Genomic DNA, 230,686 nt, shown 5'->3' with positions numbered 1-230,686 from the left:
CTGCCGTAAATGCCTGCGCCAGGTGCCAGGCTACATTGCCAGCCCCAACAAAAGCTATGTTATACTTTTTTTCTGTGTTAGTCATACTTCAGCGCTAAGGCAACACCAAGTTAATGGCTATGGCCCTATAAAGCAAAAAGCCTTTACCATATCGGTAAAGGCTTTCTTATAATTTAAAAAGCTACAATTAAGCAGCCTGTACTTTTTTAGGTTCTTTCTGCTTTTTGGCTACTTTCGGAGTGCCGCCTTCCTGGTTGCGGCGCATAATGGCCATCACAAAACCAATCGACATTACAATGGTACCAATCCAAAGTATGTTTACAAATGGCTTCTCCATTGCTTTTAAGATAATGTAGTCTTTTTGCGTAGCGTTCACGCCAAATTTAAAGGTGCCTTTTGCGGGGTCTACGTTCATCAGTGTTAACCTCAAGCCTAAGTCACCGATCACTTCAGGGTAATAGCCAGCCATGCCGTCTTTGTAGATCAAAACAGGGTGGGCGTGGTAGGTCTTTCTTTCCCCGAATATTTTCAGGTCGGCCTGCACCGCTACATCACCTTCTTTCAGTGTAATGCCTGGTACGGTTTTAATAACTTCGGCACCGTTAAACTGGGCTACATAATCGTTTAGAATAATCGTGTCGCCAGCAGCCAGTTCATACTCTTTCAGGTCTCCCCAGTCTTTTTCCTCGTTAGGGTCTGGTACAGAAGAAACGTGCGTATAAAGGTCTTTGTCTGCAAAGTGCTTAATGTCAGGCGATGCTAGTAAGCCCATGTTAGGGTTAACCTGTGCGCGTGGGTAAAGCGTGAATGTCTTGTCGCCTTCGCGTTCTTTATACAGCACTTCATAGTACGTATTTTCCGGAGAGTGCATTTCTAAGGTGTCACCTGTCTCGAAGTATATTTTATCGCCTACTTTTATCTGGCCGCGTGCAATGGTTTTATACTCATCTGCAGTCGGGAAAAGCAACTCACGGTTTACATAGCCCGGTACGCCTTTAACTTCCTGGAACTGGCCATGGTAGCTAACAGTATACTTGTCCATCTCTACCGGGGCATTGCGCCATAGCAGTACGTTGTCACGGTTAATATCTTCCGGGAACTCACGTGAGTATACCATGCCCGAAGTATTTTGTGAGATGATGTTCGAATAACCCGAAGAGAAAAGTATCCCGAGCAGCATCAAGGCTATACCAATGTGGGCAACAGCACCTCCAGAAAGGGTAACTTTTTTATGCAGTAAGTTAAGTATGATGCTCATGTTAGCAAAAACGGCAAACAAAGAGGCAACCAGTAAGGTGATATAAACCGGGTTATCGATGGTCTCGTTGCCAATAACACCCAGTTTAGAAAGTACGATGATCAGGCTGGCGAACAGAAGCGTAAGCATGCCTGGCAGCATAATGGCATCTACAAAGCCACCTTTATCGCCCTTGCGCCACCACAGCAGCTGACCAATGCCTGTAAGTATAGCCACACCTACGCCTGCCCAAAGCTGGAACTTGGTATAGTGTGCAATCTGATCTGCTGGCAGTGCCGCATTGGACTCTATGCCGATAAAGCCCAGGAATGAGTTGTAAACCGGGATAGAAGTGGTAAACAATACCTGGAAAGCCGCAAGGCAAAGTACAATAGCCCCGATAAACACCCAGAACTCACCGCTGTAAGTAGATAGCTCTTTTTCAGAAGTTGGAATCTGTTTCCATTTATAAACCAGCAGCACAATGGCCAGAACAGCAAAAGCGCCTAAGTATGCAAACAACTGGCCCGACAGACCAAGGTCTGTGAACGAGTGAACAGATGCATTGCCCAATATACCACTACGTGTTAAGAAGGTAGCGTAAAGTATAAGTATGAACGAAGTAATTACAAGTATAAAAGAGGCTTTAAGGCCAGACTTGCCCCGGCGGTAAGCGATCATGGTATGGATAGCGCCTATAAGCACCAGCCAGGGAATGTAAACTGCATTCTCAACCGGGTCCCAGTTCCAATAACCACCGAAGTTAAGCGTTTCGTAAGCCCAGTAAGCACCCATCATAATACCGATACCTAAGGTTACCGCAGCAAAATGCGACCATGGCAGGGCAGGACGTATCCACTCAGCAAACTTGTCTTTCCATAGGCCGGCCATTGCAAAAGCAAATGGTACTAATGTAGCGGCAAAGCCCAGAAACAGCGTTGGCGGGTGAATTACCATCCAGTAGTTTTGTAACAGCGGGTTAAGGCCGGTACCATCCTGCGGTACAAAATTCGGATCCATGGCAAACACCGGCGCATCTGTCATGAAATCGCGCATAAGTATAAAAGGAGAGGAACCGATCTTCAGATCGCCGATCACCACGCCCAATATCATAGAGGTAAGGAAAAGCTGCACAAAAGAGAAGATGCCCATTACAGGCGCTTCCCATACTTTATTTTTCTTGCTACTGTTAATTAATACAAAACCCAGCAACACATGCCAGAATATCCACAGTAGGAAAGAACCCTCCTGACCTTCCCAGAAACAGGAGATCATATAGTATACCGGCAAATGGTTAGAAGAGTGGCTCCAGGCGTAATAGTACTCGTAGCGGTGCTCGTAAATAATGTTGAACAGCGCAAAGATCACCATGAAAACGGCAGCACCATGTACATAAAAAGCACCACGAGCCAGTTTGCGCCAGCTGGTATCGCCGGCAGCTTCTACTTTGGCGCGGGAAGCCATAAAATAAGCGTAAGAGGATACGATGGCCGCTACAAAAGCAACAATCACACTCGCATGGCCAATATCCCCGATCAGCGTGTTAATCATCTTGATGAGTTAAAGATTTAAAATTTAGAAAGTTAGAGAGTTAAGAGGCTAAAGAGTTATACTTTCTAACTCCCAGCTCTCTGACTCCTAAACTTGATTTACAGGCTTGCTGTGTTTGTCTGCACTTCGTTTTCGGTATACTTAGACGGGCACTTAAGCAGGATCTTGTCGGCCACAAATACATTGTTTTGTATGTTGCCAGTAATCACTACCTGCTCTGAGCGTTCAAAGTCTTGTGGTTTGGGATTAAAATACACTACCTTTTGTTCGTGACGGTTTGTATCTACCAGCATAAAGGTAAAGTAATTCGGGTCAACAAGCGGGTCGTAGTTCATGCCTACGATGTGGCCCTGCGGGTCTTTTTTAAGGCGGCCTACCACATGCACTTTGGTCATGTCTCCGTCATCAGCGCGCTCTATGGCCTCGCCAAAAGAAACGTAGGTGCTGGCATCGCCAACCGACGACATGATGATAACAATCGCTACTGCGATCACTAAAATCCCGATGATGTGTGTCTTTTTCATCTATGTAAAAACTGTGTATTTTGCTTTTCTTGTAGCCTAACACACAACAGAAAAATATAAATCCATTGTGGAAGGCTTATTTTATACTTGCTTTGTACACACCATCGGCTCTGGTTAATGGCTACCGTTACCGGTAAGTGCCTTGCCTGCCAATGTGCTTAAAATGCTCTCTTTCTTCTTCTCGTCCAGCTTTAGGTAAAGCGCATCAGAGTCTAAAATTTTGTAAGCGCGCAGGTGGCGTTGCGAGATAAACCAGATCTCGTTGTGCGTATTGCTAAGTATAAAATAACACTCCGATGTTTCGCTGGCGCTATGCAGGCCCAGTACTTTATAAGTATAAGCCGGGTCGAAACGCCCATCGTTGATCGGGTGCGGTTTTACGTTGTCTAATGGCTGGAGAGTAACGTACAGTTTCGGATTTAAATAAATGCTCATTCGGGGAAATTTTTTAAGGTGAATGAGTTTTTTACGTAAACCTGGGTACCTCCGGCTGTTTAGTCGCGCATTTGTTTTTCAAGTCTCGTTACCTTACGGTCTAAGGTAACCAGGTAAGCGATCATGCCGGCCAAAATGGTCACTAATACGATTACTACCACATAAATTTTCCCATCCTGGCGCAAGGTGTCAGCCATTTCAACTTCCTGTTGCGGTGCCGATGAGAACTCAACTTCTCTTTGTTCAGGCTGGGCCTGCACTTGTTGTATACCTGCTGCGGCAAAAAGTATGAAGCACCATACAGCCAGTATTCTAAACAGTTTCATATAAGCGTTGTCTGATTAATTCTAGTCTTGATTTTACATTAATGATCCAGATGCCCAGTAGCGTCCAGCCAAGCACGGCGGGGTAAAATATCATGCGCAGGCGGCTGTCCAGATCGTATGCATTAAAGCCGGGGTTGCCGCCATTGCCAGGGTGCAGCGAGTCGGTTAACCTCGGAAGTATAAATAAAAGCGGGATAAGCGCGGCAAAGGCAAAAATGTTGTACACGGCACTGATACGGGCACGCTGTTGCTGCTCGTTAAAAGAGCTGCGCAGCACCAGGTAAGCAAAATATATCAGCAGGCCGATAGCCGACGCATTCTGTTTAGGATCGTTGCTCCAGTACTCGCCCCAGGTAAACCTGGCCCACTCCATGCCTGTAATAATACCCAGCACACCGAAAAGTATACCAACTTTGGCCGCCTCGTAGGCAATGATATCATTTTTGATAGTTGGATTGCGGAGGTATTTGATAGAGTAGATAACCGATACCAGCAGAATCAGGATCATGCCAAACCACATAGGCACGTGAAAGTACAGGTTACGGATGGTCTCGTTAAGAATAGCCAATCGCGGAACATCAGATAACATACCGGCCACTACTGTAAAAACTAACAGTACGACAGCCAATATTTTCCACCAGTTTTTTTTCATTTTTACTTAAAAATCTAAAGCTTTTTGCATTTCTCCCAGACTATCAACACTTTCCGCGCGATTTTGTCTCCACCAACACATCAAAAAAAAGCCTTTTTATACTTCATTAAAGCATTTTTGCCTTACGAACGCCAAAGGTACGGGAATAAGATGTAAGAAACGGTGACAACAATCATGTTTATGGCAAGTAATGTAAGCAGTTCGTCGAAGCTGGTGCTACGGTCTAACCCGTCAATCGCGTTTTTAGACATCTTTATCAGCATCAGTAGCATAGGCACTATAACTGGGAAGCTAAGCACAGCCATTAGTGTACTGCTGTTTGCTGCCTTACTGGCAATACCCGAAATCATGGTAAGGGAAGTAGAGAACCCGATAGCGCCTAAAAGTATAGATAGCAGGAACATAGGCACATCCTGAACCGGATTGCCCAGCACAAAGGCATAAAACACAAAGCAGATCACAGCAAGTATGAGCATTAGCAGCGCGTTATATACTATCTTGGCAAGTATAACCCCCTGCGGACTCACAATGGAGTAGAAGTATAAAAGCCGCCCTCTGTTTTCCTGCATAAAGCTTTTGGCAATGGCATTAACAGAGGTAAACAGAAGTATGATCCAGAGCACTGCGTTCCAAACGGGTACAGTAAGTACATTGGAGCGCAGGCCAAAGCTGAGGTAGCACACAAATACTGTGCTGCTGACGTAGAGTAGCATGCCGTTAAAAGCATACTTCTGCCGCCACTCCAGCACCAGGTCCTTCTGTATCAGGTATAAAACTTCTTTAAACAGCATCTCAGCCCAAATTTGCTGCAAAGGTACGGCACAAATCGCTGAATTGCTAAAGTGTTGGATTGGTGGTTGGATTGTTGAAGAAGAAGAGAGGTTGTAGGGAATGGCCGCGACCTGTCCGCATGATGGCTGCAGCCGCCCTCTTTGTCATCTTGTAAAGATCTTGGTGGAAGGGAGGTTAAGCAGATGCTATTAGGCATAGATTCAGCATATATAAGCATATCCCTGCATGCCCTTCAAAGGGTTGCTTTTTGCTACTACTTTAGCCGGAGCATGTGCTCCATTGCCAAAGCCATTCCTCGGACAGGTCGCGACCTGTCCCTACAAATAAGAAAAAGCATGAACCGCCACGATCCATGCTTTTCTGGTTATACTTTGCTGAATCAACAATCCAGCAATCAACAATTAATCCTTCTTCTTTTTCTTGTCTTGTTTGTGCTTTACTACTTTGGCCTCACGGTAGAAAATAACCTCTTCTGCAATGTTGGTGACCTGATCGCCAACACGCTCCAGCTTTTTGATTATAGACAGTAATGCCAGGGCCTCAGAAATTCTGTCGGGGTTCTGTTGCATAAACTTGGTAGCCACGGCATCGGATTTCCGATAGATCTTATTAAGCGTTTTGTCGCGTTTGATAACAGCTTTGGCCAGCTTAGGATCGTTAGAGATAAAAGCCACGCGGCACTCAGCAAACATGGCCAGAGCCTCGTCATACATAGGTATTGCCTGTGTTAACTCTAGCAGGTCGGAGTGTACCGGAGTCTCAAATTTCTGCGCGAAGCGTGCAATACCCTCTGCCGTATCGCCGATGCGCTCCAGGTTAGCGTTGATCTTAAGTACGGCCAATACCATGCGCAGGTCTACGGCAACTGGTGTAAACAGGGCAAAGAAGTTCTCGCACATGCGGTCTATCTTCACATCGAACTGGTTAACCTTTTTGTCACGCTTCACGATCTGCTTTGCCAGTTCCTGGTCTGCTGTAAGCATGGCTTCGCGGCCACTTTGCAGTTGGTATTCTACCAAATCCCACATCTCCAGGAGTTTGGTTTTGAGGCGTTCTAACTCTACGTCTATATGCGGCATTTTATCTTTTAATTAGTGGGTGAGAATTTACAAGGGAACAAGTAAAATAAACACTAAACGCTCAGATCAACCAAAGCGGCCTGTAATGTAATTCTGGGTGCGTTCGTCTTTAGGGCTCGTAAACATGGTTTTGGTTTTGTTAAACTCTACCAGCTCACCCATATAGAAAAAGGCAGTATAATCACTTACTCTACCAGCCTGCTGCATGTTGTGCGTTACAATTACAATTGTATAATCGTTCTTCAGCTCATAGATCAGCTCTTCAATTTTGGCGGTAGAGATCGGATCCAGGGCAGAGGCAGGTTCATCCATTAATATAACAGATGGCGAAATGGCAAGTGCCCGCGCAATACAAAGCCTTTGCTGTTGACCACCCGATAAGGCTAAGGCCGATTTGTTCAGGTTGTCTTTTACCTCATCCCACAGGGCGGCATCACGCAAAGAGCGTTCTGCGGTTTCTTCCAGTACGGCTTTATTTTTAATGCCTTGTATCCGGAGGCCGTACACTACGTTCTCAAATATGGTTTTCGGGAAGGGGTTTGGTTTCTGAAACACCATGCCCACCTGCTTGCGAAGCTCGTCTACCCGTACATCTTTCTGGTAAATATCATTGCCATCCAGCAGTATATTGCCTTCTACCTTAAAGCCGTCGATGTAATCATTCATGCGGTTAAACAGGCGCAGAAACGTAGACTTACCGCAGCCGGAGGGGCCGATAAAAGCAGTCACGTTTTTTTCTTCCATGGCAATGTTAATGTTCTTCAGGGCATGGAAGTCGCCGTAATAGGCGTTCAGGTCCCGGGCTTCGAGCTTTGGTTGTTTTTTACTCATGGTGTTTTACCACTTTATTTTTTTCTGCTGACGGTTACGCAAGTATACGGCAATTCCGTTTAGCATAAAGGTGATGATCAAAAGTATGATAATGGCAGCAGCGGCATTTGTCAAAAACGCTTCCTGTGGCCTGGATGTCCAGTTAAATATCTGGATAGGCAATACGGTAAACTCATCCAGCGGCGACGACGGCGTAAATGGCACATAAGCCAATGCCCCGATAACAATAAGCGGAGCTGCCTCGCCCACAGCTCTGGATAGTGCCAGGATAATACCTGTAAGTATGCCGCCAAAGGAGGCCGGTAAAACCTGGTGCCACACTGTCTGCCATTTAGAGGCACCCAGTGCAAAAGAACCGTCGCGAATGCTGCGCGGCACTGCTTTTATGGCCTCGCGGGTGGTAACGATGATGATCGGAAGTATAAGCAATGACAATGTAAGCGCACCTGCCAGCAAACTGCTGCCCAATCGCATCTGGCGCACAAATATCTCCAGGCCAAGCAAACCATAAATAATAGAGGGCACCCCGGCCAGGTTAGAAATGTTTATCTCCAGAAAATTAGCCAGTTTTGTTTTTTTAGCATACTCCTCCAAGTAAACACCAGCTGAAACTCCCAGCGGAAACGCAATGATGGTTGTAAGCAGCAGTATCCAGATAGTGCCCACCCAGGCGGTGAGTATACCTGCGCGGCTGGCCCTGCGAGATGGCAGGCTTACCAGGAAGTCCCAGTCTATTCGTTTGGCTCCTTCAAGTATAATATCGAACAAAAAGATGCCAAGCACTACTAACCCGATAAAGGTGCAGAAGATGCCGAAGACCTGGAAGGCCTTATCCTTGAGTCTGTTTTTTTCAGAGTTAGTCATACTTTTCCTGGTATTTCTTTTTGATCCAGAAGCTCAGGTTGTTCAGCACAAACGTGAAAATGAAGAGCGTGATACCTGCTGCAAAAATGGTTTTATACTCCAGCGAGCCCTGCGGTACGTCTCCTAAGCTAACCTGTACAATATAAGTGGTAATGGTTTCGATGGGCACCAACGGGTTTAGTGTTAGGCGCGGCTGCTGACCAGCGGCAATGGCTACGATCATAGTTTCGCCCACTGCCCTGGAGATGGCAAGTATAACCGATACCACAATACCCGATGAGGCAGCAGGAACCATTACCCCAAAAGAAGTCTGTAGTCTTGTTGATCCCATACCATAAGCTGCTTCGCGCAAAGAACGTGGCACAGCGCTGATAGCATCCTCACTCAAAGAAGAAATCATCGGAATGATCATGATGCCCATCACGATACCAGCTGATAACGCGTTGAAACCAGCAAGGCCAGGTATAAACTGCTGTAGAAACGGCGTTACCACAGTTAAGGCAAAAAAACCATAAACTACCGTTGGGATAGTTGCCAAAACCTCCAGCATCGGTTTTACAACCTGCTTCAAGCGGGCATGGGCGTACTCGTTCAGGTAGATAGCAATGGTTAAGCCAATGGGCAAAGCTACGGCAATGGCCACAGCTGTGGTAAGCAGGGTGCCGGCAACAAGCGGCATTATTCCGAATTTCTTATCGGCAAAAAGTGGGGTCCATTCTTTCTCTGTCAGGAATTCGATGATAGACACCTCACTGAAAAAGCTGATTGACTCTGAGAGCAGAACCCAGATAATGCCAACGGTGATTAGTATTGTGATTACGGCTGATAACCACAACAAGCCCTCGATTATTTTCTCGGATGCTCTCAAGGTGCTGTTATTTTAGAGGCTGCAGCTTTACCAGGTATGGCAATACTGCAGCCTTTTTTGTTAAAATCTATTTCTTTAAGCCCTCTGCAAACTGATTGAACTTTTCCTTCTGCGCTTTATACCTGTCGGCTGGCAGCGGAATGTATCCTACCTCTTCGCTAAGTTCAGGGGCATTATCGAGGTAAAAATTAACAAACTCCACTACTTCCGGGCGGGCGGCAGCCTTAGAGTTTACATAAATGTAAAGCGGGCGCGAAAGCGGTGCGTAAGTTCCGTCTTTTACTGTTTCAAGAGATGGCAGAATAGCGCCCTGTCCGTTATCTACAGGCACGGCTTTTAATTTGCTCTGGTTCTCATCATAGTACGCATAACCAAAAAAACCAAGTGCAAGCGGGTCTGTTGATACGCCTTGTACCAGCACGTTGTCGTCTTCGCTGGCAGTATAGTCGCCGCGGCTGGAGTGGCTTTTACCTACAATGGCCTCTGTAAAGTAGTCGTAAGTGCCAGACTCTACACCTGCTCCGTACAAGTGAATTTCTCTGTCAGGCCATTCCGGACGGATCTGGTTCCAGCGTTTGATAGTGCCTTGTGCCTCTGGTTCCCAGATCTTTTTCAGCTCGGCCACGGTAATGTCTTTTACCCAGTCGTTTTCAGGGTGTACTACTACGGTCAGACCGTCGAAGGCAACCTCAAGCTCTACATACTCAATGTTGTTGGCTTTAGCCTGCTCTGCCTCCGACTGGCTCATTTGGCGCGACGCGTTTACCATGTCAATGTCGCCGCGGGTAAATTTCTTCATGCCGCCGCCAGTGCCAGATACGCCTACAGTTACTTTTACATCCGGCGCCTCAGCACGGAATTCTTCTGCCACAGCCTCTGTAACAGGGTAAACCGTAGATGAGCCGTCTATCTGAACTGTGCCAGCCACTTCTCCGTTGGCTCCTTCCTCATTATTCCCGCCACAGGCACTGAACATAAGTGTTGCGCCAAGTAGAACCGTGGCATTGAATTTTACACTTGAAAGCTTAAAGTTTAACATAAGCCAGAGTTGGTTTGGTTATAGGTTGTTTTTAAAATATAATTTATACTTCCTGTTGGTATACTGAAATGGTTCTCAGCTAGTTGTATTTAAAGTGTTTGACGCTCTTCACTTGCCTGTTTCGGACTGCAAAGAGAGAGAGAACCTATCATAATAAGAAGCCTGCAATGTTAAGTTATTGTTAAGCTTTAAGGCTTACAGGGCCACCTCCACTTGCACTCTGAACAGGTACGTGTTCTCTGTTCCTGGCGTGTCTTGTAGCGTTACATCACTTTGTACCTTTAAGCTATGGCCCACAATGTACTTAGTTAAGCCCAGCGTATACTGCTTTTGTGGGCGTAAGTTAGTGACCTTCTCAGGATTATAAGTTGTGTAACGGCCTGCGATCTCCCAGTTGCTTGGGAAAAGATAACCAGCCTGAATATTAAAAGCATTTCCGGTTACAAATGTCTCCTCAACCTGTCCTTCATTGCTTGTTAAGACCACTGGTCCGGCAGGTGCTGTTTTGCTGACATATTCTGCCATAGAAGAGAAGCCCCTGTATTTAAACATATAGTCTACAAACAGGGTACGCAGGTCGCGCTCATCAACTAAGAAGTCACCTAGCTGACCACCTTCCCTAGAGGCATTGTCGTTAAAGTTGTAGGCAGCTGCAATAGCAAGTTTCGGAGTTTCTTCGCGGTAAATGTCGCTGCCTACGTAAGCGCCGCCTCCCTCAAACTCACCTAAAGGCATTACTTCAACTTTGGCAGTGTAATCGTAGCCTCCTGCGTTGTCAACTGTAATGTTGCGACCTTCACCCATAGAGATGGAACCAGATTCACGAACAACAGCAGTACCTATCGTATGAGTGTGGTGTAGTTGCAGTCCAGTGTCGCGGTCAATATTAAAGCGGGAGTTAAGCAAGCTTCGGTCTACGAACTGCGTTTTCTGAGATGAGATGATGCGCTCTCGGTTACCTGGCAGCTTTGTCTGGCCCACCCACAACTCCCAGCCTGGTGCAAAGTTCCACATAGCTACCGCGTCTAGTACAATATTGTCTGCGTTGTTGAATCTGGCAGGGTCGTCGTTGCCTATATCGCTGTTGCTCAGGCCTAATTCTATTTTATACTCAAGTTTAGGAGTGTAGGCAAAACCTTCGAATTCAAGACGTGCTCTGCGGATCAAGAAACGGTCGTCTAACTGCTCTGCAGAATTGTTGATAGCGCCCTGATAGAGCATCTGAAATCGCGTGCTGAACTTCAGGCTAAAAGAAGAGTCGGCGCCAATGAACTGTAGGCCTTCACCAAGTTTTGATTTGTTGATACTTTGTGAATTGGCAATGTTAAAAGAAGCAAAGTATACAAAGAACGCAAGTAGAGCGCTTAATTTCTTGAACAACACGTCCTTTTAATTTAGTGTGAGAAATAAATTAAACCTGTTACGGTTATAAAGTATAATCGATAGTCTAAGTTACTTATACTTCAATCTTTAGAGCCAGAGCAGTTAGTGAGGCTGCTGTTGCTTTAGCTCTTAAATTTTGGAGCAAAATAACAGTATTAGTTTTACTTTTACTTGTGTATTTTCTCAATGTTGAGCTAATATTAACAAATTGGGTTTGGTATAGATTTTTTTGTTGTTGCGCAACAAACAAGCAGTCAATTTATAAGGTGTGAGGCGGGTTGTATTACATGAATGTGCAGAGTGAAGTATAAATTTTTTCTCAGAATTTAAAAGCTTTCCGGCACTTGAGGCGGAAAGCTTTTAAATTCTGAGAAAAAAATAGAGCTGTCACAAATATGCACTTGTGACAGCCCTACCTGTATTTAAAAAGATATAATTAGAAGTTGTAACCAGTCCAGCTAAATACTGTTGTATTAGCGCCTGTATTAGCATCTTTAACTGTTACAGTAGCATTATCTGGGTTCTTTACACCTGCAGTTGACGTACCGTTGTATTTATAGTCGATTACACTTGTTGAGTTTCCATTGCCCTTGCCGTCTGTTAAGTCGATTAGATCTTTAATAGAGTTGCCTTTGATAAGGAGGTTGGCAATATTAGCTTTAGCACCTCTGCGCACTTTTACAGCATCATGCATTTCAAAAGCTGACTCGTTAACAATTGTAATGTTCTTTAACGTAAAGTTAGATTGGTTAACATCGCCTGGGGTATTACCATCCAAGTTGCCGTCAAGCTCAGCGCCTCGAGGGTCACCTTCCGTACTAGTATAACCACTCTTCCAAACACCATAAGCGTTGTCTAATGTGCCAGTCCAGCCTTGTGTAACATCAAACATATCGTCGTCAGAATCTACTACCATCAAGTTCTTAACATTTACGGAGCCACCAAACCATTCTACAGCGTCGTCAGATGCATATGGGATATAAATGTTTTCAATTTTTGTACCACTTCCTACACCATTTAGGGTTAAGCCGTTGTGCTCAATGTCGGCTGAGGATTTTGCTCCGGTATATTCTAAGATAAGGTATTCCAGAACACCCGAGTTGTCGTTGTTGTTGTCGCCGCCATAAATCATAGCAGGGTTAACTTCTGCAGTACCAGTAGAAACTACGCCACTTGGACCGGAGATTTTTGCTCTACCGTTAATAATCAAACCACCCCAGTCGCCCTGATTAGGAGTAGCTGCTCCAGATGTGATTCTTACAGGCTTATCAGCTGTACCGTTTGCAAAGATCTGACCACCTTGCTTAACAAGGATGTACTTGTCGAAACCTTTCTCAGCTTTGATAACTGTACCAGCAGGTATGCGGAGTTTTCCACCTTCAGCCACAACCAAAGTTCCTGTTAGTTTGTATTCCGTTTTCGGATCAAGTGTAACATCGGTAGTGATATCACCACTCAGTTCACTATTCACAGTTGGAGCTGGCGTTGTTGTAGAGTCATCATCGCAAGAGAATAATCCCAAGGGAAGAAGCAATAGATAAAGGAATGTCTTTTTCATTTTTTTTAAATTTGTTATGCGAATTTAGAATTGGAAGATTAATTCAATATGAAGGATAATTTATCTAATTGTTAAAATTTGTATGATACACCTAGATCGAACAGCAAGCCTCTCTTGTAGCTGCGGATAATTACACCTTCCGTAGCTTTGTCGGAGCCGGCGCCTTCTCTTGTAAGTTTGTAAGCCGGGTTCAAAAGGTTTCTGGCTTTCAAGTCGAATTTAAGCTTCTCGTTAAGGTCCACAGAGGTAACAAAGTCCAGAGTAGTTATACTTTCCTCTATCAGGTTATTGAAACCACGCGTGCCGATGGTGTGCACTTTGTCGCTCAGGTAGTTTAGCACCAGTGCCGATGTTAAGTTGACATTATTCTCCGTTACCAGATTATAGGTCAGGTCGGCGTTAAATATGTAAGGTGCGGCGCCCTCCAGGGTAGACGAGGTATTCTGCACGAAGAAGGTTGGGTCTAGCTCTACGTTTGTGTAGATATATGAGGCGTTCAAGCCAGCATTGAAGCGATGCTTCTCAGCAATGTTCATCAGAGATCTTCTAACTTCAACTTCTATACCAGTGGCTACTGCATGGTCTGATATGTTGTCGTAGGTTCTTAGTCCCGCTGAGTTGCCCTGATCTACTCTTGCAATCGGGTCTAGTATATGCTTGTAAAAACCGTTGACCGATAACTGATCCTCCGGCGACATGTAGAAGTCCCATTTCAGATCGAAGTTGTAGTTTGTAGATACCTCCAGGTTCGGGTTACCATTTTCGTTTCCATCGATTCCAAAGTAAATGAAAGGTGATATCTCTCTATCCTGAGGCAAAGTGTATGTGCGGCTTACACCTGTTCTGATGTGGTGTTTTTCGTTCAGTTCATACTTGGCGTTCAGGCTCGGCGATAGGAAGAATTCGTCTATGATGTTTGAGCCTACGTCGGCGCCACGGTTTACTCTGTAATTGATTTTAGTATAAACGTTGTCTGCGCGCAAGCCTGTGTTTAAAGTAAGCTTGTTTCCGAATTTATGTACTAAGTCAACATACGCTGCGTGGTTGTTTCTTTTCACATCGTATGTATCATTGAAGGATTCTAACTGGAAGTCGCCGTTGGTCAGGGTTTGCTGGTTCAGGTGCGGGTCCAGGCGGATGTTGTCCAAATCAAATGTTGGAATGTTACTCTGTCCGCCTGCCCAGATAATGTTATAGATTGGTGCAGAGAAATCTTTGGAGCTTATTCTGCCGTCGTAGCCTACTTCTATGTAAGACAGTTTGTCGGCGTCTGTTGAAAGTGCGTACTGCAGGCTGGCTTTAGGTATAATAGCCGTTTCAGTTATCTTGCTGTTGAAGCGCTGCACTCTTCCTTCGCCTACACCCAGCTGCACCGTGCCACTTCCGGCCGAAGGCAACATAATAATTCTGCGGTCAGGCTCTTGGCCTATGACATTGTTTACGGCAGCGCCTACGTTAAACGTAATTCTGTCGGTCAGGTCGCCGTTCCAGATCAACTGGTTTATAAACACCGAGTTATCATTAAGTTGTAAGCGTCTGATGTGTCCTTCGGAGTTATATTCATCGGCTACCTGAAACAGCTCGGTTTCCTTGCCATAAAAGCTCATAGCAGAAGATGCGGCAGTGTGAAGGTATAGCGAGTTAAAATTCAGTTGGCTCTTGTTCAGGTTAAATTCGAAGTTACCGGATAGCATATGCGAAGCAGTTCGGATCGATTGCTGGTAGTCGAAATCGCGGAACGGGTTGTCTGGGTTGGTTGCCGTAATGAGGCGGGTAACGCCCTCCTGGTAATGGTATTTATTATCCATTGTACCGACAATGAAAAAACGGTGTTTGTTCAGGAAACTGCTGCCGCCCGATATGCTTATGCCGCTGTTCAGCAATGGGTTTTTCTGTAATGGGTCAAGAGAGTTATTGAATGAATAACTATTGAGGAACCGCTCTCCAAACTGGTTTTTCGGGCCATTTGTCGCCGTAATATAACCAAAGCTGTTCATGCCCTCCGGAAGCGAAAAGTCGCTGCCTGGCACCTGGGTGTTTATACCTGATGAGATGCCAATCTGAAGCGCCTGGTCGTTAACAAGTTCTTTTGAGTTGATATTGATCAGAGCGCCTCCAACGTCTCCATTCATAGACGATGTAAACACCTTGCTCACGTTCACCGACTGAATCATATCGCTCGCGAAGAAATCAAGAGAGATATTCTTATAAGCAGGATCTTCAGATGGTATGGCAAAGCCGTTCAGGGTGGTGGTATTATAGCGGTCGCCTAGGCCGCGCACAAATACGTTTTTTACACCGTCTTGCTTGGAAATGCCCGAAATTTTAGCAACCGCGCTCTCTGCATTACTTACACCTTTGCGGGAGAGTTCCTGTGCACCAATCGACTGCGTTGCAATAACAGCTTTTTTCTGGTCGAGGAGTAAAATGTGCTCGGCTTCTCTATTTCCTTTTGCGGTAATTGTTACCTCCGATAGCTGTGCAGTGCTCTGCTCCATCGCCACATCAACTGTGGTAGGTTTGCCTGCCGCAACGGTTACATTAGAAATTGTTTTTGGAGTATAGGAAAGGCTGTTTACTTCTAAGGTATAAGTGCCTTCCTTCATGTTATCGATACGGAAATTTCCGAAGGCGTCGGATGGTGCTCCAAGCCCTGTACCCTGTACTTTTACGATTGCCCCGATGAGCTCTTCGCCTGTCTTGGCATCTTTCACGGTGCCTTGTATACTACCTGTCTGTGCGTACACACTTATAAAGGAAGATAGTACTAAAAATAGAACTGTGGTGAGAAATTGTCGCATAATGTTTATAGTCTTTTTATGCGACAAAGGTAGACGGGCTGTATTACCTCAGTATTATGAGGAAGTTAACTTTGTATTAACCTGATGATTTTTTGGTGTAAGCGGTTGATATATAGGTTGGTGTATCGTTTTGATGGTTTAAAGGGAATCTGGCTGATAGATTGTGCCATACACATTCGGCAGGAATTTATAGGTTTTAACAAATTAGTAATCTTGCAGTAACCTGCAGCTAATATTGCTGCCCTAGATTTGTTCCATCAATTCTGCCTTCATAAAAAACTGGTTGCACATGTATGGGTGAGAAACATCGTGGCAATCATTAGCAGAGCGGATTAGTCTCCCACTTTGCGCGAAGCCCGCCAATTCGGCGGGTTTCTTTTTTTAGCTATACTTAGAAAGTAGACGTAGGGGCATCGCCGCCGCAGGAACGCAGCACGAACACGATGATAACTATAATCAACACCAGCCCTAAGCAACCGGCACCCAGGCCACAGCCGCCCTTGCCGCCTGCCGTGCCGCCACCTCCAAAAAGTTTCCTGAACAAGTATAGTTTTAGTAAACCTCTCCACATAAACCTGAATTTGAGTACAAACAATAAGACCCAACTGGCTCTAGTTGGGTCTTATCTTTACGTTCAGGTATATAATTGCGTTTTAAGCTATGGCTTTAGCCCTGTTTTTATAGTATGGTTTATACTTAACTGATAGGCACTTTACGAAGTATGGCCTCTATAAAATCTTTGGCTGTTATGCCGTCGGCTTCTGCCTCGTAGTTAAGTATAATGCGGTGGTTCATGATGTCGTGTGCTACTTCCTTAATATCCTCCGGTAGTACATAGTCGCGTTCATCAAAGTATGCCACAGCTTTGGCAGCCCTGTTTAAGGCTATACTTGCCCTTGGCGATACACCAAACTGTATGTATGGCGCAAATTCGGCAAGGTCATACTCAGCAGGCCGGCGCGTGGCAAAAACCAGTTCTATAATATACTTTTCCAGCGTCTCAGATATCTGTACCTGGTTAATGTCGTTGCGAATATTAAAGATGTCTTCTTTTGAAAGTACCTTCGTTACAGAATCCTGGAAAGACATGTTAGCCATGCGGCGCATAATCTCCAGTTCATCTGCCTTCTTCGGATAGTCGATGTATACTTTCATCATAAAGCGGTCTACCTGCGCCTCGGGTAGCGGATAGGTACCTTCATGCTCTACGGGGTTTTGGGTAGCCAACACCAGGAAGGGGAGGTCTAGTTTAAAGGTTGTCTCGCCTATAGTTACCTGTTTCTCCTGCATTGCCTCCAACAGCGCCGACTGTACTTTGGCCGGAGAGCGGTTCACTTCGTCTGCAAGTATAAGGTTAGCAAAGATCGGCCCCTTCTTTACCTCAAAAGCTGAGGCGTTCTGGTTATAGATCATCGTTCCTATCAGGTCGGAGGGCAACAAGTCTGGGGTAAACTGGATACGCTGAAAATCCAGCCGCAGTGCTCTGGCCAGCGAGTTGATGGTAAGTGTTTTGGCCAGCCCTGGCACACCTTCAAGCAGAATATGGCCGCCTGTAAACAGCCCTATCAGCAAGCGGTTTACCATGTAATGCTGGCCTACTACTGCTTTGCTTACCTCACTAAATACCTGCTTTATCTTTAGTTGGTGCTCTTTCACCTTGTCTTCATACATCAGATCGTCTGCTGCCATACTGCTTCAGGATTTTTAAAACCCCTAAATATAGTAATTATTGTGCTTGTGTTGTTAAATTATTGGTTAGTGAGCTTATGCGAGTAAAGTAGCGTGTTTGTCAAGTTGTGATTTGCCTGGCCTGTTTAAGTACACATTATCTATTATGTTACTATTGCTCTGATCTTTTTATAAAGCCTTGATGTAAAACAGCAAAGCCTTTCCGTATACCGGAAAGGCTTTGCTGTATGTATACGGATCTATACTTTAGCTGGTTAAATAATAATCTCCTTCGTGGCCATGGGCACGCTGGTTTTTGAAACGTGCGATATCTGCCTGCATATTGTCGTAGATCTCCTGAATTTCCTCTGAGTCGTTTGTAAGAGGCTTTATATGCTCACTCAGTAACTTTGCCGCCAGCGGGTAAAACTTGGAGTCATCTGTATTTTTGGCATTAACTTTAAATGAACCAACAGCGCTCTCCAGTTTCTTCAGATCCGGGTATTTCCCTTTAAACTCCTGAATGGTGTCCCGAAGTTTTTCCCGTATCATCAGATACACATCTTCCTCAAATGTCATTCCGAGGTCGTCATCATCCTCGTCGTCATAGTCAGTGGAAAAATCCTCGTCGTAGTCAAAATCGTCTCTCATGGCTGATAGGTTTCTGTTATTTATCTGTAGTACGGGTTAAGTTTTGGTTTGTGTCGGTGCTTTTTGCATTTCCCCTGAAAATACAAGCGCCTTAAGTATAATTACAAAGTGCGTTTGCGCATCCGAAGTGCATAATTAGTATTTCGCGCGATTATTTGCAACAGGTGCTTTGCACTCATCCAAAACTGTTGATATGATTTTAGTGCAGTAAGCTTTTAATGTTGTTTGATCTGTACTGATACTGAGGGGAAAATAAAAGGCCCCGGCTAAAGTATAACCGGGGCCTTTTGTAAATTTTATTCAGGTTCAGGAAAACTTTCTGTCGATAAGCCGGAGAAGCTTGCTCACATGTTCCTGCTTTTTAGACCAGTCATACTTCACGGCCACTTCCTGCATAACATAAAGTTTCGCAGCTTCGGCATCGGTATACTCATCGAGCTGCTTTACTGTTTGGTAATAGGTCATGTTGTCGCCTTCAAACAGCTCGTTTATAAAACTAAAACGCTGGTTAATAGAGATGGAATTCTTAAGCGAATCTATTTTACGGTTGCTGTGCGCATCGGCCAGCGAAGTTGGAGACGCTTTCCGGAAATTATCGTTCAGGGTAGGACGCTGGTTAGCCACGCTTTCTTCTTCACCGTCTTCATCTTCTCTGTAAACAGGCTTTGCTGTTGGGGCAGAAGTTTCGCGCTGTGCGTTATGAATAGGTGCTACTACTTCTTTTTCTTCTATCGGGGCAGCTGGTGTAGGTGCAGTTCTGCTAACTGGTACAGCTGTTGGAGCGGGTTTACCCAGCACCTCATTTTCGCTGATAGCAAGCAGGTTGCTAAGCTGAGCTATTAAATCAGAAAGCGAAGTGCGGCTGTTCTGGTTGGCGTTTAAGTATAGTTTAAAGCGGCTTAGGATATACTCTCTGTCGCGGTTGCCCGGCGAAAGCGTTTCTATAAAGCCGGCAAAAAGATGCTTGTCAATATCAATGTACTTCAGGTTCTCTTGCAGCTTAGGTAGCGTGATTTCCTCCTGTATGCGCAAAAACTTTTCTTCGAAAGTAACCATGGGGGCCAATACCACTATAAACGTATCATAGATAGCTTTCTGCAGCAGGGGCTCAAATGCATTGCGCTTCATCAGAATTTTGCGCGAAAGCACATTCATAAAATTAAGCAGGGCCACTTTTACTTCTTCGTGCTCATAGTCGAAGTATGGGCTGCGCAGGGTTGCCATTTCCTGGTGCCATTTAAGCAAAAGCTCTTTTATCACAAATAGGTTAGTCTGCTTTACAGGCGTAAAACCAATAAGCTGAGGGCCATTCAGGGAATCGTGGGTTGCAAAATGTCTGTCGCAAAGCAGATTTGCCAACTGTTTGCTATACTGCTCTAGGTGTAATTGATTATATTTGTCTTCCATAGGGAGTCTCTTTCTTCTGTAAAGTTATAAAATTATGCCAATGTTGACGGTGCAAAACCTTTCCGAACTTAAAGTAAAGGTCGGAGAGGGGCAAACGCTGCTCAAAGCCATACAGGCCGCGGGCATGGACTGGATGCATGCATGCGGAGGCAAAGGGCGCTGCACCACCTGCCGGATCATTGTTGTGCAGGGCATGGAGCATTTGGGGCCGCTGACTGAAGGTGAGAAACGTTACCGGAGCAACCATCGCCTGAAAGATAACGAACGATTGACCTGCCAATGTACATTAGAGAACGGCGACGTTACCGGGAAAGTGCCGGAGCAAACAAAGCTGCCACACATGAACTATAGCGGTTAGAGAGTTTAGGAGGTAGAGAGGTAAAAAGTTAAAAGGGTATAGAATTAAAGAGGTATAAATGTAAAGACGCCATATCGTTATCAGTTGTTGGTTATTCGTTATTCGTGTATGGGAATGTAGAGACGCAATACTTTGCGTCTTGTCAGCTACGAAACAGAACAGTATAAGCAACCCAACCTCTAACATTTGACCTTTAACAATCCAGCAATTCAAGATTTAGCCATATATAATTACCACATAAAGAACAATGTTTATTGAACCACGCGTAGGCAACGGAAGGCAAACTACCAGAAGAGGATGGATAGAGGTAATCTGCGGGTCCATGTTTTCGGGAAAGACGGAAGAATTGATCAGGAGGCTGAACCGGGCCAGGATCGCAAAGCAAAAGGTAGAGATTTTTAAGCCTGCCCTGGATAAACGTTATCACGACGAGGATGTGGTATCGCACAATGCAAACTCTATTCGCTCTACGCCTATAGATTTTGCCCAGGATATGCTGCTGCTGGGCGGTAGCTGCGATGTAGTGGGTATAGATGAGGCACAGTTCTTTGATGAGGGGCTTGCAGATGTATGTGCAAAACTGGCAAACAGTGGCGTACGTGTTATTGCAGCCGGCCTGGACATGGACTATTTAGGCAAACCGTTTGGTCCTATGCCGGCTTTAATGTCAGTGTCGGAGTATGTAACCAAAGTGCATGCTGTTTGTGTGCAGTGTGGCGATATTGCCCATTACTCGTTCCGTAATGCGGTGTCGGAGCAACAGGTGCTGCTCGGCGAAACAGACTCGTATGAAGCACGCTGCCGCCATTGCTTTGTAGAAGGAATGAAAGCTAAAAAATAGCTTTTCCGTAGGTCAGGCCCTAAAGATAAAGGTATGAGTCAGCGCAAGCCATATAGTAAGGTTCTTAAACTTTTGTTTAGCCTTTTGCTTTTAGCAGGCTACGGGCAGAGCTATGGGCAAAGTAGCCTGGCTCTTGGCGGCTGGCGGCTGCATGTACCATACCACCAGAGTAAAGCTATTGCCGTAACCGATGATAAAGTATACGTTGCCGCAGAGCAGGGCCTATATTACTACGATAAGGAATTCAACTCAACACAGACCATCTCTAAAATAGATGGCTTAAGCGAGCAGCAGATCAGCACAATCGTTTTTGATAAAGAAACCAGCACACTTGTAATAGCCTACAGCAATAGCAATATCGACCTTGTCCAGAAAGGCAAGATCATTAACATCAGTGATATACTTCGCAAACCTATATCTGGTGAGAAGAGAATTATTGATGTGAGCATTCATAACAAGCTGGCTTTTATATCGAGTACATTTGGTGTGGTGGTGCTGGACCTGGTAAAGCATGAGGTGCGTGACAGTTACCGTAACCTGGGGCCGAACGGCGAATCTGTAACAGTGCGTGCAGCAGCAGTTTTAAGAGACAGTATTTACCTGGCCACTAACCTGGGGGTACTGGCATCTAAGTACAGTAATACAAACCTGCAGGACTACCATAACTGGTCCAGTGTAAATGCCGGACTGCCTGCACCTGGTACAAGTGCATCTAAACTTTCTGTTTTTGATACCAAGCTATACTTAAGTATGGCCACTGGCGGAGTTTATACTTTGCAAAATGGATCGTGGGCACCCTCTTCTGTAGTTGTTAATGGCATCGTTTCATCTTTTACCGCTACTGATAAATATCTTAGTATAACTACTCCTACTGCGGTTACTGTTGTGGCTAAAGACAGGTCAGTAAGAACTTATACACACCAGTTGCTTAAAAACGCCAGAGAAGCGGAAGTAGAAACAAACGGTACTATTTGGGTTGCAGATAGGCAATCCGGGTTGGTGCGCATAGACCAAAGTAGTACAGAGGCAGCCGCCTTTACACCAAACGGCCCTTATAGCTCTAACAGCTTTAAAGTATATGCTTATGGCGGTAAAATGTATGTTGTAAGCGGGGGCTATAGTTCAGCCTATTTGGAGTCAGGGTTGGGAGACGGATTTTATGTATATGAAAATGGAAATTGGGAAAGTTTTAACAGGCAGCTTTATCCCAACAGTAATGACCAGCTTAATTTCCAGGACTTTGTTTCTGTTGTTGTTAATCCGGTAACTAACAAAACATATTTTGCCAGTTATGGCAGTGGCTTAATAGAGTGGGAGAGCATTAATCAAATTAAAAGATATGATGGCCGGAACAGTCCGTTAATGAGTGCCTTGTCAACGACAGAAAAAATAAGTTACGTTCGGATTACCAGCCTGTCTGTAGACACAGAAGGCAATGTGTGGGTTGTAAACAGGAATCAGTTTGCAGGATCTCCGGGCCTGCATATGCTTAAGCCGGATGGCACCTGGAAGTCTTTTGTGCTGCCAGGTGTAGCTGATGGCAGTAACCTGGATCAGATTCTGATTGATGACTATGGGCAGAAGTGGCTGTCTATAGCGCGAAGAGCAAACAGGATAAGTGGCCTGGTTGTGTTTGATGATGAAAAGAACAAGGTGCGCCAGCTATCGATAGGGAATGGAAGTGGTGGATTGCCCAACGGGGATGTGTATACGATAGTAAAAGATTTGAATGGCGATGTTTGGGTTGGTACTGCCAATGGCGTTGGGATATACTATAACCCATCGCTTGTTTTTACAGAGCAAAGCTATGATGCCCGCATTCCGATTGTGGATAGAAGGCCTCTGTTGGATGGCCAGTTAGTGAGGTCTATTGCAGTGGACGGGGCTAACCGTAAATGGATGGGCACCGATAACGGCCTTTGGCTTTTTAACCCGGAAGGAGACAAGCTTATCCGCCACTTTAATTCATCAAACAGTCCGTTGCCATCAAATAAAGTAGTATCGGTGGCGGTAGAGCATACAACAGGGGAGGTGTTTATTGCCACTGATGCCGGAGTAGCCTCATACAGGGGAGAAGCAACCGTTACCGAAGAAAAAACAGATTGCGCTACGGTGTTCCCGAATCCTGTTCATAAAAACTATACTGGTCTGGTTGGGGTATCTGGGTTGCCTAACAATGCCAATATCCGCATAACGGATGTCGCTGGCACACTTGTTTACAAAACCAGGGCAACCGGCGGCACACTGGCCTGGGATGTCCGCGATTATAACGGAAAACGTGTAAAGGCCGGCGTATACCTGGTTATGAGTTCCAGCGACGATGGCTCCCAAACCTGTATCAGTAAAATAGCCGTACTGGATTAAATGCTAGTAAAAACAAGGGGTATCGTACTTAACCATATCAAGTACCGCGAGTCTTCCATAATCGCCAGAGTATACACCGAGCAGTTGGGAGTGCAGTCCTATATTATAAATGGAGTTCGCAAAAAAGGCAGTGGTTCCCGTATTGCATTGTTCCAGCCATTTACCCTGCTCGATATGGTGGTTTATACTTCGCATAAGGGTGGGCTTACCAGAATTTCAGAGTATAAGAGCGCCTACCCCTTCAGCAGCATTCCGTTCGATATTTTAAAGAGCAGCATTCTGTTGTTTCTGTCTGAGGTTGTATCCAAAACGATAAAAGAAGAAGAAGAAAACCAACAGTTGTTTAATTTTTTGTACCAGTCTATTATTTTTTTTGATGAACAGCAGGAGCATTTCGAGAACTTTCATTTGGTGTTTTTGCTGCAACTAAGCCACCATTTAGGGTTTGGCCCCAGTTCTGGTGCTGAGATTGTAGAGCAGGTGGCTTTCTCGAGCAATGCACAAAGTGCTACAGCAGCTCCATCGGTGTTGGCTATACAAGCGCACGAAGAGCTTTTTAACCAGCTGTTAAATCTTTCTGATGGTGCCCATGTGCCGAATGGCAGGGTAAGGCGCGAACTGCTATCTATACTTATCCGATACTACCAATTGCATGTAGACAAACTGGGCGAGATAAAATCATTGGCCATACTTTCGGAGGTGCTTTCTGAGTAAAGCTATACTTCTTAAAAACAGAAAGGGCGCTATACTTTAGCGCCCTTTCTGTTTTATGTGTGGTACCCTTACTTAATTCTCAATACTTCAATATCGAAAATAAGTACGGAGTTAGGAGGAATGCTGCCCTGTCCGTAGGGTCCATATCCCAAATGGGAAGGAATAAATAATCGGGCTTCCTCACCTACTTTCATCAGCTTTACACCTTCATTCCAACCCTGAATAACACTTAACTGTGTTCCTTTTTCATCAACTACAAAGGTATGCGGTTTGCCTCTGTCATATGAAGAGTCAAACTTGAAGCCATTGGTAAGTTTACCTATATAATGCGCCTCTACCAGATTGCGAGTTTTAATCTCGGCACCTGAGCTAGGTTTAACATTAAGCAAGTAAAGCCCCGACTCTGTTTTAATTACTTGTGTGGTATCCACGTTGTTATCGCGGAAATACTGACGAATAATTTGCTCGTCAATCTTCTTCTGCCCCTCCACGTCAAAAACATAAGGGTTAACGTCATCACCGCCGCAGGCTGAGAAAGATGCAGCCACCAGCACAAAAAGGAATACCTTAAGCGAAATGCTGCCTTTGGTTGCCCATTGGATTAGGGTTTGCATTTTCATAATAATAAAGTATAAAAGGTTACTGCTTGTTAACTTTTACCAGCTCTATATCAAAACGAAGTATAGAGTTAGCTGGCATTTCCGGTCCACGGTCCTGCTCGCCGTAAGCCAGCGGAGAAGGTACAATAAGCGTGGCTTTGCTGCCTTCGTTTAGTTTCTGGATAGCCTCATCCCAGCCACGTATAACCTGGCCCTGGCCTAATGTAAACGTAAACGGCTCGCCGCCAGTCATCGGGTTGTTGTAAGACGACTCCATTTCTTTGCCATCTAAAGAAGAAAGCTTGTAATGTACAGACACCTGATCGCCGGCAGCTGCCTGTGGGCCTTTGCCGGGAGTATTTACTTTATAGTATACGCCAGACTCAGTTTTCTGCAGACCGGCCATATTCTGGTTTTTGATATACTCCTGAATTTTCTGATCGTCTACTTTAACTTGCTTCTCGGCACGAACAGCAGCTTCTTTCATCTGCTCTTCAAACATCTTCTGCTGGTCAGCAATCGCTTCATCTCTTGACTGTATTTTTTCGGCCTTGATGAAGAACGTTAACTGAGAACCTGGCTTAATGAACGGAGGAAGCGGCTGGTTAAATGTTTTAGCGAAAAGCGAATCGGCATTTACTTTAAATACACCGCTGTCGCCGGCAGACATCATCATAAGGGCGTGCTCCAGGCTGCCTTTAAATGTTGGCTCCATCACTGGTATCATGATAGGCTGGTTTTGCGTACGTGAGTCGAAAAGCACAGAGTCTTCTGCGTTTTTGTAAGACATCTGCATCGTTACCACCTGGCCAACTTTGGCGCCGGTTGTATCATCTGCAGATACCTTTCCTTTGTTTTCGTACTCGCCTTTATCGTTTTTCTCGTAGATTTTATAGGTCAGGCCATCAGCCGTAGTATAAAACTCATCTTTTTTGTCGCAAGACTGCAACAGGAGTGCGCCAGCCAATACAGGCAGCAAAAATTTAGTTTTAGATAGCATTGGTTATAAGTTGAGATAAAATTCTAATTATTTTCTGTAGCCTGCAGCAATTGCTCTTTATATTGAGGCAGCAGGCTTTCAAATTTGGCAACAGTAGCCTCCAATGTGTCCATGGACATGCCGCCTGCGGCATTTTTATGCCCTCCGCCGTTAAAGTGGGCGCGGGCAAACTCATTGGCCGAGAAACTGCCTACCGATCGGAACGACATCTTTACGGCTTCTTTACGATCGATGATGAGGGCTGCAAAAACAATGCCCTCAATAGATAGCGCATAGTTTACAAGGCCTTCCGTGTCGCCTGTTTTAGAGTCATATGCCTTTAGCTCGTCTGCAGTGATGGAGATATACGCCGTTCTGTACTCGTTAAGCACTACCAGTTTATCCTTCAGGGCATAACCCAGGAAACGCAGGCGCAGTTCCGAGGAGCTGTCGTAAATAAGGCGGTGTACATCAGATGTGCGCACACCAATCTGCAACAGGTCTGCTATAATTAGGTGCACATTTTTAGAAGTGCTCGGGTGCCTGAAAGAGCCTGTGTCTGTCATAATACCGGCATAAAGGGCTTCACCTATTCCCGAATCTATCAGGTCGCCGTCGCCTAGTGCCTTGATCATGTCGTACACGATCTCGGCGGTTGCGGCGGCGGATGTGTTTGCATAATCCAGGTCGGCAAAGTCTTCGGGTTGCAGGTGGTGGTCTACCAGTACCTTGGTGCCTTTGGCATGACGGATATACTCGCCCATCTCGTTTATGCGCGACAGGTTATTAAAATCAAGGCAGAAGATAACCTGCGACTCGTTTATGATGCGCTGTACTAAAGCATCGTTTTTCTGAGAGTACACAATCACGTCGTCGTTGCCTTCCATCCAGTTCAGGAACGAAGGATAATCCGAGGGTGTGATAACTGTTACGCGGTGCCCTTTTTTCTTCAGGTAGCCTGCCAGTCCCAGCGAAGATCCCAGCGCGTCGGCGTCAGGTTTGTGATGCGTGGTAATCATCACTTCTTTAGGCTCTTGCAGTAACTCTTTCAGAGCGTTGATATTGTGCATACTATAGATTTAAATCCTCTGATTAATAAGGATATAAGGCGCGAATTTCTGAATAAAATAGTTCTAAAGCAATTATATGCGCTGTGAAGCCATATTTTAACAACATTTAAAAACTGTGATGCTAAGAAAAGAGTTAGGAAGTATATCTTAAAAGTATGCCTGATATTGCCCGAAATCTCCTACTTTTGCAAACCAAAATCAAGATATATAAACCAAACCATTAAAAAGATATGGCCGGAAACATCACATTCACCATGATTAAGCCTGATGCCGTGGCTGATAACCACATTGGCGGCATTACTAAAATGATCGAGGAAGGCGGCTTCCGTATTGTGGCAATGAAAAAAACAAGATTGTCTGAGGAGCGTGCCGGTAAGTTTTACGAGGTGCATAAAGAGCGTCCTTTCTACAACGACCTTGTAAAGTATATGTCTAAAGGCCCGATCGTGGCAATGATCCTAGAGAAGGACAACGCTGTAGAGGATTTCCGTACGCTTATTGGCGCTACTAACCCGGAGCAGGCTGCAGAAGGCACTATCCGTAAAAAATACGCTAAGTCTATCGAGTCTAACGCCGTACATGGTTCTGACTCTGACGAGAACGCGCAGATCGAAGGCGACTTCTTTTTCTCTGCTGACGAGCGCTTCTAGTTTTTAGAAGTATACTTATTGATTTGAAAGGCCTACTGAGCATTGTGCTTGGCAGGCCTTTTTATTTGTTGCCCTGGCTTAAAAGTATAATAAAATAGCCGGCCCCTGTTCAGGAGCCGGCTATTTACTTTTTACGCACACGAGTTTTAGTCGCGCGGTATCACAAAGCGCTGTCCCGGACGTATCAGGTCAGGGTTATCGCCTATTTTTTCTTTGTTAGCATTATATATTTTGGTCCAGGCGTTAGCGTTTCCGTAGTGCTTTTTCGCGATCTTGGAAAGCGAGTCGCCTGACTGTACCGTATACACATCCTGGTTTGCAGTAGGATCTGTGATTTTGTTCATGTCGCTTTTGTTAAAGAACCCATGACCTTCGCCCGGCTGGCCCGGAGTTCCGGGTTGCTGCTTGGCAGGTTCTTCTTTTCCTTTTTTAAAAAAATCTCTTAGTCCCATATCTCAATATTTTAAAATCTGTTTTCAATAGTATGGCTACTATACACCCAAAGCCACATACCTAAAATACGCCAGATTAAATACTTAGTTGTGACGTTAAATTCCGTAACGGCAAGTGGTGCAAGGCCGTAAGTTAACTCATCAGCTCCTGAAATGGGCTGTTTATGAATTGAACCAAAACTTTAAAACTATGAATGCGAAAAAATTTAACATCCGCTCAGCCTGGACCAAACTGATAATGATGCTGCTGGTTATGTTGCTGTGGAGTTGCGGGGGAAATGACGAGGTTGGTACTGAAAGTATGATATCGGGTGCCAGCAGTAAAACATGGAAAGCGGATAAAGAGATGAACGCGGCCGGTGATAAGGATAAGCTAACCAAGGACGAAAAACAGGAGACCATGCAGTTTTATTCTGACGGACGTTTTGCCCTGGGCGGCGGCGGCTCTTTGCAAACCGGCACCTGGACCTACGACCAGACAGCCAAGCGCCTTAGCCTTCAGTTCGAAGGCCAGGATATGACAGAAAACTTTGAAGTAACCAAGCTCACAGATGACAAAATGCATTTAAGAGCAGCAGATGGTTCTGTGATGGAAATGGAAGCAGAGTAGCAACCATAACTGCAATCTTAAGTATAGCATATTACGTTTCGATTTTTTGCGGCAGCCTGTGTAACAGCAGGCTGTCGTTTTTTATGCCCTTACCAATCTGCGTAGTGCCAGTAGCCCCAGCAATGGCCCAACAGCCAGCCACACAAAAGTATGGGCCGGCGGCATGTTTTGCAGTAACCAGCCTGTAAACTGTATGCTTACAATAGTAATGGCAAAGCCTATACTGGTAACAACAGTAAGCGCTGTGCCAACTAGATGAGCAGGCGCTGTTCTGGCAGACAATGCAGAGAACTGCGGTGAGTCTCCGGCCACTACTACACCCCAAAACATCAGAAACGGCACGATGAAGTATGGCTCCTGAAGTATGAACACCGAAGCCACGCAGCACAAACCGGACAGCAGCAACTGCACAAAAGCTACTTTAGCACTTCCCCGGTACTGTGATAAATATCCGCCGCCAATACAACCTACTGCCCCGGCGGCAATTACGGCAAAACTATATAGCGACACCTGGCTGGCAGAAAGCTCTGGTAAAGTATAGGTAAGTATAAATGGCGTAAAGGCCCACAAGGTATAAAGCTCCCACATGTGGCCAAAGTATCCGAAAGCAGCAGCCCTAAAGTCTCGTACCTGAAACACCTTTAGCATATTGCGGGCATCAAACTTAGCGCCTTTGGTCAAGTGTGGGCCATCCGGCACAAGCAGGTACATAAGTATGCCCCCAATAGCGGCAAGTATACTTACTGCCAGCAGCATAGCCTGCCAGGGTAATGTAGCTCCCAAGCCACGAAGTAAATGCGGAAATGCCGTGCCCAGAACCAAAGCACCTACTAAGTAGCCAATGGCTTTCCCTAGTTTGCCGCTATACCAACTGGCAGCTATCTTCATGCCCACCGGGTATATGCCAGCCAGTAAAAAGCCTGTAGCCGCACGAAGTATAAGCACGCCGGTTATACTTGTAGCAGCAAACAAAACCATAACATTTGCAGCAGCCCCAAGCAAAGCACAAATCAGGAATAGCAACCTTGGAGACACCCTATCAGCCAGTGAAAGTATGGCAAAGCAAAGTGTACCAAGTATAAATCCGAATTGTACTGCCGATGTAAGCAAGCTCAGCGCACCCTCCTGCAGTTGCAGCGACTTCTGCAGTTCCGGCAGTACCGCATTACCGGCAAACCAAAGCGAGGTGCCCGCAAACTGCGAAAAAACAATAACAGGAAGTATGCGGGAAGGAGTCATTAAAGAGTTGTGACTTTTGAATGAGTAAATGAGTGAATCCTGTTTATCTTTTCTGATCCTGAAAATCTTGATTCAGACAACAACCAACAATTAAAAATCAGCCATTAAATTTACCCATAAATCGTCTCGGCGAATTTCTCAATGGCTTTGCGGGTTTCGTAGGTGCGCTCAAACATACCCATGTGCCCGGTTTTACCCAAAAAGTTTACCATACTATTGTTAGGCAGGTGGCATTGCTCCAGGGCTTTATCAAGCGGAACGGCTCCGTCTTTTTTACCGAATATAAATAGCACCGGACACTTTACATTTTTTAGGACATCAGTTCTGTCGGGTCTGTCGCGCATGGCAGCCAGGCCGCTGGTTATACTTTCTTTGGGTGTGTTCTTGCCTATCTCCACCATCAAATCAATTTCTTTACGCAGTTTTTTACGGTTATCAGCATAGAACAAAGGCTTTACAAACGACTGCATAAACTTAGCTACGCCATGCTTCTCCACAAACTCGATGGTCTTGTTGCGGTTTTCTTTTTTCTCGTCGGTGTCGGGTAGGGCAGAGGAGTGGAAGAGGCAAAGCCCGTTAAGCATTTTCTCATACTTCTCGGCAAAAGCCATACTTACATACCCACCCATGGAGTGGCCTATCAGGATGCATTTTTTTACACCTTGCTCATCTAACTGGCGCTTCACATCGTCCGCCATACTTTCCATGCTGTATTCGTGCACACTCTGTGTGTTCTCGCCAAAGCCAGGCAGGTCTAGAAGTATGATTCTGAATTTATGCTCCAGCGGTTTTGTAAATGTCTCCCATACTTTGGTGCTCTCGCAGAAGCCGTGCAGGAAAACAAGTGTGTCGGTGGGGTGAGTATGTGTTTTTGTCATAGATCAGGATTTGCAGGATTATTAGATGGACAGGATAACCTTCAAAAGTATAAAATTAGTTAGGATTTAACTTTTGTTGTATTGTTCGCTTGTGATTACTTCGTAGGGACAGGTCGCGACCTGTCCGAATCGTGCATGAGCAATCGTTGCCAAACTGTACACAGATAATTGTGTTGGTATAAATTTATACTTTGGAAGTTATATCGCAAAGTATAATTTCTTGTCTCATCGGTGAGGTTGTCGCGCGGACAGGTCCCGACCTGTCCCTACGAAGTATAAACAAAAAAAGCCCTGCAGCTTCTTAAAACTGCAGGGCTCAAGTCTTTTGTCCTTTGTCAAATAACCCTCTGTCTAAGAAACCGCGACCCCGATCATTTCACGTACCGTACGTTCAATATCTTCCGGGGCAAAGCCTGCTTCGCGGTGCAACTCCATCTGCGAGCCGTGCTCAAATATCTTGTCCGGAATACCCAGGCGCTTTACCTGCGAAGTATAGCCGTTATCCACCATAAACTCCAGTACAGCACTACCAAAGCCGCCTTGCAGGCAGCCGTCTTCTATAGTAATCACCTTGTCATACTTTGAGAATATGTGGTGTAGCAGTTCAGCATCCAATGGCTTGCAGTAGCGCATGTCGTAGTGGCCTGGGGTAATGCCATCGTAAGCAAGTTTTTTGCAAACATCAACAGCATAGTTACCAATGTGTCCGAAGGTGAGTATGGCCACTTCTTCGCCTTCCTGTATCGTACGGCCTTTGCCTACCTGCTGCAACTCCAATGGAGTTTTCCAATTTGGCATAACACCTTCGCCGCGTGGGTAACGGATTGTGAATGGACCCATGTCCTCCTGCGAGGCAGTGTACATCATGTTACGCAGTTCCTGCTCGTTCATAGGGGCGGCTACCACCATGTTTGGGATGCATCGCATGTAAGCTATGTCGTAAGCACCATGGTGTGTTGGACCGTCGGCACCGGCGAAACCGGCTCTATCGAGGCAGAAAACCACGTTCAGGTTCTGTAGGGCCACATCGTGCAGCACCTGGTCGTAGCCACGCTGCATAAAGGTACTGTAGATATTACAGAAAGGCACTAAGCCTTGTGTAGCTAAACCAGCTGAGAACGTAACCGCATGCTGCTCGGCAATGCCCACGTCAAAAGCGCGATCTGGCATGGCCTTCATCATAATATTAAGCGAGCAACCGGATGGCATGGCAGGCGTTACACCCATAATTTTAGGGTTCTGCTCTGCCAGCTCCACCATCGTGTGGCCAAAAACATCCTGGTACTTCGGAGGCTGTGGCTTGTCGTGGTGTGTTTTATAGATTTCGCCTGTAATCTTATCGAATAGGCCTGGTGCGTGCCATTTGGTCTGGTCTTTTTCGGCCAGTGCGTAGCCTTTGCCTTTAGTAGTTAGCACGTGCAATATCTTCGGACCCGGTATGTGCTTCAGGTCTTCCATTACCGATGCCAGGTGGTTCACGTCGTGGCCGTCAATAGGGCCGAAGTAACGGAATTTAAGGCCTTCGAACAAATTGCTCTGCTTTAGTAAAGTAGCCTTAATGCCACTCTCTACTTTAGAGGCTATCTGTTGTGCATTCGGGCCAAACTTGCTGATTTTGCCCAGCACGTTCCAGATCTCGTCGCGCACTTTGTTATAAGTGCGGGAGGTGGTAATGTCAGTTAAATATTCTTTAAGCGCGCCCACATTCGGGTCGATGCTCATGCAGTTATCATTAAGCACCACCAATAAATTAGCGTTGGCTACACCGGCGTGGTTCAGGGCCTCAAAGGCCATACCGCCTGTCATAGCACCGTCGCCGATAACAGCAATGTGCTGTCGGTTGTCCTCGCCTTTGTACTTTGAGGCCACAGCCATACCCAAAGCCGCCGAGATAGACGTGCTGGAGTGGCCTACGCCAAATGTATCGTATTCGCTTTCTTTTCTTTTAGGGAAACCGGAGATGCCGCCATATTTGCGGTTTGTATGAAAAACCTCACGACGGCCAGTTAAAATCTTATGTCCGTATGCCTGGTGGCCTACGTCCCACACCAATTGGTCGTAAGGTGTATTGAAAACATAATGTAATGCCGTTGTAAGCTCCACTACGCCAAGGCTGGCACCAAAATGCCCGCCATGTATCGAAACAACATCAATGATGTACTGCCTCAACTCCTGCGATACCTGTAGCAATTGCTCTGGCTTGAGCTTGCGCAGGTCGGCAGGTGTGTTGATGGAGGCTAGCAACTCTCCGGGTTTAATGATCATAGAATTGTCTTTATAGACCTCTAACAAAATATTTCAGCGAAAGTTTACAAAGCACAAATTGTACCCTTTTAGCGAACTCGTAAAGTTAATAAAATTAAAAATACGGCCACCTACTTTAAGTGCATTTAGCTATCGCAAAACTGTCTGCCTAATTATAGCGCAAATACTATATAATTGGAATTAAATGCTTATAGTTATACTTTGTAACTTTTTTTGCTGTAAATAAACAGTACATCTTGGGTTATACTTTTAATAGCTGCAACTAGTTATGAACCAGCCAGCAAAGGTTTAGGTTGAGGAGAGAGAAATGGCGGTAATACGCCGGAAATGTTTATTTTTGTAACCGGCGCTGCAGCAAGCGCTTACTAAAAGGCAGAATACGTGAGTTTCGAAATCAGATTACCCTTGTTTGAAGGTCCTTTCGACCTGTTGCTATTCTTTATTGAGCGCGATGAGCTGGACATACATGACATTCCAATCTTCCAGATCACGAATGAGTTTGTGGGCTACATACGCCAGTTGGAGCAGCTAAACATAGAGATAGCCAGCGATTTTATACTTACGGCTGCCACGTTAATGCGCATTAAGGCCAAAATGCTGCTGCCACGCACCGAAAAAGACGAAGAAGGCAACGAGATTGACCCTCGCCAGGAACTGGTACAACACCTGCTGGAGTATAAAAAGTATAAAACCGCCACGCCTGTACTTTCCGAGATGGAGGATATGCGCCTTGCCCAGGAAAACCGCGGCAACATAAACGAGGAACTGCAGCAGATCGCCAACGCCAACCACTTTGAATATGAACTGCAGGACCTTAGCCTTTACAAACTGATGCGGGTGTTCGACAAGGCGATGCTACGCTTTGAAGAAGAGCAGAACAGGCCGAAGCACACCATCATCCAGTATCCTTATACTATAGAACAGCAGCGCGAAGTGATCATGAACATGGTAATGCAGCGTAAAAATGTGGCCTTTTCGCAGATAATAGCCGAGTTTCCGGACAAGATAGGTATGATCTTCAATTTCCTGGCTATTCTGGACATGCTGCAGCTGAACCTTATCGACATTGAAGTAGGAGATGGCTTCAACGACTTTATCATCATTAATACAGCAGACAAAGCCAACCAGGTAACGCAACTGCTGGTAGAATAATCCTGTAAGCTATTAAATTTACTAACTTGCCAAAAGTTTAGCTGAACTACCAAAGCATTTTGCCTGCTAACAGCACAGATACCGGCAGACACTATCAGCCCTACATGGACCAGAACAAGAAGACGATACTTAAAAGCTTTAGCCCTGTTAAAATACTTATCCCGGTTTTGCTGGGTTTGGCGGCAACGGCATGGCTTTTTATCAAGGATGATAAGGTAGGAGAGTTGAAGGGTATCGTGGAGGCCAATGTGTGGTGGCTTGTTGCAGCGCTTGCCGTGCTTGTTATCCGCGACCTGGGCTATATGTACCGCATTCGCTCGCTTACAGATAAGTTCCTTACCTGGCGCAACAGCCTCGACGTGATCATGCTCTGGGAGTTTGCCTCTGCCGTAACGCCTTCTGTAGTAGGTGGTACCACAGTAGCCACGATCATACTTAACAAAGAAGGTATACCGCTGGGCAAGTCGCTGGCTTATGTGATGCTGACGGCTGTGCTCGATAACATGTTCTTTATTGTGGCGGCCCCCATTGCGCTACTGCTAACGCAAGGCGAAGTATTCCCGACCTTTAACCTCGACCCATCCGATATTGCCAAGCTTAAATCTGCTTTTTATGTAAGCTATGGCCTCATAGCGGTTTATACTTTTATCATGATCTATGCCTTGTTTGTAAGGCCAAGAGCATTTAAATGGCTGCTGATCAGGGTTACATCTATTGGGTTTATGCGTAAGTGGCGCGTAAATGCGTTTCAGCACGGCAACGAAATCATGTGGGCATCGGAACAGCTTAAAGGCAAGGATTTTAACTACTGGGCCAGGGCCATTATCTCTACTATTTTTGTGTGGAGCGCACGCTACTTCCTGCTGAACTGCCTTATCGCGGCCTTTACAGATGTTACACTTGGTGAGCACGCCCTTATCATTTCCCGCAACCTGATATTCTGGATCGTGATGCTGATTGCCATAACACCTGGCGGAGCTGGTATTGTAGAGATGGCGTTCCCGAGTTTCTTTGGCCTGTTCCTGGGTAGCTTCAGTAATATTGTAGTGGTGCTTTATCGCCTGATTACTTATTACCCCTACCTTATACTGGGCTCTTTCTTCCTGCCAAAATGGATTGCGAAGGTTTTCGGAAGCCGGCCACAGGAGCAGGAAGTGGTTACAGAAAAGTATAGAAGCTAACACTTCGGGTTTCATCTGCTTGTTAACCATTAATACACTCACGCTGTAAAGTATAAGTATAGGCCATACTTTCAGCGTTCTATTTTATACATCAGTTTATACTTCTCATGAAACGATTTGTACTTCCCCTATTGGCCATTTTATACTTAGCCGGCTGCTCTGATAGCAACACCTCTTTAGAGCAAGAATTAAAAGCCGCTGTAACAGAAGGCGAAGCCGGGCCAAAGGGGTATAAAACCGTAAAACTTACAGAACTGACAGATTTTGAGTGGGACAAAGTATATTACTTTCAGCCAAACGAGAATAAATGGGCAATTAGTGATGTAATTGGCTTTAGATGGGAAGGCGACGACATAGAGCCAAATCACAGGCGCCTGCTTTTTGTAAAAGGTGAAGAAGTAGTGTCGTATACCGATTATGACTATACCGAATTTCCGCTGTTTGTTTACGGATGCCAGAACGACAGATGGATTTACCCAAGCAGCCGAAGCGAGTTTGCTACGTTTAAGTACTGCATTGGCGAACAGGAAGTGTATACTTTTATACCTGTAGCTTGTGCCGAAGATATCCGGGAACTGATGGAGTATGAGTGCGCGGAGAAAACAGAATAAAGTATGAAAGCCGGTTTAACCTGTTTTTTTGTACCGTAAACCTTAAGTAGTTATTTACTTTCGCTGATCTCAAATAAGTGCCCGTCCGGGTCATAGAAAAAGCACCTGATCTCAGAGCCCCATTCTTTGGGAGGAGTTATAAATTCAATGCCTTTAGCTTTGAGAGTCTCGTAGGATTTGCGGCAGTGCTGCACTCGAATAGTGAACGAGTGGCTCACATGATTTTTGTTTTCTGGTGGCGCAAAGCTTACGTCGGGTTTGTCTTCGGAGGGGCCTCCCGAAGTTACCAGCAAAAGCCAGTTGCCCAGGAACTTTAGAACAACTGATGTGCCGCCGTACTCCCGGTATAATTCAGCCCCTAGTTTATTTAAATAAAAGTCTTTCGATTTCTCCATATCTGCCACAACCAAAATGGTGGTGAGTTCAGATTTATGAAAAGGGTTTTCGTGTGAGTCTGCCATATACTAAAATGTCTGTAACACTTATGTAAACGGCTATCAGGAATAGGAGTGTTTGATAAGTTTTAAAATTTACTGTATAGAAATAGAAATACCTTTCCGGAGCAGAGACTGACCAAAGTAAAAAAACTGGTTTTATGTTCAGATCACGTGCTTATACTTGGCTGTAAATTCGGGTTAGAGATTCTCCAGCGGATAAAATCTTCTGTGGTACTAACCTGCTGCATTCCTAGTTTTACGAGTACTCTGGCAGATGGCGCATTACCTAACAAACACCTTGCTGTGATCGCCTTTACGCCTGGCTGCTGAAATGCCCAGTTCATAAGACCTTGGGCCGTTTCTAAGCCATACCCTCTGTTTTGCGCCTGCGCTATAATAGCATACCCGATATCCACCTCGCCATCAGCGTTGGGCAAACCTTTAAATCCGACATCTCCAATCACAGTCATGCTAACCCGGTGCACCACCATATACGACTCAAAGCCAGTAGGCTCCTTTACCAGTTCCAGGTTTTTGATGATCTTCGGGAATGTGTCAATTGCTTCCTGGTCGGGCCAGAAGGGTGTAAGCTGAAGGCCAAGTTTTGGAAGTATACTTGTGTCACCAGCCATCAGCGTTTTGGTAGCCTCTAAAGTGAAGGGTATAAGTATAAGCCTGTTGGTGTGGATGGGTTGTGGGGGCATGGTGTTTAACTATCGCTAAAATTACGACAAGGGAGGCGAAAATGTGGATATCTATGTTAACGGCGCAGCTGGTTTTTTGAAAGATGGATACTTTATAAAAAAGATCAGGGGTCCAATAACAGGCAGAAACAGCGTTCCTATTAACCAGACTATTTTATGAGTAGCGTCGAGTCTGTTTGTAACCAGTATCATTATCCAAGAGATCAAGAATAAAGGGATTCCTGATAATATTACCGTTTGCCAAAATATCAATCCTATTCCGGGTGTTACTAATTCCATAAGTTTGTTTTTAGTGATTATTGTTTATAAAATTTAAATATACTTGTTTACTGTTAGAAACTTTTAAAATGGAGCTCATGACTAAAAATTAGCGAACCACTCCTTCTTGATTTTAACTTTTTCTACTAATTCAACTTCTACGCCTAGCCTTAGCTCTTTTAACTTTTCAGCAAACTCATTTCCATCTATTAAATCAATGGGAGGTGCGCCATCTCTGTTTGCTTCTTTCTTGGCTTCTCTGGTGAAACTACCAGTGGTCAGAATAAGGCCTTTGTCGGCTCTTCCTATCATTGCACCTCTAAAGTCTCTCACTACGTTTGACCCTACACTTCCCTGGTACCTTTTTGCTTGAAAAACCACATGGAATGAGAGTACACCGCCAAGCCTTATAAGCCCTTGCCCATCTATTCCGCCATCATTAGAACGCTGGGTGACTTCTACATTTAGAAAGCCAAGCTCACGGAGGAGCCTTTGGCACAGTCTTTCAAATTTATCTGGTGTAATTTTCTTAACAGAATCTAGCAGCTCTTCTTGCCATGAAAACTCTAAAAGCTCTTCGCTGGAGTTTTCAATATCTGTAGAAGGTGGCTTGTTATTGTCCTGACGTTCTTTTTTATCGAGCTTTACTACAGCTTTCTTTACCTGCTGCTTATCTACAAAAGGGGTAGCTTTCCCTTTCCCAGTTAATGCCCATACTCCTTTAGAAGAGTTCTCAATAAGTCCATATCTTTTTAAATAATTTCTTGCCCATGCTAACCTATAGGTAAGCTTAGTGGTGCTTTCCCTATGGATGTCATTTATCTCATCTTCAGAAAGCTTTAGTATCTCACTTACCTGTTCCTCTATTTCTCTTACAGACCCGGAACCTCCAAGTATATTAAGTGCCTGTAACGTAGGATTGAATAAGTCATCGTACTTGTACTTGAAAATTTCGCTCATAAAGACTGCTAAAGTATAAATTTAAGGAGTACATGAATATATACTATTTCTAATACATTGTAGAAGTTTTTGGTAAAATTTTCGCCGTTTATGATTTCAAAGTCCGAAACCAACCTGCTGCTGATTTCCTAATCCGCTTAACCCGACATAAATAAAAAAACGGGGACTAAGAAGTCCCCGTCAGATAGCTTCCGGACTGGGAAGTCCGGAAGAGCAAATGCAATTTATACTTTGTCGTGCTACTTGATACGTGCTACGAGATACGCAAAACCTACACTAGTTTGTGCTTCACCAAATACTCTGCAATCTGCACGGCATTGGTAGCAGCACCTTTACGCAGGTTATCCGCCACAATCCACATGTTTACAGTTCTTGGCTGGGTTTCATCTAAGCGTACACGGCCAACTAAAACCTCGTCTTTGCCATGTGCATCTTTTGGCATCGGGTATTGCAGGTTTTTTACGTCATCTACTACCTTCACGCCTTCCGTTTCACCAAGTATGCGGTATACTTCATCCAGTGTAAAGTCCTTCTCAAACTCCACGTTAACAGACTCCGAGTGGCCACCCATTACCGGTATACGAACCGCTGTGGCTGTAACACGGATAGAGTCGTCGCCCATGATCTTCTTTGTTTCGAGGATCATCTTCATCTCCTCTTTGGTATAGCCGTTGTCCTGAAACACATCGATGTGCGGCAACACGTTCAGATCAATAGGGTATGGGTAAGCTTTCTCGCCTTCTTTGCCGGCGCGCTCGTTCATGAGCTGCTCCACCGCTTTCACACCAGTACCTGTTACCGACTGGTAAGTGCTAACCACAATGCGCTTCGCCTTAAGCTCCTCGTGCAGCTTGTTCAGGGCCACCACCATTTGGATGGTAGAGCAGTTCGGGTTGGCAATTATCTTATCTTCTTTAGTCAGCTCTTTAGCGTTTATCTCCGGCACTACCAGTTTTTTGGTTGGGTCCATGCGCCACGCCGACGAGTTATCTACTACAACAGTATCAACCTCGGCAAACTTTGGAGCCCACTCCGTAGAGGTACTGCCGCCAGCCGAGAAAATGGCAATTTGCGGGGCAGCCGCAATCGCGTCCTGCATTCCGATAACCTTTATCTGTTTACCCTTAAACTCCATCTGTTTACCAACAGATCTCTCAGAAGCAACCAACAATAATTCCGTAACCGGGAAGTCGCGCTCCGCCAGTACTTTCAAAATTTCGCCGCCTACCAATCCGGTGGCGCCTACTACTGCTACTTTCATTTAAGGTATGTATTTAATTGTTTAATGGCTTGATTGTAGGTTGTTGATTGTTACTTGCAGGGGGTATAATTCGGACAGGTCGCGACCTGTCCCTACAAGAACCTTACCTCTCTAACTCCCAAACACTCAAACTTTCTAACTCTTTAACTAACGCCCCCGGCTCACGTAAAAGTTCTAAAATTCACGAAAGCGGTTGCGTTGTGTTTGACCTCACAGTGTTTTTCGAACCTGTGAGTGTCTCCGTTTGCTCAGACAATAGCTGATCAATACTTCACATGGCTGCAAATTACGTAAGTTTTTACCACAATTTCAGCGCATGAAACAAACTTTACTCACTATACTTCTGCTGCTTCCACTCTGGGTGAACGCTCAACTCCAGGAAAACTTCTCCGACGGTAACTTCACGCAAAACCCCACCTGGGCAGGAGATGAAAGTAGTTTTATCGTTAACTCCCAAAACCAGCTGCAAAGCAATGGGCCTGCTGTTACGGGTACTATACTTCACTTAAGCACTCCGTCACAAGCTGTAGTTGGCACTACCTGGGAGTTCTGGGCAAATCTGAAACTGGCAACCTCTTCTACAAATTATACCGATGTTTACCTGACTTCAGATAAAGAAGACCTGAAATCAGCAGACATAAACGGCTATTTCGTGCGTATAGGCAACACAGCCGACGAGGTTAGCCTTTACCGAAAAGATGCTGGTAAAACAGCCGTAATGATCATTAACGGGCAGGATGGAACTATCGGTACCAGTAATAATATAGCGCGCGTACGGGTAACGCGAAGTATAAACCATGAGTGGGAGCTACGTATAGATGTGTCCGGCACGGGGCAGAACTTTGTGAGCCAGGGTACCGCTACAGATGCCACGCACAAACGTTCCGCATACTTTGGAGTGGTGGTTCGTTATACTTCTGCCAACAGCAAAAACTTTTACTTCGATGATTTCAGTATTACAGACGCGCAGCCCCCTGTGCTGGATGAATTACAGACTATTACCACCCAGGAACTTATACTTCGGTTTAACGAGCCGCTACAACCAGCCCAAGCAACTACTACAGCCAACTATACTTTAAACGGAAGTATAAAACCCATTATAGCAGAGCTAACCGAAGCAGGCACCGTACGGCTGGTGTTTAGCCAGAACTTCAGCATTGGCACAAACGCTGTAAGTATAGCAAACCTGCAAGACCTGTATGGCAATGTACTTGCTAACCCGATAGAGCGAAATTTCAATTTTGTGCCTCCGCCTGTACTTCCTGGTTATAATGAGCTTCTCATCACCGAGATCATGGCCGACGAAAACCCTGTAGTTGGCCTGCCTGCACAGGAGTATATCGAGCTTTACAATGCCACTGCTGACAAGGTGCTTATGCTGCAGGGCATCCGCTACTCCGACGCCACTTCTACCACCACATTCCCTAATGTGCAGTTACTACCCGGCGAGTATGCGGTAGTAGTGCCCAACACACAGGTAGCCAATTTTTCGCAATATGGGCGTGTTATCGGTATCAGCAATTTCCCAAGCCTGAACAACACTGGTGAGCTACTACAATTACGCCAACCTAATGGCAGGCTCATTGTTGCTGTAAACTACTCAGACACCTGGTACAAAAATACCAGCAAGCGCGATGGGGGCTGGAGCCTGGAGATGATAGATGTAACAAACCCCTGTGCCGGAATCGCAAACTGGGCAGCTTCTGTAAACCCACGCGGCGGCACACCGGCACAAGCAAACTCTGTAGCAGCATCTAACCCAGACAATACGCCGCCTGCAATTGCAGATGCTACTGCCATTGCCCCAGACAGAGTTTTGCTTCGCTTTACTGAACGCCTTGATAGCACACAGGCAGCAAGTATAGCCAATTACAGCATCAACCCAGGTATACCCATAAGCAGCATACAAGTGCAGGGGCCACTGTTTACCGAAGTTATACTTATACTTGGCGCACCCTTGCACGAGCGTCAACTGTATACTTTAATTGCCAAAAGTATACCCGACTGCTCCGGTAACTTAAGCAGCCAGCCACTAAGTATTACTTTTGCCCTGCCATCGGCACCTGTTTTCGGAGATGTGGTGATAAACGAGATACTGTTTAACCCACGGCCAAACGGAGTAGACTTTGTGGAGCTTGTAAACCGCAGCAACAAGTACATTAACCTAAAAGACTGGAAACTGGCCAATACCTCCGGCGACACCATCAGTAACATCAGAAGTATAACTGCGGCAAACTATGTGCTGGCACCGGGGCAATATGTAGTGCTCACCTCTAACCCTGACAATATCAAAAGCAATTACCCTGCTGCCCGTGAGCAAACTTTCCTGCGTATGGCCAGCCTGCCATCTTACCCTGATGCAGCCGGCACTGTTGTTGTGTTGCAACCTAATACCCAGTTGGCAGACAGGTTTAGCTATACTGATAAAATGCACTTTGCTCTGCTAGATGATAAGAATGGTGTGTCTCTTGAGCGGATAAGGCTGGAAGGGACAACTACGGCAGATAACTTTCACTCGGCGGCAACCACCGTCTTCGCTACACCGGGCTACCGAAATTCCCAGTCGCAGGAAGGTGTACGGGCACAGCAGGTATTTAAAATAGAGCCGAAGGTTTTCTCTCCGGATGCAGACGGGTTTGATGATTTTACCACCATCAACTACAATACAGATAAAACAGGCTATGTTGCAAACATTACTATTTTTGATGCGCAAGGGCGTGAGGTAAGAAAGTTGGTGCGTAATGAGTTGCTGTCGGCAGAGGGCTTTTTCAGGTGGGATGGCTTACGGCAGGATGGTACAAAAGCTAATATCGGTACTTACATACTTTACATCGAGCTTTTTGGGCTAAACGGGGAGAAAGGGGAGTTTAAAGAGCGGGTTGTTGTTGGCGGAAGGTTTTAGTGAACAAAGAAGTCAGTAAAACTTCATTCTCAGATTTGCCGGTCTGGTTTTGTATACAACTCCTCAAGTACATGCATAGTCTGTGCTTCAACTGGGCTCCAAACTCAAAGTATAACCAGTTATAAAGTTGATCCTGCTTTATACTTCTACTCCGTTACAGTAAAGTCATCGTTGCTGATTACCGTTCTTCCGCTGAATAGAACGCTGATCTTAACAGGGCCTGTAATGCCGGTTGGTACCTTCGCCGTTATACTTGATGCATTATAACTTAGAATCTGTGCTCCTAGGGTGCCAAACCTGACCCCGGTATAATAATTAGGGATAAAGTTGGCAACCTGAATCGTAACAGTTGTACCTGCTGGGCCTGTGCCAGGCGTGAAGGAAGTGATAAGCGGCTCTAAAACTGTAAAGTCTTCAAAAGTATAAATCCTTTGCGTGCCAAATTGCACAGCCAGCTGCGTTGCCCCGGCAGGCACACTGGCAGGTACTATTACCTTAATGGCGTTAGCAGTGGCACTGAAAGAATTAACGCCAATTAACCCAAAGTAAACAGTATAGCTATTGCCTGGCTGAAAAGTGCCATATATGGTTACTTCTTTCCCAAGGCCACCTGAAGCTGGTGAGAAACCTGTTATAGTCGGGGCTAGTACCTCAAACTGCTGTGTTGCTGTTACGGTGTATGGGCCTATCGTAACATGTACATCGTGGCTGCCAATGTATGCACCAGACGGAACGACTACAGTTATCTGATTAGAGGTAACGTAATTGATGGCTGCCGGTGTGTCTCCCAACTTCACACTGATCGAGTTGCTGTAAGGATAGGTAACAGGGAAACCATTGCCTGTAATAGTAAAGAGGCTCCCTGCCAGGCCAGATTCCCTGGAGATGGAAGTGATGGTGTGGGGAGTTAAGGTATACTCTTCCGGAAGTACAGTTGTAACACCGTCTATCAACACGGATACAGGCACTTTCTTCGCAGTTAAATTATGGGGTACAGTTGCTCTTATCTCTGATGAATTGAGGGTGTTGGCTGTAGCCTCTTGTGTTCCGAAAAATACCCGCGCAGCACCATAATACGAGTTGTAGGCAAAGTTGTCGCCAGCAATTGTTACAACAGTGCCGATTGGACCTGAATTAGGCGTAAAGCCATATAGGGATGGGTTAACAACAAAATTAGGCGAGACATTAATGGTCTTATCGAATATTTTTATCGATACAGGTACCTGTCTGTTGCTATAATTGGAGAACTGAACTCCGGTGGGCACCTCCACCACGATTTTAGAAGGAGATACTTCTAGAGCTTTTGCTGGGGCGTTGCCGAAGGTAACTTGTATGTCGGATGGGTTACTGGTGTAAAAGCTTCCGGTGATAGTAATTTTGTCGCCTGCCTTGCCTTTGTTCGGCGATATGTCCTGAGGCATGGCATTGGGGAGTTTAACGGATACAACCTGCCCAAGCGTAGTGCCTTTTTCGTTCGTGATAAAAGCTCTGGCATACAAAACCGGATTGGTGTAATTTTTACTGATAGCGCTTAAGCCCGTAAGTTCGTGACTGAAAGCACCCGTCGGGGCATCCTTGCCCAAAGAAACTTTATCACCTCTGAACTCATTTATATCAGGCGCAAAGGCATAGATAAAGCCATAATCTGTAACCGGATATTTGCCCTTGGTTACAATAGTGCCCTGCAATGTAACCTGTGATGGCGATTGAGCTACAAGTATACCTGTACTGACAGCTGGTAGTATCTCCTCGTCTTCTTTATCCTTGCACCCCTGAAGAATGAACAAGGGTAACAGCAGCAGGAGAGAGGCAAGGTGAAATAAGGATTTCATATAAGGGCATTAGTGTGTTTGTTGGGCATAGCTTGTCAGATTTTCATAAACTTCATTTTGGGTGGATGAAGAAGTATGCTATCTGTACTGGTAATCATTTGAATGCACGAATATAAAGATATTTTAACATTAGATAAAAGCTATGCTTCAGCGCTTAAAATTTAAAAATTAATGTTGAGTCTCAGCTACATAAATGCCAATGCTGCTGAGGGGATAGGTTAAGTAAAAGTGCTATAAACAAAAAAGCCCCACAGCATTACCTGTAGAGCTTCAGTGTATTTTATATTAAGACTAGAATGCTTTTATCCAAGGTACCAGCGACTGCAGCATCGGTACAAAAGAAGTACTGTGTGTACCACCGTTTATACTTATCAGTTCGGTATGAGGTGCGCCCTGCGCTTTAAAGCGATCATAAGTCAGCTGAGAGTTTTCGAAAGGCACAATGTTGTCGGCAGTTCCGTGATACAAACGGGTTGGACTTTGCGGAGCCCAGCCATGAAAGCTGTTATCTTGCAGTGCCTGCTTTAGTACAAGCTCTTTGTCTGCCTCTTTCAGGCCATTGTAAAACGCAGGCGTAAACAACTTCTGCGGGTTAGTGGTGAGCTCGCGGTTAATGGCGCTGCCACCGTTGCTGCCATTAAATAGCTGTGGCAACTTGCTCGCATAAGGCTCCTGAAAAAGCTCATTTAAAGGTCGGTTCCAGCTATTGGTGTGGTTGTAGGCCTGTAAAATATAGGCCAGGTACGCTGGGTAAGTATACGCTTGGCCAGATGTGATACCTGACAGCATGTGCGTTAGATCATAACCACCTGCGCCCGCTGCCGAGGCCGTTATTTTAAGTTGATGCGATGGGTTGGTCTCAATCTCTTTCTGAGCGGCCAGCGTTACATAGCCACCCTCCGAATATCCTACCAGAAACAGCTGCTCATTCGTTTTTACATCCTTTTCCCGGTAAAAGCCTCGTGCAGCCTTGATCATATCTACCACGGCTAAGGCTGAATGCTTCTGGTCATAATAGGGATGGAAAATATGCTTCGACTCTCCAAAGCCAATATAGTCCGGAATAAGCGTTACATAACCGGCGGCAGCAAAAAGCTCAAAGCCACTTAAGCCTGTAAAGCTGGACGGAGCATCGTTATGGGTAAAAATGGTGCCGTGTTGCGCACTGATAACCGGCGCTGCCGTTTCCATGCCCTGTGGTACACAAACCAAACCGGAGGCTTTTATCTCCTTGCCCTGGTATGAAGTATAATATTGCAGCCTGTAAACCGATACGCCATACTTTATGTCGTTGGCATAAACTCCGTACCCATCTGCCACCGCCAGCGATTGCAGCAAACTTTTCGGAACCGTTGTAACAAGCTCCGACGATATGTAAAGTTCTTTTTCTGCTATGGGTGCAGCAACAGCGTCTTTCTCGCAACTGGTATGTGTGGCAAGCGTGCCAAAAAGCAAAGTATAAATTAAAAGTAGTCTTATCACTGGTGTAGCTTGTAAGAATAAATCCGGGTTGTTGATGGTAACATTGGCTGTACAAGAAGAGTGCCATCTGCAACTTTAAAGGCTTTGTGCTAAATATTATGGCCACAATTGCTGCAGATGATGCTTTGTTCGCGTAACTTGCACACTTTTTACTGGCGCCGCATTACTGCTGTAAGTTAAGTTGTTATGGCTGCTTTGTGGCCTGTGTTATATTCTGTTTATACTTGTGGAAATAGAAATTATACTTTACCTGTGCTTTTTCGCTTTTCTGGCCGGGTTCATTGATTCGATAGTAGGTGGTGGGGGCCTGATTCAGTTGCCGGCCCTGCTGGTGTTTTTGCCCGGAGTGCCATTGCCGGTTGCATTTGGCACGGGTAAATTTGCCGGCATTGCAGGCACTACTGCGGCCATGGTGCGGTATGTGCGAACAGTTAAGATAAACTACTGGGCTATACTTCCGGCCGCTGGTGCGGCTTTTGTGTTCTCTTTTCTGGGAGCCAGGGCACTTGCTCACATAGATGCCAGTTTGATGAAGCCGCTTATACTTGTGCTGCTGGTGCTGGTGGCGGTGTATACTTTTATCAAAAAAGACTTCGGCTCACTGCATGCCCCAAAGCTTACAGAGTCTAAAGAACGGCTATACGGGTTGCTGATTGGTGCCTCTATTGGATTCTATGACGGCTTCTTTGGCCCTGGAACCGGCAGCTTTCTAATCTTTATCTTTATCGGAGTGTTTGGCTTTAACTTTCTGGCTGCCTCAGCGGCATCTAAAGTAGTTAATGTGGCTACTAACCTCTCGGCGCTTTTATACTTTGCCTATAAGGGATTCGTGCTGTATGAAGTGGCTATACCCATGGCTATTTGCAGTATACTTGGTTCCCAACTAGGCACACGTACAGCCCTTAAGCGTGGTGTTGGCTTTGTGCGCGTGCTGTTCCTGGTGGTTGTGTCCGGCATCATCTTTAAATTTGCCTACGATACCTACGGCACCGGCGGCAGCGATTTTGCTCATCTGGCTACCACAGTGCAGCAATGGTTTGGCCGTAAAGGATAGGTTTCGTTATTCGAAATGTAGAGACGCAATACCTTGCGTCTTGGTGGCTACAGGGCGATGGGTTTGGCTGATGGTGAACGTAGAAATGCAACACGTTGCGGCTAAACTATTTTCCTGGCGCAAGTCTTAAGCGAAGCGGTGACTTGTGACTTTTCATGATGGGAAGTCTTCAGACTTCCGTGAATCATACTTTCAACTTCTGCAAAATATAAGTTTATACTTCCACGAAGCCATACTTTATACTTTTGGAGGCACTGCCTTGTATTAAAAAGACGCAAGGTATTGCGTCTCTACAAAAACAAACAACGATCAACGAATAACGAACTCACTCCACCGGAACCTCGCCTGCAGCCCAGTAAAGGTATGTTTTGGCTTTAGCATACTTGGTGCGCAGTTCATACAGCTTTACCTGGGCCTCGAGGTACTTTACTTCCCTGGAATTGATCAGGAACAGGGAGCTTTCGCCGTTTTCGAAGCGTATGATTTCTCCGTCGCGAAGTATAAGGGCATTAGCTACAGCCTGCTGCTGGGTTCTTATTTGCTGCTCTAGCGCCAACAATTCGTTGTAGGCCGCCTGAACGGCTGCCGCTACTTCTCGTGCAGTTTGCGTAAACTCTAATGCATTTACTTGTTGCTTGGCCCTCGTAAGCTGCAGCTTTCCACGTTCTTCTCTCAAAAACAGAGGCAAACTAAAGCTCACACCCATTTTATAGTTATTCCCCATATGTTGCTGGTCCAGTGCTTCGGAGCCGAGGTAGAAGTCGCGTTGGAGTACATTATAATCAATGTTCAGCTTTGGCTTTAGTTTATCAGCCGCAAAGCGCTGTTCAATTGCCAGCTGGTCTCCTTTCAGGTCCAGTTTGCGGAGTTCAGGATGGTTGTTGCGGGCAAACTCCAGTAATTGCTCCACTGAGTCAGGTTGCAGGGTGGCCAGTTCGCTGCCTAACAGGGTGGGCACAGTGTTCTCCTGCAGCTCCAGTGGTACTCCGTTTTCGCCCCACAAGTGTACAGCTACCTGCAGGCGGTTATTGTTGTAGTTAAGCTGTGCCTGTTGCAGTAGTACCAGCCGGTCCTGTACTACCATTAATGCCTCAACAGTATCAATAGCGGCAAGGTCGCCTTCGCGGGCCCTGATGTTCACACCTTTCAGCCTGAAATCTGCTAACTCCAGCGCTTCCTGAAAAAGTTGCATGGTGCGGTACTGTAACAGCCAGTCCCAATAGTCTTTGGTTGCCTCCAGTAATAATTTATTTATCAGTTTAACACGCTCAGCCTCAGCAATATCCTGCATCAACTGGGCCTGCCTGAGTACAGACCTGCGTTCATCAATAAACAAGCCTTGCCCTAGGGGTATGGAGATACCTGCATAGCTCAGTCCGTTTTCAGGGGTGCTGTTCTCCGGATTCAGAAACTGGCCCTGGTTTTTTTCATAACCTGCTTTTAATACAGGCCCAAACCACAACGGCACGCGCAGAGTATTGTCCCAGGTGTTATAATACTCTTTGCCGTTAAATTCTTTGCGGTATAGCTTGCTGCTTATCTCCGGGTCGAAAACGCCGCGCGATATGCGCAATTCCTGGCGGGCCTGTTCGGTAAGCAGCCTTGCCTGCGAGGCAACAGGATGGTTTGCAAGTATAATCCGCTGGTACTCCTGTAGTGTAAGCACCTGAACAGAATCCTGCGCCTGCAAATCTTGTATCCACCAAGGCAAGCATAGTAACAGGCATAACACAAAAAAATATCTAGGCATCAGTATGCTTCCTCCTCTGTTTTTATATTGTTCTTTGCCTTGCCTTTTGTATCTGTTGCAGAGGTATACTTACCGTTGGTATAATCTGGTGGGAAATTGTTTAGCTGGCGCCAGATCTCATACCAGATCGGCACAGTGTTAAGCATGGCCCAACCATATACACCGGAACCTACGCGCAAAGCATCCGGCCACGGCTCCGTGTCAGGATCAGGCACTACCAACATTCGATATTTGCCATTTGTGGCCGTGTTATCGATCACGGCAACTTTGCCACCAAAAGTACCAAAGCTAACGTCAGGCCATCCGGAGAACACAAGCGTCGGCCACCCTTCAAACTCCACACGAACTTTATCCCCGCGGTTTATCAGTGGCAGGTCAAGGGCATCGACATACAGTTCAGCAGCCAGATTTGGGTTCTCTGGCATAATAGTGGCCAGTGCCTCACCCTCCTTTATGGTTTCTCCGATACCTGCTTTTAGCGTTCTTACCAGGTATCCATCCTGCGGCGCTACGATCTGGTAATATTGGCTGCGCACCTGTGTGCTGCTATACTCACTCTGCAGCTTGGCCACATCAGCCTGGGTACCATACACATAAGATCGGGTAGAACTGAGTTCGGCCTCTGCTTTTGCAATTTTGTCGCCATACTCAGCCTGAAGCGAGTTTAGCTCTGTGCGGGCATTCTGTAACTCGGCCTGTGTGGCTTCATACTTGTTGATGAGCGAAACAAGCTTTGCCTGTGCCTCCTGTAGTTTCAGGCGTCGCTGCTCCAGTTCCGTCAGCGATTTTAGCCCTTGCTTGTACAGGTTTTCCTGGCGCTCAAATTGCGATATGGCAACTGCCAGCTCTGTGCGTTGGGCTACCACATCCATGCTGTCGCTTTGGAGCTTCAGTCGTGTCTGTTCTATCTTGTTGCGTGCTTTCTGCAAACTAAATATCAAACCTTCGCGCAGTGCTGTTATCTGCTCCTGCAGGGCATCTACTTTATTCTCGTTGGCTGCTACGGCTCCCTGTTTTGCCTCTACCTGCTCGCCCAGCCGTGCAAGCAGGTTAGGGTCCATGTATTTCTCCTTGATCTCGGAAATGCTGGCAATTGTATCGCCTTTTTTTACAAAGGCACCTTCCATTACATGCCAGCGCTCTATACGGCCTGCTATAGTAGCCTCAATTGTCTGGGGCCTGTCCTGGGGTGTAAGCGCTGTAAGTTCACCTTCGGAGCGTATGTTCTGCGTCCAGGGCAGGAACAGGGAAAGCAATATAACCAGAAAGATTCCTCCGATCCAGTAGGCAAGAGAGCGGCCAAGACTTGGCGTCTGCACCTCAGACATTACCTCCAATTGCGGATGCCCTGTATTATCAAACTCTTTTAATTCAGTAGCCATACTTTAGCGGTATACATCTGTTAACTCCTGTAAAACATCGAGCTGTTTTATTTGCTCATACTTGTCAAAGGCTACCATGTGCCCTTCCTGCAGCAGCAACGTGCGGTCACACAGTTGCATTACGTCCCTGTCATTCGAAACGATGATCATTGTCCAGTTAAATTGCGGGCTTGTAAGTAGTCGCAGGAATTCCATTTTGTCTTTTTTAGCCATACCTGCCCAATAGTTATCGATGATCAGGAACCTGGGGCGCTGCACAAGGCTGCGTGCCATTACTATTTTACGAGCCACGCTGCCTGGCAAACGCATACTGCCGCCAGTAAGGTAGGCATGTAACCCATCTGGCAGGGTATGTACAAATTGTGTGAGGCCGGTAATTTCTATGGCCCACAGTATGTCCTGCATCGGCAGGTTGCGGCCAAGCGTGATGTTTTCTATAAGAGAGCCGTCAAACACCTGCTCTTTGGAAATATTGTCGCCGATGAGGCTGCGCAGGTTACCCTTGTGCAGGTCGTGAAGCGAGATGCCGTTGTAAGCCAGGCTACCTTCGTACGATGGCAGTAATCCTAATAATATGCTGATAAGCGTGCTTTTGCCAGAGCTGTTAAAACCTGCCAAACATACGCTCTCCGAAGGCTGTATCGTGAAGTTTATGTTCTCCAGTGCAACCTTCCCGCTGTCCTTAAACTTATACTTTAGGTTCTTTGCCTGTACGCTTAGTCCGCCGTCTAAAGGAAGGTCTTCCAGTTTTATGCCTTTTATTTCTTCCAGCGGGAGGTCAGTTACCTGCCCGATCTTGTCCAGGCTCGCCATCACGTCATAAACTGTTTCAAGCTTTATGATGATTTTCTCAACGGCTGTCATCATAAGAATGATGATGATCTCTGAGGCTACAAACTGGCCAATGTTTATCTCACGCTGCACTACCAGTATACAACCCAGCACCAGCAGGCCACCGGTAATAAAGGTTTTAAAGCCCACAAAGCTATAGTATTGCGTCATCAGGATCTTAAAGTGCTGTCTGCGCACATCCAGGTAGCTTTTTACATAGCTGTTCGTGCGGTCCATGGGCAGGTCGGTGTGCCCAACCAGCTTAAATGTGCTCAGAGAGCGGGCCATCTCCTGTAGCCAGGCCACCAGTTTATACTTGTACTTAGATTCTCTTATACTTGTCTCCACACCTTTCTGGCCTGTTGCCCATATAATAAACACCAGCACGACAACAAGTATAAGTCCGAAAAAGATAAAGTACGGGTGATAAAAAGAAAGCAGTATCAGTCCGAAAATGATCTGTATTACAGCTGTAGAGAAATCAACCAGTATTTTAGCTACTCCTTTTTGCAGCGTTACCACATCAAAGAAGCGGTTCATCAGTTCAGGGGGGTAGTACTTAAGCAGGGCCTCTGGCTGGAATCGCGGCACCCGGTACGCAAACTCTGAAGCAGTACGGGCAAACAGGCGTTGCTGGATAAACTCCACCAGCCACAGCTGCATTACCTGCAGTCCGCCTACAATTAACAGGGCCAGTACAATCAGGCTTATCAGTACCACAAGCGATACGGTTATCTGCCCGCTCGATACAAAGCCGATTATACTTTGTATGCCCAACGGAAGCATTAAGCTTATTAATCCGGCGGCAACAGCATACACATACATGTACAGTATTTCCCGGCGCTCAATGGACAGCAGCTCCAGGAAGCGCTGCATAGGAGTTAGTTTTTTTTTATCTGTGACTGTAGAAGCCATGCAGTTCAGGGTTAATGGTAAGTGGTCTTATTGTCTACTGCTGTAAAAGTCAACTGTTTCAAAAAGCATATTGTCTCTTCGTACCGGTTGGCTACTACATCGGTAAGTGATGGCAGGTGCCTGGCATAGTACAGTTGCTGGTGCGCAGCCTCCAGCACGGTGCTCATCAGGGCATGCGGGTATTTGAACGAAGGGTTTATTTCCAGCACCATAAGGGCAAGGTAATGGCAAAAGTGCTTCATCTCTAAAAAGTAGCCGGCCTTGTTTTCAGTGTCTACTTCTTTGGTATGGTATACTTTAGATGATTCGGCTACTATAACACGGTGCAGTACACGCTCATCAATATGAACCACCATTGGGTCATCGTCCTGGCCGGCTGTGGTAATTACCTCTATGGCACGGCTCAGCCGCTTCCGCGGGTCTGCTATGTTCTGCGTCTGGAAGTTTACAGAGTAATGCAGCCATGCCCAGTACCATGATACCAGGTAAACCAGCAATTTGTGCTTATTTTCAAAGTAGCGATAAACCGAAGCCTCTGTTGAGCCTATCTCGTTTGCAAGTTTCTTAAAGGTGAAGTCTTCAAACCCAAGCTCATCAATCAGTCTTATACTTTCTGAAATGATCTTTCTGCCCAGCTCTGTTTGCTCCGGCTCTCGCAGGTACGAATGGTGCTTCAGGCTGATATGTACGTTGGTAGCCATTCTATCTTCATTTTAATCAGGTATTCTCTTATACTTTGAGTAGTAAAGCGGTGCAAAGATATTTAAACTTTCATGTATAATAGTAATACTATCAAAAAAAGTTTTTAAACTTTTAAATTTATTTAAGCAACTTAGCTGATAATGAGTTTTAAAGTATAAGCCTGGCATGGCAGTAAGTACAGATCATACTTTAAAAGCAGGCAACCTAACAATCAACAATTAGGCGTACCTTTGCACAATGGTTACACCGTAAGTATAGGCAGAGCCAAGTATAGATACCGCTATCATGAGATTTGAAGATTACCGCATATCCGACGAGATAAAAAAGAGCCTGAGCAAGCTGGGCTTCAAAAAGCCAACCGATATTCAGTTTAAAGCTATACCTCCCATCATGAAAGGAGAGGATGTATTGGCTATTGCCCAGACAGGCACAGGTAAAACAGCTGCATTTGCAATTCCGGTGCTCGACAGGCTGCAGTTCAGTAAGAACCGCCGCCGGCAGGATGGCATTAAGTGCGTGGTAATGGTGCCAACGCGTGAACTGGCGCTGCAGATAACAGAGGTGTTTAACGAAATTGGGCAGGGCACGCGTGTAAAAACGTTTTGTGTATTCGGAGGAGTAGAGCAGGGCCCGCAAATCGCGAAGCTGGAAGATGGCATTGATATACTGGTAGCAACGCCTGGCCGTCTGTTTGACCTGGTAAGCCAGGGGTACATACAATTACATAGGATTGAGGTGCTGGTGCTGGATGAGGCGGATCATATGCTGGACCTAGGCTTTATACACGACATCCGACAGTTAATATCCAAACTGCCCCGCCAACGGCAAACCCTGTTTTTCTCGGCCACCATTAACGAGAAGATAAAGGAACTGGCCTACTCGCTGGTAAATAAACCGGTACGCATACAGATATCGCCTAAAGACCCGGTAGCCAAAAACGTAGACCACTCGGTGATGTACGTTGGGATGGACGATAAGCGCTTTTTCCTGGAACGTGTAGTAAAGGAGAACCCTGACAAAAAGATACTAGCCTTTGTGCGCACTAAAGTACGTGCAGAGCGTGTGGTGGCAGCTATGGAGCGTGTTGGTATACAGGCTATAAGCATACATGGCGGCAAAGAACAGAAAGACCGCCTCGATGTAATGCGTAAGTTTAAAAAGGGAGATGTAAAGCTGCTTATTGCTACGGATGTGAGTGCGCGTGGTATAGATATACCTAATGTAGAGTATGTTGTGAACTACGATCTGCCGGAGCAACCCGAGAATTATGTACACCGTGTGGGCCGTACAGGTCGTGGTACCGAAAAAGGCATTGCCGTTAGCTTTTGTGCTCCCGAGGAGAAACCCATACTTGACGAGATACAACAGTATCTGACCAAAGATATAAAAGTGCTGGAGGTAAACACCGAAGACTACGAAGCCACCATCGACTTTAGTGCTGCAGCAAAGTATGACTGGAAATCCCTGATAAAGGAAGCTGAAGAAGGCGACATGGCTGCAAAGGCTGCCAAGGCCAAAAAAGCGAAAGCAAAGGCAAGGAAAAAGAAATAGTCATACATTAGGAATTTAAAAAGGACCTGTGCTTAACTAAAGCACAGGTCCTTTTTTATAAGTGCTTGTGGATTAATGTAATAAATGATGTTTATGCGCCGTTTTTGTGTAGTTTTTCGTATAAATTAATATAACTAATAATTTGTAACACGTGCTAGTATAAGCCAGCACCGATAAAGAAAGGAGTACGAGATGAGGCATAGACGAAGTGGAAGAGATCACCTTTCAGATATATTTTATACTACAGGTGATATGAACTCAAATTCAATGAGTAACAGCTATGGCTTCTCAAGACAATTTACTGATGCTACTCAGGATATGATGCTTAGAGAAGAAAGATTAGAGAGAGAGCACCGAATGGAAGAAGAGCGCAGGAGAGAGGCGCAGTACCCAAGCTGTAGAATAACGGATAGGCCGGCCGGATGGTATAATGATAGAAACAGACCTCCCCGTGGGGATTATGACAGAAACAGACCATTGAGAGACTACCCGGAAAGGCCGCCAAGAGACTACTACGACAGGGGCAGGCCACCTGGATGGCAGTGGTAAAACATCTGAAAACTGGAAAACTCTCGTTAGAAATCTCTTAAGGAAAATGCTTGCTGTAAACATATAACAGGAGGCACCCAAAAGATTCAAACATTTTTAACAGCAAGTCACTTTGCTTTACTGCAGAGTGACTTTTTATTTTGAGCCATCCGTTGCTACGCATGCTTAAGCTATTGCCTTAGTTGCGGTTTCCCATCAGCGGATTTATTAAGTAAGATCTTGTCTATCCTGGTACCATCCATGTCTATCACCTCTAGCAGGTATCCGTCAAGTATAAGTTTGTCTCCTACACGTGGTATCCGGGAAATCTGGTGAAGTATGAAACCGGCTAATGTTGTATACAGCCTGCTGTTTTCCGGAATAAGCATATAGCCTAAGTACTCGTTCAGGTTAACAACGGAGGTAGTGCCGCTGATCAGGACAGAGCCGTCTTCGCGCACATACATATCCGGCTCTGCCTCCTCGCCGATGTCCGGAATATCGCCAACAATAGCCTCCATTATATCGTGCAGCGTTATAATGCCCTCAACAGCGCTATGCTCATCTACTACAACACCAAGATACTGTTTCTCTTGCCTGAACAGGCGAAGCGTATTTACAGCCAGCATGCTGTCAGAGACAAATACCGGTTTCTTAAGTATAGCACTCAGGCTAAAGTCGGGGTTGCTCATGTAGGCCAGGAAATCTTTGGCGGAAAGTATACCTACAATGTGGTCAATGGTGCCTTCGCAAACAGGAAACTTGGAGTGTGGGCTCTGTAGGATAGTTTCATGTATAGCTTTTACAGGCGCGTTAGCTTCTATCCAGATAACATTGGCGCGTAGAGTCATAAGGCTGCTGTTGCGTTGATCGTAAAGGCTAAAGATGTTTTGGTGAATCTGCTCTTCTTCATGCTCCAATACGCCTTCCTGCCCGGCTACACGCAGCATATGGCGCAGTTCTTCTTCTGTAACTGTTTGGGATGAGTTTTTAGGGTTTATCCTCAGTATTTTGATGATAAAATTTGTAGTGCCTGATAGCAAGCGCACCAACGGATACGTGATGGATGTGAAGAATCTGATAGAAGGGGCTACAAACATCGCAATGCCAAGCGTGTTGCGCAGTGCCAGTGTTTTAGGTATAAGCTCACCCACTACAATGGTAAAGTAGGTAATAAGTATAACCAGCAGCGTAATCGCTATTTCAAAAGCATACGGAGCCAGTGCATCAATTCTGCCAATGTATGGCGCAACCTTGCCGGCTAGCATGGTGCCGCCGTAAGCCCCGGCAACTATACCTATCAGTGTTATGCCAAGCTGTATGGATGAGAGAAAGTTTTCGGGGTGCTTGTGCAACTGAAGTATAATTTTGGCCCGGGCGTTGCCTTTCTCTGCCTTATGCGCTACCCTGCTCTTTTTAACAGACACCAACGCAGTTTCGGACATGGCGAAGTATCCGTTAAGCAGTGTAAGTATAAGTATGATGGCAAACTCCATGTGTTGCAGGCTTATCCTGCTTTTGGTATACTACAGCAGTACGCACATTTGTTTGGCAGGCTTTACTCTTTTGCAGACCTGAGCTCTTTTAAGTAGGCTACCAGGTTATCAAGTTCCCGATCCGAGATGTGGTCTTCTTTAAAGGCAGGCATTACCCCTAAACCTTTTCTTATCTGAAATTTCATTAGAAAACCTGGTAGTGGTTTGTTGTTGATGGCTGGACCTAAGCCAGCGGCACCTCCAGGGTGGCATTTGTTGCAATGCGACATAAAAACTACCTCGCCCTGCGCCACAGCCTGTGACTCAATGTTTAGCGGCGGGTGCGTTGGTGCGCCACGACGCGCAGAGCCGCAGTAGCTAAGCGAAAGCAGCAAAAGAAAAGCAGCGGAAAGTATAAATGGCTTTTTCATGGCTTAGCTTTTAGTTATTTTCCAGATCACACCTGTCTTTAATTTTGGCTCCGGCCCATTTTTGCCTGTTTCCATTATACCGAAATCCACAATATAAAGGCTTTGTCCGTCTGGCGAGAACTTTACACTAACTGGCCGTTCTAAGCCACCGGTATTAAGCTTTGAGGCGGGGGCTGTCTTTTTACCTTTGTTGGCGGCAAAGTCTGTAACTACGCCATTCTCCACATTAACCCGCACTACTTTATACCCTACCGGCGAGAGCACCTTGCCTACACCAGGGGCCATATCGCCAAACTGGGCAATAAACGCTTCGCCCTGGTAGCCAAAACTGTTGCTGCGCGAAAAATCAAGACCGTTGGAGGAGGAGTGAACGCCAAGGGTGGCAGCTGGTTTGGGAGGCTTATCGGGATGCTGCGCCAGCAGTGGCTGTGGGGCTTTATTACCGGGAGGAGAAAACCTGTCTCCGTTAAAAGGGATACCTCCCGAAAAGTCTGGCCAGCCGTACCACTTTCCATTTTCTATCTTCCATAGGTAATCCCCGGTGCCCCACACAGGCCTGCTGCCACGGTCATCAAAGCTATTGTCGCTTACATACAAAGTGCCTCCCGGTGAAAAAGCCAGCCCAAAAGGGTTGCGAAAGCCCCATGCCACCAGTTCCATCTTGCCGCCCTCTGGGGAGATTTTAAGCACGGAACCGGAGCACGGAATGCTTCCCTTGATAACTTGTCCCTGTGTGGTAGCACTGCCATAGGCTGAGTAGGCGCCGGTTGTCTGCTTTCCGCTTTTTGTATCTAACGGAATCTCACTGGTATAATTCTGGCCAGTCAGGGTTACGTCCTGGCAGGGTATGTCATGAAATTGAGGATGTCGCTTTAGCCAGCCGTATTCGTAATTGTCAGGGCCAACCACTCCGGAGTTTGTGGCAGTGCCCAGGCCAAAGTATAACTTTCCGTCAGGTCCGGCAACAGGGCCATTCGTGTGGTAGTCGCCAAGGGTGGGGAGGTTCTCTATTACTGTGCTGATGTTGCCGGCAGGAGAGATACGTAACAGCTTGCCGCCTGTCATTTGTCCGCCCTCAGCCACATAAAAGTTTCCGTTGTGGTAGGTAACGCCAGTCCAGGGGCCGTTTTTTTGTCCGGTAGCAACAGTGGCAAGGTTACCGTTATTCTCAACGCGCAACAGCTTTGGCTCCAGAAATACTTCTCCGTAAGAATATCCGGCTTCAATTACATACAGCTGGCCTTGTTCATCAAAGGCAACTGCAGTCGGAAAAGTTAATCCTGTTGCAACAGCCTCAGCCGTATACCCTTCTGGTAATGCGATATCCCTTGGGTTAACAGTACGGGTTTCAGTGGGTGAATCTGTTTGTCCGCCGCCTTTTGATGGGAGTATTTTGTAGCAGCCGCTAGCTATCAGTAGCAGTAATATCAGCAACCAGTAATTGTTTTTCATAGCTATAGATAAGGTGTGGCACAGGCTTAAAATTAGTTATTGAAAATACGATTCAATAACTGTAATGTTATTGCTTAGGTTTATCGAATAAGCTAACCAATTATTGTCAGGTGTTTTTCAGCTTAACTGGGTGGGGGCTGTTGTGCATCGAACTCCCGGGCTTCTTTGGAAAATAGTTTTATAACCCAGAAAAAGAAATCGCGGAACGTTGCTACCAGCCAATAACCAGCCTCAAAAACTGAATCAGCAAGTATAACATTATGGTATAACCTGTTCCAGAAATCGTTTCCGCCTAAGGCAAGCATCTCAAAAACGGCTGCTGCTCCGCGCAGGCGCCTGTACTGTGTAATCAGGTAAACTGATTTGCTGAATTGCTGTCGGGTAATCCCAAAGTATGTTTTGGGTAATTGTTGATAAGGTATAAAAGTAACTTCGCCGGATGCATGTAGTTGCCACTTACTAACCCAATATTTGCAGAAATTGCACGCTCCGTCATACACCATAATGGGTTTAAGGGTGGAGAGGGGCAATTGCTGGTGCTCTCCATTGGTAACAATGCTCACCTTCGATTGCACATCATGAATTTTTCTTTCGTTTATTGCTCAACTTCCTGTCATCGCAGCCATTGTATCCGATTGCAGAATTTATAGGGCACCAGCGCACAATGCCGGTTACAATCGGTATAAGGCCTATAAGAGCCAAAGCTTTAGAATTATAATAAGCACCAATACCAACTAGTGCCATGCCTGCTGTAACACGCGCCTTTTGTTCTACTAATCCAACGTTACATTCCATAGATTTAAGTTTATTCATATTTTTATTTACTTTTGTGCTTAAATAAGGTTGAGCAATTTGGGGTATACTTAGTAGAGCAAGTTTTAAAGACGGTTAATGTAAAAAACCTGAGTGCATTGCAGTCATAACTAAGTATGGCTGAGAGCGCAATGAGATATTTAAAATCAGGGAGGGGATTTATGGTGTTAAACTGGGTGGCATCTGATCCAGAGTACAAGAAGCCGAATTTATGAATGCAATTTATAACACCGCTTATAAGGTAAATTTGCCGGGATTTAATTATACTTGTTCTGTATAAGCTAGTAAGGCGATGCATATTTATAGAGATGCAGATGAAATTAAACCGGTATACAGCAAAATTTAGTTACCTGGCAGAGGCTGGGCTGTGGCTGACCGGCTTAACCCTGCTGGCGCTCATGAACCCGGAAGGGGAGCACCTGTTTAGCTTTTGCCCCTACAGCTGGATTTTAGAGAGCGGTTGTATCGGGTGTGGGATAGGGCATGGCATCTCTTTTCTGTTGAAGGGTAATTTGCAGGCATCGTGGGAGGCTCATTCGCTGGCTGCGCCTGCACTGCTGGTGTTGCTTTGGCGTTGCTGGCAACTGTTGCGCTGGCATTTCAGACACTTTAATCTACTAACCTTAAATAAGCATCATGGCTAATATTCTACACCTTATGCCGGACCTTGAGCCGGACGAAATGAATTATGTGCAGTCGCTGGTAAACCCCATGTCTGATGAGGAGGCAATGCAGTTTGCAACCATTTATCGTAACCGGCGCAGAGAGCCTATGCTTATACTTATAACCACCATTATCGGATTTTTTGGTGTAGCAGGTATACAGCGTTTCCTGATCGGAAACATAGGAATGGGTTTGCTATACTTTTTTACTGCCGGCCTATGCTTTATAGGTACTATTGTTGACTTGATAAACTACCGCAGGCTGGCTTACGAGTATAATGTAAAAGAGGCCCAGCAGGTAGTAGCCATGATGCGGTATTAACTATACTTAAAAGCGCAATCTGTGCTATGTGCAGTTAGCGGCTTACCTTTACAAAGCGGGTGCTATACTTTTGGCTGCCATCTGTGAGTACCAGTTGGTAAATGCCCGCTGCTAATCCTCTAACAGGTATACTTGCCTCCGGCAAAGGCTTAAGGCGCAGGCTCCGTACCAATTTTCCGGTCATGTCGTAAACTTCGGCGGTAGTGGGGCTAAAGTATAAATTGATTACTTTTATACTGTATCCCTGGGCCGGATTTGGGTAAAGTATAGGTTCTCCGCCATCAGGCACTTCAAGTATCTCGTTTCTGGCGACAGATGCAGCTTTCAATATCCAGTTGTCAGGATCAGGGGTTATACTTTGCACCTGGCCATTTAATCGGATTAGATACTCTTCAGTAGGGGAGTTTTGTGAAACACGAATGGTGGTATCGCCGGCGGTTGTGGAGATGCGGTACTCCATATCTGTTTTAAAAAATGAGGTATTGCCTGTGCCCGTAACATTTGAAACGATGAGCAAGCGGTTCTGCTCCTGGTTCCAGGCAATGTTGAAAATGGGGTAGCCTGTGCCGGCATACCACTGCTCGAAAAAGTAATCGAGTTGCTTGCCTGTAGTTTGCTCAAACACCTGCTGCAGATCCGCAGTGCTTGCGGTTTTGCCGCCATACTGTTGCTGGTAGTTTTGCAGGGCTTTAAAGAAAAGCGCATCATTGTTTACCTCAAACCGAAGCATATGCACTATAGCAGCCCCTTTTTTGTAGCTAAGCCTGAAGTTAAAGATTTGAGAAACAGAGGTTGTGTCGGCCACTTTAACCGGAGATCTAGTATTTTGTCTGCTCAATTCCTGTGCATTTGTCATCCATGCCTGGGCAGCCTCAGGAGTTGCGAACTTCTGTAGCGCGAGGTATTCCGCATATGAGGCAAATCCTTCGTTCAGCCAGATATCCTCCCAGCTAGCGCAGGTAACGTTGTTCCCAAACCACTGGTGGGCCAGCTCATGGGCTGTAAGGGTAAAGGTAAAAGTGCTTTGCGTGGTCATGGTCTGGTGTTCCATGCCGCCACCCATAGGCGCCATACTGTGCCCATACTTTTCTTTGTGAAACGGGTACAGGCCAAACAGCTCTGAAAAGTGCTCCAGAAAGCCGGGGGTTCTGTCCATCTCTGCTTTAAAAGTATTTAGCGCTCCGCCGCTGTACACATAATTAAGTATAGGCACAGGTTTGGCAGCACCAGCCGGATTAGCATACTGCAAGTATTCCTCGTAATTGGATACAGCCACCGACACCAGGTAATAATCTATCGGGTAATTCGATTTCCACTCATAGCGCTTTCTGTTGTTGGGCAATTCCACTACGCTTGTAAGCAAACCGTTAGAACCTACTTTATTTTCGGCGCTGGTGGTAACAAACACATGTACGGAGTCTGCTTTGTCGGTAAGTACCTGCTTGGTTGGCCACCATTCGTAGGCAGCGTAGGGTTCGCTCAGGCTCCAGGTAACATTGTTGCCCCAGTTTAGCTCACGGGCCGTGTTAAAGCCATTGCCAATGGCAGCAGCGCCACTGCCTGGTGCCGTGCCTTTATAAAAAATGGTGGCAGATACTTTTTCTGAGGCTTTTGCGGGGGTGCTTAACTGCGCCAGTGCATCACTGCCATCGCGGTTTATACTTTTAGCCGGGAAGCCGTTGATCAGTACAGACTCAATCTCGAAATTAGGATGCAGTTCGAAAGCAAACTCCCTTAGTTCTCCTGATTTCACCTTTGCCTCAATTGTGGCGCTTCCGGCAATGTAAGTAGAGTTTCTTTCCAGTTGCAGATCCAGTTTGTAAAAAGTAACATCATACTGGTTCATCAGGAGTTCATGTCCGGGGGAGGCCACTGCCTGCCTCGCTGTAGCCTGTGATCTGCTCTCTGCACACAGGTTTATACTTTGCCCTTCAGATTCCAGGCCGCCAAGTATAAGCCAGCTGATTAAGAGAAAGAGTAAGTTTTTTATCATAGTATAAATATGTAGTGCCTGAAGTATAAATGTACGGGCCAGTTGCTTTTAATGTCGGTAGCTGGCTTTGGCTGTCTGGAAATTATAACAGCCTCTTACAGTATAAATCAGTAAGTATACTTTAGATTGACATAAATACGATTACTCCAGTATGGGCTTTACCGTATAGCCTTTCCTTCGAAGCAATTCCAGCACCCCCTGCTCACCGCCTAAATGGCCGGCCCCCACTGCAAAAAAAGTAGGCTTGGCTTTGGCTTCGCGCTCTATAACCGGTATCCAACGCATGTTGCGGGCAACAAGAAAAGTTTCTTCATAAAGTGTGTACTCCTCAGGTGTCAGGTCTTCTTTCGTGATGTCGGTGAGTCCGTCCAGGTCCTGGGCCAGGTATAGCTTCACCATTTCAAGGTAAGATGCACGTGCTGCCGACATGTCTTTTACAGTTTTTACGAGCATATCCGTTTGCATTTGCTGCGGCAGTCTATCCATGGCAGCTAGCTGCTCTCTTATAGTTTCTACCCCTATCACCTCTTTGCCCTGGGCGTGGGCCATTTCTATCAGGCGCTGTTCATAAGATACTGCCTTGCATTCTGTAAGCTGAGACAAAAGCAAAGACTGAAGCATAAATGGCTTCATATTGTCAAACATTTTCAGATCCAGTTGCATAGTATTGGCCAGGTGTTGTGCCAGTAGGTTGTAGTCTTCCGGTTTAAGCATTGTGCTAAGTGTTTTGCCGGCTGGCAACGTTGCGCTTTGCATGAGCTCGGCCATAAAGTTTGGTGCGTCCATGTCCACTTCCAGCGATAGCTGCTCTGTTTCTTGCAGTCTTTTCTTTACCAGCTCAGGCACTACAAACTCTTCCGGGCATAACGCATGGATGGTGCCAAACACATAGGAAGGTGATTTAAGCCCGTTTCCGGAGACCTCCCAAATAAGCGTGCGCGGCGTGCTGATAACGCAAGCCATACTTGCGATAGGAGTAAATACAGCCAGGATAACATAAGCTGTAATAAGCCTGTTATGGATGAATCGCTTTAATGGAAATCTCATTGATGGAAAAAATGTTTAGAGCAATTTAAGAATTATTGTCTCACAAAGCTAAAGTTTCTGGAGCAGGCGGATACACAAACTATTCAGGATGAAGAGTATATTAAGTATTACAGTCATACTGGTGTGTAACCTGATTATTTTGAAGGCAGCCGATTTAGAGTAACGCACAATCCCATACATCTTATTGATACATTCTGCTTGCTCCTTGTTTCTACATATCTATTCATAGCTGGGCAGACACTCCCTTTTAAATCATTGTTAAAACAGCGAAATAGTAAAATACACGATTCCGGTGTTTAACCTTTAATATTGTTATATTACACTTAATATGTATATATGGTGTCTAATTTATTAAAAAAGTTATAATATTGGTGTGTAAACAAAGGTGTATGTGGTGTTATAGCAAATTGTATTATATCAACATTGATTGAATTTTGTTTTTTTAATATAAAGTCTGTAAAGCAGTGGTTTTGGTGCTATTGCGCTGCATGTATACGCTTATTGAATAATTGAAGTGTGATACGTATATAACTTTATCTTTTATGCAAGATCAGTTTGCGGGCTTTTTTTTAATAAAAGTTTTGACATCGATAATTAATAATTATATTTGAGTTATTATCTATTCTATTCTATTCACATTTAACAATTATCTAACCTAAAATCACAGACGTATGAAGAAGAGTTTACTCTTTAGCCTCTTTTTTGTGCTCATAATGGCTTTACCAGCCTGGGCGCAACAAAGTAGGACAGTAAATGGAAAAGTGACTGATCAGGCTACTGGTCAGGGATTGCCGGGGGTTGCTGTATTGGTAAAAGGTACAACAGTAGGTACTGCAACAGCAGCAGATGGGGCTTATACTATAAGCGTACCAGGAGATAACAGTACATTAGTATTCAGATACATTGGCTACACAACGCAAGAAATTCCTGTTGGTTCCTCAGGTACTGTGAATGCTACTCTGAGTGTTGATGAGAAAACACTTTCAGAGGTTGTAGTTGTTGGTTATTCAACATCAACGCAGCAATCGTTTACAGGTACTGCAAAAGTTGTTAGCGGAGAAAGACTTGAGAGCAAGAACGTTGCTAACGTATCTCAGGCTCTTGCTGGTGAGGTTGCAGGTGTTAGAGTTATTAACACAAGCGGTCAGCCGGGTACAGCGGCTACTATTCGTATCCGTGGTCTTGGTTCTGTTAACGGTAACCGTGATCCGCTTTATGTAGTAGATGGTGTGCCTTTTAGCGGTAGTATCAACTCTATTAACCCAGCGGATATCGAAACAACTACTGTTTTGAAAGATGCTGCTGCAACTGCAATTTATGGTGCAAGAGGCGCTAACGGTGTAGTTGTAATCACAACTAAAACAGGTAGAGGCAAAAAAGCTTATATCGAGGTAGATGCAAATACTGGTACAAACGCCGCGTTGCTTCCTCGTTACAGCACGATCAAGTCACCTGAGCAGTATATTGCTCTGGGCTGGGAAGCGCTTTACAACCAGGCAGTAGCTACAGGAAAAACAGATCCTGTGGGTATTGCAAATTCTACCTTATTCTCTGCTAAAGGCATCAGCCCGGGCTATAATATGTGGAACGTTGCTAATGGCGGTGAGCTTATTGATCCAATGACAAGATCAGTTAGGCCAGGTGTTACCAGAAAGTATGATCCTGAGAACTGGGAAGATTATGGTTTCCAGAACTCTTCACGTAACGAAGCAAATGTTAAGTTTGGTGGCTCAAGCGGTAAAACTAACTATTACTCTTCTGTTGGTTACCTGAATGATGTTGGTTACCTGATCAATTCAGATTACCAGCGTTTATCAGCTCGCTTAAATATTAACCAAGAGATCAACAAGTGGTTAACGAGTGCATTTAACATTAACTATGCAAGAAGCGAGACCAATAACAACGGTCAAAGCAGCGACTCCGGAAGTATATTCTGGTTTGTAGATAACATTCCTTCTATCTACCCATTATACCAGAGAGATGCAGAAGGTAACATCATCACTGATCCGATCTTTGGCGGTGGCCGCTTTGACTACGGAGATAGAACAGGTTTTTCTCGTGGATTCGGTGGTTTAACAAACGCTATTTCTGATGCTACGCACAACATTCAGAGACACAACCGTAACGAACTTAACGGTAACGTAAGCTTAAACGTTAACATCATGGATGGCCTGGTATTAGAGAACCGTTTCGGTGGCCAGTTCTATCACAACAAATTTGTTAGCAGAGGCAATAAGTACTATGGTGGTTCAGCATCACAGAATGGTAGCCTTTTCCTTCAGAGAACCGAGATGTTCTCTTACAACATGTTAAACATGTTAAGATTTAACAAGGCATTTGGTAGCCATAGTATAGAAGTACTTGCTGCGCACGAAGCTACTGACTGGAGCAGCAACATACTAAATGCTTCTGGTTATAGCCTGGTAGATCCTAATATCTTAGACCTTAACAATACAATTGTTAAGAACCCTTCTTCTGGTTACACCAACTCATGGTCACTAGAAAGTTATTTCTCTCAAGTTAACTACGATCTTGATAAGAAGTATTTCCTTTCTGCTACAATCAGAAGAGACGGTTCTTCAAGATTTGTGAAAGATAAGTGGGGTACGTTTGGTTCGGTTGGTGCAGCATGGGTTATTTCTAACGAAGACTTCATGGCAGATCAGTCGATCTTCAGCAACCTGAAATACAAAGTAAGCTACGGTTTGATAGGTGATCAGGCAGGTTTAGGATACTTTCCGGGATATGACCTTTGGAACGTAGATAACCTGAATGATAAGCCTGCATTCTCAATGCAAACGAATGGTAATCCTGATCTGACTTGGGAAACATCTAAAATGTTTCAGACTGGTTTCGAGTTCGGACTAGGTAACTACCTGACAGGATCAATTGACTACTATGTGAAGAATACTGATGACCTTATCTTCAGTAGAAGAGTTGGTCCATCAAGAGGTATCGCTTTGATCAATGTTAACGATGGTAACCTTCAGAACAAAGGTCTTGAGTTTGACTTAACTGGTAATGTGTTCCAAGGCAAAGATTACCGTTTAAGCCTGGGCGTAAACGGCGAGATTTTCACAAACCAGATCACTAAAATGCCTATTGACCCCGCTACAAGTGCAGAAAAAATAGTTGACGTACAAGGTCTTTATGCATGGTCAAAAGGTCACTCAATCTTTGACTTCTACATGCGTGAGTGGGCAGGCGTAGATCCATTGGACGGACGCGGAATGTGGACTGTACACTATGTTGATGCAAACGGTAACGGTGCTTTTGATTCAGGTGAGCAGATCGCTAGCTTAACTAACTATATGGCTGAGAACCCGAATGAGAACATACTAGTTGGCACAACTAAAGTATGGTCTCAGGCAACTCAGAAATATGTAGGCAAGTCTGCTATTCCGGATGTAAGAGGTGCTTTCAACCTGAATGCTGGTTACAAAGGCTTCGACCTAAGCACGCAAGTGTTGTACAGCTTTGGCGGATACGCTTATGATGGCGCTTATGCAGGCCTGATGGGCAACGGATTGGTTGGTAACAACAACTGGCATACAGACATCTTAGGAAGATGGCAGCAAGAAGGCGATGTTACAGATGTGCCACGTCTTTCTAACAACCAGGATCCTAACGTTAACTCAACATCAACAAGATTCCTTACAAAAGCGAATTACCTGGTGCTTAACAACGTACGCCTGAGCTATACTTTACCATCATCTTTTGTTAGCAAGTATGGTGTAGGTGGCCTTTCAGTTTGGGTATCTGGTGATAACTTGTGGATCAACACTGCCCGTGATGGTTTCAACCCATCTACAAGCGAAGCAGGTAGCTCAAGCACTTACCGTTATTCTCCTCTGTCAACTTTCACAGCAGGTGTAAGAGTTAAACTTTAATTATCTGATTAAAAATGAAAAAGAATTTATATATAATAGGAGCCGCTTTACTCACATTTTTCGTGAGCGGTTGCGAAAAGGAATTCCTGGATAAACAGCCAACACAGTACCTAACGCCAGAGCAGATCGCGGAAGCTGCTAAAACAGATCCGGGCTTGCTTAACGGTCAGATTGCAGGTTTATATTCTACCATGTACAACACGGGTACAGGTGGTACAACAGGCCATGATGACTTTGGGCAGAAAGGCTATGATATCTACAGCGATATGCTTGCTTCTGATATGGCCTTGGCTGGTACAAACTACGGTTGGTATACAGGTGTGGCAAGATACCAGGCATCATCAGATTATACGTTGAATGCTGTTTACATGCCATGGCGATATTACTACCGTGTAATTTATGCGGCTAACAACGTAATCGATGCTTTGGGTGGTACAGATGCTGTACAAACAGAACCATTGCAGCGCCATATCATGGGCCAGGCAAAAGCTATGCGTGGTTATGCTTACTTCTACCTGACTCAGTTCTACTCAGCTGGCTACGGTACTGGACAGGAGAAAATTCTTCCTATCTATACAGATAGCAAGCAGCCAAACCAGCCAAAATCTACAACTGAGGAGGTGTATAACCTAATGATCGACGACCTGACTGAAGCAGTTGATTACCTGGTAGACTTTAACAGATTAACTAAAGATCAGGTTGATGCAACAGTAGCAAAAGGTTTGTTAAGCTATGCACTTGCAGCCAGAGGAACAACAGAAGACCTTAATAGAGTAGTTGCTCTTACAAATGAGGTTATCAATGGCTCTGCATACCGTATCACGAACGAAAATGAATTGTACGGTAAGATTGTAGATGGTGTATTAGTTAACCCTGAATCTGGTTTTAACAACGTGGCTACTCCAAGCTGGATGTGGGGTGTAGACCTTACATTAGCAAATCGCCTTAACCTTGTATCATGGTGGGGACAGGTAGATTACTATACTTATAGCTACGCATGGGCAGGTGACCCTAAAACAATGGACAGAAACCTGCAAAACTCTATTGGTGCTAAAGACCTTAGAAGAAAGCAGTTCCATTCAACAGGCCGTCCACTTTACAAGTTCTTTGACCCGGCAAGAAAAATTGGCGGCCAGAGACAAGTAACTACAGATTATGTTTACATGCGTATAGAGGAGATGATCCTTATGAATGCTGAGGCGAAAGCCAGACTTGGAGACGATGCTGGTGCTAAGGAAATGCTTAAGAAGCTGATGGTAGAAAGAATCGAAGAAGACGGCTACGAAGCTTATGAGACATACCTGAGCGGCTTAAATGGACAGGCACTTAAAGATGAGATATTCCTGCAGACTCGTATTGAGCTATGGGGTGAAGGTAAAGCATACTTAGCTTTAAAGCGTAACAAGCAGTCAGTTACAAGAGGTGCAAACCACTTGTTCTTTGCTGGTGATACTTTCTCATGGGATTCTGACGAAATGACGTTCCCGATTCCACAAGCGGAAGTATTGAACAACCCTGTTCTTAATGACTAAGATCAAGTCAGGTTCAGATCTTGTAAAGAAGAACTGAACTTTGATAAAATAAAAAAGGCCGTTCGTAAGAGCGGTCTTTTTTATTTTACGATTTAGTCTTAATTTGAATACCTAATAATTAAAACTAACGAACAACAAAATGCTTAGAAAAGGAGCAATAGTATTAATAGGAGCAGGGTGCTTTATTTCCGGAGCATTCATTTCCAAAGTAGCCGACGACAAACTTACTGTGGGTATAGTACGTGAGGCACAAAAGTTAATAGGCTTAAATTTTAATGACGCACAACTGGATTCTGCGCTTACCAACCTGGAAAGATTTCAGCAGAACTATGAAGTGATCAGAAAACAGCCATTGCCGAACAATGTAGCGCCTGCAATAACATTTAACCCAATACCGGTAGGGTTTGAGTTCGATAAAACAAAAGGAAAATTTGAAGTAGCTAAGGCTTCTAACGTTAAACTACCCCAAAACCGCGACGAACTGGCATTTTACTCCGTGCCACAATTGGCAGAACTGATCCGTACTAAACAGATAAGCTCTGAAGAATTGACAAAATTTTACCTGGACCGCCTGAAAAAGTATGGCCCTACGCTGGAGTGTATTACAACGATAACAGAAGAGCTGGCACTGGAGCAGGCCCGCAAAGCCGACAAGGAAATTAAAGCTGGGAAGTATAAAGGGACACTACATGGCATCCCATTTGGGGTTAAAGACCTGTTGTCAACTAAAAAATATAAAACAACCTGGGGCGCTATGCCATACAAAGACCAGGTAATAGACGAAGATGCTACAGTAGTGCAGCGTCTGCAGGATGCCGGTGGTATACTAGTAGCGAAAACAACCTTGGGCGCTCTGGCCATGGGAGATGTGTGGTATGGTGGTAAAACACGTTCGCCCTGGGATATAAACCAGGGATCAAGCGGCTCCTCGGCTGGTTCGGCAGCTGCCGTAGCGGCAGGTTTATTGCCCTATGCCATAGGCACCGAAACGCTTGGTTCTATTGTATCGCCGTCTACAGCATGCGGTACTACAGGCCTGAGGCCAACATTTGGACGCGTTAGCCGCCATGGAGCAATGGCACTTAGCTGGTCTATGGACAAGATAGGCCCGATAACACGCTCTGCAGAAGATGCAGCCATTGTGTTCAACGTGATCTACGGACCTGATGGAAAAGACCAGTCTGTATACGATGCACCGTTTAACTACAACCAAAGTATAAACCCGAAGAAACTGCGTGTAGGTTACCTGAAGAAGGACTTTGAGCGTACCTACGGGTTTAAAGAAAACGACGAAGCCACCTTAGCCGCACTTAGAAAAGCAGGCATAGAACTGGTTCCGATAGAATTACCTGACCTGCCAGCCAGGGAATTGACACTAACTATTTCTGTGGAAGGTGCAGCTGCCTTTGACGAGCTTACCCGCAGCGGGAGAGACAGTTTGTTGGTAGCGCAGCACAAAAACGCATGGCCAACCTCATTTAGGGCAGCAAGATTTGTACCGGCTGTGGAGTATCTGCAGGCGCAGCGAGTGCGCACTCTACTCATACAGCAAATGCACGAGAAGCTAAAAGACATAGATGTATACCTGAGTCCTTCTTTTGCCAGCAGCAACCTGGTAGTTACCAACCTGACCGGGCATCCATGTGTGGTAGTGCCAAACGGATTCCAGAAAAACGGAATGCCAACCACCATCACATTTATGGGAAAACTGTTCGGGGAGGCGGAGCTGCTTAGCTTTGCGAAGTTCTACCAAAGTATAACTAACCACGAAGAGCAACACCCAAGTATGGATTTCACTACTAAAAAGAAATCATAAAGCTTAAATAATCGCCGTCTGCACCAGGGAACTAAAGCAGGCGGCGATTTTGCTTAGTAAAGTATAATCTTTTATTTTGAAAGATAATCTGTTACAAAACCTAAACTACTATACTACTCTAACTATGCTATTTAAAAGAAATGCGCTGGCGCTGTTAGGCTGGCTTATACTATGCGGAGGTGCTTTGCAGGCACAGGACGGCAAACTCACCCTTAGCGTAGAAAAAATTATGCGCGACCCTAAATGGATCGGCACATCACCAAGCAATGTGTTCTGGTCAGAAGACGGGAAGAAGCTATACTTTTACTGGAACCCGGAAGGAAATAAAAGCGACTCGCTATACGCTGTAAATGCAGATGGTAAGAATATCCAGAAGGTTAGTGCCAGAGAGCGCAGAAGTTTGCCGAGCCAGTATGGCAGCTACAATAGAGCTGAGACTAAAAAAGTATACGAGAAGAACGGCGACATCTTTTTATACGATGTAAAGAGTGGCAAAGCCCAGCAGATAACAAACACTGTAGAGCGTGAGAGCAGCCCTGCCTTTAGCCAGAGCGAACAGAAAGTTACCTATGTAAAAGATAGTAACCTGTATGCCTGGAGTATAGCTAACGGGCAAACCGTACAGCTTACCGATTTTAAGAAAGGGCGCAAACCTGCTGGCGAAGGTAAAAACGACCAGAGAGACTGGCTTAAAGAGCAACAGTTAGCTTTGCTGCAAATTGTAAAAGACCGCGAGGAAAACAAAGAGCTGCAGCGCAAGCAGCGATTAGCAGATGCCCCTGCCAGGCCAAAAGAAATCTATGTAGAGGACAAGATCGTTAACAACCTCACGCTTAGCCCTGACGAGCGCTTTGTTACTTACCAGCTAATTTCCCGCCCTAAAAACAGTAAAGTGGCCATTGTGCCTGATTACGTTACATCATCAGGTTACACAGAGGATATAAATACCCGCACAAAAGTTGGCGATGCACAAAATACCTACGAGTTTTTTGTATACGATACAAAGCGTGACACTGCTTTTGCCGTTTTGATGAACGATGTGGAAGGTATTTATGAGCAACCGGCATACTTATTAGAGAAAGAAGCAAAGGCTAGTACGGCCAAAACAGCAGAAGGCAAGCCTAAAAAAGTTGAAATGCGCGCAACGGCTATTTACGGGCCTATCTGGTCTGAAAACGGTGAGCATGCAGTAGTAGTAGCCAGATCGCAGGATAACAAAGACCGCTGGGTCATGAAACTGGACCCGGCCACAGGCAAGCTATCTGTTCTGGACCGCCAGCGCGACGAAGCCTGGATTAATGGCCCGGGTATCGGATATGGCACAGGCGATTTAGGCTGGATGCCGGACAACGAAAGCATTTGGTTCCACTCTGAAGAAAACGGCTACTCACACCTGTATGCAGTAAATGTAATCACAGGCAAGAAAAAAGCCCTGACCAGCGGAAGGTTCGAAGTATCTGAAGTTCGTATGTCTGATGATAAAAAGAACTTCTACTTTACAGCTAACAAAGTACACCCGGGTATAAAGCACTTTTACCGCATGCCGGTGCAGGGCGGCGAAATGGTACAACTAACCAGCATGAAAGGCGCCCATGAAGTACAGCTATCTCCGGATGAGAAAACCATGGCTGTACGCTATTCGGCCAGCAACAAACCATGGGAGTTGTATGTAATGGACAACAAGAAAGGCGCAAAACCAAAGCAGGTAACCAGCTCCTTAACCGATGAGTTTAAATCATATGATTGGCGCGAACCGGAAGTGATTACTTTCAAGGCCAAGGATGGAGTTGATGTATATGCACGCCTTTACCGCCCTGAGAATGCAAAGAACAACGGGCCAGCGGTTATCTTTGTACACGGTGCCGGTTACCTGCAGAATGCACACCAATGGTGGAGCTCATACTTCAGAGAGTACATATTCCATAACTTCCTGGTAGACCAGGGCTATACCGTTCTGGATATAGACTACAGAGGCAGCGCCGGCTATGGCCGCGACGTACGTACAGGAATTTATCGCTTTATGGGCGGCAAAGACCTAAGTGACCACGTGGATGGCGCAAAACATCTTGTAGAAAAGTATAACGTGGATCCGAAAAAGATCGGTATTTACGGTGGTTCATATGGCGGGTTTATAACCTTAATGGCCATGTTCACTGAGCCGGATGTATTTGCAGCAGGCGCTGCTTTACGCTCTGTTACAGACTGGGCACACTACAACCACGGCTATACTTCTAACATTCTTAACACACCTTATACAGACAGCACAGCTTATGCCAAAAGCTCCCCTATATACTATGCAGAAGGCTTGAAAGGAGCCTTGCTAATTTGCCACGGTATGGTAGATACAAACGTGCATTTCCAGGATGTGGTAAGGCTAACACAAAGGCTTATAGAGCTTAAGAAAGATAACTGGGAACTAGCTGTTTACCCAGTTGAGGACCACGGGTTTGTGGAACCAGCCAGCTGGACAGATGAGTACAAACGTATTTATAAACTTTTTGAGGAAAATCTCAAAAAGTAATTTTAAAGGCAATCTTAAACGAGGATCGGCTCAAAAAGTTAATTTTTGAGCCGATTTTTTTTAATTATACTTTTCCAATACAGTTTTAGTTTAGTTAAAAAATTACCCTATCTTTTTGTATTGATCAAAGTTATAACAGTAAAATTATTGCCATTGTTATTAACTTCTATTTTATATGATATTACCGTTTCAACATTCAGAATATTATTAAATTCCAACTATTCGGTGTTCTGACATCAACCTGATGAAGCTTGTAAAACTATATAGCAGATAGATAGGGATTATTAGATATATAATTTGTTAGTTATAGAATATTACCGTTGTGTGGCTTTTAAAGCCCCTTTTTTGGATAATAAAATTTAAATAGAAAATTTTTGTATACCGATTTTACAGATATATTTGGAAACAAATTATTATCAAACTAACCAATTATCTAATCTATCTTTATGAGAAAAGTTCTATTGTTGAGCTTTGCTCTGCTGTTTGCGCTAACTAACCTAGCGCTAGCTCAGAGTCGGGCCATCTCAGGGAAAGTACTTGCCGCTGAGAATGGACAACCTCTACCAGGGGTAAACGTGGTCGTTAAAGGAACGACAGTTGGTACCTTTACAGGAGCTGATGGTAGCTTTACTGTAAATGTAGCAAATGACAATGCAGTTCTTCTGTTCTCGTATCTAGGATATGTGGCGCAGGAGATTAGCACAAGTGGTAAAACAAGCATCAACGTACAGTTGAGAGAAGACTCAAAAGCTCTTTCTGAAGTAATCATTACAGGTTACGGTACAACTGTAACGAAGCGTGACGCTGTAGGAGCCATTTCACAGGTATCGGCAAAGGCAATTGAGAACAGGCCTATGCCATCTCTTGATAAAGCATTACAAGGACAGGCAGCTGGTGTACTAGTACAGGCCAACAACGGTATCCCTGGTGGTGCTATTAACGTGCGTATCCGTGGTGTAGGCTCTCTTCAGGCTGGCAACCAGCCACTATTCGTAGTTGATGGTGTGCAGCTTAACACGCGTGATGATGCATCATTTACGCAGTCTAACCCACTTGCATTCCTTAACCCGAACGACATTGCTTCTATTGAGGTACTCAAGGATGCTGCGACAGCTGCTATCTACGGTGCACAGGCTGCTAACGGTGTTGTATTAATTACAACTAAAAAAGGTAAAGCCGGTAAAACTTCCTTCACTGCAAGTGCTTATGGTGGTGTGTCTGCTCCGCTTAAAACACTTGATGTTCTTAACTCTCAGGATTACCTGACACTAAGAGCAGAGGCTCGTAGCAACCGCTTCAGAACTGGTATGGATACAAACCGCCAGTGGATCTTAGAGAATGAAATGAGACTTACCCCACAAGGTGTTGTTCCTACTGCTGAAGAAATTGCGGCATACACTACTTATGACTGGCAGGATGCGGTAATGAGAACTGGCAGAATTCAGAACTATGAGATGTCAGCAAGCGGAGGTAACGATAAAACTACTTTTTATCTTGCGGGTTCTTATAACCTGAATGAGGCAATGTTCAATAAAGTTGACTTTAAAAGAGGAACTGCTAAGTTTGACCTGTCTCACAAAATTACTGATAAGCTTACGATAGCTTCTTCTATAAACCTTTCTTCTTTCAGCCAGCAGGCTCCGTTCTCAACGGACGGATCTTTCTTAGGTAACCCAGCTTTCTCTGCATCTTTGATGATGCCAAGCAATAGAATTTTCAACGACGATGGGTCATACTTCGGTTTGATGGGTAGCGGTCAGGTTTTCCCTGGCATCTTGAGCCACAACATTGTTGCTGTTAATGACTTCAATGAGGCTAACCAGCGTAGTAATTTCGTTGTAGGTAGCTTCTCTGGTACTTATAAAATATTGCCGTCTTTAACGTTCAAGTCATTCTATGGTCTTGATTACCGTCTAGTACAAGGTAGATCATACCGTGACCCTAGAACGAACGATGCGTTTGTTAGAAAAGGTTTAGGGCAGGTGCAGAGCAACTGGAACACTAACTTCCTGACTACTCAGACATTGAATTTTGATAAGAAGATTGGTGAGCACACTTTCAACGCCTTAGCTGGTTTTGAGTACAAGCACGAGCAGAACGAAGGTCTTTCAGCTTCAGCTGATGGTTACCCTTCTCCTGAGTTCAGATACATGAACTCTGCAGCTAACCCACTGGGTGTTGGCGAGTTTTTCTCTGAATTTAAGCGTATCTCCGGTTTTGGCCGAGTTAACTACAACTTCAAAGGCAAATACCTGCTTGGTTTAACAGGCCGTTATGATGGTTCTTCCCGTTTCGGTGCGAATAACAAGTTCGGTTTCTTCCCGTCTGTACAGGCTGGTTGGAATATTAAAGAAGAGAACTTCATGCAGTCAGTTGAGTTCTTGTCATTCCTGAAACTACGTGCTTCATTCGGTACGACAGGTAACGACAATATCTCTAACTTCGCTTCAAGAGGCTTGGCGGGCTCAGGCACAGTTTACAATGGCTTAGCTGGTATCAACCCAACTCAGCTTCCAAACCCAGCCTTGAAGTGGGAAATTAACCAGACCACAAACTTCGGTCTTGATTTCGGTTTCTTCAATGACAGAATCGCCGGTACTGTTGAGGTTTACAACAGAGAGAGCAAAGACCTGTTACTTGACCAGCCAGTATCTTGGACAACAGGTTTCGGTGGCTTTACTTCTAACGTAGGTGAACTTCGTAACCGAGGTATCGAGGTTGAGTTAAGAACTGCTAATATCATGTCAGAAGGTGGCTTCAAGTGGAACACTAACTTTAACTTTGCATACAACCAAAACGAGGTTAGAAAGCTTTATGGTGGTTTTGAGGTACTTCCTTCTGATCAGTCAGTGCGTGTTGGCTATCCGGTTGGTGCTATCTTTACACAGCGTTATGCAGGTGTTAACCCGGCAACTGGTAGACCAATGTTCTATGATATCAATGATAACATTACGTACATACCAGTTAATGCTGACCGCGTAGTTATTGGTGATACACAACCAGAGTTCTACGGTGGTTTAACAAACACATTAACCTACAAAGGTTTTGAGTTAGACTTCCTGTTCCAGTACGAGTACGGCAGAATGCAGACAGACGGTCAGCTAAACTTCCTGATGGAGAATGGTAACCGTGCATTTAACACACTTCAGTACTTCTATGACAACCGTTGGCAGACACCAGGTCAGATCACTAGCATACCTAGAGCATTTGATACAGGTGTTGAATCATCAGGTGTTAACCACGTAACTGGATCAACTCGTACTTTCAACAAAGTTGATTATATCCGTCTGAAGTCTTTGACACTTACTTATAATGTGCCTTCTACATTCTTGCAGTTCGCGAAAATAAACAACGCGAAAGTATATGCTCAGGGTACGAACCTGTTTACTTATGATGATTACAAGGGCTATGACCCAGAATTCTTCGGATCAGCTACAGGTATCATCCCACAGAGCAAAAACTACACTGTAGGTATTCAATTAGGTTTCTAATTTTTAATCAGTACAAAAATGAAATTCAGATATAAAGTTTCAACGATAGCACTTTTTGCTGCCGCTTTGACTTTCTCTTCATGTGAGAAAGCTGTTGAAGTGGACCCAAGGCAGTCTGTTGACCTGTCGACTGCTTTGAACACAAAAGAAAATATCAACGCAGCTATTACAGGAGCTTACTCAAGATTAAAGTCTGCCAGAGTATATGGCCGTGACATGATCGCGTTCCCGGAGGCACTGGCTGATAATGGTCACTTCACGAACAAATCAGGCCGTTTTGCGAACGAGACCAGAAATATTCACGGGGCTCACTTTAACAACTGGCAGAACTATTACTACATGATAAACGACATTAACCTGGCATTGGATGCAATTCCACAGTTAAATGTTGTGCCTGCAGTAACGGCTGCTGAAAATGATGCATGGGTTGGCCAGCTTAAGTTTTTAAGAGCACTTGCTTACTTTGACTTAGTACGTACATATGCTTACATACCAGGTACAGAAGGCGTAGTGAACAGCAAAGGTGGAGTTCCATTGTTGTTGAGCGGCGTTAAAACGCTTGATGATGCATTGCTAAGATTACCATCAAGAGCAAAAACTGCTGATGTATATGCTCAGATTTATGCTGACCTGCAGGATGCAGAGGCTAAGCTTAAAGATCTTACTTTGGCTCCTGCATTAGCTAATAAGCAGGCTGCGCAGGCATTAATGGCACGTGTAGCGTTGTACAATAAAGATTATGCTAAGGCTGCCGAATACGCTCAGAAGGTAATCACTACACATGGTAGCCGCTTGCTAACAACAGCTAACTATGTAAGTAGCTGGAGAAATAAAGTTAATCCAGAGTCACTTTTCGAAGTTTCTTTCACAATTAATGCTGAGAACATTGGTGTGAACGAGTCCCTGCAGACATCATTCACGACACTTGTTGTATCTGGCGACAGACTTCAAACAGGTGGATGGGGTGATTTGGTACCGACTTCTACATTATTGACAGATCTTGGAATAACTGTAATAAACCAAGGATCTTCAATTGAACCTGGTAAAACTGGTACCACAACTATTACGGCCCGAACTAACGATGTTAGAAATCAGTTGTATGAAGTAGGTACAGTGGGACGTGGTAGTGCTTTCGTAGAATCTACAAAATACTTGGGTAAGAATGGGTTTGTTAACCTGGATAACGCAATCGTTTTAAGAGTTTCTGAAATGTATCTGATTTTGGCTGAAGCTCAGTCAGCTGTTGGTTCAACTGTGCTGGATGAGGCTGCTTCAAGATCAGCTCTTATAACGATCAAGAGAAACAGATACACTAGTTATGCTGGTTCCACGATGGAAGCTTCAGACCTTCTTCTTGCTGGTTCTGCTTTAAGAAACGAGATTATGAAGCAGAGAAGGATTGAGTTTGCATTTGAAGGGCACCGTTTCTTTGACCTTAAAAGGCAAGGTATGGATTTGACTAAATCTCCACAGTATACTAACGTGCCTTTCACAGATTACAGAATTCTGCCTGCGATTCCATTGAGAGAACTTGATGGTAACCCGAACCTGGTAAATAATGAAGGCTATTAATTTTAGTTTAATATAAAGTCATGAAAAAGATATTATTTATATTCATTGCACTTATAGCATTTTCAGCTACATCATGCATTGAAAATGAGGACATAGTGTTCAAAGGAGAATTGGTTGAGTTAGATGCAGCCACCTGGAATGCTAACACCGCAGGCAAAGACTATCCGGCACTTACAAGAGTACCCGGAGAGAACCGAGTTATTGTTACGTCTACTGACCCGTTGATTTCAAGAACATCTGGTAAAATAAAGTTACGTGTAAACCTTGTTGGTGCACAAGTTGACACTGACCAAGAGATCAGGTATGAGATTGTGCCTAACGAAACTTGGGTATCTGGCACTAATAATGCTCAGCCTGCAATTGAAGGCACTCACTTTAAAACCGGAAGAACGATGGTAATACCAGCTAATTCTAGTTTTGGTTACATCGAAGTTGAGATTTTAAACCCAGGTACAGCGCTTGATACTCAGAAGCTAATTTTAATCGAATTACAAGGTAATGATAGAATTAAGCCTAGCAAAAACGAAAAGCGTGTAGGTTTAGTAATTGCAAAAAGTTAATTCTTTAAGAATACAATGATACCTAAGGGGCTCACAAATGTGAGCCCCTTATTTTTTTACCATAAGTCAACGTTGATTCTTTATAATGAGATAAGTGTAACAACCGGTAGCGGGATTCAAGTTATTACCTGTTTTGATATCTTTTTAACTCCTATTATTTACAAGAGCATCCTCATCCTGGTGCCTATAGCATACTCTTGCTATTTAATCATAAGTAATGGCTACTTAGAGGCTGTTTTAATTTGATTGGGAAAAAAAGCAGGTGCCGGTTGTTGAGGTAAGAAAAGTTAGCAGACTTATGACTTACCCCAGCAGTTTAACCGACACCCAATGGCAATTAATAGAGCCTATTTTCGAGGAGGAAATGCTGCTTCGCAAGCGCGCATGGCCTCTTCGCAGCATTCTGGATGCGATATTTTACGTCATCAAAGGAGGCGTTCAGTGGCGCATGATGCCCTCAGACCTGCCTTGCTGGCAGACAGCCTACTACTATTACCGTAAATGGCGCACAGATGGTTGCTGGGAAATGCTCCACGACTGCCTCTCCAAGCAGGTCAGGCGCAAGCATGGCAAAGAAGATTCTCCGAGCGTGGGTATAACTATGTGGGAGTGGGTAAAGAACACATTCCGTCACTTAGACTGGAAGCTGGAGATAGTGAGCAAAATACACAGGAAGGTATTTGAGGCTTTGCCCAAGCGGTGGATTGTGGAAAGAACCTTCGGCTGGCTTAACCTCTACCGAAGGCTCTCCAAAGACTATGAGTACTCCACTAAATCATCCGAGACGATGATTAAAGTGGCCATGATTCACCTCATGCTTAAAAAACTAACTAAATGAAATCAAAACAGCCTCTTATAAAGAATAAATAATCTGCTGCTTAAGGTGCTACTAATCATGTAAAATGGTGGGTAATTACTAGTACCTACTTTTGGTTACTTGATAAATGGAAATCATACAAAGTAGGTGTTGATATTTTTTTGAAAAAAATATCAAGTGAATTTTTTTAAACATTTCCAATAATATAAAGTTAAGTGGGAATTGATAGATTTTAATATTGATGTGTAAACATCTAATATTAGTTTCAATGTTAAGTAACTGTTGGAACAGTTAAAATGCAATTATAGTAGATAGAGATATAGTTATATGTCTCTGTAAAGGATAAATATTTTCAAATCATTAGAATTTATCCAAATCAATGTTTAAACAAGGTATATAGAGTTGCAACATCGATTTAAATTATTAAATAATTGTATTCTAAAGGATTTGCAAGGTGGTTGTTGTTAGAAAAGTTATAATGTTGTTTTAGTAGAGTGGTGTTAAGATTTTTTTTTAAATGCTTAAGTCTCATATATTACGCCATTATTTATTAATTATCTAACCAACTTACTAATCTATCTTTATGAGAAAAGTTTTATTCATGGGGGTGCTGGCGCTGTTTGCAGTTTTGCAACATGCGGTGGCACAGAGTAAAACAATTACGGGTAAAGTAACCGATCAGGCCTCAGGTGTAGGCTTGCCAGGTGTATCCGTAATTGTAAAAGGAACAACGGTAGGTACTGCTACATCAGCAGATGGTACCTACAACATTAACGTGCCGGCAAACAGCAACACGCTTGTTTTTCGCTTTATTGGCTACGTTGCAGTAGAACGTCAGATTGGCAATGCAGGAACGATTAATGTGGCTCTCGAGACAGATAACAAGCAACTTGAAGAAGTTGTTGTTGTTGCTTACGGTACAGCAGACAAAGGATCTTTTACTGGTTCTGCATCACAGATAAAGGCTGAGAAACTGGAGCAAAGGCCGGTAACAAATGTTACAAATGCTGTTGAAGGACAGGCTGCAGGTGTGCAAACTACTGCTTCCAGCGGCCAGCCTGGCTCAGGAACGGCAATTCGTATCCGTGGTATTGGCTCATATTCTTCTTCTAATGATCCGCTTTACGTTGTAGACGGTGTACCTTACTCTGGAAGCATTGCAAACTTGAACGTAGATGATATTGCAAATATCTCTATTCTGAAAGATGCTGCTTCTACGGCTCTTTATGGTGCGCGTGCTGCAAACGGTGTGGTAATGGTTACTACTAAGAAAGGTAGAAAAGACCGCAACCAAATTAATGTTAAGATCTCTCAGGGTGTTTCTTCCAGAGCTATACCTGAGTATGACCGTGTGAATGCACAGGAGTATTACCCATTAGTGTGGGAAGGCTATCGTAACAGTATGGTTAATGCCAAGAACCCGTTAACAATGGATCAGGCTAACCAGAAAGCCTCTGCCGAAATCAAGAGCAAGATCTTGGGGTACAATCCTTTTAATGTAGCGGATGACCAGATCGTACTTCCTGATGGTACGCTGAACCCTAATGCACAGCTTCTGTATGGTGATGACCTTGATTGGTTCGAGCCTCTGACACGCTCAGGTAGCCGTGGAGACTATGGCGTTAACTTTAGTGGCGGTTCAGAAAAGAACGATTACTTTGTTTCACTGGGCTATCTTGATGAAAAAGGTTTCGTGATCAGATCAGATTATGAGCGTATTACAGGCCGCGTAAACATCAACTCACAGGCTACTAACTGGTTTAAGACAGGCCTGAACATCTCAGGTACTATGACTGAGTCAAACCAGGCTAGCGATGGAAGCAACACAGGTTATGTAAACCCATTCTTCTTTGCCCGTAATATTGGCCCTATCTATCCTGTTTATGCACATGATCCGGTAACAGGAGCATATCTGTTGGATGAGAAAGGGAACAGAATATTTGACCATGGTGACGGCTCTATCGCAGGATTATCTAAGCGTGGAGCTGATGCAAGTGCTGGTCGTCATGTTGTACAGGAGACAATGTTGAACGATAACCTGTTTAAGCGTAATGCTGTAAGTGCCAGAACATACGGTGAGATTACATTTCTGAAGGACTTCAAGTTCACAACAAACCTGAGTGTTGATATCTCTAATTACCTGGCCGCCACTTATCAAAACAAGGTGATAGGCGATGGCGCACCTGCGGGTAGAGCTAGTCGTACCAGCACAACTACTACAAGCTACAACGTTAACCAGTTACTGAACTACTCTAAAACCTTCGACAGACACTATGTGGAGGCTTTATTAGGTCATGAGAACTACGACTATACTTACAACTACCTGTATGGTAGCCGCCAGGAAGTGATAGTGGATGGCAATACGGAGCTTGGTAACTTTACTACAACTAACAGCTTAAACTCTCTTACTCATAAGTACAGAACAGAAGGTTACTTCTCTCGTTTAAACTATACTTTTGATGACAGATATACGCTATCAGGCTCTTTCCGCCGCGACGGATCATCCAGATTCTTTACAGATTCACGTTGGGGTAACTTCTGGTCAGTAGGTGCTTCATGGAGATTAGACAGAGAGACTTTCATGACAATGCCTTCGTGGGTTGATATGTTAAAGCTAAGAGGCTCTTATGGCCAGGTTGGTAATGACAACATCGGAAGCTATTACGCCTGGCAGGCGTTATATGGTCTTGGCTACAACAATGCCCTGGAGCCAGGTTTCCTTCAGGAAAGCTTGGAAAGCCCTGATCTGGTTTGGGAGTCAAACAACAGCTTTGATGTTGGTGTAGACTTTAACATATTTAACAGAGTGAACGGTAGCGTGGAATACTTCCACAGAGTTTCTGAAAATCTTCTTTTCGAGGTGCCGCTTCCACTATCAAGCGGAGTGTTGTTCAGAAATCAAAATGTTGGAACAATGTACAACAAAGGTCTGGAGATACACTTAGCCGGAGACGTTATCAAGAAGAATGACTTTAGCTGGAATGTTGACTTTAACTGGACCTCATACAAAAACGAGTTCACAAAACTGCCTCCAAATCAGGACGAGATCATTAATGGTACTAAAAAGTTGATGGTTGGGCAGTCAATCTACGACTACTGGTTACGTGATTGGTACGGTGTAGATCCTGCTACTGGTGCAGCACTATACAGAGCAGATGCATGGGATGAAACTTCCAGCTTCGTGATGAATGGCGATACTGTAACTACAGATAGAAACAACGCCAGATTCCACTATGCAGGCACCGCGATCCCTGATTTCTCAGGAGGTATAACGAACACCTTTACGTACAAGAACTTCTCACTTTCTGCTTTACTTACATACTCTGTAGGAGGTAAGGTGTATGACGCTACTTATGCCTCTTTAATGGATGCGGCAACAGAAGGTGGCGCTTTACATAAAGATGCGCTGAAGCGCTGGCAAAAACCAGGCGATGTGACGGATGTACCTAGAATGGACCTTGGTCAGGCAACAAACTTCAATGCTGCAACCTCTGACCGTTGGTTAACTGATGCATCGTTCCTGAACTTCAGATCTGTTAATCTTACTTATTCTCTTCCTTCAACACTGGCGAAAAAGCTTTACACTTCTAGTGCAAGAGTGTATTTAACTGGTGAGAACCTGGCTTTGATTTCTGCAAGAAGAGGAATGAATGTGAACCAATCGTACTCTGGTGTTACTTCTAATGCCTATGCGCCTGCTCGCATTATCACACTAGGATTAAACGTTACTCTTTAATTAAGTATCCATGAAAAAAATATTATATAGCTCACTAGCGGCATTTATGCTAGTTTTCACCTCCTGTGAGAAAGACTACCTGGAGGTGCAGCCAACTGATGCTGTTTCAGAGCAGTCAGTATTTACGACTACCGCTAATGCGATGGCCGCCTTAAACGGTATCCACAGATCTATGTTTATCCGTTACGACAGCCAGGGACAACCAGGTCAGGGTAGCGTGATGATCATGTCGGACATGCTGGGCGAGGACTTAGTAATGACTACTGCAGGTAATGGCTGGTTTAACACCATGTACAAGTGGGAGAACCACAGAAATGCAAATAGTGGTGATGTAAGGTTTGTCTATAGGTTCTATTATAAGATCATTGCCAATGCCAACATGATTATCAATAACATTGATAATGCAGAAGGGCCATCTTCTGAAAAGGCTGCGATCAAAGGGCAGGCATTAACTTACAGAGCATGGGCTCATTTCCAGCTTGTGCAATTATTTGCAGAGCGTTACGACGCAAACAAAAAGCCTAATGCGCAACCTGGTGTACCTGTTTTAACAGAGAACTTAACTGAAGGGCAGCCTCGTTTATCTGTTGAAGAAGTATATGCTCAGGTGAATAAAGATATTGATGAAGCAATTTCTCTTCTCCCAGCATCCCGTAACGAAAAGTCTCATTTTAACATTAACGTTGCTAAAGGCATTAAAGCTCGCGTAGCTTTGACGATGCAAAACTGGGCTATAGCCGCACAGTTAGCAGAGGAGGCCAGACAAGGCTTTAGCTTGATGAATAATGAGCAGTACATGGGTGGTTTCAATGATGTTAGTAATCCAGAGTGGATATGGGGTAGCAAGCAAATCGATGATCAGCAAACCTACTTTGCATCTTTCTTTGCTTATATGTCTGTGAACTTTAGTTCGACTAATATCAGGACCAATCCTAAAGCTATCAACTCTAAACTGTATAATCAGATTGCTGATACTGATATCCGTAAGCAGATGTGGGATCCAAAGCCAACCGCTGTTAAAAACGATGAGAATAAAACAGTCGGATATGATGTGAATGGCTTTATTATTCCATCTAACTTCTCTGCCAGGGCATACATGAACAGGAAATTTGTGGCAGCTGCTGGTGCAAGTAGTGTAGGGGATGTACCTTACATGCGTGCCGCTGAAATGTACCTGATCGAGGCAGAAGCAAAAGCTCGTCTAGGGCTGGATGATGCTGCTGCCGATGCATTGTTTACCTTAGTTTCCAGCAGAGATCCGGAGTACGTTAAGTCTACGAATACTAGCCAGGCGCTGATTGATGAAATTTTATTGCACCGCCGTATTGAGCTTTGGGGAGAAGGTTTCCGCTTCCTGGATTTAAAGCGTATGAACAGTGAGTTAGATAGAACTGGTGCAAACCACTCTACAACTCTTACTGCTAACCTTCTGAATATGGAACCAGGTGTTAAACAGTGGCAGTGGTTATTCCCGCAGAGTGAGCTGAATGCTAACAGTGCAGTAACTCAGAACCCACTTTAATCAGTAAATTTGATACTTAAAAAGAGCCACCTAACTGGGTGGCTCTTTTGTTTTATAGCGCTCTCTAGTAAAAAGCATATCACGCAAATAAATTTAAAAGCTATAGGTAAGCATAGCTCCTCTATAAGCCGGGGTTGTAACAGGAAACAGGTTTGCATTAGAGTTCCTGGCTCTTTTGTGTAGTTCCGGTACAAGTATACCAATACTAGCACCTACTGTATAGCCAATAATATTATCACTTAAAAAATGCTTGCCGGCTCTCATTCTCAAATAACCTACTGCCACAGGCAATGCTGCAGCTGCACTCCAAAGGTAGATGCGTGCCGGAGAATCAGGATTAAAGTCGTGGTATACTTTGGCAACAAAAAATGCGGCGGTGGCTGTAGCAGCCGTATGGCCGGCATAGAATGAATTTGTTGCCTGTTTATCAGTTCTTAACGCTATAGGGGCATCATCTGTGTAAATATAAGGGCGCTTACGTCTGGTTAGTCCTGCCGTCATACTATACATTCCTCCTGCAATTGACATTGCCTGCCCATAGAGTAAGTATACTTGTGGGGCATTCTGTTTCACATCATCGTCAAGCAGGAGCAGGAGAGGAGTGAGAAAGGAGCCATAAAAGGGGAAATCGCTTGTTAACTCAGCCGTACGACTATAGTTTCCAGCCACAAAACGGTCTAATCTATTAACATCTGCAGGTGATAATCTTCTCAGGTCATCCTCTGTTAACCGCCTCTTGTTAGTAATAAGAATGTTTCCTGCTACAGATGCCCCGATACCACCTGCCATGATAGCACCGTCTTTTACCCAATTTGTTTTATAAGGCATAACAGGGGCTTGACCGCTAACACAGGTTACGCTGGCAAAAGCCAATAATAGCCACAGTTGCAGTCTTATTGCCATACCTGATTAGAAGCTATAGGTAAGCAAGGCTCCTCTGTAATCCGGTGCAGCCACAGGCATAAGGCTAAAGTTTGTATTGTTCGTTTTCTTATGCAGTTGCGGCACAAGTATACCTGCCGCGGCGCCTAAAGTATAACCAAGTATGTTATCGCTTAGAAAGTGCTTTCCTGCTCGCAGCCTCATGTATCCAACCGCTGCCGGTACAGCGGCGGCGGCGGCCCAAACATAAGGTCTGGCACCAGAGTCGGGGTTAAAATCGTGGAATACCTTTGCTGCGAAAAATGAGGCACTTGCAGCAGCAGCTGTGTGCCCTGCATAAAAAGAGTTTCTGGCATTGGCTCTTGTCTTTTCAGACATTTCCACATCCGGGCTGTAGATCAAAGGCCGCGTTCTGGGGGCAAGTCCGTTGGTCATGGTAAATAGAGAGCCTGTTACAGCCATCGTTTCTACATAAAGCACAAACACCTGGCCTGCTTTGCTGCCTACGTTATCATTCAGCATCATAACGAATGGTAGTGCAAAAGATCCATAAAACGGGAAATCACTTGTTTTCTTAGCTGATTCTGAATCCCATCCGGCAGAAAATCTGTCAAATCCATTTACATCAGACTTGCTAAGCCGGGCTATTTGTTCTGCTGTTAAGCCATCTTTGTCTTGCATTAGTGTTAAACCATAGTAGCTCAATCCCATGCCGGCTACTATAATAGGAACATCTACTTTTGCATTTGTTTTATAAGGTGAATCGTCCTGCCCATAAGTATGGCCGGCCATTAGCGTTATAATTGAGATGATACTTAATATCTTTTTCATATAGATAAATTCATTTTGTGCAATTTATTGTAAATGAAACGAGGCATTTATATAATGGTTTTGGAATACCAGGGCAATAATTTATACTTTACACTTAAACACAGCACAGGTTGAGCTCTCGCGGGTTAAGAATAAATATGTTTGATAATAACACCTACTTGTATTTCATGTTTTAACTATGGCAGATTTGTTTTAGTTTTGTAGTTGCTACCAAAAAGGATAGCATGGTTTATACTTTGTACCTAAACCCTTACTACAAATGCCGTATTTATTTACTTCTGAGTCAGTATCAGAAGGACATCCAGATAAAGTAGCGGACCAGATATCCGATGCGCTGCTTGATGAATTCTTAAAGCAGGACCCACAGTCTAAGGTAGCTTGCGAAACATTGGTAACAACTGGTTTGGTTGTACTAAGTGGCGAGGTTAAGACGGAGGCCTATGTTGATGTGCAGAAAGTGGCCCGTGAAGTGATCAAGCGTATCGGTTACACTAAGTCTGAGTATATGTTTGATGCTGACGCTTGTGGTGTTATCTCTGCTATACATGAGCAGTCTGCTGACATAAACCAGGGTGTGGAGCGTGCTAATCCGGAAGATCAGGGTGCTGGTGATCAGGGAATGATGTTTGGTTACGCAACAAGCGAAACGGACAACTATATGCCTTTGGCGCTTAGCATTTCGCATCTTTTGTTAGAAGAGCTTTCTGCCATCCGCAAAGAGGGTAAAGAGATGACTTATCTTCGTCCGGACGCAAAGTCTCAGGTAACGATCCGTTACAGCGATAACCACGTGCCAGAGAAAATCGATACGATTGTTATCTCTACCCAGCACGATGAGTTTGTGACTGCTGAAAACGATACTCCCGAGGCAAAAGACAAAGCTGAGAAGGAAATGGTAGACAAAATCAAAAAAGATGTTGATGCTATCCTGATTCCGCGTGTGCTGAAGAAATTACCAGAGCGTATTCAGAAGTTGTTTAACAACGATATCGTTTACCACATTAACCCAACCGGTAAGTTTGTGATTGGTGGTCCGCACGGTGATACTGGCTTAACAGGCCGTAAAATTATTGTGGATACGTATGGTGGTAAAGGTGCTCATGGTGGCGGTGCTTTCTCTGGAAAAGATTCTTCTAAAGTAGACCGTTCAGCAGCTTATGCAGCACGTCACATCGCTAAAAACCTTGTAGCTGCCGGTGTTGCAGACCAGGCGTTGGTGCAGGTAGCATACGCGATTGGTGTTGCAAAACCTGTAGGCTTGTATGTAACAACGTATGGATCTACGAAGGTAAAAGATGCCAGCGGAAATATTATGAGTGACGGCGAGATTGCTGAAAAGGTAACCAAGTTGTTTGATATGCGCCCTTACGCTATTGTGCAGCGTTTTGGCCTGCAGAACCCTATTTTCTCTGAAACTGCTGCTTACGGACATATGGGCAGAACGCCAGGTATGAAGAAAGTAGAAGTATCGCTTAACGGACACAAGGAAACGAAGGAATTCGAAACCTTTACCTGGGAGAAACTAGACTATGTAGATCAAATTAAGAAAGAGTTTGGTTTATAGTCTCTCTTAGGACAAGACTTTACATAAACAGAAAGGCCTGCTATACTTTAGCAGGCCTTTCTGTTTATATAGCTGATGGAGTCACTTAGAAATTCACCATTTATAATTATTAATTCATAGATGGAAAGTGAGCACACTCCTTAGTGCGCCATCTGTTTCTCTTTATACTTTTTAAGCTGGCGACGCATAGCCTCAACTGCAGCATCGGCTGCGGCTTCAAAAGAAGGAGAGTCTTCTTCTGAGTAAAGCGTGGCACCAGGCACAAACAGTTTTAGCTCAACCGTTTTATTGTTGATGCCATCAGCATTATTATGTTTAAGAAACACTTCGCCCTCCACTATGCGGTCAAAGAATGTTTCAAGCTTGTCTACTTTCTGCTGGATGAAATCGGTAAGCTGCTGGTCAGCCTCGAAGTGGATAGAATGCATCTGTAGCTTCATAGTAATTTAATTTAATGGTTTAACTTATGCTTTTGGATGTGCCTTCTCAAATATAGATTTTAACTGTTCTATTGAGTTATGCGTGTATACCTGCGTTGCCGCAAGACTTGAGTGGCCCAGTAAATCTTTAATTGCATTAAGGTCTGCCCCCTTGTTAAGTAAGTGCGTAGCGAAGGAATGCCGCAATACGTGTGGGCTGTTATGGTCGGAGGTAGTTATCAAGCTAATATACTTTTTTACAACGCGGTAAACGAACTTAGGATAAAGTGGACGAGCTTTATTAGTAACGAGCAGTTTTTCAGAATTGTTATCCCCAAATTCGCTTTTCTTGTGGTGTAAATAAACTTCTATGCAGCTTAACAGCGAATCGTTGATAGGTACAATTCTTTCTTTGTTGCCTTTGCCTAACACGCGTACTGTTTTGGCGCGCATGTCTATGTCTGTTGCTTCTATTCCGATAAGCTCAGCCAGTCGTATGCCTGTGCCATACAAAAACTCCAGGATCAGTCTGTCACGCTGCCCTTCAAACGACTCCTCGAACTCAAAGCTATCCAGTAAGTGATTGAAAGATTCTTCGGGTACAAAGGCTGGCAGCTTTTTAGGGGCTTTAGGTGCTTTAATACGCACCATTGGGTTTATGCTTATGCACTGCTGCGAAAGCAGGAACCGAAAGTATGATCGTAAGCAGGCAATTTTCCTGTTTATAGATCTGGGCTTGATGTTATTCTGAACGAGTGTTAAGATCCAGGAGCGTATAATTGTGTGATCGGCCTCGGTTGGATCGGTGATCTGGTATACTTGTTCTAAGTACTGGGCAAATTGCCCCAAATCTGTATGGTAGGAGGTAAGGGTGTGCGGACTGTACCGCTTTTCGTACTGTAGGTACTTAAAAAATAATTCCATAAACAAGTATAACTGATGTGAAGATCAGCTACACTAATTTATGGAATTATTAAGTATATTGCTAGAAAGACTAGTAGTTTTGATCAGCAAAAAGCTTCTGCTTGTAAGCAGCTCTTTCTTTTTGCTTTCTCTTAGCTACAGATGGCTTTTCGAAAAAAGTTCTTGAACGAAGCTCTTTCAGAACGCCAGTTCTTTCAAATTTCTTTTTGAATCTCTTTAATGCACGGTCTACAGACTCGTTATCTTTTACGTTTACAATAATCATGTTATCTCTCTTCTCTTAGAATTAGGGTTGCAAATTTAACGAAGGTTATACTTAAAAATCAATAGATTGGGCAAAAATTTATCCAAATCTGTGAAAAATAACCTGTTGGCTCTACAAAAAGACGAAAAATGCCTCCTTTAAGCCTGTTATTTAAGTATAGCTCTTGAGATAACAAGTTTTTGTATCTCACTTGTTCCCTCGCCTATGGTACAAAGCTTGGCATCGCGGTAATACTTTTCGGCAGGGTAGTCTTTAGTAAAGCCGTATCCGCCAAATATCTGAACAGCTTCGTTGGCTACTCTAACCGAAACCTCAGACGCGTATAGTTTTGCCATGGCAGATTCCTTGTTCACGTTCAGTCCACGGTTTTTCATATCAGCGGCCTGGTATGTAAGCAATGAGGCAGCCTCTATTTCAGTGGCCATATCTGCCAGTTTGAAGGCAATACCCTGGAAGCTGGAAATAGGCTTGTTAAACTGGCTGCGCTCCTGTGAGTAAGCAAGGGCAGCTTCAAAAGCACCTTGTGCAATACCCAAAGATAAGGCCGCAATTGAGATACGTCCGCCGTCCAGTACTTTCATAGACTGAATAAAGCCTTCGCCTACCTCGCCTAATATCTGGTCTTTGTGTACACGGCAATCCTGGAAGATAAGCTCTGTAGTCTCGGAAGCACGCATGCCAAGCTTGTCTTCTTTGCGGCCAGCACTAAAGCCAGGTGTGCCTTTTTCAATTACAAAGGCTGTCATGCCGTGAGAGTCGCCAACTTCGCCGGTTCTAACAATTACCACAGCTACGTTACCAGACTTACCGTGCGTGATAAAGTTCTTGGCTCCGTTAATTACCCAGTGGTCGCCGTCCTGTACTGCAACCGTGCGCATGTTGCCGGCATCTGATCCGGTATTAGGCTCAGTTAAACCCCATGCGCCAATCCACTCGGCAGTTGCAAGCTTAGGCAGGTATTTCTTTTTCTGAGCCTCGTTGCCGAACTGTAAAATGTGTCCGGTGCAAAGCGAGTTATGAGCCGCCATGGAAAGACCAATAGAACCATCGATCTTGGAAAGCTCGGCAATAGCCGTTACATACTCCAGGTAGCCAAAGCCTGAGCCGCCGTATTCTGTTGGTACAAGTACGCCCATCAGTCCCAGTTCGCCGAGTTGTTTAAATACCTCCACCGGGAACTCCTGCGTATCATCCCACTCGCGCATTTTTGGTTTAATGTTCTTTGCTCCAAAGTCACGAACCATGTCCGCGATCATGCGCTGATTTTCTGTAAGTTTAAATTCCATTAAAGTTTAGTGTAGCAGATTTAAAGTCGCGTATTTAACGGTATTATATAACCAGTTGTTTACAAAGCTAGGCAATTGTACGTAAATGGCAACGTAAACCATATACTTTAACCCATATTATATAGTAAAGTATAAGGTTGGCAGGTTGGGGCTTACTAATGTTTGATAGCGGTTATTATTTGCATTATCTTTGAAGTTAGTTTGCACATTCAGGCAGGGTCGCTAATCAGGCGTTGCTGAGGAACAGGTAATGAAAAAGTTTCTACAAAGCTTATTTAAGGGGGAAAGCGTGATGGAAGAGTCTTTCAGTGCGCTTGGTGTTGATATGCACTCTCACATCCTGCCGGGGATAGACGACGGGTCTGAAAGCCTGGAGAGATCCCTGGAGCTTGTGCAGGCTATGAAAGAACTAGGCTACCGGAAGCTGATCATGACGCCGCACATTATGAGCGACTTCTATAAAAATACCCCTGAGATAATACGGGAGCGGCTTGCTTTGCTGCGTGAAGCTGTAGAGCAAGCGGGAATAGAGATGGAACTGGATTGTGCTGCTGAACATTACCTGGACGAGGGTTTCTTGGACAAACTTGAAAAAGACGAAGAACTCCTGACGTTTGGCGACAATTACCTCTTGTTTGAAACATCGTTCCTTAACGAGCCGCTAAACCTGCGCGAGGCTATCTTTAAAATGCGCTCTAAAGGCTATAAACCAGTGCTTGCACATCCGGAGCGTTATAATTACTTCTATGGCAAGTTCGATGAGTTGGCAGAGCTGTGGAAGCAGGGTGTTTTGTTCCAGCCTAACTTAAACTCACTTACAGGTTACTATTCGCCTGCAGCTAAAGCGATGGCCGAAAAACTGATAGATAACGGTATGGTTGACTTTCTGGGTTCTGATGTACATGGCTTAAAACATACGGACTCGCTGAGCAGGGTACTGGCAAGTAAGTATCTTCCTAAGGCATTGAGCCTGGCAGTGCGCAACAATCAACTGTAAAATTCCCTTCACTCAAACTTTTAATACATGACGGTATTTGTAACAGGCGGCAGCGGCCTTATTGGCAGTTTTCTAATTCCTGCATTACTGGATAGAGGCTATGCTATTAAAGCCAGTTACCGTAACCACATTCCGCCGGTGTCAGGTAAAGAGCGGGTGCAATGGTTGGAGGGAGATATTCTGGACCCGCTTTTTCTGCGAGAAGCCTTGCAGGGTGTGTCGTATGTTTTTCATTGTGCCGGTTTAGTATCGTATGCGCCGCAGGATAAGGACTTACTGAAGCAGGTAAACATTGAAGGGACTGTAAACGTGGTTAATGCCTGCCTGGAGCAGGGCAATGTGAAGCTCTGCCATGTAAGCTCCATTGCAGCCATAGGCAGGCCAAAAGGAGTAGCCATACTTACCGAAAAAGATAAGTTTGATGTGGCCGAAGAACACTCTGCTTATGCCAGTTCCAAGTATTTTGGAGAGTTGGAAGTATGGCGTGGCATATCAGAAGGGCTTAAGGCCGTAATTGTAAACCCATCTGTTATACTTGGCCCCGCCGACTGGCACCGCAGCAGCACACAGTTGTTTAAGTACGTTTACAACGAAAAACCTTTTTATACCGAAGGTGGCGCTAATTTTGTAGATGTACGGGATGTGGCAGAGGCTATGCTACAGTTAATGTTCTCAGATATTTCAGGGGAAAGGTTTATTTTAAATGCAGAACAACTGAGCTATAAGGATTTTTTTACGGCGGTGGCTAAATGCTTCGGGAAAAAGGCGCCGGGTATCAAAGTGCCCCGTGGGTTGGCAGAAGTGGTGTGGCGTGCAGAGCGTGTGCGCACCATGTTTACAGGAGGCAGGCCCCTGATCACAAAAGAGACGGCCCGCATTACAGGTAAGCAGCATTTCTTTAGCAATGATAAAGTGCTTAAAGCCACTGGTATAGGTTTCAGGCCTGTTTATGATAGTGTAGAGTGGGTGTGCCGGGAGTTAAAGAACACGGCGCAAAAAGGCGGGTGAACTAAACTATTTATAGTGTTAAAATGTAATAAGACAAAGGCTGTACCCCTTGCAGCCCGTTGGATTTTGAGATGAAAGATAACTTTGAAGAACACAGCGAGGAGCTGGAACTGATAAACCGTTTCGAGCAGATGCTCGGCAGCAAAGAGACTATATTCTTTGATTTAACTGATTTTGAGTCAATTATAGATTACTATACTGCGAATTTTGAATATAAGAAAGCATTATTAGCCTGCGATGCTGCGCTGGTACAATACCCTTTTTCGTCAGGCTTGCTGATTGACAAGGCGCAGTTGCTAGCTATGGCTGGTAATTTTGAAGAGGCGCTTGTAGTTATTAACCAGGTGGCAGAAGTAGAGCCGGAGAGTGCCGATGTGCAGCTTACCCGCGGTATTATTTATACCCAGCGCGGTGAGTTTCGCGATGCCATTGATTATTTTAAAAAGGCGCTGGCATACTCTGAGGATAGGGACGACATCTACTTTAACATTGGGTTGGCTTACCAAACCTGGGGTAAATTTAACTCTGCTATCAAGTACTATAAGAAGTGCATCGCCCTGAACATTGAAAATGAAGCGGCTATGCAGGAAATTATCTACTGCATGGAGCTGACAAGCACCATACGTGAACACCTTCCTTTTTTCCAGGAATTTGTAGATAACGACCCCTACTCTTATGTAGCGTGGTTTAACATAGGCAACGTGTACAACAAACTGGGCTCTTATGATAAAGCCATTGCCGCTTACGACTACTCGACTATCATCAAGCCTGACTTTATTACCGCCTATAATAACATGGCTAACGCCTATGTGTTTTTAGGCGAGTATACCAAAGCAATAGAAGGGTTTAACGCTATGCTGGAGCACGGCACACCTTCTGCTGAAGTATACTGCAACATAGGAGAGTGCTACGAAAAGCTAAGCCAGTGGGACTTGTCGCGGCGTTATTACCAGAAATCTGTGGACCTGGATCCGGAAATGGATGAGGCCTGGTTTGGAATCGGGGTAATTTTAGATGCACAGGAAAAATGGTATGAGGCAGTGCACTTCTTTAAAAAAGCAGTTGAGCTTTACGACGACAGCGCAGACTATTGGGTTGCCCTGGCTGCTGCCGAGTACAACGTAGGCAATGTAGTGTCGGCGCTGGAGAGTTATGCGCGTGCAGCCGAAATTCAGCCGGAAGACAAGAACATTTACCTTAACTGGTCTATCATACTTTTCGAGCAGGGCAACTTTGATGATGCCATCGAGATAATTTTAAATGCGATTGAACTGCAGCCAGACGAAGCAGAGCTGTATTACAGAGCCTGCGCATATATGCTTTCAGCAGGAAAATACCGCGAAGCTTATAATTATCTGGAAAATGCGTTAATTTTGGACTTCGATAAACATAAGCTGTTGTTTGAGTTCTTTCCTGAACTCGAGTCTCAGCGCGCTTTATCAAGACTGATTGATCAATATCGCAAATAAAACTAGATGAACTATACGCTGACTAGCATCCCTGAGCGCGAGGCTAAACCTCGTGATCGTGGCTTTACCATGGCCATGGACAAAGGCCTTAGTATTCGAGAGGTAGAGGACTTTTTAGAAGTAGCCGGAGAATACGTGGACATTGTAAAACTCGGATGGGCCACCTCTTATGTTACTCCCAATCTGCAGCGCAAGCTGGATGCATACAAGGCAGCGGGCATTCCTACATACTTTGGCGGTACATTGTTCGAGGCGTTTATCGTTAGAAACCAGTTTGATGATTACCGTCGTGTGCTGGACAAGTATAACATGACCTTTGCCGAGGTGTCGGATGGCTCGCTGGATATGCCGCATGATGTAAAGTGCGAGTACATACAGCAGCTTACAGAGCAGGTAACTGTTTTGTCAGAGGTAGGCTCTAAGGATGCGGAAAAGATCATTCCGCCTTACATGTGGATTAAGCTGATGCAGGCAGAACTGGATGCCGGTGCCTGGAAAGTTATCGGCGAGGCCCGTGAAGGTGGTAATGTTGGTTTGTTCCGTTCTACCGGTGAGGTGCGCAGCGGCCTTGTAGAGGAGATTCTGACACAGATACCTTTTGAGAAGATTCTTTGGGAGGCACCGCAGAAGGCACAGCAGGTTTGGTTTATCAAGTTGCTCGGCACAAATGTAAACCTGGGTAATATTGCGCCAAATGAGGTAATTCCGCTGGAGACTATCCGTCTGGGATTGCGTGGCGATACTTTCTCGCACTTCTTGGATCTGGAAAAACCTTGCTAACAGATTAAAGTATAAAATCAAAAGTATAAATTGCCCGTCGGTATGCCCGAGCGGGCAATTTTTTTAAATTATTCTTATGCCAAGTACAGCTTCAAGACAAACCAGAAAAAGGAGATCACTGAAAGAGTATCTCTTACTTTTCTCGAAAGGTGTGGCCATGGGGGCCGCCGATGTGGTGCCAGGTGTATCGGGTGGTACTATAGCCTTTATTACCGGTATTTACGAAGAACTGCTCAATTCAATCCGCTCAGTGAACGGTGAGGCTGTAAAACTGCTGTTTAAATTTAAGCTGCTCGATCTCTGGAAACACATCAATGGCAACTTCCTGGTGGTGCTGATTTCGGGTATACTTTTTTCCATTGCTTTGCTGGCCCGCCTGGTGCTGTTCCTGCTCAATGATTACCCGGAGTTGCTTTGGTCTTTCTTTTTCGGGCTGATTGTAGCTTCGGCAGTAGTAGTTGGTAAAAAGATCAGCCGCTGGACCCTGGGAGTTATACTTGCCGGGCTTATAGGTACGGCACTGGCATACTATATTACAGTGGCAACGCCTACACAGACACCAGAAAGCTATTGGTTTATATTTGTTTCAGGAGCTATTGCCATCTGCGCCATGATTCTGCCCGGCATATCTGGCAGTTTCCTGCTGGTGCTGCTGGCCAAGTATGAATTTATACTTAATGCAGTTAAAGACCTTAAGGCCGATATCATACTTGTATTTGGCTTAGGTTGTATTACAGGTATACTTTCTTTCTCGCATGTGCTAAACTGGATGCTGAAGCACTACCACAATGTAACAGTGGCTTTGCTGACAGGCTTTATGGTGGGTTCGCTAAATAAAGTATGGCCCTGGAAGCAAACCCTTGAAACCTATACTGACCGCCACGGCGAGGTAAAGCCACTGGTACAGGAAAACGTACTGCCGGGTGTTTACGAATCCGTAGTGGGACGTGAATCTTATCTGGTATACGGCATTGCGCTGGCCTTATTTGGTTTCTTCCTGGTTTACCTGATAGATAAGTTTACTAACGACGAGACTCCAAAAGTATAACTGTTAAAAAGGTTATTAATCAAGTGTTAATTTAAAGTATAAACTATGCGCAAGTTTGGGCTGATCGGGAAAAAGCTGGGGCACTCGTTCTCTAAAAGATACTTTACAGCCAAATTTGAGCGCGAAAGTATAACCGATGCGCAGCACGAGCTGTATGAGTTAGAGCAGGTAAACGAGTTGGAGAAGCTACTGCAGCAGGAGCCTGAACTCGTTGGTCTGAACGTGACCATACCCTATAAACAGGAAGTTATTCCCTTGCTTGATGAGCTGGATGATGCCGCTGCCAGGATTGGTGCCGTAAACACGATCAAGATTACCAATGGCCACACCAAAGGCTACAATACAGATTATATCGGATTCAAAAATACACTGGAGGCGTTTTACCCTAAAGAGAAGTATAAAAAAGCACTTGTGCTGGGTACAGGCGGAGCATCTAAAGCTGTGTGTACTGCACTTTCAGATCTGGGCATACTTTATACTTCAGTCTCCAGGACACCAATGCAAGGTGAGCTTAGTTACGAACAGCTTACAACAGACCTGATGCAGGAATACAACCTTATTGTAAATACCACACCACTAGGCATGGCACCCAATACCGATACGTTTCCGGCTTTGCCCTATAATGGCATTACGCCAGAACATTACGCGTACGATATTGTGTACAATCCGGAAAAAACTTTGTTTTTAGAGCGTTGTGAGGCTGCGGGTGCCAAAATAATGAACGGAATCGGCATGCTGCACGGTCAGGCGGAGGCAGCATGGGAAATCTGGAATTCGTAACACTGGGCGTAGAAATAAAAAAATGTAGCAAAGTGCGCTGATTTAGTGCAACTTTTTAGGGGCGGTTCTCCGTACAAGACTCAAAACCCGCTACCCCTATGATAACACAGCTACACACCCTTAAGCAGAAAGCGCATACACTTAACACGGAGATCTATGCGCTATACTTGTCTTACCGCGACAACCGTGTAAAGTGGTATGTACGCACGTTGGTAGCCTTTGCCATTGGGTACGCCATTAGTCCTATAGATTTGGTTCCCGATCTTGTTGCTGTATTCGGCTTCCTTGATGATGTAGTGGTGGTGGCGCTTGGTTTCCATTTCTCATACCACTTACTCTCTAAAAATATAGTTGGGCAGGCAAAGTTGCAGGCTTTCGAAGAGCTTAACGGAGCTTCGGCAAGTATGGCTGCGGCAGCGTATCGTATTATTGGCTATGCCTGGATACTGGCTTTGGCCATTGTGCTGGTGCTCTTGTATAAATTTACAACGCTTAGCTTATTTTAGAAAAACACTCACCTTAAAATAAACTATACTATTAGGAGCCTCCAGTTGCAGGAGGCTCTTTTTTTATTGCTACAGTCTAATCTTTGTTATAGTTCTACAGGCGGCTTTTTGGTATTACTTCGTCTAATATACTTTTTCGATAAGTTTTGCGCCTGCAATGCTTGGGTAATAGTATAGTTGTAAGCCTCTGATTAAGTTAATGTCTACTGTTGTTTTTTTTGAATTGGTATCAATTTAGATAAAATCTATCATGAAATTATAATATATTTGCGACCAATATTGTGATGGGCAGGTAGTTAGCCAGCATCCCTTAAAATTATTTTTTTAGCCTTGCAACCCTTTGTTTCAAATTAGAATCATAAGGACAGGTAGGGCATAAACAGTCAGCGCTTGAATCTTTTTACAAAACCAAAATCCGAGGAGGACAAGCTTATAGAAGGGTGCATCGCAGGCAAGCGCGATATGCAGCGCCTCCTGTATGATCTGTACTCTAAAAAGATGATGGCTGTATGTATGCGTTATGCCCCAACAAGTTTTGAGGCGGAGGATATCATGCAGGATGCGTTTGTAAAAGTGTTCTCTAACCTGCAGAATTTTAAGAAAGATTGCCCGCTGGAGTTCTGGATCAGGAAAATTATGGTGAATACGGCGCTGAAGCACTTGCGAAACAAGCAACTGCTAACAGTGTCGCATGAGGCAGATGAGGTAGCTAACCTGCCATCAGACAATGTTAACCTGAGCGGCTACTCCCTCGACGAACTAATGGGTATGATTCAAAGCCTTGCCCCGCGTTACCGGATGGTGTTTAACCTCTACGCCATAGAAGGTTATAACCATAAGGAAATAGGAGAGATGCTAGGCATCTCGGAAGGAACATCTAAGTCACAATATTCACGCGCAAGAGCTATACTGCAAAGTATACTTACGCGCCAGGAGAAAAACTACAATGAGCATGTCATCAGCAGCTAACGATAAGCGCGGACACCTGGAAAACGAGTTCCAGCGTCGGATGCACGACGCTGAGGCTTCGCCATCTCCGGATCTGTGGGCCCGCATAGACCATGACCTGACAATTCAGGAAAGCAAGCACTACAAAGGCAGAATGGTGCTGTATCGCCAGTTGGCGGCAGCTTGTTTTGTATTGTTTATGCTGGCAGGTGCATTGCTGACTTATCACTATAAGGCAGAAAACAGCATAGATGCCGGAATTGCTTCTATGCAGCTTGATAATGAATCAGGCAGTATAACAGACAAAATGGCCGATGTCAGGGAGGGTGCTGCTAATCCTTCGGCTCAGTTACCGGAAAATGAAACTTACGATAAAAATTTGGCCGCTGGTGCTGCTGCAACAGAAGGCACAGATCTGACGGGAACAGATAAGCACGCACGCAGAAATATAAACTACTCAAGTATAGCCGGCTCAGGTAAAGCTGCCACACAAAGTATAAATGCGGAGACAGCCAACAACCGTAACGCCGGAAGTATAGGTGCAGCCTCAGGCACAACAAAGTATAGCCTAAACAGTGCTGTGGCAGTTGCTGCTGAACCATCTGCTACTATTAACAACGAAAGTATATTTGGACTGGAGGATGAGACTACAGTAAGCCGTTCGGTTTCGTCGCGGTTCGATGTGGGCAGGCCATTTTTCCAGACTGCACGTCAGGCGATCACATCTGTGCCTTCTTCTTATACTTCTGAGCAAAGTATAGCCAGCGAAACAGGGCGTACCCGCTCTCTGGTAGAGTTAAGTCAGACTGCTGTTTCTGATTACCTGGCTAAACAGAAAAAAGTGGAAGAAGTGGCTATTGCCTTAAATACACCAGCAACTGGTTCTGAAAAAGACGAAAAAGAAGCAACCAAAGATAATCGCTGGTCATTGGGGCTAGGGTATGCACCGTCATACTTTAACCAGAACATCCAAATGCCAAACCAGATGATGACTACGGTTAACCACAGGAGCTTTGCGGCAGGCGGACCAGATAAAACAGATGAGTCATCTTATAATATGAACCAGGCACGGGATGAGTTTGAGGCGAACACAGACCCTGCTTTCTCTTATGCTGCTGAAGTGAAAGCCGGGTTTAAGCTTTACAAGAAAATAAAACTACTCGCAGGCATAGGTTTTACGCAAAACACAGCCAGAACAAAATCAAGTTATATACTTAACCAGTTTGTGTATAAGCCGGGCACTGATCAGCGTGTAGCAATGCCAGCCACTACGGTTTTTCTGCCGTCGCTAAACAATAACTTTACTACCGATTCTCTTAGCGTAAAAAAGACCGACGAGTTCTATGTGAACTATCGTTACCGCCACATCACGCTGCCGGTCGGGTTGCAGTACGAGGGCAACATCAGCAAAAACTGGTTCTGGTATGGCGCTGGCGGCGTGGCTGCCAACTTCCTGGTAGAAACCACAGTAATGGCTTCTACTCACGAGGTGAAAGACGTAAGTTATGGACATAGCGATGATTCTCCGTTCAGAAAGGTGCAGTTCTCAGGCAATGTTTCAGCTGGTTTAGGCAAGCGAGTTTCCAATGTAATATCGGTAACGGCAGGTCCGGAATTTCGCGGCTACCTTAACTCGCTGCTGGCAGAACCGGAAAAGGCACTGGCTCCACAGGGCAACCCTTATACCATAGGCATTAACATGTCGGTTAACTATAACCTGGGTCAAAAATAATTTTGGTTTTTCCCAAATGCCTTGCAACCATTTGTAGTATAGGCGGGTCATGAAATTGTAGAAAGCAACAGCAGTACATACTAATCCATAAAACTATGAAGATAATACCTGGTAAGTACGCCCCTTTGGTGGCAGTCGCGAAATCAAACCTATCCGGGTGGTATGTGCTGTTGGCTCTTCTTTTCTTATCTGTATTTATGTCGGGTTGCGAGAAAGAAGACATGATAGAAGGGTGTTGGGTGCCGGAGACTGAATGTACCCAGGAAGTAACCGCAGAAACTATTATGTGTGGTTACGGAGCCTTCGGTAATGTATGGCTTAAGACTGCTGATGGCAGCTACCTGCAGCCCTGGCACAATCTTACTGGCCAGAATGAGCTGGTAAACGGACAAAAGTATACAATAGGCTATAAAGCTGTTGAAAAAGACGACAAGTATAAAGATATAGTAACCTGTAAGGCCGCAGTGCCAGCAGCACAGGCAGTTGCAGTTACTTGTATTAATACTGTGTCGAATAAATGATTACCATTTTGCGCCCCTTATCTGAGCTATGAAAAAGGCTACGTATGTAGTTTATATGGGTTTTTTAGCCCTGGTTTTGCTTGCCGGTTGTTTTGATGTAGAGGAACTTGCACCTGCTTTTGATGCTGAGAGTGTCAAAACTGCAGTGCAAGGCCGGTGGGCAGTTGAGAAAGTTAACAACAAACTTTGCCGCGATAATACCTGTAGCGAGAATACAGTTACAGGTCATCCGCAGGAGTATTTTGAGTTTCGGGCTGATAGCGCCTTCTTATTGCGATCAGGGCCATCGGTGGAAAATGCTATACATGATGCTTATAAAGCTAGTTATGAAGCCAATGGGGTTATACTGCTAAGCAATACAAGCCGAACAGAGCGGTTTGAAGTGCTGGAGTTAAAAGCAAGAAGGATTGTGGTGCAAAGCGTGTTTACCGGCCGGGATCCTGCAGCAGTTTTTACTGATACTTACTATTTGTTTAAATAATTCGTATCTGTTTAACAGATGATGTATCAGTGGAAAGCTGTGAATTCGTACAAGAATAAATAGCCTGCTGCTATTAAGAGAACCATTAGTACAACTTAAACTATGAAGAGTATTCTGTGCATCGTATTACTTTACCTGGCTCTGTCGGTGCTCGTAATAAGCTGCACAGAGGCCGACCCGGAGCCGGCATGCATGCGTGCAGAGGTTGTGGGAATAGACTGCGACAGCGGTTGGTACATACTAAAGCTTGATGAAAGCAATAGTACAGGCGCAACTGGCGGGGGCTTTGCCGGGCAGCTGCAGGGAGGTTTTGTTACAACCGACAATCTGCCACAGGCATACCAGCAACCTGGCTTAAAACTTAAGGTATCTCTGGAGATAAACAATGAAAGTAGCCCCAGGTGTTTAGCCACAGCTGTAATATACACGCCCGTTAAGGTAGTAACTGTGTGCGAAAGTCCAGGGAAATACTGACAGTGTAAATTTCTGCATAAGATGATATGTGTTGATTTTAATTAGTAAACGAATACTCTTAAAAACCTGCCGTTTTCCGCAGGTTTTTTTCTTTTATATGAAATTCTAAATATTTATGATGCATCTTGCAACCCTATTGCAAAGCTTGGGGTCATAAATTAAAGGACACTGGAAAGTACTGTTCCTGAAAGTATAAATTAGTTGCCATGAAGAACCTGCTGCTTGTTTTTAATTGCCTTTTACTTGGTGTAGTTTTTGCTGGTTGTTCAACCGAAGATGAGGTTACGCCATGCCTGAACGCACGTGTAGTTGATGTGGCCGACCCGTGTAGTGATGGGGTTGTACTTGAACTAACAAAGGCTGATGCATCACAAAGCGCAGGTTTCTGCGGCACTCCAAATCTTTACAAATATGTAACTGTCAATAATCTGCCAGATAATTTAAAGCAGGTTGGTGCCACTTTTACCTGCCAGATAGAAAAAGCAGAGGGTAATATTTGCCCTGCTGTTTATACCGTATACGAGGCTGCAACTATCACAAACATTTGCAGCAGCGATCAGATACTGCCCCGGTAGTGGCAGCAGGGAAAAATAAGTTAGACATATAGTTTTCTGCACATTTACTACCGTGAAGCCTGCCGATTTTCGGCAGGCTTCTTTTTTTGTGCATAGCCATACTTACCGGCAATTGCGTAACAAGCAATTACTATAACTGTTAGCAATTTGCGAGTATGTTTAGCTGTTATAGTTTATCTTTACTATTCCGTAAAACAATAGAATGGATTTTAAACTGACATCAGAGTTTCAGCCTACCGGCGACCAGCCTAAAGCCATTGCGCAGCTTACCGAAGGTATAAATAAGGGCGAGCCGGTGCAGGTATTGCTGGGTGCAACCGGTACTGGTAAAACCTTTACTATGGCCAATGTTATCAAAAACACGGGTAAGCCCACACTGGTACTGTGCCATAATAAAACGCTGGCCGCACAGCTTTACGGTGAGTTTAAGCAGTTCTTCCCTGAAAACGCTGTAGAATATTTTATCTCTTACTACGACTACTACCAGCCGGAGGCCTACATCGCCTCATCGGATGTGTTTATAGAGAAGGATTTGCAAATCAATGAGGAGATCGAGAAGTTGCGTTTGCACACTACCTCTGCATTGCTCTCAGGCCGTCGCGATATAGTAGTGGTAGCATCGGTGTCTTGTATCTATGGTATCGGCAACCCGGAAGAGTTCGGTAAAAATATTTTACACTTAGCCCCGGGGCAGCGTTACAGCCGCAACAACCTGCTTTATACGTTTGTGCAAATACTTTACAGCCGCACCGAAGCAGAGTTCACACGTGGAACATTCCGGGTAAAAGGCGATACTGTGGATATCTATCCTGCCTACGCCGATTTTGCTTACCGTTTATACTTTTTCGGCGATGAGTTAGAGCAGATACACCGCATCGATCCAGCTTCGGGCAAAAAGCTTTCTGATGAGAAGGCTATCACACTTTACCCGGCTAACCTTTTCGTAACAGGAAAAGACACGCTGCAGCAAGCCATATCGGAGATTCAGTATGACATGGTGGCACAGCACGATTATTTCTTAAAAGAAGACAGGCCGGTAGAGGCAAAGCGCATAAAAGAGCGTACCGAGTTTGACTTAGAGATGATACGTGAGTTGGGCTACTGTTCCGGTATCGAGAACTACTCCCGCTACTTCGATCGGCGTTCTCCAGGATCGCGACCTTTCTGTTTGCTCGATTACTTTCCGGATGATTTCCTGATGGTGATTGACGAGAGCCACGTTACCATACCGCAGGTGCGTGCCATGTGGGGTGGCGACAGATCACGTAAAGTGGCGCTGGTAGAGTATGGCTTCCGTTTGCCTGCTGCCATGGATAACCGTCCACTTACGTTTAATGAGTTTGAGAGCATGATGCACCAGGTGGTTTTTGTAAGCGCTACTCCCGGGGATTATGAGATACAAAAATCCGAAGGTGTTATTGTAGAACAGATCATCAGGCCAACCGGATTACTCGATCCGGTAATTGAAGTACGCCCAAGCACAAACCAGGTAGACGACCTGCTCGATGAGATTGATGAAAGGGTAAAAGAAGGAGCACGCGTGCTGGTAACCACACTTACCAAGCGCATGTCCGAAGAGCTTACCAAGTACCTGGAACGCCTTAACATTAAAACAAAATACCTGCACTCCGAAGTAAAGACCCTGGACCGTGTAGAAATTCTGCGTGAACTGCGCCTAGGTGAGATAGATGTGCTGGTAGGAGTAAACCTGCTGCGCGAAGGCCTCGACCTGCCGGAAGTCAGCCTGGTGGCCATACTTGATGCGGACAAAGAAGGCTTCCTGCGCGATCAGCGCTCCCTTATCCAGACCATGGGGCGTGCTGCCCGTAACGAAAAAGGCAAGGTGATTATGTACGCAGACCGGATGACAGGATCGATGCAACGTGCCATTGATGAAACAAACCGCCGCCGTGCTACCCAGATGGCCTATAACGAAGAACATGGCATTACACCACGCACCATACTTAAAACAAGCGAAGAGATTCATGAGCAAACTTCTGTGGCCGACTCCAAGAAGAAAGAGGTGAAGATGTACGCCGGACCTCAGGAGGTGTCCATCGCTGCCGAACCGATCATACAAACCATGAAGCGGGAAGAGTTAGAAAAGCTGATCAAGAAAACGGAGAAGCAAATGGAGACAGCCGCCAAAGACCTGGACTTTCTGCAGGCAGCAAAGTACAGAGACGAACTGGCAGAGTTACGACAGTTGCTTAAGAGCAAGCGTGATTAAAGTATAGCCATGCAAAGCGTATTTTAAAGAAATCGATATGAAAAAGAAAATAGTATCCTTATTCTTTCCTGTTATGATGGGAGTGTTTGCAGCCTGCAGCTCTACATCTACAGAAACAGCTGCTACTGAAGCAGAAAATATTGCCACACTCTCTACAGAAAGTTACGGCAAATACCTGACTGCGCTGGCTTCTGATGATTTGGAAGGACGTAAGCCTTTTACTAGCGGGGAAAAGAAAACGCTGGAGTACCTGGAGCAGGAGTTTAAAGCACTGGGCGTTGAGCCCGGTAATGGTAACAGCTATTTGCAGGAAGTGCCTATGGTAGACATCAAAACTACTCCGGCGCAGCAAATGACTGTTAAAGGCAAAAATAAAGAGCTGGTACTGCAAGGCAGGGAAGATTATGTATTGTGGACCCGCCGCACCGAACCAAGTATAGATTTGAGCAATGAAGAACTGGTATTTGCCGGCTTTGGAATTGTAGCCCCTGAGTATAACTGGAATGATTATGCCAGACTTGATGTAAAAGGCAAAATAGTGCTGATAATGGTGAATGACCCGGGTTTTTATGAGAAGACACCCGATACGTTTAAAGGCAACGCCATGACTTACTATGGCCGCTGGACTTATAAGTTTGAAGAAGCTGCCCGGCAAGGTGCCAAAGGCTGCCTGATCATACACAGAACTGAGCCTGCCGGTTACGGTTTTGAAGTGGTGCAGAACAACTGGAACACCTCGAAGCTGTATTTAGATGAGCGTGGCAAAGATACCTATAAGTGCGCCATTGAAGGTTGGGTAACTGAGGCTACTGCACAAAAGCTGTTCTCAGCTGCTGGCATGGACTATGCTGCTGTAACTGCAAAAGCATCTAAGCCAAACAACAAGCCACAGCCAATGGGTTTAAGTTTAAGCACTTCGCTTAAAACTACCGCTACTTACGATAAGAGCTACAACTTTATAGCTAAAATACAGGGCAGTAAACGTCCAAGCGAAACCATAATCTACACAGCGCATTGGGACCACCTGGGTTATGGCAAAGCAGATGCCACCGGCGACAGCATTTACAACGGTGCAGTAGATGATGCCACAGGTGTGGCCGGGCTGCTTGAATTAGCCAGGGTATTTAAAAGCATGCCAACGCCCCCAGACAGAACCATTGTGTTTCTGGCTGTAACCGCTGAGGAGCAGGGCTTGTGGGGTTCGGCATACTATGCTGCTAACCCGATTTTCCCGAAAGAGAAAACGGTTGCGAATCTTAACATGGATATGATGAATTTTTACGGCAAAACAAAGGATATCGTGCTGTATGGTGTAGGGCAATCTGAATTAGAAGAGCTGATTACAGAAGAGGCTGAAAAGGTTAACCGTTACATTGCCCCGGAAGCTAATCCGGAAGCAGGTTTATATTACAGGTCAGACCACTTTAACTTTGCTAAAATCGGAGTTCCGGCTTTGTTTATTGGCCCGGGTATAGACCACTCGGAGAAAGGAAAAGCCTACGGAAAGCAAAAGCTGGATGAGTACTTTGCCGACTACTACCACAAGCCATCAGACGAAATGCATGAAGGACTTGTGCTGGAAGGCGCCGTGGACGACCTGGCACTTTTGTTTAAAGTAGGAAGACGCCTGGCTTACTCAGAAGAATGGCCAAAATGGAAAACCGGATCGGAATTTAAAGCAGCCAGAGATGCATACATGAAAAATTAGGATCTATATAAAAGCAAAAGGCACCCATGGTTTAGGCTATGGGTGCCTTTTGCTTTATGCTTCCCAAACCTGCATATGCCTAAACTATAGGGATGGCTTCAGGCTGGTATGGATATGTTTACTGTGGTAGCAACACTTTGTCTACCACATGGATAACGCCATTAGAAGTAGGGATGGAGGCTAAGATGTTAGCTCCGTTTACAGTTACCTTTACGTCCTGTACGCCCATCGTTACGCGGCCTCCGTTTACCTGGCCCAGGCTCTGTCCATTTTCAAAGCTATCTATATTTAATACGCCAACATACACATGGTACTGAAGTATTTCGTGCAGGTCGCTTCTTTTCTCAGTTTTAAGCAAGCCTTCTACCGTGCCGGCTGGCAACTCATCAAAAGCTGCGTTAGTTGGGGCAAATACCTTAAACGGACCAGCGTTGGTTAGCACATCTACCAGGCCTGCCGTTTATACAGCGGTTACCAGAGTGGTATGGTCGGGAGAGCTGGCAGCTACCTGCACCACATTTTTCTGAGACTCATCGTCCTGCACTGCAGATTGGCTCGCTGAGGCCTCAGGTGCAAAGCTTTCTTCCTGTTGCAGCTCAGAGGTTGTTCCAGCCTGCTGATCTGTTGGGTTGCATGATGCCAATACGGCTCCAGCCGCCACTAATACTGCTAGTGATACCTTTTTCATAATGCATTGGTTTATGTTAAAACGCATTACAATATTGGCATGTAAAACAGTTAGAAAATATGATGTTGGTCAGTACTAAAAAGATGTTTTGCTCTTTTTATAAGTGCATCTAAACTCAAACACGCTTTCTAGCCAAGCTTTATAAAAAGCTATATACTGAAAGCTGAAAGTATAAAATATTGGGATGAAAGGAAATTGAAAGCAGAAGGCTGGTTTAACCCTGTTCCCACTCCGAAGAGGAGCAGAAACAGGACCAGGCATTTCATAGTTTTATTAGATAGGATTGGTAGTGGCAAAGCAGCTTTTTGCTGCTTTCTGTAGATAAGATGCAGGTTTTAGTAAAAGGGTTGCATGGGGCCGAAAAAATATTCCAGTGGAATAATAGCAACAAATTATTGATTAACTAAAAATTTAGTTTTAAGTTTAAATATGAGATTAGGAGTTGTCTATAAAGTATAGGACTCTCATCAATACTGACATTTTACACTTAAAGAAACTATGAAAAGAACTGCATTACTTTTTCTACTTGCCTGCCTCAGCTTAACAGCTGTAGCGCAAACCACAACCGATGCTTTTGCCAAGTATGAGGCAAAAGAGTACAAAGCCTCTGGCGAGATGTATGATAAATCCCTTAAAGCTGGTAAAGGTACAGCATCTGACCACTATAATGCCGCCTGCTCCTGGGCATTGGCCGGCAACAAAGAAAAAGCTTTCGCGCATCTGGAGCAGACTGTAGCCAAAGGGTACACAAGTATAGGCCATATGCAACAAGATTCAGATTTGAGCAGCCTGCATTCTGATAAACGCTGGGCAAAGCTGGTAGAGGATCTGAAAAGAAACTTAGCTACGATTGAGGCGAAGTATAATCAGCCATTAAAAACACAACTGGAAAAAATTTACGAAACAGACCAGCAGGTGCGCCGTGAGTTTATGGCAGCAATGCAGCAAAAAGGAGCAGAGTCGGCAGAGGTGAAGGAATTAGGGCAAAAGATGGAGCAGATTGATACGGAGAATCAGAAAAAGGTAGTAGCAATAATTGAAGAGCATGGCTGGCCTGGCAAAAGTATGGTAGGTAGCAAGGCACAAATGGCTGCATTCTTAGTTATACAACACGCACCATTGGTTGTGCAGGAGAAGTACCTGCCCCTGCTGCGCAAGGCAACTGAAGATGGCGAATTAGAAAAACGCCATCTGGCTATGCTGGAAGACAGGGTTCTTGTCGGGAACAACCAACCTCAGAAGTATGGAAGTCAATTGCGCCTGAACCCGGATACACAGAAGTATGAGTTTTATCCTATAGATGATGAGGTTAATGTTGATAAGCGAAGAGCGGAGATGGGGATGGAGCCCTTAGGCGAGTATGCCAGGCGACAAAATATTGAGTATGTATTTCCGAAAGAGTAATAAGTGTACAGCAAATAGAGAAAAGGCCGGAGCTTGAACTTGCTCCGGCCTTTTTATTATAGTAGCAGCAACCCTTTCTCCCGCAGTTCAAACCACGTAGGAGAGGCCATAAACTCATCAAACGTTAAATGTGCCTCCGCCGGAAATGATTCCTGGAGCTGGTTCAGAAGAAGCGTTTCATCGCTTTCAGGTACAATCCTTTGGATTACGTCAAAGATCCACTGGCCGATATTTGCAGTTGTCTTTACCTGGAAGTCCTCGCCTTTTTCGTAGAAGGTAAGCACGCAACGCTCAATTGTCTGCCCTTTCTTGGCGTACATTGTAAAGTCAATTTCAGGAGTATTGCCCAGCCATAGTACACGTGCATTAAGTCGGGAGCTGTCGGGGCGGTGGGGTTGCTCTATAGCCGTGCTGATCAGGTTTGGTTTTACGGTAGTGCGCGGCGTTTTAAAATCAAACCAGAACGAAAGCGGCTCATCCAGGGCCACACCATGCATGTAGTTGTAAATAGCCTTAGCCAATCCTTCGCCAAATAAGCCGTGGTCGGTGCCGGTTGGGTCGTCGTGCCACAGGTCGTTATTGGCAAAGTCTCCTTCTTCAGGACCTACTTTTACAACTTTATACTTTTCGGGATTCTTACCTACAGGGCTGTGCGCCGTCATGCTAAAGCGGTGCCAGTAACCCGACTGTATTACATTGTTGGTAAACAGCTGGCGCACTACTTCCAATGAGTCTATAGTTTCCTGAGTAGTTTGTGTTGGAAAGCCATACATCAGGTAAGCGTGCACCATAATGCCCGCTTGGGTAAAGCTGTCGGTAACGCGGGCAACCTGGCCAATGCTTACGCCTTTCTCCATCAAGGCAAGTAACCTGTCAGAAGCAACCTCTAAACCACCCGAAACGGCAATACAACCCGAAGCGGCCAGCAGGCGACACAGGTCAGGCGTAAATGTTTTCTCGAATCGGATATTTCCCCACCAGCTAATTTTTACACCACGTCGGATAAGCTCAATAGCCATATCGCGGAGTGGAGCAGGAGGGGCAGCCTCATCAACAAAATGAAATCCGGTTTGCCCTGTCTGGGCTATGATCTGCTCAATGCGGTCTACCAGCAACGTAGCCGGAGCGACGTCGTAGCGGTTAATATAGTCTAAAGTGATGTCGCAGAAGGAGCAGCGTTTCCAGTAGCAGCCATGGGCAATGGTAAGTTTGTTCCAGCGGCCATCACTCCAGAGGCGGTGCATCGGGTTTACCACATCTATCACCGAAAGGTAATCCTTTATAGGCAGGTCGCTGTAATCGGGTGTGCCAATTTCTGTATGCGGAACATCAGCATCAGTGCAGCCATTGATATACTTTACTTCGCCTTCCTGAAGTATAAAAGCACGCTGCAGTTGCTCAGCCTCACGTTTGCCTTGCAGGTATTCCAGCAGTTTCAACCACGGACCTTCGCCATCATCCAGCGTAACAAAATCAATATACTTGAACAGGCGTGGCTCACGCAGACTGCGCAATTCTGTGTTAGGATAACCGCCACCCATAGCTGTTTTTATACCTGGGTAGTTCTGTTTGATATGCTGCGCCAGTCGTAAGCCACCAAATAAGTTGCCCGGAAACGGAATAGAAAAACCTACTATACCTGGCTGTACCTTCTGCAAGTGTTCTTCCAACAATTCCAGCAGCATCTCGTCTATCAGGCTTGGCTTTTGCTGCAGCGCGTTCTCCATTGGATCAAAAGACGTAGCAGACAATGCCAGTTTTTCGGCATAGCGGCTAAAGGCAAAGTATGGCGAAATGGTTTCTTTGATCAGGTCGCCGAGGTCTTCTAAGTATAAAGTTGCCAGGTAGCGTGCCCTGTCGGTAATACCCATACTTCCAAAGGCCCAATCAATGTCCTCTACCTGGTCGAAGCGGGAGGCCTCGGGTAAAAAGCGGCTGTAACTGATCTGTTGTGCCAGTGTGAGATCTTTGTTCTGCAGAAAACGAATAACAGGTTCAATAGTGTGCAGGTACTCACGTTTCAGGCGAAGTATGCGCAGGCTGTTGTCCGACAACTCAAACTCGCCAGCTTCAATCTCATTGAAAATACGGGTTAAGCCATCTTTGGAAAACATTTTAAGTACCAGTTCTATGCCCAGGTCCGCTTGCGCAACAGTATAGCCCTGGCCTGATAAAAAACCTTTTAAATAGGCTGTGGCAGGATATGGGGTGTTTAGCTGTGTAAGCGGAGGGGTTATGAGCAGGATGTTAGGCTTCTCCAAAATAGTATGGCTTTGGTTAATATAGTGGCAAAATTAGACATTCTGCCGGTACAATGTACGATTTTATACTTCCCAACAGTTGGGGGGTGGGAGAGGTTCAGAAGAGGATTTACGGTGCCATATCCAACAAAAAAGCCTGCATCAGCAGCAGGCTTTACACTTTATCATAAATCAATTTATACTTACTTGCCAGCTGCTTTATTAACCGCATAGTTTATTGCCGGCACGATAACCAGAACCGTAAGGCTCACCATCGTAAAGATCACGAAAAAGCTGCGGAACCAACGCATCAGGAAATCGGAGTTAGCTCCGAAAGTATAAAGCTCCAGCGCCGAAGCCAGCAAAAGGCTTATAATAGCAATGATAATGACTTTACGCTTAAGCTGCGGCTTTATGTATTTTCTCATAAACTGTTTACTAACAGCGCAAAGGTACAGCTTTATACTTTAGAGTATACTTCAGGAGTGTCCTTTTTGTGCATCCTCCTCCTCCCGCGATTGGTTTTGTTCCGGTTTAGCTGGCTGTGGCGGCGGTGTGGTCTTACTCTGTTTCACGCGCTCTACATCAGAAGAATCGTCTTTAGTAGTTTTGTTGATGGGGGTGTTCGTTTTTTTCTCTTTCATAGATACTCTTTCTAAGGTTATACTTTAAATACGTTTATAGCTTTGGAGATGGCTATTTTTAACTCTATACGTAAGCTGAACGTACATTTAATAGCCATTAGCTGTAACGGAGCATTGGCAAATTGTAAAACTAAACCGACATGATCATGAATATTAAAGATATAAAAGTCCTTGTGGTGGCATCAGCCTTAAGTATGTTTAGCGTTGCAGGACTTAGCTCTTGCAGTACTGGCACAGACCCCGGCGAAATAAACACAGAGCGAAGTGATATAAAAGAAGAAGGTTCTATGATAGAAAAAGATGATGACCCGATGAGTGAATACAGGGACACCACAGATATGGAAAGCCACTACGACCACGCTGACCATGAAAACCATGATGATAATAGAGCCAGAGCTATAGGTGACGGCGCCTACGATGGCAAAGGAAAAGGCGTAAAGCGTGACGATGTAAAGAAGCAGTAAAAGCTAAACCAATAAAAAATGCTTGTATAATAGTACAGGCATTTTTTATTGGTGCTAAGGCTAATTAAACACGAACCCGTTGGGGGCGATTCCTACTCTAAACTCTGTTACTTTAGTGCCCTCAGTATTATACACATATACTGTTCCGTCGCCGGTAAACCCGTTGGCGTCTCCGCCATAGATGTATCCTGTTTCGGGGTCTACGCCAATGCCATAAAAGTTTTTGTCGATAACCATGGTATGGGAAAGGCTTTCGGAGGCAATTGGCTGTCGGTATACTTTGCCGCCGTAGCTGTAGTACAGTGCGTCTTTGGCGCCGCTCTGTACCAGTTTACTAGCCCCGGCAGATACTTCCGGAAAAGTATAAGTGCCTGTAACTTCATTGGCAGTTGTAATAATTTTAGTGAGGGCTGCTGCTGAGTAGGTTGATGGATCAGCTTGCCAGTTCTTGAACCCTGAGCTAAGCACCCAAAGCGCATTATTTTTGTCCAGCACAAGGCTGTTCGGGCCATGGGTTACTGAGATGTTTTTTTCGATGGCATCAGTGACAGTACTAATAACTGTTATTGTGCTGCCTCCTGAGTTTGTAACATATACTTTGCCGCCTGCTATTAAAAGTTTCTCCGGCTGCAGGCCTACTTGTATGGTTTTAAGTACAGTAAAAGTGTTCAGGTCGATAACAGAGACACGGCCATTGTTGTAGCTCCAGTCGGGGTTCGATGGTAACCATTCCGTTACATAGCCTTTGTTACCGTTTAGCGCTACAAAATAACGCGGGCCGCTCAGTCCCTCGATCACGCCTTCTGATTTAAAGGTATACCTGTTAACAACCTCAATTTTGTTGCTGTTATTAACCACTATAAAGGCGCGGTCACCGTGAAAGGCCATACTTTGTGCCACATCGCCAAGCGGACGATCCTGGTTTTCCTTCTTGAAGATATTGTTTTGTACTTCCTGCGTGCCTTTGTTGTAGTAAGAAAGTGAGCTGGTCGGGTAGCCAAAGTTGCCCTCGTTCACTACGAAAACACCGTTTTCAGCATACGCTCCCGAAGGACCGCTGTCCTCATTGTCGCAACTGGTAAAGCTTAAAGAAATAACCGAAAGGACGGCCGCCGTTAGCAAGCTGCGGAATAAGCTGTTTTTTTTCATTTCTTGATAAAAGTATAAGTTAAGGTATGATAAATCGGATGTTGAAAGTATAACCGCGCGGTGGCATGGCATGGTAAGCCATCGTATGGTAAGTGGCGCTGGTCACATTATCGGAGCGCAGCGTAAGTATAAGCTGGCTTTTTTGCAGCTGTAATTTCTTGCTCAGGACCAGGTCCAGTAGTATAAAATCCTCCAGGTAACCAGACTCGGAATTGCTGATATAGCGGAGGCCAGTATAGTTTAAGTTACTAAGTACAGACCAGCCTTTGTAAGTAGCATCGGCGCCAAGTATAGCTTTGTGGTGGGGCACGTACATCAGTTGTTTTCCTTTGTCGCCGCTGCCCTCGTATACTTTTACCTGCTCTGATGAAGTATAAGTATAGCCTGCAGTTGCACTTAACTTTGCTTCGCCTATTGTCGCCGTTGCTTTTGTGCCTGCCTCTACGCCCTTAGATGCTACTCTAAACAGATTTACAGGCCGCCAACGTCCTGTAGCATCTGGAAACCACTGTATCCAATTGTCTACGAGCATCTGGTAAGCGGTAAGTTCGGTTTCGAGCAACAGGGTGTTGCCAAGTATAAACAAGTGGCGCAGGCCGCTTTCGTAACTCCAGCCCTGCTCTGGCTTCAGGTCGGGGTTGCCAGCGCCTATCCAGAAGCGATCGTTTAGGGTTGGTATGCGATAACTGCCAGCCACATTGCCCTTCAGGGAGAGTTGGTTTGTGTTGTCGTTGTAGAACTTCCAGTCGAAGCCAAGTGCAGGTGCTGGTTTAGGATTGTACCCTTCTACTACTGCCTGCCGCAGGTTCAGGCTCAGCTTAATTCTGGAGGATGGGTCGTAGCGAAGTAAGGCAAAGGCAGAGGCGCGGTTTTCGGTTTGCTCCCCGGCATAGCCACTGCTTTCAGCTGAAAAGTGCTGCAGGTTTACACCTCCGCGCAGGCTCCAGCGCTTGCCATGCGTATAGGTCTGCTCTGCCTGCAGTTGGTAGGTGCTTATATCTGCTACAGAGTTGGTAGAAGTATTGGTGTAATGCAGGTAATCGTTGAAGTATGCTGCCTTTACCTCAGTTTGCCCCCAACGGCTGTCGTGCTCCAGTTCGGCCATCAGGCGCAGGTTCTTGTCCTGCATGCGTGCGTTGTTTGCCGCTGAGCCCATAGCAGGCTGCACTTCTCTGTCTGCAAAAGTATACCAACCGTGCAAGGCTAGTTTTGTGTTATATGCCAGTTGCCAGGTAAGGTCTTGTGTGATGCCATGTTGCGCTACAGCCGCATTTTCCTGCCGTGCCTCCGGAGTTTGGATTTGCGTGAGGTCTTTATATTTAAAGTTGTTGGCCGCCTGTCCAATGTATACACCAGTACTTGTCTGTACTTTAGAGGAACCATATGTTATGCTTCCGTTGCCAAAGTAACGTCCAAAGCTGCCAATTTCTGATTGTATAGTTGCACTTAGTCCTTTGCTGGTATACTTTGGTGAGCTTAATAGAACCGCGCCGCCAATAGCTCCGCTGCCATAAGCTGCCCCTGCTGCGCCAAACTGCACCGCCACATCGCCAAAGCTTGTAACTGGTATAGTTGAGAAATCAGCCTGCCCCAAAGTGGGAGAAGAGATATTGAGGCCATTCCAGAGCACAGCAGTTTGGGAGGCGTTGGTGCCCCTGAATGCAACCGATGAAATGCCGCTAACGCCGTAGTTTTTAAAATAAATAGGGGTGCGTGCCTGTAGCGCCTGTGCCAGTGAGCCGGAAGCATACGTACTTAGGTAGCTGCTATCCAATTGCGCTACACGACTGCCGGCTGCATATACTTCGGCTGGTTTGCCAAAAATCTCAACGGTGCGCAATTGGTGCCGCGCAGAATCAGGTTGTTGCGCCAGTGCCACATGCGAAAGGACAACGGAACAGCCTAATAGCCATACTTTAATAAAAGGAAATCGTGCCAATGCTTTGTTTGCTTTAGTCCCGAAGCATGCCTGGCAGGTTAAAGGGCAGAACAGCAAACGCAGGTATTGCGGAAGCCGTGCAGCTTTTTACCCGAAAGCATACGACAAATCGTGTGTCGGACTGGCAGGTCTCCTGGCTCTCTTCCTTAGTCCGCCTTCCCATGTTGCTGGCAACACAGTGGCAATGGTGAAATGGACTAAGCCTTTATTGAAGATGACAGTTGCGGGAACAGCGCAGGATTCACACCTGCTTCCCTTTTAAGGCCATAAAACGAAAGTCTTATAACCACCAATCTGAGGCAAAGGTAAGTACTAATTATGAATTGTTGAAGGTTAAATTGCTAAATGGTTAAACTCTAACAAAGAAAATACACGTAAGACCAAATGCGAATAACTATTAACGAACAACCAAACTTTGAAGCTGCCTAAAGAATTCTATACCCGGCCCGATGTAGTGGGAATAGCCAAAGAACTGATCGGGAAGTATGTTTACTCCCATATTGATGGCATGTTAACGGGAGGCATGATCGTGGAAACGGAAGCTTATGCCGGGGAAAACGACAGGGCCTGCCACGCACACCTGAACCGTCGCACTCAGCGCACCGAGATCATGTACAACGAGGGAGGCGTGGCGTATGTATACCTGGTGTACGGTATCTACAACCTCTTCAATATCATCACCAACGAAAAAGACAGGGCAGATGCCGTGCTGATAAGAGCCATTGAACCGGAAGTAGGAGTGGAGGAGATGCTGCTCAGGAGAGGTTTCGAAAGTATAAAGCCCAACCTCACCGCTGGCCCCGGCGTGACAAGTGTAGCTTTGGGCATTAATAGAAAACACTACGGCGAAGACCTTACCGGCAACACCATCTGGCTGGAGGATAAAAGTATAAAACTGCCAGAGCAAAGTATAGCTGCTGGCCCACGTATTGGTATAGATTATGCCGGCGAAGATGCCCAACTGCCCTGGCGTTTCTGGGTGAAGGGGAATAAGTGGGTGAGCCGAAAGAAGTAGCAAATTTTGTTTGCCTATCTCTAATATTAGCAGCTACCTGCCTTATTCAGAAAGAATTCTGCCGCTGTTTTAGCTGAAGTATAAATTTTTGTAGCTACGGCTTATCCTCCCTTCTACCAAGATCCTTTCAGGATGACAACATGGTGCTAATGGTAATAAAGTTAAAGAGTGAAGGTAAAAAGTCTTACTCTTGAAAGTAGCAATATATTATTCTGAAAGGCAGTAGCTTATGGCGCGAGCGTCCTCGCTCGTGATTAGCTATAGCGTGGGCCTCTGGCCCAGTCAAGTAGCACTGTCCCGGCATCATTTGTATGAACCGGAAGAATCTCCACGCCAGTAAAAACAGATACGGCTACATCCTAATATAATGCAGTTGCACTAGACCCGACTTATAGCTTTTAGTATCTACCAGTTTGACTTGCTGCTCTGGAAACCCGCCCTGGAAAAGCCGGATGCCGTCGCCTAAAAGTATAGGGATAATGGAGATGATGTACTCGTCGATGAGTTGGTGCTGGAGCAGCATTTTTATAACCTGCCCCCCGCCATCACAGAAAATAGTGCCGCCTTCTTCAGCCTTGAGTCTAGTTACCAGTTCTTTAATGTCGCCGGTATAAAACTTAACCTTACCTTTTGGCTCTTGTGGTGTGCGTGTAATAATGTAGCAGTCTTTTTTTGCGTGCGGAAAACCAACTCCCATACTTAGCACTTTATCATAGGTCCGTTTGCCAAGTATAATAGTATCTACTGTTGCTATAAACTCGCTGTAGCCATAGTCTTCGCCTTCAGTTTCTACTATAGAGAGCCACGACAGGTCATCGTCCGGTTTGGCAATGTAACCATCCAGGCTCATGGCAATGTAGAGAGTTAGTTTTCTGGGTTTCACAGTTTTTGGAGAAGAGGTAACTATTGGCTATGCGTGGACATAGGGTTGTCTGCACTATATCTGTAGTAGGTTAAGCAAATATAACCGTATAACTTTAACTCAATATACAAAGTATCTTTCATACCTGCGCTATCCACTCGGCCCACAAAAAAGAGCCACAACATTGCTGCTGTGGCTCCTTCTTCTAAAGTTTATACTTTACAGAATATGTTTCCGCTGTTCCCGATCCTGTTCGTTGTCGGTGCGGCCCTGTGGTGTCTGCTTTTGGTTAAGCTTGGTATCCGTCTTATCACGGGCTAAACTGTTGCTTGTGTCCTTTGGGTTGCTTTTACCTTTGTCTGTTAATTCAGACTTTTTATTCTTATCCTGATTTTTCATGATCAATTAATTAAAGTGAGGTCAAATTATTCCTCAGTGTCTGCTTTGCCTTGTTTGCCGCTGTCTTTGCGGGTGCCACCAGCATTAGACCAACCTTTGCCCTGCGAAGACTTCGACTGCTTATTGGCTATATTGTCGTTGTCTGTCTCAGCAGCAGGGCGGCTTTTATTAAGCGACGCCTGAACGGCTAGTCTGTTTCCTTTTTTACCATCCTCAAACGATTTTGCAGGGTTACTGGCAAAGCCATGAAACTCCAGGTTGCTGTTCTTTTGTCCTTTCATTGTTGTTTTCAATTATAGTGAAACATGTATCAGGCTATGTGCCCAGCTTGGTATTTCTGTTTTAGTTATGAATGACGCTTGCCTGTGCGTTTGTGGCTCTGGCTGCCGGCTCTGGCATGCCCTTTTGCGTCGCCGTGCCAACCTCGGCCCGGGCCACTGCTAATATTAGATGTACTGTTGGCTTTTGATGTTGGTATACTGCTTTGCGAGCTCTGTTTTTGCTGGTTACCCAAGCCGGACTGTAAGCTGCGAGATGAGTTGTTTGTGTCTTGTGTCAGTTTGTTTTGATTGGTGATTTTTTCTGTCTTCATAGTAAGCTGGTAAAATAAAACAAAGGCCCGACAAATTGCCGGCCCACCAACTAGTGTACGAAGCTAAGAATGTGTTGTTCAGGAAAATATACGCGAACTATGCCTTTTGGCAAACCAGGGCCACCGGTTTCTGGTGCATATCGGTGGTAAAGAAAAGGTAAATATCACCGCCCTCTTTTATGCCTGTTTTGCGCCGGATTTCAGCAACCGGCTCCGGGAAATTGCGGACTGTGATGTTTGCTTTTTTAGCCGGTAAGTAGCGTAATAACTCCTTTTTGTTGTAGCGGCTAACAGCTATACACCTGAAGCTACGCCCCGGAAAATCGGGCACAAGTGTAGCAGAAGTATAAAGGTGGCTGTTAGGGTGCAGTTTGCTAAGGTTATACTGCTGGCCTAAAAACCTGAAAGCGCCTGCTTTAAGTATGGCTGCATTGGGCTCATACACAAATTGTTGCGGGTCTGTGTAATGCGGAGTGGCGGCCTCCTCAGCGGTGCGGGTAAAAGTTATACTTTGCGTGGCTTCCTGTTGTAAAATGTTTACTGCTGTAAGGGGCACTTCTGTTGGCACCGGGGCATCAGGCTGTAGTAAGTATAAAACCTCTTTCACCTCGTTCTGCACAGCCACCACCCATACCTTGCTCACATACCTAAGTTCCTCCAAAGCCTGGTCTATGTCCAGCATAGGAGATGTTTTTAGCAATACGGTTTTTGCTTTTTGTAGTAACAAGGGTAGCAAGTGCAGTACATCTGGTTCGCAGTCCTGTAACAGGTGCAGTTTTTCTTCGCGGTTACCTCGGCGTGCGGGATCCAGGTAAATAACGTCTGCATGGCCTGTATAGGCGTTTAAAAAATCCTCGGCAGTTGTATGTATACTTTGGATGTTATCAGCGCCAAGCAGCTTAAAGTTATGCGCCGCAATTTGCTGCAGTTCTTTGTTCTGCTCCAGGTGCATTACCTGCTTAAAGCATTTAGCAAAGTATAAACTGTCTACTCCAAACCCACCGGTCAGGTCTATAAGTGCATAGCCTTTAACAACAAAAGCTTTAAAAGCAGCCGTGGTCTCAGAAGAACTTTGTTCTACAGAAAGGGTAACCGGAAACACTACATCGGGATTTTTGGTCCAAGTAGGTAGCTTATTTGCAGCTTTTTGCCTGGCCTGTATCTGCTGTACTAACTCCAGCACAGGCAAATGAGGGAAACGCTTTGCCTGCAGCATGAGTGCAGCCGGATCGTGGTGCTGGTGCTCCTGTATAAATTGCTTTTCTTCTGGTGTAAATAAGCGCATTCCGGGTTTTTATGTGTAAATCCAGGCAAGTCCAAAGGTACGGATTTATACTTTTAGTTATGCACAGACCAGACTTATGCTACAAAGCTAGGATGAGTAGAAAATGCTTTTAAACAGCAGGGGTGAAATAGCATTAGAATATTGTTTATCTTTTTAGTTAAAACAATAAACAAAACTACGGGGTTATGGTTCTTATGAAAGTAAGTGACTTAAATGTTTAATCAGATAAAGTTGAATGCTATGAAAAAGAACCTAAGAATATTATTGCTAGCAATTTTGCCTACTATGTTTTTAGCTGCCTGCGACGACGACGATGATTTGGATTTGCTCGAAGATAACGCACAGGTAATGGTAATACATGCTTCACCAGATGCGCCAGCCGTAGATTTGTATGTAGATGATGCCAAAGTAAATACCTCAGCACTTAACTATCCGGGCAATACTGGTTATTTAGATGTTGAAGAGGGTACCCGTAATTTTAAAGTAACTCCTGCTGGTGCCGGTGTAGGAAGTGCGGTTATTAATGCAAACGTGCCACTGGAAGAAGACCAGGCATACAGTGTATTTGCTATAAATACAGTTAGCAACATAGAAGCCCTAGTTTTAGAGGACGACCTGACCGAGCCTGCATCCAATATGGCGCACGTTCGTTTTGTGCACTTGTCGCCCGATGCGCCAGCTGTTGACATCGCAGTTCAAAATGGCCCTGTTCTTTTTTCTAATATCGCCTTTAAAGGAAGCACTGCATTTACGCCTGTTACTGCCGGTACTTATACGCTGGAGGTAAGGCCTTCAGGCTCCACAACAGCAGTTCTAACGCCTCTGGTGCAGCTCAGTAGTGGCGTTATTTACACTATATTCGCTAAAGGTTTTCTTACACCGCCAGCCAATAATAACAATACGTTAGGCGCCGAAGTGATTATAAACAACTAACCTTGCCTGTGAAGAAGACTACTATAACAGCGCCTGCCTAACAGCAGGCGCTGTTATTTTTATGTTATTTAAATGGATATCAGTGTGCTTTGGCAAAGTATAGTTGAACTTGCGCAACAAAATATGTAATTTTGTGTTTTATCTGAAAAAACTTGATAATGATTGATACACAGCTTAAGTACAAAGTAAAAGACATCTCGCTTGCAGAGTGGGGACGTAAAGAAATTAGATTAGCTGAGGCAGAAATGCCTGGTTTGATGGCTATTCGTGAAGAATACGGCCCAAGCAAGCCACTTGCCGGTGCGCGCATTGCAGGCTGCCTCCACATGACTATCCAGACAGCGGTTCTGATCGAGACGCTGGTAGAACTGGGTGCTGAGGTTACCTGGTCGTCATGCAACATTTTCTCAACGCAGGATCACGCTGCCGCGGCCATTGCTGCTGCAGGTATTTCTGTTTATGCATGGAAAGGTATGACTGCCGAGGAGTTTGACTGGTGTATTGAGCAGACTTTATTCTTCGGAGAAGACCGCAAGCCGCTTAACATGATCCTGGATGATGGTGGCGACCTTACCAACATGGTATTCGATAACTATCCTGAGCTTGCTGCAGGCATCAAAGGTCTGTCTGAAGAAACAACTACTGGTGTTCACCGCCTGTACGAGCGTATGAAGAACGGCACGCTGGTAATGCCTGCTATTAACGTAAACGACTCTGTTACCAAGTCTAAGTTTGACAACAAGTATGGCTGTAAAGAGTCTCTGGTAGATGCGATCCGTCGTGCTACAGATGTGATGATGGCTGGTAAAGTAGCTGTTGTTGCTGGTTACGGTGATGTTGGCAAAGGTTCTGCCGCTTCGCTTAGAGGTGCAGGTGCCCGTGTAATCGTTACTGAAATCGATCCGATCTGTGCATTGCAAGCTGCTATGGACGGCTTTGCTGTTAAGAAAATGGTTGATGCCGTAAAAGAAGCTGATATTGTGGTAACTGCTACAGGTAACAAAGACATTATTGCAGAAGAGCACTTCCGTTTAATGAAAGACAAGACCATCGTTTGTAACATCGGCCACTTCGATAACGAAATTGATATGGCATGGTTAAACAAGAGCTACGGTCATACAAAAGATGTTATCAAGCCTCAGGTAGATATGTACAACGTAGAGGGTAACGATATTATCGTTCTGGCTGAAGGCCGTTTAGTAAACCTTGGTTGCGCTACCGGTCACCCATCTTTTGTGATGTCTAACTCTTTCTCTAACCAAACGCTTGCTCAGTTGGAGCTTTGGACAAACGCTGATGCTTACGAAAACAAAGTTTATACTTTGCCTAAGCACCTTGATGAGAAAGTAGCCCGCCTGCACCTTGCTAAAATTGGTGTTGTGCTGGATGAGTTGTCTCCTGACCAGGCGCGTTATATTGGCGTGGAAGTAGAAGGCCCATACAAGCCAGAGTACTACAGATACTAATTAGTGTTTAAAGTATAAAAAGAGCCGGTGCAGTTTGCTGTACCGGCTCTTTTGTTTTTATAATGAGATATAGATTAGTAACTATCGTTTCATATGATATTGAACCTGGACATCAGGGTTTTTTTATAAGATTTACCGATTGGTACATCACCTTTCGCAAATACAACAGAGTTTTCTTCCAAAGCCTCTATCTTATCAAGGTTGGCAATGTATGACCTGTGCACACGCACAAAGTTCTGTTGCGGAAGTTTGCTCTCCATATCTTTTAAGGTAGAGCTTACAAGATACTTTTGGTCGGCGGTTACAATAAAAGAGTAGTTATCGTAGGCTTCTACCCAAATAATTTCGCTGTAATGCACTTTAATAATGCGGTGCTTTACCTTTACAAAAATATAGTCAGCTGCTACTTCCTGTTCCTTTGTGCTTGCCGGCGAGCCGTTTACTTCTCTATCCTCGCGGTGTCCGCTGTCGTGTTTATACAGCGCTATTTCAATGGCAGATCGCAGGCTCTTTTCATCAAAAGGCTTTACAAGGAAACCATCAGGCTCTGTTTTCTTGGCTCTGTCTATGGTAGCATGGTCGGCATAGGCTGTCAGGTAAATAAACGGTATATCAAACTCTTGCCTTATTCTATGTCCGATGTCCACACCATCCTGGTCGCCTCCTAAATTAATGTCCAACAGCACCAGATCCGGCTGTGTTTCCCGGATTCTGTCAATTGTGTCCTGTCCTGAGTCTATTGCGCATGTAGTATAGCCTAGTTCTTCCAGGCTCGCTGCAAGATCCTCCGCAATTATGACTTCGTCTTCTGATATAAGAATTTTGGGTTTTGTCATAGCTTTAGGTTCTTACGAAAAAAAAAGAATTAGGATGGTAAAACAAAATACAATATTGATTTAGTGCCATTGTTGTTAATAAAATGTATTTTCCCATTAACCTTTTTACTAAGTGAGGACACTAATTGCAAACCAAATGAATGTTTCATCTTTTGGTCGAAGTCAAGAGGTAAGCCCCTTCCGTTATCGCTTACGGTTAAAATGTAACGGCCGTTCTGCTGTGGCTCTAAAACAATGCGCAACAGGCCTTTAAATTCAAAATCTGGAAATGCATACTTTAAAGAGTTGGAAACGAGTTCATTTACAATCAATCCCAATGTAATTGCCGTATCTATGTCTACTTTAATAGAGGGCACCCTAAGTTCTAGGTGTATTTGCTTCTCTGTTGCGCCATAGGCTTCGTAAAGGCTTTCGCAAATTCCCCTAAAGTAGTCTTCCAGGTCTATTTCCCCGAGATCGTCGTGGCGGTAAAGGCGTTCGTGCAATATAGCCATAGAGCGAACTCTGCTTTTGAGGGCACGCATTACATCGGTTGCCTGTGGGTCTTGTACATGGCGGGCCTGCAGGTTCAGCATACTGATCACGATCTGCAGGTTGTTTTTTACCCTGTGATGAATTTCCTGCAGGAGCATTTCTTTTTCGCGGTTTTTACGCTCCAGCAACCGGGTACGGTGGTTTACACGCATCTCTAGCAGGGTATTCATTTTTACAAGGCTCCGCTCTCGTAACTTTACTATACTAAGTACAGCCCCTGCTATAACCAGTAGCAACACACCAATGAACCACTCCCTGCGCCAGATAGGAGGAACGATCGAAAAAGTATAGGTTAAAGGCTTGGGTGTCCAGTAGCCATCGTTGTTCTGTGCAAGCAACTCAAACTTGTAGTTGCCTGGAGAAAGATTAGGGTAAGTGGCATAAGACTGGTCTGTTGCCGCTGACCACTGGTCCTGATACCCCATTAGCCGATACTTATACTTTACCTGCTCAGGCCCCGAGAGGCAGATAGCATGAAAGTCGAAGGTTAGGTGGTTTTGGGTATGTGGCAGCCGCAAATCAATAGGCAGGTTTGTTAGTGAATCCTGTGTGTAGCCCAACTGCTGCCAGTTAGTAGGTTTCTGATACAGCATGATCCTGTTAAGGGCTACAGCAGGGTATACTTTATTCCGCCGGTCAAGGGTAGGCTCATATTTAGTCAGGCCTTTAGTTGTGCCAAACCAAATGCTGCCGTCAGGGGTTTGCGCAATGGCGTTATGGCTTATTTCTATTCCCCTGAAGCCGTTTGCGCCGGAGTAGCTCCTGTAGCTAAGTTTCTGGTGTTGGCGCAGCTGAGGCAGTAGCAGTTTTAAGATGTTGCGGCTAGTACCTACCCACAAATTGTCATTTTGGTCTACAAACAGGCCTTTTATACCTTCGTTGGGCAATCCTTCGTTCTTTGTGAAAAGTTTTGGGCTGTCCCATTCTTCGTTTAGCACAGCAATGCCGTAATTAAAGCCCCCAAAGTATAAAACGCCATACTTGTCTTCAGCAATAGAGGTTACTTCTTCCAGTTGGAACTGCTCCAACTCAGGTGCTTTTACAATATTGCCATTCTCGAGTTTATACACGCCGCTGGATGCAGCGATCCATACCCGGTTTTTAATATCCCGGTGCATATGATAGATTCTGCCGGCAGATAGCACCCCTGGCAACTCATACTTCTTAAACTTGCCTTTAGCGTAGCATACTAAACCGTTCGCGGTTGCTATCCAGATGTTACCGTTATCATCAGGCATGCACTGAAATACCTCGTTGGCAGGCAGGCCGTTTTTAACGGTATAATGTGCGGTGCCGGATGGAGTAATATGCCATGCACCTATGCTGGTGGCTACCCAACTGGACCTGTCGTCGAGCAAAGTTATGCGGTGTACTGTAGTGCCTTCCGGCCAGGGCGGCTTAAAATTCCAGTTTAACCTTCCGCCCTCCATGTATGCAGTTGTGCCTTCGTCGGTGCCTAACCATACACGGCCTTTGCTATCTTTGGTCAGGGCCGTGATACGGGGTTCACTTAGTTCAGTAAAGTCAAAATAATGTACAAACCACGGCGATGTAAATTGTTGCATGCCGTATCCGTTGGTGCCTATCCAGATGTTGCCCTCCATATCGGCTGCAAGCGTGTTAATTCGCTTTGACCTTAATCCATTCAGCCTGCCAAAATAGGTGTACCTCTTTCCATCATACTTTATCAGGCCATTTTGTTTAAGCCCTATCCATAGGTTGCCATACGTGTCGTGCAAAAAAGACGATACTACCATATCGGGCCGGTTTATAGGGATTCTGAAATGGCGCAAAGAACTATCAGTAAATCTTGCCACCCCTTCTTCTGTCCCTATCCAGAGATCTCCGTTGTTTTGATGATACAAGGTTGTTACCCTGTTGCTGGGCAACACGCTGTTTTCTGTAGTGTAATGGTGAATACCTGCTGTAGTTACGCGGTGCAAACCATCTGATTGACTGCCTGCCCAAATGGTGCTGTCTGGCGTTACAACAACAGAGGTATAAGTTTGAGCAGGTAGTTGGGTATACTTTGAGAATGAGCCGTTGATATAGTAAAACAGGCCGGCTTCTGTTGCAACCCATATGCTTCCCTGAACACCCTGAGTTATGTCGTAAATAGTATTAGCGGTTAGGCCCTGTGCCTTACCGTATATTTTAAACCCGTTACCATCAAATTGCATCAGACCGCGGTCAGAGCTGCCTATCCAGATATTATTTTGATTGTCCTGGTGAAGCGCAGATACGTTATTACTGCTCAGGCCGCTATCTTTGGTGTAAGTATAAAATTGTTTTCCGTTAAAGCGGCTTACACCACCGCGCGTAGCAATCCATAAATGTCCGGTATGATCCTGAATGATATCGTTTACCTGTGATTGAGGAAGCCCCTGCTCTAATGTCCAGTTACGGAAATTATACTGCTGTGCCATAAGCTGTGTACTGTGCAGCAGCCAAAGCGTGCAAATAAGCACAACAGCAAATAAAGGGCGTTTATCCATGGGGTGGCAGCACGCGTACGGCTATAGTAAGTTAGGTAATAAGAGCACAAATATGTATTGTACTACATAATAGTGATTTTGTTACCTTTTAAACCTGCTGTAACATAAGTTTTTAGCTATAAAAAAGCGATATTTGCACCTCATGAAATTTTAAGTACATCCCGATCCATGCAAGTAAAGCTGTCTGTTACTATTATAACCTTTAACGAAGAGCAGAACATAGAGCGTTGCCTTAAATCGGTAAAAGGCGTTGCTGATGAGGTGATAGTAGTGGACTCACTATCTACTGACAAGACTAAGGAAATATGCCTGAGTTATGGTGTTACGTTTGTAGAGAGGCCGTTTACAAGCATGATAGACCAGAAAAACTACTCCCTCAGCCTGGCTACACATCGTCACGTGCTGTCCCTGGATGCTGATGAATCGCTTACAGCAGAACTCAGGCAATCAGTTTTAAAGGTAAAGAACAACTGGACAGCTGATGGCTATAAACTAAACCGCCTGACTAACTACAGAGGGCAATGGATAAAGCACTCAGGCTGGTACCCGGATCGTAAACTTAGGCTTTTTGACAGAACTAAAGCGCACTGGGGTGGCCAGAACCCACATGATAAAGTAATACCTGAACCAGATGCAAAGATAGAAAACCTGAAAGGGGACATGCTCCACTACTACAGCTACAATGTAAAACAGCACCTTGACCAGATAAACAGGTATACAGATATTTCTATGCAGGAAATGTGGCTGAGAGGTAAAAGAACATCCGTGCTGGCTATACTTGTAAAACCTCCATTCCGGTTCTTCAGAACTTATTTTCTGCAGCGTGGCTTTTTAGATGGTTTTAATGGCTTTTTTATTGCCGGTTTGTCAGCCTATACTGTATTTCTAAAATACGCCAAACTATACCTGGCACATAAATCTGGCGGACCTGACGAAGTATAAACCTGTAGCGCATTTATTTAAAATCTTATGATAACAGGCATATCTGTTGTAATTCCCAACTATAACGGCGTTCATCTTTTCAAGCATACATTGCCAACGGTGGTAGAGGCGCTGCAAAACGCCGGTAAGCCATCTGAGGTTATAATAGTGGATGATTGCTCTACAGACGATTCTGTAGCCTATCTGCAACAGCATTATCCTGAGTTCCGGTTGGTGCGCAACAGTGTGAATAGCGGCTTCTCGGTTACGGCTAACAATGGCATAAAAGCGGCTAAGTATGATAAAGTACTGCTCCTGAACAGTGATGTAAAGCTAACGCCTGATTATTTTGCAAGCCAGTATAAGTACTTTGATAAGCCAGATACATTTGGCGTAATGGGCCGCATTATAGGCTGGGACGATGATAAAATACAGGACGGTGCCAAGTTTCCATACTATCACGGTAGTAAGATAAAAACATCGGGAAACTACCTGCTTAAAGACGAAAAGCAGATGCAGGATGGTTTATACTCAATGTACCTTTCCGGGGCCAATGCGTTTATCGATAAAGAAAAATTTTTGCTGATAGGCGGCTTTAACGAGATTTTCTCTCCTTTTTATGTAGAGGACTACGAACTGTCATTACGGGCATGGCGCCTGGGCTTTAAATGCTACTATGATTACAACAGTGTTTGCCGCCACCAGGTATCTACCTCTATCAAGTCTAAAAGCAAGAAGAAGTACGTAAACACTATTTACGACCGCAACAAAATGTTTCTGCATGCCATCCACCTGGAGGGAGTTCAGCGCCTGTTATGGTATCTTCAACTAATACCGGAGTCATTGGTAAGGATTTTCACGTTCAGGTGGCATTACCTCAAATCTCTGGCCATGTTCATGGGCTCAGCAGAACTGGTAAAGCAATCGCGGCATGATTTTGAAAGCAAGGCCATACTTTTAAAATCAAGACGAAGTATAGCCGATATCAAAGCCATTATACTTTCAAGTATAAAAGGCGAGAAAGTTATTTTGTAGTACTTATTCTTGCTTCGGCCTTTCAGTAACAATCGCTGCAAACCCGAAAGCAGTGCAATTGCGGAAGTATAAAATCTGTAACTCTTCCTGATAATTTGTTCCTGCATAAGGAGGCTCTTATACTGTATGTAATAAATTTTTTCTTGCTTTTTTTAGACGCTAATAAGCCTGATATAAACTTTTATCTGCCCTTTTGGTAAAAGTATAGTACGCTATGCATTCTTCAGAAAAAATCCGTAACATTTAAGAGGTATCTGTTGCAACCCTGAGGCGTGAAGCGAGGTATGTAATTAAAATTTCTATATTTGCGTATAAATACGCGATTGAGGACTTCACAAAAGTACAAAATCCAAGTTGATGAGCGAGCAAACAGGTAAACAGCTAAGTAAAGAGGAGAAAGATGCACGGTTCGAGGCCGAACTGCTGCCTGTGCTGGACCCTCTGTACAACTTTGCCTACAGGCTCACCTTAGACGAAGACGACGCCAATGACCTGGTGCAGGAGACCTATCTGAAAGCCTACCGTTTTTTTGACTACTTCGAGCAAGGAACTAATGCAAAAGCATGGCTGTTCCGAATCCTGAAGAACTCATTCATAAACGAGTTTCGGAAAAAGAGCAAGCAACCTGCCAAGGTAGATTACAGCGAAGTTGAGGGGTATTATAACTCCGAAGACGTTGAAGGTGAGGGTGGGGTGGCCTCTACTACAGATATGCGCACTGAAAGTGTGCAAGACCTGATAGGAGATGAAGTAGCCAGTGCACTGAACGCCTTGCCAGTTGACTTTAGAACGGTTATTATACTTTGTGATTTAGAAGGCTTTACTTATGAAGAAATGGCCAAAATACTGGACATTCCGATAGGTACTGTAAGATCGAGGTTGCACCGCGCCCGAAACTCTTTGAAGGAGAAGTTGGAAAAATATGCTAAAAGCATGGGTTATAACAGTTAGAAAGACATTAAGAGTTTTTAGTTAAGATGGAATCGAAATTTACAGAAGTTTACCAAAAAGGGCCCGACGACAGCTACGATACAGATTGTAGCAAAGTGTCAGAAATGCTGGACCTGATTATTGACGGCGAAGCCACCTCTGAAGAAGAGAAATATTTCAATACACACCTCGAAGAGTGTGTAAGTTGTTTCGAGAGCCATCAGAAACAAAAGCTTCTTAAAGGGATCATCAGCGGCCATCTCAAGCGCGTGATTGTGCCGGAAAGCCTGGCACTATCTATTAGAGCTAAGATTCAAGAAACTTTATAATCCCTAATGCAAGGCAAGATCATCATCTTTTCGGCTCCATCCGGTGCCGGCAAAACCACAATTGTAAAGCATCTGCTCAACATTAATCCAAAACTGAGCTTCTCTATTTCGGCCTGCACACGCGACAAGCGCGGCCGTACCGAGGAAAACGGAAAAGACTACTACTTTATCACGCCGGAAGACTTTAAGCAAAAGATCAAGAACGACGAGTTTGTTGAGTGGGAAGAAGTATATGAAGGCGCCTTTTACGGTACTTTAAAGTCAGAGATAGAGCGTATCTGGAAAAGTGGCAAACATGTAATTTTAGATGTTGATGTTAAAGGAGGCCTAAGTATAAAGCATTTTTACAGAGAGAGAGCACTCGCCGTTTTCGTAAAGCCGCCATCAGTAGATGAGCTGGCTAAAAGGCTAACCGCACGCAACACCGATTCAGCATCCAGCATTTCCAGCCGCGTTTTTAAAGCAAAATTTGAAATGGGCTTCGAAGACCAGTTTGATACCGTGATCGTAAACGATGACCTAGGCAAGGCTTGCCACGAAGCCGAAAAGCTTGTAAACGAATTTCTGAACTCCGAACCTGCCATCGTATGAAAGTAGGGCTGCTGTTCGGCTCCTTTAACCCAATTCACATAGGCCACCTTATACTTGCCAACTTTATGGCGACCAACACCGACCTTGATACGGTGTGGCTGGTGGTGTCGCCGCAGAATCCGTTTAAGCCCAGCAACACGCTTTTACACGAATTCGACAGGCTGCACATGGTATCGTTGGCAATTGCCGATAACCCGAACCTTGGTGTATCTAACATCGAGTTTAGCATGCCTAAGCCAAGTTATACCATCGATACGCTTACTTATTTACAGGAGAAGTATCCAAGTTATGAGTTTGTGCTGCTGATGGGGGAGGATAACCTGCCGCTTTTCCCGAAATGGAAGAATTACGAAAGTATACTGCAGTTCCATAAAGTTTACGTGTACCCGCGCTCTGGCTCCATTACCACAGAGCTGCCCGAAATGCCCAATATTACTTTTGTTAAAGCTCCTATACTTGATATCTCTGCAACCTTTATAAGGCAGTGCATAAAAGAGGAGAAAAGTATAAAATACCTGGTACCCGACGAGGTAGCAGAATACATCAAAGTGCACAAGCTATACCAGTAGGACCACAGATTAATAGTGATTAATGGGATTAAGTATGATTTACAGTTAGCTATACTTTAGTAAATCGTCCTTGATAAATCCGCCCTCTAATAATCAATCTAATCTCCGGTCATTACAAAAAAGAAAGCGCCCTGTAAAACTTACAGGGCGCTTTCTTTTTTATACTTTAGGAGAAGTCTTTTGTCCTTCGTCCTATTTATCTTTTGTCAAAAAGAATTAGATCGTCATGATCTCGGCTTCTTTCTTAGCCAGCAGTTCATCAATTTTCACGATGTAAGCATCTGTCATTTTCTGAACTTTAGCTTCTGCGTCACGCACAGCATCTTCGGAAGTACCTTCTTTCTGTAGCTTTCTTAAAGAGTCATTTACATCTTTGCGCACATTGCGGATGCTAATCTTACCGTTTTCAGTTTCGTTCTTAACCTGCTTTACCAACTCGCGGCGACGCTCCTCTGTTAGGGCTGGAATATTAAGACGGACAGCGTCAGCTTCTTGCTGCGGGTTTAGATTCAGGTCGCTGTTTTTGATGGCTTTGTTGATCTCGCCCAGCATGTTTTTCTCCCAAGGCTTGATAAGCAAAGTACGGGCATCAGGCGCTGCAATGTTAGCTACCTGAGAAATTGGAGTAGGATTGCCGTAATAATCAACACGCAAACCTTCTACCATGGCAGGAGAGGCTTTGCCCGCGCGAATTTTAGTAAGTTCTGAGCCGGTATGCTGTACCGCTTTTTCCATAGACTCCTCTGCTTCGCTGAGGTAAAACTGAATTTCTTCCGTCATATCAATTATCGCTTAAAAAAGTTCTGTTGAAACTATACGTATGGTTACGCTGCAAAAATATTAAATTTTATTTGTTTTGTTTTGCCTGCAGCTGGTCAACAGTTTCCTGTAAACCTTCGGCTATGTCGTCCATCGATACAAGCGTGCCAATCTCTTCGCCCTGCACCAGTCGTTTCAGGTTGCCCTGTGTGTTCATGTCAAATACGATAATCGACAAGCCATTTTCCTTGCAAAGAGTAAAGGCGGTCATGTCCATCACGTTCAGGCCTTTTTCAAACACATCCTTAAACGAGATGTTTCTGTAGAAGATTGCGTCCGGGTTCTTTTCAGGGTCAGCTGAGTAAATCCCATCTACGCGTGTGCCTTTCAGTACAACATCCGCCTCAATTTCGATGGCTCTAAGAGATGCCGCTGAGTCTGTGGTAAAGTATGGATTACCGGTGCCGGCACCAAAAATTACTACACGGCCTTTTTCCAGGTGGCGTACGGCACGGCGGCGAATGTAAGGCTCGCATACCTGCTGTATATTAAGGCCGGACAGCAGGCGGGTATAAACGCCAAGTTTCTCAAGAGCACTTTGCAAAGCCATGCTGTTGATAACTGTGGCCAGCATACCCATATAGTCGCCTTGCACGCGGTCCAGACCAACCTGCTCGGCCTGCACACCTCTAAAGATGTTGCCACCGCCGATAACTACTGCTACCTCAACGCCCAGCGCTGCCACTTCTTTAATCTCCTGAGCATACTGTATCAACCTGTTGGAGTCGATTCCGTACTGCTGTTCTCCCATCAGCGCCTCGCCGCTAAGCTTCAGTAATATTCTCTTATACTTCACGATCTATACTATTTTGTTATTAGTTTGGTCTATAGTTTCAGAGGGCAGACGGGTGCTGCCCAACTGGCAACACAAAAAAGTTAAAATAAAATCAATACCTGATTTTTTTCTACGTTCTGGCGAACCTGTACTTTGATCTCTTTCACAGTGCCGTCGCCTGGCGATTTCAGGATGTTTTCCATCTTCATGGCCTCCAGTATCAGTATAGGGTCTCCCTTTTTAACTTCCTGGCCCTGCTGTACCTTAATGTCAAGTATAAGTCCTGGCATCGGTGCCTTTACGTCGTTCACTTTGCTGGCGTTGGCATCACTCATGCCCAGTTTGTCAAGCAACAGGTCGAAACGGTCTTTAGCGCTTACAGTTTGCTTAATGCCATTTATCTTGAAAGTGAAAGTCTTGGCCTGATAATCAGCCTCTACCAACTCAGCAGTATAGGATTTATTATCCTTGATGATGTGGTACGTTTGAGGGCCAATTGGCTGGATGTCCCAGTTAAATGGTGTTCCGTTTAAAAGTATGGAGTCTTTTTGAATATCAACCTGCCATGTTTTGTCGTTAGCGGTTTTTATCTGGAGCATCGCGTGTATGTGGTTTTAGAGCTTAAAGATAATTGATTTCTCACAGTATTTTTAGAACTTGACTCCAAAATTAAAACAATCCATCATGAATCATAGGTTTTTAAGTGTAGTTGGCTTGACGGCTGCTATGGCTTTTACAACAAGCTGCAGTACAAACAAAGCTGCAGTAGACAGGTCAACTTCGAAAGTATCAACAGTAAAAACCACAACTGCTGCAACAGATAGTGTACCGGTCTGGGCCCCCAAAAAGCATGGTTTCAACCCATCCCGAACATTGGAGCACGACTTATTGCATACTAAACTTCGGGTAAGCTTTAACTGGGAGAAGCAGCACCTTAACGGTATCGCCGAACTTACGCTAAAGCCATACTTTTACCCGCAGGATAAACTTACGCTGGATGCAAAAGGGATGGACATACATGGCGTTAACTTGATGAAAGGGTATAACGGTACCCCGTTAAAGTTTGAATACGATGGCGAAAAACTCACTATCGACCTGAACAAGACCTACACCCGAACCGAAGAGTATACCATAGAGATAGATTATACGGCCAAGCCAAATGAACTGAAAGCAAAAGGCAGTGATGCCATACTTCAGGACAAAGGTTTATACTTTATCAATCCACTAGGCAAAGACCCGGATAAACCGAAACAGATCTGGACGCAGGGCGAAACAGAAGCCAACTCCGCCTGGTTTCCTACTTTTGATACGCCAAATGAGCGCATGACGCAGGAAATCTATATCACGATAGATCCAAAGTATACCACGCTTTCAAACGGGACTTTTATGTACTCGCGCCAGAATGCCGATGGTACTAAAACCGACTATTGGAAACAAGAGCTGCCACACGCGCCATACTTAACTATGATGGCCATAGGCGAATATGCGGTTGTTAAAGATAAGTGGCGAAACAAGGAGGTGAACTACTATGTGGAGCCTGCTTATAAGGGAACAGCCAAAAAGGTATTCGGAAACACGCCAGAGATGATGGAGTTCTTCTCCAAGAAGTTAGGTGTGGATTATCCTTGGGCAAAGTATTCGCAGGTGGTAGTGCGTGATTTTGTTTCCGGAGCGATGGAGAATACCTCAGCGTCTACCTTTATGGAAGACCTTCAGATGAACGAACGTGAACTGCTGGACAAAAGCTGGGATGGCATTATAGCCCATGAGCTTTTTCACCAATGGTTCGGCGATTATGTAACTACAGAGTCGTGGGCTAACCTGCCGCTGAACGAAGCTTTTGCGAACTACTCCGAATTACTGTGGGCAGAGCACAAGTATGGGGCCGACGAAGCTGCATACCTGCAATTAGATGAGTTGGGCCAATACCTGAATGAGTCGGAGACAAAACGTGAGCCACTCATACGATACCAGTATGGCGACAGAGAAGATATGTTCGACAGCCACTCCTATGCAAAAGGAGGTCGTGTGCTGCACATGCTGCGCAAACTAGTAGGCGACGACGCGTGGTGGGCCTCACTCAACCATTATCTTACAAAGCACAAGCATACAGCGGTAGAGGTGGCAGAACTGCGCATGGCCTTTGAAGATATAACCGGCCAGGACCTGATGTGGTTCTTTGACCAATGGTTCATGAAGCCGGGGCATCCGGAACTAAAGGTAAGCCATACTTTCCAGAACGGGCAGCTGAACCTGCGCGTGCAGCAACAGCAGGACACCACCTATATGCCTGTATACCGTTTGCCGCTAAAGATTGCAGTATGGGCAAATGGTAAACGCGCCGATTATCCAATTGTAATAGAAAAAGCAGATCAAAGCTTTACATTACCGGTCGTTGGTCAGCCACAGCTAGTAATTTTTGATGCAGAGCAACAGCTTTTGGCTACCATCGACCATGAAAAGTCAAAACAAGAGTTGTTGTATCAGTTTAACAATGCCAAAATGCTTGCCCCTAAGCTGGAAACAATGGTTAAGCTGCAAGAGGAACTTACAGATCCTGAAGTAATAAAAGTATTGCAATCTGCTTTAAAAGATGATTACTGGGTAATAAGGAGCACTGCGATCAATACATTAAGCAGGCTGGAGTCTGATAAGGCAGGTGCTGTAAAGGAAAGTATACTTAAAATGGCAAAGCAGGATAAAAAGAGAGCAGTTAGGGCAGATGCCATACTTGCGTTGGCCAACTGGGATGGAGAGAAGTATAAACAACTTTACCTGGATGCCATGACAGATAGCTCCTACACAGTGGCAGCAGCCGGAATACTTGGTTACGCGGGAACAAGAGCACCAGACACCATGGCAAAGCTGGCGCAGTTTGATAATGAAAAGGGAGAAGAGGTTGTATTAGCGCTATCAACATTCTATGCTGTGCAAGGCGGTCCGGAAAAGAATGATTGGTTTGTGCGGCAGGTAAAGCAAGGCAAAGGAGGGACGCTCTATTACCTGCTGCAGAGTTTCGGAGCATACCTGGCATCAAATCCGCAAACAAATACTCCTGAAACTATTGCTTTGCTTAAGGATCTGGCGCAAAACCATAATATTTATTACATAAGGGGAGCTGCTTATCAAACTTTAATGGTGATGTCGGATAAGCCGGAGGTGCAGCAAATTCTGACGGAAATAAAAGAGAATGAGAAAGATAAGCGACTGCTCGAAATGTATAACTAAGCAGCAGGAGTGAAGACAATAGAAAAAAGTGAACTTTTTTTTCAAGAATATTTGACAGGAAAGAAAAAGCGGTTAATTTTGCATCTCCTTAGAACGAAGAACGCTTCTGAAGCGAAAAGTTTGAGGGAGTAAGTTCTGCATATTTATTGCAAAATTAACTATCGGGGAGATTCCAGAGCGGCCAAATGGGACGGACTGTAACTCCGTTGTTGTAATGACTTCGCAGGTTCGAATCCTGCTCTCCCCACCATTAGATTTATGCCGGTAAGGCTTTTAGTAATTAAGCGGGAGTAGCTCAGTTGGTAGAGCGATAGCCTTCCAAGCTATAGGCCGCGAGTTCGAATCTCGTCTCCCGCTCTCTCAGAATTGAGGGAGCTGTATTTGCATTTGTAGTAAGTTTGTCAGGAATTTCATGTATATGGATTTCCTTTTTACTATAGGTGCAAACTGAAGTTCTTTAATGGGAAAAAGCCGACGTAGCTCAGGGGTAGAGTACTTCCTTGGTAAGGAAGGGGTCGTGGGTTCAATTCCCATCGTTGGCTCTAAGTCCGTTACGTGTAATTAAAAAGCGCGACATAAACTTAAACGTTTTAACCTTAATTTAATATCATACAATGGCTAAAGAAACATTTGACCGTTCCAAACCGCACGTAAATATCGGTACTATTGGTCACGTTGACCACGGCAAAACTACTTTGACTGCTGCTATTACAACTGTACTAGCTAAAAAAGGTCTTGCTGCACTTCGTGACTTCTCTTCAATCGACAACGCTCCTGAAGAAAAAGAAAGAGGTATTACTATCAATACATCACACGTTGAGTACGCTACAGAAAACCGTCACTATGCACACGTTGACTGCCCAGGTCACGCTGACTACGTGAAGAACATGGTTACTGGTGCTGCTCAGATGGACGGCGCTATCCTTGTAGTTGCTGCAACTGATGGTCCAATGCCACAAACTCGTGAGCACATCCTTCTTGCCCGTCAGGTAGGTGTTCCTCAGCTAGTAGTTTTCATGAACAAAGTTGACATGGTTGACGATCCAGAGCTTCTTGAGCTTGTTGAGATGGAAATCCGTGAGCTTCTTTCTTTCTATGACTTCGATGGCGACAATATTCCAGTAATCCAGGGTTCTGCTCTTGGTGGCTTGAACGGCGACGAGAAGTGGGTGAAAACTATCGAAGAGCTAATGGAGGCTGTTGATAGCTTTATTCCAATCCCAGCTCGTTTAACTGATCTTCCATTCTTGATGCCAGTTGAGGACGTGTTCTCAATCACTGGTCGTGGTACTGTTGCTACAGGCCGTATCGAGCGTGGTGTAATCAACTCTGGTGAGCAGGTTGACATCTTAGGTATGGGTGCTGAGAACTTAAAGTCTACAGTTACTGGTGTTGAGATGTTCCGTAAAATTCTTGACAGAGGTGAAGCTGGTGACAACGTAGGTCTATTGCTACGTGGTATTGAGAAAACTGATATCCGTCGTGGTATGGTTATCTGTAAGCCAGGTTCAGTTAAGCCTCACACACACTTCAAAGCTGAGGTTTACGTTCTGTCAAAAGAAGAAGGTGGACGTCACACTCCATTCTTCAACAAGTACCGTCCACAGTTCTACTTCAGAACTACAGACGTAACTGGCGAGATCATCCTTCCAGAAGGAGTAGAGATGGTAATGCCAGGTGATAACATCACTATCGAAGTGAAACTTATCAACGCTGTAGCAATGGAGAAAGGTCTACGTTTCGCTATCCGTGAGGGTGGTAGAACAGTAGGTGCTGGTCAGGTAACTGAAATCCTTGACTAATTATTGATATGTTACAGACCCGTTCTTAAAGTTTTTTAGGAACGGGTTTGTTTTCATAAAAGATTTGTATAAATTTGCACTCCATTTGATAAAAATGGCGTGCATTTTTTTACGGGTGTAGCTCAATTGGTAGAGTAGTGGTCTCCAAAACCATTGGCTGGGAGTTCGAGTCTCTCCACCCGTGCAATTAAAAAATAAGAAGCGAAGCAATGAGCAAAGTTACAAACTACATAAACGAGACAGTTGAGGAAATGAAGCAGAAAGTTTCGTGGCCTTCATATTCTGAATTGCAGAATAGCTCTATATTAGTACTTATTGGTTCGCTTATTTTTGCTTTGATAGTTGGTGCCATGGATTTCGTTTTTGATTCTGGCCTGACGTGGTTCTACAACCAGTTTTAATTAGATCAAGATGGCTGAATTAAAATGGTATGTAGTGCGCGCAGTAAGCGGGCAAGAGAAAAAAGCTAAGGCTTACCTTGAGAACGAAATCTTAAGACAAAACTTGGGAGAATATGTTCCACAAGTGCTTATACCTGCAGAAAAGGTGTATGAAATGCGTGGAGGTAAGAAGAGAATCAGAGAGCGCAATTTCTTTCCTGGGTATGTGTTGATTAACGCAGATCTTTCACATGGAGAGGCAGAGCATATTATCATCAGTACTCCTGGTGTAATTGGCTTCCTTGGTTCTAACGAGAAAGATGCCAGTAAAAAGCCGGTTCCATTGCGCCAATCAGAAGTTAACAGAATCTTAGGAACTGTTGATGAAGCAGAGGAACAGGCAGAAGTACTAGATACGCCATTTATTGTTGGAGAGACTGTAAAAGTAATGGACGGTCCGTTCAGTGGTTTCTCAGGAACAGTAGAGGAAGTATTTGAAGAGCGTAAGAAGCTTAATGTTATGGTGAAGATTTTCGGAAGAAATACACCGGTTGAGCTAAACTACATGCAAGTAGAAAAAGAATCGTAGTAAATAAATAATGGCAAAGGAAATAAAAGGTTATCTGAAGCTTCAGATAAAGGGAGGTGCCGCGAATCCATCGCCACCGGTTGGACCTGCACTTGGTTCTAAAGGTCTTAATATCATGGAGTTCTGTAAGCAGTTCAATGCTAGAACCCAGGATAAGCCTGGTCAGGTGTTACCAGTATTGATTACAATCTATGCAGATAAGTCCTTCGACTTCGTGGTTAAAACTCCACCTGCTCCAGTATTGTTAATGGATGCTGCTAAAATTAAGGGTGGTTCTAAAGAGCCAAACCGTAACAAAGTAGGTTCAGTTACTTGGGATCAGGTTAAAGAGATAGCAGAAACTAAGATGCCGGATTTAAATGCTTTCAAACTGGAGTCTGCCATGAAAATGGTAGCTGGTACAGCAAGAAGCATGGGAATCACAGTGTCTGGTAAAGCTCCTTGGAACGAATAATTACAGTTAAAGGATAATGGCTAAGATTTCAAAAAATAGAAAAGCAGCTTTAGAAAAAGCTGACTTGACAAAAGAATATTCTTTAACAGATGCCGCTTCAGTAGTAAAAGAAATTACTTTTACTAAGTTTGATGCTTCTGTTGATATCGACGTTCGTCTCGGTGTAGACCCTCGTAAGGCTGACCAGATGGTTCGTGGCATCGTTACTTTGCCGCACGGAACAGGTAAAGACGTTAAAGTTCTTGCATTGGTTACTCCTGACAAAGAGCAGGAAGCAAAAGATGCCGGAGCAGACTACGTAGGTCTTGATGACTATATTCAGAAAATCGAAAAAGGATGGACTGATATCGATGTTATCATCACTATGCCTGCTGTTATGGCTAAAGTAGGCCGTTTGGGTAGAATCTTAGGTCCTCGTAACCTAATGCCTAATCCGAAGTCAGGCACTGTTACAATGGATGTAGCGAAAGCAGTAAAAGAAGTAAAAGCCGGTAAGATCGACTTTAAAGTTGACAAATTTGGTATCATTCACACTAGCGTAGGTAAAGTATCTTTCTCTGCTGAGCAGCTTGCTGCTAACGCTGCGGAAGTTGTTCAGACGCTAAACCGTTTGAAGCCGTCTTCTGCAAAGGGTACTTACATCAAGAGCATTACATTGTCAAGCACAATGAGCCCGGCCGTAATCGTTGACAAGAACGCAACTATCTAAGAACATGACCAGGGAAGAAAAAGAAATAATTGTAAAGGACCTGAGCGAGAAGTTAGCGAACACAAACTACTTCTATATTACTGATGCTTCAACTATGTCAGTTGCTCGTATCAACGCATTCAGGAGACTAGCATTCGAAAGAGGTATCGAGTACAAAGTTTATAAAAATAAACTAATCAAAAAGGCTCTGGATACTCTGGAGGCTGATACAACAGCACTTGAAGATGTTTTGAAAGGCGCTTCTGGTATCCTGTTCGGTACTGAAACAGGCAATGCCCCTGCAAAATTAATTCAAGATTTCAGAAAGAAGGGCAATGCACTTCCACTTCTGAAAGGCGCGTACATCGATGCCGGCTTGTATATTGGAGATGACCAGTTAGAGACACTGACTAAGATCAAATCTAAAGAAGAGCTTATCGGTGAGGTTATTGGCTTACTTCAGTCTCCTGCGAAGAACGTGGTATCTGCACTTCAGAGCAGCGGTGGCAAGTTAGCTGGTATCTTAAAAACATTATCTGAAAAAGAATAAATTCTAAAAACGTAATCAATAAGTAACTTTTAATTTCAATAAAAAATGGCAGATTTGAAAGCATTCGCTGAGCAGTTAGTAAACTTAACTGTAAAAGAGGTTAACGAACTAGCTACTATTCTTAAGGATGAGTATGGCATCGAGCCTGCTGCTGCTGCTCCAGTAATGGTAGCTGGTGGTGGTGCTGCTGAAGGAGGAGCCGCTGCAGAAGAAAAAACTTCTTTTGACGTAATCCTTAAGTCAGCTGGTGCTCAGAAACTAGCAGTAGTTAAGCTTGTAAAAGAGCTTACTGGTCTTGGTCTGAAAGAGGCTAAGGAACTAGTTGATGGCGCTCCAAAATCACTTAAAGAAGGTGTTGCTAAAGACGAAGCAGATTCACTAAAGAAATCTTTAGAAGAAGCTGGTGCTGAAGTAGAGGTTAAATAATCTCATTTCATCAACATACCGAAAACAGGTAGACCTGGCAAGTTCGTCAGGTCTTTTCCTGTTTGTATATGGATTCAAAATTTGAATCCTTTTTGGCACATAGCTGTTTTGTTATCTATGTGCCTTTAACTGATTGTAAACGTAAAACTTCAAGGCTTTGGCTAAGAATAAAACGACAGATCGAATCAATTTTGCCTCTATAAAGCAGGTAATTGACTATCCTGACTTCTTGGATGTTCAGGTACAGTCATTCCAGGACTTTTTCCAGTTGGAGACTCCGGCTGAAAATAGAGCTCAGGAAGGCTTGTTCAAGGTGTTTGCCGAGAACTTTCCTATCTCAGATTCCCGAGAAAACTTCGTACTGGAGTTCATCGACTACCATATCGATCCCCCGAAGTATTCTGTTGATGAAAGCATCGATAGAGGTCTTACTTATTCAGTTCCTCTTAAAGCTAAACTTCGTCTTATCTGTAATGATGAGGACAATGAGGACTTTGAGACAATTGAGCAAGAGGTTTTCCTAGGAAACATTCCATACATGACAGAGAAAGGTTCTTTTGTCATCAATGGTGCCGAGCGTGTTATTGTTTCTCAGTTGCACAGATCACCAGGCGTGTTCTTTGCACAAAGCAAGCATACAAACGGTACTAAGCTTTACTCTGCCAGAATTATTCCTTTTAAAGGTTCTTGGGTTGAGTTTGCGACAGACGTGAATAACGTAATGTATGCTTACATCGACCGCAAAAAGAAATTTCCAGTTACTACTCTTCTTCGTGCCATTGGTTATGGCACAGATAAAGATATATTAGATCTATTTGGCTTATCAGAAGAGATACCTGCAACAAAAGCAGCTCTGAAAGATGTAGCCGGAAGAAAACTTGCTGCACGTGTTCTAAGAACATGGACAGAGGATTTCGTGGATGAAGATACTGGTGAGGTTGTATCTATAGACCGTAATGAAGTTCTTCTGGAGCGTGATTCAGAAATTACAACGGAAGATATCAGCATAATCGTAGATTCAGGTGTGAAGTCTGTAATTCTGCACCGTGAGAATGTGAACATTGCAGATTACGCTATTATCTACAATACATTACAGAAAGACAATTCTAACTCTGAGCAGGAAGCAGTTGAGCAGATCTACCGTCAATTGCGTAACACAGAGGCTCCAGACGTAGAAACAGCTCGTGATATTATTCAAAAGCTGTTCTTCTCAGATAAGCGTTATGACCTTGGCGAAGTTGGCCGTTATAGGATCAACAAGAAACTAGGTCTTGACACTAACTGGGAAGCAAAAGTACTGACAAACGAGGACATTGTGTTGATCGTGAAGTACCTTATAGGTCTGATCAACTCAAAGGCTGTAGTGGATGATATTGACCACTTGAGCAACCGTCGTGTTAGAACCGTAGGCGAGCAGTTGTATGCACAATTTGGTGTGGGCCTTGCCCGTATGGCTCGTACCATTAAAGAGCGTATGAACGTTCGCGACAATGAAGATTTTAAGCCTGTTGATCTTATCAACGCGCGTACATTGTCTTCAGTGATTAACTCGTTCTTCGGAACAAACCAGCTTTCTCAGTTCATGGACCAGACCAACCCTCTGGCAGAAGTAACGCACAAACGTCGTGTGTCTGCTCTAGGACCAGGTGGTTTATCAAGAGAGCGTGCTGGTTTCGAGGTACGTGACGTTCACTACACGCACTACGGTCGCCTTTGTACTATTGAAACACCAGAGGGACCAAATATCGGTCTTATCTCTTCGCTATGTGTGCATGCACGTGTAAATCACATGGGCTTTATCGAAACTCCATACAGAAAAGTAGAGGGTGGTAAAGTTAATGTGACCGGCGAGGTAGAATACTTAACAGCTGAAGAAGAAGATACCCACCACATTGCACAGGCAAATGCTGTGATTGATGAGAACGGTAACTTCATCAACGATAGAGTAAAAGGTAGGTTTGAAGGTGACTTCCCGGTTGAAGAGCCGTCTACTTACTCTTACATGGACATTGCTCCGAACCAGATCGTATCGGTTGCTGCATCACTTATTCCATTCCTGGAGCATGATGACGCTAACCGTGCCCTGATGGGTTCAAACATGCAGCGCCAGGCTGTGCCACTTCTGAAGCCACAGGCACCTATTGTAGGTACTGGTTTAGAAGGAAGAGCGGCTATTGACTCAAGAGCACTTGTGATCGCTGAAGGCGATGGCATGATCGACTTTGTTGATGCTACTAAGATCGTAGTAAAGTATGATCTGTCAGATGATGAGAAACTCGTTTCCTTCGACGCTGAATATGTTACATACAATCTGGTAAAATTCAGAAGAACGAACCAGGATACATGTATCAACCTTACGCCACTTGTAAAAACAGGCGAGCGCGTTACAAAAGGTCAGCCACTTTGCGAAGGTTACGCTACCAATAATGGTGAATTGGCTATCGGACGTAACATGCAGGTAGCCTTCATGCCATGGCAAGGTTACAACTTCGAGGATGCTATCGTAATTTCTGAGAAAGTTGTTCGCGATGATATCTTCACATCAATTCACATTGAGGAGTTTGAGCTGGAAGTACGTGAGACGAAGCGTGGTGAGGAAGAATTAACTTCTGAAATCCCGAACGTTAGCGAAGAAGCAGTTCGTAACCTTGATGAGAACGGTATTATCCGTTTGGGTGCAGAAGTAAAAGAAGGAGACATCCTGATAGGTAAAATCACACCTAAAGGTGAGACAGATCCAACTCCGGAAGAAAAACTTCTACGTGCGATCTTCGGTGATAAAGCCGGTGACGTGAAAGATGCATCGCTTAAAGCGCCTCCATCACTTAACGGTGTTGTTATTGATACCAAACTTTTCTCAAGACCTAAGAAAGACAAAAACCTACGTGCCAAGTCTAAGAAAGAGGTTGAAGAGCTAAAAGTAAAGTATGGCAAAGAGTTAACAGCTATCAAAAATGTGATGGTTGATAAACTGGTTGCTTTGCTGGAAGGCAAAACTTCACAAGGCATCAGGCATAAGTTTGGTGATGAGATACTTTCTAAAGGAGTTAAATTCTCAAGAAAGAACATCATCGAGGCATTGTTCCCGGAGAAGAACCCATATAAGGACGAAAGTAACTATGCGGTTCCTGAAGAAGTGAACATGTTCAAGGATCTGATCCTGGAGAACTGGACAATCGATGAAAAAGCAAATGGTATGCTGGTTGAACTTGTTAAGAATTATAACAAGCGCAGAAATATCGTATCGGCTCACTTCAAGCGTGAACGTTTCACATTAGAAGTAGGTGATGAATTACCAGCTGGTATCGTACAATTGGCTAAAGTATACATCGCTAAGAAGCGTAAGCTTAAAGTAGGTGATAAGATGGCTGGTCGTCACGGTAACAAAGGTATAGTTGCCAGAATCGTTCGTGACGAGGATATGCCGTTCCTTGAGGACGGAACACCGATGGACATCGTACTGAACCCGCTGGGTGTACCTTCAAGGATGAACATCGGTCAGATATACGAAACTGTACTTGGATGGGCAGGACTGAAATTAGGAAGAACATATGCTTCTCCAATTTTTGACGGAGCTACAGAAGAGCAGGTATCTGCCGAGTTAGCGGAAGCCGGATTGCCTAAGTTTGGACGAACATACCTGTACGATGGATTAAGCGGTGATCGCTTTGATCAGCCGGTTACAGTAGGTGTGATCTACATGCTTAAGCTTGGTCACTTGGTTGACGATAAGATGCACGCACGTTCTATTGGTCCATACTCTCTGATTACACAGCAGCCATTGGGTGGAAAAGCTCAGTTTGGTGGTCAGCGTTTCGGTGAGATGGAGGTGTGGGCGCTTGAAGCATTCGGTGCATCAAACGTACTGCAGGAAATACTTACAGTTAAATCTGATGACGTTATTGGCCGTGCGAAAGCATACGAGGCAATCGTTAAAGGTGATGTCTTGCCAAAACCAAATATCCCTGAATCATTCAACGTATTGATTCACGAGTTAAGAGGTTTGGCTCTGGAGATCACATTAGAATAGTAAAGTATAAAACTAAGCGCCAAGGCATATAGCCAAGGCGCTTAGTTTACTTTATAAGATGTAGCTGTAAGGCATATTCATTGTATCGACATTATTATAATACTATGGCATTTGCAAAAAATAAAAAGCTAACTCAGGACTTTTCCAAAGTAACGATAAGCTTAGCTTCTCCAGAGTCGATTCTGGAGCGTTCTAACGGAGAAGTAACAAAGCCTGAGACAATCAACTATAGAACCTATAAGCCTGAGATGGGCGGATTATTCTGCGAAAGAATATTCGGACCTGTAAAGGACTGGGAATGCCACTGCGGAAAGTATAAAAGAATCAGATATAAAGGTATCATCTGCGACCGTTGCGGTGTAGAGGTTACTGAGAAAAAAGTGCGTCGTGAGCGTATGGGCCATATCGAGCTCGTTGTTCCTGTAGCGCATATCTGGTACTTTAAGTCTCTGCCAAACAAAATCGGATATCTGTTAGGCTTACCAACTAAAAAGCTTGATCAGATTATCTATTACGAAAGATATGTAGTTATTCAGCCAGGTATACTTGCAGAAGACAATGTGAACACATTGGACTTCCTGACAGAAGATGAGTACCTGGATATGATTGACAAGCTCCCACGCGAGAACCAGATTTTGGATAACAATGATCCAAACAAGTTCATCGCGAAAATGGGTGCAGAGGCATTGCAAATGCTGCTGGAGCGTACGAACCTTGATGATCTGTCATACGAGCTTCGTCATGCTGCTGCACACGAGACTTCGCAGCAGCGTAAAGCTGAAGCGTTAAAACGTCTACGTGTAGTAGAGGCATTCCGTGATGCTGCAACCAGAATTGAAAACAGACCTGAGTGGATGATCATCCGCATGGTGCCGGTTATTCCACCAGAGCTTCGCCCACTAGTTCCGTTGGATGGTGGACGTTTCGCAACTTCTGACTTGAACGACCTTTACAGACGCGTTATTATCCGTAACAACCGTCTGAAGCGTCTGATCGAGATCAAAGCTCCTGAAGTAATCCTACGTAACGAGAAGCGTATGCTACAGGAAGCGGTAGACTCTCTGTTCGACAACTCACGTAAAGTGAACGCTGTTCGTGCAGAAGGTAACCGTGCGCTGAAATCACTTTCAGACATGCTGAAAGGTAAGCAGGGACGTTTCCGTCAGAACTTACTTGGTAAGCGTGTAGACTACTCTGGCCGTTCGGTAATTGTGGTTGGTCCTGAACTGAAGCTGCACGAGTGCGGTCTGCCTAAGAACATGGCAGCCGAACTTTTCAAGCCGTTCATCATCCGCAAGCTGATCGAAAGAGGCATCGTTAAGACAGTAAAGTCTGCGAAGAAAATAGTAGATCGTAAGGACCCTGTAGTTTGGGATATTCTGGAGAATGTGCTGAAAGGCCACCCGGTACTCCTTAACCGTGCTCCTACGCTACACAGACTAGGTATTCAGGCATTCCAGCCAAAACTGATCGAAGGTAAGGCGATTCAGTTGCACCCACTAGTGTGTACGGCATTCAACGCTGACTTTGACGGTGACCAGATGGCGGTGCACGTTCCACTTGGACCTGCAGCTGTTCTGGAAGCCTCTATGTTAATGCTTGCTTCGCACAACATCCTTAACCCAGCTAACGGTGCTCCAATCGCAGTACCTTCTCAGGACATGGTACTTGGTTTATACTATGTATCAAAAGGAAAGCGCAGCACAGAAAATGAGAAAATAGCTGGAGAAGGTATGAGTTTCTACTCTGCCGAGGAAGTTATTATTGCTATAAACGAAGGCCGTCTTTCTAAGCAGGCTTACATTAAGGTAAGAACTAATGTTAAGAATGAGAATGGTGAACTGGAGCTAAAGCTTATTGAAACAGTTGCCGGACGTGTTCTATTCAACCAGTTTGTGCCAGAAGAAGTAGGTTTTGTTGACGAACTTCTAACAAAGAAAAAACTTCAGCAGATCATCTCAAGAGTGTTTAAGGAGACAGGTATGGCTCGTACAGCACACTTCCTTGATGATATTAAGACGCTAGGATTCCAGTCGGCCTACAAAGGTGGTCTGTCAATGGGGCTTGGCGATATTAACATTCCTGCTGAGAAAGATATACTTGTTGAGCAGGCCAAAAAAGAAGTAGATGCTGTATGGCAGAACTACTCAATGGGTCTGATCACAGACAATGAGCGTTACAACCAGGTTATTGACATCTGGACTCGTATCAACAACCAGATTACTGAAACGTTGATGCGTCGTCTGGAGAATGATGATCAGGGCTTTAACTCGATCTTCATGATGATGCACTCAGGTGCCCGTGGTTCGAGAGAGCAGATTCGTCAGTTAGGTGGTATGCGTGGTCTGATGGCGAAGCCTCAGAAATCATTGCAAGGCTCAGTTGGTGAGATTATTGAGAACCCAATCCTTTCTAACTTTAAAGAAGGTCTGGATGTAATCGAGTACTTCATCTCTACACACGGTGCTCGTAAAGGTCTTGCCGATACGGCTCTTAAAACTGCCGATGCTGGTTACCTGACCCGCCGTCTGGTAGACGTGTCTCAAGATGTGATTGTAAACGAGGAAGATTGCGGAACCCTAAGAGGTCTGGAAGTAAGTGCACTGAAAGACAATGAGGATATTGTGGAATCTCTATCTGAGCGTATACTTGGTCGTGTAACAGTTCACGATATCTATGACCCAATCACAAATGACCTGATTGTTGAGTCAGGATCTGAAGTAACCGAGGAAGTTGCACGTGCAATCGAGAACACAGCTATAGAGGCAGTAGAAATTCGCTCAGTACTTACTTGTGAGTCTAAGCGTGGTATCTGTGCAAAATGCTATGGTAGAAACCTGGCAACAGGATTCATGGTGCAGAAAGGCGAGGCTGTTGGTGTAATTGCTGCTCAGTCTATCGGTGAACCAGGTACTCAGCTTACACTTCGTACATTCCACGTAGGTGGTACTGCATCTAACATTGCAGTAGAGGCTACAATACTTGCCAAGTTTGGGGGTAGAATCGAGTTTGAAGATGTACGTACGATCGATACGGTTAACAACGAAGGCGAACCAGTTAAAGTAGTTATGGGCCGCTCAGGCGAGGTAAAAGTAGTAGACCCTAATACAGGTAAGCTATTTATATCAAACCACGTGCCTTATGGTTCATTCCTGAGTGTCAACGAAGGACAGATTGTTGAAAAGGGTGAGAAAATCTGTAATTGGGATCCATATAATGCAGTCATCCTTTCAGAATTCGATGGTGAGATTAGTTATGAATCGATAATCGAAGGTGTAACATACCGTGAAGAATCGGATGAGCAGACAGGATACCGTGAGAAGGTAATTATCGATACAAAAGATAAGACCCAAAACCCAGCTATACTTGTTAATCCGAAGAATGGCGAACCAAAAGGTTATAACATTCCAGTAGGAGCACACTTGACAGTGGAGAATGGTGAGAAGATCAAAGCAGGTCAAATTCTTGTTAAAATCCCTCGTGCAATTGGTAAAACCCGCGACATTACAGGTGGTCTTCCACGAGTTACGGAATTATTTGAGGCACGTAATCCATCTAACCCGGCTGTTGTATCGGAGATCGACGGTGTTGTTACTTACGGTAGTGTGAAACGTGGTAACCGTGAAATTTTCATCGAGTCGAAGGATGGGGTGAAGAAGAAATACATGGTTCCGCTTTCTAAGCACATCCTTGTACAGGACAATGACTTTGTACGTGCAGGTATGCCATTATCAGATGGTGCTATCACTCCAACAGATATCCTGAACATACAGGGGCCTGGTGCTGTACAAGAGTACCTGGTAAATGAGATTCAGGAAGTATACCGTCTGCAGGGTGTGAAGATCAACGATAAGCACATTGAGGTTGTAGTTCGCCAGATGATGCAGAAAGTAGTTGTTGTTGATGCAGGTGATACAAGCTTCCTGGAGCATCAGGTGGTTGACAAGATCAACTTCATGGAAGAGAACGACAGAATCATCGACATGAAAGTTGTTGAAGAGGCTGGAGATTCTACAAGCATGAAACCTGGTCAAATTGTAACAGCTAGAAGGCTTCGTGATGAAAACTCTAGCCTGAAGCGTCGTGACCTTAAACTAGTAACAGTAAGAGATGCATCACCAGCTGTTTCAAGACCAACACTACAAGGTATTACACAGGCGTCACTTGGTACGCAAAGCTTTATTTCAGCTGCGTCGTTCCAGGAGACAACTAAAGTACTAAGTGAGGCTGCCATCAAAGGTAAAGCGGATGAACTGTTAGGCTTGAAAGAAAACGTAATTGTAGGACACTTGATACCTGCCGGTACCGGACTAAGAGAGTACCAGAAAATGATTGTAGGTAATCAGGAGGAGTATGATTCGCTTGTAGAGTCAAAGAAAACATCATCTAGGACCAAACAACAGGAATTACAAAACAGATAATAAAAATGGCTGAAGATCTGCAAAAGCACAATCAAATAAACATTGAGCTGTCTGAAGAAGTTGCTGAGGGAGAGTATGCAAACCTCGCAATGATAGCTCACTCAAGCAGTGAATTTGTAATTGACTTTATAAGATTGATGCCAGGCTTGCCAAAGGCAAAAGTTAAATCGAGAATTGTTATTACCCCAGAGCACGCCAAACGACTTTTGGCTGCTCTGGCGGATAATATCAACAAATTTGAAGCAAGCTTTGGTGATATAAAGCAATCTCAGGAGGCACCTTCTTTCCCGATGAACTTCGGAGGAACGGTAGGTGAAGCCTAAGATGCTAATAATTAATGCATTAATATTTTGAATTTGCAAAGTGAATTTCCTACCTTTGCAGACCAAATTTTAGAGTGGAAAAAATCTATAATTAATAAATTATAAATGCCTACTATACAGCAATTAGTAAGAAAGGGAAGAGAGAAATTAACTTCGAAGTCGAAGTCTCCAGCCCTAGATTCATGCCCACAGCGCCGTGGTGTATGTACAAGAGTATATACGACTACGCCTAAAAAGCCTAACTCAGCTATGCGTAAAGTAGCTAGGGTAAGGCTTACAAACGGCAAAGAAGTAAACGCCTATATCCCAGGTGAAGGCCACAACCTTCAGGAGCACTCAATTGTGCTAATAAGAGGCGGTAGAGTTAAAGACCTTCCAGGTGTACGTTACCACATCGTGCGTGGCGCTTTGGATACTGCAGGTGTAAGCGGACGTCTACAATCACGTTCTAAATATGGTGCTAAGAGACCAAAACCAGGTCAGGCTCCAGCTGCTGCAGGTAAAGGTGGAAAGAAAAAGTAATTCATAGAGTTTTAATACAATGAGAAAAGCAAAGCCTAAAAGTAGAATTCTCCTCCCTGATCCAAAGTATAAAGAGACGTTAGTAACACGTTTCGTTAACTACATGATGGTTGACGGCAAGAAAAGTGTTGCTTACGGTATCTTCTACGACGCTGTAGAACTAGTAGAGCAAAGAACAAAAGAAAACGGTCTAGAAACTTGGAAGAAGGCATTGAACAATATCATGCCAAGTGTCGAAGTTAAAAGCCGCAGGGTAGGTGGTGCTACATTTCAAGTGCCGACTGAGGTTCGTCCGGACCGCAGAGTATCTCTAGGAATCAAATGGATGATTTCTTACTCTCGCAAAAGAGGCGAGAAAACAATGAAGGACAGATTGGCTGGCGAAATAATCGCAGCAGCTAAAGGCGAAGGTGCTGCCGTTAAGAAAAAAGACGACACGCACAGAATGGCCGAAGCAAACAAAGCGTTCTCACACTTTAGATTCTAGTAATGGCAAGAGACTTAAGATACACAAGAAATATTGGTATTGCAGCACACATTGATGCTGGCAAGACCACTACGACTGAACGTATTCTATATTATGCTGGTGTAAGCCACAAAATTGGTGAAGTGCACGATGGTGCAGCAACAATGGACTGGATGGAGCAGGAGCAGGAGCGTGGAATCACAATTACATCTGCAGCCACTACAGTAAACTGGAACTACAGAGGAGATCAATACCATATAAACATTATCGATACTCCAGGTCACGTTGACTTTACAGTAGAGGTAAACCGTTCATTACGTGTATTGGATGGTCTGGTATTCCTTTTCAGTGCAGTAGACGGTGTAGAACCACAGTCAGAAACAAACTGGCGCCTGGCTGACAATTACAAAGTTGCCCGTATTGGATTCGTTAATAAAATGGACCGTTCAGGAGCTGACTTCTTGGCAGTATGCAAGCAGGTTAAGGAAATGCTTGGTAGCAATGCCGTAGCACTTCAGTTACCTATTGGTGCAGAGGATAACTTCAGAGGCGTAGTTGACCTGGTTAACTTTAGAGGAATTGAGTGGAATGAAGAAGATAAAGGTATGACCTTTACGGAAGTTCCAATTCCTGACGATATGCTTGAAGAAGCAGAAGAATATAGAGAAAAACTTCTGGAAGCTGTAGCTGATTACGATGAACGTTTGATGGAGAAATACTTCGACGATCCGGCATCAATTACAGAAGATGAGATTCTTGCTGCTCTTCGTGCTGCAACTATCGACATGGCAATTGTTCCAATGCTTTGTGGTTCTTCATTCAAGAACAAAGGTGTTCAGACAATGCTTGATTATGTAATGGCTCTTTGCCCATCACCGATGGATAAGGAAAGCATTACAGGAACAAACCCTGATACAGGAGCAGAAATATCACGCAAGCCGAGCGAAACCGAGCCATTTGCTGGTCTAGCTTTCAAAATTGCAACTGACCCTTATGTAGGACGTCTTTGCTTTGTGCGAGCTTATTCAGGTGTATTAGAATCAGGTTCTTACGTGTTTAACACACGATCAAATAACAAAGAGCGTATCTCTCGTATTTTTCAGATGCACGCAAATAAGCAGAACCAGATCGAAAGATTAGGTGCTGGTGATATTGGTGCAGTTGTTGGTTTCAAAGATATTAAAACAGGCGATACACTTTGCGATCAGAGTGCAAAGATTGTTCTTGAGTCAATGGAGTTCCCTGAGCCAGTAATTGGATACGCAATTGAGCCAAGATCTCAAGCAGATTCTGATAAGATGGGTATGGCGATCGCTAAACTTATCGAAGAAGATCCAACCCTTCAGGTAAATACAGACGAGGAAACAGGACAGACAATTCTACGTGGCATGGGTGAGCTTCACCTTGAGATCATCATCGATCGTATGAAGCGTGAATTCAAAGTTGAACTGAACCAGGGTGCTCCTCAAGTAGCTTATAAAGAAACAATCACTAAAACTGTTGAGCACAGAGAAGTGTTCAAGAAGCAGTCCGGTGGTCGTGGTAAGTTCGCGGATATCGTATTTACAATGGGTCCACGCGAAGATGGTAAGCAAGGTCTTGAGTTTGAGAACGCAATTGTAGGTGGTGTAATTCCTAAAGAATTTATACCTGCTGTTCAGAAAGGCTTCGAAGAGGCAATGAAGAATGGTATACTCGCAGGCTTCCCAATTGATTCAATGAAAGTTCGTCTGTTCCACGGTTCATTCCACGATGTTGACTCTGATTCATTATCATTTGAATTAGCAGCACGTCAGGGTTTCAAAGAAGCAGGTAAGCAGTGTGCTCCAAAACTTCTTGAGCCAATTATGGCAGTAGACGTTGTTACTCCTGATGAGTACACAGGTCCTGTAACAGGTGACTTGAACAGAAGAAGAGGTATCATGAAAGGTATGGATACAAAAGGTACTGCAACTGTAGTAAAAGCTGATGTTCCATTATCTGAACTGTTTGGATACGTAACAGATTTACGTACTATTACTTCAGGTAGAGCAACTGCCTCTCTTACTTTCTCTCATTATGAGCAAGTACCGTCTAACTTGGCAGATGCCATCGTTGCTAAAGTAAAAGGAACAGCAGCTAAATAATTTAGTAAAGAAATGAATCAGAAAATAAGAATAAAACTTAAGTCTTACGACCATAACTTAGTTGATAAGTCATCTGAGAAAATAGTTAAAGCTGTAAAAGCTACAGGTGCTATCGTAAGCGGACCAATTCCACTTCCAACAGAGAAGGATAAATTTACTGTTCTACGTTCACCACACGTAAACAAAAAATCACGTGAGCAGTTTCAACTGTGCACATACAAAAGACTGGTAGATATATACTCAACTAGCTCTAAAACAGTAGATGCACTAATGAAACTTGAGCTTCCTAGTGGAGTTGACGTTGAGATCAAAGTTTGATAATCTCAAATTATAAAAATAAAAAGGAGAGTCTTATGGCTCTCCTTTTTATTTTTATGCACTGATAGTAAATAATTTAGAAAAGGGTTGTTAAAGAATTGGAAAATTTATTAACTTTGCACTCCCTTAGCCAAACTGAGGGGAAGAATTATTGTATCCATCTTTAAAAATAAGTTGAATGCCTGGAATTATCGGTAAAAAAATCGGAATGACAAGCCTCTTCACATCAGATGGTAAATACACACCAGTTACGCTTATTCAAGCTGGTCCGTGTGTAGTTACTCAGGTGAAGACAGTCGAAACTGATGGCTATGAAGCTGTACAGCTTGGCTATGGCGAGAAAAAGCTTAAAAGAGTAACAAAAGCGGAAGCTGGACATTACAAGAACGCAAACACAACTGCAAAGAAAAAAGTAGCTGAGTTTGATGTTGAAGGAACATCCTTTAGCCTTGGAGACACAGTAGATGCAAACCTTTTTGTAGAAGGAGAATTTGTTGACGTAGTTGGCACATCAAAAGGAAAAGGATTCCAGGGTGTTGTAAAGCGTCACAACTTTGCTGGTGTGGGTGGACAAACACACGGTCAGCATAACAGGGCAAGACACCCTGGTTCAATTGGTGCCTGCTCATGGCCTTCAAGAGTATTCAAAGGTATGCGCATGGCAGGTAGAATGGGTGGTAATAGAGTTAAGATCCAAAACTTAACAGTTATTCGTGTTATCGCAGACAAAAACCTGCTAGTTGTTAGTGGCTCAGTACCAGGTGCCAAAAATTCTTATGTGTTAATTGAGAAGTAAAATGGAGCTTTCTGTATTAAATATCAAAGGTGAAGATACAGGCAGAAAGGTTAACCTTTCTGATGCTATATTTGGTCTAGAGCCAAATGAGCATGCAATGTATCTTGACGTTAAGCAGTACCTGGCTAATCAAAGACAGGGTACGCACAAGTCAAAAGAACGTAATGAAGTAGCAGGATCTACAAAAAAGATTAAAAAGCAAAAAGGTACCGGCGGTGCTCGTGCCGGCAGCTTAAAATCTCCTGTGTTTATTGGTGGTGGTCGTGTGTTCGGTCCTAAGCCAAGAAACTATAGCTTTAAGTTGAACAAGAAGCTTAAAGAAGTAGCTCGTCTATCAGCTCTATCATTACTAGCAAGAGATAACAAAGTAGCTTTAGTGGAAGCTTTCGATTTAGAGACTCCAAAGACTAAAGAAATGCTTTCAATTCTTGATAACCTGAAAACGACTGGTAAAACTCTATTAGTTACTCCATCTGTAAATCAGAACGTGGTATTATCAAGCAGAAACATTCAAAAAGTGAAAGTCGCAACAGCTGCTGATTTAAACACATACGATCTATTAAATACAGATAGATTAATACTGGTAGAAGGATCAGTAAATGTATTAGAAAACCTCTTTAGCGCATAATTATGAACGTTCTAAAAAGACCATTAATTACTGAGAAGTATGCTGCCATGAATGAGGTTGGTAAATATGCTTTCGAGGTTGACAAAAAAGCCAATAAAGTAGAGATCAAAAAGGCAGTGGAGAAGATGTATGGTGTTACAGTAGCGAGTGTAGCTACTATGAGATCACTTGGTAAAGTAAAAACCAAGTACACTAAATCCGGTGCTGTTTCAGGTCGTACTTCATTGATCAAAAAAGCAATCATCACCGTGAAAGAAGGTGAAGTTATAGACTTTTATAGCGGTATATAATTAAGTAGAAATGGCTTTAAAAAAGTTAAGACCAACAACACCAGGTCAAAGATTTAGAGTAGCGCCTGCGTTCGATGAGATCACGACGTCTACTCCGGAAAAATCTTTGTTGGCACCTATCAAAAAATCTGGTGGACGAAACAACTCTGGAAAGATGACCATGCGCTACATTGGTGGCGGTCATAAGAAGAAATACAGAGTTATTGACTTCAAACGTACGAAGCATGGCGTACCTGCAACTGTTAAAACGATCGAGTACGATCCGAACAGAACTGCACGTATTGCTTTAGTGTATTACGCTGATGGAGAAAAGAGCTACATTATAGCTCCTGCGGGCTTACAGATAGGTACTGTTATAGTATCAGGATCTGGTAATGCTCCGGAAGTAGGCAACTGCTTACCTTTATCTGAAATTCCTCTAGGTACAATCATTCACAATATTGAATTACAGCCAGGAAACGGAGCAACGTTAGCACGTAGCGCTGGATCATACGCTCAGCTGGTAGCACGTGAAGGAAGATATGCAACAATTAAGTTGCCTTCAGGTGAGTTGAGAATGGTACTGGTTAATTGCTTTGCAACTGTAGGAACTGTTTCAAACTCTGACCACATGAATGTAAAGCTTGGTAAAGCTGGTCGTAACAGATGGTTAGGTAAGCGTCCAAGAGTACGTGGTGTAGCGATGAACCCAGTAGATCACCCTATGGGTGGTGGTGAAGGTAAATCTTCAGGTGGACACCCACGCTCACGTAAAGGCTTATATGCTAAAGGTCTTAAGACAAGAAACAAGAATAAGTATTCTGAGAAACTTATAGTTAATAGAGGAAAGAAATAATAAATGGCTAGATCATTAAAAAAAGGGCCTTATATTGACTATAGGCTCCAGAAAAAAGTCGATGTAATGAACGAGTCTGGTAAGAAAACAGTTATCAAGACTTGGTCACGCAGATCAATGATTTCTCCGGAATTCGTAGGTCATACATTCGCAGTTCACAATGGTAATAAGTTCATTCCTGTTTATGTTACTGAAAACATGGTAGGTCATAAATTGGGTGAATTTGCTCCAACAAGGAACTTCAGAGGTCACATTGCTAAAAAAGATAAAGGCAAGCGTTAATCATGGAAGCAGTAGCAAGATTAAATAATGTGCCTACTTCTCCTCGTAAAATGAGATTAGTAGCTGGCTTGATCCGCGGTAAAAGCGTTTCTAAAGCCTTAGGTTTACTTAAGTTTGAACCTAATTCAGGTGCGGCAAGATTAGAGAAGCTTCTTTTGTCTGCTTTAGCAAATTGGCAGCAGTCTAACGAAGATGCACGCATTGAAGATGCAAACCTTTATATCAAAGAAATCTTTGTTAACGAAGGTAAAATGTTAAAGCGTCTTCGTCCGGCTCCTCAAGGACGTGGTTATAGAATCAGAAAAAGATCGAACCATGTGACATTAGTTATTGACACAATGACTGAAGAGCAGATCGAGAAGCAATCAAAGAAATCTAAAAAAGCCAGCAAGTAAGAAATGGGACAGAAAGTAAATCCAATTGGTTTTCGCCTCGGTATCGTTAAAGGTTGGGATTCTAACTGGTATGGCGGCAAAGATTTCGCTGAAAAGCTGATCGAGGATGAGAAAATCAGAAAATATATTTTAGCGCGTATTCCTAAAGGCGGTATTTCTAAAATAATAATTGAAAGAACGCTTAAGCGCATCACTATCACGATCAACACAGCTAGACCAGGCGTTGTTATAGGTAAAGGTGGACAGGAAGTAGATAAGATCAAAGAAGAGCTTAAGAAGCTTACTAACAAAGATGTTCAAATCAACATCTTTGAGATTAAGCGTCCGGAGCTTGATGCCAAATTAGTTGGTGAGTCAATCGCTCAGCAGCTTCAGGCTCGTATCTCTTTCCGCCGTGCCATGAAACAAGCAATTGCTTCTGCTTTACGTGTAGGTGCTGAAGGTATCAAAGTTCAGGTTTCAGGCCGTTTAGGCGGTGCTGAGATGGCTAGAACTGAGCACTACAAAGAAGGAAGAACTCCACTTCATACCTTACGTGCTGATATTGATTATGCACTTTCTGAAGCACAGACAGTTTATGGAAAACTGGGTATAAAAGTGTGGATCTTCAAGGGTGAAGTTTATGGTAAGAAAGATCTTACTCCAAACGCAGGCCTTGAAAGCAAAGGTGGACCTGGTGCACAAGGTAGTGGTGATAGAAGAGGCCGTGGCGATCGTAAGAAGCCTGATGGTGCTCCAAAGCGTAAGCGTCGCCAATAATCGTTCTATAACATTATTAAGTATTTAGAAAATGTTACAGCCTAAAAGGACTAAATATAGAAAAATGCAAAAAGGACGTGTGAAAGGTCTGGCTCACAGAGGCAGTACTATTTCATTTGGTTCTTTTGCAATAAAATCTCTTGAAGCATCATGGATTACAAGCCGTCAAATTGAGGCTGCTCGTATTGCGATGACAAGAGCAATGAAACGTGAGGGTCAAGTATGGATCCGCATCTTCCCTGACAAACCTATTACCAAAAAGCCTGCAGAGGTTCGAATGGGTAAAGGTAAAGGTTCCCCTGAATATTGGGTAGCGGTTGTTAAGCCAGGCACTATCATGTTTGAATCTGATGGTGTAACTTTAGAAGTAGCGAAAGAGTCATTGAGACTAGCTGCTCAAAAACTGCCAGTTAAAACAAAGTTTGTAGTACGTAGAGATTACGTTGAGAAATAGTATATGAAAAATTCAGAGATAAGAGCTTTGTCTTTAGAAGAGTTAAAAGAGAAACTTAACACTGAGAGCTCCAACATGCAGAACATCCGTTTTGCACATGCTATATCTCCGTTGGAGAACCCGATGAGAATTCGTGAGATGAAGCGCTTAGTTGCTCGTCTTAACACAGAGATACGTCGTCGTGAAATTGAAGCTAACTCTTAATACTTAATAATAATCATGGAAGAGAGAAATCTTAGAAAAGAAAGAAGTGGTAAGGTTGTTAGCAACAAGATGGACAAATCTATCACTGTGCTTGTGGAAAGCAGAATGAAACACCCGATTTATGGTAAGTTCCTGAGCAAGTCCACAAAATTCATGGCTCACGATGAGAATAATGAGTGCAACATAGGAGACTATGTTAAAATTCAGGAGACTCGTCCGCTAAGCAAGAATAAAAACTGGCGTTTAGTAGAAATAATAGAAAGAGCGAAGTAATATGATACAGCAGGAATCAAGACTTAGTGTTGCGGATAACAGTGGTGCTAAAGAAGTACTTTGTATCCGTGTATTGGGTGGTACTGGTAAAAAGTACGCTTCAATAGGAGACAGAATTGTAGTAACTGTAAAATCAGCTCTTTCTTCTGGTAACGTTAAAAAAGGTACTGTATCTAAAGCAGTAATAGTAAGAACTAAAAAAGAGATAAGAAGAAAAGATGGCTCTTATATCAGATTTGATGATAACGCAGCTGTTCTTCTTAATGCAAACAACGAACCACGTGGTACACGTATCTTTGGACCGGTAGCACGTGAACTTCGTGAAAAGCAATTCATGAAAATTGTTTCGTTAGCTCCTGAAGTTCTTTAATCCCTAATTCGCATTAAGATGAATAAGAAAAAACTTCATGTAAAGACTGGCGATACAGTAAAAGTGTTAGCCGGTGACGAGCGTGGCAAAACAGGCCGCATAATCGCTGTAAACATCGAGAAGCAAAAAGTAACTATCGAAGGATTAAACCTGGTAACAAAGCATTCTAAGCCTAGTGCAAAGAATCCTCAGGGTGGAATCTCTAAAGTTGAAGCTCCAATTCATGCCAGCAATGTTTCTTTAGTTGACGCTAAAGGCGAAACATTCAAAGCAGGAAGCAGAAAAAACAGCGAAGGAAAAACAGAGCGTTATTCTAAAAAAACAGGAGAAGTAATCTAAGATGGCTACTACAAGATTAAAAGAAAAGTATCAGAATGAGGTAGTACCTGCCCTGAAAGAGAAGTTCCAGTACAAAAATGTAATGGAAGTGCCTAAAATCACTAAAATTTCTATCAACAAGGGTATAGGTGCTGCAGTAGCTGATAAAAAACTGGTTGATATAGGTGTTGATGAATTAACAACTATCACTGGCCAGAGAGCTGTTGCTACAATTGCAAAAAAATCAGTATCGAATTTCAAACTTCGTGAAGGCATGCCGATCGGAGCAAGAGTTACTTTGAGAGGTGAGAAGATGTATGAATTCTTGGATCGTCTTTTAACAATTGCTCTTCCTCGTGTTCGTGACTTCAGAGGTGTAAGCGAAAAAGGTTTTGATGGCCGTGGTAATTATACTTTAGGTATCAAAGAGCAAATCATCTTCCCTGAGATCAGCATTGACAAAATTAAGTCTATAACTGGTATGGACATAACTTTTGTGACAACTGCTAATACAGACGAGGAGAGCTATGAGTTGCTTAAAGCATTCGGTATGCCTTTCACTAACATCAAGAAATAAGAAACATGGCTAAGGAAGCAGTAAAAGCTAGAGAGCTTAAAAGACAAAAAATGGTAGCTAAATATGCTACTAAAAGAGCTGAACTGAAAGCTAATGGTGATTATGATGCGTTGGATAAACTACCGCGTAATGCATCACCTGTAAGGTTACATAACCGTTGCAAACTTTCTGGACGTCCAAGAGGATATATGAGAAAATTCGGTATTTCTCGTGTACTGTTCAGAGAACTTGCAGTTATGGGTAAAATTCCTGGTGTAACAAAGTCGAGCTGGTAATTATTTTCATAGCAGACTAAGAAAGTAAAGAAGATATTCGTATCTTTGCCGCTCGCTTAGAGTAAGCATTCATTATTTAAGTGATTCGTAATGAACTCAGATCCAATAGCAGATTATTTAACTAGAGTGCGTAATGCCATCAAGGCTAACCACAGAATAGTTGAAATACCATCTAGCAAGATAAAAAAAGAGATAACAAAAGTATTGTACGACAAAGGGTATATTCAAAGTTACAAGTTTGAAGACTCTGCTGTGCAAGGTACAATCAAGATCGCTCTGAAGTACAACCCTAATACAAAGCAATCAGCTATTGTAAAATTAGACAGGGTTAGTAAGCCAGGGCTTCGTAAGTACGCTGGAAGCGAAGCTTTACCAAGAGTTTTAAATGGCTTGGGTATCGCTATATTATCTACTTCTAAAGGCGTAATGACAGAGAAAGAAGCTCGCTCACTTAATGTAGGTGGTGAAGTATTGTGTTACGTTTATTAATAGGAGGATAGGACTATGTCACGTATAGGAAAACTGCCAATCAGCCTGCCAAATAATATTGAAGTTAGTGTCGCAAATGATAATGTGGTTACAGTTAAAGGACCTAAAGGTTCTTTAAGTACTGCAGTTGACAAAGATATCATTGTTAAGCAGGAAGAAAACCAGATTATTGTAGAAAGACCTACTGAACAGAAGCGTCACAAAGCAATGCATGGTCTTTACAGATCACTGATCAACAACATGGTTGTAGGTGTAAGTGAAGGCTATAAAGAGCAGCTTGAGCTTGTAGGTGTAGGTTACAAAGCTACTGTTCAGGGAGATGTTCTTGAATTAGCTCTGGGATACTCACACAATATCTTCATGACTATGCCTTCAGAAGTTTCTGCGACTGCAGTTACAGAGAAAGGTAAGGCTCCGGTAATTACTTTGGAAAGTAATGATAAGCAACTGTTAGGTCAGGTTGCTGCTAAAATCAGATCACTGCGTAAAGTTGAACCTTACAAAGGTAAAGGTATCCGTTTCGTTGGTGAAGTAATCAGAAGAAAAGCTGGTAAGACAGCGTCTAAATAATCATCATCATGTCTGCTAATAAAGTAACAAGAAGACTTAGAATTAAGAGAAGTATCAGAAATAAAATTTCTGGTACAGCTGCAAGACCAAGACTGTCTGTGTTTAGAAGCAATAAAGCTATCTATGCACAGATAATAGATGATACTACTGGTAAAACAATAGTAGCTGCCTCTTCAGCTAAAATTGATGATGCTAAAGCGAACGTTGAGACTTCTAACAAAGTTGGAAAAGAAATAGCTGCCAAAGCCCTTGAGAAAGGTATTACTCAGGTAGTGTTCGATCGCTCAGGTTACCTATACCACGGTAAAGTTAAATCATTGGCAGAAGGCGCTCGTGAAGCTGGCCTTAAATTCTAAAAGTTATGTTGAAGAACAATATACGTAGTGTAAAAGCTAGCGAAATCGAATTAAAAGAGAAAGTAGTAGCTATTAATCGCGTTGCCAAGGTTGTAAAAGGTGGTAGAAGGTTTAGCTTTGCTGCCATCGTAGTAGTAGGTGACGGTAACGGTGTTGTGGGTTATGGATTAGGAAAAGCTAATGAAGTAACTGATGCCATTGCAAAAGGTATTGATGATGCTAAGAAGAATCTTGTAAAGGTTCCTGTTTACCACAATACTGTACCTCATTCAATGGAAGGTAAGTACTCAGGCGGTTTCGTTTTAGTTAAGCCAGCTGCGCCAGGTACTGGTGTAATTGCCGGTGGTGCTATGCGCGCTGTACTAGAGAGTGCCGGAATTAAAGATGTACTTTGCAAGTCAAAAGGATCTTCTAATCCGCACAACGTGGTTAAAGCAACATTTGATGCATTGTCTAAGATGCGTGATCCTTTAGCTGTAGCCCAGCAAAGAGGTGTAAATCTTCAGAAAGTATTTAACGGTTAATTGAGATGGCTAAGGTTACTATCACACAAATCAAGAGCATTATTGACAGACCTAAAAACCAGAAGCTTACAATCAAAGCTTTAGGGCTAGGTAAGATCAGTAAATCAGTAACTGTTGAATTAACACCTCAGATTGCTGGTATGGTAAACAAGGTTCATAACTTAGTAGAAGTAAAAGATATTTAAAATGTATTTAAACTCTTTAAAACCTGCAGAAGGGTCTATAAAGACCCGCAAAAGGATAGGTAGAGGTACTGGTTCAGGTAGAGGCGGTACATCTACAAGAGGTCATAAAGGTGCTAAATCACGTTCTGGTTATTCACAGAAATCAGGTTTTGAAGGTGGACAGATGCCACTTCAAAGACGTGTGCCAAAGTATGGCTTTAAAAACATCAACAGAGTTGAGTATAAAGCTATCAACCTGGATGTAATTCAATCATTGGCTGAGTCAACTAACGAAACTGTGTTTAACTTTGATTTTTTCAAAGCACATGGCTTAGTTTCAAAAAATGATAAGGTTAAAGTTCTTGGTAGAGGTGAGATCAGCAAAGGTGTAGAAATACATGCACACGCATTTTCTCAGTCAGCTACTGAGTCAATTGAAAAAGCAGGCGGAAAAACAGTTGCGATTTAGTAGATATGAAGAAGTTTTTAACAACTATTAAGAACATTTGGGCTATTGATGACCTAAGAGTAAGAATTTTGAATACTCTTGGTTTTATAGCCATATTTAGACTTGGTTCTTTTGTAGTTCTTCCTGGCATTGATCCTAGCAAGCTTCAAGCTAATACTGAAGGACTATTTGGTTTGTTAGATACTTTTTTAGGTGGTGCTTTTAGTAATGCATCTATTTTTGCATTAGGCATTATGCCTTATATATCTGCATCCATCGTTTTGCAGTTGTTAACTATTGCTGTACCATACTTCCAAAAGATGCAGAAGGAGGGTGAATCAGGTAGAAAGAAAATCAACCAAATCACCCGAGTTCTTACTATCATTATTACGCTTGCCCAGGCTGTTGGCTTCGTTGCCACAATTAATTCTGAGGCAATTGCAATCAATACTACTCTGTTCACTATCACATCGATGATCGTACTTACATCAGGTACTATTTTCTGTATGTGGTTAGGTGAGAAGATTACTGACAAGGGCATTGGTAATGGTATATCCATGCTGATCATGATCGGTATTATATCACGGTTCCCAGGTGCAATACTTGCTGAAGGTCTATCAAAGCAACTCAACGGCGCTTTATTATTCCTGTTCGAAATCATTGTATTGTTCTTCGTAGTAATGTCAGTAGTAATGCTTACTCAAGCTATTAGGAGGATACCTGTGCAATATGCTAAACAAGTTGGCGGTAATGCATTGTATAGCGGACAGCGTCAGTTCATACCATTAAAAGTAAATGCAGCAGGTGTAATGCCAATTATCTTTGCACAGTCCCTTATGTTTTTGCCTTCAATGATCGCATCAATCTGGGCCGATTCAAATGATACTGCTAATTATATCGGAGCTACCTTTTCGGATTTCACTTCCTGGCAGTATAACCTGGTATTTGGTGTAATGATTTTGTTATTCACCTACTTTTATACTGCAATCAGTGTTAATCCAAACCAGATAGCTGATGATTTAAAACGAAGTGGCGGGTTTATCCCTGGTGTAAAGCCAGGTCGTGCAACTTCTGAATACATTGATGCAATTTTAACCAGAATAACTCTACCAGGTGCTATCTATCTTGCACTTGTGGCTATTTTCCCTTCAATTGCAATGCTGTTAGGTGTTACGAGAGAATTCTCTCAGTTCTTTGGAGGTACATCACTTATAATTATGGTTGGTGTAGTACTTGACACATTACAACAGATAGAGAGTTATTTATTAATGAGACATTACGATGGTATGATGAAATCTGGAAAGCTTAGAGGCAGAACAGAGAACATAGCCATGGTATCTTAATAGATGATATTTTATAAAACAGAAGAAGAAATTGAGCTAATTCGCCAGAGTGCTTTAATATTAAGTAAAGCACATGGCGAAATAGCTGTTCTTGTAAAAGAAGGTATATCAACTGTTGAGTTGGACAAGCGGGCGGAAGAGTTTATACTTGACCATAATGCGAAACCTTCTTTTAAAAACTATAACGGGTTTCCTTTTAGTTTATGTATCTCGGTTAATTCAACTGTAGTTCATGGAATGCCTAGTGATTACATTTTAAGAGATGGAGATATAATCTCTGTTGATTGTGGTGTGTTTTACAAAGGATTTCATAGTGACTGTGCTTACACCCATGCAGTTGGAAATGTAAGTGATGATATACTTAAATTATTGACAGTTACAGAGGAGTCCCTTTACAAGGGGATTGAACATGCAACTGTTGGATCCAGATTGGGTGACATTAGCCACTCCGTACAACAGCATGCCGAAAGTAATGGCTATGGTGTTGTGCGTGAACTTGTTGGACATGGTCTCGGAAGGAACTTACATGAGTCTCCTGAGGTTCCTAACTACGGCCGAAGAGGACAAGGAATTAAATTACAAAATGGTTTAGTTATTGCCATTGAGCCGATGATCAATCTTGGAACACGTAACATTGTACAAGAAGACGATGGCTGGACAATACGAACAAGAGATAATAAACCCTCTGCGCATTTTGAACATACAGTAGTTGTAAGGAAAGATAAGGCAGAGATTTTAACAAGTTTTGAATATATAAAACAAGCTAAACAACAATAAATGGCGAAACAGTCATCTATAGAGCAGGACGGAACAATTATCGAAGCTTTATCAAACGCAATGTTCCGTGTGGAGCTTGAAAACGGTCATCAGGTTATAGCTCACATTTCTGGAAAAATGAGAATGCACTACATCAAAATTCTTCCAGGAGACAAAGTCAAGTTAGAGATGTCACCTTATGATTTAACTAAAGGTAGAATTGTTTATCGATATAAATAAATTACAATGAAAGTTAAAGCATCAGTAAAAAAGAGAAGTGCTGAGTGTAAAGTTATCCGCCGTAAGGGGAAGCTTTATGTTATCAACAAAAAAAATCCAAGATATAAACAAAGACAAGGATAATTATCAATTATGGCTAGAATAGCAGGAGTAGATATTCCGGATAACAAAAGAGGCGAGATCGCATTAACGTACATTTACGGTATTGGTCGTAATCTGTCTCAAACTATCTTACAAAAGGCCGGGGTGGATCTTGACAAAAAGGTTAAAGACTGGACTGAAGATGAAGCTAATGAAATTAGAAATGTCATTGCATCAGATCACAAAACAGAAGGTGTTTTAAGATCTGAAGTGCAGTTACATATCAAGCGTCTTCTTGACATTGGTTGCTACCGTGGTTTAAGACACCGTAAAGGTCTGCCTGTTCGTGGACAGCGTACCAAGAACAACTCACGCACCAGAAAAGGTAAGCGTAAGACAGTTGCAAACAAGAAGAAAGCTTCTAAATAATCATTAATCATGGCTCAGAAAAGAAAAGATAAAGCTAAAAAGCGTGTCGTAATTGTTGAATCAGTTGGCCAAGTACACATTAAAGCTTCTTTCAACAATATTATTATATCTGTAACCAACAACGCAGGACAAGTTATATCTTGGGCTTCTGCCGGTAAAATGGGTTTCAAAGGTTCTAAAAAGAACACTCCTTACGCTGCACAAATGGCAGCTTCAGATTGCGCCAAGGTTGCTTACGACCTAGGTATGCGTAAAGCTGAAGTTTTTGTTAAAGGCCCTGGTGCAGGTAGAGAGTCCGCCATCCGTACTGTACAGAATTCAGGAATCGAAGTAACATCTATAAAAGACGTTACTCCACTTCCTCACAACGGATGCCGTCCTCCTAAACGCAGAAGAGTTTAATTTTTAAAGTAGATTAAATAAAATGGCAAGATATACTGGTCCTAAAAGCAAGATCTCAAGAAAGTTTAACGAAGAGATTTTTGGCCCAAGCAAAGCATTAAAAAAGAAAGCATATCCTCCTGGAATGCACGGTCGTGGCCGTCGTAAAAAGCAGTCTGAATATGCTATTCAGTTAGCAGAAAAACAGAAGGCTAAATATATTTACGGTGTTCTGGAAAAACAATTTGCTAATCTTTTCGAGAAAGCTCATAGAAAAGGCGGTGTTACTGGTGAGAACTTATTGATCCTTCTTGAATCTAGATTGGACAATACAGTTTATCGTTTAGGTATTGCTCCTACCAGAAGAGCTGCTCGTCAGTTAGTTCTTCATAAACATATTACTGTTAATGGCGAGGTGGTAAATATTCCATCTTATAGCTTAAAGGTTGGTGATGCTATAGCTGTAAGAGAGAAGTCAAAATCTCTTGAGGCTATTACAACTAGCTTAACTGTACGTAACGCACGTTCATTTAACTGGTTAGAGTGGAACGCAGCAGAGATGGTTGGTAAGCTAGTAGCTACTCCAGATCGTGAGCAAATCCCTGAGAAAATTCAGGAGCAGCTTATCGTCGAGCTTTACTCTAAGTAATCAGCGTAATCAATTTTTAACCTTTAACACTGCAAGTATGTCAATATTAGCATTTCAAATGCCAGAGAAAGTTGTAATGGAAAAAGCCGACGACTTTCATGGTTTATTTGAATTCAAGCCGCTTGAAAAAGGTTACGGTGTAACCATTGGAAATGCGTTACGCAGAATTTTGCTTTCTTCTCTTGAAGGATATGCAATTTCCAGCATACGTATTCCTAGTGTATTGCACGAATTTTCGTCTGTTGAAGGCGTGGTTGAGGATGTATCTGATATAATTCTTAACCTGAAAATGGTTCGCTTTAAGAAAACGAGCGAGGTTATTGATGACAAAATAACAGTTACAATCAGCGGTCAGGATACATTCACTGCCGGTGATATCAATAAGTTCACTACTTCTTTTGAGGTGTTGAACCCAGAGCTTGTAATCTGTCATTTAGATAAGAATATAACATTAGAAGTTGAGTTGACCGTACAGAAGGGCCGTGGTTACGTACCTGCTGATGAAAACAAAACTCAAGATCAGGTGTTTGGCCTTATCTCTATCGATGCTATTTTTACTCCGATCAAGAATGTTAAGTTTAGTGTAGAAAATACACGTGTAGAGCAGAAAACTGACTACGAAAAACTTATACTTGATATTCAGACTGACGGATCAATTCATCCTGAAGATGCATTGAAAGGTGCGGCTAATATTCTTATTCAGCATTTTATGCTGTTCTCCGACAACACTATGACGTTTGAGACTGCTAAGCCTGAAGAAGAGGAGGCCGTTGATGAAGAAATGCTTCACATGCGTAAGGTTCTTAAGACTTCATTACAGGATATGGACCTTTCTGTTAGAGCATATAACTGTTTGAAAGCTGCCGACATTAAAACACTTGGCGACTTAGTACAGTTAGATATTTCTGACATGATGAAGTTCAGAAACTTCGGTAAGAAGTCATTGACTGAGTTAGAAAACTTAGTTCAGGAGAAGGGGTTAACCTTCGGTATGGACCTTTCTAAGTATAAATTAGAAGAAGAATAATTAATTTACGGCATAATTCCCGATCCCTGAGTAGGTTGATCGACGGTATGCCCGTGCACAATTCAATATAATGAGACACGGTAAAAAAATAAATCACTTAGGAAGAACTGCTTCGCACCGCAAGGCAATGCTTTCAAACATGGCATCGTCTTTAATTTTACACAAGCGTCTTTCTACTACAGTTGCAAAAGCTAAAGCGTTACGCAAGTATGTTGAGCCTTTGTTAACTAAATCTAAAAACGATACAACTCACTCAAGAAGAACAATCTTCGCTTACTTACAGAACAAAGAGTCTGTGAAGGAGCTTTTTGATGAAGTATCTGCTAAAATCGCTGCAAGACCAGGTGGTTACACACGCATCCTTAAAACTGGTTACAGACTAGGTGACAACGCAGAAATGTGTGTTATTGAGCTGGTAGACTACAACGAGGATATGCTGACTACAGCAGGAACAGCTGCAACAGGTGCTAAGAAAACTCGTCGTCGTTCTTCTGCAAAGAAGAAAGATGAGGCTTCTGCTCCTGAAACTAAAGCTGCTGCTATGGACGCTAAAGATGAGGCGAAAGATGCTGAATAAGCTTTGCTTTTAAATATTTTAAAAGGGACATGACGTTAGTCGTGTCCCTTTTTTATTTTTGTATCAAATGTTACCAATGAAAAAGCACATTTCAACTGAAGCTATACTTCTTTTAGAAGATGGCACAATTTTCCAAGGTAAGAGCCTTGGTCGTATCGGTACGTCTGGTGGTGAGCTTTGCTTTAACACAGGCATGACTGGTTACCAGGAAATTTTTACAGACCCTTCTTATTATGGGCAATTAGTAGTAAATACTGTTTCTCATGTTGGCAACTATGGTGTACAACATCAAGAAGTTGAGTCAGACAGGGTACAGATCAGCGGATTGGTTTGTAAGGATTTTTCACATTATTTTTCAAGAAAAACAGCAGAAGGCTCTTTGCAGGAATATTTTGAGAAAGCTGGAATAGTTGGTATCTGTGAAATTGACACAAGAGCTCTTGTGCGACACATACGTGATAAGGGTGCAATGAATGCAATTGTCTCTTCTGAAATAACTGATGTGGAGGAGTTGCGTAAGAGGCTTTCGGAAGTGCCTTCTATGGCAGGTTTAGAACTAGCTTCTCATGTTAGTACTCCTCAAGCCTACGAAAATACTCCAGAGGATGTAAAGTATAAAGTAGCTGTTTTGGATCTTGGTGTTAAGCGCAATAGTTTGAATAACCTGGTTGCGAGAGGTTGTGAAGTAAAAGTGTTCCCGTATAATACCCCATTTGAAGAAATGGAAAAGTGGAACCCCGATGGATATTTTATATCTAATGGTCCGGGAGATCCGGCAGCAACAACTATGGCTATTGAAAGTGTTAAGCAGATATTGGATAAACATAAACCAATGTTTGGTATTTGTATGGGCCACCAGATGCTGGCTCAGGCCAATGGTATTGCAACTTACAAGATGCATAATGGTCATCGTGGCTTAAATCATCCTGTAAAAAATTTGCTGACAGGAAGAAGTGAAATCACCAGTCAGAACCATGGTTTTGTTGTAGATGCGGAGCAGCTAAAGAATCACCCTGATGTAGAGGTAACGCATATTAACTTGAATGATAATACCATTGAGGGTATTCGAATGAAAACCAAGCCGGCGTTCTCTGTGCAATACCATCCGGAGTCATCGCCGGGTCCACACGACTCAACTTATCTGTTTGATGATTTCGTGGCTCTGTTAGAACAATATAAAAACAAGTAAAACTATAGTTAAAAACAATTAAATGGGCTTGATAACTGATATTAAAGCAAGACAGATCTTCGACTCAAGAGGCAATCCTACAGTAGAAGTTGATGTAATAACTGAAAACGGCATACTTGGACGCGCTGCTGTACCATCTGGTGCATCTACGGGCATTCATGAGGCTGTTGAATTACGTGACGGCGACAAGAGTAAGTACATGGGTAAAGGTGTACTGCAGGCTGTTAAAAATGTCAACGAAAAGATTGCTGAAGAACTTATCGGCTTTCCTGTGTTCGAGCAGAACCTGCTTGATAAGATCATGGTTGAGCTTGATGGTACTTCTAATAAGGGTAACCTGGGAGCAAATGCCATTCTTGGTGTATCGCTTGCTATGGCCCGTGCCGCTGCTATGGAGCTAAACATGCCGCTTTATCGCTATGTAGGTGGTGTTAATGCTAATACATTGCCTGTACCGATGATGAATATCCTGAACGGTGGCAGCCATGCAGATAACTCCATCGATTTCCAGGAGTTTATGATCATGCCTGTTGGTGCTTCTTCTTTCTCTGAGGCGCTGCGTATGGGATCTGAGGTTTTCCATCACTTGAAGAACGTGCTAAAGAAAAAAGGCCTTTCTACAAATGTTGGTGATGAGGGTGGTTTTGCTCCTAACATCGCTTCTAATGTTGAGGCAATTGAAGTAGTGCTTCAGGCAATAGAGGCTGCCGGTTACAAGCCAGGCGACGATATGATGATTGCCATGGATGCTGCCAGCTCAGAGTTCTACGATAAGTCTACAGGACTTTATACTTTCAAAAAATCTACCGGTGATAAGCTTACATCTTCTGAAATGGTTAGCTACTGGAAAGAGTGGACGGAGAAGTACCCTATTGCTTCGATTGAAGATGGAATGGATGAGGATGACTGGAATGGCTGGAAAGAACTGACTGATACTATTGGTAACAAAGTACAGCTTGTTGGCGACGACCTGTTTGTAACGAATGTTGAGCGTCTGCAGCAAGGTATAGATAAAGGCGTAGGTAATTCTATCCTGATTAAAGTGAACCAGATTGGTACGCTTACGGAGACTATCAACGCAATTAACCTTGGCCTGCGCCACGGGTATAAGAGCGTGATGAGCCACCGTTCTGGCGAGACAGAAGACAATACCATTGCAGACCTTGCAGTAGCGTTAAACACAGGCCAGATCAAAACAGGTTCGGCTTCGCGTTCAGATAGAATGGCAAAGTATAACCAACTGCTGCGTATTGAGGAGGAACTTGGCGAGGTAGCTTATTATCCTGGTAAAAAGTTCTAATTTACCGATCTCAAAAATATTTATAGCTAAGGCTGTGGGTTTTATAACTCACAGCCTTATTTTTGTATAAGCACCCTTATACTTTCAGGCCATGATCAAGCGCATTCCAAAGTTTTTCCGCAATTATTATTTTATCACCACGGCTTTATTTCTGGTTTGGATGCTTTTTTTCGATTCCAATGATTTTATTACGCAGTACCAAATGAGGAGAACACTGCATGATGAGGAGGAAAAGAAACAGTTTTATCTGGAAAGGATGGCAGAGGTAGAGAAAGATCGCCGGGAATTAATGGGTAATCCTGAGTTGTTGGAGAAATTTGCGCGGGAGAAATACCTGATGAAGCGTCCTAATGAAGATGTGTTTATTGTGGTGCCGAAGAAAAAGGAATAATAGCCAGTAAGTATAAGTCAAGGTTAGCAGTTCTGAACTCAAGGCCAATCCCTCCCTAAATTATTCGTAACTTTGTGCCGCGAGCCACTGTTCTTTAAACAGAGGCCTCATGTAAATCTGAAACTATGGCAAAAGTTGCAATAAACCTTTCAACGGGTTCCATACAGCAAGAAGAAGTAATTGTAGGTATAGATCTGGGCACAACGAATAGTTTAGTGGCCTACATCCATCCTGAAGATAGAAAACCCATCGCGATAAATGACCAAGGCCAGGGCACTATTGTTCCATCGGTGGTGCACTTCGCAGCAAATGGCGAGACAATAGTAGGTACTTTAGCAAAAGACTATCTCACCACAGACCCGGCAAATACCATTTATTCTGTTAAGCGCCTTCTTGGTAAATCTTATAAAGACCTTGGTGAGCATAAAAATTATTTCGGTTATAAGATTATTGATGATAACAGCGAAGGACTTGTAAAAGTACGGGTGCAGGATAGATTTTATTCTCCGATAAAGCTATCTGCAGAGATACTGAAAGAACTGCGCGAACGTGCTGAGCACTCGCTTAAAACGCCTGTTAATAGAGCAGTAATTACCGTGCCGGCATACTTTAATGATTCACAGCGCCAGGCAACGCGCGATGCCGGTAAATTAGCAGGCTTAGAGGTGTTGCGTATTGTAAACGAGCCAACAGCAGCTGCACTAGCCTACGGCATCGGCATTGATCCTGCAGAGGAAAAAACAGTAGCCGTGTATGACTTAGGTGGCGGCACATTTGATATCTCTATACTTAGCATACACCAGGGTATTTTTGAGGTGCTCTCCACTAACGGCGACACGTACCTGGGCGGCGATGACTTTGACCGTGCTATCATCAACCATTGGATACAAAATAATGAACTGATAGCGGATACAGTTAATGAAGATAAGCACCTGCAGCAGGAGTTGCGCCTTAAAGCAGAGGAAGCAAAGAAAACGTTAAGCTCGCAGGAGGTATACACCAGCAACATCGATGGTACAATAGACTGCCACATAGAACGCCATACTTTTGAGACGTTGATTGCGCCAATCGTTTCCAAAACTATTGAAAGCTGTAAGCAGGCGATGGCAGATGCGAAACTGCAGCCGGAGCAGATAGATGCTGTAATTATGGTAGGTGGCTCTACACGCGTGCCGATGGTATACGAGGCGGTTTCTGAGTTTTTCGGTAAGCCTGCTAATAACTCGCTTAACCCGGACGAGGTAGTTGCACTTGGCGCTGCCATACAAGCAGATATATTGGCCGGTAACCGTAAAGACATATTACTGCTGGACGTAACGCCGCTTACACTGGGTATCGAAACAATGGGTGGCTTGATGGACCCGATCATCCCACGTAACTCCAAGATTCCAACCAAAGCAGGCCGCCAGTATACAACTTCTGTAGACGGGCAGGTTAACATGAAGATATCAGTTTACCAGGGTGAGCGCGACCTTGTAAAAGAAAACCGTAAACTGGCAGAGTTCGACCTGAAGGGAATACCTGCCATGCCAGCCGGTTTCCCGAAAGTAGATGTGAATTTTATACTTAATGCCGATGGTATACTTAAGGTTGAGGCTATTGAAGTGCGATCAGGAGTGCGCCAGGAGGTAGAGGTAAAACCACAGTATGGCTTAACAGACGAGCAGGTAGAGCAAATGCTGATGGACTCGATGCTGAATGCCAAAGAAGACGTGGCAGCCCGTATGCAGATAGAGGCCCGCTCTACGGCAGAACAGATGCTGTACCAGGTAGAGCGATTTGTAGATAAGAATGGCGAGCACCTGACAGAAGAGGAGATACAATTAACACATAAAAATCTTCAGAACCTGCGTGATGTATTAGCTGCAGGCGGTGATAAAGATGCTATTTACACTGCTATAGATACATTGGAAGAGCAAACTAGCCCGTTTGCAGAGCGTATAATGCAGATCTCGATCAAGCAGGCGATGCAGGGTAAAAAGATAGAGTAGTGTTTTGCTTTCAGTAAGCAGAACTAGTTTATTAACAATATTTAGTAACAATCCGCCAGGTTGAGCAAAGCGGTAACTGGTGGTTGGGCATGATAGCTAGTTTGTAACTGGCGTAAGTATAAATTTGAGCAAGGCCAGTTACAAACTGACCTCATCCTAAGCCATAAGGTGCGCTAACGCTAAACTTGCGCATGGAGGCTTGAGTATCAATAATCCAAAGCAAAAGCGCCGGCAGGGAAACTGCCGGCGCTTTTTATACTTTATACTTACTGGATGTACTAACGCTGCAACGCATTTAGTACAATCTGCAGCAATTCAAAATTAAAGTATAGCAGCGTTATAGCCACAATTACACCTACCATTAAATTAGCATAAGGCGTTTCTTGCTCCTTAACATCGCGCACACCCCAGTAAATGTAAGCAGCAAGTGCTGCCACGGCATAAGCTAGAAAAAGTATAAGTATAGCCAGCAAAACGTTTACTGAAGCAATGCGCCAGAAATAGTTCAGGCCCAGCCAAGCTACGTTAAGTATCCACACCAGTACCAGCATCAGCATACTTTGCTTAGTAGAGCCAAGGCCTATACTTCTAAAAACAGATGCTGGTGCAGATGCCATAAGCTAGTTAAATTTAAGTTTGAACTTTTGAGCTAATGCCTCCAGGTCGCGCTCCACAGGTGCCAGCAGTGGAATACCTTTCTTTAGGCGTTTCTCTGTCATCTCGCGCTCAGGGTCGCCGGGTATTACCACGCATTTCTCGCCTTTTACCACTTTAGCTTTTCTAAACGTTTCAATCCAGTTATCCATGTGGGCCTTAAATTCATCGGCAGGGCGGAAAGCATCGATGCGCATAGCACCTAAAAAGTGACCTATACCTTCGCCTACAGGGTTGTCGGGTGGAGAAAGGAAGCTAACAAACGGTGGTACCCACGGACCATAATTAGCACCGGAAAGCACTGCAGAGAAAATATCAACGATAGAGGCAAGGGCATATCCTTTGTGGCTTCCGTGGGTCTTGTCGCTACCTAAGGGTAATAAAGCGCCTCCGTCTTTCAGTTCGTTGGCATTAGTAGAACGCTGGCCTTCTCTGGTTTGTATCCAACCGGCTGGGGCTTTTTTCTCTTTGCGCTGCAGTATCTCCAGTTTACCATTGGCGGCTGATGCCGTAGCAAAGTCGGCTACAAATGGGGGCTGGTTTTTAGTTGGTACGGCAACAGCAATAGGGTTAGTCCCCAGCATCCTGTCTGTAGAGAAAGTGGGAGCCACAAGCGGCGAGGCATTGGTCATGGCCAAGCCTATCATATCGTGGCTAAGTGCCTCCATGGCGTGTATGCCGGCAATACCAAAGTGGTTAGAGTTTTTTACTGATACCCAGCCTGTGCCAACTTTAGACGCTTTTTCGATAGCAATGCGCATGGCTTGAGGGGCAACAACCAAGCCTAGGCCTCCGTCGCCGTCTACTGTTGCGGTGCTGGGTGTTTCGTGCACAATGCGTACTTTAGGCGTTACGTTTATCCGTCCTGCTTCCCAAAGTCTGACATAACCACTCAAGCGGGCCACGCCATGCGAGTCAACTCCTCTTAAGTCTGCCTCTAAAAGTACTTCTGCGGCAAGCTTGGCATCCTCGGCAGGGCAGCCCATGCTCAGGAAAACCTCCTGGGTAAAATCAAAAAGTTGTTTATAAGAATACATAAAGGATATGCGCTGTTAAAGGGGCAAATTAAGAAATTATCGAACCAATGGCTCAACTTTATACTTTAGTGGCTTGGTTTTGCAGCAGGATCAGAAGTTTTAATCCTTGATAACGAACTAAATATATACTTTTTATATACTTTCGTGGCCTAATCTATTTTGTGGAACAGATTTTGTCTTTGGCAAAGTATGTTCTAATGATTACCATTATGAGAAAAGCTCTACTTCTTTTATCGCTACTGCTGGCTGTGCTTACAGTACAGGCGCAAACCAAGATTATTTTCGAGGGAAATACATCTGATACTTACCTGATGAAGTATGGAAGCAGTAACCAGACCTCGCTCAACAACATCATCACCATACTTGACAATGCACAGGTAACAACCAAGGGAGGAGGCCGCCCTAACCGTAAGCCGGAATTTACAGTGCGTCTGGAGCAGCATGCCCGTATCACCGACAATGGTGACCAGCTGCTGCTGCAGATCAACCTGAAAAATGCTGCCGTAACCGGTGATGTTAGCAACAAAGGCTTTGACTTGGCTGATGTATTAAAACCCGAAGAGCTAAAGTATAAAGTATGGCTGCTGGACGGTAACAATAAAAAAGTAAAAGGGTATGACCAGCGCCTGAGCCTGTATGGCAACAATCAGAAAATGCTGGAAGTAACCATACCAGACACAGCGGCTAACCAGAACTATAAACTGAAGGTAGAGGAGAAGCAGGTGATTTATACTTCTGTAACGGAAAATCGCCTGAACGAACGCCTGAACCTGGTAAAGGAGTACTTTACAGCAGAGGCTAAAATACAGCGCGCTTTGCAGGACGTTGCACATATTCGTCCGGATGATGTGGACCGCATTGACCTGCAGGACCGCAACCTAAAGGAGATGGAGATGCTGCATGCAAACCTTAAGAGCCAGCTAGGCGAGAAGCTTGACCTTGACAAGAACGATCCGCAACGGCTGAAGTATAAACTAACTCAATTACAGGAAACCTTGCAGGATCGTCGCCGGGCCATTAACCATACCTTGGCTACGCTGGACCAGCAGTTCTTTAACCGTGGCCTGGCTTTGATGCAGCGCGGCAACCGTTCCGGGGCTCAGGTATACTTTGTAAAGTCGGTAGAAGCTAACCCACGCTTCGCACCTGCACACGTAGAACTGGCCCGTCTGGACTTTATGAACGGTTACATTCGTGAGGCATCTAACCGCACCCGCGATGTGCTTACAAGCATGCGCGTAGACCGCGAGACAGAAGCCATTGCCCTGGAACTGATGTATGACATTTCTGGTGCCTTTATTAGCAGCGGCAACACGTTAACTACCCGTGGCGAGTATCACAATGCCTTGGCCTCTTTTGCGGAGGCCCGTGAACTGTGCAATACCATCCGTGGCCTGCGTTGCAATACAACAACTTTGGCCGAGGGAGAGGGCAGAGCCGCTTTAGGTGTTTACCGTGGTTTGGTAGATAATGGCAAGCGCCTGCTGGGCCGCAACGATCTACGTGAGGCAGAGCGTGTGGCAGAAGAGGCGCTGGCATTCCAAAGAGATTACGATTTTGTGCTGAGCCGTGAGCAGGAGGCAACTGAGTTGATGGGACAGGTGAAATTCCAGTACTATCTGCAGCACATTGATCTTGGCAAGCGCTACCTGAGTCAGCAAAACTACGATGCCGCTTTACGTGAGTTCGAGGGTGCGCTGGAGTTGGAGAGCCGTTATACTTTCAAGCCGGTTCAGGAGCTAGGTGAATTGGCCCAAAAAGCTGCGAAACCTATACTTTTGGCCAAACTAACTGAAGGGTACGAGCAGGCCATGCAGAACAGGTTGAGCAATGCCCGTGCAACAGCCTCTGCCGCAACAGCTATGCAGGACCGTTATGATTTGCAAAGCGATGCGGAGGTGCTAAGCAAGTATAACCTGCTGCGTGAGCGCATTTTTACACAAGAGTGCATTAATACCCAGGCCTCATACGACAAGCATTACCAGAACGCCCGCGACCTGATTAGCCAGAGAAAGTATGTTGCCGCCGATCAGGCATTTATGGCTGCTATTAAAGCTGCAGATGAAATGGCAGATTGCAATGTAGCTACCTTTACAGCAAAAGATGGACGTAACGAGATTCTGGCTGCTGCCACGTATCAACGCATGCTGGAAGATGTAAACCGCCTTGTGTCCTCTAAACGCTACACCGATGCGGTGGCTTTGTACGAAAAGGGTAGAGGTTATTACCTTGACAATGGCGTTGGAAAGTATGGCCTGAACCATAGCTCACTCTTCAATTTTGCGAAGGACAACAAGCAGGATTTTACGGCGCATGTAGTCGGTTACCTTGCCAGCATTCAGGAAGAGAAGATAGCTGTACAGTTGCTTACATCGCTGCTGGACAGAGGCTATGCCAAACGCAAAACCAAGAAAGTGCAGGAGCAATTGGGCAAGCAACTAGCTGTAAAAGATGCCGGCAACTCAACCTGGCAGGAAGCAAAAGTGTTAGCAGCCCAGTACAGCCAAAACCGCAAAGACCTAAAAAAGCTGCGTAAGGCTTATGAAAAAGAGGTGAAGCGTTTGGCAAAGCTTAAGTAGATTTATACTTTATAATTGAGGCCTCAGGAGTTATACTTCTGAGGCTATTTTTTGCAGCACCTGGTCCAACCACCCCTGCCCCTCAGAACTGTACTCGCAAGCTTCGACCTTCCGTTCTCACTTGCCTAAGGCAGGAAACTTAACATCTTTAGAATTCCCCTATTGAGAGGGGCAAGGGTATGTTTTTGCTCTGTAGCCTTTGCTTAACCTCCCTTCCACCAAGATCCTTGACAGGATGACAAAATAGAAGAATTGCTGCTATTGTGATGAAAGGAGAAATAGTAGTAGCAGATTCCCCGCCTTAGACAAGTCGAAGATCCCGGACTTGCTTCGGGAGAGGGGCAGTTGGACCAGGTGCTGAAGGCAATCCTGTTGATTCTTTAAATCCTACAAATCCTGATTCTGACAATAAGGGGCTATTTCATACTCTCCAACGCCTGCTGCAGCACACCTTCTTTCAGGGCATAAGCCGATACGCGGATTTCTTGTAGTTTATAATTTTGTAGCACAAAGTCTACCACTATACTTGCCAGCACGATCATATCCACGCGCATCTCCAGCATGCCGGGTATAGCCAGGCGTTCTTCGTGGTTTTTGTGTAGCAGGTCGTGGTGTATTTTGTAGTAAGCATCAATGGTTAAATAAGATGCAGCTGGTTGTGTTTGCTGTCTGGAAGTATCACCTTTGCTCAGGGCATCTATGTCGCAGATGGTGTCGAAGGTGCCGGAGGAGCCTACAAGTATACTTGGTTTATACTTGGCTACAGCCTCTGTAAGCGGTTGTAGTTTTTCTTCGAGGTAGGCTTTCTCGGCGGCTATACTTTCAGGGGCAATCGGGTCTTCGGTAAAGAACTGGTCCATCAGGCGCTGGGCACCTACCTCGAAACTCTGCTTCCAGAATATCTCCTGCGCATTGCAAAGTATAAACTCCACGCTGCCTCCGCCAATATCCATGATCAGGGCTATTTTCTCGTCCAGCACACCAGCAGAGCGTACGCCGTAGTAGATCAGTTCTGCTTCGCGGGCTCCGTCTATAACCTCTACCTGTATGTCGGTTTGCTTGTAGATGTCTTTCACAAAATCGTCGCCGTTGCTGGCGTTACGCACCATGCTGGTTGCCATAGCACGAACAGTTTCTACTTCATACTCATCTATCTGCCTACGGAAATCGCGAAGGGTTTTAAGGGCACGTTCAGAAGCCTCCGGAGTAATAGCTCCGTTGCTGATGCCACCTTGCCCCAAACGCACCGGTACTTTGGTTCTTACAAAATCACGTAGTTTCCCATCTTCGCCTACTTCTGTTATAAGCAGGTGAAAGGTATTGGTACCCATGTCGATTAGTGCGAGGCGGTTTTTCATTTGTTTGATGTCGGATTAAAATCTTTCTACAAAAGAATGTGATACATCTTTTGTAGAAAGATTTTAAAGTATTTTTTGTGCTTTTAAATTTGAAAATATTTTTGTTCTAAGAAGACTTCTATTACAACCTAGAAAGTCTCCACCCAACTTAAAAATTGTATAGTTATGTTTTTTTAAGCTGTTAATTGAGGCTTTTTTCTCTTTTTTAGAAAGATGTTTGTGTTCATATAATATTATCTCTGGTTTATATTTCTCAAAGTCTAATTGAGAAAGTATTTTCCAGTCGTAACCTTCAGTATCTATATGTAAAATATCGATTCTATTAATCTGATTTTTTTTTAACAATTGCTTTAAAGAGCTCCCTTCTATTATTGTCTCCTTTATATATGGTTCTAATATTCCATCTAAGTGGTTTAAGATGTTAGTTTTATTAAAAGATCCTAATTGATCATACCAGCTAGGCAAGTTAGGGATAGCATCTTTAGCATATTCAGAAACTGAATAGAATGTTTGTTTAGTCCCATCATTTATTGCAATGTTTTCAAAAACAAAACGGGAACCAAAATTATAATTCTGTTTCAACTTAAGATATAAATAAGGAATAGGTTCTACAAAAATAGCAGTACAATCCTTGTATTCATTTATTAGACTAAATAATGGGTCGCCAGTCTTTCCATCATTCGATCCAATTTGAATAATGCTCAAATTATTCTTTAAATTAAAGTATTGTTTTAACCATAATGTTGGAGAATCATAGGGCTTAAAAGGGTTGTCAAATAAAGGTATATAAAAATTCCAGTAATAAGCCCTGTAGATAAAAGTAATACCTCTTCCTATAAAAGGAATTTCCTTTATAATTTGTCTAATCATTTTTGGGAGCTATAGAAATATTTTCCAATACTTAATATTAAAGTGACTATTTATGAGTGTACTTTGAGTATGATAAAGTATTAGAGCCAAGATAATTAAAATAATACTCACGATACTTATCAAATTATCTACCTACCCACAGAACTAAACCTGAAAAAAGTACCCAACGGCAATTTACGCTTACCGCCATCCAGCAAGTATAACTCACCCAGTTCCTCATGCTGTACCATTTCCCCAAACGTTCCACGCATCAGGTTATCGAGTACCAGCGCAGAGAAGCCCATCGAGTACAGGTTGATCAGCAGGAAATAATCGGTGCCGTCCAGCATTTCTCGGCAGAGTTTTATCATCTCGTTCAGTTCATCTTCTAGCTGCCACTTCTCGCCGTTGGGGCCGCGGCCATAGCTAGGTGGGTCCAGGATGATGCCGTTATACTTGTTGCCACGTTTCACTTCGCGGCGGGCATATTTCATGGCATCTTCTACAATCCAGCGCACATTATCCAGGTTGCTGGCTTCCATGTTGTCGCGGGCCCAAAAGTTAACCTGCTTAATAGAGTCGAGGTGGGTAACATCGGCACCGGCTGCTTTGGCGGCAAGGGTGGCGGCACCGGTGTAGGCAAACATATTCAGCACTTTTGGCTGCTGTGCCTTTAGGCTGCGGGTGATGTCGTAAATAAATTTCCAGTTGCTATCCTGCTCCGGAAACAAGCCTACATGTTTAAAGGACGATAAGCCTAATCTAAAGCGCAGTTTCAGGTCGTTATACTTGTAGTCTATAAACCATTGCTCGGGCATTCCTTTTTTTAGTTTCCACTGGCCTTTTTCCTGGCTGCCTTTGTCGCGGGTAAACACGGCATTGGCCATGCGCTGCCACTCTTGCTCAGGCAAGTGCTTGTCCCAGATGGCCTGCGGCTCAGGGCGGGCTATGTAATACTGGCCGAAGCGCTCCAGCTTTTCAAAATTTCCGGAATCAACCAACTCATAGTCAGCCCAGTTTTCTGTAGTTAAAAAGGAATACATATCTTTGTCGTTTATTTCAGGGCGTGCCCCACTTAAGCGGTAAAATTACACATTATCCGCCTAACCTTAAAAGTGCACGTTCCCAATGTCATATTTGTTACTTATACATGGCAATTAGCTTTTATAAATACCAGGGCACGGGCAACGACTTCGTGATGGTAGACAACCGTAAACTTGCTTTCCCGGCATCCGACAAAGCCTTTGTAAAGCACCTTTGTGATCGCCGTACTGGCATCGGCGCAGACGGACTTATACTTTTGCAGGACCATCCGGACTACGACTTCGAGATGGTATACTTTAATGCCGACGGACGCCTTGGCTCTATGTGCGGTAACGGCGCGCGCTGCACCGTCCGTTTTGCAAGAGCTTTAGGCGTGATAGAGGATGTGGCTTGTTTTCTGGCAGCCGACGGTGAGCACCAGGCTAGCGTAGAGCGCGATCTGATTCATCTTAAAATGAATGATGTGAAAGGCGTGGAGTTTGTCGGGAATGACTACTTTCTTAATACAGGCTCACCGCATTACATCCGCTTTGTAGACAACCTGGAAAACCTGGATGTATACGAAGAAGGCCGCGCTATTCGCTACAATAAACGTTTTAAGTCAGAGGGTACGAACGTTAACTTTGTGCAGCGCCTGAGCGATGACGAGATATTTGTTCGCACATACGAACGTGGCGTTGAGGATGAGACTTTATCATGTGGCACAGGCGTAACAGCAGCTGCTTTAGTGGCAGGTATGCTGGGTATGGAGAGTCCGATCAAAGTAAAAACATTGGGTGGCAACCTGGAAGTCGTTTTTGAGCAGGATGAAGAAGGTGAAGGTTTTAAGTATATCTACCTGATCGGTCCGGCCAAGCAGGTTTTTACAGGAGCCATAAGCTCTTAAAGTGTAAATTCATATAATGTAAGTCATCCCCCTGCCCCTCCCGAATCAAGTCCGGGATCTGCGACTTCAAATGGGGACTTTTTCAGCACGTGTAAATAGTAGTACATGGCTCCAGCGTCCTCGCTCGTGACCGGCTATAGTTGGGCCTCTGGCCCAGTTGGATTGCAAATCCAACAGTATAATAAGTCATGGATCACAGATCCGCGCCAGCAAAAGGATAATAAAACAACCCTGCATTTAAAGTGTAAATTCTGAACTTGTTTCAGGAGGGGCAGGGGATGACAATTACAGGCGAGCAACCATAATATAAGACTTTCAGCAGGTAAAATTGCCGGAAGTCTTTTCTTTTTGTAGCTTGGCTAAAGTATAAATCAGCATCAGTATGTTCCTGAAATCAGAAAATACTTACCTGCGTGCCCTTGAGCCAACTGACCTGGAGTTTCTTTATACTTTGGAGAACGATATATCGGTGTGGCATGTGGGCAATACGCTTACACCTTACTCTAAATTTGTGCTGGAGCAGTATCTCGAAAACGCTGCGCTGGATATCTACACTATAAAGCAGTTGCGCCTGGTCATCTGCAACGCAAGCGAAGAGGCAGTAGGCGCCGTAGATCTTTATGACTTCGACCCGATGCACCGCAGGGCAGGAGTGGGTATAGCCATTGCACCCGGTCACCGCAAAAACGGACACGCCTCTGATGCGCTGCAGCTGCTACTCAGCTACTGCCAGAACACCCTCATGCTGCATCAGCTTTTCTGCTCCGTTACTGCAAGCAACCTCAAAAGTATAGACCTGTTCACCAAAGCCGGCTTCAAAAGTATAGGCATCCGCAAAGACTGGCTCCGCACACCTGATGGCTGGGAAGATGTGGTGGAATTTCAGAAGGTATTTTAGTTGTTGGTTATTAGTTGTTAGTTATTGGAGGAAATGGAGACAGAATCAGATTGAGATATAGACCGGCAATTTTAAAAGAATGCATGCTTGAAAAGCTTCATCTTCAAATTCTGTTGCCATTTGCCTGAGGTTGTTCCTGCTCAAATTACCATACTCCCCAATAACTAACAACTAATAACCATTAACCATTAACCAAACACCCCTGCCACAATGCCACGCTTTACCTGATTCTGGCATAAGGTTTTACGTTGCCAAAGTATAAATAGTAATAAGGCTATACTTTATCGGTAAATATGGCAGATAACCTATGCATGCATTATTATGGTATTGTTTTAGTACAGATCGTTAGATATATCGGAAAAACAGCTATTTTTGACGATATTGCAAACAGAAGATTTCATTTAAGATTAACAGACACAGATGTTTGATTTTTTCGGTAAAACCGTTGCGAAACTATTCGGAACCAAATCCGACAGAGATATAAAAGAGGTACTGCCTTACGTATCTAAAGTAAACGAAGAGTACGCTAAACTAAAAGATCTTACTGACGACCAGCTTCGCCAGAAGACCTATGAAATAAAAGGCATTATTGATGAGCGCCTAAAGCCCATCGATGAGCAGATTGCAGCCCTGCACAAGCGCATCGCCGATGAGCCGGAGCTGAATATCGTGCAGAAGGAAAATATCTTCTCGGAGATAGACGAGCTGGAGAAACAGCGTAACAAAGACTTGGAAGTAGTGCTGATGGAAGTGCTGCCTGTGGGCTTTGCTGTTGTGAAGGAAACAGCCCGCCGCTGGAAAGAGAATGGCCAGTTGGTAGTAACTGCTAACGAAATGGACCGCGAGCTTTCTGCCCGCAAGCCAAACGTGCAGATCGATGGCGAGAAAGCTATCTGGGCTAACAAATGGATAGCTGCCGGCAACGAGATCACCTGGGATATGCTGCACTATGATGTACAGCTGATCGGTGGTATTGTGCTGCACCAGGGTAAAATTGCTGAGATGGCTACAGGTGAAGGTAAAACATTAGTGGCAACATTGCCAGCTTACCTGAATGCACTTGCCAAGCGCGGCGTACACGTAGTAACGGTTAACGACTACCTTGCCCGCCGTGACTCTGAGTGGATGGCGCCTTTATTTGAGTTTCATGGCCTCACCATAGACTGCATCGACAAGCACCAGCCAAATTCTGAATCCCGCCGCAAAGCATACAGAGCAGATATTACCTACGGTACTAACAATGAGTTCGGCTTTGACTATCTGCGCGACAACATGGCCCGTGAACCGCAGGACCTCGTACAGCGCAAGCACCATTACGCCATGGTGGATGAGGTTGACTCTGTATTGATTGACGATGCCCGTACGCCTTTGATTATTTCCGGCCCGGTGCCGCGTGGCGATGAGCACGAGTTTTACCAACTGAAGCCACGCATTGCCATGCTGGTAGAGGCGCAGCGTAAAGTAGTTAACAACTTCCTGACGGAGGCTAAGCGCCTGATCAAGGAGGGCAACACACAAGAGGGCGGCGTATCTTTGTTCCGTGCTTACCGTGGTCTGCCTAAAAGCAAGCCGCTGATCAAATTCCTGAGCGAGACCGGTAACCGCGCTATCATGCAGAAAGTAGAAAACTTCTACCTGCAGGATAACTCCCGCCAAATGCCGGAGGCAGATGAGCCGCTATACTTTACCATTGATGAGAAGCATAACCAGATCGAACTGACCGAGAAAGGCGTTGACCTGATCACGGGCCAGGGCGAAGATCCGAACTTCTACATCATGCCGGATATCGGGGTTGAGATCGCCGAGATCGAGAACAACAAAGCGCTTTCTCATGAAGAGCAACTGCATGCCAAAGAGAGGCTGATCGCCGACTTTCAGGAGAAATCAAAGCGTATTCATACAATTAACCAGTTATTAAAGGCTTATACTTTGTTCGAGAAGGATACAGAGTACATTGTAACGCCGGATAACAAAGTTAAGATTGTAGATGAGCAGACAGGCCGTGTAATGGAAGGACGCCGTTACTCGGATGGTTTGCACCAGGCAATTGAGGCGAAAGAAAACGTGAAGGTAGAAGATGCCACACAGACTTACGCTACAGTTACGTTGCAGAACTACTTCCGTATGTACCACAAATTGTCTGGTATGACGGGTACTGCCGAAACAGAGGCAGGTGAGTTCTGGGACATCTATAAACTGGATGTGGTAGTGATACCAACTAACCGCCCTATCTCCAGAAAAGACGAGCACGACAAAGTATACAAAACCGTTCGTGAAAAGTATAATGCCGTTGCCGACGAGATCGTAGCTTTGACAGAGGCAGGTCGTCCGGTACTGGTTGGTACAACTTCAGTTGAGATTTCGGAGCTATTAAGCCGTATGCTTACACTGCGTAAGTTAAAGCACCAGGTACTGAACGCCAAAATGCACCAGAAAGAGGCCGAAATCGTTGCTGAAGCTGGTAAGCCAGGAACAGTAACGATTGCTACCAACATGGCCGGCCGTGGTACTGACATTAAACTTACGCCGGAGTCTAAGGCTGCGGGTGGTCTTGCCATTATCGGTACAGAGCGCCACGAGTCACGCCGCGTAGACCGCCAGTTGCGTGGTCGTGCAGGTCGCCAGGGAGACCCGGGTTCTTCGCAGTTCTTTGTGAGCTTGGAAGATAACCTGATGCGTTTGTTCGGCTCTGACCGTATTGCTCGCCTGATGGACCGCATGGGTCTGGAGGAAGGCGAAGTGATTCAGCACTCGATGATCACGAACTCTATTGAGCGCGCACAGAAGAAAGTGGAGGAGAACAACTTTGGTATGCGTAAGCGCTTACTAGAGTACGATGACGTGATGAACGCTCAGCGTGAGGTAGTATACAAGCGCCGCCGAAACGCCCTTTACGGAGAGCGTCTGGAGCTGGATATCTGGAACATGATCTACGATATCAGCGAAGACGTGATTGTAAGCTACAAGAACATCAGCGATTACGAGAACTTCCAGCTGCATGTGCTGCGTGTATTTGGTATCGAGTCATCTATCACTGAAGAAGAATTTAAATCTGTACAGGCTAACCAGTTGTCTGAGCGTTTATACAACGAGGCGCTTAACCACTACCTGACCAGAAACAAGCAAACTGCTGACCAGGCTTACCCGATAATTGCCGACATTCACCAGAACCGGGGGCCGATGATCGAGAACGTGGCCGTGCCATTTACAGATGGTAAACGCCAGCTGGCAGCTGTGGCTAACCTTACTAAAGCCTATGAGACGCATGGCCTGGAGTTACTCCGTGCTATGGAGAAGATCATTACGCTGGGTACTATAGACCAGGCCTGGACAGACCACCTGCGCGAGATGGACAACCTCAAGCAAAGTGTGCAGAACGCGGTATACGAGCAGAAAGACCCATTATTGATCTACAAGTTCGAGTCTTTTGAGTTGTTTAAGCGCATGATTGGTAAGGTAAACGAGCAGACAATCGAATTCCTGTTCCATGCGTTTATACCAGTACAGGCACCCGAGCAGGTACAGCAGCCGGTTAAACCGCCGATGGCACCAAAAGCACCTGTGTTAAAAGAGCAGAAGCAGGAGGTACACTCTTCGCTGGAAGATCAGTCAGGCCATACTTCAGCACAGGCACCGGAGCCGGAAAAGATAATGCCGGCACACTCTCAGAAAGTGGCTGGACGTAACGACAGAGTTAGCGTGCAGTATATGGATGGCCGTGTGCTGAAGGACGTAAAGTATAAAACTGTAGAAGACGACCTGCTTCACAACCGCTGCATACTTATCGGGGAATAATGAATAATAGCCCTGAAGTATAAATCAGGGGCTAAACCAAGTATAAAATTGAAATGATAAAGGATATGAGGCGGAGGAAATCTTTTGTCTTATGTCCTTTATCTTTTATAGGATAAACTATGGCAGGAGAAGAACTGGCTGCTTACATAGATCATACGCAGCTGAAGCCAGACGCGACAGCTGATCAGGTGATGCAATTATGCGATGAGGCCCGCAACTACAGTTTTGCCGCCGTTTGCATCGCCCCATGTTATGTGCAACTGGCAAAAGAGCGTCTGGGCCCGGGCTCACTTGTTAAAGTGGCAACTGTAGTGGGTTTCCCGTTGGGGTATCAGCATGCTAAAGTAAAGTTTCTGGAAACACACCAGGCCATTGCCGACGGCGCAGACGAGATAGATGTGGTGATGAACATCTCTGCGTTTAAGTCTGGCAAGTATAATGAGGTAGAGAACGAACTAAGCGATCTGGCTAAGTTTTGTCACTTGAAAGAGGCAGAGCTGAAAGTAATTATCGAAACAGCTTTACTATCGGAAGACGAGATCGTGAAGGCCTGTGAGTTGTGCGCCAATGCCGGTGTGGATTATGTTAAAACCTCTACAGGCTTTGCCTCGCGTGGAGCTACCGTAGAAGATATAAAATTAATGCGCCGGGTGTTACCAAAGTCTATGAAGATAAAGGCTGCTGGTGGCATACGTACGTATGAAGATGCAAAAGCGTTAATAAAAGCAGGTGCCGACAGGTTAGGCTGTTCGGCCAGCATTCAAATAGTTACCCATGAACAACAGAATTCTTAATTTATTACTTTCCCTGCTGATCTTGATCTCGTCAGCTTGTGCGCCATCGGCGGGCAAAACTACAACTGACACAGGGAAATTTCCGGGCAAAGAGAAAGTAGCCGAAGACCTGAGCGTTTATCGCCCAAAGTATGAGGCACCGGAAACTACAGTGGCGGCACGCGTAGAACCAACCAACCATGTAAACCGCAAAGTAGCTGTGCTGATGGATACTGTAGCCAGCGTGAACAAGAACATAAAGTATGCCCAGGGTTATCGTATTCTGGCTTACAATGGTTCGCAGCGCCAGGATGTCATGAATCTGCGCAAAACAATTATCTCGCGGGTGCCGGATGTGAAAGATTACCTTACTTATCAGCAACCTAATTTTAAGCTTAAGATTGGCGATTTCTTTAGTCGGATGGAGGCGCAGCAGGTGCTTAATAAAATATCAGACCTGGTGCCAAACGCCCAGATCGTGCAGGACCAGATCAATATTGATAAGAGTTATTAGGGTTTATACCAGGGACCTTAGACAAAAGATAAAAGACTAAAAGCGTTGCGATCTGGAAATAGACGCAGCGCTTTTATTTTTACAGGACCAGTAGAATGAATTCTACATAGTAAAAACAATTTAACTTTCTTTTGTGGCACAAGTTTCCAAACTTGTGTCTTATAATGATGATAAGTTAATGACCTAGTAGGGTGGAAAGTCACAATGCCGTCAACTTGAGCAAAAACTGTCATCTCGACGAAAGGAGAGATCTATTTAGAATTCCTTCTGCAATAATTCTAGATAGATTTCTCACGGTGGTCGAAATGACAGCCTTAGTCTGAGTTGCCAGCATTGCACGGAGCACAGGCTATAAACCAGTTATCGGATTTAGACTAGCCCTACAGCTTTGAATATCCTTTAGAAATAACCAGTGCATGACACATACAACAGATAAAATAAAGCAATTAGCACAAGCTTACGCACCCGATACGGTGAAAGTGCGCCAGCATATACACGCCAATCCTGAGCTTTCTTTTGAAGAGTATAACACAGCAGCCTATGTAAAACAGGTGCTGGAGCAATATGGCATTACATCAGAAAGTATGGCTACTACAGGCGTGGTGGCTTTAATAAAAGGCAGAAACCCGGAGAAGAAAACCATCGCCTTGCGTGCCGACTTAGATGCTTTGCCAATTGTTGAAGCAAATGAAGTGGCATATAAATCGAAGAACGAGGGGGTTATGCATGCCTGCGGGCACGATGTGCATACAGCCTCTTTGTTAGGCGCGGCACGTATACTTCAGGACATGCGCGATGAGTTTGAAGGTACTATAAAGCTGGTTTTTCAGCCAGGCGAGGAGAAGTTTCCGGGAGGCGCCTCTATTATGATCAAAGAGGGTGTGTTGCAGAATCCGGCTCCGGCGGGTATAGTAGCACAACATGTATTCCCGATGCTTCCGGCAGGTAAAGTAGGCTTTAAGTCTGGTATGTATATGGCCAGCGCTGATGAGATCTACATAACCGTAAAAGGCAAAGGTGGGCATGCCGCACTGCCGGAAATGAACATCGATCCTGTTCTGATATCAGCACACCTTATTGTGGCGCTGCAGCAGATCGTTAGCCGCCATGCCAGCCCTAAAGTACCGTCGGTGCTGTCGTTTGGTAAAATAGAGGGCAAAGGCGCAACCAATGTTATCCCGAACGAGGTAAAGATAGAAGGTACGTTTCGGACCATGAATGAAGCATGGCGTAAAGAGGCTCACCAGAAAATCAGGAAACTGGCCGTAGGGCTTTGCGAAAGTATGGGAGGCAGCTGCGACATCGATATCAAGAATGGTTATCCATACTTACAGAACGACCCGGAACTAACCGCTATAGCACGTACTGCAGCAGTAGATTACTTAGGAGAAGAGAACGTGGTTAACCTGGACCTGTGGATGGGTGCAGAGGACTTTGCCTATTACTCGCAGGAAGTACCGGCATGTTTTTACCGTCTTGGTACCCGAAACGAAGAACGCGGTATAACCTCAGGCGTACATACACCGACATTCGATATTGATGAGGCTGCGCTGGAAACTGGTATCGGCCTGATGGCTTATGTGGCCCTGCAGCAATTAAAGAGCTAAGAAAGTGTAATTGGTAAAACTTATACCTTGTTCAGAGCATCATTCGTAATCCTTGAAAATCACCCATGAAAAAGCTATACTTTATACTGCTGCTGCTTTTGCCAGTGCTTACCCAGGGCCAAAGCAAAGTTACGGCTCCAACTGCCATCTGGCCTGAGTTGCAAGCTACGTATGGTTTAGGCGAAGATGGGCTGATGTTTTTCCGGAATCAGTACCGCATTAATACTGATAGCGATTATAACGACCTGAAGCAGTCGGGGCTATTGAGCAACTTCGAACGGATAGAGCTGAGCCTGGGCTACGAGCATACTTTTACAGACCACTGGCGCGGAGGGGCTATACTTCGCTATGCTGCCGAAGACTTTCCGAAGATACTGTTTTACGGCCTTTTTTTGAGGCACAACGGCAATCTGGGCAGTTTATACTTTAACAAACAGCTGTTAACAGAATACGTGGATCAGGAAGAACGTGACGCTTTTGGGAGATTCAGAGGTACAGCAGAACTGGGCAAGCGCCTGCCGCTAAAGAGCAGATTCATAACACCAAGTATAAGCTACGAAACCCTGGTAATCTCAAACTTTGGCAAAGAAAATAATAGCACCGCCCAGGAAAGAACCGTAGACCGCACCCGCCTTCGTTTGAGCCTGAACTATGAACTTACCGAAAAGTTGCGTATTAACCCATACTTTATGCGGCAAACAGATTACTACTATGTGCTGGTATCGCCGGTGTATGATGAGCAGGGTAAGCTTATCGAAGACGGCTACACAACCAAGCGGAACCGCATTTCTCCGGTGTTTGGTTTAGAGATAAAGTATAACATCAATCGTGCCTCTCATACTGCCAGTATTACGTACTAAATATGTGGTTAACTGCCATGCAGTCAGATGGTTGCTTGAAAATGCTCGTCTAAAAATGACATTATTTCATGAATTTCAAAGATTTTTCTGCTGGTATAATTTTTACTTTGCTATTAGTGTGAATCAATTTGTAGCAAACTTAAAAGTATAAAAACTATGGCACTAAGCAGATACAATGGCATGCAGGAAAACATGCCTAACACATTCAGTTCTATGTTAGACAGGTTCTTTAACGAATCTGTAAACGCTAAAAATTATTCTGGCTTTACACCTCACGTAGATGCCTGCGAAACAGAAAAGAGCTATGAGATTGAAGTAGCTTTACCAGGTGTTAAAAAGGAAGACATCAGTATTGATTTTCAGGAAGGCAAATTAACTATAACCGGCGAACGCCAGCTGGAGAGAAAAGAAGAAGGCCGCCGTTACCACATGCTGGAAACACAGTATGGTTCGTTTAGCAGAACCTTTTACTTGCCAGATAAAGTAAGCCCGGACAAAATAACTGCCCAACTGGAAGATGGCGTGCTGCTGGTAACAGTGCCTAAAGATGAGCACAAAACTATGAAGCGCCAGATCAATATCTCCAGTACAAACGATAGCAAAAAGAAAGTCTCTGAAGGAAAAGCATCAGACGAGAAAGTTGCAGTTAATACAGATAACGGCAAGGCTAAGAAATCATAAACGCATTACATTTTTTTGAAAGAGGCCAGCAAAGTTGGCCTCTTTTTTGTTAATTTAAATGTGTAATTGCTAAACTGATCAGTATACAAGATACTATCGTATACTATTGTAGCGTTACTTTTTTAAGTATAGGTTATCTATAATATTTATATCATAAAAGCATACAGTACTAAAACTAATCACATGAAGACGAAACAGTTTATCGTTGGCTTAACGCTTTCTGCCATTCTGGGTGGCGGTGTTGCCGTGGGTAGCTATAAGCTGCTGGAAGACGAGGCCGCCACTACCAGAACAGAAAAAATTGAAGAGTATCCTACAGTGCGCTATACCAGTAACATGAATAGCAGTGATGTAGTAGCTCCTCCAGGATTAAATTTTATAAAAGCCGCACAGGTATCAACCCCTGCCGTAGTACACGTAATGACGGAGTATAGCCCTAGTGTGGCGAGCCGTGGCAGCGGCAGCCCTATGGATCCGTTCCTGCGTGAGTTCTTTGGCGATGGCTTTGGACAGCGAGTGCCACGCGGACCTCAGGTTGGTTCCGGCTCGGGTGTGATCATTGCATCAGATGGCTATATCATTACAAACAACCATGTAATTGCCGATGCCTCTAAAATTGAGGTAGTAATGGACGATAAGCGTAAGTTTGAGGCCACGCTTGTAGGCACAGACCCAACAACAGATATTGCGCTGCTTAAAGTTAATGCCGATAAACTGCCAACCTTGCGTTATGGTAATTCCGACGAACTGCAGGTAGGGGAGTGGGTGCTGGCTGTAGGTAATCCCATGAATCTTACCTCTACCGTAACAGCGGGTATTGTAAGTGCCAAAGGTCGTAACATTAACATCCTGCGCACTAACCAGAACAAAGACCTTAGTATAGAATCATTTATTCAGACAGACGCTGCCGTGAACCCTGGTAACTCTGGTGGCGCATTAGTAAACCTGAATGGCGATCTGGTTGGTATTAACACTGCCATTGCCTCACAAACGGGTTCTTTTGCAGGTTATTCTTTTGCAGTGCCTTCTTCTCTTGTAAGCAAGGTAGTAGACGACCTGATTAAGTATGGCGAAGTGCAACGTGCATTGCTTGGTGCATCTATCCAGGAAATCGACGCTAATTTCGCGAAAGAGAACAATATCAAAACGCTTAACGGTGTATACATTGCAAGTGTAGAAGAGAAAAGCGGTGCTCAGGAAGCAGGCTTGAAAGCAGGCGATGTAATCACAGCAGTAAATGGCGTTAAAGTGGCTAAATCGTCTCAGTTATTGGAGCAGATTGCCCGTTACCGCCCTGGCGATAAAGTAAAAGTAGATTACCTGCGCGATGGCAAGGATCGAAATGCCACTGTAACGCTGAAGAACCTTAATAACAGCACAGAACTGGTAAAGCGCAGCAATGCCAAATCTGTAACGTTCGACGGTGCAACTTTTGAACCTGTTAGCAAGCAGGAAATGAACCGACTCGGTATTGACGGTGGTGCCAAAATCAGCGACATCCGAAACAGCAAGTTCCGCGATACCGGTATGAAAGACGGTTTTATCATTACCCGAATCGATAAATACAGTGTAAACCAGCCGTCTGATGTGGAGAAATTCCTGAAAAACATTGACAGCGGTGTAGTGTACATTGAAGGCGTTTATCCGGATGGCCTGAAAGCCTATTACCCTATCGGAAAAGGTTAAGTCCACATAAACTATACTCAGAGAAAGCTTCTGCAGCCTTGCAGAAGCTTTTTTATTTTTTAGATTTGTAAAGAGTACTTTTTAAAACCAAAACAGATAAGACTAATGAAACAGACCATAGATGAACTTCCGCTTAACAAAGAACTAACTGATGTACTGCAACACTTAGGCATAAAAGAGCAGAACCCGGCATACAGCACAGGCCTGGCCTGGGGCGGACAAGAAAGTAAAAACGCACGCGCTATACATTCCCCTGCTGATGGCAACCTGATTGCGCATGTTAACATGGCAACCGCCGACGATTATGAGCAGGTTGTAAAAGCAGCTGAAGAAGCCTTTAAAGTATGGCGCAAAATGCCGGCACCCAAGCGCGGCGAAATTGTGCGACAGATCGGTGAAAAGCTGCGGGAGTATAAAGAGCCGCTGGGCAAACTGGTTAGCTACGAAATGGGCAAGATTCTGCAGGAAGGCTTAGGTGAGGTGCAGGAGATGATCGACATCTGCGACTTTGCGGTAGGTTTATCGCGCCAGCTGCACGGCTTTACCATGCACTCTGAGCGTCCGCAGCACCGCATGTACGAGCAGTACCACCCGCTGGGCATTGTTGGCGTTATATCGGCTTTTAACTTCCCGGTAGCCGTTTGGAGCTGGAATGCTATGTTGGCTGCTGTTTGCGGCGATGTAGTTATCTGGAAGCCATCCGAGAAAACACCTCTTACAGCAGTTGCATGCCAGCACATTATCAGGGATGTGTTAGCTGACAATGAACTGCCGGAAGGTATATTTAATATGATAATCGGTGATGCAAAGATTGGCAGCCTGATAAGCCATGATAACCGAATTGGGCTGGTGTCGGCAACGGGTTCTACGCGCATGGGCAAAAAAGTAGGAGAGGCTGTTGGAGCACGCTTAGGTAAATCTTTGCTGGAGTTGGGCGGTAACAATGCCATTATACTTACAGAGAACGCTGATCTTGAGCTGGCTTTAATTGCAATTGTGTTTGGTGCTGTTGGTACCTGTGGCCAGCGCTGTACCTCTACCCGCCGTTTAATTATACACGAGAACATTTATGATCAGGTAAAAGAACGCCTGTTAAAAGTATACCCGAACCTGCCAATAGGCCATCCGCTGGACAGCACCACGCTGGTAGGTCCACTTATCGACAAGGATGCTGTTAACGCCTTTACCAATGCCCTGGAGAAGGTGCAGCAGGAGGGAGGAAAGTTGTTGACAGGCGGCGAAGTGCTAAGCGGCCACGGCTACGAAACAGGCACTTATGTTACACCTGCCATTGTAGAGGCCGTAAACCACTTTGAAATGGTACAGGAAGAGACATTTGCCCCTATTTTGTACCTGATAAAGTATAGCGGAGAGATAGAGAATGCTGTAGAGATACAGAATGGTGTGCGCCAGGGCTTATCGTCTGCTATCTTCTCAACTAACCTGCTCGAAACAGAGGCATTCCTGAGCCATTGGGGCTCCGACTGTGGTATAGCCAACGTAAACATCGGTACATCCGGTGCGGAGATAGGCGGTGCTTTTGGCGGTGAAAAAGAAACCGGCGGAGGCCGTGAGTCTGGGTCTGATGCCTGGAAAGTATACATGCGCCGCCAGACCAACACCATCAACTACAGCCGCGACCTGCCATTGGCACAGGGCATTAAGTTTGATATCATGGATTAAGTACCACAGACCTCGCAGCGTGCGCAGCTCCTGCGAGCGTCTTATATAAACTATAATACAAAAGCCGGTTCTTACTCAGGACCGGCTTTTTTGTTGGTAGTACCTGTAGTCCAACCACCCCTGCCCCTCTCCCGAAACTGGCCCGAGATCTTCGACTTATCTAAGGCGGAAAATTCTTCCTTTGCAGGTTCTGAAGCATAAGTTTCATTGTTGAAGCCAATGGCGGACAGGTCGCGACCTGTCCCTACAGATAATTTCCTAGTCTTCTCTTTTTTGTCATCCAGAAAGGATCTTGGTAGAAGGGAGGTTAAGCAGGAGCTACAGCGCTAAAACACACCCCTGCCCCTCTCAAGAGGGGAATTCCAAAAAGTGAAGAGCTCCTGCCTTAGATAATAGGGGCAGTTGGACCAGGTACCACAAAAAGACCTTTAAGCCACCACCAAAACTCCTGTAAACCAGTAAATAAAAATATCAGGAAAATTTTTGCAACTTCATGCAACCTACGCGCAGCGCCTTTGTCTTTAGTTCGGAAGTTGGATAAAGAGAAAGGGGTAAAGGGGCAAAGTATAAAAGAGCAAATCGTTAAACCGTCGTAATTTGGAAACCATCAGCTACCAGGACGTTAACAGTCATGTTATAGACAAATGCAGGGAGGGCGACAACCGTGCACAATATGAGCTGTACAAGCTGTATTCCAAAGCCATGTTTAACGTGAGCATGCGTATCACCAACGATTATTCCGAAGCGGAGGATGTGCTGCAGGAAGCCTTTATTAGCGCCTTTAAAAACCTGCATACTTATAAAGCCGAAGCTTCTTTTGGCAGCTGGTTAAAAAAAATAGTGGTTAATGCCGCTATAAACGCTATCCGGAAAAGACGCTCGGAGCTGGTGCCCATGGACGAAAGAACCATAGGAGACATCGCCGAAGAAACCTACGAAGACGACTCTGAGTGGAAAGTAGAGAAAGTACGAAAGGCCATTATGAAACTGCCTGATGGCTACAGAGTAGTGCTGAGTTTATACTTGCTGGAAGGCTTTGACCATGCTGAGATAGGTGAGGTACTGGGGATTACAGAATCAACATCTAAATCGCAGTACAGCAGGGCCAAGAAAAAATTATTAGACATTATGAAAGAACCGCAGTTTGCGGCCTGATTATAAAGAAAGAGTGCATGAGGAGATTTTACCATGAAAGATAGATTAAAAGACTTTGTTAGCGAACACCGCGATGAGTTCGATGTTTTCGAGCCGCGTCCGGAACTTTGGCAGCAGATCTGCCAGGAGTCTCAGGCTCCACGCAAAGAGGCAAAGGTGATCAGCATTAAGTTTGGTGAGCGGGCCAGTTTCAGCGCCGACTTTCTGTTTATGCGTGTTGCAGCCACGGTGGTACTACTGCTGGGCTGTGGGCTTACACTCTTACTGATGAAGCAGAACACACCGGGGGCAGGCGCAATGCTGGCAGCTACTGAGCAAAAGGTTATCACAAACATAGCCCCGGAGATAGTAGAAGTGGAAGCCTATTATGTAAGCCAGATAGAGGAAATGAAGGGAGAGTTAAGCGAGTACGACAAGAAAGTGCTGGGCCTCGGCGAGCAGAAAGAGATAGACCGCGAACTAGCCCGCCTGGACAGCAGCTACTTAGTCTTGAAAAAACAACTATACACTACTCCGAATACCGAAGAAATTGTTGAGGCCATGGTCCAGAACCTGCAGATACGGATTGAGGTGCTTAACAGACAACTGGAAGTGCTCCAGAGCATTAAGAAGATGGAAAGAACCATTAACGCTGAACTAAAAGAAAATGAAACTACGAATATTTAATACTATCTGCAGCCTGACCTTACTAGCTGCTGTGGCACCCGGCACAGTATTGGCCCAAAAAGCAAAGCCAGCGCCATGTCCCCCAACTACTCAGGTTACCCTGGACCTGAGCAGTCTGGCATCCCTTGCCAAATTATCCGCTTTAGCTGATCTGGCTGACTTATCTAGCTTGGCAGAAATGAAAAATATACCCGAACTCATGAACCTGTCTGATATTGTAGTAGGGTTGGAGGGGTTGCATGAAGAGATCAACATTGAGCAAACCGGTGAAACCATCTACATAAACCAAGACACAGAGGCCGTTTTTGACGCTGAAAAGAGAAAGACATTTGACAAGACTTATAAAGTGAGCAGTTCTGATGCCTTAAGCATTCATAATAAGTTCGGAAATGTAGCTGTAAATACCTGGGCAAAAAACGAGATTAAAGTAAAGGTAGATGTTATCTCCAGGGCTGCAACCGATGCCAAAGCGCAGGAGATACTAGATAACATTAATATTATAGATAGCCGTAGCGGCAGTATTATTTCTGTGGTTACTAAAATGTCGCCGATGCGTGTGTCGGGTAATACAAGCAAGAGCTTTGAGATAAACTATACCATTTACATGCCGGAAGCCAATGCGCTTACTGTAAAGAATAGCTTTGGTGATGTAAACCTGGCCTCTCTGAAGGGTAAAGCAGACATAAGCGTGACGCATGGGGCTCTTAAAACCGAGAGATTGAATAACAGCGACAATAATGTGAAGGTGGCTTACGGCTCAGGTAGCTGTGGCTATATAAACGGCGGCAATGTGAACCTATCTTATGGTGATCTGTATGTAGGTGGAGCAAATGGCTTAACAGGCAACGCCAGCTATGGTAACTTTAAGGTTGGCCAGCTAACCGAGGAAATGGACATGACTTTTAAGCATGGCTCTTTTAAGGTAGATAACGTGAGCAAGAATATCAAGAAGATCGCACTAGACAGCAACTATGGCACTGTAAGCCTGAATTTTGCTGATAATACAGCCTTTAACTTTGATGTGAATGTGCAGTTCGGTGACTTTAAAGTGGATAAGTCGCTTATAAACATAACCTCCCTGGAGAAAGGATATACTTCTGCGGAGTATAAAGGTCGGTTTGGAGGCAGTTCGCCTAAAGGAGTGGTAAATATTAACTCTAAGTTTGGCGACGTGAAATTTACGAAATAAGTGTTTTGTGAAATAAGTTTGTTTAAGGTGAGAGGGGCCAGCGAAAGCTGGCCCTTTTACTTTGCAGGAGCTACTGTAAACTCAACCAGGTCTGTTTGTCCTCTCCCAAAAATATCACCTGTCCAGAAGTAGCGCTTTGAGTCTTTAGGTGCATCAAATAAAGTATAGCCATACTTGCTCCGGATAAAAGTGCTGTCGTAACCCTGTAACAAAAGTATGGTCGGGAAGACCTGGGCATGAGATTGCAGGTTTGGCTGAGGTAAAGTATGCTTTGATGTAATGTTAGACTTATCGAGTATCCAGAGCGGAACGTTTGCCTCCAGCGCATTTGGTTTGTAAATAGAGGCATGTGCTATACTTATGCCGTGCTCAGTCAGGTTCTGGCCGTGGTCCGAAGTATAAATAACTACTGTACTATCAGTTGCCGAAATACCCTGCATCAGCTTTTGCCAGAACTTATCTACGGTCCAGCGGATGGCGTTGTGGTAGGTGTTAGTGGCACGTTCACGGTCTTTTAGCATACTTGTTTTGGGCAGCACAGGCGTAAATATGATTCCGGATTCGGGATACGTGCGCGCATAGGGCCAGTGGGCACCCACCTTGTTTACATATACAAACACCTTTTCATCAGCTCTAGAAAGTTTAGCCAGGAGTTTTGCTACCTCGAAGTCGCGCTGGTGGTAGGGCAAGCCAGAATCTAGGTCGGCAGGCTGTATAAAGTGATCGATATGTTTTAAGTCGGCAGGGGCCAGGTAGTTTTGCAGTGCCTGCGAGCTAAGCTGTGCATCGATGTAATATGTGGTATAGCCGGCTTCTTTTGCGTACTGAAAGATGGCTGGCCGTGTTAAAGCCAGATGCTGCCTATCGGGTAAGTCAGCCGTTTGTACTCCACTCATCAGGGCTATATTGCTTCCTGCGCTGTAGTTGGTAATAGCGCTGGCCACTCCAAAATTCAGTAGGCTGTCTTTTACCGAGTCAAGAAAAGGCGTGGTGTTTACAGGGTTGCCGTTCAGAGAAAGAGAGCTGCCGGTTATACTTTCATCCACAACCAAAAATAAATGCTTTACGCCTGCTGACGTGGGAGCAACAGTAACAGCCTCGCGCTGGCCTAATGGTAACTGGTGGGTAGCAGCCAGCGCAGTACTTACGGGAACCCGGTAAAAAGCAGGCAGGTCATCTACTACGCCCAGTGTTCTGTTTATATACCAAACGCTTAAAAGTATAACCGGAAGTATATTCAGCGTATGTTTAAACGTATAAACCGGTTGCAGTTTCCTGGAGATGAAGGCAAGTATAAACACCACCCCAATTGCAGCTAACAAGGCACCAAATATGGGCAACGCATAGTTCTGCAGGGCAGCGTCCCAGAAAGAGAGGTTATTTAAAGCAGTTTGCGCATCGGAGTAAGTATAGTTGTAGCCTGTAATAAACCGATAGCTCAGGCTGATGAAAAGAAAAGGCAACAACAGCCCCAGGAAAGTATAACGGACAGCTTTACTTTTGTTTAGCAGCAACACCTGCAGGCTCCAGACGCAAACTGCAAACACAGCTAGGTATAACAACAGGTCTAGTATACTTAACCGGAAAAGTATGTACTGCAGAATATAGTATACTCTGCCGGGGCGCATCTCCACGGTAACTGCAAGCAGACACATGGCCACAAACAGCAGCAACGGGGCAAGTATAGTTTGCTTAATATACTTCATGAAGTCTCCTTTTGCCAGAAGAGAGGCAAGGTTATACGCTCTACTAAATATTTAAACACCAGCGTAAGCGAAGTAACTACAATAAGGTAAAGTATAGCTGATATCCAAGAGCCCCAAGCTGATTGGTTGCCTAATGGCACAAATGGTGCTCTGCAAAGCCCATGCACTGCAAAAAAGTACAGCGAGTTCCGCCCAAAGAACCTGAGTAGCCGGCTAAGCTTCCCATGGTCATTATGGAAATGACTAAGAATCAGAAAAAGTATAGGAGCAACAGTAAAAGACACTAGCCAGACTATTCTGTTAAAAGACCCGAAGATGAAAACAGCTATCAAAAGCATAAAAAGTATGGAGCTGATTTTAACCTTCTGCTGTTTTGCCAGCAGAATGCCGAGGCAGAACTCTGGCAAATGCCCAACAAAATTGAGACGTAGGTAATCTATATGCTCTGGAGCAATAAAAAGTATACTTAGCTGTATCAGCCAGGCAATTACTATAACTATCCATAAAGTATATCTGTTTCTCTGAGTTAAAAGAAAGGGCGCTATCAGGTATAACTGAAATATCAAAGAGAAAAACCACCACGGACTGGAGATAGTTAAAGCCTGACCGGGAATGAGATTGGCAAACAGTGTAAGTTTTAAAACAGCTTCCTTTACATAAGTTATCAGGTCAATATCCTTATTGGAAATAAAGGCATCAACGGCAAATTTATAGCAGAACAGGAAGAACACGGCAAAGAAAAAAGCAGGATACAGTTTCTTTAGCCTGTTAATAATATAGGTTTTGTATACTATAGGAGAGTTGCTGCTGTAGCTTTTGGCTAAACCGTAGCCGCTAACGAACACGAAAAGCTGCACCGCATAGTGTCCCCAAAACGAAAAGAGTTGTTTAACAAAGTCCAGCGGGGCGGAGGTTAAGTTGTGCAGCAGGTTAAGTACACTTTGTAACGAAAAGTTAAACTCATTTTCTCCCGGAGCATTATCCAGAATATGAAAATAGTTATGCAGCATGATAACCAGTATGGCAATACCTTTCAGATAGTTAGAATCCTGTTGACTGATATTCCTGATGATCATTAAGCCTAAAATAGGGGGTAGTGTTGTTAATTCCTACAACTTGTATTACAGCCTCAGCCCAAAGTATTGTACTGATAACTGGTTGATTTTTGGGGTTAATGCTTAAATTTAAGTTAAAATTACCAGCTACAAACATAAGCCTATGGCAACTGATAACAAAGAATTACTGAACTCCTCTAAAGCACCCGAGCCTGTGGGCCTTTATCCGCATGCGCGTCGCGTGGGTAACCTGCTGTTTTTATCAGGAGTAGGGCCAAGAGAACGTGGCACAAAACGGATACCAGGTGTGGAACTGGATGAGAACGGCAACATATCGTCATACGACATCGAGAAGCAATGTCGCTCTGTTTTCCAGAACGTACGCTACATTTTAGAAGATGCCGGGTCAAGCTGGGATAACTTGGTAGATGTGACGGTGTTTCTGACAAACATGAAAGACGATTTTGCCACATACAACAAACTTTACGCAGAGTATTTTAAGGATAACCAGCCCTGCCGTACTACTGTGGAGATAAACAAACTACCCACACCTATTGCCATTGAACTGAAGTGCATCGCCACTATTGATGTGCCTGCTAATAGCTAAAGTATAAATCCATAGTTTTGAACACGAACAGAGAAGAATTTTACAGGCAGCGGTCCGAAACGCTGGCCGACCAGGAAAAGCGTGCCGCCACCAAATCGAGGTGGGTGTCGTGGTTGCGGGTAGCGGTGTTTTTAGCTGGTGCCGGTACAGCTTACTATTTCTTCAGCACCGACAATCATACATTTGGGGCCATCGCCATACTTGTATTTTATATACTGTTTATACTTGTAATGCGCTGGCACAGCAGGCTGGAGTTTATACACCAGCAGCTTGTTTTGCTGCGCAAGATAAACGAGGAAGAAATAGACAGGCTACACGGCAGGCTACAAGCGTTTGATGGTGGTAATCTGTTTATCGACGACCATCATCCTTATACTTCCGACCTGGATATTTTCGGGCAGAGTTCTTTGTTTCAGCTGGTAAACCGCTCTGTTACAAGTATTGGCGAGCTTACGTTAGCACGCTGGTTTCGCAAGGCTGCACCTGCTCCGGTTATACTTCAGCGGCAGCAGGCGGTGGCAGAACTGGCTGATGATAAGCAACTGGACTGGCTACAGGAACTGATAGCATTGCCCCGCCATTTTAAGCACGACGAAGCTACAGCAGACGGTTTTATCCGGTGGTTCTCCGAAAAGTCTTTTTACAAAGAGCGCGGCTGGCTAAAGGCACTGGTATTTATACTTCCCATACTTACGCTTGCTGCTATAGCAGCCTGGGCTTACGGAGCTGTTTCCGGCTATGTTGCTACGGCTTTCCTGGCAGTGCAGTACCTGATTGGGCATAAGTACAGGGTAGAGCGCGATGAATATTACGATAATAGTACGGGCATTTACGAGGCCATGCGTAGCTACACCAGACAGCTGCAGCACATCGAGCAAAAACAGTTTACTTCTGCAGTACTGATAAAGTTACAAGCGAAGCTGCAGCAATCCGGCACAAAAGGATCTGTCATCATAGATAAGCTGGCTAACATCATCGACTACTTCTCGTGGAGGCTCAGCACCCTGATGTCGTTTTTCCTGAACACTATTTTGATGTGGGATTTTGTGTGGATGTACCGCCTGGAAAACTGGCGCGAGAGATACCTGCCGCAACTGGAGGAAATGCTGAATACGCTGGGCGAAATAGAAGCGCTGGCAAGTATAGCCGCTTTCCAGCACGCGCATCCGGGTTATGCCATTCCTGTACTTTCTGATCAGCCTTTCGATTTAAAGACAAAGGAACTGGCTCACCCGCTTATTTTCTCTGTTACACCTGTTGCTAATGATTTTGAAATGCAGGGTGCAGGCAAAACCATGGTAGTAACAGGCTCAAACATGTCCGGTAAAACTACTTTTTTGCGAACCGTGGGTATAAACATGGTAATGGCGCAAATGGGTGCACCTGTTTGTGCTGAAAGTATGACTGTAACCCCGACACAAGTATACACTGCCATGCGCACCGCTGATAACCTTTCTGAAAATACTTCTTCGTTCTATGCCGAGCTAAAGCGACTGCGTATGCTGCCGGAGCTAACAGAGCAGGGCCAGCCGGTGTTTTACTTCTTAGATGAGATACTGAAAGGTACTAACTCCCGCGACCGCCACGCCGGCGCTATGGCCCTTATTCGGCAGCTGCACAAGCGCAACGCCTCCGGCTTTATCTCAACCCACGACCTGGAGTTGGGCGCTATGGAGCAGGAGCTGCCCGGCAGCGTATACAATTACAGCTTCAACAGCGACATCATAGGCGACGAAATAAAGTTCGATTATAAACTACGCGAGGGTATTTGCCGTAGCTTTAACGCCAGCAAGCTAATGCAGCTGATGGGCATTGAGATAGAGGAGAAGGTGTAGTGTTTTGACAAAAGGCTTTTTGTGACAAAAGGATTTTTGACAAAGGATAAAAGATTTTCTGATTTAACCAGCTTATACCTAAGCTGTCATCTCGACGATAGGAGAGATCTTTTTAGAATTTTCTAGAGCTAGTTTCAGATAGATCTCTCACGCTGTTCGAGATGACAATTTTTTCTAATTCCCTTCCTTGGATGGGCAGGGATGGGTTAATCTCTCCCCGACAAACAATTCAACAGTTTAACCATTAAGCAATTTATACCATGAGAGTAATAGCAGATATACCAAACCCCCACGTTAAAATCACCTTGCACTCCTACAACGGAAAGTATATTCTAAAGCTGGAGAAAGCTAACCTGGAGCAGATTTACAAGATAGAAGAGACTGAAGTAAATGGAGATGAAGACGTGAAAGCCTTGATAGATGATGAATTTATCGAAGCCGTTCTTAACCGTTTCCAGGATATGCGCGATGCGTTTGTGAGCACGATCAGGAGGAATGAGTAATTCAAATTACATTTACCCACTAGTCAGGCTGTATTTCAAAGATTAAAACACTTCAAATCTTTTTAGGATTAAACTTAATACTTACTTTTGGCGTTAGTAACGTTAAAAGTAAGTATGATTCTGTCTTTTGGGTCAAAAGAAACTGAAAAAATCTGGAACGGAGAAAGGGTAGCGAAGCTGCCTGTTGAAATCCAGACGATTGGAAGACGTAAATTAAGAATGCTTCATAACTCTCAAGATATCGCTGACCTTCGAATTCCTCCTTCCAACAGATTAGAAAAGTTAGCTGGAAATCTGAAAGAATTCTATAGCATCAGGATAAACAGCCAATGGAGAATCATCTTTCAATGGAATAACGGCCAGGCATCAGAAGTAGAAATTATAGATTACCACTAAGAAGAAAAAAATGGAGCGACTACCTAATATCCATCCAGGAGAAATACTGCAAGAAGAATTTCTAATTCCTTTTAACATCACAGCTTATAGACTCTCAAAGGACATTGGAATACCGCAGACCCGAATATCTGAAATTTTAAAAGGCAACAGGCGCATCACAGCAGACACGGCATTAAGGCTAAGCTACTACTTTGGAACCTCCCCTAAGTTCTGGCTTGGTTTGCAAGATGATTACGATTTAGAAGAAGAGAAGGCTAACAAGCAGCAAGAATTGGAATCCATAAAACGATTTGAGAAAAACGCAGCCTAATCAAGTGCAGCGTTAACCCTTGTTAAGCTAAGGGCTTCGGCTGAACAAATCCGTTGTATGAAACCAAAACAAAAAAACGCCTCTGATTTCTCAGGGGCGTTTCCTTTATACTTTCAGCTTATACTTAAGCGATAGCTACACGCTTGAAGTCGTTAACTGTCATGCCTTTGCTTGTTTTGTCAAGCAGCTGCGCGATAGTTAAAGAAGAGTCTTTTACGAACTCCTGGTTAAGCAACGTGTTCTCTTTGTAGAATTTGTTCAGTTTACCCTGAGCAATTTTCTCAAGCATTTGCTCTGGCTTGCCTTCAGCACGCGCCTGCTCTTTACCGATCTCGATCTCACGCTCTACAGTAGCAGCGTCAACACCTTCTTTGTCCAAAGCAACCGGGTTCATGGCAGCAATCTGCATCGCTACGTCTTTACCAACTTCAGTTACGTCTGTGCCGTTAGTGTTTACAAGACCTACTAATACACCTAATTTACCAGTAGAGTGCGTGTAAGCAACAACCTGGTCAGCGTTTACAGTCTCGTAAGATACTACGTCAATTTTCTCACCGATCTTACCCATCAGGTCAGTGATGTGGTCCTGAAGTGAACGGCCATCTTCCTGGTTTGCAGCAAGAAGTTCTTCTTTTGTACCAGCGTTAGTAGATACAGCAGTATCCATAACTCTCTGTGCTAAGCTCTTGAAGTCAGCAACTTTAGAAACTGGCTCAGTTTCGCAAGCAAGTGCAACTACTTTACCGTTGTTACCATCTGCGTTTACCTGAGTAAGAACAATACCTTCAGAAGTAACGTTGTCAGCACGCTTGCTGGCAATTTTCTGACCTGCCTTACGCAGAATATCTTTAGCAGCTTCGAAATCGCCGTTAGCTTCTGTAAGCGCTTTCTTGCAGTCCATCATACCTGCTCCGGTTTCCTGGCGCAGTCTGTTAACGTCTTGTGCTGTAATAGCCATTTTTTTATAATTAAGAATTATGAATTAATAATTAAGAATTCTGTATTTAGCGGGGAGTAGTAAGCTAAGGTCTTTTGTCCTTTGTCAAAATATCTTTTGTCTGCTTCCTAATTCCCCTAAAACAAACTGAACATTGAAGCAGCAAAGCCCAATGTTCAGTTTATTGTTATTGCAATATGAACAATTGACTATTGCTCGTCTGCTTCTTGTTTAGCCTTGATGCCTTCTTCTTCAGAACGCTTACGCTCAGTTTCCTCTTTGTCAACCTTACGCTCAGACAGACCTTCCTCGATAGCCTTACCGATCAGAGAAACGATAAGAGATACAGACTTAGATGCGTCGTCGTTTGCAGGGATTGGGAAATCTACCAGCTCTGGGTTAGAGTTAGTATCGCAGATAGCGAAAACAGGCAGGTTAAGCTTGTGAGCTTCTTTAACTGCAATGTGCTCACGCTTCACGTCAACGATGAATAGCGCTGCAGGCAGTCTTGAAAGATCAGCGATACCGCCAAGAACACGCTCCAGTTTCTCACGCTCACGAGAAAGCATTAGTCTTTCACGCTTTGCGATAGCTGCATAAGCAGTGTTGTCTTTCACCATCTTATCGATAGTAGACATTTTCTTAAGAGACTTACGCACAGTAGCGAAGTTAGTAAGCATACCGCCTAACCAACGATCGGTAACGTAAGGCATTTTAAGACGTCTTGCCTCTTCCGCTACGATGTCCTGCGCCTGCTTTTTAGTAGCAACGAACAAGATCTTACGGCCAGACTTTGCGATGTTCTTGATAGCGGCAGAAGCCTCATCAAGCGCAACCAATGTCTTGTTTAAGTCAATGATATGGATACCGTTCTTCTCCATGAAGATATACGGTGCCATTTTAGGATCCCACTTGCGGGTAAGGTGGCCAAAGTGAACACCTGCCTCAAGTAATTCTTTATAATTAGTACTTGCCATGTTTTTGATACACCTAAAATATTAACGTTTACTGAACTGGAATGAACGACGTGCTTTACGCTTACCGAACTTCTTACGCTCCACCATACGTGGGTCACGAGTGATGAATCCTTCTTTACGAAGGGCTGACTTAGTCTCGGCGTTCTCAACTACCAGTGCTTTAGATATAGCAAGTCTTAGTGCCTCAGCCTGGCCGCTTACACCACCACCTTTTAGATTAGCAGTAATATCGTACTTGCCAATTAGATCTAAGGTTTGAAACGGCTGATTTACTATAGTTTGCAGTACTTCGTTAGGGAAGTACGCCTTGATATCTTTACCGTTAATAGTGATATTCCCTTGCCCGGCCGTCATGTAGATACGAGCCACCGAGGTTTTTCTTCTACCAGATGTATTGATAACTTCCATTAAAATTAAATGTTGAAGGTTAATTCTTTAGGCTGCTGAGCTGCAAATGGATGCTCGCTTCCTGTAAAAACATGAAGATTTCTGAATAGCTCGCGACCTAGTGGGCCTTTAGGCAACATGCCACGAACTGCGCGCTCTACGAGCAGCGTTGATGATTTAGCCTTTAGCTCACGTGGAGAAGTCTGTCTCTGACCGCCTGGGTAACCAGTGTGCGACAGGTAGTACTTCTGATCCCACTTACGGCCTGTGAAACGTACATTATCAGAGTTGATAACGATTACGTTGTCTCCGCAGTCAGCATTAGGAGTGTACGAAGGCTTATGCTTGCCTTTCAGGATCTTGGCGATTTCAGACGCCACGCGACCCAAGCTTCCTTGACCTGCATCAACAATCACCCAGCCTTTGTTGGCTGTCTTCTTGTTGACAGTAAGGGTCTTATAACTTAAATGATCCATTTTTAGTGGTTGTAAGCGATTTATTTATTTTAACTATTCTATTTTTCGGTCTTTGAAAAATGGTCACAAAGATAGAAAGACTTTATCTGATATGCAATACATGTACTAGAAATATACTGTGTAACAGGAAAGTAGCTAGAGCACTGCAGGTACATAACTGCAGAATGAGAAGGCCCCTAAGAAGATGGTGATTTTCTTAAGGGCCTTCTCTAGAAAGTATAAACTAGTTCTTTCTGATTCTAACAGGCGGTGGTGGTGGCGGAAGATTAGGTAGTTCGCCATACTTATTCTCAGCTCTGGCTACAAGGTAACTGTGGTCCAGATCATAAACCTCTGTGTCTCCAGACTTCAGGTAAATCACCAGGAGCCTGATTTTTCTGTCTTTCATTTCCCCCATTCGCCAGCCAATTTCTTTCACATCCGGGTTGCGTTTAAGGAATGCCTTATGGTCGTCGTGGCGATTACTTTCTTCCGGGATGTACTCTGTTAAATTATTAGGAACTGGAGGCGGAGGAGCCGGAAGACTTGGCAGCGTACCATACTTTCTCTCTGCAGTGGCTATACTTTTGCTGTCGTTTAAGTTGTATTTTTCAGTAGCCCCGGATTTTAAGTAGATATTGATAAAGTTTTCTCCGTCTTCTCTATCGCTCAGTGTCCAGTCTACATACTTAATTGTTGGGTTTCGGCTTAAAAAGGCTTTGTAGGCATCTGGCTGATTTGCATTATCCTGCATTGTTGCGTCTTTGCCTGCTTCATTTCCGGGCATTGGCAATTCAGCATTTCTAAAAGCTACCAGTAACATGGCAACGAGTGGTAGCACGATCAGCAACCTTAGCTGATTGGCTTTGGTACTTGGCATTTTGTTCATCATGGCTATTCTTGTTTTAAGTGGTGAGAAATTAAATTGGTTAGCTATTTGAGGCTCCGAAATGCCGGTAACTTTCAGGAGGAGGTATTGGTAATCTTTGCGATCCACGCTGGCGGTGAGTACATTCTGGTCGGCAATAAACTCCAGGTTTTCTTTTACAGCCCGCTTCATGAGCCAGCCACCCGGGTTAAACCAGTAAAAAATGGTGCTTAGCTCTGATAATAGTACATCCAGTGTATGCCAGCCTTTTACATGCACCTGCTCGTGGTTAAGTATGGCGTCTAACTCGTGCTGCTTGTGCTGCTCAGGGTTCAGGTAAATAGTCTGCCAGAACGAAAAGGCATGATTTATACTTTTAACCTGCCTGTAGTTTATGCCCTTATGCGTGGCAGGTACCGATAAAGTATGGATCTTGTAAAGCGAAGCGAACTGAAGCAGCAACCTGACCGCTACTGCTGCTGCGCCCAGCCAGAACAAGTATACCGGCAATTGCCAATAGTCAAAAGAGGTTTCCGCGGGTATGGCTGGAGCCACTGTAAAGGCAGGTATGGCAGCTACGTAAGTATTTACTACCGCCAGTTCCTGGTGCTTGTTAAACAGGCTTTGGAGGTCTACAAAAGGGTAGATCACAGAAAATACAATCCCAAATAGCAGGAAAGCCCGGTTCAGGTGGTAAAAGGTTAGTCGTCGCAGCACAAAATGGTACGTCAGGTAAAACAGTACCAGTGCGGCGTTTGCTTTCAGGAGGTATAAGAGTAAGGCAGGCATGTTATTTAGATTTTTTGTTTTCGATCATGTTTATAATCTCTTTCAGTTCTTCAGCGCTTATCTGCTTTTCCTTGGCAAAAAAGGCTACCAGTTCTTTGTAAGAGTTTTTAAAGTAGTCTCCCACAAAGCCCTTCATGAACTTCTTCTTATAGTCCTCCTCCTTTAACAGGGGCAGGTAACGGTAAGAGTTACCCATTTTCTCGCTTCTCACAAAGCTCTTTTTCTCCAGATTCTTCACCGTAGAGGCCAGTGTAGTATAAGGTGGCTTGGGCTCTGGCAGTTTCTCCAGGAAATCCTTTATAAAGCCGCCACCGGTTTCCCAGATTACCTGCATGGCTTCTTCTTCTTGTTGGGTTAGTTTTTCCATGCTATTACGATGTTTTCGTATAGTTACGAAATGTTCGTAATAAAAGCTACGAAATTTTCGTAATTATTTTTAAAAGTGCTTATACAGGAGATTTTGAGGCAATTGCTGGAGTATAGTCAGAATGGCTGTGATTGAAAGTGTAGCATCAACAGACATCACAGTTATTGCGATTAGGATTATTGGCGAATATTTCAGAATATAAATGTATAAAGCCTTATCACTATGCTAAAGAAGCTATTTCTATCCTTTTCGCTGGCCCAGCAGAACATCCGCAGCAGGCTGTTCCATACTTTGCTGTCTATACTTGGTATTGTGATTGGAGTAGGAGCCTTGGTTACGGTGCTATCACTGATAGATGGTATGGAGAAATTTGCGCAGGAGCAGATTACTAAAACCACCAATCTTACTTCTATTCTGCTGCAAACGGATACTTATAAAAGGGAAAACAAGCTGCGTATAAAGAAAGAAAGTTACGATTACCTGACCTATGAGCAATTGCCGGAGCTGACGGCGGCTCTTAGCCACCCAACAAAAAGCTATATGGAGGTGGTGCAGACCAGCGAGGTAAAGCTCTCTGATAACGGTAAAAACATAGTAGCCTCCACAAGTGGCATCAGCGCTTATCATCCGAAGTATACTGGCTTAGCAACTGGTAAAATGTTTACAAAAGCCGATGTGGAGGCACGTAATAAAGTAGCATTTGTAAATTATGCCTTTGCCCAGCTTGCCAATGCAGGAGATTCAACTGCGCCTGTAATTGGTAAGTCTGTTGAATTGGGGCCTAATACGCTTAAAATACAAGGCATTCTGAAAGATGATGGCGTGGAAGCTCCGGTGGTTTACTATCCGATTTCTATACTTGCCGAAGCAGATTTAAAAGAGAACCCGCCCCGTGTAATTATCGATGCAGAAAATGTAGAGCAAGTGCCGGTAATTAAATCAGAAATAGAAGACTGGCTGAAACAAAAGTATAAAAAAGACTCATCTGATTTTGCCGTCATAAGCAACGAGTTTCGCATCGACCAGGCTTCGAAAGCTTTCCTGCTGTTCAGGGTAGTGATGGGGCTGATCGTGGGGATTTCGGTTATAGTAGGAGGTATAGGAGTAATGAACGTGCTGCTGATATCGGTTACTGAGCGAACCGTAGAAATTGGCGTACGGAAGGCCCTGGGTGCTAAAAAGCGCGATATACTGATGCAGTTCCTGGCAGAGTCTATCTCCGTGTCGTTGTTCGGAAGTATACTTGGTTTGTTGCTGGGCATACTGGCAACACTCGGTATTGTGCCCATTATTAATGCAGTCGCTGATGTGGAGTTTGCCGCTGCCTATACTTTAAATACATTCTTTATTATAGCCATTATCGCTGTGATAATAGGTGTCGTGTTTGGTACCTATCCCGCCACACGCGCAGCCAAACTCGATCCTGTTGATGCGATCCGTAGGGAATAACGAGAGTACGGGATTTAAACTTTGCGAACCTGGCGTAAACCTTTGCGCCCTTTGCGGTGAATAAAGTTATACATCCTTCTCTAGCTAAATTCGTCTAAACAAACAGCCATACTTTAAACTATGAAAGCCATACTTGTTAAAAAGCCCGGAGGCCCGGAGGAACTTATACTTGGGGAGTACGAACAGCCCTTGCCGGGCCCCTACGATCTGCTGATAAAAGTACACGCCACCGCCTTAAACCGTGCCGACACGCTGCAGCGCCAGGGTAAATATCCACCGCCCAAAGGAGCCAGCCCATTGCTTGGTTTAGAGATAGCCGGCGAGGTGGTAGAGGCAGGCATTAACTGTACACGCTTTAGCAAAGGCGATAAGGTGTTTGGCTTGCTGCCAGGTGGAGGTTACGCGGAGTATGCCATTATAGACGAGAATATGGCCATGCCTGTGCCTGATAACCTAAGTATGGAAGAGGCTGCTGCTATACCCGAAGTGTTCATGACGGCTTACCAGGCGCTGTTCTGGCTCGGTAGGTTGCAACCCGGAGAGCGTACCCTGATACATGCCGGGGCTAGTGGCGTAGGTACGGCAGCCATACAACTGGCGCGCGTGCAGAAGGCCGATATACTGGTAACAGCCTCCGAATGGAAACTGCATGCCTGCAAAGAACTTGGCGCCCACAAAACTATCAATTACCAAGATCCTGAAGTGCCTTTTGAGGATGAGGTGCTGGCGTATACGAACAACGAGGGCGTAGACGTGATCGTGGATTTTATTGCCGGCCCATACTTTAACCAGAACATAAACTGCCTGAGAACAGATGGCCGGTTGGTTATACTTGCCAGCCTGGGTGGCGGTAAAGTAGAGGAGTTTGACCTGCGTAAGATCCTGATCAAGCGCCTGCAGGTGATGGGTTCTACGCTTCGCTCCAGAACCAAAGACTACCAGATAAAGCTAACCCAGGAGATGAGTAATTTTGCCATGCCGCACTTCCAAAACGGCACCATAAAACCTGTTGTAGACTCTGTGTACGACTGGCAGGATGTAGCCGAGGCGCACCGCTACATGGAGAATAATAAGAACATTGGTAAGATCGTGCTGCGGGTTAGTTAAGGTTTTGGCAAAGGATCTTTTGACAAAAGACAAACAAAGGACGTTATCCCTGCCGCGAGTTTAGCGAAGCGTAACTCGTGGCTTGCGCAGAAAGCCAGTTTGCAACTGGCTTTCTGCGCAAGCAGAAAAGTATACTTTGTGAGGTTTATACTTTGTGCGAAATTCCCCTCTTGGGAGGGGCAGGGGTGGGTTAATCTACAGTAGATAAAGTATAGCTCAGGCCACCTGCGGACAGGTCGCGACCTGTCCCTACAAATCACGCCAGTTTGAACAGATTTTATACTGCGGGAGATTTATAGCCAAAGTATAAAGTATAGCCTAAGCCATCGTATCCCTTGCTTTTGCAAAGCAAAGCAGTTGCAAACTGCTGCCATACTTAGCCACATTTACGCTTTCGCTAAACTCGCGGCAGAAGGTATGTAGGTAAAAGCAAAAGGACAAAAGAAGTATAAGTACCTCCTTTGTCCTTGTTTATGTTTTTTATTTATAAAACTAGTGTGCTCTGAGCTGTTTAACCAGCACAGCGAAATCCTTAGGGTAAGGTGCTTCTATTTTAACAGGCTCACCGTTTAGGAGTGTAAAACCGATGTTAAAGGAGTGCAGGGCAAAGCGTTTGATCAATGGCTGTTCCTCTGTTTCTTTTTTTAGGTTGAATTTACGCTTCAGGCTGCTCAGGTATAAGTGCTCACCGCCATAAAGCTCATCACTTACAATAGGAGCCCCCAAAGATGCTAAATGCACACGTATCTGGTGCAGGCGACCGGTAACTGGTACACACTCTATCAGGCTATGGCGGGCATAATTTTCTACGGTAGTAAAATACGTTTCTGCGGATTTGCCTTGCGGTGTTAGTTTGGCCACTCCTTTTGCCCCGGCAAGTATAGACTTATTCACCAGTTGATCCTCAAACTTATGTACCCCCCAAACTACGGCATGGTATACTTTATATACTTCGCGGTGCTCGAACTGCATAGCCAGGTGGCGGTAGGCCTCAGCGTTTTTCGCAAACACCAAACAGCCGGATGTGTCTTTGTCCAGGCGGTGGCAGGCCTGCAGGTCGGGGTTATACTGTCGGGCAATTTTTAAGAGGTTCGTGGTGTTTGGTGTTCTATCCTCCAGCGTAGCCAAAAAAGGGGGCTTGTTTACCACCACGTAATCCTCATTCTCGAATATGATCAGGTCTTTAAAAACCGGGTATTTCATGTGTTGCTATACTTTGTAAATTGCATGGCTATACTTACTGCCATGCAGGCTGCAAAGATACTGATTTTAATTGCTGATTGTTGTTGGTTTTTCGAAATGTAGAGACGCAATACCGTTATTGGTTGATCGTTATTCGTTGTTCGAATGTAGAGACGCAATACTTTGCGTCTTGTCTGCTATAAGACATTCTGTTTCCTGCTTGGGTAGGTCTGAAGTATAAGGTGAGAATCACGGAAGATGTGTTGTCCTGTAGCAAACAAGACGCAAGGTATTGCGTCTCTACAACGAACAACCAATAACGAAAAACTAAGCTTTTGCTTTCTGCAGCTTAAACCGTAGCGTAGTACCCTTGCCAACCTCGCTTTTAACGGCAATAAACGACTTGTGGGCTTCTACAATATGCTTGCAAATGGCTAGGCCGAGGCCGGTGCTGCTGGTATCGCGGGCGCGGCTTTTATCGATGCGGTAAAAGCGTTCGAAAATTCTGTTGATGTGCTCCTGGGCAATGCCTTTGCCATCGTCCTTAACGGTTACGGTATACTTCCTGCGACCTTCGTCAAACATTACCCAAATGTTACCCCCTTTTCGGCCATACTTTATGGCATTGTCTATCAGGTTAATGAATACCTGGCGCATACGGTTTGGGTCTGCGAAAAGCATTACCGGTTGGTTTGTGCTGGTTTCGAGGTGTAGGGTTATATTATGCAGTGATGCTTTTTGCTCCAATTGCTCAAATGTTTCCTGCACCAGTTGCTCTGCATTAAAATTGCGCTTGGCCATTTTTACCACACCCTTTTCAAATTGCGAAATACTGATCAGGTCTTGCACCAGGGCATCCAGGCCATCCAGGCTTTTGGCTGCCTTGTGCAGAAAGCGTTCACGTACATTCGGGTCGTCCATGGCGCCATCAAGCAGTGTATGAATAAAGCCCTGCGCAGCAAATATTGGCGTCTTTAGCTCATGCGATACATCTGCCAAAAACTCACGGCGCATTACCTGCAGGTTTTTTAATTCGTCAATTTCCTGCTGCTTTCGTTCTGCTATCAGGTATATTTCGTCTTTTATCTTGGTTAAGGGGTCGGACGTGAAAATAGATTTGCTCTCTACCCTCTTGAAATCCTGTTTCTTTACCTTTTCCAAGCTCGAGTAAATATTCTTGATCTCGCGGAGTATAAGGGCCTCGTAAGAGAAGTATACCAGCAAAAAGCAGCTGATAAAAACAACAACCAGCGCAACTTTAAACCCTTCGGAAGAGAAGTAGCTGGCTAAAGCAAGAAAGGCGGTGAGCACCAAAGCCACCGCCAATGAGATTAAAAGTGTAAGCGTACGGGAGTTTAAATTCATCTATCAGTCGGTATTGAACTTGTAGCCCACTCCCTTTATGGTTTTAATATTGTCTTCTCCGATCTTTTCGCGCACTTTTCTAATGTGCACGTCTACAGTGCGGGCTATCACGTAAACATCATTTCCCCATACGTTGTTCAATAGCTCTTCGCGCGTGTATACTTTGTTTGGGGTAGTTGCCAAAAAGGCAAGTAATTCAAACTCCTTTTTAGGAAGGGTAATCTTTTCGTCACCTTTGTATACAGCAAAACTGTCGCGGTCTATGCGCAGGCCGCCTGCTTCAATTACCTGGTTCTGCTCATCCTGTTGCGCTTCGCGGCGGGTGTAGGCTGCCAGACGGCTTAAAAGTGCACGTGGTTTTATGGGTTTGGTAATAAAGTCGTCGGCTCCAGCTTCAAAAGCAGCTACTTCAGAGAACTCTTCGGCACGCGCAGTTAAGAAAATAATATGCGTATGGCGGAAGTCGTTCATTTCGCGCAGTTGGCGGCAGGCCGCGATTCCGTCCAGTACAGGCATCATCACGTCCATTAGAATAACATCTGGTTTTGTATCCTGTGCTACCTCTATTGCTTTTTTACCATTGTCAGCCACAGACACATCATACCCTTCGCGGGCCAGGTTATACTGTAGTAGCTCTACGATATCCGGATCGTCGTCTACCACTAAAACTTTGTAGTTTGCTGCTGTTTGCACAAATCTCTGGATTAGTGTTTCGATAAGGTATACCCAGTGCCCTTTGGCACAAAGTTACTATATATGTATTAAGCTAAGCCGGCGTTTTGTTTCCGGCTTTACTTTGTTGCATAGCAAATATACCACTACTGTTATAATTTAAACTCTGCTAATCAAATCTTAATACTTTCTTAACATTCGGCCCCTTAAGCGATGTGTGGTCAGAAGCTGTTTTAGAAATCTGCTAAAAGTATAAATTTATACTTCGCACCCATACTTTCAGGCATAAAAAAAGCCAGCTAGTAACTGGCTTCTTCTGTTAATTCTGCGCTAGCAAAATTTTATGTTTTAAATTTTTATACTCGTAAAGGTTTACCTTAACCGAGCCTACAAACATTTCGGCTTGTATAAGCACCGGAATCTTGTTTTGGTCGTCTGATAAGTATACAGCTATTGAGTTACCATCTTTAAACATCTCGTTTTTAGGCATTTTGGGTGTAAGCTTAATTGCTTTTATATCACCAGCTTTAGTGCTAACCACCTCTTTGCCACGATAAGTTACCTCCATGTTAAAGGTCTCTTCGTCAAAAAAGCCTTGTATGTTAAATTTATCGCCTACACGCATTTTATCATAATCAAAAGTACGCATGTAGTAAAAGCCGCTTACAATATCCTGCACGTTAGCGGGTATTTTGTAATTTTTAGACTCTTTATCCTTGTTCTTTTTCTTTTTCTCTACAAAAGCAGTGTTGTTGTGATGGTTAAAGTCTACGGTTTCGCGCTTACGGTAGCTGCCCTCTTCTATGTTTCTGAAAGAACGTTGCGGCACAAGCGCTGCCGTATCTATATATGACTGCCAGGTATCACGTATTTTGATGAAAAGGTCAAAAGAGCTGTTGGTTTTGCCTGTTACAGTAGCGCGGTAGCAAGGCCTTCCGTTTATGGTGTGGAGGTTAGGCGATACTTCAATTACGGCATCTGCAGCTGTAATTGGGCCATAGTGTACTTTATACTTTAATACCTCACCAGACGAGAAGCTCTCGTTAGGTATAGTGCGCATCCTATCCTTAGTTACAAAACCAAAGGTAATAGCCATTACTAAAAGTATAATCGGGAATAACTTCTTCATAATCAACATTAGCTTAAACTTAGTTGTATAAGCTGCTTTACACAAGATTTATACCAACTGCTGTTTAGTCACTAAGTTAAACAGTTCTCAGGAGCAAATCAATTCATTATCAGGTTAAAAAAATAAAGGAGCTACATTATGCAGCTCCTTATATTTACTTATAGTTTGGGAAAAGTGTTCACTCGCTTGCAGCGGCTGCATCGTCAAGGGCAGCGGCTACTTTCTCAGGCTCACCTTTTACAATGGCTCTGATCTTGCCTTCGATCTCTTCCTGTAGTTCAGGGTTGTCTAAAAGGATCTGCTTCACGCCATCACGACCCTGGCCAAGTTTGTCTCCGTTATAAGAGAACCACGAGCCAGACTTCTGTACGATACCAAGCTCAACGCCCAGGTCAAGAATTTCACCTACTTTAGAGATACCCTCGCCATACATAATGTCAAACTCAACCACTTTAAACGGAGGCGCTACTTTGTTCTTCACAACCTTAACGCGGGTACGGTTACCTGTAATGTTATCAGCAGACTCTTTAATCTGGCCAATACGACGGATATCCAGACGCACAGAAGCGTAGAATTTTAGTGCATTACCACCTGTAGTTGTCTCCGGGTTACCGAACATCACACCGATTTTCTCACGGAGCTGGTTGATGAAGATACATGTACAGCCTGTTTTGTTGATCGTGCCAGTAAGCTTACGAAGCGCCTGAGACATCAAACGTGCCTGAAGACCCATTTTGCTGTCACCCATATCGCCTTCCAGTTCACCTTTCGGTACCAGGGCGGCAACAGAGTCAATTACAATAATATCGATAGCACCAGAACGGATCAGGTGATCAGCGATCTCCAGTGCCTGCTCGCCGTTGTCTGGCTGAGAGATTAAAAGGTTTTCAGTATCAATGCCAAGTTTCTGGGCGTATACTTTATCAAATGCGTGCTCTGCATCAATAAAAGCTGCCAGGCCGCCTTTTTTCTGGGCCTCGGCGATGCAATGCATGGTAAGAGTGGTTTTACCTGATGATTCCGGTCCGTAGATCTCTACGACACGGCCACGTGGTAAACCGCCAATACCCAAAGCAATATCAAGCCCAAGCGAGCCTGTAGAGATAGCCGGAATATCTTCTACTTTATTATCGCTCAACTTCATAACGGTTCCTTTGCCGTATGTTTTGTCGAGCTTATCCATAGTCAGCTGCAGGGCCTTAAGTTTTTCGTTGCTTACGCTCATGTGTGTTTAATTAAATTGCTTTATATTGAAGGTGAAATTACTACTTTCGACAGCTATTTGCAAGAAAGCCAATAACTATTTTACTAAAATTTTTAGCTCTTTACTGCCGACTGATTATAACAACGGCAGCAGTGCTTTTGTCCCATTTATGCAGACTTTTTATGCGCTTTTTTAAGCTTGTTTTCGCTATTACGTGCTTGTTTAGTAGTGGTTTGTGCTATGGGCAGTTAAACAACCGGGTATTAACCCAAACCATACCGGTTAAACCCGAAAATGCTAATGAAATTAGATTTGGCCTTTACGCTTTTGGCTTCTCCAAGAACAACGAATACTTTAATAAGATTGCAGACGGCTATACTTTATTTGGCTATCATTTAAACCCGAAACTCATTTACCAACCGGCGCCAACAGTACGTATAGATGCCGGTGTTTTTCTATGGAAGGACTTTGGTAGCTCCGGTTACGAAGATATTGCGCCCACCTTCTCAGTTAAGCTATTGAAAGAGAACTGGAGCCTTACCTTTGGCACACTGGAGGGCAACCTGGCACATGGCTATATTGAGCCCCTCTTCGATTTTGAACGGGTTATACTTAACAGATTGGAAAACGGACTGCAGTATAAAGTGCAAACCCACCGATTTAAAGCTAACGCCTGGCTAAACTGGTCTAATATGCTGTACCGCGGCGAAGACGATCAGGAGCAAGTAGACGGTGGTGCTGTAACTGCTTTTACACTACTGCATCAGGAGGGAAGAGGAATTCTCGCTGATAGTATAAAGCTTACATTGCCCATTCAGTTTACAGCACAGCACAAAGGTGGCCAGATTGATGCCTCTGATCTACCATTGCTTACAGTTGCTAATATTGCTATTGGCCTGGAACTGGAGAAAAAGTATAACCGCAAAGTGTTGCACCGGCTTTACACCAAAAACTATATACTTGGCTTTAAAGATTTCTCAAACACTGTACGCTTGCCTTATGAGCAGGGGCATGGGGTATACTTAAACATTGGCGCCGATACAAAGTACCAGGATGTAATGCTAAGCTACTGGAAAGGCAATGGCTATATTACAGAGCTTGGTGGCAAACTATTTCAATCTGCTTCTACTACTTTTAAATACCCGGATTACCTGGAAGAGGAACAGGAGCTGCTTATTCTGCGATTGATGAAAGACATTGAAATAATCGATGACCTACACTTAACATTAAGACTAGAGCCTGTCATCAATTTTAATGATCCAAAACTGGAGTTCGCAAACTCTATTTACCTTACTTTCGATACAGACTTTTTTGTAGCCAAACCGCGGCGCTAAAATACATTCACTCATTCACAGAACCACTCATTCACTTATTGTAAATTAAGCCATGGCTGTAGAGTTGGTCTCTTCCTCGTGCTGCTGCATGTGCTCATAGTCCTGGCGTGTCATACCATAGTAAATCAGGTCTAGTAACTCATCGGAGTCTGCTCCTTTATAATCGCTGCGCATAACTCCTTCTTTCAGAAATCCGATATCCTCTACCAACTCGCCAAAACATAAGTTAGAGGCTGTGCAACGCATGTATACTTTGTTTAGGGCCAGCGTATCAAACGCAAATTTAAGTATAGCCTGAAGCGCCTCAATGGCTTGCTCGCGCGTATCTGGCCAACTGGTAAAGTATAAACCCAATTCTGCTTTTGGTATGCGGTGGTCCAGATTCTTCAGGGCAATGTCGCCGATGTATTCTTTGGATGGCTTCATCCATACTCCAAAATCAAAAACTTTACGGTTATCCCACTCTGTGCGCAGCTGCTTAACCTGGGTACGTGCATCATCGAGGGCGCGAACACGTGCCAGCCGTCCTCCAAAAGCAGGGTTAAGTATAGCAGCATTTTCCTGCAGCAGGCGCATAAAGTCACTTTCATCACCTTCCTGGTAAGGGCGCAAAATCAGGTGTTCTGTTTCAATTCTTTCTTCAAAAGAATCGGGCAAGGATTCGTGTAAAATACTCATGGTGGCAGGTTATTTAAATCAGACGTTTTGTTTGTAAGGGCTATGTTCAGTCATACGCTAACTATGGTAAAATGTGCGACTCCTATGTTATTATGCCTCTTCTTTAACTGCATTAGCATTTTGTCGTTAGTAGTAAGCAACACATTAACACAAACCAAAATGATAACAGGAAACAGACTTAAAGACAAGGTAGCCATTGTAACCGGCGGTGGCTCAGGAATTGGCGAGGCCATTTGCAAGAAATTTGCACAAGAAGGCGCCAGTGTAGTAGTTGCCGGTTTTCCCGAAGACCCTGTAGAGAAAGTAGTGAAAGAGATCCAAAAAGAAGGTGAAGTTGCTTTGGGGTACACCGGCGACTTATCTGTGATGGGAGAAGCAGAAAGCTGTGTTAAACTGGCAGTAAGGGAATTTGGCAAACTGGATATCCTGATAAATAATGCGGGTGTTTTTCCGGAGGTAAATATGTTGCAGGACTATTCTGAAGAAGCCTTTGATTACATGGTAAAGAATAACCTTCGCTCTGCATTTGTGATGAGTAAGGCTGCACTGCCGGAGCTGCACAAAACTAAAGGCAACATTGTGTCCGCGGGCTCAGAGGCTGGTAAAATAGGTATTGCCCAAAACGCACCTTACGGTGGAACAAAGGGTTTTATGCACGCCTTTATGAAAGGACTTGCGGTAGAGCAGGCACAGTTCGGTGTGCGCTGCAACCTGGTAGGCCCAGGCCCCATCGATACCGCCTGGACCCACGCCAGTACCGGGCCGATGGATAGCAAAATGGTAAAGACCATGAAAGAAGCCACACCCATGGGACGCCGGGGCACACCCGAAGAAGTAGCCAATGTATACTTGTTCCTGGCATCGGATGAGGCATCTTACGTAACTGGTGCATTATATATGGTTGATGGCGGTATTACCGTAGCAAAAGGTGGTGTTGGCAGTCAGGCCGACTCAAGTATGAAAGACCAGCCAGATGGAGAGTTGGAACTGAAACACTCTAAAGATGGGCACACAGAAATAAGGAACTAGGAAGAAGTACTACTCTAGACCTCGCAGCGTGCGGAGGTCCTGCGAGTGTCTGATATACCAACAAGCTAGCTATAAAACAAGCGAGTCTGGAGACTCGCACGCACTTAACTTCACGGGTTGGATACCCGCGCCAGAAATCAAACAGCCTCTGCCATACTTTTATGGCAGAGGCTGTTTATATCACTTAAAGTATAAACTATACTTATTTTCCCAAAAACGGATAGCTGAAATGCTTAGGGCTGTGCAGTTGCTGCTGCGTCATCATGACCTCCAATGTATGAGCAGTTTCCTTAAAGTATTCCAGGCGGCGGTAAAGCATTTCTTTCTGAAGCACAGTGCCGGTTGCCGTTTTCATGTAAGCTCTCTTATCCTCCAGTACACGTTGCATTATGTTGTTTACCTGCTCTTCGTTCTGCGCATACCACTGCTGAAAATCAAACAAACGTGTAGCTCCGGGAGTGGTAGACTGAAAATCCAAGCCGTGCAGGCGAAGTACGTCGGCCAGTAAATCGATCTCGAGCGGAATAGAAGTGTTATATGGCATTGAGCGCACTTCCAGTTTGCTGTTAAGTGCACCAGCTATAGTTGCCAGGTTATCTTTAAAGCGAAAGTATAAAGCAGCCGCCTCCATAAGTATCTAGGGTAATGTGAGTAAAATTGAACGGGTGCAAAATTACACCATTAAGATTGAATTGCAATGAATTCAAATTGTGGATGAGTGGATTAGTGAATGAGCGAGTGAAATTCTTTATAATGCCTTTGCGTAAAATGTAATTTAGTCTATAATTTACGCGAAGTTCAGTTGCAGAAGAGTTTTTGTCAGGTATTCATTCAATCACTCATTCGCTCATTCAAAATTGCCTACAGCAACTCCCGGATAATTTGCTCTTCGGTAATGCCTTCTGCCTCAGCTTTAAAGTTACGCACAATACGGTGGCGAAGTATAGGTAGGGCAACAGCCTGTACATCCTCAATGTCAGGGCTATACTTTCCGTTGAGGATGGCGTTACATTTAGCACCAACTATTAAGTGCTGCGATGCTCTTGGGCCCGCGCCCCATTCCAGGAACTGATTTGCCTGCTGCGAAGCCATTGGCTGGCCCGGGCGGGTTTTGTGTACCAATTGCACGGCATACTCCACTACATTATCTACTACAGGCACACGGCGCACCAACTGCTGGAAAGCAATGATCTCGTCGGCGTGCAGTATCTTGTTCAATTGTGTGATGACAGCGCCAGTAGTGTTTTTTACGATCTGCAATTCAGATTCGTAGCTTGGATAGCCCAACGTGATGTTGAACATGAAACGGTCCAGCTGTGCCTCGGGCAGGGGGTAAGTGCCTTCCTGCTCAATCGGGTTTTGGGTAGCTAGCACAAAGAAGGGGCGTGGCAGGTCATACTTGCGGCCGGCAACGGTTACAGCATGCTCCTGCATGGCTTCCAATAAAGCTGCCTGTGTTTTAGGAGGAGTACGGTTTATCTCGTCGGCCAGTACAATGTTTGCAAAAACAGGGCCGGTGATAAATTTGAAGTTGCGGTCTTTGTCCAGTGTTTCTGCACCTACAATATCAGAAGGCATGAGGTCGGGTGTGAACTGCACTCTGCTAAAGGACATGTCCAGGGAGTTGGCGATGGTCTGGATCAGAAGCGTTTTGGCTAGCCCCGGAACACCTACCAGGAGGCAGTGCCCCTGACAAAAAACAGCTGTGAGTACTAATCTTACTACTTCTTCCTGGCCTACTATAACCTTCGATATTTCGGCGGTTAGGGTGCGGTAAGCATCGTATAGTGCGTCTGCTGCTTCTTTGTCAGAGGAGAACTGCGTCATAGTTTTTTATTGGGTTAGTTCAAGAACATTACAATTTTGGTACTCCGGATCAATTTCAATGAATACGGTATCGATGTTCTTCCTGAACCAATCATCAACGGCTTTTCCCTTCTTCTGGTTTAGTGCCGCGTTAGCTATTTTCTGGTAATCGTCCTGGAGGTTAGCTAAATGCGGCTTCGACTTCGATTTAAGGTATATGATACGAACAGCTTCCTGACCATCCTCCGTACGGAAGGGAATCGGTTTAGATATCTCGCCTACCTGCATTGTGTCGATCACAAAGAAGATAGACGGATCAACCTGGTCCATCGGGATGTACATGTCGCCTGTGGCACGGCTTGTGATAGTGCCGCCATTGTCTTTGGTCTGCTTGTCGTCGGAGTATTCTTTAGCGGCTTTTGCAAACGTGATGCTGTCGTTTTGTATCAGCGTACGCACGCTATCCAAAACGGCAGCGGCAGAGGAAACGTCTACAGTAGCTGTTTCTGGCTTTATAAGAATGTGGCGCGTGTTAAACTCCTGGCCTTTACGCTCGATCAGTTGTATCAGGTGAAACCCGAACTGCGACTCTATTACATTTGACATCTGGCCCGGCTCCAGTCGCATTGCTGCAGCCTCATACTCTGGTACCAGCTCTTTTTTCTTAAAGAAGCCAAGCTCACCACCTGCTGCCGCAGAACCCGGGTCCTGGGAATACTGTTTAGCTAGTGCGGCAAAGTCTTCTCCGGCCACGATACGCTTACGCAGTTCTTCAAGTTTCTGACGGGCAGCCAGTTTCTGCTGCTTGCTTACCTGGGCATATTTTACGATCTGGGCAAGTTCTACTTCACTGGAGAAGTATGGCAGGCTGTCTGTTGGGATGTTGTTAAAGTAGCGTTTGATCTCTTTTGGTGTAACCTTGATCTTGCCTGCAATTTCCTGCTGCATTTTCTCGGCCACCATCTGCTCCTTTACCGTTTTGCGCAACTCATCTTTAAGCTGCTTTATACTCTTGTTGTAGTATTGCTCCAGGCGCTCTACGCCTCCCACCTGCGCGGTAAGGTAATCGATGCGGCGGTTAAGCTGGTCTGTTACCATGGCATCGTCAACTACCACAGAGTCTATCTCAGCGCGGGCAAGCAGAAGCTTGTCTTGTACCATAGAGCGCAGTATGTCGCACTTTAAAGCTTCGTTAGGCTGTTGCTTAGACTGTGCCAGGTACTGCAGGTAGCTAAACTCCAGGTCAGAGCGAAGTATGATGTGGTTATCTACTTTAACTATTATACCATCTACTTTACGCTGCACGGGTACCTGCGCTACTGCAGAAAGTGAGGAAATGATAAAGCAAATTGCTACAAAGGCCAGTTTGCCAAAGTTGATTGTCTTTCTCAAGGTTGTAATACTAATTTGAAACACGCTGCTAAAACAACGTGCAAGATACTGCTTTATTCTGAGTTTCAGGTTTTGCTTTTTCCGTAGCAGAAAAACGACCAGCCAGGCAGTTTTATTTCCTGACTAATTTCTCTATTTCAGCGTCGTTAACTTTTACCGGGTACTTCTCGCGCAGTTGGTTTACCCACTGCTGCTCCAGGTAGTTCTGGTAATCAGAGATAGCTACCCCGCGTGTTTCGTTCAGCTGCTTGTAAGCTGGCTCCAGCACCTCGTCTATAATAATAAGGTACTCGCGGCCATTCTGCTGCAAAGTATAAGTGCCTTTCTCCCATTTAACAGCGTCCAGCACTTTGTTCTCGCCTTTCTGGAATTTTTTCTCCGTAATCTGCACATCAAGCGGGTTGCTGGCGTTCAGGTTGTCTGCCAGGGCATTTACGTCTGATGAGTACAGTGCAAACGATGCACGGCGGTTGCGGCGGCGGCCAGTTTCGGTATTATCAGGGCCGGCCTGTTTTGTCTTGCCAAGGGCATTTACTTTTATCTGCGCGGCAGGCACGCCTTTTTCGGTAAGATATTTAACCACACGCTGCGCACGCAGGTCTGAAATATTTTGGTTTGCTGCTGCCTCGCGTGCATCAGCATGCCCATTCACATCAATAGATAAAGATGGGTTGCCTTTCAGTATCTCTGCAAACTCGTTTAGCTTTAGCGATGCGTCTTTTGTAAGCTCTGCTTTGTTCTGCTCAAAAAGTATATCGGGCAGGTTAGCAGACTTTACCGGGTAGCGGCGGGTAGCCAGTTGCTGCTGCGCCTTGTTTAGCAGGTCCTTATTAGCTGCACTTATCACAGTTGCCTGCACGCGCGGTCCCCACTTATACTTTTCTTTATTCTGCTCAAAAAATGCTTTAAGGCCAACAGAGTCTTCCACAGCCTTAGACCATACTTTCTCGTCCATTAACTGGAACAGCAAAATGCCGTCGTGGTACTCTTTTACCAGCATTCTGTAGTCTGTATACTTGTTTTCCAGGTTTGCTCTTTCGTACTCTACCAGGCTTTTGTCTACATAGGCATCGTAAAGCGTGCTCATGGCATACTCAGGGGTGCCGGTAGTGCGTGGGCGCTGCTGTTCTTTTACAAAAGTATAAAAATTGCCTACGGTATAAGGTTTGCCCTGAATCGTGAAAAGTGGCTGGTTAAGCGTTTTGTCGTTGGTGTCGTAGCTCCACTTGCCCTGCAGCAGTTCTGCGTTTGCTTTACTGAGTGCGGCGGCTTTGGTAGCAGCAACCTCTGTAAAGTTATTTTCGGCTTTAATGCGCTTCAGAAACGCAGCCCTATTTAATTCAGAGCGGGAGTCTTTAGCTATTTTGTTGCGCAGGTTCTGCTCCATATCCTCAAAAGGAGGAAGGCCGCGCTTGTCTATCAGTTTAATAATGTGCCAGCCATAAGGCGTAAGCAACGGCTTCGTAATTTCATCTTCTTTGTTCAAAGCAAAGGCGGCATCCTCAAAATTCGGGATCATACGGCCCGTGCCAAACCATGGCAAGTCGCCACCGTTCTGGGCAGAGTTAGCGTCTTCAGAGAATTCTGCTGCCAGTTTATCCCAGCTTTCGTTTCGCTGCAGGCGCTTGTAAATAGCATCAATGCGTTGCTTGGCTGCCAGCGAGTCGGCCTTAGGCATTCCCGGTGTAGCGCGCACCATAATATGAGCCACTTTTACCTCACCGCGTGCCTGGCGCTTGTCATTCACTTTAATTAAGTGGTAACCAAAGCGAGTTCTAACAGGCATTGATATCTGCCCTGCAGGAGTCTTATAAGCCGCATCTTCAAATGGATATACCATTTGCATCGATGTAAAATAACCCAGGTTACCTTTGTTATCGGCTGCAGAAGGGTCCTGTGAGTGGGCTTGTGCCAGTTTACCGAAGTCCTCGCCACTCAGGGCGCGCTGGCGTAGCTCAACAGCTTTATTATAGGCCGCCAGCGTATCTTCTGGTGCTGCATCCTGCTGTAGCGTAAGCAGTATGTGCGATGCGTTTACTTCCTGGCTGAGGCGGTCATATGCCTGTTTCACCAATTGGTCGGTTACGCTTTTTTCAGATAAGTATGGTTGAGCGAGTTGCTCTTTGTAACCTTCCAGTTCACGCTTAAAGGCCATGGTGGTGTCCAGGCCACGGCTTTCGGCTTCCTTTACCTTTAGCTTAAAGTTAGTGTACAGGTTCAGGTAGTCGGTTACATTTTCGCGGGTGTAGGCATCATCGTTGCCAGCATTGTTCTTTTCATAAACATACTGGAACTCCGTTGTGGAGATAGGCTCGGTGCCTAATGTAGCGATGGCTGGTTCTTTGGAATCGTTCTTCTTGGTTGCAGTGCATCCGGCCACTAAAAGGGCGGCTGCAACAAGTAAGTGGTTGCTGCGCATAAGTTGATTGAATACAAACTATTGAGTATAGCTGATCTGACTCAGAACATGCAATTTTAATTAAATTTTCTGACAGATTAGGCAAAAAGTATAACTATAATCCAATTGCATGCGGTTTTGTTCCGGATAACGGCTAATGTACTGGAAAAGTGTGCGTAAGCGGCTTATTTAATTTTTTTATAGAGAACACATACGTTCTGAGAGTCGTTCGATTCGAATTCAACTTTATCCATGATGCGGTTTACAAGGGCTATACCTACGCCTCCTTTCTTTCCCATCCTGATGTTTTCTTCTATGTTTGGCTCTTTGTACTTAGACCTCTGAAAAGCGAGGCCGTTGTCCGATATCTCGAACTTTAGCATCTCTTTTTGCTGGTGTATGGCCAGGTGTATAAACTTATCCGGGTTCTCATGGTTGGCGTGGATAATGAGGTTTGCGCATATCTCATCCACTGCTAATACGATCTGGTTTGTGATGATATCTGATAGTGCATAGGCACGCAGATACTCCACCACAAAGTCGCGTATTAGCTTAAGGTTTTTCTTAGTACAATTTACCCGAATCGAGTTATTCATTTGAAACAGTCCTTGCCTCCTCGTAATCTGATACGATGGTCATGAGCAGATCAAGACCTAATATCTCAAATACGTTGCGCACTTTGTCCTGCATATTGTAAAAAATTAATTTGATCTGGGCATCCTCGAAGCGCTGCAGGTGCGAAATAAACACGCCAAGGCCGGCAGAAGAGATGTAATTCAGCTTCTCGCAATCAACCAGTATCTTGCTGTATTTCATTATTTCAGGATCAGATAACTCTTCGTCAAGTATAACAGAAGAGCTGGCATCCAGTTCACCGTCCAGGGTCATAATGACGGTGCTTTCTTTGATTTCTTGTGTAATTTTCATCGGCTTATTTACGGGTCGGTTATTCGTTAGGTTGAGTAGGTTTAAATTTAATAACAAGCAACGTCTGGTCATCATATAGGTTGCCTGGCCCGGTAAATTCCTCCAGGTCGTTAATGATGGCACATTTAATATCCTCGGCCTCCAGGTGGTAAGTTTGTGTGAGCATATACTTTAAGCGGTCTTCGCCATATTCTTCGTTTTCTAGGCTTCGGGCTTCTACAATACCATCCGTGTAAATAACCATCACATCGTTCGGGTTGTAGTCGTAATACATCTCGCGCACATGGTTATTGTAGCTTTTGTCGCGTATAATGCCTAGTCCTAACCCATCTGTCTGGAAGTAGAACACGTCCTCCATCATTGAGTTATAGTATAAAGTATGGCAATGGCCTGCGCGCGCAAACATAAACCCCTTCATCCTGTAATCAATTATATATAGCGCAGAAGTAATAAAAGAGGTTTTCTCAAGGCAGCGGCTCAGAGCGCTGTTGGCCTGCTTCATAAACTCGCTTGGAGGCATGTCCTGCTGCATCAGCCCATGAAAAATGCCTTTCATCTGCGCCATATGGAAGGCGGCCGAGATACCTTTCCCCGACACGTCACCAATAATAATGGCAATCCGAGACTCGCTTAACTGCAGGAAATCGTAAAAGTCGCCTCCAACTTCCTTTGCTGCTACAGCATGCGTGCTTATCTCAAACCAGCTGTCCGTAGGGAATGTTTTTGGTATCAGGCTCTCCTGCACCTGCGTGGCAATCTTCAGCTCTTCCTTATAACGCTCGTTTAGCAGCGACTCGCTTACCAACCGCAGGTTCTCGATGGTAAGTATGGTTTGGCTGGTAAAAGTACGCAGCACATTTACAGTCTCACGATCGAAGCCCTGCTCAATGTCTTTTAACAAGTATAAGTTGCCGGACAGGTGTTTTTTTGATTTGATCGGAAGTATGATCAGCGATTTCCAGGGCAGCGTAAGGTCCCGGAAGCCGGGGTTACGGTCCAGGTTATTGTTGATGTAATCGATGTTCTGGATATTGTAGGCCAGCAATAAATGGCGTATGCGTGTTATCTGCTCTGCATTTATACTTAGCAGGTGCGTTACCTGCGGCTCACTGTTCCGGATCAGCTCAAACCAGGCAGCGCTTGCATCAGATGCTTTGATGGTGCTTTCGAAAAGCATGTCGTATACCTGTGCCTCGCTCTGGCCCTGCTGTATAGACTGGCTAAGGCGCTGGAAGTTGAGGAGGTCTTCGCTTTTTTGCTCGAACACGCTGGAGGTTGGCAAACTGAACAACGACACCAGAAAAGCGGCCAAAGTATAAAGCCCTACAAACAGCATAGCCAGCAGCAGAAATCCCACATCCGTGTAATCAATTACCAGGCTAGGGCTATCTGCCATTTGCTGGAAAAAGTTTACGAAGATGTAGCAGCTGAGAAGAATAGCCCCCAAAAGTACCAGCGACCTGCTTTTGTTATTGAACGTGAGGTAAGCTACCCATTTCATGTTAGTGCACAGAAACAGAACATAGAAGCTGAGCAGCGCCAGCAGGGGCAGAAAAATATAGCTGGTGTAGTTAAAATTAAGTAGTGTAAGCAGTAATGTGCCAAATACCAGCAGCTCAAACCAGTCCCAGGCTATTTGCAGAAATTTGTTTTTGTGATAGAGCAGCAATTGCCGCCAGATGTAAAAAGCCTTAGCCAGAAAGATAACCAGCAACCCGAAATTTATCTGGTACACAAAGTGCAGCAGCGACGGCGACTCGATATTCGTGTAGTTTGTGATTAGCTTGTAGCCAAGGTATAAAGCCACACTAACATATGCCGCCACGCCGGCCTTAGAGAATAAATGCCAGAGGTAGCCTATAAAGTCAATTCCTTTCAGGTTTTCTGAACTAAGCCTCTGGTAAAGAAAAACAGAGATGATGAAAATAACGATCAGGAAGTTATTTACAAAAGGAATTGAGACTTTAACAGCATTTGGCTGGTCAATTGCCTCTACAGATATCAGAATATTAAGCAATAGCAGTACCCAGCTAATAATAGCTGTAGTTACTAATAAAGATTTCGCGTTTGTTCTATATAGCATAAAACGGAAAACCCGACCCAATTTCTAAGGCGTTGCTTAACAGGTGTTTTTGATTGCAATAATAATGAAAGGTAATAAAAAAATTTGCTAACCTGCCGAAGCATGGCTCCAAAACACATAGCATAACGTAAATATAATACTTTTGGTTAATATGTATGGTGGTGACTTATTCTTTGTTTTGTAACCGTGCTGTAGTACAGGTGCTTATGCTTATTTGTTTGTCTGAAGGTGCCTATGGCCGGGTGTAAGGTTGTTAGTCGCTGTTATGAAAATAGATTTTGAATAAACAAGACTGCCTACATAAATCCTTTCAATAATTGCTCATCTGGATTTGTAATCCAGATGAGCAATTTGCTTAAGTTGTCAGCATTGGGTCGCGACCTGTCCCTACAGCAAAACGCTTGTCTGGTTATCATACATACTCTTTAATCATGCATTCCTGATCCTGAAATTAAAAACAAAGCGCCACTGCATTGTAATGGTGCAGCGGCGCTTTGTTTTTAATTTATACTTTTATAAAAGTCTATCGGCTGTAGTTTGGTGCCTCACGCGTTATTTGCACATCGTGTGGGTGGCTTTCGCGGAGGCCGGCTCCGGTAATCTTTACCATTTTAGCCCCTTGCAGATCTTCTACGCCAGGAGTGCCGCAATAGCCCATACCAGCCCTGATGCCACCTACCAGTTGGTATATCACCTCATTTACAAATCCTTTATAAGCTACACGGCCTACTATACCCTCTGGTACCAGTTTCTTGGAGTCCTTTTCGTTGCCCTGAAAGTAACGGTCTTTAGAGCCTTCCTCCATGGCCTCTACAGAGCCCATGCCGCGATAGGTTTTATACTTTCGTCCTTCGTAAATGATCATCTCGCCAGGAGCCTCTTCAGTGCCTGCCAGTAACGATCCGATCATGATGGTGCTTGCGCCGCCTGCAAGTGCTTTCACAATATCACCTGAAAACTTAATGCCGCCATCTGCCACTATAGGTACGCCTGTTCCTTTAAGGCCTCTGGCTGCTTCCATTACAGCAGATAGCTGCGGTACGCCTATACCGGCAATTACGCGGGTAGTGCAGATGCTGCCTGGGCCAACGCCTACTTTTACCGCATCGGCACCAGCATCTGCCAGTGCTTTTGCACCTTCGGCAGTGGCAATGTTACCGGCAATAATGTCTACGTTCGGAAAAGTGTCTTTTATTTTGCGTACGGCTTCCAGTACACCTTTTGAGTGCCCATGTGCCGTGTCAACGCTGATTACGTCTACACCGGCATCTACAAGAGCCTTAACCCGGTCCAGGACATCAGGCGTAACCCCTACGGCGGCGCCTACTCTCAGGCGGCCATACTCGTCTTTGCAGGCAAAAGGACGGTCTTTCTTTTTAAGGATATCTTTATAGGTAATAAGCCCGGCAAGTTTACCATCCTCATCCACCACAGGTAATTTTTCAATCTTATACTCCTGCAATATATCTTCAGCTTTGGCCAGGTCGGTACCTATTTTTGCCGTTATCAGGTTACCGCTGGTCATGATCTCCGACACTGATCGGGTAAGGTCTTTCTGGAAACGCAGGTCGCGGTTTGTGATGATCCCTGTTAGCAGGCCATTGTCGTTTACGATCGGGATGCCTCCTATTTTATTCTCGGTCATTATCTGCACAGCATCACCTAGTGTAGCTTTCTCGTTTAGGGTGATCGGGTCCAGGATCATGCCGCTTTCCGAACGCTTTACCTTACGTACCTGAGCCGCCTGCTTCTTGATAGACATGTTTTTATGGATGATACCGATGCCGCCTTCCTGTGCCATTGCAATAGCCAGGTCTGCTTCGGTAACGGTGTCCATGGCAGCTGAGATCAACGGAATGTTAATGCGGATATTGCGCGTTAACTGGGTTGATGTATCTGTTTGGTGTGGAAGTACCTCGGAGTAAGCCGGGAGTAGAAGCACGTCATCGTATGTGAGCGCCTCAAATAAAATGCTTGACTGTTCAGAGAGCATGGCAAATAAATTAGGGGTTGTTATTTGCCGCGTAAAACTACAAAAAATAGTTGAGACTATGTTGCAACAGGCGAAAGAAAATTATTAGATACGGGATTATTGATTGATAACAGTTAATTGTTAGATTGCTAAATGGTTGAATTGTTGTTCGGAAACGTAGAAACGGAGGATCGTTATTGGTTGATCGTTATTCGTTGTTCGAAATGTAGAGACGCAATACTTTGCTTCTTGTTTGCTGCAAGGCAGTGCCTTTTAAAGTTCGCAATAGCAGACATCTCAAAGAATAGATTATGGCTCACGGAAGTCTGACCTGTACCTGAGCATTTAGGGGAGACTTCCCTACATTAATAGTCACAAGTGACGCTTCGCTTAACACTTGCGCCAGGGAGAGGGTTATTGGTTATTGGAGAATGTAGAGACGCAATATTTTGCGTCTTGTCTGCTACAGGGTAATAGGTTTCGTTATTGGTTATTCGTTGTTCGTGTTTTGTAGAGACGCAATACCTTGCGTCTTGCTGGCTACAAGGCGGTGCCTTTTAAAGTCTCTCAAGGCTTGAAACAGAATGTCTTATAGCTGACAAGACGCAAGGTATTGCGTCTCTACATTTCGAACAACGAACAACGATCAACCAATAACGAATTAATAAACCGCCATATCCGGATCTACCTGCGTGGCCCAGGCGTGTATGCCGCCTTTAAGGTTTAGCAGGTTATCGTAGCCAAGGCGCTGGTTAAGGTAATTTATGGCCTGGGCGCTTCTGAAACCGTGGTGACAGATAACGACAACCGGAATGTCGCGGCGGATGCGGCTGGCCTGTTTGGGCAGTTCGCCCATAGGTATAAGTTCGCCGCCCAGGTTGCATATCTCAAATTCAGACGGCTCGCGCACATCTACCAATTGTATCTTGTTATTCCGGGCAAGCCGCTCCTTAAGTTCTGTTGCAGTAATTTCGTCCATACCTGTAAGTAGCCAAAAGCATTGCTTGTTTTTGGCAGAGTTAATTTAATTTTACAAACTTAGCAACGAATTAGCCTTTTTGCAGCATCGCCGCTGCTGGTTTTTACGCAATGGATACAACAACTATCACCCTAAATATACTACAGGCCCTGCAAGCCATGAGCCTGTTTGAATTGATTGGCGCACTGGCTGGTGTAATTGGCGTTTGGCTGGCTGCCCGCCAAAGCGTCTGGACCTGGCCGCTTGGCCTTGTGAGTGTTGCCATGTACGTGGTAGTGTTTTACGATGCCCGCCTTTATGCCGATATGGGCCTTAATGCCTTTTATGTAGTTACAAGCCTGTATGGGTGGTATGTGTGGCTATACGGGGGCAAAGGCCATACTGAGCGCAAGGTAGGGCGTGTAGGTAAACTGGAATTATTGGTACTGATCATACTTGGCACTGCTTTTACATTAGGCCTGGGCTATTTCCTGGAGAACTACACCGATGCCGACCTCCCTTACACCGATTCGGCCACTACAGCAATAAGTTTAATAGGCTATTGGATGATGGCCAAAAAGCGGCTGGAGAATTGGATTGTATGGCTGGTGGTAGATACAGTGTATGTGGGCGTGTATACTTACAAAGAGCTGTATATTACCAGTGTGTTGTACTTTATTTTTTTGATATTGTGTGTAATAGGCTACCGTGATTGGAAAAAATCACTGGAAGAGGACAAAAAAGCGCAGCTTGTTGCCTAAATAAATGTAATTGTACTATTTATACTGCAGATAAACATAATCCGGCCGCAGATGCAATCCGTACATATAGGTAATTTTTAGATTGACACCCTACGTTCGAGGGATGTATGTGTAACGCTTAAATGTGAAAGGATATGAAGCAAAAGAAGTTACTATTACCCGAAGAATTAAAGTATGTTAACCGTCTGAAATGGGGCTATGAGTCGCCGGACGAATCGCCTAAGAAAATGCGCTTTAAGCAATACGACGACTCAGTGGAAACAGAGTTGGAGGTTTATAACTTTTATGATTACAGTTTTTCAGAAAATTGATATTATATTGTACTAATTATATTTTCGTTAAACCTGTAATGTAAGTTTTTTCACCCTCTATTTTTGCCTCTTTACTTTAATTAAATATTGAATTTGTCCTGATTTTGATTGCCTTCGTTAAAGAAAGTAAGGTTATCGAAATCAGGACTTTTTTGTACCCTGTGTTATAGCCTTGATATCCTGGTTATTTAGTTTATGCGGGATAACTAAAGGAACAAAAGGTAATTACTCCTCCTTGAATTGCCTGTGGCTTTTTATGTGATACTCACATTCTAATCGTCAAATACTCTCTAAACAAATCTACGCTTCCTGTTCTGCCGGCTAGCTTTATTTAGCTAAGCCTGTAAGGTTCTAAATTTTCCCCTCTTAGAGCCCATTTTTTAACTCTTGCTAAAACTGCATCCATGAAAAATACCCGCCTTATAAAAAAGGCAGGCTGTCTGCATATTGCCTCTATACTTGCACAGCCTCCTTAATCTTATTTGCCAGCTTTTGGCCTGGCCCCTTCTGAGCTTTTGTAGAATCAATAGCGGTGTGACAGTCAGACATTTTTCATCTTAACCAATTTAGGAAGCAGCATTTAGCCTGAGGCTCACACCCCTAATCTTAAAACAAACTTTTATGTCAACAAAACATTTACAATTATGAAGAATTTTTCATGTTACACGAGTAGGACGGGCAACGTTCTCTCGCAGCAGCTGCAGCTACTATGGCGTTATGCTATGGTGGTGCTGGCAGTTTTTTTGATGATGAGTAATAGTGTTCATGCACAGACAGTGCGTTCAGTATTTAATTTGCCTGCTCCAGAGCGATGTACATCAAATGACTTAGATGTTGTAGATGCAGACTTAGTGCTTGACAACTGTGACTGTACAGAAGGTGAAACTGTCTACGGGACCTTAACTTTGGGTGTTAGAAACAATACTGAGTCTTTGCGAACATCCTTTGCTTTCTGGGCCAGATTGGTGATGACAGATGATGATCCGTTGACAAATGACATCGTCTACTACATAACTGGTTGTGAGGCTACTATACTTCCGGGTAGTCAGTTACCCAACAGGACTAAACTAGCCACTTTTGAAGACTTACAAATATTTACCTATAATTCACAGACAGGGCAGCTAGTGCCATTTAATGGTGGTTCAAATTATATACCTGGGACGATTCCGTACGTTTGCGGGACAGAGCTCAATTTAACAAACATCTACCAAGCCTGGACTGATGCCGCTACAAATGACGGCAGACAATGTCCACTTGATCCTTCTAAGATTAATCCTAAATGTGGAATTATACCATTATTAGAGGTCGGTGTAGGTTTGTCAGCTGAGAGTACAAGCACTAATGTTACTTGTAATGGCGCAGCAAATGGTTCAATAACGTTGACTTTTAGTGGTGGAACAGGACCTTATTATTTAAACTTCAATGATGGTGGTTATAGCTCTACACCTATAACTTCTCCTTATACTGTCTCAAATCTTTCAGGAAGTACAACAGGTACTGTATACACATGGAAGATAAAAGACTCATCAGATCCATTCTGCGAACGTACAGGCTCTGAAACAATATTTGAGCCTGTAGCGCTTTCGGCTACCGAGACGCACGTGAACGTGCTCTGCTATGGTGGCGCTACTGGCTCGATTGACTTATCTCCGAGCGGTGGTACTGCCCCATACACCTACGCCTGGACTGCCAGCAACGGTGGTGTGATACCAACAGGACAGGAAGATGATCAGGACCTGTCTGGCCTGGTGGCCGGTACTTATAGTGTTGTCATCACTGATGCCAATGGCACTACCGGCGGCTGCCGTGCTACCAAAGAAGTGACCATCACGCAGCCGGCAGCGGCGCTTTCGGCTACCGAGACGCACGTGAACGTGCTCTGCTATGGTGGCGCTACTGGCTCGATTGACTTATCTCCGAGCGGTGGTACTGCCCCATACACCTACGCCTGGACTGCCAGCAACGGT

The 230,686-nt window shown here is 44.5% G+C and carries 220 protein-coding genes, 4 tRNA genes, 1 pseudogene and 1 riboswitch (1 of these 226 only partly in view); of the genes and pseudogenes, 131 read left to right on the top strand and 94 right to left on the bottom strand.

What is annotated here, in order from left to right; all coding sequences use genetic code 11:
* The 19 genes from K0O23_RS02240 to K0O23_RS02150 form a co-directional block, all read right to left on the bottom strand.
* Positions 1 to 85 carry the start of a Rossmann-like and DUF2520 domain-containing protein gene (locus K0O23_RS02240; protein ID WP_219875740.1) on the bottom strand. Its footprint begins 710 nt before the window's first position, so the window shows 85 of its 795 coding nt (coding positions 1–85); its start codon is at positions 83 to 85; its stop codon lies beyond the left edge, outside the window.
* Between the two features lie 102 nt (positions 86 to 187).
* Complete coding sequence (gene ccsA / locus K0O23_RS02235) at positions 188 to 2,788, bottom strand: cytochrome c biogenesis protein CcsA (protein ID WP_219875739.1); 2,601 nt, start codon at positions 2,786 to 2,788, stop codon at positions 188 to 190.
* Between the two features lie 98 nt (positions 2,789 to 2,886).
* Positions 2,887 to 3,312: a cytochrome c maturation protein CcmE domain-containing protein gene (locus K0O23_RS02230; protein ID WP_219875738.1), complete on the bottom strand. Its 426-nt coding sequence runs from the start codon at positions 3,310 to 3,312 to the stop codon at positions 2,887 to 2,889.
* Between the two features lie 114 nt (positions 3,313 to 3,426).
* The gene (locus K0O23_RS02225; protein ID WP_219875737.1) at positions 3,427 to 3,747 is read right to left on the bottom strand and encodes a hypothetical protein; all 321 of its coding nucleotides are present in this window, start codon (positions 3,745 to 3,747) and stop codon (positions 3,427 to 3,429) included.
* A gap of 59 nt (positions 3,748 to 3,806) precedes the next feature.
* Positions 3,807 to 4,073 carry a CcmD family protein gene (locus K0O23_RS02220; protein WP_246596873.1) on the bottom strand — a complete coding sequence of 89 codons (267 nt, stop codon included), beginning with the start codon at positions 4,071 to 4,073 and terminating at the stop codon, positions 3,807 to 3,809.
* The gene (ccsA, locus tag K0O23_RS02215; RefSeq protein ID WP_219875736.1) at positions 4,060 to 4,725 is read right to left on the bottom strand and encodes a cytochrome c biogenesis protein CcsA; all 666 of its coding nucleotides are present in this window, start codon (positions 4,723 to 4,725) and stop codon (positions 4,060 to 4,062) included. The genes K0O23_RS02220 and ccsA (K0O23_RS02215) overlap by 14 nt, the downstream gene beginning before the upstream one ends.
* Positions 4,726 to 4,847: 122 nt before the next feature.
* The gene (locus K0O23_RS02210) at positions 4,848 to 5,516 is read right to left on the bottom strand and encodes a heme exporter protein CcmB (RefSeq protein WP_219875778.1); all 669 of its coding nucleotides are present in this window, start codon (positions 5,514 to 5,516) and stop codon (positions 4,848 to 4,850) included.
* A 402-nt stretch (positions 5,517 to 5,918) separates the two neighbouring features.
* Entirely contained in the window at positions 5,919 to 6,596 is a 678-nt protein-coding gene (gene phoU, locus K0O23_RS02205; RefSeq protein WP_219875735.1) for a phosphate signaling complex protein PhoU, read from the bottom strand.
* A 66-nt stretch (positions 6,597 to 6,662) separates the two neighbouring features.
* The gene (gene pstB / locus K0O23_RS02200) at positions 6,663 to 7,427 is read right to left on the bottom strand and encodes a phosphate ABC transporter ATP-binding protein PstB (protein WP_219875734.1); all 765 of its coding nucleotides are present in this window, start codon (positions 7,425 to 7,427) and stop codon (positions 6,663 to 6,665) included.
* Positions 7,428 to 7,433: 6 nt separating this feature from the next.
* Complete coding sequence (gene pstA, locus K0O23_RS02195; protein WP_219875733.1) at positions 7,434 to 8,291, bottom strand: phosphate ABC transporter permease PstA; 858 nt, start codon at positions 8,289 to 8,291, stop codon at positions 7,434 to 7,436.
* Positions 8,284 to 9,159, bottom strand: a complete 876-nt coding sequence (gene pstC, locus K0O23_RS02190; protein ID WP_219875732.1) for a phosphate ABC transporter permease subunit PstC — start codon at positions 9,157 to 9,159, stop codon at positions 8,284 to 8,286. Before pstC ends, pstA begins: the two co-directional genes overlap by 8 nt.
* A gap of 67 nt (positions 9,160 to 9,226) precedes the next feature.
* The gene (locus tag K0O23_RS02185; RefSeq protein ID WP_219875731.1) at positions 9,227 to 10,198 is read right to left on the bottom strand and encodes a PstS family phosphate ABC transporter substrate-binding protein; all 972 of its coding nucleotides are present in this window, start codon (positions 10,196 to 10,198) and stop codon (positions 9,227 to 9,229) included.
* 195 nt (positions 10,199 to 10,393) lie between these two features.
* Positions 10,394 to 11,578, bottom strand: coding sequence for a porin (locus tag K0O23_RS02180; protein WP_219875730.1), 1,185 nt, complete (start codon positions 11,576 to 11,578; stop codon positions 10,394 to 10,396).
* A 439-nt stretch (positions 11,579 to 12,017) separates the two neighbouring features.
* A complete protein-coding gene (locus K0O23_RS02175) occupies positions 12,018 to 13,139 on the bottom strand; it encodes a hypothetical protein (RefSeq protein WP_219875729.1) in 1,122 nt (373 codons plus the stop codon).
* A gap of 71 nt (positions 13,140 to 13,210) precedes the next feature.
* Positions 13,211 to 15,886, bottom strand: a complete 2,676-nt coding sequence (locus tag K0O23_RS02170) for a TonB-dependent receptor (RefSeq protein WP_219875728.1) — start codon at positions 15,884 to 15,886, stop codon at positions 13,211 to 13,213.
* Positions 15,887 to 16,331: 445 nt separating this feature from the next.
* On the bottom strand, positions 16,332 to 16,511 hold the full coding sequence (locus K0O23_RS02165) for a hypothetical protein (protein ID WP_219875727.1): 180 nt from the start codon (positions 16,509 to 16,511) through the stop codon (positions 16,332 to 16,334).
* A 125-nt stretch (positions 16,512 to 16,636) separates the two neighbouring features.
* The gene (locus K0O23_RS02160; RefSeq protein ID WP_219875726.1) at positions 16,637 to 17,629 is read right to left on the bottom strand and encodes an AAA family ATPase; all 993 of its coding nucleotides are present in this window, start codon (positions 17,627 to 17,629) and stop codon (positions 16,637 to 16,639) included.
* A gap of 246 nt (positions 17,630 to 17,875) precedes the next feature.
* Entirely contained in the window at positions 17,876 to 18,259 is a 384-nt protein-coding gene (locus tag K0O23_RS02155; protein WP_219875725.1) for a hypothetical protein, read from the bottom strand.
* A gap of 306 nt (positions 18,260 to 18,565) precedes the next feature.
* Positions 18,566 to 19,666 (bottom strand): hypothetical protein, encoded by a 1,101-nt coding sequence (locus K0O23_RS02150; RefSeq protein ID WP_219875724.1) that lies wholly within the window; start codon positions 19,664 to 19,666, stop codon positions 18,566 to 18,568.
* A 34-nt stretch (positions 19,667 to 19,700) separates the two neighbouring features.
* Between K0O23_RS02150 and K0O23_RS02145 the strand changes: the two genes are divergently transcribed.
* From K0O23_RS02145 to recO, 4 genes are all read left to right on the top strand, one after another.
* Positions 19,701 to 20,024: a 2Fe-2S iron-sulfur cluster-binding protein gene (locus K0O23_RS02145; protein ID WP_219875723.1), complete on the top strand. Its 324-nt coding sequence runs from the start codon at positions 19,701 to 19,703 to the stop codon at positions 20,022 to 20,024.
* 247 nt (positions 20,025 to 20,271) lie between these two features.
* Positions 20,272 to 20,865: a thymidine kinase gene (locus K0O23_RS02140; RefSeq protein ID WP_219875722.1), complete on the top strand. Its 594-nt coding sequence runs from the start codon at positions 20,272 to 20,274 to the stop codon at positions 20,863 to 20,865.
* 33 nt (positions 20,866 to 20,898) lie between these two features.
* On the top strand, positions 20,899 to 23,229 hold the full coding sequence (gene porZ / locus K0O23_RS02135) for a type IX secretion system anionic LPS delivery protein PorZ (RefSeq protein ID WP_219875721.1): 2,331 nt from the start codon (positions 20,899 to 20,901) through the stop codon (positions 23,227 to 23,229).
* Entirely contained in the window at positions 23,230 to 23,943 is a 714-nt protein-coding gene (gene recO / locus K0O23_RS02130; RefSeq protein ID WP_219875720.1) for a DNA repair protein RecO, read from the top strand.
* Positions 23,944 to 24,011: 68 nt separating this feature from the next.
* Here recO and K0O23_RS02125 read toward each other — a convergent pair whose 3' ends face one another.
* From K0O23_RS02125 to K0O23_RS02115, 3 genes are read right to left on the bottom strand one after another with little or no spacing between them, the layout of a single operon-like run.
* Positions 24,012 to 24,563 carry an FKBP-type peptidyl-prolyl cis-trans isomerase gene (locus tag K0O23_RS02125; RefSeq protein ID WP_246596871.1) on the bottom strand — a complete coding sequence of 184 codons (552 nt, stop codon included), beginning with the start codon at positions 24,561 to 24,563 and terminating at the stop codon, positions 24,012 to 24,014.
* A gap of 19 nt (positions 24,564 to 24,582) precedes the next feature.
* Positions 24,583 to 25,542, bottom strand: coding sequence for an FKBP-type peptidyl-prolyl cis-trans isomerase (locus K0O23_RS02120; RefSeq protein WP_219875719.1), 960 nt, complete (start codon positions 25,540 to 25,542; stop codon positions 24,583 to 24,585).
* 23 nt (positions 25,543 to 25,565) lie between these two features.
* The gene (locus K0O23_RS02115; RefSeq protein WP_219875718.1) at positions 25,566 to 26,591 is read right to left on the bottom strand and encodes a DHH family phosphoesterase; all 1,026 of its coding nucleotides are present in this window, start codon (positions 26,589 to 26,591) and stop codon (positions 25,566 to 25,568) included.
* Between the two features lie 230 nt (positions 26,592 to 26,821).
* On the opposite strand from K0O23_RS02115, the gene K0O23_RS02110 reads away from it, so the two are divergent.
* Positions 26,822 to 27,241, top strand: a complete 420-nt coding sequence (locus K0O23_RS02110; RefSeq protein WP_187066851.1) for a nucleoside-diphosphate kinase — start codon at positions 26,822 to 26,824, stop codon at positions 27,239 to 27,241.
* Positions 27,242 to 27,387: 146 nt separating this feature from the next.
* Here the strand turns inward: K0O23_RS02110 and K0O23_RS02105 are convergent, their stop codons facing one another.
* Positions 27,388 to 27,693 carry a LysM peptidoglycan-binding domain-containing protein gene (locus K0O23_RS02105; RefSeq protein ID WP_219875717.1) on the bottom strand — a complete coding sequence of 102 codons (306 nt, stop codon included), beginning with the start codon at positions 27,691 to 27,693 and terminating at the stop codon, positions 27,388 to 27,390.
* Between the two features lie 190 nt (positions 27,694 to 27,883).
* On the opposite strand from K0O23_RS02105, the gene K0O23_RS02100 reads away from it, so the two are divergent.
* Positions 27,884 to 28,303 (top strand): lipocalin family protein, encoded by a 420-nt coding sequence (locus K0O23_RS02100; protein ID WP_219875716.1) that lies wholly within the window; start codon positions 27,884 to 27,886, stop codon positions 28,301 to 28,303.
* An 81-nt stretch (positions 28,304 to 28,384) separates the two neighbouring features.
* Here K0O23_RS02100 and K0O23_RS02095 read toward each other — a convergent pair whose 3' ends face one another.
* From K0O23_RS02095 to dxs, 3 genes are all read right to left on the bottom strand, one after another.
* Positions 28,385 to 29,542, bottom strand: a complete 1,158-nt coding sequence (locus K0O23_RS02095) for an MFS transporter (protein ID WP_219875715.1) — start codon at positions 29,540 to 29,542, stop codon at positions 28,385 to 28,387.
* A gap of 110 nt (positions 29,543 to 29,652) precedes the next feature.
* Positions 29,653 to 30,420, bottom strand: a complete 768-nt coding sequence (locus K0O23_RS02090) for an alpha/beta fold hydrolase (RefSeq protein WP_219875714.1) — start codon at positions 30,418 to 30,420, stop codon at positions 29,653 to 29,655.
* Positions 30,421 to 30,771: 351 nt separating this feature from the next.
* Positions 30,772 to 32,685: a 1-deoxy-D-xylulose-5-phosphate synthase gene (dxs, locus tag K0O23_RS02085; RefSeq protein WP_219875713.1), complete on the bottom strand. Its 1,914-nt coding sequence runs from the start codon at positions 32,683 to 32,685 to the stop codon at positions 30,772 to 30,774.
* A 381-nt stretch (positions 32,686 to 33,066) separates the two neighbouring features.
* Here dxs and K0O23_RS02080 point away from each other — a divergent pair, with 381 nt between their 5' ends.
* From K0O23_RS02080 to K0O23_RS02070, 3 genes are all read left to right on the top strand, one after another.
* Positions 33,067 to 33,837: a segregation and condensation protein A gene (locus K0O23_RS02080; protein ID WP_317195621.1), complete on the top strand. Its 771-nt coding sequence runs from the start codon at positions 33,067 to 33,069 to the stop codon at positions 33,835 to 33,837.
* Between the two features lie 59 nt (positions 33,838 to 33,896).
* Entirely contained in the window at positions 33,897 to 35,018 is a 1,122-nt protein-coding gene (locus K0O23_RS02075; protein ID WP_317195619.1) for a lysylphosphatidylglycerol synthase transmembrane domain-containing protein, read from the top strand.
* 107 nt (positions 35,019 to 35,125) lie between these two features.
* Positions 35,126 to 35,629, top strand: a complete 504-nt coding sequence (locus K0O23_RS02070; RefSeq protein WP_219875712.1) for a membrane lipoprotein lipid attachment site-containing protein — start codon at positions 35,126 to 35,128, stop codon at positions 35,627 to 35,629.
* Positions 35,630 to 35,679: 50 nt separating this feature from the next.
* Here K0O23_RS02070 and K0O23_RS02065 read toward each other — a convergent pair whose 3' ends face one another.
* The 4 genes from K0O23_RS02065 to K0O23_RS02045 all read right to left on the bottom strand — a co-directional run bounded on the left by K0O23_RS02065 (position 35,680) and on the right by K0O23_RS02045 (position 39,249).
* Positions 35,680 to 36,090 carry a VOC family protein gene (locus K0O23_RS02065; protein WP_219875711.1) on the bottom strand — a complete coding sequence of 137 codons (411 nt, stop codon included), beginning with the start codon at positions 36,088 to 36,090 and terminating at the stop codon, positions 35,680 to 35,682.
* A 143-nt stretch (positions 36,091 to 36,233) separates the two neighbouring features.
* Positions 36,234 to 36,770: a GNAT family N-acetyltransferase gene (locus tag K0O23_RS02060; protein WP_219875710.1), complete on the bottom strand. Its 537-nt coding sequence runs from the start codon at positions 36,768 to 36,770 to the stop codon at positions 36,234 to 36,236.
* A 360-nt stretch (positions 36,771 to 37,130) separates the two neighbouring features.
* Entirely contained in the window at positions 37,131 to 37,988 is an 858-nt protein-coding gene (locus tag K0O23_RS02050; RefSeq protein WP_219875708.1) for a restriction endonuclease, read from the bottom strand.
* A gap of 271 nt (positions 37,989 to 38,259) precedes the next feature.
* Entirely contained in the window at positions 38,260 to 39,249 is a 990-nt protein-coding gene (locus K0O23_RS02045) for an aspartate-semialdehyde dehydrogenase (protein ID WP_219875707.1), read from the bottom strand.
* A 316-nt stretch (positions 39,250 to 39,565) separates the two neighbouring features.
* On the opposite strand from K0O23_RS02045, the gene K0O23_RS02040 reads away from it, so the two are divergent.
* Positions 39,566 to 42,151, top strand: a complete 2,586-nt coding sequence (locus tag K0O23_RS02040; protein WP_219875706.1) for a lamin tail domain-containing protein — start codon at positions 39,566 to 39,568, stop codon at positions 42,149 to 42,151.
* 146 nt (positions 42,152 to 42,297) lie between these two features.
* Here the strand turns inward: K0O23_RS02040 and K0O23_RS02035 are convergent, their stop codons facing one another.
* Both K0O23_RS02035 and K0O23_RS02030 read right to left on the bottom strand, forming a co-directional pair.
* A complete protein-coding gene (locus tag K0O23_RS02035; protein ID WP_219875705.1) occupies positions 42,298 to 43,983 on the bottom strand; it encodes an IPT/TIG domain-containing protein in 1,686 nt (561 codons plus the stop codon).
* A 291-nt stretch (positions 43,984 to 44,274) separates the two neighbouring features.
* Positions 44,275 to 45,465 carry an alpha/beta fold hydrolase gene (locus tag K0O23_RS02030; RefSeq protein ID WP_219875704.1) on the bottom strand — a complete coding sequence of 397 codons (1,191 nt, stop codon included), beginning with the start codon at positions 45,463 to 45,465 and terminating at the stop codon, positions 44,275 to 44,277.
* A gap of 226 nt (positions 45,466 to 45,691) precedes the next feature.
* Between K0O23_RS02030 and K0O23_RS02025 the strand changes: the two genes are divergently transcribed.
* On the top strand, positions 45,692 to 46,519 hold the full coding sequence (locus tag K0O23_RS02025; protein WP_317195618.1) for a sulfite exporter TauE/SafE family protein: 828 nt from the start codon (positions 45,692 to 45,694) through the stop codon (positions 46,517 to 46,519).
* Positions 46,520 to 46,844: 325 nt separating this feature from the next.
* Here the strand turns inward: K0O23_RS02025 and K0O23_RS02020 are convergent, their stop codons facing one another.
* Genes K0O23_RS02020 through K0O23_RS02005 form a run of 4 tightly spaced genes read right to left on the bottom strand, consistent with a single transcriptional unit; the run spans position 46,845 to position 52,098 of the window.
* Positions 46,845 to 48,269, bottom strand: coding sequence for a TolC family protein (locus tag K0O23_RS02020; protein WP_219875703.1), 1,425 nt, complete (start codon positions 48,267 to 48,269; stop codon positions 46,845 to 46,847).
* Entirely contained in the window at positions 48,269 to 49,651 is a 1,383-nt protein-coding gene (locus K0O23_RS02015) for an HlyD family secretion protein (protein WP_219875702.1), read from the bottom strand. The genes K0O23_RS02020 and K0O23_RS02015 overlap by 1 nt, the downstream gene beginning before the upstream one ends.
* 3 nt (positions 49,652 to 49,654) lie before the next feature.
* Positions 49,655 to 51,397 (bottom strand): peptidase domain-containing ABC transporter, encoded by a 1,743-nt coding sequence (locus K0O23_RS02010; protein ID WP_246596870.1) that lies wholly within the window; start codon positions 51,395 to 51,397, stop codon positions 49,655 to 49,657.
* A gap of 11 nt (positions 51,398 to 51,408) precedes the next feature.
* A complete protein-coding gene (locus K0O23_RS02005; RefSeq protein WP_219875701.1) occupies positions 51,409 to 52,098 on the bottom strand; it encodes a TetR/AcrR family transcriptional regulator in 690 nt (229 codons plus the stop codon).
* Between the two features lie 286 nt (positions 52,099 to 52,384).
* On the opposite strand from K0O23_RS02005, the gene K0O23_RS02000 reads away from it, so the two are divergent.
* Both K0O23_RS02000 and K0O23_RS01995 read left to right on the top strand, forming a co-directional pair.
* Entirely contained in the window at positions 52,385 to 53,650 is a 1,266-nt protein-coding gene (locus K0O23_RS02000; RefSeq protein WP_219875700.1) for a DEAD/DEAH box helicase, read from the top strand.
* A 252-nt stretch (positions 53,651 to 53,902) separates the two neighbouring features.
* Positions 53,903 to 54,199: a hypothetical protein gene (locus K0O23_RS01995; RefSeq protein WP_219875699.1), complete on the top strand. Its 297-nt coding sequence runs from the start codon at positions 53,903 to 53,905 to the stop codon at positions 54,197 to 54,199.
* Between the two features lie 170 nt (positions 54,200 to 54,369).
* Here K0O23_RS01995 and K0O23_RS01990 read toward each other — a convergent pair whose 3' ends face one another.
* From K0O23_RS01990 to K0O23_RS01970, 5 genes are all read right to left on the bottom strand, one after another.
* Positions 54,370 to 55,674, bottom strand: coding sequence for a hemolysin family protein (locus tag K0O23_RS01990; protein WP_219875698.1), 1,305 nt, complete (start codon positions 55,672 to 55,674; stop codon positions 54,370 to 54,372).
* A gap of 62 nt (positions 55,675 to 55,736) precedes the next feature.
* The gene (locus K0O23_RS01985; RefSeq protein ID WP_219875697.1) at positions 55,737 to 56,084 is read right to left on the bottom strand and encodes a c-type cytochrome; all 348 of its coding nucleotides are present in this window, start codon (positions 56,082 to 56,084) and stop codon (positions 55,737 to 55,739) included.
* Between the two features lie 3 nt (positions 56,085 to 56,087).
* Positions 56,088 to 57,536 carry a PQQ-dependent sugar dehydrogenase gene (locus K0O23_RS01980; RefSeq protein WP_219875696.1) on the bottom strand — a complete coding sequence of 483 codons (1,449 nt, stop codon included), beginning with the start codon at positions 57,534 to 57,536 and terminating at the stop codon, positions 56,088 to 56,090.
* A gap of 122 nt (positions 57,537 to 57,658) precedes the next feature.
* Positions 57,659 to 58,111, bottom strand: coding sequence for a thiol-disulfide oxidoreductase DCC family protein (locus tag K0O23_RS01975; protein ID WP_219875695.1), 453 nt, complete (start codon positions 58,109 to 58,111; stop codon positions 57,659 to 57,661).
* A 1-nt stretch (position 58,112) separates the two neighbouring features.
* The gene (locus tag K0O23_RS01970) at positions 58,113 to 58,349 is read right to left on the bottom strand and encodes a YgaP family membrane protein (RefSeq protein WP_246596869.1); all 237 of its coding nucleotides are present in this window, start codon (positions 58,347 to 58,349) and stop codon (positions 58,113 to 58,115) included.
* A gap of 314 nt (positions 58,350 to 58,663) precedes the next feature.
* Between K0O23_RS01970 and K0O23_RS01965 the strand changes: the two genes are divergently transcribed.
* A complete protein-coding gene (locus tag K0O23_RS01965; RefSeq protein WP_219875694.1) occupies positions 58,664 to 58,993 on the top strand; it encodes a DUF2752 domain-containing protein in 330 nt (109 codons plus the stop codon).
* Positions 58,986 to 59,333 carry a TM2 domain-containing protein gene (locus K0O23_RS01960; RefSeq protein WP_219875693.1) on the top strand — a complete coding sequence of 116 codons (348 nt, stop codon included), beginning with the start codon at positions 58,986 to 58,988 and terminating at the stop codon, positions 59,331 to 59,333. The genes K0O23_RS01965 and K0O23_RS01960 overlap by 8 nt, the downstream gene beginning before the upstream one ends.
* Positions 59,334 to 59,367: 34 nt before the next feature.
* Here K0O23_RS01960 and K0O23_RS01955 read toward each other — a convergent pair whose 3' ends face one another.
* Together K0O23_RS01955 and K0O23_RS01950 are read right to left on the bottom strand one after the other, a co-directional pair.
* Positions 59,368 to 61,326 carry a M1 family aminopeptidase gene (locus K0O23_RS01955; RefSeq protein ID WP_219875692.1) on the bottom strand — a complete coding sequence of 653 codons (1,959 nt, stop codon included), beginning with the start codon at positions 61,324 to 61,326 and terminating at the stop codon, positions 59,368 to 59,370.
* Positions 61,327 to 61,467: 141 nt separating this feature from the next.
* Positions 61,468 to 62,373 (bottom strand): TraB/GumN family protein, encoded by a 906-nt coding sequence (locus K0O23_RS01950; protein WP_219875691.1) that lies wholly within the window; start codon positions 62,371 to 62,373, stop codon positions 61,468 to 61,470.
* A 671-nt stretch (positions 62,374 to 63,044) separates the two neighbouring features.
* Between K0O23_RS01950 and K0O23_RS01945 the strand changes: the two genes are divergently transcribed.
* The 11 genes and pseudogenes from K0O23_RS01945 to K0O23_RS01900 all read left to right on the top strand — a co-directional run bounded on the left by K0O23_RS01945 (position 63,045) and on the right by K0O23_RS01900 (position 83,830).
* On the top strand, positions 63,045 to 66,263 hold the full coding sequence (locus K0O23_RS01945; RefSeq protein WP_219875690.1) for a SusC/RagA family TonB-linked outer membrane protein: 3,219 nt from the start codon (positions 63,045 to 63,047) through the stop codon (positions 66,261 to 66,263).
* Between the two features lie 14 nt (positions 66,264 to 66,277).
* Positions 66,278 to 67,795 (top strand): RagB/SusD family nutrient uptake outer membrane protein, encoded by a 1,518-nt coding sequence (locus K0O23_RS01940; protein ID WP_219875689.1) that lies wholly within the window; start codon positions 66,278 to 66,280, stop codon positions 67,793 to 67,795.
* Between the two features lie 139 nt (positions 67,796 to 67,934).
* Positions 67,935 to 69,611, top strand: coding sequence for an amidase (locus tag K0O23_RS01935; RefSeq protein WP_219875688.1), 1,677 nt, complete (start codon positions 67,935 to 67,937; stop codon positions 69,609 to 69,611).
* Between the two features lie 124 nt (positions 69,612 to 69,735).
* The gene (locus K0O23_RS01930; RefSeq protein WP_219875687.1) at positions 69,736 to 72,132 is read left to right on the top strand and encodes a prolyl oligopeptidase family serine peptidase; all 2,397 of its coding nucleotides are present in this window, start codon (positions 69,736 to 69,738) and stop codon (positions 72,130 to 72,132) included.
* Positions 72,133 to 72,578: 446 nt separating this feature from the next.
* A complete protein-coding gene (locus K0O23_RS01925; protein WP_219875686.1) occupies positions 72,579 to 75,623 on the top strand; it encodes a SusC/RagA family TonB-linked outer membrane protein in 3,045 nt (1,014 codons plus the stop codon).
* An 18-nt stretch (positions 75,624 to 75,641) separates the two neighbouring features.
* Positions 75,642 to 77,195 carry a RagB/SusD family nutrient uptake outer membrane protein gene (locus K0O23_RS01920; protein WP_219875685.1) on the top strand — a complete coding sequence of 518 codons (1,554 nt, stop codon included), beginning with the start codon at positions 75,642 to 75,644 and terminating at the stop codon, positions 77,193 to 77,195.
* 20 nt (positions 77,196 to 77,215) lie between these two features.
* The gene (locus K0O23_RS01915) at positions 77,216 to 77,755 is read left to right on the top strand and encodes a DUF4843 domain-containing protein (RefSeq protein ID WP_219875684.1); all 540 of its coding nucleotides are present in this window, start codon (positions 77,216 to 77,218) and stop codon (positions 77,753 to 77,755) included.
* A gap of 298 nt (positions 77,756 to 78,053) precedes the next feature.
* Positions 78,054 to 78,278 (top strand): annotated as a pseudogene (locus K0O23_RS20555) (transposase); the annotation flags it as partial.
* A 3-nt stretch (positions 78,279 to 78,281) separates the two neighbouring features.
* Positions 78,282 to 78,593: a transposase gene (locus K0O23_RS20550; protein ID WP_449579695.1), complete on the top strand. Its 312-nt coding sequence runs from the start codon at positions 78,282 to 78,284 to the stop codon at positions 78,591 to 78,593.
* A gap of 562 nt (positions 78,594 to 79,155) precedes the next feature.
* The gene (locus K0O23_RS01905) at positions 79,156 to 82,308 is read left to right on the top strand and encodes a SusC/RagA family TonB-linked outer membrane protein (protein WP_219875682.1); all 3,153 of its coding nucleotides are present in this window, start codon (positions 79,156 to 79,158) and stop codon (positions 82,306 to 82,308) included.
* Between the two features lie 10 nt (positions 82,309 to 82,318).
* The gene (locus tag K0O23_RS01900) at positions 82,319 to 83,830 is read left to right on the top strand and encodes a RagB/SusD family nutrient uptake outer membrane protein (protein ID WP_219875681.1); all 1,512 of its coding nucleotides are present in this window, start codon (positions 82,319 to 82,321) and stop codon (positions 83,828 to 83,830) included.
* Positions 83,831 to 83,923: 93 nt separating this feature from the next.
* Here K0O23_RS01900 and K0O23_RS01895 read toward each other — a convergent pair whose 3' ends face one another.
* Both K0O23_RS01895 and K0O23_RS01890 read right to left on the bottom strand, forming a co-directional pair.
* Positions 83,924 to 84,733, bottom strand: coding sequence for a phosphatase PAP2 family protein (locus K0O23_RS01895; RefSeq protein WP_246596868.1), 810 nt, complete (start codon positions 84,731 to 84,733; stop codon positions 83,924 to 83,926).
* 6 nt (positions 84,734 to 84,739) lie between these two features.
* Positions 84,740 to 85,543: a phosphatase PAP2 family protein gene (locus tag K0O23_RS01890; RefSeq protein ID WP_219875680.1), complete on the bottom strand. Its 804-nt coding sequence runs from the start codon at positions 85,541 to 85,543 to the stop codon at positions 84,740 to 84,742.
* 259 nt (positions 85,544 to 85,802) lie between these two features.
* On the opposite strand from K0O23_RS01890, the gene metK reads away from it, so the two are divergent.
* The gene (gene metK / locus K0O23_RS01885; RefSeq protein ID WP_219875679.1) at positions 85,803 to 87,107 is read left to right on the top strand and encodes a methionine adenosyltransferase; all 1,305 of its coding nucleotides are present in this window, start codon (positions 85,803 to 85,805) and stop codon (positions 87,105 to 87,107) included.
* A 140-nt stretch (positions 87,108 to 87,247) separates the two neighbouring features.
* Here metK and hpf read toward each other — a convergent pair whose 3' ends face one another.
* From hpf to K0O23_RS01865, 4 genes are all read right to left on the bottom strand, one after another.
* Complete coding sequence (gene hpf / locus K0O23_RS01880; protein WP_219875678.1) at positions 87,248 to 87,547, bottom strand: ribosome hibernation-promoting factor, HPF/YfiA family; 300 nt, start codon at positions 87,545 to 87,547, stop codon at positions 87,248 to 87,250.
* Positions 87,548 to 87,571: 24 nt separating this feature from the next.
* Positions 87,572 to 88,450 (bottom strand): tyrosine-type recombinase/integrase, encoded by an 879-nt coding sequence (locus tag K0O23_RS01875; protein ID WP_219875677.1) that lies wholly within the window; start codon positions 88,448 to 88,450, stop codon positions 87,572 to 87,574.
* A gap of 70 nt (positions 88,451 to 88,520) precedes the next feature.
* Positions 88,521 to 88,715: a 30S ribosomal protein S21 gene (gene rpsU, locus K0O23_RS01870; RefSeq protein WP_219875676.1), complete on the bottom strand. Its 195-nt coding sequence runs from the start codon at positions 88,713 to 88,715 to the stop codon at positions 88,521 to 88,523.
* Between the two features lie 146 nt (positions 88,716 to 88,861).
* Positions 88,862 to 90,001, bottom strand: coding sequence for an acyl-CoA dehydrogenase (locus K0O23_RS01865; protein WP_219875675.1), 1,140 nt, complete (start codon positions 89,999 to 90,001; stop codon positions 88,862 to 88,864).
* Positions 90,002 to 90,251: 250 nt separating this feature from the next.
* Here K0O23_RS01865 and K0O23_RS01860 point away from each other — a divergent pair, with 250 nt between their 5' ends.
* From K0O23_RS01860 to K0O23_RS01790, 15 genes are all read left to right on the top strand, one after another.
* Entirely contained in the window at positions 90,252 to 90,998 is a 747-nt protein-coding gene (locus K0O23_RS01860; protein WP_219875674.1) for a tyrosine-protein phosphatase, read from the top strand.
* Positions 90,999 to 91,025: 27 nt separating this feature from the next.
* Positions 91,026 to 92,006 (top strand): NAD-dependent epimerase/dehydratase family protein, encoded by a 981-nt coding sequence (locus K0O23_RS01855; RefSeq protein ID WP_219875673.1) that lies wholly within the window; start codon positions 91,026 to 91,028, stop codon positions 92,004 to 92,006.
* Between the two features lie 71 nt (positions 92,007 to 92,077).
* Positions 92,078 to 93,475: a tetratricopeptide repeat protein gene (locus K0O23_RS01850; protein ID WP_219875672.1), complete on the top strand. Its 1,398-nt coding sequence runs from the start codon at positions 92,078 to 92,080 to the stop codon at positions 93,473 to 93,475.
* Positions 93,476 to 93,481: 6 nt separating this feature from the next.
* Positions 93,482 to 94,255, top strand: a complete 774-nt coding sequence (locus tag K0O23_RS01845) for a phosphosulfolactate synthase (protein ID WP_219875671.1) — start codon at positions 93,482 to 93,484, stop codon at positions 94,253 to 94,255.
* A 76-nt stretch (positions 94,256 to 94,331) separates the two neighbouring features.
* Positions 94,332 to 95,303 carry a DUF368 domain-containing protein gene (locus tag K0O23_RS01840; RefSeq protein WP_219875670.1) on the top strand — a complete coding sequence of 324 codons (972 nt, stop codon included), beginning with the start codon at positions 94,332 to 94,334 and terminating at the stop codon, positions 95,301 to 95,303.
* 45 nt (positions 95,304 to 95,348) lie between these two features.
* Positions 95,349 to 96,083 carry a shikimate dehydrogenase family protein gene (locus tag K0O23_RS01835; RefSeq protein WP_219875669.1) on the top strand — a complete coding sequence of 245 codons (735 nt, stop codon included), beginning with the start codon at positions 95,349 to 95,351 and terminating at the stop codon, positions 96,081 to 96,083.
* A 98-nt stretch (positions 96,084 to 96,181) separates the two neighbouring features.
* Entirely contained in the window at positions 96,182 to 96,589 is a 408-nt protein-coding gene (locus tag K0O23_RS01830; protein ID WP_246596867.1) for a YkvA family protein, read from the top strand.
* A gap of 390 nt (positions 96,590 to 96,979) precedes the next feature.
* Complete coding sequence (locus K0O23_RS01825) at positions 96,980 to 97,558, top strand: RNA polymerase sigma factor (RefSeq protein ID WP_219875668.1); 579 nt, start codon at positions 96,980 to 96,982, stop codon at positions 97,556 to 97,558.
* Positions 97,542 to 99,269: an outer membrane beta-barrel protein gene (locus K0O23_RS01820; protein ID WP_219875667.1), complete on the top strand. Its 1,728-nt coding sequence runs from the start codon at positions 97,542 to 97,544 to the stop codon at positions 99,267 to 99,269. Before K0O23_RS01825 ends, K0O23_RS01820 begins: the two co-directional genes overlap by 17 nt.
* Positions 99,270 to 99,364: 95 nt before the next feature.
* On the top strand, positions 99,365 to 99,790 hold the full coding sequence (locus K0O23_RS01815) for a hypothetical protein (protein ID WP_219875666.1): 426 nt from the start codon (positions 99,365 to 99,367) through the stop codon (positions 99,788 to 99,790).
* Between the two features lie 28 nt (positions 99,791 to 99,818).
* Complete coding sequence (locus K0O23_RS01810; protein WP_219875665.1) at positions 99,819 to 100,271, top strand: hypothetical protein; 453 nt, start codon at positions 99,819 to 99,821, stop codon at positions 100,269 to 100,271.
* 102 nt (positions 100,272 to 100,373) lie between these two features.
* Complete coding sequence (locus tag K0O23_RS01805; protein ID WP_219875664.1) at positions 100,374 to 100,745, top strand: hypothetical protein; 372 nt, start codon at positions 100,374 to 100,376, stop codon at positions 100,743 to 100,745.
* A 206-nt stretch (positions 100,746 to 100,951) separates the two neighbouring features.
* On the top strand, positions 100,952 to 101,320 hold the full coding sequence (locus tag K0O23_RS01800; RefSeq protein WP_219875663.1) for a hypothetical protein: 369 nt from the start codon (positions 100,952 to 100,954) through the stop codon (positions 101,318 to 101,320).
* 202 nt (positions 101,321 to 101,522) lie between these two features.
* Positions 101,523 to 103,550: an excinuclease ABC subunit UvrB gene (gene uvrB / locus K0O23_RS01795; protein WP_219875661.1), complete on the top strand. Its 2,028-nt coding sequence runs from the start codon at positions 101,523 to 101,525 to the stop codon at positions 103,548 to 103,550.
* A gap of 37 nt (positions 103,551 to 103,587) precedes the next feature.
* Positions 103,588 to 105,258: a M28 family metallopeptidase gene (locus K0O23_RS01790; RefSeq protein WP_219875659.1), complete on the top strand. Its 1,671-nt coding sequence runs from the start codon at positions 103,588 to 103,590 to the stop codon at positions 105,256 to 105,258.
* A 118-nt stretch (positions 105,259 to 105,376) separates the two neighbouring features.
* Here K0O23_RS01790 and K0O23_RS20080 read toward each other — a convergent pair whose 3' ends face one another.
* Together K0O23_RS20080 and K0O23_RS20075 are read right to left on the bottom strand one after the other, a co-directional pair.
* Complete coding sequence (locus K0O23_RS20080; protein ID WP_246596886.1) at positions 105,377 to 105,709, bottom strand: fasciclin domain-containing protein; 333 nt, start codon at positions 105,707 to 105,709, stop codon at positions 105,377 to 105,379.
* Between the two features lie 9 nt (positions 105,710 to 105,718).
* Entirely contained in the window at positions 105,719 to 105,946 is a 228-nt protein-coding gene (locus K0O23_RS20075) for a hypothetical protein (protein ID WP_246596866.1), read from the bottom strand.
* 498 nt (positions 105,947 to 106,444) lie between these two features.
* Between K0O23_RS20075 and K0O23_RS01780 the strand changes: the two genes are divergently transcribed.
* Entirely contained in the window at positions 106,445 to 107,350 is a 906-nt protein-coding gene (locus K0O23_RS01780; protein WP_219875657.1) for a DUF6624 domain-containing protein, read from the top strand.
* A 56-nt stretch (positions 107,351 to 107,406) separates the two neighbouring features.
* Here K0O23_RS01780 and K0O23_RS01775 read toward each other — a convergent pair whose 3' ends face one another.
* From K0O23_RS01775 to K0O23_RS01765, 3 genes are all read right to left on the bottom strand, one after another.
* Positions 107,407 to 109,611, bottom strand: a complete 2,205-nt coding sequence (locus tag K0O23_RS01775) for a B12-binding domain-containing radical SAM protein (RefSeq protein WP_219875656.1) — start codon at positions 109,609 to 109,611, stop codon at positions 107,407 to 107,409.
* A gap of 182 nt (positions 109,612 to 109,793) precedes the next feature.
* The gene (locus K0O23_RS01770; RefSeq protein WP_219875655.1) at positions 109,794 to 110,018 is read right to left on the bottom strand and encodes a DUF2798 domain-containing protein; all 225 of its coding nucleotides are present in this window, start codon (positions 110,016 to 110,018) and stop codon (positions 109,794 to 109,796) included.
* 51 nt (positions 110,019 to 110,069) lie between these two features.
* On the bottom strand, positions 110,070 to 110,234 hold the full coding sequence (locus K0O23_RS01765) for a hypothetical protein (RefSeq protein WP_219875654.1): 165 nt from the start codon (positions 110,232 to 110,234) through the stop codon (positions 110,070 to 110,072).
* A gap of 146 nt (positions 110,235 to 110,380) precedes the next feature.
* On the opposite strand from K0O23_RS01765, the gene K0O23_RS01760 reads away from it, so the two are divergent.
* Positions 110,381 to 110,698, top strand: a complete 318-nt coding sequence (locus tag K0O23_RS01760) for a hypothetical protein (protein WP_219875653.1) — start codon at positions 110,381 to 110,383, stop codon at positions 110,696 to 110,698.
* 60 nt (positions 110,699 to 110,758) lie between these two features.
* Here the strand turns inward: K0O23_RS01760 and K0O23_RS01755 are convergent, their stop codons facing one another.
* Together K0O23_RS01755 and K0O23_RS01750 are read right to left on the bottom strand one after the other, a co-directional pair.
* A complete protein-coding gene (locus K0O23_RS01755) occupies positions 110,759 to 111,847 on the bottom strand; it encodes a YncE family protein (protein WP_219875652.1) in 1,089 nt (362 codons plus the stop codon).
* A 19-nt stretch (positions 111,848 to 111,866) separates the two neighbouring features.
* Complete coding sequence (locus tag K0O23_RS01750) at positions 111,867 to 113,786, bottom strand: TonB-dependent receptor plug domain-containing protein (protein WP_219875651.1); 1,920 nt, start codon at positions 113,784 to 113,786, stop codon at positions 111,867 to 111,869.
* A gap of 106 nt (positions 113,787 to 113,892) precedes the next feature.
* Positions 113,893 to 114,095: riboswitch (cobalamin riboswitch) on the bottom strand.
* 106 nt (positions 114,096 to 114,201) lie between these two features.
* Between K0O23_RS01750 and K0O23_RS01745 the strand changes: the two genes are divergently transcribed.
* Positions 114,202 to 114,801: a DNA-3-methyladenine glycosylase gene (locus tag K0O23_RS01745; RefSeq protein WP_219875650.1), complete on the top strand. Its 600-nt coding sequence runs from the start codon at positions 114,202 to 114,204 to the stop codon at positions 114,799 to 114,801.
* A 352-nt stretch (positions 114,802 to 115,153) separates the two neighbouring features.
* Here K0O23_RS01745 and K0O23_RS01740 read toward each other — a convergent pair whose 3' ends face one another.
* The 5 genes from K0O23_RS01740 to K0O23_RS01720 form a co-directional block, all read right to left on the bottom strand.
* Positions 115,154 to 115,684: a dihydrofolate reductase family protein gene (locus tag K0O23_RS01740; protein ID WP_219875649.1), complete on the bottom strand. Its 531-nt coding sequence runs from the start codon at positions 115,682 to 115,684 to the stop codon at positions 115,154 to 115,156.
* Between the two features lie 198 nt (positions 115,685 to 115,882).
* A complete protein-coding gene (locus tag K0O23_RS01735; RefSeq protein ID WP_219875648.1) occupies positions 115,883 to 116,062 on the bottom strand; it encodes a hypothetical protein in 180 nt (59 codons plus the stop codon).
* Positions 116,063 to 116,088: 26 nt separating this feature from the next.
* Positions 116,089 to 116,343 carry a hypothetical protein gene (locus K0O23_RS01730; RefSeq protein ID WP_219875647.1) on the bottom strand — a complete coding sequence of 85 codons (255 nt, stop codon included), beginning with the start codon at positions 116,341 to 116,343 and terminating at the stop codon, positions 116,089 to 116,091.
* Positions 116,344 to 116,408: 65 nt separating this feature from the next.
* Positions 116,409 to 116,654, bottom strand: a complete 246-nt coding sequence (locus tag K0O23_RS01725; RefSeq protein WP_219875646.1) for a hypothetical protein — start codon at positions 116,652 to 116,654, stop codon at positions 116,409 to 116,411.
* A gap of 97 nt (positions 116,655 to 116,751) precedes the next feature.
* Complete coding sequence (locus K0O23_RS01720) at positions 116,752 to 117,939, bottom strand: class I SAM-dependent methyltransferase (RefSeq protein ID WP_219875645.1); 1,188 nt, start codon at positions 117,937 to 117,939, stop codon at positions 116,752 to 116,754.
* Positions 117,940 to 118,179: 240 nt separating this feature from the next.
* On the opposite strand from K0O23_RS01720, the gene K0O23_RS01715 reads away from it, so the two are divergent.
* On the top strand, positions 118,180 to 118,872 hold the full coding sequence (locus tag K0O23_RS01715) for a DUF4397 domain-containing protein (RefSeq protein WP_219875644.1): 693 nt from the start codon (positions 118,180 to 118,182) through the stop codon (positions 118,870 to 118,872).
* A 158-nt stretch (positions 118,873 to 119,030) separates the two neighbouring features.
* A complete protein-coding gene (gene ahcY, locus K0O23_RS01710) occupies positions 119,031 to 120,338 on the top strand; it encodes an adenosylhomocysteinase (protein ID WP_219875643.1) in 1,308 nt (435 codons plus the stop codon).
* A gap of 89 nt (positions 120,339 to 120,427) precedes the next feature.
* On the opposite strand, the gene K0O23_RS01705 is transcribed toward ahcY, so the two are convergent.
* Both K0O23_RS01705 and K0O23_RS01700 read right to left on the bottom strand, forming a co-directional pair.
* Positions 120,428 to 121,174 (bottom strand): LytR/AlgR family response regulator transcription factor, encoded by a 747-nt coding sequence (locus tag K0O23_RS01705; RefSeq protein ID WP_219875642.1) that lies wholly within the window; start codon positions 121,172 to 121,174, stop codon positions 120,428 to 120,430.
* A gap of 29 nt (positions 121,175 to 121,203) precedes the next feature.
* Positions 121,204 to 124,203 carry a ligand-binding sensor domain-containing protein gene (locus K0O23_RS01700; protein ID WP_219875641.1) on the bottom strand — a complete coding sequence of 1,000 codons (3,000 nt, stop codon included), beginning with the start codon at positions 124,201 to 124,203 and terminating at the stop codon, positions 121,204 to 121,206.
* 168 nt (positions 124,204 to 124,371) lie between these two features.
* On the opposite strand from K0O23_RS01700, the gene K0O23_RS01695 reads away from it, so the two are divergent.
* The 6 genes from K0O23_RS01695 to nadD all read left to right on the top strand — a co-directional run bounded on the left by K0O23_RS01695 (position 124,372) and on the right by nadD (position 128,578).
* Positions 124,372 to 125,145 (top strand): glycosyltransferase family 2 protein, encoded by a 774-nt coding sequence (locus K0O23_RS01695; protein WP_219875640.1) that lies wholly within the window; start codon positions 124,372 to 124,374, stop codon positions 125,143 to 125,145.
* Positions 125,146 to 125,172: 27 nt separating this feature from the next.
* The gene (locus tag K0O23_RS01690; RefSeq protein ID WP_219875639.1) at positions 125,173 to 126,159 is read left to right on the top strand and encodes a glycosyltransferase family 2 protein; all 987 of its coding nucleotides are present in this window, start codon (positions 125,173 to 125,175) and stop codon (positions 126,157 to 126,159) included.
* A 357-nt stretch (positions 126,160 to 126,516) separates the two neighbouring features.
* The gene (locus K0O23_RS01685) at positions 126,517 to 127,110 is read left to right on the top strand and encodes a sigma-70 family RNA polymerase sigma factor (RefSeq protein ID WP_219875638.1); all 594 of its coding nucleotides are present in this window, start codon (positions 126,517 to 126,519) and stop codon (positions 127,108 to 127,110) included.
* 26 nt (positions 127,111 to 127,136) lie between these two features.
* Positions 127,137 to 127,418 (top strand): anti-sigma factor family protein, encoded by a 282-nt coding sequence (locus K0O23_RS01680; RefSeq protein WP_219875637.1) that lies wholly within the window; start codon positions 127,137 to 127,139, stop codon positions 127,416 to 127,418.
* A 6-nt stretch (positions 127,419 to 127,424) separates the two neighbouring features.
* Positions 127,425 to 128,009 carry a guanylate kinase gene (gene gmk, locus K0O23_RS01675; RefSeq protein ID WP_219875636.1) on the top strand — a complete coding sequence of 195 codons (585 nt, stop codon included), beginning with the start codon at positions 127,425 to 127,427 and terminating at the stop codon, positions 128,007 to 128,009.
* Positions 128,006 to 128,578 carry a nicotinate (nicotinamide) nucleotide adenylyltransferase gene (gene nadD / locus K0O23_RS01670; protein ID WP_219875635.1) on the top strand — a complete coding sequence of 191 codons (573 nt, stop codon included), beginning with the start codon at positions 128,006 to 128,008 and terminating at the stop codon, positions 128,576 to 128,578. The genes gmk and nadD overlap by 4 nt, the downstream gene beginning before the upstream one ends.
* Before the next feature lie 216 nt (positions 128,579 to 128,794).
* Here the strand turns inward: nadD and frr are convergent, their stop codons facing one another.
* From frr to K0O23_RS01655, 3 genes are all read right to left on the bottom strand, one after another.
* Positions 128,795 to 129,358: a ribosome recycling factor gene (frr, locus tag K0O23_RS01665; RefSeq protein WP_219875634.1), complete on the bottom strand. Its 564-nt coding sequence runs from the start codon at positions 129,356 to 129,358 to the stop codon at positions 128,795 to 128,797.
* Positions 129,359 to 129,425: 67 nt separating this feature from the next.
* Positions 129,426 to 130,193 (bottom strand): UMP kinase, encoded by a 768-nt coding sequence (gene pyrH, locus K0O23_RS01660; protein ID WP_219875633.1) that lies wholly within the window; start codon positions 130,191 to 130,193, stop codon positions 129,426 to 129,428.
* Between the two features lie 80 nt (positions 130,194 to 130,273).
* Positions 130,274 to 130,771, bottom strand: a complete 498-nt coding sequence (locus K0O23_RS01655; RefSeq protein WP_219875632.1) for a biotin/lipoyl-containing protein — start codon at positions 130,769 to 130,771, stop codon at positions 130,274 to 130,276.
* An 85-nt stretch (positions 130,772 to 130,856) separates the two neighbouring features.
* On the opposite strand from K0O23_RS01655, the gene K0O23_RS01650 reads away from it, so the two are divergent.
* From K0O23_RS01650 to dnaK, 52 genes are all read left to right on the top strand, one after another.
* Positions 130,857 to 133,400, top strand: coding sequence for a M1 family metallopeptidase (locus tag K0O23_RS01650; RefSeq protein ID WP_219875631.1), 2,544 nt, complete (start codon positions 130,857 to 130,859; stop codon positions 133,398 to 133,400).
* A 163-nt stretch (positions 133,401 to 133,563) separates the two neighbouring features.
* Positions 133,564 to 133,650 (top strand) — tRNA-Tyr (locus K0O23_RS01645).
* A gap of 34 nt (positions 133,651 to 133,684) precedes the next feature.
* Positions 133,685 to 133,757: transfer RNA gene (locus tag K0O23_RS01640), tRNA-Gly, on the top strand.
* Between the two features lie 113 nt (positions 133,758 to 133,870).
* Positions 133,871 to 133,942, top strand: a tRNA-Thr gene (locus tag K0O23_RS01635).
* A 72-nt stretch (positions 133,943 to 134,014) separates the two neighbouring features.
* Complete coding sequence (gene tuf / locus K0O23_RS01630) at positions 134,015 to 135,202, top strand: elongation factor Tu (protein WP_219875630.1); 1,188 nt, start codon at positions 134,015 to 134,017, stop codon at positions 135,200 to 135,202.
* 111 nt (positions 135,203 to 135,313) lie between these two features.
* Positions 135,314 to 135,386: transfer RNA gene (locus tag K0O23_RS01625), tRNA-Trp, on the top strand.
* Positions 135,387 to 135,411: 25 nt separating this feature from the next.
* Positions 135,412 to 135,603, top strand: a complete 192-nt coding sequence (secE, locus tag K0O23_RS01620) for a preprotein translocase subunit SecE (RefSeq protein WP_219875629.1) — start codon at positions 135,412 to 135,414, stop codon at positions 135,601 to 135,603.
* 10 nt (positions 135,604 to 135,613) lie between these two features.
* On the top strand, positions 135,614 to 136,171 hold the full coding sequence (gene nusG, locus K0O23_RS01615; RefSeq protein ID WP_219875628.1) for a transcription termination/antitermination protein NusG: 558 nt from the start codon (positions 135,614 to 135,616) through the stop codon (positions 136,169 to 136,171).
* 10 nt (positions 136,172 to 136,181) lie between these two features.
* Positions 136,182 to 136,625, top strand: coding sequence for a 50S ribosomal protein L11 (rplK, locus tag K0O23_RS01610; protein WP_187066935.1), 444 nt, complete (start codon positions 136,182 to 136,184; stop codon positions 136,623 to 136,625).
* A gap of 16 nt (positions 136,626 to 136,641) precedes the next feature.
* Positions 136,642 to 137,334: a 50S ribosomal protein L1 gene (gene rplA / locus K0O23_RS01605; protein WP_219875627.1), complete on the top strand. Its 693-nt coding sequence runs from the start codon at positions 136,642 to 136,644 to the stop codon at positions 137,332 to 137,334.
* A gap of 4 nt (positions 137,335 to 137,338) precedes the next feature.
* The gene (gene rplJ / locus K0O23_RS01600) at positions 137,339 to 137,863 is read left to right on the top strand and encodes a 50S ribosomal protein L10 (protein WP_219875626.1); all 525 of its coding nucleotides are present in this window, start codon (positions 137,339 to 137,341) and stop codon (positions 137,861 to 137,863) included.
* 45 nt (positions 137,864 to 137,908) lie between these two features.
* Positions 137,909 to 138,289 carry a 50S ribosomal protein L7/L12 gene (rplL, locus tag K0O23_RS01595; RefSeq protein ID WP_187066938.1) on the top strand — a complete coding sequence of 127 codons (381 nt, stop codon included), beginning with the start codon at positions 137,909 to 137,911 and terminating at the stop codon, positions 138,287 to 138,289.
* A gap of 157 nt (positions 138,290 to 138,446) precedes the next feature.
* On the top strand, positions 138,447 to 142,319 hold the full coding sequence (rpoB, locus tag K0O23_RS01590; protein ID WP_219875625.1) for a DNA-directed RNA polymerase subunit beta: 3,873 nt from the start codon (positions 138,447 to 138,449) through the stop codon (positions 142,317 to 142,319).
* 104 nt (positions 142,320 to 142,423) lie between these two features.
* On the top strand, positions 142,424 to 146,740 hold the full coding sequence (rpoC, locus tag K0O23_RS01585; protein ID WP_219875624.1) for a DNA-directed RNA polymerase subunit beta': 4,317 nt from the start codon (positions 142,424 to 142,426) through the stop codon (positions 146,738 to 146,740).
* 5 nt (positions 146,741 to 146,745) lie between these two features.
* The gene (locus K0O23_RS01580) at positions 146,746 to 147,063 is read left to right on the top strand and encodes a DUF3467 domain-containing protein (protein WP_219875623.1); all 318 of its coding nucleotides are present in this window, start codon (positions 146,746 to 146,748) and stop codon (positions 147,061 to 147,063) included.
* A 105-nt stretch (positions 147,064 to 147,168) separates the two neighbouring features.
* Positions 147,169 to 147,585: a 30S ribosomal protein S12 gene (gene rpsL, locus K0O23_RS01575; protein WP_219875622.1), complete on the top strand. Its 417-nt coding sequence runs from the start codon at positions 147,169 to 147,171 to the stop codon at positions 147,583 to 147,585.
* A 19-nt stretch (positions 147,586 to 147,604) separates the two neighbouring features.
* Positions 147,605 to 148,072 (top strand): 30S ribosomal protein S7, encoded by a 468-nt coding sequence (gene rpsG, locus K0O23_RS01570; protein WP_219875621.1) that lies wholly within the window; start codon positions 147,605 to 147,607, stop codon positions 148,070 to 148,072.
* Positions 148,073 to 148,074: 2 nt separating this feature from the next.
* Entirely contained in the window at positions 148,075 to 150,177 is a 2,103-nt protein-coding gene (gene fusA, locus K0O23_RS01565; RefSeq protein WP_219875620.1) for an elongation factor G, read from the top strand.
* Between the two features lie 12 nt (positions 150,178 to 150,189).
* Positions 150,190 to 150,495, top strand: a complete 306-nt coding sequence (rpsJ, locus tag K0O23_RS01560) for a 30S ribosomal protein S10 (protein ID WP_007654312.1) — start codon at positions 150,190 to 150,192, stop codon at positions 150,493 to 150,495.
* Between the two features lie 178 nt (positions 150,496 to 150,673).
* On the top strand, positions 150,674 to 151,291 hold the full coding sequence (gene rplC / locus K0O23_RS01555) for a 50S ribosomal protein L3 (RefSeq protein WP_219875619.1): 618 nt from the start codon (positions 150,674 to 150,676) through the stop codon (positions 151,289 to 151,291).
* A gap of 1 nt (position 151,292) precedes the next feature.
* The gene (gene rplD / locus K0O23_RS01550) at positions 151,293 to 151,919 is read left to right on the top strand and encodes a 50S ribosomal protein L4 (protein ID WP_219875618.1); all 627 of its coding nucleotides are present in this window, start codon (positions 151,293 to 151,295) and stop codon (positions 151,917 to 151,919) included.
* A gap of 2 nt (positions 151,920 to 151,921) precedes the next feature.
* Positions 151,922 to 152,209, top strand: a complete 288-nt coding sequence (rplW, locus tag K0O23_RS01545; RefSeq protein WP_219875617.1) for a 50S ribosomal protein L23 — start codon at positions 151,922 to 151,924, stop codon at positions 152,207 to 152,209.
* 10 nt (positions 152,210 to 152,219) lie between these two features.
* Positions 152,220 to 153,044 carry a 50S ribosomal protein L2 gene (gene rplB, locus K0O23_RS01540; protein WP_219875616.1) on the top strand — a complete coding sequence of 275 codons (825 nt, stop codon included), beginning with the start codon at positions 152,220 to 152,222 and terminating at the stop codon, positions 153,042 to 153,044.
* A gap of 3 nt (positions 153,045 to 153,047) precedes the next feature.
* Positions 153,048 to 153,326, top strand: coding sequence for a 30S ribosomal protein S19 (rpsS, locus tag K0O23_RS01535; protein ID WP_219875615.1), 279 nt, complete (start codon positions 153,048 to 153,050; stop codon positions 153,324 to 153,326).
* Between the two features lie 2 nt (positions 153,327 to 153,328).
* Positions 153,329 to 153,721 (top strand): 50S ribosomal protein L22, encoded by a 393-nt coding sequence (rplV, locus tag K0O23_RS01530; RefSeq protein ID WP_219875614.1) that lies wholly within the window; start codon positions 153,329 to 153,331, stop codon positions 153,719 to 153,721.
* A 3-nt stretch (positions 153,722 to 153,724) separates the two neighbouring features.
* The gene (gene rpsC, locus K0O23_RS01525; protein WP_219875613.1) at positions 153,725 to 154,480 is read left to right on the top strand and encodes a 30S ribosomal protein S3; all 756 of its coding nucleotides are present in this window, start codon (positions 153,725 to 153,727) and stop codon (positions 154,478 to 154,480) included.
* Between the two features lie 31 nt (positions 154,481 to 154,511).
* On the top strand, positions 154,512 to 154,934 hold the full coding sequence (rplP, locus tag K0O23_RS01520; RefSeq protein ID WP_219875612.1) for a 50S ribosomal protein L16: 423 nt from the start codon (positions 154,512 to 154,514) through the stop codon (positions 154,932 to 154,934).
* 3 nt (positions 154,935 to 154,937) lie between these two features.
* A complete protein-coding gene (gene rpmC, locus K0O23_RS01515) occupies positions 154,938 to 155,138 on the top strand; it encodes a 50S ribosomal protein L29 (RefSeq protein ID WP_219875611.1) in 201 nt (66 codons plus the stop codon).
* A 15-nt stretch (positions 155,139 to 155,153) separates the two neighbouring features.
* Positions 155,154 to 155,411: a 30S ribosomal protein S17 gene (rpsQ, locus tag K0O23_RS01510; RefSeq protein ID WP_219875610.1), complete on the top strand. Its 258-nt coding sequence runs from the start codon at positions 155,154 to 155,156 to the stop codon at positions 155,409 to 155,411.
* Position 155,412: 1 nt separating this feature from the next.
* Positions 155,413 to 155,781, top strand: coding sequence for a 50S ribosomal protein L14 (rplN, locus tag K0O23_RS01505; RefSeq protein ID WP_137759971.1), 369 nt, complete (start codon positions 155,413 to 155,415; stop codon positions 155,779 to 155,781).
* Between the two features lie 18 nt (positions 155,782 to 155,799).
* Positions 155,800 to 156,120 carry a 50S ribosomal protein L24 gene (rplX, locus tag K0O23_RS01500; protein ID WP_219875609.1) on the top strand — a complete coding sequence of 107 codons (321 nt, stop codon included), beginning with the start codon at positions 155,800 to 155,802 and terminating at the stop codon, positions 156,118 to 156,120.
* Between the two features lies 1 nt (position 156,121).
* Positions 156,122 to 156,676 (top strand): 50S ribosomal protein L5, encoded by a 555-nt coding sequence (gene rplE, locus K0O23_RS01495; protein WP_219875608.1) that lies wholly within the window; start codon positions 156,122 to 156,124, stop codon positions 156,674 to 156,676.
* Positions 156,677 to 156,681: 5 nt separating this feature from the next.
* Positions 156,682 to 156,951 (top strand): 30S ribosomal protein S14, encoded by a 270-nt coding sequence (gene rpsN / locus K0O23_RS01490; protein ID WP_219875607.1) that lies wholly within the window; start codon positions 156,682 to 156,684, stop codon positions 156,949 to 156,951.
* 90 nt (positions 156,952 to 157,041) lie between these two features.
* Positions 157,042 to 157,440: a 30S ribosomal protein S8 gene (gene rpsH, locus K0O23_RS01485; RefSeq protein WP_219875606.1), complete on the top strand. Its 399-nt coding sequence runs from the start codon at positions 157,042 to 157,044 to the stop codon at positions 157,438 to 157,440.
* A gap of 15 nt (positions 157,441 to 157,455) precedes the next feature.
* A complete protein-coding gene (rplF, locus tag K0O23_RS01480; RefSeq protein ID WP_219875605.1) occupies positions 157,456 to 158,010 on the top strand; it encodes a 50S ribosomal protein L6 in 555 nt (184 codons plus the stop codon).
* A gap of 8 nt (positions 158,011 to 158,018) precedes the next feature.
* Positions 158,019 to 158,366, top strand: a complete 348-nt coding sequence (gene rplR / locus K0O23_RS01475; RefSeq protein ID WP_219875604.1) for a 50S ribosomal protein L18 — start codon at positions 158,019 to 158,021, stop codon at positions 158,364 to 158,366.
* A 5-nt stretch (positions 158,367 to 158,371) separates the two neighbouring features.
* Complete coding sequence (rpsE, locus tag K0O23_RS01470; protein ID WP_219875603.1) at positions 158,372 to 158,890, top strand: 30S ribosomal protein S5; 519 nt, start codon at positions 158,372 to 158,374, stop codon at positions 158,888 to 158,890.
* A gap of 5 nt (positions 158,891 to 158,895) precedes the next feature.
* Positions 158,896 to 159,075 carry a 50S ribosomal protein L30 gene (gene rpmD / locus K0O23_RS01465; RefSeq protein WP_219875602.1) on the top strand — a complete coding sequence of 60 codons (180 nt, stop codon included), beginning with the start codon at positions 158,896 to 158,898 and terminating at the stop codon, positions 159,073 to 159,075.
* A 1-nt stretch (position 159,076) separates the two neighbouring features.
* Positions 159,077 to 159,523 (top strand): 50S ribosomal protein L15, encoded by a 447-nt coding sequence (gene rplO / locus K0O23_RS01460; RefSeq protein ID WP_219875601.1) that lies wholly within the window; start codon positions 159,077 to 159,079, stop codon positions 159,521 to 159,523.
* A 5-nt stretch (positions 159,524 to 159,528) separates the two neighbouring features.
* Positions 159,529 to 160,845, top strand: a complete 1,317-nt coding sequence (gene secY, locus K0O23_RS01455) for a preprotein translocase subunit SecY (RefSeq protein WP_219875600.1) — start codon at positions 159,529 to 159,531, stop codon at positions 160,843 to 160,845.
* 3 nt (positions 160,846 to 160,848) lie between these two features.
* Positions 160,849 to 161,622 carry a type I methionyl aminopeptidase gene (map, locus tag K0O23_RS01450; protein ID WP_219875599.1) on the top strand — a complete coding sequence of 258 codons (774 nt, stop codon included), beginning with the start codon at positions 160,849 to 160,851 and terminating at the stop codon, positions 161,620 to 161,622.
* Positions 161,623 to 161,841 (top strand): translation initiation factor IF-1, encoded by a 219-nt coding sequence (gene infA / locus K0O23_RS01445; protein ID WP_219875598.1) that lies wholly within the window; start codon positions 161,623 to 161,625, stop codon positions 161,839 to 161,841.
* A 6-nt stretch (positions 161,842 to 161,847) separates the two neighbouring features.
* The gene (rpmJ, locus tag K0O23_RS01440; protein WP_007654264.1) at positions 161,848 to 161,964 is read left to right on the top strand and encodes a 50S ribosomal protein L36; all 117 of its coding nucleotides are present in this window, start codon (positions 161,848 to 161,850) and stop codon (positions 161,962 to 161,964) included.
* 9 nt (positions 161,965 to 161,973) lie between these two features.
* Positions 161,974 to 162,351: a 30S ribosomal protein S13 gene (gene rpsM, locus K0O23_RS01435; protein ID WP_219875597.1), complete on the top strand. Its 378-nt coding sequence runs from the start codon at positions 161,974 to 161,976 to the stop codon at positions 162,349 to 162,351.
* Between the two features lie 9 nt (positions 162,352 to 162,360).
* Positions 162,361 to 162,753, top strand: coding sequence for a 30S ribosomal protein S11 (gene rpsK / locus K0O23_RS01430; protein WP_219875596.1), 393 nt, complete (start codon positions 162,361 to 162,363; stop codon positions 162,751 to 162,753).
* Positions 162,754 to 162,775: 22 nt separating this feature from the next.
* Positions 162,776 to 163,381: a 30S ribosomal protein S4 gene (gene rpsD, locus K0O23_RS01425; RefSeq protein WP_219875595.1), complete on the top strand. Its 606-nt coding sequence runs from the start codon at positions 162,776 to 162,778 to the stop codon at positions 163,379 to 163,381.
* A 37-nt stretch (positions 163,382 to 163,418) separates the two neighbouring features.
* Positions 163,419 to 164,408 carry a DNA-directed RNA polymerase subunit alpha gene (locus K0O23_RS01420; RefSeq protein WP_219875594.1) on the top strand — a complete coding sequence of 330 codons (990 nt, stop codon included), beginning with the start codon at positions 163,419 to 163,421 and terminating at the stop codon, positions 164,406 to 164,408.
* A 70-nt stretch (positions 164,409 to 164,478) separates the two neighbouring features.
* Entirely contained in the window at positions 164,479 to 164,985 is a 507-nt protein-coding gene (gene rplQ, locus K0O23_RS01415; RefSeq protein WP_219875593.1) for a 50S ribosomal protein L17, read from the top strand.
* Between the two features lie 76 nt (positions 164,986 to 165,061).
* Positions 165,062 to 166,174, top strand: a complete 1,113-nt coding sequence (carA, locus tag K0O23_RS01410; protein WP_219875592.1) for a glutamine-hydrolyzing carbamoyl-phosphate synthase small subunit — start codon at positions 165,062 to 165,064, stop codon at positions 166,172 to 166,174.
* A gap of 22 nt (positions 166,175 to 166,196) precedes the next feature.
* Positions 166,197 to 167,474: a phosphopyruvate hydratase gene (eno, locus tag K0O23_RS01405; protein WP_219875591.1), complete on the top strand. Its 1,278-nt coding sequence runs from the start codon at positions 166,197 to 166,199 to the stop codon at positions 167,472 to 167,474.
* A 91-nt stretch (positions 167,475 to 167,565) separates the two neighbouring features.
* Entirely contained in the window at positions 167,566 to 167,865 is a 300-nt protein-coding gene (locus tag K0O23_RS01400) for an FtsB family cell division protein (protein WP_219875590.1), read from the top strand.
* A gap of 125 nt (positions 167,866 to 167,990) precedes the next feature.
* The gene (gene dnaK, locus K0O23_RS01395) at positions 167,991 to 169,856 is read left to right on the top strand and encodes a molecular chaperone DnaK (RefSeq protein ID WP_219875589.1); all 1,866 of its coding nucleotides are present in this window, start codon (positions 167,991 to 167,993) and stop codon (positions 169,854 to 169,856) included.
* Positions 169,857 to 170,134: 278 nt separating this feature from the next.
* Here dnaK and K0O23_RS01390 read toward each other — a convergent pair whose 3' ends face one another.
* Positions 170,135 to 170,473: a hypothetical protein gene (locus K0O23_RS01390; RefSeq protein WP_219875588.1), complete on the bottom strand. Its 339-nt coding sequence runs from the start codon at positions 170,471 to 170,473 to the stop codon at positions 170,135 to 170,137.
* A 3-nt stretch (positions 170,474 to 170,476) separates the two neighbouring features.
* Positions 170,477 to 171,547, bottom strand: a complete 1,071-nt coding sequence (locus K0O23_RS01385; protein ID WP_219875587.1) for an Ldh family oxidoreductase — start codon at positions 171,545 to 171,547, stop codon at positions 170,477 to 170,479.
* A 209-nt stretch (positions 171,548 to 171,756) separates the two neighbouring features.
* Between K0O23_RS01385 and K0O23_RS01380 the strand changes: the two genes are divergently transcribed.
* Complete coding sequence (locus tag K0O23_RS01380; protein WP_219875586.1) at positions 171,757 to 174,126, top strand: tetratricopeptide repeat protein; 2,370 nt, start codon at positions 171,757 to 171,759, stop codon at positions 174,124 to 174,126.
* Between the two features lie 416 nt (positions 174,127 to 174,542).
* On the opposite strand, the gene K0O23_RS01375 is transcribed toward K0O23_RS01380, so the two are convergent.
* From K0O23_RS01375 to K0O23_RS01365, 3 genes are all read right to left on the bottom strand, one after another.
* On the bottom strand, positions 174,543 to 175,484 hold the full coding sequence (locus tag K0O23_RS01375) for a Ppx/GppA phosphatase family protein (protein ID WP_219875585.1): 942 nt from the start codon (positions 175,482 to 175,484) through the stop codon (positions 174,543 to 174,545).
* Positions 175,485 to 175,547: 63 nt separating this feature from the next.
* A complete protein-coding gene (locus K0O23_RS01370; protein WP_219875584.1) occupies positions 175,548 to 176,354 on the bottom strand; it encodes an FkbM family methyltransferase in 807 nt (268 codons plus the stop codon).
* Between the two features lie 128 nt (positions 176,355 to 176,482).
* On the bottom strand, positions 176,483 to 177,376 hold the full coding sequence (locus K0O23_RS01365) for a class I SAM-dependent methyltransferase (RefSeq protein ID WP_219875583.1): 894 nt from the start codon (positions 177,374 to 177,376) through the stop codon (positions 176,483 to 176,485).
* Between the two features lie 107 nt (positions 177,377 to 177,483).
* Between K0O23_RS01365 and dapF the strand changes: the two genes are divergently transcribed.
* The 13 genes from dapF to K0O23_RS01300 all read left to right on the top strand — a co-directional run bounded on the left by dapF (position 177,484) and on the right by K0O23_RS01300 (position 193,770).
* Positions 177,484 to 178,263, top strand: a complete 780-nt coding sequence (gene dapF / locus K0O23_RS01360) for a diaminopimelate epimerase (protein ID WP_219875582.1) — start codon at positions 177,484 to 177,486, stop codon at positions 178,261 to 178,263.
* 382 nt (positions 178,264 to 178,645) lie between these two features.
* Positions 178,646 to 179,161, top strand: a complete 516-nt coding sequence (locus K0O23_RS01355) for a GNAT family N-acetyltransferase (RefSeq protein WP_219875581.1) — start codon at positions 178,646 to 178,648, stop codon at positions 179,159 to 179,161.
* Between the two features lie 420 nt (positions 179,162 to 179,581).
* Positions 179,582 to 182,956 carry a preprotein translocase subunit SecA gene (secA, locus tag K0O23_RS01350; RefSeq protein WP_219875580.1) on the top strand — a complete coding sequence of 1,125 codons (3,375 nt, stop codon included), beginning with the start codon at positions 179,582 to 179,584 and terminating at the stop codon, positions 182,954 to 182,956.
* Positions 182,957 to 183,075: 119 nt separating this feature from the next.
* Positions 183,076 to 183,750 carry a deoxyribose-phosphate aldolase gene (deoC, locus tag K0O23_RS01345; RefSeq protein ID WP_219875579.1) on the top strand — a complete coding sequence of 225 codons (675 nt, stop codon included), beginning with the start codon at positions 183,076 to 183,078 and terminating at the stop codon, positions 183,748 to 183,750.
* Positions 183,731 to 184,243, top strand: a complete 513-nt coding sequence (locus K0O23_RS01340) for a sporulation protein (RefSeq protein ID WP_219875578.1) — start codon at positions 183,731 to 183,733, stop codon at positions 184,241 to 184,243. Before deoC ends, K0O23_RS01340 begins: the two co-directional genes overlap by 20 nt.
* Before the next feature lie 416 nt (positions 184,244 to 184,659).
* Entirely contained in the window at positions 184,660 to 185,850 is a 1,191-nt protein-coding gene (locus tag K0O23_RS01335; protein ID WP_219875577.1) for a M20 metallopeptidase family protein, read from the top strand.
* Between the two features lie 65 nt (positions 185,851 to 185,915).
* A complete protein-coding gene (locus K0O23_RS01330) occupies positions 185,916 to 186,710 on the top strand; it encodes a DUF2490 domain-containing protein (protein WP_219875576.1) in 795 nt (264 codons plus the stop codon).
* A gap of 156 nt (positions 186,711 to 186,866) precedes the next feature.
* A complete protein-coding gene (locus K0O23_RS01325; RefSeq protein ID WP_219875575.1) occupies positions 186,867 to 187,391 on the top strand; it encodes an Hsp20/alpha crystallin family protein in 525 nt (174 codons plus the stop codon).
* Positions 187,392 to 187,574: 183 nt separating this feature from the next.
* Entirely contained in the window at positions 187,575 to 189,077 is a 1,503-nt protein-coding gene (locus K0O23_RS01320) for a Do family serine endopeptidase (RefSeq protein WP_219875574.1), read from the top strand.
* 105 nt (positions 189,078 to 189,182) lie between these two features.
* Positions 189,183 to 190,760 carry an L-piperidine-6-carboxylate dehydrogenase gene (gene amaB, locus K0O23_RS01315; protein ID WP_219875573.1) on the top strand — a complete coding sequence of 526 codons (1,578 nt, stop codon included), beginning with the start codon at positions 189,183 to 189,185 and terminating at the stop codon, positions 190,758 to 190,760.
* A 597-nt stretch (positions 190,761 to 191,357) separates the two neighbouring features.
* Positions 191,358 to 191,915: an RNA polymerase sigma factor gene (locus tag K0O23_RS01310; RefSeq protein ID WP_219875572.1), complete on the top strand. Its 558-nt coding sequence runs from the start codon at positions 191,358 to 191,360 to the stop codon at positions 191,913 to 191,915.
* 33 nt (positions 191,916 to 191,948) lie between these two features.
* Complete coding sequence (locus K0O23_RS01305; protein ID WP_219875571.1) at positions 191,949 to 192,581, top strand: hypothetical protein; 633 nt, start codon at positions 191,949 to 191,951, stop codon at positions 192,579 to 192,581.
* Positions 192,562 to 193,770 carry a DUF4097 family beta strand repeat-containing protein gene (locus K0O23_RS01300; protein WP_246596865.1) on the top strand — a complete coding sequence of 403 codons (1,209 nt, stop codon included), beginning with the start codon at positions 192,562 to 192,564 and terminating at the stop codon, positions 193,768 to 193,770. The genes K0O23_RS01305 and K0O23_RS01300 overlap by 20 nt, the downstream gene beginning before the upstream one ends.
* A gap of 56 nt (positions 193,771 to 193,826) precedes the next feature.
* Here K0O23_RS01300 and K0O23_RS01295 read toward each other — a convergent pair whose 3' ends face one another.
* A complete protein-coding gene (locus tag K0O23_RS01295; protein ID WP_219875570.1) occupies positions 193,827 to 195,476 on the bottom strand; it encodes a sulfatase-like hydrolase/transferase in 1,650 nt (549 codons plus the stop codon).
* Positions 195,473 to 196,552: an acyltransferase family protein gene (locus K0O23_RS01290; protein WP_219875569.1), complete on the bottom strand. Its 1,080-nt coding sequence runs from the start codon at positions 196,550 to 196,552 to the stop codon at positions 195,473 to 195,475. The genes K0O23_RS01295 and K0O23_RS01290 overlap by 4 nt, the downstream gene beginning before the upstream one ends.
* Before the next feature lie 142 nt (positions 196,553 to 196,694).
* On the opposite strand from K0O23_RS01290, the gene K0O23_RS01285 reads away from it, so the two are divergent.
* The 5 genes from K0O23_RS01285 to K0O23_RS01265 all read left to right on the top strand — a co-directional run bounded on the left by K0O23_RS01285 (position 196,695) and on the right by K0O23_RS01265 (position 200,182).
* The gene (locus K0O23_RS01285; protein ID WP_219875568.1) at positions 196,695 to 197,138 is read left to right on the top strand and encodes a RidA family protein; all 444 of its coding nucleotides are present in this window, start codon (positions 196,695 to 196,697) and stop codon (positions 197,136 to 197,138) included.
* Positions 197,139 to 197,155: 17 nt separating this feature from the next.
* Positions 197,156 to 198,973 (top strand): MutS-related protein, encoded by a 1,818-nt coding sequence (locus K0O23_RS01280; protein ID WP_246596864.1) that lies wholly within the window; start codon positions 197,156 to 197,158, stop codon positions 198,971 to 198,973.
* A gap of 260 nt (positions 198,974 to 199,233) precedes the next feature.
* A complete protein-coding gene (locus K0O23_RS01275) occupies positions 199,234 to 199,476 on the top strand; it encodes a hypothetical protein (protein WP_219875567.1) in 243 nt (80 codons plus the stop codon).
* Positions 199,477 to 199,590: 114 nt separating this feature from the next.
* Positions 199,591 to 199,872, top strand: coding sequence for a type II toxin-antitoxin system RelE/ParE family toxin (locus K0O23_RS01270; protein ID WP_219875767.1), 282 nt, complete (start codon positions 199,591 to 199,593; stop codon positions 199,870 to 199,872).
* A gap of 10 nt (positions 199,873 to 199,882) precedes the next feature.
* Positions 199,883 to 200,182 carry a HigA family addiction module antitoxin gene (locus tag K0O23_RS01265; protein ID WP_219875566.1) on the top strand — a complete coding sequence of 100 codons (300 nt, stop codon included), beginning with the start codon at positions 199,883 to 199,885 and terminating at the stop codon, positions 200,180 to 200,182.
* Between the two features lie 124 nt (positions 200,183 to 200,306).
* Here the strand turns inward: K0O23_RS01265 and tsf are convergent, their stop codons facing one another.
* The 6 genes from tsf to K0O23_RS01235 form a co-directional block, all read right to left on the bottom strand.
* Positions 200,307 to 201,140: a translation elongation factor Ts gene (tsf, locus tag K0O23_RS01260; protein ID WP_219875565.1), complete on the bottom strand. Its 834-nt coding sequence runs from the start codon at positions 201,138 to 201,140 to the stop codon at positions 200,307 to 200,309.
* 188 nt (positions 201,141 to 201,328) lie between these two features.
* The gene (rpsB, locus tag K0O23_RS01255) at positions 201,329 to 202,096 is read right to left on the bottom strand and encodes a 30S ribosomal protein S2 (protein ID WP_219875564.1); all 768 of its coding nucleotides are present in this window, start codon (positions 202,094 to 202,096) and stop codon (positions 201,329 to 201,331) included.
* 21 nt (positions 202,097 to 202,117) lie between these two features.
* The gene (gene rpsI, locus K0O23_RS01250) at positions 202,118 to 202,504 is read right to left on the bottom strand and encodes a 30S ribosomal protein S9 (protein ID WP_219875563.1); all 387 of its coding nucleotides are present in this window, start codon (positions 202,502 to 202,504) and stop codon (positions 202,118 to 202,120) included.
* 5 nt (positions 202,505 to 202,509) lie between these two features.
* A complete protein-coding gene (gene rplM, locus K0O23_RS01245) occupies positions 202,510 to 202,959 on the bottom strand; it encodes a 50S ribosomal protein L13 (protein ID WP_219875562.1) in 450 nt (149 codons plus the stop codon).
* 223 nt (positions 202,960 to 203,182) lie between these two features.
* Positions 203,183 to 204,595, bottom strand: coding sequence for a M56 family metallopeptidase (locus K0O23_RS01240; RefSeq protein WP_219875561.1), 1,413 nt, complete (start codon positions 204,593 to 204,595; stop codon positions 203,183 to 203,185).
* A gap of 1 nt (position 204,596) precedes the next feature.
* Positions 204,597 to 204,962: a BlaI/MecI/CopY family transcriptional regulator gene (locus K0O23_RS01235; protein WP_219875560.1), complete on the bottom strand. Its 366-nt coding sequence runs from the start codon at positions 204,960 to 204,962 to the stop codon at positions 204,597 to 204,599.
* A 222-nt stretch (positions 204,963 to 205,184) separates the two neighbouring features.
* Here K0O23_RS01235 and K0O23_RS01230 point away from each other — a divergent pair, with 222 nt between their 5' ends.
* Positions 205,185 to 206,411 carry an ABC transporter permease gene (locus K0O23_RS01230; RefSeq protein WP_219875559.1) on the top strand — a complete coding sequence of 409 codons (1,227 nt, stop codon included), beginning with the start codon at positions 205,185 to 205,187 and terminating at the stop codon, positions 206,409 to 206,411.
* 120 nt (positions 206,412 to 206,531) lie between these two features.
* The gene (locus tag K0O23_RS01225; protein ID WP_219875558.1) at positions 206,532 to 207,518 is read left to right on the top strand and encodes an NAD(P)H-quinone oxidoreductase; all 987 of its coding nucleotides are present in this window, start codon (positions 206,532 to 206,534) and stop codon (positions 207,516 to 207,518) included.
* A gap of 492 nt (positions 207,519 to 208,010) precedes the next feature.
* Here the strand turns inward: K0O23_RS01225 and K0O23_RS01220 are convergent, their stop codons facing one another.
* The 5 genes from K0O23_RS01220 to recA form a co-directional block, all read right to left on the bottom strand.
* A complete protein-coding gene (locus K0O23_RS01220; protein WP_219875557.1) occupies positions 208,011 to 208,721 on the bottom strand; it encodes an RluA family pseudouridine synthase in 711 nt (236 codons plus the stop codon).
* A 306-nt stretch (positions 208,722 to 209,027) separates the two neighbouring features.
* Positions 209,028 to 210,065, bottom strand: a complete 1,038-nt coding sequence (locus tag K0O23_RS01215; protein WP_219875556.1) for a sensor histidine kinase — start codon at positions 210,063 to 210,065, stop codon at positions 209,028 to 209,030.
* 3 nt (positions 210,066 to 210,068) lie between these two features.
* Positions 210,069 to 210,758: a response regulator transcription factor gene (locus K0O23_RS01210; protein WP_219875555.1), complete on the bottom strand. Its 690-nt coding sequence runs from the start codon at positions 210,756 to 210,758 to the stop codon at positions 210,069 to 210,071.
* A gap of 298 nt (positions 210,759 to 211,056) precedes the next feature.
* Entirely contained in the window at positions 211,057 to 211,866 is an 810-nt protein-coding gene (locus K0O23_RS01205) for a DUF3108 domain-containing protein (protein ID WP_219875554.1), read from the bottom strand.
* 178 nt (positions 211,867 to 212,044) lie between these two features.
* The gene (gene recA, locus K0O23_RS01200) at positions 212,045 to 213,091 is read right to left on the bottom strand and encodes a recombinase RecA (protein ID WP_219875553.1); all 1,047 of its coding nucleotides are present in this window, start codon (positions 213,089 to 213,091) and stop codon (positions 212,045 to 212,047) included.
* Positions 213,092 to 213,252: 161 nt separating this feature from the next.
* Here recA and K0O23_RS01195 point away from each other — a divergent pair, with 161 nt between their 5' ends.
* Positions 213,253 to 214,404, top strand: a complete 1,152-nt coding sequence (locus K0O23_RS01195; protein ID WP_246596863.1) for a hypothetical protein — start codon at positions 213,253 to 213,255, stop codon at positions 214,402 to 214,404.
* Between the two features lie 45 nt (positions 214,405 to 214,449).
* Here the strand turns inward: K0O23_RS01195 and K0O23_RS01190 are convergent, their stop codons facing one another.
* Entirely contained in the window at positions 214,450 to 215,082 is a 633-nt protein-coding gene (locus K0O23_RS01190; RefSeq protein ID WP_219875552.1) for a GNAT family N-acetyltransferase, read from the bottom strand.
* A gap of 159 nt (positions 215,083 to 215,241) precedes the next feature.
* Here K0O23_RS01190 and K0O23_RS01185 point away from each other — a divergent pair, with 159 nt between their 5' ends.
* The gene (locus K0O23_RS01185; RefSeq protein ID WP_219875551.1) at positions 215,242 to 216,111 is read left to right on the top strand and encodes an SDR family NAD(P)-dependent oxidoreductase; all 870 of its coding nucleotides are present in this window, start codon (positions 215,242 to 215,244) and stop codon (positions 216,109 to 216,111) included.
* Between the two features lie 202 nt (positions 216,112 to 216,313).
* Here K0O23_RS01185 and K0O23_RS01180 read toward each other — a convergent pair whose 3' ends face one another.
* The 9 genes from K0O23_RS01180 to K0O23_RS01140 all read right to left on the bottom strand — a co-directional run bounded on the left by K0O23_RS01180 (position 216,314) and on the right by K0O23_RS01140 (position 227,668).
* Positions 216,314 to 216,742, bottom strand: a complete 429-nt coding sequence (locus K0O23_RS01180; RefSeq protein ID WP_219875550.1) for a hypothetical protein — start codon at positions 216,740 to 216,742, stop codon at positions 216,314 to 216,316.
* A 230-nt stretch (positions 216,743 to 216,972) separates the two neighbouring features.
* Positions 216,973 to 217,938, bottom strand: a complete 966-nt coding sequence (locus K0O23_RS01175) for an AAA family ATPase (protein ID WP_219875549.1) — start codon at positions 217,936 to 217,938, stop codon at positions 216,973 to 216,975.
* A gap of 6 nt (positions 217,939 to 217,944) precedes the next feature.
* A complete protein-coding gene (locus tag K0O23_RS01170) occupies positions 217,945 to 219,309 on the bottom strand; it encodes a peptidylprolyl isomerase (protein ID WP_246596862.1) in 1,365 nt (454 codons plus the stop codon).
* A gap of 112 nt (positions 219,310 to 219,421) precedes the next feature.
* The gene (locus K0O23_RS01165) at positions 219,422 to 221,728 is read right to left on the bottom strand and encodes a peptidylprolyl isomerase (RefSeq protein WP_219875548.1); all 2,307 of its coding nucleotides are present in this window, start codon (positions 221,726 to 221,728) and stop codon (positions 219,422 to 219,424) included.
* 164 nt (positions 221,729 to 221,892) lie between these two features.
* Positions 221,893 to 222,303, bottom strand: coding sequence for an ATP-binding protein (locus K0O23_RS01160; protein ID WP_219875547.1), 411 nt, complete (start codon positions 222,301 to 222,303; stop codon positions 221,893 to 221,895).
* Positions 222,296 to 222,634 (bottom strand): STAS domain-containing protein, encoded by a 339-nt coding sequence (locus tag K0O23_RS01155; protein WP_219875546.1) that lies wholly within the window; start codon positions 222,632 to 222,634, stop codon positions 222,296 to 222,298. The genes K0O23_RS01160 and K0O23_RS01155 overlap by 8 nt, the downstream gene beginning before the upstream one ends.
* Before the next feature lie 19 nt (positions 222,635 to 222,653).
* A complete protein-coding gene (locus tag K0O23_RS01150; RefSeq protein ID WP_219875545.1) occupies positions 222,654 to 224,717 on the bottom strand; it encodes a PP2C family protein-serine/threonine phosphatase in 2,064 nt (687 codons plus the stop codon).
* Between the two features lie 523 nt (positions 224,718 to 225,240).
* Positions 225,241 to 226,710 carry an IMP dehydrogenase gene (guaB, locus tag K0O23_RS01145; RefSeq protein ID WP_219875544.1) on the bottom strand — a complete coding sequence of 490 codons (1,470 nt, stop codon included), beginning with the start codon at positions 226,708 to 226,710 and terminating at the stop codon, positions 225,241 to 225,243.
* A 640-nt stretch (positions 226,711 to 227,350) separates the two neighbouring features.
* Positions 227,351 to 227,668: a rhodanese-like domain-containing protein gene (locus K0O23_RS01140; RefSeq protein ID WP_219875543.1), complete on the bottom strand. Its 318-nt coding sequence runs from the start codon at positions 227,666 to 227,668 to the stop codon at positions 227,351 to 227,353.
* Positions 227,669 to 227,778: 110 nt separating this feature from the next.
* Between K0O23_RS01140 and pnuC the strand changes: the two genes are divergently transcribed.
* The 3 genes from pnuC to K0O23_RS01125 form a co-directional block, all read left to right on the top strand.
* A complete protein-coding gene (gene pnuC, locus K0O23_RS01135; RefSeq protein WP_219875542.1) occupies positions 227,779 to 228,408 on the top strand; it encodes a nicotinamide riboside transporter PnuC in 630 nt (209 codons plus the stop codon).
* Between the two features lie 134 nt (positions 228,409 to 228,542).
* On the top strand, positions 228,543 to 228,719 hold the full coding sequence (locus K0O23_RS01130; protein WP_219875541.1) for a hypothetical protein: 177 nt from the start codon (positions 228,543 to 228,545) through the stop codon (positions 228,717 to 228,719).
* A gap of 644 nt (positions 228,720 to 229,363) precedes the next feature.
* Positions 229,364 to 230,686 (top strand): SprB repeat-containing protein (locus K0O23_RS01125; RefSeq protein WP_219875540.1); only part of this gene is annotated, 1,323 nt, incomplete at its 3' end.

It is taken from the genome of Pontibacter aydingkolensis (assembly GCF_019443125.1).
Classification (GTDB): Bacteria; Bacteroidota; Bacteroidia; order Cytophagales; family Hymenobacteraceae; genus Pontibacter; species Pontibacter aydingkolensis.
The sequence above is the reverse complement of the archived record's forward strand: the minus strand, read 5'-3'. Positions and strand labels throughout refer to the sequence as shown.

Excerpts from the sequence above, each read along its gene's own strand:
- rpsK (WP_219875596.1), top strand. The coding sequence starts at position 162,361 with ATGGCTCAGAAAAGAAAAGATAAAGCTAAAAAGCGTGTCGTAATTGTT.
- nadD (WP_219875635.1), top strand. The coding sequence starts at position 128,006 with ATGAAAGTAGGGCTGCTGTTCGGCTCCTTTAACCCAATTCACATAGGC.
- rplB (WP_219875616.1), top strand. The coding sequence starts at position 152,220 with ATGGCTTTAAAAAAGTTAAGACCAACAACACCAGGTCAAAGATTTAGA.
- frr (WP_219875634.1), bottom strand. The coding sequence starts at position 129,358 with ATGACGGAAGAAATTCAGTTTTACCTCAGCGAAGCAGAGGAGTCTATG.
- K0O23_RS02095 (WP_219875715.1), bottom strand. The coding sequence starts at position 29,542 with ATGACTCCTTCCCGCATACTTCCTGTTATTGTTTTTTCGCAGTTTGCG.
- K0O23_RS02115 (WP_219875718.1), bottom strand. The coding sequence starts at position 26,591 with ATGCACAATATCAACGCTCTGAAAGAGTTACTGCAAGAGCCTAAAGAA.
- K0O23_RS01940 (WP_219875689.1), top strand. The coding sequence starts at position 66,278 with ATGAAAAAGAATTTATATATAATAGGAGCCGCTTTACTCACATTTTTC.
- K0O23_RS02220 (WP_246596873.1), bottom strand. The coding sequence starts at position 4,073 with ATGAAACTGTTTAGAATACTGGCTGTATGGTGCTTCATACTTTTTGCC.
- ccsA (WP_219875736.1), bottom strand. The coding sequence starts at position 4,725 with ATGAAAAAAAACTGGTGGAAAATATTGGCTGTCGTACTGTTAGTTTTT.
- K0O23_RS01150 (WP_219875545.1), bottom strand. The coding sequence starts at position 224,717 with ATGCTATATAGAACAAACGCGAAATCTTTATTAGTAACTACAGCTATT.
- K0O23_RS01730 (WP_219875647.1), bottom strand. The coding sequence starts at position 116,343 with ATGAAAGGACAAAAGAACAGCAACCTGGAGTTTCATGGCTTTGCCAGT.
- K0O23_RS20550 (WP_449579695.1), top strand. The coding sequence starts at position 78,282 with ATGCTCCACGACTGCCTCTCCAAGCAGGTCAGGCGCAAGCATGGCAAA.
- K0O23_RS01990 (WP_219875698.1), bottom strand. The coding sequence starts at position 55,674 with ATGGAGTTTGCCATCATACTTATACTTACACTGCTTAACGGATACTTC.
- K0O23_RS01735 (WP_219875648.1), bottom strand. The coding sequence starts at position 116,062 with ATGAAAAATCAGGATAAGAATAAAAAGTCTGAATTAACAGACAAAGGT.
- K0O23_RS01760 (WP_219875653.1), top strand. The coding sequence starts at position 110,381 with ATGAATATTAAAGATATAAAAGTCCTTGTGGTGGCATCAGCCTTAAGT.
- K0O23_RS01220 (WP_219875557.1), bottom strand. The coding sequence starts at position 208,721 with ATGAAATACCCGGTTTTTAAAGACCTGATCATATTCGAGAATGAGGAT.
- K0O23_RS01790 (WP_219875659.1), top strand. The coding sequence starts at position 103,588 with ATGAAAAAGAAAATAGTATCCTTATTCTTTCCTGTTATGATGGGAGTG.
- K0O23_RS01180 (WP_219875550.1), bottom strand. The coding sequence starts at position 216,742 with ATGGAGGCGGCTGCTTTATACTTTCGCTTTAAAGATAACCTGGCAACT.
- rplA (WP_219875627.1), top strand. The coding sequence starts at position 136,642 with ATGGCTAAGATTTCAAAAAATAGAAAAGCAGCTTTAGAAAAAGCTGAC.
- K0O23_RS01960 (WP_219875693.1), top strand. The coding sequence starts at position 58,986 with ATGGCTAATATTCTACACCTTATGCCGGACCTTGAGCCGGACGAAATG.
- K0O23_RS01720 (WP_219875645.1), bottom strand. The coding sequence starts at position 117,939 with ATGCGCTTATTTACACCAGAAGAAAAGCAATTTATACAGGAGCACCAG.
- K0O23_RS01185 (WP_219875551.1), top strand. The coding sequence starts at position 215,242 with ATGATAACAGGAAACAGACTTAAAGACAAGGTAGCCATTGTAACCGGC.
- K0O23_RS01705 (WP_219875642.1), bottom strand. The coding sequence starts at position 121,174 with ATGACAAAACCCAAAATTCTTATATCAGAAGACGAAGTCATAATTGCG.
- K0O23_RS01285 (WP_219875568.1), top strand. The coding sequence starts at position 196,695 with ATGGCAACTGATAACAAAGAATTACTGAACTCCTCTAAAGCACCCGAG.
- infA (WP_219875598.1), top strand. The coding sequence starts at position 161,623 with ATGGCGAAACAGTCATCTATAGAGCAGGACGGAACAATTATCGAAGCT.
- K0O23_RS01400 (WP_219875590.1), top strand. The coding sequence starts at position 167,566 with ATGATCAAGCGCATTCCAAAGTTTTTCCGCAATTATTATTTTATCACC.
- K0O23_RS01155 (WP_219875546.1), bottom strand. The coding sequence starts at position 222,634 with ATGAAAATTACACAAGAAATCAAAGAAAGCACCGTCATTATGACCCTG.
- K0O23_RS01815 (WP_219875666.1), top strand. The coding sequence starts at position 99,365 with ATGAAGATAATACCTGGTAAGTACGCCCCTTTGGTGGCAGTCGCGAAA.
- fusA (WP_219875620.1), top strand. The coding sequence starts at position 148,075 with ATGGCAAGAGACTTAAGATACACAAGAAATATTGGTATTGCAGCACAC.
- secA (WP_219875580.1), top strand. The coding sequence starts at position 179,582 with ATGTTTGATTTTTTCGGTAAAACCGTTGCGAAACTATTCGGAACCAAA.
- K0O23_RS01920 (WP_219875685.1), top strand. The coding sequence starts at position 75,642 with ATGAAATTCAGATATAAAGTTTCAACGATAGCACTTTTTGCTGCCGCT.
- K0O23_RS01810 (WP_219875665.1), top strand. The coding sequence starts at position 99,819 with ATGAAAAAGGCTACGTATGTAGTTTATATGGGTTTTTTAGCCCTGGTT.
- recA (WP_219875553.1), bottom strand. The coding sequence starts at position 213,091 with ATGAGCGTAAGCAACGAAAAACTTAAGGCCCTGCAGCTGACTATGGAT.
- rpsG (WP_219875621.1), top strand. The coding sequence starts at position 147,605 with ATGAGAAAAGCAAAGCCTAAAAGTAGAATTCTCCTCCCTGATCCAAAG.
- K0O23_RS01305 (WP_219875571.1), top strand. The coding sequence starts at position 191,949 with ATGAAAGATAGATTAAAAGACTTTGTTAGCGAACACCGCGATGAGTTC.
- K0O23_RS02105 (WP_219875717.1), bottom strand. The coding sequence starts at position 27,693 with ATGGGACTAAGAGATTTTTTTAAAAAAGGAAAAGAAGAACCTGCCAAG.
- K0O23_RS02060 (WP_219875710.1), bottom strand. The coding sequence starts at position 36,770 with ATGCCCCCACAACCCATCCACACCAACAGGCTTATACTTATACCCTTC.
- rpsJ (WP_007654312.1), top strand. The coding sequence starts at position 150,190 with ATGAATCAGAAAATAAGAATAAAACTTAAGTCTTACGACCATAACTTA.
- rplK (WP_187066935.1), top strand. The coding sequence starts at position 136,182 with ATGGCAAAGGAAATAAAAGGTTATCTGAAGCTTCAGATAAAGGGAGGT.
- metK (WP_219875679.1), top strand. The coding sequence starts at position 85,803 with ATGCCGTATTTATTTACTTCTGAGTCAGTATCAGAAGGACATCCAGAT.
- pnuC (WP_219875542.1), top strand. The coding sequence starts at position 227,779 with ATGGATACAACAACTATCACCCTAAATATACTACAGGCCCTGCAAGCC.
- K0O23_RS01320 (WP_219875574.1), top strand. The coding sequence starts at position 187,575 with ATGAAGACGAAACAGTTTATCGTTGGCTTAACGCTTTCTGCCATTCTG.
- K0O23_RS02035 (WP_219875705.1), bottom strand. The coding sequence starts at position 43,983 with ATGAAATCCTTATTTCACCTTGCCTCTCTCCTGCTGCTGTTACCCTTG.
- uvrB (WP_219875661.1), top strand. The coding sequence starts at position 101,523 with ATGGATTTTAAACTGACATCAGAGTTTCAGCCTACCGGCGACCAGCCT.
- K0O23_RS01915 (WP_219875684.1), top strand. The coding sequence starts at position 77,216 with ATGAAAAAGATATTATTTATATTCATTGCACTTATAGCATTTTCAGCT.
- K0O23_RS01655 (WP_219875632.1), bottom strand. The coding sequence starts at position 130,771 with ATGCTCCAGATAAAAACCGCTAACGACAAAACATGGCAGGTTGATATT.
- rplN (WP_137759971.1), top strand. The coding sequence starts at position 155,413 with ATGATACAGCAGGAATCAAGACTTAGTGTTGCGGATAACAGTGGTGCT.
- K0O23_RS02230 (WP_219875738.1), bottom strand. The coding sequence starts at position 3,312 with ATGAAAAAGACACACATCATCGGGATTTTAGTGATCGCAGTAGCGATT.
- K0O23_RS01165 (WP_219875548.1), bottom strand. The coding sequence starts at position 221,728 with ATGCGCAGCAACCACTTACTTGTTGCAGCCGCCCTTTTAGTGGCCGGA.
- K0O23_RS01780 (WP_219875657.1), top strand. The coding sequence starts at position 106,445 with ATGAAAAGAACTGCATTACTTTTTCTACTTGCCTGCCTCAGCTTAACA.
- K0O23_RS01355 (WP_219875581.1), top strand. The coding sequence starts at position 178,646 with ATGTTCCTGAAATCAGAAAATACTTACCTGCGTGCCCTTGAGCCAACT.
- secY (WP_219875600.1), top strand. The coding sequence starts at position 159,529 with ATGAAGAAGTTTTTAACAACTATTAAGAACATTTGGGCTATTGATGAC.
- K0O23_RS02125 (WP_246596871.1), bottom strand. The coding sequence starts at position 24,563 with ATGAAAATGCAAACCCTAATCCAATGGGCAACCAAAGGCAGCATTTCG.
- K0O23_RS01205 (WP_219875554.1), bottom strand. The coding sequence starts at position 211,866 with ATGAAGAAGTTATTCCCGATTATACTTTTAGTAATGGCTATTACCTTT.
- rpsC (WP_219875613.1), top strand. The coding sequence starts at position 153,725 with ATGGGACAGAAAGTAAATCCAATTGGTTTTCGCCTCGGTATCGTTAAA.
- K0O23_RS02020 (WP_219875703.1), bottom strand. The coding sequence starts at position 48,269 with ATGCCTAGATATTTTTTTGTGTTATGCCTGTTACTATGCTTGCCTTGG.
- K0O23_RS01680 (WP_219875637.1), top strand. The coding sequence starts at position 127,137 with ATGGAATCGAAATTTACAGAAGTTTACCAAAAAGGGCCCGACGACAGC.
- rplW (WP_219875617.1), top strand. The coding sequence starts at position 151,922 with ATGAACGTTCTAAAAAGACCATTAATTACTGAGAAGTATGCTGCCATG.
- ccsA (WP_219875739.1), bottom strand. The coding sequence starts at position 2,788 with ATGATTAACACGCTGATCGGGGATATTGGCCATGCGAGTGTGATTGTT.
- rpsL (WP_219875622.1), top strand. The coding sequence starts at position 147,169 with ATGCCTACTATACAGCAATTAGTAAGAAAGGGAAGAGAGAAATTAACT.
- K0O23_RS01905 (WP_219875682.1), top strand. The coding sequence starts at position 79,156 with ATGAGAAAAGTTTTATTCATGGGGGTGCTGGCGCTGTTTGCAGTTTTG.
- K0O23_RS01580 (WP_219875623.1), top strand. The coding sequence starts at position 146,746 with ATGGCTGAAGATCTGCAAAAGCACAATCAAATAAACATTGAGCTGTCT.
- K0O23_RS02010 (WP_246596870.1), bottom strand. The coding sequence starts at position 51,397 with ATGGCTTCTACAGTCACAGATAAAAAAAAACTAACTCCTATGCAGCGC.
- K0O23_RS01235 (WP_219875560.1), bottom strand. The coding sequence starts at position 204,962 with ATGGAAAAACTAACCCAACAAGAAGAAGAAGCCATGCAGGTAATCTGG.
- tuf (WP_219875630.1), top strand. The coding sequence starts at position 134,015 with ATGGCTAAAGAAACATTTGACCGTTCCAAACCGCACGTAAATATCGGT.
- K0O23_RS01855 (WP_219875673.1), top strand. The coding sequence starts at position 91,026 with ATGACGGTATTTGTAACAGGCGGCAGCGGCCTTATTGGCAGTTTTCTA.
- K0O23_RS02005 (WP_219875701.1), bottom strand. The coding sequence starts at position 52,098 with ATGGCTACCAACGTACATATCAGCCTGAAGCACCATTCGTACCTGCGA.
- K0O23_RS02040 (WP_219875706.1), top strand. The coding sequence starts at position 39,566 with ATGAAACAAACTTTACTCACTATACTTCTGCTGCTTCCACTCTGGGTG.
- rplC (WP_219875619.1), top strand. The coding sequence starts at position 150,674 with ATGCCTGGAATTATCGGTAAAAAAATCGGAATGACAAGCCTCTTCACA.
- K0O23_RS01875 (WP_219875677.1), bottom strand. The coding sequence starts at position 88,450 with ATGGAATTATTTTTTAAGTACCTACAGTACGAAAAGCGGTACAGTCCG.
- K0O23_RS01365 (WP_219875583.1), bottom strand. The coding sequence starts at position 177,376 with ATGTATTCCTTTTTAACTACAGAAAACTGGGCTGACTATGAGTTGGTT.
- K0O23_RS01240 (WP_219875561.1), bottom strand. The coding sequence starts at position 204,595 with ATGCCTGCCTTACTCTTATACCTCCTGAAAGCAAACGCCGCACTGGTA.
- K0O23_RS01800 (WP_219875663.1), top strand. The coding sequence starts at position 100,952 with ATGAAGAACCTGCTGCTTGTTTTTAATTGCCTTTTACTTGGTGTAGTT.
- K0O23_RS01685 (WP_219875638.1), top strand. The coding sequence starts at position 126,517 with ATGAGCGAGCAAACAGGTAAACAGCTAAGTAAAGAGGAGAAAGATGCA.
- K0O23_RS20075 (WP_246596866.1), bottom strand. The coding sequence starts at position 105,946 with ATGAAAAAGGTATCACTAGCAGTATTAGTGGCGGCTGGAGCCGTATTG.
- K0O23_RS01695 (WP_219875640.1), top strand. The coding sequence starts at position 124,372 with ATGCAAGTAAAGCTGTCTGTTACTATTATAACCTTTAACGAAGAGCAG.
- K0O23_RS01945 (WP_219875690.1), top strand. The coding sequence starts at position 63,045 with ATGAAGAAGAGTTTACTCTTTAGCCTCTTTTTTGTGCTCATAATGGCT.
- hpf (WP_219875678.1), bottom strand. The coding sequence starts at position 87,547 with ATGAAGCTACAGATGCATTCTATCCACTTCGAGGCTGACCAGCAGCTT.
- rplQ (WP_219875593.1), top strand. The coding sequence starts at position 164,479 with ATGAGACACGGTAAAAAAATAAATCACTTAGGAAGAACTGCTTCGCAC.
- K0O23_RS02015 (WP_219875702.1), bottom strand. The coding sequence starts at position 49,651 with ATGGCTACTGAATTAAAAGAGTTTGATAATACAGGGCATCCGCAATTG.
- K0O23_RS02100 (WP_219875716.1), top strand. The coding sequence starts at position 27,884 with ATGAATGCGAAAAAATTTAACATCCGCTCAGCCTGGACCAAACTGATA.
- K0O23_RS01925 (WP_219875686.1), top strand. The coding sequence starts at position 72,579 with ATGAGAAAAGTTCTATTGTTGAGCTTTGCTCTGCTGTTTGCGCTAACT.
- K0O23_RS01865 (WP_219875675.1), bottom strand. The coding sequence starts at position 90,001 with ATGGAATTTAAACTTACAGAAAATCAGCGCATGATCGCGGACATGGTT.
- rplO (WP_219875601.1), top strand. The coding sequence starts at position 159,077 with ATGTATTTAAACTCTTTAAAACCTGCAGAAGGGTCTATAAAGACCCGC.
- K0O23_RS01930 (WP_219875687.1), top strand. The coding sequence starts at position 69,736 with ATGCTATTTAAAAGAAATGCGCTGGCGCTGTTAGGCTGGCTTATACTA.
- rplV (WP_219875614.1), top strand. The coding sequence starts at position 153,329 with ATGGAAGCAGTAGCAAGATTAAATAATGTGCCTACTTCTCCTCGTAAA.
- rplX (WP_219875609.1), top strand. The coding sequence starts at position 155,800 with ATGAATAAGAAAAAACTTCATGTAAAGACTGGCGATACAGTAAAAGTG.
- K0O23_RS01380 (WP_219875586.1), top strand. The coding sequence starts at position 171,757 with ATGAGAAAAGCTCTACTTCTTTTATCGCTACTGCTGGCTGTGCTTACA.
- K0O23_RS01835 (WP_219875669.1), top strand. The coding sequence starts at position 95,349 with ATGCGCAAGTTTGGGCTGATCGGGAAAAAGCTGGGGCACTCGTTCTCT.
- pstB (WP_219875734.1), bottom strand. The coding sequence starts at position 7,427 with ATGAGTAAAAAACAACCAAAGCTCGAAGCCCGGGACCTGAACGCCTAT.
- K0O23_RS01190 (WP_219875552.1), bottom strand. The coding sequence starts at position 215,082 with ATGAGTATTTTACACGAATCCTTGCCCGATTCTTTTGAAGAAAGAATT.
- K0O23_RS02155 (WP_219875725.1), bottom strand. The coding sequence starts at position 18,259 with ATGAGAGACGATTTTGACTACGACGAGGATTTTTCCACTGACTATGAC.
- K0O23_RS01330 (WP_219875576.1), top strand. The coding sequence starts at position 185,916 with ATGAAAAAGCTATACTTTATACTGCTGCTGCTTTTGCCAGTGCTTACC.
- rpsH (WP_219875606.1), top strand. The coding sequence starts at position 157,042 with ATGAACTCAGATCCAATAGCAGATTATTTAACTAGAGTGCGTAATGCC.
- gmk (WP_219875636.1), top strand. The coding sequence starts at position 127,425 with ATGCAAGGCAAGATCATCATCTTTTCGGCTCCATCCGGTGCCGGCAAA.
- K0O23_RS01275 (WP_219875567.1), top strand. The coding sequence starts at position 199,234 with ATGAGAGTAATAGCAGATATACCAAACCCCCACGTTAAAATCACCTTG.
- K0O23_RS01195 (WP_246596863.1), top strand. The coding sequence starts at position 213,253 with ATGCGCTTTTTTAAGCTTGTTTTCGCTATTACGTGCTTGTTTAGTAGT.
- K0O23_RS01325 (WP_219875575.1), top strand. The coding sequence starts at position 186,867 with ATGGCACTAAGCAGATACAATGGCATGCAGGAAAACATGCCTAACACA.
- K0O23_RS02050 (WP_219875708.1), bottom strand. The coding sequence starts at position 37,988 with ATGAGCGAAATTTTCAAGTACAAGTACGATGACTTATTCAATCCTACG.
- K0O23_RS01175 (WP_219875549.1), bottom strand. The coding sequence starts at position 217,938 with ATGACGCAGTTCTCCTCTGACAAAGAAGCAGCAGACGCACTATACGAT.
- K0O23_RS02225 (WP_219875737.1), bottom strand. The coding sequence starts at position 3,747 with ATGAGCATTTATTTAAATCCGAAACTGTACGTTACTCTCCAGCCATTA.
- K0O23_RS02165 (WP_219875727.1), bottom strand. The coding sequence starts at position 16,511 with ATGTGGAGAGGTTTACTAAAACTATACTTGTTCAGGAAACTTTTTGGA.
- K0O23_RS01225 (WP_219875558.1), top strand. The coding sequence starts at position 206,532 with ATGAAAGCCATACTTGTTAAAAAGCCCGGAGGCCCGGAGGAACTTATA.
- rpmC (WP_219875611.1), top strand. The coding sequence starts at position 154,938 with ATGAAAAATTCAGAGATAAGAGCTTTGTCTTTAGAAGAGTTAAAAGAG.
- recO (WP_219875720.1), top strand. The coding sequence starts at position 23,230 with ATGCTAGTAAAAACAAGGGGTATCGTACTTAACCATATCAAGTACCGC.
- K0O23_RS01295 (WP_219875570.1), bottom strand. The coding sequence starts at position 195,476 with ATGAAGTATATTAAGCAAACTATACTTGCCCCGTTGCTGCTGTTTGTG.
- dnaK (WP_219875589.1), top strand. The coding sequence starts at position 167,991 with ATGGCAAAAGTTGCAATAAACCTTTCAACGGGTTCCATACAGCAAGAA.
- K0O23_RS02140 (WP_219875722.1), top strand. The coding sequence starts at position 20,272 with ATGTTTATTGAACCACGCGTAGGCAACGGAAGGCAAACTACCAGAAGA.
- K0O23_RS02065 (WP_219875711.1), bottom strand. The coding sequence starts at position 36,090 with ATGGCAGACTCACACGAAAACCCTTTTCATAAATCTGAACTCACCACC.
- K0O23_RS01130 (WP_219875541.1), top strand. The coding sequence starts at position 228,543 with ATGAAGCAAAAGAAGTTACTATTACCCGAAGAATTAAAGTATGTTAAC.
- K0O23_RS01985 (WP_219875697.1), bottom strand. The coding sequence starts at position 56,084 with ATGAAAAAGCCATTTATACTTTCCGCTGCTTTTCTTTTGCTGCTTTCG.
- secE (WP_219875629.1), top strand. The coding sequence starts at position 135,412 with ATGAGCAAAGTTACAAACTACATAAACGAGACAGTTGAGGAAATGAAG.
- K0O23_RS01270 (WP_219875767.1), top strand. The coding sequence starts at position 199,591 with ATGATTCTGTCTTTTGGGTCAAAAGAAACTGAAAAAATCTGGAACGGA.
- K0O23_RS01725 (WP_219875646.1), bottom strand. The coding sequence starts at position 116,654 with ATGAAGACAGAAAAAATCACCAATCAAAACAAACTGACACAAGACACA.
- K0O23_RS01335 (WP_219875577.1), top strand. The coding sequence starts at position 184,660 with ATGACACATACAACAGATAAAATAAAGCAATTAGCACAAGCTTACGCA.
- K0O23_RS01650 (WP_219875631.1), top strand. The coding sequence starts at position 130,857 with ATGAATCATAGGTTTTTAAGTGTAGTTGGCTTGACGGCTGCTATGGCT.
- rpmJ (WP_007654264.1), top strand. The coding sequence starts at position 161,848 with ATGAAAGTTAAAGCATCAGTAAAAAAGAGAAGTGCTGAGTGTAAAGTT.
- rpsS (WP_219875615.1), top strand. The coding sequence starts at position 153,048 with ATGGCTAGATCATTAAAAAAAGGGCCTTATATTGACTATAGGCTCCAG.
- nusG (WP_219875628.1), top strand. The coding sequence starts at position 135,614 with ATGGCTGAATTAAAATGGTATGTAGTGCGCGCAGTAAGCGGGCAAGAG.
- K0O23_RS02120 (WP_219875719.1), bottom strand. The coding sequence starts at position 25,542 with ATGCTATCTAAAACTAAATTTTTGCTGCCTGTATTGGCTGGCGCACTC.
- K0O23_RS01970 (WP_246596869.1), bottom strand. The coding sequence starts at position 58,349 with ATGAATAAACTTAAATCTATGGAATGTAACGTTGGATTAGTAGAACAA.
- tsf (WP_219875565.1), bottom strand. The coding sequence starts at position 201,140 with ATGGCTATTACAGCACAAGACGTTAACAGACTGCGCCAGGAAACCGGA.
- rpsB (WP_219875564.1), bottom strand. The coding sequence starts at position 202,096 with ATGGCAAGTACTAATTATAAAGAATTACTTGAGGCAGGTGTTCACTTT.
- K0O23_RS01215 (WP_219875556.1), bottom strand. The coding sequence starts at position 210,065 with ATGAATTTAAACTCCCGTACGCTTACACTTTTAATCTCATTGGCGGTG.
- rplL (WP_187066938.1), top strand. The coding sequence starts at position 137,909 with ATGGCAGATTTGAAAGCATTCGCTGAGCAGTTAGTAAACTTAACTGTA.
- K0O23_RS01950 (WP_219875691.1), bottom strand. The coding sequence starts at position 62,373 with ATGAGATTTCCATTAAAGCGATTCATCCATAACAGGCTTATTACAGCT.
- eno (WP_219875591.1), top strand. The coding sequence starts at position 166,197 with ATGGGCTTGATAACTGATATTAAAGCAAGACAGATCTTCGACTCAAGA.
- K0O23_RS02145 (WP_219875723.1), top strand. The coding sequence starts at position 19,701 with ATGCCAATGTTGACGGTGCAAAACCTTTCCGAACTTAAAGTAAAGGTC.
- rpsN (WP_219875607.1), top strand. The coding sequence starts at position 156,682 with ATGGCTAAGGAAGCAGTAAAAGCTAGAGAGCTTAAAAGACAAAAAATG.
- rpoC (WP_219875624.1), top strand. The coding sequence starts at position 142,424 with ATGGCATTTGCAAAAAATAAAAAGCTAACTCAGGACTTTTCCAAAGTA.
- pstA (WP_219875733.1), bottom strand. The coding sequence starts at position 8,291 with ATGACTAACTCTGAAAAAAACAGACTCAAGGATAAGGCCTTCCAGGTC.
- K0O23_RS01370 (WP_219875584.1), bottom strand. The coding sequence starts at position 176,354 with ATGATTAGACAAATTATAAAGGAAATTCCTTTTATAGGAAGAGGTATT.
- rpsM (WP_219875597.1), top strand. The coding sequence starts at position 161,974 with ATGGCTAGAATAGCAGGAGTAGATATTCCGGATAACAAAAGAGGCGAG.
- deoC (WP_219875579.1), top strand. The coding sequence starts at position 183,076 with ATGGCAGGAGAAGAACTGGCTGCTTACATAGATCATACGCAGCTGAAG.
- dapF (WP_219875582.1), top strand. The coding sequence starts at position 177,484 with ATGGCAATTAGCTTTTATAAATACCAGGGCACGGGCAACGACTTCGTG.
- porZ (WP_219875721.1), top strand. The coding sequence starts at position 20,899 with ATGAGTCAGCGCAAGCCATATAGTAAGGTTCTTAAACTTTTGTTTAGC.
- K0O23_RS01160 (WP_219875547.1), bottom strand. The coding sequence starts at position 222,303 with ATGAATAACTCGATTCGGGTAAATTGTACTAAGAAAAACCTTAAGCTA.
- rpsQ (WP_219875610.1), top strand. The coding sequence starts at position 155,154 with ATGGAAGAGAGAAATCTTAGAAAAGAAAGAAGTGGTAAGGTTGTTAGC.
- K0O23_RS01420 (WP_219875594.1), top strand. The coding sequence starts at position 163,419 with ATGTCAATATTAGCATTTCAAATGCCAGAGAAAGTTGTAATGGAAAAA.
- K0O23_RS01765 (WP_219875654.1), bottom strand. The coding sequence starts at position 110,234 with ATGAAAGAGAAAAAAACGAACACCCCCATCAACAAAACTACTAAAGAC.
- K0O23_RS01980 (WP_219875696.1), bottom strand. The coding sequence starts at position 57,536 with ATGAAAAACAATTACTGGTTGCTGATATTACTGCTACTGATAGCTAGC.
- K0O23_RS01265 (WP_219875566.1), top strand. The coding sequence starts at position 199,883 with ATGGAGCGACTACCTAATATCCATCCAGGAGAAATACTGCAAGAAGAA.
- K0O23_RS01700 (WP_219875641.1), bottom strand. The coding sequence starts at position 124,203 with ATGGATAAACGCCCTTTATTTGCTGTTGTGCTTATTTGCACGCTTTGG.
- K0O23_RS01895 (WP_246596868.1), bottom strand. The coding sequence starts at position 84,733 with ATGGCAATAAGACTGCAACTGTGGCTATTATTGGCTTTTGCCAGCGTA.
- guaB (WP_219875544.1), bottom strand. The coding sequence starts at position 226,710 with ATGCTCTCTGAACAGTCAAGCATTTTATTTGAGGCGCTCACATACGAT.
- K0O23_RS01300 (WP_246596865.1), top strand. The coding sequence starts at position 192,562 with ATGAAACTACGAATATTTAATACTATCTGCAGCCTGACCTTACTAGCT.
- K0O23_RS02185 (WP_219875731.1), bottom strand. The coding sequence starts at position 10,198 with ATGTTAAACTTTAAGCTTTCAAGTGTAAAATTCAATGCCACGGTTCTA.
- rplP (WP_219875612.1), top strand. The coding sequence starts at position 154,512 with ATGTTACAGCCTAAAAGGACTAAATATAGAAAAATGCAAAAAGGACGT.
- K0O23_RS02000 (WP_219875700.1), top strand. The coding sequence starts at position 52,385 with ATGAGATTTGAAGATTACCGCATATCCGACGAGATAAAAAAGAGCCTG.
- K0O23_RS01770 (WP_219875655.1), bottom strand. The coding sequence starts at position 110,018 with ATGAGAAAATACATAAAGCCGCAGCTTAAGCGTAAAGTCATTATCATT.
- K0O23_RS02090 (WP_219875714.1), bottom strand. The coding sequence starts at position 30,420 with ATGACAAAAACACATACTCACCCCACCGACACACTTGTTTTCCTGCAC.
- K0O23_RS01390 (WP_219875588.1), bottom strand. The coding sequence starts at position 170,473 with ATGGCATCTGCACCAGCATCTGTTTTTAGAAGTATAGGCCTTGGCTCT.
- K0O23_RS02045 (WP_219875707.1), bottom strand. The coding sequence starts at position 39,249 with ATGAAAGTAGCAGTAGTAGGCGCCACCGGATTGGTAGGCGGCGAAATT.
- rpmD (WP_219875602.1), top strand. The coding sequence starts at position 158,896 with ATGGCTAAGGTTACTATCACACAAATCAAGAGCATTATTGACAGACCT.
- K0O23_RS01755 (WP_219875652.1), bottom strand. The coding sequence starts at position 111,847 with ATGAAAAAAAACAGCTTATTCCGCAGCTTGCTAACGGCGGCCGTCCTT.
- rplM (WP_219875562.1), bottom strand. The coding sequence starts at position 202,959 with ATGGATCATTTAAGTTATAAGACCCTTACTGTCAACAAGAAGACAGCC.
- K0O23_RS01830 (WP_246596867.1), top strand. The coding sequence starts at position 96,182 with ATGATAACACAGCTACACACCCTTAAGCAGAAAGCGCATACACTTAAC.
- rpsE (WP_219875603.1), top strand. The coding sequence starts at position 158,372 with ATGTTGAAGAACAATATACGTAGTGTAAAAGCTAGCGAAATCGAATTA.
- rpsU (WP_219875676.1), bottom strand. The coding sequence starts at position 88,715 with ATGATTATTGTAAACGTAAAAGATAACGAGTCTGTAGACCGTGCATTA.
- K0O23_RS01955 (WP_219875692.1), bottom strand. The coding sequence starts at position 61,326 with ATGATAAAAAACTTACTCTTTCTCTTAATCAGCTGGCTTATACTTGGC.
- K0O23_RS01840 (WP_219875670.1), top strand. The coding sequence starts at position 94,332 with ATGCCAAGTACAGCTTCAAGACAAACCAGAAAAAGGAGATCACTGAAA.
- K0O23_RS01900 (WP_219875681.1), top strand. The coding sequence starts at position 82,319 with ATGAAAAAAATATTATATAGCTCACTAGCGGCATTTATGCTAGTTTTC.
- K0O23_RS02070 (WP_219875712.1), top strand. The coding sequence starts at position 35,126 with ATGAAACGATTTGTACTTCCCCTATTGGCCATTTTATACTTAGCCGGC.
- dxs (WP_219875713.1), bottom strand. The coding sequence starts at position 32,685 with ATGATCATTAAACCCGGAGAGTTGCTAGCCTCCATCAACACACCTGCC.
- K0O23_RS02175 (WP_219875729.1), bottom strand. The coding sequence starts at position 13,139 with ATGAAAAAGACATTCCTTTATCTATTGCTTCTTCCCTTGGGATTATTC.
- rplE (WP_219875608.1), top strand. The coding sequence starts at position 156,122 with ATGGCTACTACAAGATTAAAAGAAAAGTATCAGAATGAGGTAGTACCT.
- map (WP_219875599.1), top strand. The coding sequence starts at position 160,849 with ATGATATTTTATAAAACAGAAGAAGAAATTGAGCTAATTCGCCAGAGT.
- K0O23_RS01375 (WP_219875585.1), bottom strand. The coding sequence starts at position 175,484 with ATGAAAAACCGCCTCGCACTAATCGACATGGGTACCAATACCTTTCAC.
- K0O23_RS01290 (WP_219875569.1), bottom strand. The coding sequence starts at position 196,552 with ATGATCATCAGGAATATCAGTCAACAGGATTCTAACTATCTGAAAGGT.
- phoU (WP_219875735.1), bottom strand. The coding sequence starts at position 6,596 with ATGCCGCATATAGACGTAGAGTTAGAACGCCTCAAAACCAAACTCCTG.
- K0O23_RS01935 (WP_219875688.1), top strand. The coding sequence starts at position 67,935 with ATGCTTAGAAAAGGAGCAATAGTATTAATAGGAGCAGGGTGCTTTATT.
- K0O23_RS01820 (WP_219875667.1), top strand. The coding sequence starts at position 97,542 with ATGTCATCAGCAGCTAACGATAAGCGCGGACACCTGGAAAACGAGTTC.
- rplJ (WP_219875626.1), top strand. The coding sequence starts at position 137,339 with ATGACCAGGGAAGAAAAAGAAATAATTGTAAAGGACCTGAGCGAGAAG.
- rplF (WP_219875605.1), top strand. The coding sequence starts at position 157,456 with ATGTCACGTATAGGAAAACTGCCAATCAGCCTGCCAAATAATATTGAA.
- rplR (WP_219875604.1), top strand. The coding sequence starts at position 158,019 with ATGTCTGCTAATAAAGTAACAAGAAGACTTAGAATTAAGAGAAGTATC.
- K0O23_RS01230 (WP_219875559.1), top strand. The coding sequence starts at position 205,185 with ATGCTAAAGAAGCTATTTCTATCCTTTTCGCTGGCCCAGCAGAACATC.
- ahcY (WP_219875643.1), top strand. The coding sequence starts at position 119,031 with ATGATTGATACACAGCTTAAGTACAAAGTAAAAGACATCTCGCTTGCA.
- K0O23_RS01850 (WP_219875672.1), top strand. The coding sequence starts at position 92,078 with ATGAAAGATAACTTTGAAGAACACAGCGAGGAGCTGGAACTGATAAAC.
- K0O23_RS01140 (WP_219875543.1), bottom strand. The coding sequence starts at position 227,668 with ATGGACGAAATTACTGCAACAGAACTTAAGGAGCGGCTTGCCCGGAAT.
- K0O23_RS02210 (WP_219875778.1), bottom strand. The coding sequence starts at position 5,516 with ATGCTGTTTAAAGAAGTTTTATACCTGATACAGAAGGACCTGGTGCTG.
- K0O23_RS01340 (WP_219875578.1), top strand. The coding sequence starts at position 183,731 with ATGAACAACAGAATTCTTAATTTATTACTTTCCCTGCTGATCTTGATC.
- K0O23_RS01965 (WP_219875694.1), top strand. The coding sequence starts at position 58,664 with ATGAAATTAAACCGGTATACAGCAAAATTTAGTTACCTGGCAGAGGCT.
- rpsD (WP_219875595.1), top strand. The coding sequence starts at position 162,776 with ATGGCAAGATATACTGGTCCTAAAAGCAAGATCTCAAGAAAGTTTAAC.
- K0O23_RS02160 (WP_219875726.1), bottom strand. The coding sequence starts at position 17,629 with ATGGCAGCAGACGATCTGATGTATGAAGACAAGGTGAAAGAGCACCAA.
- K0O23_RS01995 (WP_219875699.1), top strand. The coding sequence starts at position 53,903 with ATGAACTCAAATTCAATGAGTAACAGCTATGGCTTCTCAAGACAATTT.
- carA (WP_219875592.1), top strand. The coding sequence starts at position 165,062 with ATGAAAAAGCACATTTCAACTGAAGCTATACTTCTTTTAGAAGATGGC.
- K0O23_RS01690 (WP_219875639.1), top strand. The coding sequence starts at position 125,173 with ATGATAACAGGCATATCTGTTGTAATTCCCAACTATAACGGCGTTCAT.
- K0O23_RS01845 (WP_219875671.1), top strand. The coding sequence starts at position 93,482 with ATGAACTATACGCTGACTAGCATCCCTGAGCGCGAGGCTAAACCTCGT.
- K0O23_RS01715 (WP_219875644.1), top strand. The coding sequence starts at position 118,180 with ATGAAAAAGAACCTAAGAATATTATTGCTAGCAATTTTGCCTACTATG.
- K0O23_RS02110 (WP_187066851.1), top strand. The coding sequence starts at position 26,822 with ATGGCCGGAAACATCACATTCACCATGATTAAGCCTGATGCCGTGGCT.
- K0O23_RS02150 (WP_219875724.1), bottom strand. The coding sequence starts at position 19,666 with ATGGAAGACAAATATAATCAATTACACCTAGAGCAGTATAGCAAACAG.
- rpsI (WP_219875563.1), bottom strand. The coding sequence starts at position 202,504 with ATGGAAGTTATCAATACATCTGGTAGAAGAAAAACCTCGGTGGCTCGT.
- K0O23_RS01860 (WP_219875674.1), top strand. The coding sequence starts at position 90,252 with ATGAAAAAGTTTCTACAAAGCTTATTTAAGGGGGAAAGCGTGATGGAA.
- amaB (WP_219875573.1), top strand. The coding sequence starts at position 189,183 with ATGAAACAGACCATAGATGAACTTCCGCTTAACAAAGAACTAACTGAT.
- K0O23_RS01805 (WP_219875664.1), top strand. The coding sequence starts at position 100,374 with ATGAAGAGTATTCTGTGCATCGTATTACTTTACCTGGCTCTGTCGGTG.
- K0O23_RS01890 (WP_219875680.1), bottom strand. The coding sequence starts at position 85,543 with ATGAAAAAGATATTAAGTATCATCTCAATTATAACGCTAATGGCCGGC.
- K0O23_RS01385 (WP_219875587.1), bottom strand. The coding sequence starts at position 171,547 with ATGTATTCTTATAAACAACTTTTTGATTTTACCCAGGAGGTTTTCCTG.
- rplD (WP_219875618.1), top strand. The coding sequence starts at position 151,293 with ATGGAGCTTTCTGTATTAAATATCAAAGGTGAAGATACAGGCAGAAAG.